General features: G+C 68.8%; 218 protein-coding genes, 3 tRNA genes and 1 pseudogene (2 of these 222 running past the window's edge). 84 read left to right on the top strand and 138 right to left on the bottom strand.

Annotated elements, in window-relative coordinates; genetic code table 11:
- A protein-coding gene (locus FGL91_RS09785) for a L,D-transpeptidase family protein (RefSeq protein ID WP_153243719.1) crosses the window boundary here: on the top strand, positions 1–985 show its 3' portion. Its footprint begins 512 nt before the window's first position; 985 of the gene's 1,497 nt are visible here — the last part of the coding sequence; the start codon falls outside the window, past its left edge; it ends in the stop codon at positions 983–985.
- Between the two features lie 200 nt (positions 986–1,185).
- Here FGL91_RS09785 and FGL91_RS09780 read toward each other — a convergent pair whose 3' ends face one another.
- Positions 1,186–3,405, bottom strand: a complete 2,220-nt coding sequence (locus FGL91_RS09780) for an NADP-dependent isocitrate dehydrogenase (RefSeq protein WP_153243718.1) — start codon at positions 3,403–3,405, stop codon at positions 1,186–1,188.
- Between the two features lie 176 nt (positions 3,406–3,581).
- On the opposite strand from FGL91_RS09780, the gene FGL91_RS09775 reads away from it, so the two are divergent.
- Positions 3,582–4,040: a GNAT family N-acetyltransferase gene (locus tag FGL91_RS09775; protein WP_153243717.1), complete on the top strand. Its 459-nt coding sequence runs from the start codon at positions 3,582–3,584 to the stop codon at positions 4,038–4,040.
- A gap of 102 nt (positions 4,041–4,142) precedes the next feature.
- Here FGL91_RS09775 and FGL91_RS09770 read toward each other — a convergent pair whose 3' ends face one another.
- The 8 genes from FGL91_RS09770 to FGL91_RS09735 form a co-directional block, all read right to left on the bottom strand.
- Positions 4,143–4,958 carry a hypothetical protein gene (locus tag FGL91_RS09770; protein ID WP_131492480.1) on the bottom strand — a complete coding sequence of 272 codons (816 nt, stop codon included), beginning with the start codon at positions 4,956–4,958 and terminating at the stop codon, positions 4,143–4,145.
- A gap of 121 nt (positions 4,959–5,079) precedes the next feature.
- Entirely contained in the window at positions 5,080–6,894 is a 1,815-nt protein-coding gene (locus FGL91_RS09765) for an ABC transporter ATP-binding protein (protein WP_047519850.1), read from the bottom strand.
- A complete protein-coding gene (locus tag FGL91_RS09760; RefSeq protein WP_153243716.1) occupies positions 6,891–8,822 on the bottom strand; it encodes an ABC transporter ATP-binding protein in 1,932 nt (643 codons plus the stop codon). The genes FGL91_RS09765 and FGL91_RS09760 overlap by 4 nt, the downstream gene beginning before the upstream one ends.
- Before the next feature lie 319 nt (positions 8,823–9,141).
- The gene (locus FGL91_RS09755) at positions 9,142–9,639 is read right to left on the bottom strand and encodes a methylated-DNA--[protein]-cysteine S-methyltransferase (protein ID WP_153243715.1); all 498 of its coding nucleotides are present in this window, start codon (positions 9,637–9,639) and stop codon (positions 9,142–9,144) included.
- The gene (locus FGL91_RS09750; protein WP_153243714.1) at positions 9,636–11,156 is read right to left on the bottom strand and encodes a DNA-3-methyladenine glycosylase 2 family protein; all 1,521 of its coding nucleotides are present in this window, start codon (positions 11,154–11,156) and stop codon (positions 9,636–9,638) included. The genes FGL91_RS09755 and FGL91_RS09750 overlap by 4 nt, the downstream gene beginning before the upstream one ends.
- A 179-nt stretch (positions 11,157–11,335) precedes the next feature.
- Complete coding sequence (locus FGL91_RS09745; RefSeq protein ID WP_227991441.1) at positions 11,336–12,790, bottom strand: aldehyde dehydrogenase family protein; 1,455 nt, start codon at positions 12,788–12,790, stop codon at positions 11,336–11,338.
- The gene (locus FGL91_RS09740) at positions 12,787–13,965 is read right to left on the bottom strand and encodes an acyl-CoA dehydrogenase family protein (protein ID WP_153243713.1); all 1,179 of its coding nucleotides are present in this window, start codon (positions 13,963–13,965) and stop codon (positions 12,787–12,789) included. The genes FGL91_RS09745 and FGL91_RS09740 overlap by 4 nt, the downstream gene beginning before the upstream one ends.
- Entirely contained in the window at positions 13,962–15,287 is a 1,326-nt protein-coding gene (locus FGL91_RS09735) for an aminotransferase class III-fold pyridoxal phosphate-dependent enzyme (RefSeq protein WP_153243712.1), read from the bottom strand. The genes FGL91_RS09740 and FGL91_RS09735 overlap by 4 nt, the downstream gene beginning before the upstream one ends.
- 89 nt (positions 15,288–15,376) lie before the next feature.
- On the opposite strand from FGL91_RS09735, the gene FGL91_RS09730 reads away from it, so the two are divergent.
- The gene (locus FGL91_RS09730) at positions 15,377–16,714 is read left to right on the top strand and encodes a PucR family transcriptional regulator (RefSeq protein WP_153243711.1); all 1,338 of its coding nucleotides are present in this window, start codon (positions 15,377–15,379) and stop codon (positions 16,712–16,714) included.
- Here the strand turns inward: FGL91_RS09730 and FGL91_RS09725 are convergent.
- Both FGL91_RS09725 and FGL91_RS09720 read right to left on the bottom strand, forming a co-directional pair.
- On the bottom strand, positions 16,711–17,862 hold the full coding sequence (locus FGL91_RS09725) for a CaiB/BaiF CoA transferase family protein (RefSeq protein ID WP_153243710.1): 1,152 nt from the start codon (positions 17,860–17,862) through the stop codon (positions 16,711–16,713). The genes FGL91_RS09730 and FGL91_RS09725 overlap by 4 nt on opposite strands.
- A complete protein-coding gene (locus FGL91_RS09720; protein WP_165875511.1) occupies positions 17,859–18,878 on the bottom strand; it encodes a LacI family DNA-binding transcriptional regulator in 1,020 nt (339 codons plus the stop codon). The genes FGL91_RS09725 and FGL91_RS09720 overlap by 4 nt, the downstream gene beginning before the upstream one ends.
- Before the next feature lie 141 nt (positions 18,879–19,019).
- Here FGL91_RS09720 and FGL91_RS09715 point away from each other — a divergent pair, with 141 nt between their 5' ends.
- Genes FGL91_RS09715 through FGL91_RS19070 form a run of 10 tightly spaced genes read left to right on the top strand, consistent with a single transcriptional unit; the run spans position 19,020 to position 29,759 of the window.
- Complete coding sequence (locus FGL91_RS09715; protein WP_131494451.1) at positions 19,020–21,047, top strand: primary-amine oxidase; 2,028 nt, start codon at positions 19,020–19,022, stop codon at positions 21,045–21,047.
- A 37-nt stretch (positions 21,048–21,084) separates the two neighbouring features.
- The gene (locus FGL91_RS09710; protein WP_131494452.1) at positions 21,085–22,695 is read left to right on the top strand and encodes an ABC transporter substrate-binding protein; all 1,611 of its coding nucleotides are present in this window, start codon (positions 21,085–21,087) and stop codon (positions 22,693–22,695) included.
- Between the two features lies 1 nt (position 22,696).
- The gene (locus FGL91_RS09705) at positions 22,697–23,662 is read left to right on the top strand and encodes an ABC transporter permease (RefSeq protein WP_131494453.1); all 966 of its coding nucleotides are present in this window, start codon (positions 22,697–22,699) and stop codon (positions 23,660–23,662) included.
- On the top strand, positions 23,659–24,543 hold the full coding sequence (locus FGL91_RS09700; protein WP_052193482.1) for an ABC transporter permease: 885 nt from the start codon (positions 23,659–23,661) through the stop codon (positions 24,541–24,543). Before FGL91_RS09705 ends, FGL91_RS09700 begins: the two co-directional genes overlap by 4 nt.
- Positions 24,540–25,532, top strand: coding sequence for an ABC transporter ATP-binding protein (locus FGL91_RS09695; protein ID WP_153243709.1), 993 nt, complete (start codon positions 24,540–24,542; stop codon positions 25,530–25,532). The genes FGL91_RS09700 and FGL91_RS09695 overlap by 4 nt, the downstream gene beginning before the upstream one ends.
- Complete coding sequence (locus FGL91_RS09690) at positions 25,529–26,299, top strand: ATP-binding cassette domain-containing protein (RefSeq protein ID WP_047522633.1); 771 nt, start codon at positions 25,529–25,531, stop codon at positions 26,297–26,299. The genes FGL91_RS09695 and FGL91_RS09690 overlap by 4 nt, the downstream gene beginning before the upstream one ends.
- Positions 26,296–27,315, top strand: a complete 1,020-nt coding sequence (locus tag FGL91_RS09685; protein WP_227991440.1) for a P1 family peptidase — start codon at positions 26,296–26,298, stop codon at positions 27,313–27,315. Before FGL91_RS09690 ends, FGL91_RS09685 begins: the two co-directional genes overlap by 4 nt.
- Positions 27,285–27,962 (top strand): FMN-binding negative transcriptional regulator, encoded by a 678-nt coding sequence (locus FGL91_RS09680; protein WP_153243707.1) that lies wholly within the window; start codon positions 27,285–27,287, stop codon positions 27,960–27,962. Before FGL91_RS09685 ends, FGL91_RS09680 begins: the two co-directional genes overlap by 31 nt.
- A complete protein-coding gene (locus tag FGL91_RS09675) occupies positions 27,959–29,050 on the top strand; it encodes a C45 family autoproteolytic acyltransferase/hydolase (RefSeq protein ID WP_153243706.1) in 1,092 nt (363 codons plus the stop codon). The genes FGL91_RS09680 and FGL91_RS09675 overlap by 4 nt, the downstream gene beginning before the upstream one ends.
- A gap of 1 nt (position 29,051) precedes the next feature.
- The gene (locus FGL91_RS19070; protein WP_227991437.1) at positions 29,052–29,759 is read left to right on the top strand and encodes a hypothetical protein; all 708 of its coding nucleotides are present in this window, start codon (positions 29,052–29,054) and stop codon (positions 29,757–29,759) included.
- On the opposite strand, the pseudogene purH reads toward FGL91_RS19070, so the two are convergent.
- The 3 genes and pseudogenes from purH to FGL91_RS09655 form a co-directional block, all read right to left on the bottom strand.
- A pseudogene (gene purH / locus FGL91_RS09665) lies at positions 29,731–31,339 on the bottom strand (bifunctional phosphoribosylaminoimidazolecarboxamide formyltransferase/IMP cyclohydrolase). The gene FGL91_RS19070 and the pseudogene purH sit on opposite strands and share 29 nt — an antisense overlap.
- A 35-nt stretch (positions 31,340–31,374) precedes the next feature.
- Positions 31,375–31,962 carry a phosphoribosylglycinamide formyltransferase gene (gene purN, locus FGL91_RS09660; protein WP_047523110.1) on the bottom strand — a complete coding sequence of 196 codons (588 nt, stop codon included), beginning with the start codon at positions 31,960–31,962 and terminating at the stop codon, positions 31,375–31,377.
- A gap of 63 nt (positions 31,963–32,025) precedes the next feature.
- Positions 32,026–33,426, bottom strand: a complete 1,401-nt coding sequence (locus FGL91_RS09655; protein WP_153243704.1) for a DUF6350 family protein — start codon at positions 33,424–33,426, stop codon at positions 32,026–32,028.
- 90 nt (positions 33,427–33,516) lie between these two features.
- Here FGL91_RS09655 and FGL91_RS09650 point away from each other — a divergent pair, with 90 nt between their 5' ends.
- Positions 33,517–34,992, top strand: a complete 1,476-nt coding sequence (locus FGL91_RS09650) for an NCS2 family permease (protein ID WP_153243703.1) — start codon at positions 33,517–33,519, stop codon at positions 34,990–34,992.
- A gap of 185 nt (positions 34,993–35,177) precedes the next feature.
- Here FGL91_RS09650 and FGL91_RS09645 read toward each other — a convergent pair whose 3' ends face one another.
- A complete protein-coding gene (locus FGL91_RS09645) occupies positions 35,178–35,579 on the bottom strand; it encodes a VOC family protein (RefSeq protein WP_134353177.1) in 402 nt (133 codons plus the stop codon).
- Positions 35,580–35,653: 74 nt separating this feature from the next.
- Between FGL91_RS09645 and FGL91_RS09640 the strand changes: the two genes are divergently transcribed.
- The gene (locus FGL91_RS09640; protein WP_153243702.1) at positions 35,654–36,229 is read left to right on the top strand and encodes a TetR/AcrR family transcriptional regulator; all 576 of its coding nucleotides are present in this window, start codon (positions 35,654–35,656) and stop codon (positions 36,227–36,229) included.
- Between the two features lie 94 nt (positions 36,230–36,323).
- Here FGL91_RS09640 and sucD read toward each other — a convergent pair whose 3' ends face one another.
- The 3 genes from sucD to FGL91_RS09625 all read right to left on the bottom strand — a co-directional run bounded on the left by sucD (position 36,324) and on the right by FGL91_RS09625 (position 38,880).
- The gene (gene sucD, locus FGL91_RS09635) at positions 36,324–37,226 is read right to left on the bottom strand and encodes a succinate--CoA ligase subunit alpha (RefSeq protein WP_047523105.1); all 903 of its coding nucleotides are present in this window, start codon (positions 37,224–37,226) and stop codon (positions 36,324–36,326) included.
- Positions 37,227–37,244: 18 nt separating this feature from the next.
- Positions 37,245–38,411, bottom strand: a complete 1,167-nt coding sequence (gene sucC, locus FGL91_RS09630) for an ADP-forming succinate--CoA ligase subunit beta (protein WP_153243701.1) — start codon at positions 38,409–38,411, stop codon at positions 37,245–37,247.
- Between the two features lie 115 nt (positions 38,412–38,526).
- Positions 38,527–38,880, bottom strand: coding sequence for a DUF2510 domain-containing protein (locus FGL91_RS09625; RefSeq protein ID WP_153243700.1), 354 nt, complete (start codon positions 38,878–38,880; stop codon positions 38,527–38,529).
- A 59-nt stretch (positions 38,881–38,939) separates the two neighbouring features.
- On the opposite strand from FGL91_RS09625, the gene FGL91_RS09620 reads away from it, so the two are divergent.
- On the top strand, positions 38,940–39,602 hold the full coding sequence (locus FGL91_RS09620) for a TetR/AcrR family transcriptional regulator (RefSeq protein WP_047523102.1): 663 nt from the start codon (positions 38,940–38,942) through the stop codon (positions 39,600–39,602).
- Positions 39,603–39,665: 63 nt separating this feature from the next.
- Complete coding sequence (locus tag FGL91_RS09615; RefSeq protein WP_153243699.1) at positions 39,666–40,901, top strand: acyl-CoA dehydrogenase family protein; 1,236 nt, start codon at positions 39,666–39,668, stop codon at positions 40,899–40,901.
- Positions 40,902–40,982: 81 nt separating this feature from the next.
- On the opposite strand, the gene FGL91_RS09610 is transcribed toward FGL91_RS09615, so the two are convergent.
- The gene (locus FGL91_RS09610) at positions 40,983–41,471 is read right to left on the bottom strand and encodes a hypothetical protein (protein ID WP_153243698.1); all 489 of its coding nucleotides are present in this window, start codon (positions 41,469–41,471) and stop codon (positions 40,983–40,985) included.
- Positions 41,472–41,543: 72 nt separating this feature from the next.
- Between FGL91_RS09610 and FGL91_RS09605 the strand changes: the two genes are divergently transcribed.
- The gene (locus FGL91_RS09605) at positions 41,544–42,995 is read left to right on the top strand and encodes a phytoene desaturase family protein (RefSeq protein ID WP_153243697.1); all 1,452 of its coding nucleotides are present in this window, start codon (positions 41,544–41,546) and stop codon (positions 42,993–42,995) included.
- 149 nt (positions 42,996–43,144) lie between these two features.
- Positions 43,145–44,188 carry an ATP-dependent DNA ligase gene (locus FGL91_RS09600; protein ID WP_153243696.1) on the top strand — a complete coding sequence of 348 codons (1,044 nt, stop codon included), beginning with the start codon at positions 43,145–43,147 and terminating at the stop codon, positions 44,186–44,188.
- Positions 44,189–44,194: 6 nt separating this feature from the next.
- Here the strand turns inward: FGL91_RS09600 and ligD are convergent, their stop codons facing one another.
- From ligD to FGL91_RS09570, 6 genes are all read right to left on the bottom strand, one after another.
- Positions 44,195–45,268: a non-homologous end-joining DNA ligase gene (gene ligD / locus FGL91_RS09595; protein WP_153243695.1), complete on the bottom strand. Its 1,074-nt coding sequence runs from the start codon at positions 45,266–45,268 to the stop codon at positions 44,195–44,197.
- 69 nt (positions 45,269–45,337) lie between these two features.
- Positions 45,338–46,480 (bottom strand): SseB family protein, encoded by a 1,143-nt coding sequence (locus FGL91_RS09590; protein ID WP_153243694.1) that lies wholly within the window; start codon positions 46,478–46,480, stop codon positions 45,338–45,340.
- 63 nt (positions 46,481–46,543) lie between these two features.
- Positions 46,544–49,021 carry an ATP-dependent helicase gene (locus FGL91_RS09585; RefSeq protein ID WP_153243693.1) on the bottom strand — a complete coding sequence of 826 codons (2,478 nt, stop codon included), beginning with the start codon at positions 49,019–49,021 and terminating at the stop codon, positions 46,544–46,546.
- 102 nt (positions 49,022–49,123) lie between these two features.
- A complete protein-coding gene (locus FGL91_RS09580) occupies positions 49,124–52,198 on the bottom strand; it encodes a lamin tail domain-containing protein (protein WP_153243692.1) in 3,075 nt (1,024 codons plus the stop codon).
- Positions 52,199–52,339: 141 nt separating this feature from the next.
- Positions 52,340–53,362 carry an ABC transporter permease gene (locus FGL91_RS09575; RefSeq protein WP_047523644.1) on the bottom strand — a complete coding sequence of 341 codons (1,023 nt, stop codon included), beginning with the start codon at positions 53,360–53,362 and terminating at the stop codon, positions 52,340–52,342.
- Positions 53,359–54,354 (bottom strand): ABC transporter ATP-binding protein, encoded by a 996-nt coding sequence (locus tag FGL91_RS09570; protein WP_227991432.1) that lies wholly within the window; start codon positions 54,352–54,354, stop codon positions 53,359–53,361. Before FGL91_RS09570 ends, FGL91_RS09575 begins: the two co-directional genes overlap by 4 nt.
- A gap of 89 nt (positions 54,355–54,443) precedes the next feature.
- Between FGL91_RS09570 and FGL91_RS09565 the strand changes: the two genes are divergently transcribed.
- Positions 54,444–54,842: a YccF domain-containing protein gene (locus FGL91_RS09565; protein WP_131492512.1), complete on the top strand. Its 399-nt coding sequence runs from the start codon at positions 54,444–54,446 to the stop codon at positions 54,840–54,842.
- A 26-nt stretch (positions 54,843–54,868) separates the two neighbouring features.
- On the opposite strand, the gene FGL91_RS09560 is transcribed toward FGL91_RS09565, so the two are convergent.
- Positions 54,869–55,855, bottom strand: a complete 987-nt coding sequence (locus tag FGL91_RS09560; RefSeq protein WP_153243691.1) for a glycerophosphodiester phosphodiesterase family protein — start codon at positions 55,853–55,855, stop codon at positions 54,869–54,871.
- Positions 55,856–55,945: 90 nt separating this feature from the next.
- Here FGL91_RS09560 and FGL91_RS09555 point away from each other — a divergent pair, with 90 nt between their 5' ends.
- Entirely contained in the window at positions 55,946–56,872 is a 927-nt protein-coding gene (locus FGL91_RS09555) for a Bax inhibitor-1/YccA family membrane protein (protein ID WP_131492515.1), read from the top strand.
- Between the two features lie 64 nt (positions 56,873–56,936).
- Here FGL91_RS09555 and FGL91_RS09550 read toward each other — a convergent pair whose 3' ends face one another.
- From FGL91_RS09550 to FGL91_RS09500, 11 genes are all read right to left on the bottom strand, one after another.
- Positions 56,937–58,232: an RNA polymerase sigma factor gene (locus tag FGL91_RS09550; protein ID WP_153243690.1), complete on the bottom strand. Its 1,296-nt coding sequence runs from the start codon at positions 58,230–58,232 to the stop codon at positions 56,937–56,939.
- A gap of 15 nt (positions 58,233–58,247) precedes the next feature.
- Positions 58,248–58,673, bottom strand: coding sequence for a YciI family protein (locus FGL91_RS09545; RefSeq protein WP_047523649.1), 426 nt, complete (start codon positions 58,671–58,673; stop codon positions 58,248–58,250).
- A 253-nt stretch (positions 58,674–58,926) separates the two neighbouring features.
- On the bottom strand, positions 58,927–60,315 hold the full coding sequence (locus FGL91_RS09540) for a glycosyltransferase (protein ID WP_227991428.1): 1,389 nt from the start codon (positions 60,313–60,315) through the stop codon (positions 58,927–58,929).
- A gap of 8 nt (positions 60,316–60,323) precedes the next feature.
- A complete protein-coding gene (gene guaA / locus FGL91_RS09535; RefSeq protein WP_153243688.1) occupies positions 60,324–61,910 on the bottom strand; it encodes a glutamine-hydrolyzing GMP synthase in 1,587 nt (528 codons plus the stop codon).
- A complete protein-coding gene (locus FGL91_RS09530) occupies positions 61,907–62,419 on the bottom strand; it encodes a DUF3817 domain-containing protein (protein ID WP_047524182.1) in 513 nt (170 codons plus the stop codon). Before FGL91_RS09530 ends, guaA begins: the two co-directional genes overlap by 4 nt.
- Before the next feature lie 53 nt (positions 62,420–62,472).
- Positions 62,473–63,450, bottom strand: a complete 978-nt coding sequence (locus tag FGL91_RS09525; protein ID WP_153243687.1) for a class I mannose-6-phosphate isomerase — start codon at positions 63,448–63,450, stop codon at positions 62,473–62,475.
- Positions 63,447–64,655: an ADP-dependent glucokinase/phosphofructokinase gene (locus FGL91_RS09520; RefSeq protein ID WP_153243686.1), complete on the bottom strand. Its 1,209-nt coding sequence runs from the start codon at positions 64,653–64,655 to the stop codon at positions 63,447–63,449. The genes FGL91_RS09525 and FGL91_RS09520 overlap by 4 nt, the downstream gene beginning before the upstream one ends.
- Before the next feature lie 37 nt (positions 64,656–64,692).
- Complete coding sequence (locus tag FGL91_RS09515; protein ID WP_153243685.1) at positions 64,693–65,556, bottom strand: ketose-bisphosphate aldolase; 864 nt, start codon at positions 65,554–65,556, stop codon at positions 64,693–64,695.
- A gap of 49 nt (positions 65,557–65,605) precedes the next feature.
- Positions 65,606–66,451, bottom strand: a complete 846-nt coding sequence (locus FGL91_RS09510; RefSeq protein WP_131492531.1) for a carbohydrate ABC transporter permease — start codon at positions 66,449–66,451, stop codon at positions 65,606–65,608.
- A 2-nt stretch (positions 66,452–66,453) separates the two neighbouring features.
- Positions 66,454–67,377, bottom strand: a complete 924-nt coding sequence (locus tag FGL91_RS09505) for a carbohydrate ABC transporter permease (RefSeq protein ID WP_131492533.1) — start codon at positions 67,375–67,377, stop codon at positions 66,454–66,456.
- An 80-nt stretch (positions 67,378–67,457) separates the two neighbouring features.
- Entirely contained in the window at positions 67,458–68,756 is a 1,299-nt protein-coding gene (locus FGL91_RS09500) for an ABC transporter substrate-binding protein (protein ID WP_131492534.1), read from the bottom strand.
- A gap of 230 nt (positions 68,757–68,986) precedes the next feature.
- On the opposite strand from FGL91_RS09500, the gene FGL91_RS09495 reads away from it, so the two are divergent.
- Both FGL91_RS09495 and FGL91_RS09490 read left to right on the top strand, forming a co-directional pair.
- Complete coding sequence (locus FGL91_RS09495) at positions 68,987–69,793, top strand: DeoR/GlpR family DNA-binding transcription regulator (RefSeq protein WP_131492536.1); 807 nt, start codon at positions 68,987–68,989, stop codon at positions 69,791–69,793.
- A gap of 68 nt (positions 69,794–69,861) precedes the next feature.
- Entirely contained in the window at positions 69,862–70,485 is a 624-nt protein-coding gene (locus FGL91_RS09490) for a glyoxalase (protein WP_153243684.1), read from the top strand.
- Positions 70,486–70,556: 71 nt separating this feature from the next.
- Here the strand turns inward: FGL91_RS09490 and FGL91_RS09485 are convergent, their stop codons facing one another.
- From FGL91_RS09485 to FGL91_RS09430, 12 genes are all read right to left on the bottom strand, one after another.
- Positions 70,557–75,146 carry an ExeM/NucH family extracellular endonuclease gene (locus tag FGL91_RS09485; RefSeq protein WP_227991420.1) on the bottom strand — a complete coding sequence of 1,530 codons (4,590 nt, stop codon included), beginning with the start codon at positions 75,144–75,146 and terminating at the stop codon, positions 70,557–70,559.
- Positions 75,147–75,413: 267 nt separating this feature from the next.
- Positions 75,414–76,172 carry an SURF1 family protein gene (locus FGL91_RS09480; RefSeq protein WP_153244714.1) on the bottom strand — a complete coding sequence of 253 codons (759 nt, stop codon included), beginning with the start codon at positions 76,170–76,172 and terminating at the stop codon, positions 75,414–75,416.
- Between the two features lie 58 nt (positions 76,173–76,230).
- Complete coding sequence (locus tag FGL91_RS09475; RefSeq protein ID WP_047524178.1) at positions 76,231–77,346, bottom strand: GuaB3 family IMP dehydrogenase-related protein; 1,116 nt, start codon at positions 77,344–77,346, stop codon at positions 76,231–76,233.
- 241 nt (positions 77,347–77,587) lie between these two features.
- Positions 77,588–79,276 carry an ABC-F family ATP-binding cassette domain-containing protein gene (locus tag FGL91_RS09465; RefSeq protein ID WP_153243682.1) on the bottom strand — a complete coding sequence of 563 codons (1,689 nt, stop codon included), beginning with the start codon at positions 79,274–79,276 and terminating at the stop codon, positions 77,588–77,590.
- An 87-nt stretch (positions 79,277–79,363) separates the two neighbouring features.
- Positions 79,364–81,169, bottom strand: a complete 1,806-nt coding sequence (locus tag FGL91_RS09460; protein ID WP_153243681.1) for an ATP-binding protein — start codon at positions 81,167–81,169, stop codon at positions 79,364–79,366.
- Complete coding sequence (locus FGL91_RS09455; RefSeq protein WP_153243680.1) at positions 81,166–81,513, bottom strand: response regulator; 348 nt, start codon at positions 81,511–81,513, stop codon at positions 81,166–81,168. The genes FGL91_RS09460 and FGL91_RS09455 overlap by 4 nt, the downstream gene beginning before the upstream one ends.
- On the bottom strand, positions 81,510–81,653 hold the full coding sequence (locus FGL91_RS18920) for a hypothetical protein (RefSeq protein WP_165875444.1): 144 nt from the start codon (positions 81,651–81,653) through the stop codon (positions 81,510–81,512). Before FGL91_RS18920 ends, FGL91_RS09455 begins: the two co-directional genes overlap by 4 nt.
- Positions 81,650–83,137 (bottom strand): glycosyltransferase family 2 protein, encoded by a 1,488-nt coding sequence (locus tag FGL91_RS09450; protein WP_153243679.1) that lies wholly within the window; start codon positions 83,135–83,137, stop codon positions 81,650–81,652. Before FGL91_RS09450 ends, FGL91_RS18920 begins: the two co-directional genes overlap by 4 nt.
- Positions 83,134–83,850, bottom strand: coding sequence for a PHP domain-containing protein (locus FGL91_RS09445; protein ID WP_153243678.1), 717 nt, complete (start codon positions 83,848–83,850; stop codon positions 83,134–83,136). The genes FGL91_RS09450 and FGL91_RS09445 overlap by 4 nt, the downstream gene beginning before the upstream one ends.
- Positions 83,847–84,836 carry an ATP-grasp domain-containing protein gene (locus tag FGL91_RS09440; RefSeq protein ID WP_153243677.1) on the bottom strand — a complete coding sequence of 330 codons (990 nt, stop codon included), beginning with the start codon at positions 84,834–84,836 and terminating at the stop codon, positions 83,847–83,849. Before FGL91_RS09440 ends, FGL91_RS09445 begins: the two co-directional genes overlap by 4 nt.
- On the bottom strand, positions 84,836–85,879 hold the full coding sequence (locus tag FGL91_RS09435; protein ID WP_131492552.1) for a response regulator: 1,044 nt from the start codon (positions 85,877–85,879) through the stop codon (positions 84,836–84,838). The genes FGL91_RS09440 and FGL91_RS09435 overlap by 1 nt, the downstream gene beginning before the upstream one ends.
- A gap of 143 nt (positions 85,880–86,022) precedes the next feature.
- Entirely contained in the window at positions 86,023–86,337 is a 315-nt protein-coding gene (locus tag FGL91_RS09430) for a DUF2277 domain-containing protein (protein ID WP_131492554.1), read from the bottom strand.
- 153 nt (positions 86,338–86,490) lie between these two features.
- Here FGL91_RS09430 and FGL91_RS09425 point away from each other — a divergent pair, with 153 nt between their 5' ends.
- Positions 86,491–86,886 (top strand): hypothetical protein, encoded by a 396-nt coding sequence (locus FGL91_RS09425; protein ID WP_153243676.1) that lies wholly within the window; start codon positions 86,491–86,493, stop codon positions 86,884–86,886.
- 67 nt (positions 86,887–86,953) lie between these two features.
- Here the strand turns inward: FGL91_RS09425 and guaB are convergent, their stop codons facing one another.
- Positions 86,954–88,456, bottom strand: coding sequence for an IMP dehydrogenase (guaB, locus tag FGL91_RS09420; protein ID WP_131492556.1), 1,503 nt, complete (start codon positions 88,454–88,456; stop codon positions 86,954–86,956).
- A gap of 319 nt (positions 88,457–88,775) precedes the next feature.
- On the opposite strand from guaB, the gene FGL91_RS09415 reads away from it, so the two are divergent.
- The 4 genes from FGL91_RS09415 to FGL91_RS09400 are packed head-to-tail and all read left to right on the top strand — an operon-like array spanning position 88,776 to position 92,792.
- On the top strand, positions 88,776–90,062 hold the full coding sequence (locus FGL91_RS09415; protein ID WP_081997086.1) for a branched-chain amino acid ABC transporter permease: 1,287 nt from the start codon (positions 88,776–88,778) through the stop codon (positions 90,060–90,062).
- Positions 90,063–90,065: 3 nt separating this feature from the next.
- Positions 90,066–91,043 carry a branched-chain amino acid ABC transporter permease gene (locus FGL91_RS09410; protein ID WP_047524168.1) on the top strand — a complete coding sequence of 326 codons (978 nt, stop codon included), beginning with the start codon at positions 90,066–90,068 and terminating at the stop codon, positions 91,041–91,043.
- Positions 91,033–92,028 carry an ABC transporter ATP-binding protein gene (locus tag FGL91_RS09405; RefSeq protein WP_153243675.1) on the top strand — a complete coding sequence of 332 codons (996 nt, stop codon included), beginning with the start codon at positions 91,033–91,035 and terminating at the stop codon, positions 92,026–92,028. Before FGL91_RS09410 ends, FGL91_RS09405 begins: the two co-directional genes overlap by 11 nt.
- Positions 92,025–92,792, top strand: a complete 768-nt coding sequence (locus tag FGL91_RS09400; protein ID WP_047524167.1) for an ABC transporter ATP-binding protein — start codon at positions 92,025–92,027, stop codon at positions 92,790–92,792. Before FGL91_RS09405 ends, FGL91_RS09400 begins: the two co-directional genes overlap by 4 nt.
- Positions 92,793–92,913: 121 nt before the next feature.
- Here FGL91_RS09400 and FGL91_RS09395 read toward each other — a convergent pair whose 3' ends face one another.
- The 3 genes from FGL91_RS09395 to groES all read right to left on the bottom strand — a co-directional run bounded on the left by FGL91_RS09395 (position 92,914) and on the right by groES (position 95,651).
- On the bottom strand, positions 92,914–94,167 hold the full coding sequence (locus FGL91_RS09395; protein ID WP_047524166.1) for an ABC transporter substrate-binding protein: 1,254 nt from the start codon (positions 94,165–94,167) through the stop codon (positions 92,914–92,916).
- Between the two features lie 144 nt (positions 94,168–94,311).
- The gene (gene rarD / locus FGL91_RS09390) at positions 94,312–95,244 is read right to left on the bottom strand and encodes an EamA family transporter RarD (protein WP_153243674.1); all 933 of its coding nucleotides are present in this window, start codon (positions 95,242–95,244) and stop codon (positions 94,312–94,314) included.
- 110 nt (positions 95,245–95,354) lie between these two features.
- On the bottom strand, positions 95,355–95,651 hold the full coding sequence (gene groES / locus FGL91_RS09385; protein WP_153243673.1) for a co-chaperone GroES: 297 nt from the start codon (positions 95,649–95,651) through the stop codon (positions 95,355–95,357).
- 169 nt (positions 95,652–95,820) lie between these two features.
- On the opposite strand from groES, the gene FGL91_RS09380 reads away from it, so the two are divergent.
- Positions 95,821–97,026 carry a THUMP-like domain-containing protein gene (locus FGL91_RS09380; protein WP_416202665.1) on the top strand — a complete coding sequence of 402 codons (1,206 nt, stop codon included), beginning with the start codon at positions 95,821–95,823 and terminating at the stop codon, positions 97,024–97,026.
- A 7-nt stretch (positions 97,027–97,033) separates the two neighbouring features.
- Here the strand turns inward: FGL91_RS09380 and FGL91_RS09375 are convergent, their stop codons facing one another.
- Genes FGL91_RS09375 through FGL91_RS09330 form a run of 10 tightly spaced genes read right to left on the bottom strand, consistent with a single transcriptional unit; the run spans position 97,034 to position 105,214 of the window.
- Positions 97,034–98,209, bottom strand: coding sequence for a hypothetical protein (locus tag FGL91_RS09375; RefSeq protein ID WP_153243671.1), 1,176 nt, complete (start codon positions 98,207–98,209; stop codon positions 97,034–97,036).
- Positions 98,193–99,329, bottom strand: a complete 1,137-nt coding sequence (locus FGL91_RS09370) for a hypothetical protein (protein WP_153243670.1) — start codon at positions 99,327–99,329, stop codon at positions 98,193–98,195. The genes FGL91_RS09375 and FGL91_RS09370 overlap by 17 nt, the downstream gene beginning before the upstream one ends.
- A 4-nt stretch (positions 99,330–99,333) precedes the next feature.
- On the bottom strand, positions 99,334–99,822 hold the full coding sequence (locus FGL91_RS09365; RefSeq protein ID WP_047524160.1) for a hypothetical protein: 489 nt from the start codon (positions 99,820–99,822) through the stop codon (positions 99,334–99,336).
- Positions 99,819–100,886, bottom strand: a complete 1,068-nt coding sequence (gene tsaD, locus FGL91_RS09360) for a tRNA (adenosine(37)-N6)-threonylcarbamoyltransferase complex transferase subunit TsaD (RefSeq protein WP_153243669.1) — start codon at positions 100,884–100,886, stop codon at positions 99,819–99,821. Before tsaD ends, FGL91_RS09365 begins: the two co-directional genes overlap by 4 nt.
- Positions 100,883–101,371, bottom strand: coding sequence for a ribosomal protein S18-alanine N-acetyltransferase (rimI, locus tag FGL91_RS09355; protein ID WP_153243668.1), 489 nt, complete (start codon positions 101,369–101,371; stop codon positions 100,883–100,885). Before rimI ends, tsaD begins: the two co-directional genes overlap by 4 nt.
- Positions 101,368–101,985, bottom strand: a complete 618-nt coding sequence (gene tsaB, locus FGL91_RS09350) for a tRNA (adenosine(37)-N6)-threonylcarbamoyltransferase complex dimerization subunit type 1 TsaB (protein ID WP_153243667.1) — start codon at positions 101,983–101,985, stop codon at positions 101,368–101,370. The genes rimI and tsaB overlap by 4 nt, the downstream gene beginning before the upstream one ends.
- 60 nt (positions 101,986–102,045) lie before the next feature.
- Entirely contained in the window at positions 102,046–102,417 is a 372-nt protein-coding gene (locus tag FGL91_RS09345; RefSeq protein ID WP_047524156.1) for a flagellar assembly protein FliW, read from the bottom strand.
- Positions 102,414–103,295 carry a flagellar hook-associated protein FlgL gene (flgL, locus tag FGL91_RS09340; RefSeq protein ID WP_047524155.1) on the bottom strand — a complete coding sequence of 294 codons (882 nt, stop codon included), beginning with the start codon at positions 103,293–103,295 and terminating at the stop codon, positions 102,414–102,416. The genes FGL91_RS09345 and flgL overlap by 4 nt, the downstream gene beginning before the upstream one ends.
- Before the next feature lie 13 nt (positions 103,296–103,308).
- Positions 103,309–104,718 (bottom strand): flagellar hook-associated protein FlgK, encoded by a 1,410-nt coding sequence (gene flgK / locus FGL91_RS09335; protein WP_153243666.1) that lies wholly within the window; start codon positions 104,716–104,718, stop codon positions 103,309–103,311.
- Positions 104,719–104,731: 13 nt separating this feature from the next.
- Positions 104,732–105,214, bottom strand: a complete 483-nt coding sequence (locus tag FGL91_RS09330; RefSeq protein ID WP_047524153.1) for a flagellar protein FlgN — start codon at positions 105,212–105,214, stop codon at positions 104,732–104,734.
- Between the two features lie 196 nt (positions 105,215–105,410).
- Between FGL91_RS09330 and FGL91_RS09325 the strand changes: the two genes are divergently transcribed.
- From FGL91_RS09325 to FGL91_RS09245, 17 genes are all read left to right on the top strand, one after another.
- Complete coding sequence (locus FGL91_RS09325) at positions 105,411–106,211, top strand: sigma-70 family RNA polymerase sigma factor (RefSeq protein WP_153243665.1); 801 nt, start codon at positions 105,411–105,413, stop codon at positions 106,209–106,211.
- 109 nt (positions 106,212–106,320) lie between these two features.
- The gene (locus FGL91_RS09320; protein WP_047524151.1) at positions 106,321–107,151 is read left to right on the top strand and encodes a flagellin; all 831 of its coding nucleotides are present in this window, start codon (positions 106,321–106,323) and stop codon (positions 107,149–107,151) included.
- A gap of 75 nt (positions 107,152–107,226) precedes the next feature.
- On the top strand, positions 107,227–108,615 hold the full coding sequence (gene fliD, locus FGL91_RS09315; RefSeq protein ID WP_047524150.1) for a flagellar filament capping protein FliD: 1,389 nt from the start codon (positions 107,227–107,229) through the stop codon (positions 108,613–108,615).
- 2 nt (positions 108,616–108,617) lie between these two features.
- On the top strand, positions 108,618–109,004 hold the full coding sequence (gene fliS, locus FGL91_RS09310) for a flagellar export chaperone FliS (protein WP_047524149.1): 387 nt from the start codon (positions 108,618–108,620) through the stop codon (positions 109,002–109,004).
- Positions 109,005–109,006: 2 nt separating this feature from the next.
- Positions 109,007–109,297 carry a hypothetical protein gene (locus FGL91_RS09305; protein WP_227992059.1) on the top strand — a complete coding sequence of 97 codons (291 nt, stop codon included), beginning with the start codon at positions 109,007–109,009 and terminating at the stop codon, positions 109,295–109,297.
- Positions 109,298–109,409: 112 nt separating this feature from the next.
- Positions 109,410–109,751 carry a flagellar basal body rod protein FlgB gene (flgB, locus tag FGL91_RS09300; protein WP_047524147.1) on the top strand — a complete coding sequence of 114 codons (342 nt, stop codon included), beginning with the start codon at positions 109,410–109,412 and terminating at the stop codon, positions 109,749–109,751.
- On the top strand, positions 109,748–110,140 hold the full coding sequence (locus FGL91_RS09295) for a flagellar basal body rod protein FlgC (protein ID WP_047524146.1): 393 nt from the start codon (positions 109,748–109,750) through the stop codon (positions 110,138–110,140). The genes flgB and FGL91_RS09295 overlap by 4 nt, the downstream gene beginning before the upstream one ends.
- Positions 110,140–110,442, top strand: a complete 303-nt coding sequence (gene fliE / locus FGL91_RS09290; protein WP_047524145.1) for a flagellar hook-basal body complex protein FliE — start codon at positions 110,140–110,142, stop codon at positions 110,440–110,442. Before FGL91_RS09295 ends, fliE begins: the two co-directional genes overlap by 1 nt.
- On the top strand, positions 110,442–112,067 hold the full coding sequence (gene fliF, locus FGL91_RS09285; protein ID WP_047524144.1) for a flagellar basal-body MS-ring/collar protein FliF: 1,626 nt from the start codon (positions 110,442–110,444) through the stop codon (positions 112,065–112,067). The genes fliE and fliF overlap by 1 nt, the downstream gene beginning before the upstream one ends.
- Positions 112,064–113,068 (top strand): flagellar motor switch protein FliG, encoded by a 1,005-nt coding sequence (gene fliG, locus FGL91_RS09280; protein WP_134353140.1) that lies wholly within the window; start codon positions 112,064–112,066, stop codon positions 113,066–113,068. Before fliF ends, fliG begins: the two co-directional genes overlap by 4 nt.
- Positions 113,058–113,663 carry a FliH/SctL family protein gene (locus FGL91_RS09275; RefSeq protein WP_153243663.1) on the top strand — a complete coding sequence of 202 codons (606 nt, stop codon included), beginning with the start codon at positions 113,058–113,060 and terminating at the stop codon, positions 113,661–113,663. The genes fliG and FGL91_RS09275 overlap by 11 nt, the downstream gene beginning before the upstream one ends.
- Positions 113,660–114,955, top strand: coding sequence for a FliI/YscN family ATPase (locus tag FGL91_RS09270; protein ID WP_153243662.1), 1,296 nt, complete (start codon positions 113,660–113,662; stop codon positions 114,953–114,955). Before FGL91_RS09275 ends, FGL91_RS09270 begins: the two co-directional genes overlap by 4 nt.
- The gene (locus FGL91_RS09265; protein ID WP_131492584.1) at positions 114,952–115,374 is read left to right on the top strand and encodes a hypothetical protein; all 423 of its coding nucleotides are present in this window, start codon (positions 114,952–114,954) and stop codon (positions 115,372–115,374) included. Before FGL91_RS09270 ends, FGL91_RS09265 begins: the two co-directional genes overlap by 4 nt.
- On the top strand, positions 115,371–116,789 hold the full coding sequence (locus tag FGL91_RS09260; RefSeq protein WP_153243661.1) for a flagellar hook-length control protein FliK: 1,419 nt from the start codon (positions 115,371–115,373) through the stop codon (positions 116,787–116,789). Before FGL91_RS09265 ends, FGL91_RS09260 begins: the two co-directional genes overlap by 4 nt.
- Positions 116,786–117,223: a flagellar hook assembly protein FlgD gene (locus tag FGL91_RS09255; protein ID WP_153243660.1), complete on the top strand. Its 438-nt coding sequence runs from the start codon at positions 116,786–116,788 to the stop codon at positions 117,221–117,223. The genes FGL91_RS09260 and FGL91_RS09255 overlap by 4 nt, the downstream gene beginning before the upstream one ends.
- A gap of 31 nt (positions 117,224–117,254) precedes the next feature.
- The gene (locus FGL91_RS09250; protein ID WP_153243659.1) at positions 117,255–118,415 is read left to right on the top strand and encodes a flagellar hook protein FlgE; all 1,161 of its coding nucleotides are present in this window, start codon (positions 117,255–117,257) and stop codon (positions 118,413–118,415) included.
- 60 nt (positions 118,416–118,475) lie between these two features.
- Entirely contained in the window at positions 118,476–119,942 is a 1,467-nt protein-coding gene (locus FGL91_RS09245; protein ID WP_153243658.1) for an alanine/glycine:cation symporter family protein, read from the top strand.
- Between the two features lie 32 nt (positions 119,943–119,974).
- Here the strand turns inward: FGL91_RS09245 and FGL91_RS09240 are convergent, their stop codons facing one another.
- The gene (locus FGL91_RS09240; protein WP_153243657.1) at positions 119,975–121,498 is read right to left on the bottom strand and encodes a SulP family inorganic anion transporter; all 1,524 of its coding nucleotides are present in this window, start codon (positions 121,496–121,498) and stop codon (positions 119,975–119,977) included.
- A gap of 164 nt (positions 121,499–121,662) precedes the next feature.
- Here FGL91_RS09240 and FGL91_RS09235 point away from each other — a divergent pair, with 164 nt between their 5' ends.
- Positions 121,663–122,067 (top strand): MerR family transcriptional regulator, encoded by a 405-nt coding sequence (locus FGL91_RS09235; RefSeq protein ID WP_416202660.1) that lies wholly within the window; start codon positions 121,663–121,665, stop codon positions 122,065–122,067.
- Here the strand turns inward: FGL91_RS09235 and FGL91_RS09230 are convergent.
- Positions 122,060–122,545: a hypothetical protein gene (locus tag FGL91_RS09230; RefSeq protein WP_153243656.1), complete on the bottom strand. Its 486-nt coding sequence runs from the start codon at positions 122,543–122,545 to the stop codon at positions 122,060–122,062. The genes FGL91_RS09235 and FGL91_RS09230 overlap by 8 nt on opposite strands.
- Positions 122,546–122,672: 127 nt before the next feature.
- Positions 122,673–124,058, bottom strand: coding sequence for a TrkH family potassium uptake protein (locus FGL91_RS09225; protein WP_227992026.1), 1,386 nt, complete (start codon positions 124,056–124,058; stop codon positions 122,673–122,675).
- A 218-nt stretch (positions 124,059–124,276) separates the two neighbouring features.
- On the opposite strand from FGL91_RS09225, the gene nhaA reads away from it, so the two are divergent.
- On the top strand, positions 124,277–125,575 hold the full coding sequence (gene nhaA, locus FGL91_RS09220) for a Na+/H+ antiporter NhaA (protein WP_131491846.1): 1,299 nt from the start codon (positions 124,277–124,279) through the stop codon (positions 125,573–125,575).
- A gap of 18 nt (positions 125,576–125,593) precedes the next feature.
- Here the strand turns inward: nhaA and FGL91_RS09215 are convergent, their stop codons facing one another.
- Genes FGL91_RS09215 through FGL91_RS09205 form a run of 3 tightly spaced genes read right to left on the bottom strand, consistent with a single transcriptional unit; the run spans position 125,594 to position 127,676 of the window.
- The gene (locus FGL91_RS09215; RefSeq protein ID WP_131491845.1) at positions 125,594–126,361 is read right to left on the bottom strand and encodes an ABC transporter permease; all 768 of its coding nucleotides are present in this window, start codon (positions 126,359–126,361) and stop codon (positions 125,594–125,596) included.
- Positions 126,358–127,122: an ABC transporter ATP-binding protein gene (locus FGL91_RS09210; RefSeq protein WP_227992023.1), complete on the bottom strand. Its 765-nt coding sequence runs from the start codon at positions 127,120–127,122 to the stop codon at positions 126,358–126,360. Before FGL91_RS09210 ends, FGL91_RS09215 begins: the two co-directional genes overlap by 4 nt.
- Positions 127,119–127,676 carry a TetR family transcriptional regulator gene (locus FGL91_RS09205; protein ID WP_165875414.1) on the bottom strand — a complete coding sequence of 186 codons (558 nt, stop codon included), beginning with the start codon at positions 127,674–127,676 and terminating at the stop codon, positions 127,119–127,121. The genes FGL91_RS09210 and FGL91_RS09205 overlap by 4 nt, the downstream gene beginning before the upstream one ends.
- 80 nt (positions 127,677–127,756) lie before the next feature.
- On the opposite strand from FGL91_RS09205, the gene FGL91_RS09200 reads away from it, so the two are divergent.
- From FGL91_RS09200 to FGL91_RS09190, 3 genes are read left to right on the top strand one after another with little or no spacing between them, the layout of a single operon-like run.
- On the top strand, positions 127,757–128,446 hold the full coding sequence (locus tag FGL91_RS09200) for a TetR family transcriptional regulator (RefSeq protein ID WP_134353126.1): 690 nt from the start codon (positions 127,757–127,759) through the stop codon (positions 128,444–128,446).
- 50 nt (positions 128,447–128,496) lie between these two features.
- The gene (locus tag FGL91_RS09195; RefSeq protein WP_047524801.1) at positions 128,497–129,435 is read left to right on the top strand and encodes an ABC transporter ATP-binding protein; all 939 of its coding nucleotides are present in this window, start codon (positions 128,497–128,499) and stop codon (positions 129,433–129,435) included.
- Entirely contained in the window at positions 129,428–130,228 is an 801-nt protein-coding gene (locus tag FGL91_RS09190; RefSeq protein WP_153243654.1) for an ABC transporter permease subunit, read from the top strand. The genes FGL91_RS09195 and FGL91_RS09190 overlap by 8 nt, the downstream gene beginning before the upstream one ends.
- Here the strand turns inward: FGL91_RS09190 and FGL91_RS09185 are convergent.
- A complete protein-coding gene (locus FGL91_RS09185; RefSeq protein WP_153243653.1) occupies positions 130,179–131,516 on the bottom strand; it encodes an FAD-dependent oxidoreductase in 1,338 nt (445 codons plus the stop codon). The genes FGL91_RS09190 and FGL91_RS09185 overlap by 50 nt on opposite strands.
- 84 nt (positions 131,517–131,600) lie before the next feature.
- Between FGL91_RS09185 and FGL91_RS09180 the strand changes: the two genes are divergently transcribed.
- The 13 genes from FGL91_RS09180 to csrA all read left to right on the top strand — a co-directional run bounded on the left by FGL91_RS09180 (position 131,601) and on the right by csrA (position 141,355).
- Positions 131,601–131,942, top strand: a complete 342-nt coding sequence (locus tag FGL91_RS09180) for an ArsR/SmtB family transcription factor (RefSeq protein ID WP_153243652.1) — start codon at positions 131,601–131,603, stop codon at positions 131,940–131,942.
- Between the two features lie 140 nt (positions 131,943–132,082).
- Positions 132,083–132,334: a flagellar FlbD family protein gene (locus FGL91_RS09175; RefSeq protein WP_131491839.1), complete on the top strand. Its 252-nt coding sequence runs from the start codon at positions 132,083–132,085 to the stop codon at positions 132,332–132,334.
- Positions 132,334–133,146: a motility protein A gene (locus FGL91_RS09170; protein WP_131491838.1), complete on the top strand. Its 813-nt coding sequence runs from the start codon at positions 132,334–132,336 to the stop codon at positions 133,144–133,146. Before FGL91_RS09175 ends, FGL91_RS09170 begins: the two co-directional genes overlap by 1 nt.
- Positions 133,143–133,952, top strand: coding sequence for an OmpA/MotB family protein (locus FGL91_RS09165; protein ID WP_047524795.1), 810 nt, complete (start codon positions 133,143–133,145; stop codon positions 133,950–133,952). Before FGL91_RS09170 ends, FGL91_RS09165 begins: the two co-directional genes overlap by 4 nt.
- A 48-nt stretch (positions 133,953–134,000) precedes the next feature.
- A complete protein-coding gene (locus tag FGL91_RS09160) occupies positions 134,001–134,933 on the top strand; it encodes a flagellar motor switch protein FliM (RefSeq protein ID WP_153243651.1) in 933 nt (310 codons plus the stop codon).
- A complete protein-coding gene (fliN, locus tag FGL91_RS09155) occupies positions 134,930–135,589 on the top strand; it encodes a flagellar motor switch protein FliN (RefSeq protein ID WP_047524792.1) in 660 nt (219 codons plus the stop codon). Before FGL91_RS09160 ends, fliN begins: the two co-directional genes overlap by 4 nt.
- On the top strand, positions 135,586–136,086 hold the full coding sequence (fliO, locus tag FGL91_RS09150) for a flagellar biosynthetic protein FliO (RefSeq protein ID WP_322619408.1): 501 nt from the start codon (positions 135,586–135,588) through the stop codon (positions 136,084–136,086). The genes fliN and fliO overlap by 4 nt, the downstream gene beginning before the upstream one ends.
- Entirely contained in the window at positions 136,083–136,913 is an 831-nt protein-coding gene (gene fliP / locus FGL91_RS09145; protein WP_153243649.1) for a flagellar type III secretion system pore protein FliP, read from the top strand. The genes fliO and fliP overlap by 4 nt, the downstream gene beginning before the upstream one ends.
- Entirely contained in the window at positions 136,910–137,182 is a 273-nt protein-coding gene (gene fliQ, locus FGL91_RS09140) for a flagellar biosynthesis protein FliQ (RefSeq protein WP_047524786.1), read from the top strand. The genes fliP and fliQ overlap by 4 nt, the downstream gene beginning before the upstream one ends.
- Positions 137,183–137,186: 4 nt before the next feature.
- Complete coding sequence (locus FGL91_RS09135) at positions 137,187–137,948, top strand: flagellar biosynthetic protein FliR (protein WP_047524783.1); 762 nt, start codon at positions 137,187–137,189, stop codon at positions 137,946–137,948.
- The gene (locus FGL91_RS09130) at positions 137,945–139,036 is read left to right on the top strand and encodes an EscU/YscU/HrcU family type III secretion system export apparatus switch protein (RefSeq protein ID WP_153243648.1); all 1,092 of its coding nucleotides are present in this window, start codon (positions 137,945–137,947) and stop codon (positions 139,034–139,036) included. The genes FGL91_RS09135 and FGL91_RS09130 overlap by 4 nt, the downstream gene beginning before the upstream one ends.
- Complete coding sequence (locus tag FGL91_RS09125) at positions 139,033–141,099, top strand: flagellar biosynthesis protein FlhA (protein ID WP_131491833.1); 2,067 nt, start codon at positions 139,033–139,035, stop codon at positions 141,097–141,099. The genes FGL91_RS09130 and FGL91_RS09125 overlap by 4 nt, the downstream gene beginning before the upstream one ends.
- A gap of 4 nt (positions 141,100–141,103) precedes the next feature.
- Positions 141,104–141,355, top strand: a complete 252-nt coding sequence (csrA, locus tag FGL91_RS09120; RefSeq protein WP_047524777.1) for a carbon storage regulator CsrA — start codon at positions 141,104–141,106, stop codon at positions 141,353–141,355.
- Here the strand turns inward: csrA and FGL91_RS09115 are convergent.
- From FGL91_RS09115 to coaA, 8 genes are all read right to left on the bottom strand, one after another.
- Positions 141,352–142,506: a hypothetical protein gene (locus tag FGL91_RS09115; protein ID WP_153243647.1), complete on the bottom strand. Its 1,155-nt coding sequence runs from the start codon at positions 142,504–142,506 to the stop codon at positions 141,352–141,354. The two genes, csrA and FGL91_RS09115, sit on opposite strands and share 4 nt — an antisense overlap.
- Positions 142,503–144,101, bottom strand: coding sequence for a sensor histidine kinase (locus tag FGL91_RS09110; RefSeq protein WP_153243646.1), 1,599 nt, complete (start codon positions 144,099–144,101; stop codon positions 142,503–142,505). The genes FGL91_RS09115 and FGL91_RS09110 overlap by 4 nt, the downstream gene beginning before the upstream one ends.
- Before the next feature lie 206 nt (positions 144,102–144,307).
- Positions 144,308–145,108 (bottom strand): response regulator transcription factor, encoded by an 801-nt coding sequence (locus FGL91_RS09105; protein ID WP_153243645.1) that lies wholly within the window; start codon positions 145,106–145,108, stop codon positions 144,308–144,310.
- On the bottom strand, positions 145,105–145,602 hold the full coding sequence (gene tsaE / locus FGL91_RS09100; protein WP_227992019.1) for a tRNA (adenosine(37)-N6)-threonylcarbamoyltransferase complex ATPase subunit type 1 TsaE: 498 nt from the start codon (positions 145,600–145,602) through the stop codon (positions 145,105–145,107). Before tsaE ends, FGL91_RS09105 begins: the two co-directional genes overlap by 4 nt.
- The gene (gene alr, locus FGL91_RS09095; protein WP_131491829.1) at positions 145,599–146,705 is read right to left on the bottom strand and encodes an alanine racemase; all 1,107 of its coding nucleotides are present in this window, start codon (positions 146,703–146,705) and stop codon (positions 145,599–145,601) included. Before alr ends, tsaE begins: the two co-directional genes overlap by 4 nt.
- Positions 146,702–147,061 carry a holo-ACP synthase gene (locus FGL91_RS09090; RefSeq protein ID WP_047524761.1) on the bottom strand — a complete coding sequence of 120 codons (360 nt, stop codon included), beginning with the start codon at positions 147,059–147,061 and terminating at the stop codon, positions 146,702–146,704. Before FGL91_RS09090 ends, alr begins: the two co-directional genes overlap by 4 nt.
- Positions 147,062–147,155: 94 nt before the next feature.
- Entirely contained in the window at positions 147,156–149,003 is a 1,848-nt protein-coding gene (glmS, locus tag FGL91_RS09085; protein ID WP_153243644.1) for a glutamine--fructose-6-phosphate transaminase (isomerizing), read from the bottom strand.
- Between the two features lie 63 nt (positions 149,004–149,066).
- The gene (gene coaA, locus FGL91_RS09080; protein ID WP_134353110.1) at positions 149,067–150,020 is read right to left on the bottom strand and encodes a type I pantothenate kinase; all 954 of its coding nucleotides are present in this window, start codon (positions 150,018–150,020) and stop codon (positions 149,067–149,069) included.
- A 28-nt stretch (positions 150,021–150,048) separates the two neighbouring features.
- Between coaA and FGL91_RS09075 the strand changes: the two genes are divergently transcribed.
- Positions 150,049–151,023 carry a Ppx/GppA phosphatase family protein gene (locus FGL91_RS09075; protein ID WP_131491827.1) on the top strand — a complete coding sequence of 325 codons (975 nt, stop codon included), beginning with the start codon at positions 150,049–150,051 and terminating at the stop codon, positions 151,021–151,023.
- Positions 151,024–151,027: 4 nt separating this feature from the next.
- A complete protein-coding gene (locus tag FGL91_RS09070) occupies positions 151,028–151,417 on the top strand; it encodes a VanZ family protein (protein ID WP_131491826.1) in 390 nt (129 codons plus the stop codon).
- Here FGL91_RS09070 and FGL91_RS09065 read toward each other — a convergent pair.
- Together FGL91_RS09065 and FGL91_RS09060 are read right to left on the bottom strand one after the other, a co-directional pair.
- A complete protein-coding gene (locus FGL91_RS09065; RefSeq protein ID WP_131491825.1) occupies positions 151,362–152,561 on the bottom strand; it encodes a polysaccharide biosynthesis protein in 1,200 nt (399 codons plus the stop codon). The two genes, FGL91_RS09070 and FGL91_RS09065, sit on opposite strands and share 56 nt — an antisense overlap.
- Positions 152,562–152,780: 219 nt before the next feature.
- Positions 152,781–153,224 carry a GtrA family protein gene (locus FGL91_RS09060; RefSeq protein WP_052193329.1) on the bottom strand — a complete coding sequence of 148 codons (444 nt, stop codon included), beginning with the start codon at positions 153,222–153,224 and terminating at the stop codon, positions 152,781–152,783.
- A gap of 54 nt (positions 153,225–153,278) precedes the next feature.
- On the opposite strand from FGL91_RS09060, the gene FGL91_RS09055 reads away from it, so the two are divergent.
- Both FGL91_RS09055 and FGL91_RS09050 read left to right on the top strand, forming a co-directional pair.
- Positions 153,279–154,064 (top strand): glycosyltransferase family 2 protein, encoded by a 786-nt coding sequence (locus tag FGL91_RS09055; RefSeq protein WP_153243643.1) that lies wholly within the window; start codon positions 153,279–153,281, stop codon positions 154,062–154,064.
- On the top strand, positions 154,061–155,512 hold the full coding sequence (locus FGL91_RS09050) for a hypothetical protein (RefSeq protein ID WP_153243642.1): 1,452 nt from the start codon (positions 154,061–154,063) through the stop codon (positions 155,510–155,512). The genes FGL91_RS09055 and FGL91_RS09050 overlap by 4 nt, the downstream gene beginning before the upstream one ends.
- Before the next feature lie 78 nt (positions 155,513–155,590).
- Here the strand turns inward: FGL91_RS09050 and glmM are convergent, their stop codons facing one another.
- The 4 genes from glmM to FGL91_RS09030 form a co-directional block, all read right to left on the bottom strand.
- On the bottom strand, positions 155,591–156,949 hold the full coding sequence (glmM, locus tag FGL91_RS09045; protein ID WP_047520846.1) for a phosphoglucosamine mutase: 1,359 nt from the start codon (positions 156,947–156,949) through the stop codon (positions 155,591–155,593).
- A gap of 14 nt (positions 156,950–156,963) precedes the next feature.
- The gene (gene rpsI / locus FGL91_RS09040; protein WP_017828210.1) at positions 156,964–157,449 is read right to left on the bottom strand and encodes a 30S ribosomal protein S9; all 486 of its coding nucleotides are present in this window, start codon (positions 157,447–157,449) and stop codon (positions 156,964–156,966) included.
- A gap of 27 nt (positions 157,450–157,476) precedes the next feature.
- Positions 157,477–157,923 carry a 50S ribosomal protein L13 gene (gene rplM / locus FGL91_RS09035; RefSeq protein ID WP_047520838.1) on the bottom strand — a complete coding sequence of 149 codons (447 nt, stop codon included), beginning with the start codon at positions 157,921–157,923 and terminating at the stop codon, positions 157,477–157,479.
- A gap of 204 nt (positions 157,924–158,127) precedes the next feature.
- Positions 158,128–158,796, bottom strand: coding sequence for an endonuclease/exonuclease/phosphatase family protein (locus FGL91_RS09030; RefSeq protein WP_153243641.1), 669 nt, complete (start codon positions 158,794–158,796; stop codon positions 158,128–158,130).
- A 337-nt stretch (positions 158,797–159,133) separates the two neighbouring features.
- Between FGL91_RS09030 and FGL91_RS09025 the strand changes: the two genes are divergently transcribed.
- From FGL91_RS09025 to FGL91_RS09005, 5 genes are read left to right on the top strand one after another with little or no spacing between them, the layout of a single operon-like run.
- Positions 159,134–159,439 (top strand): hypothetical protein, encoded by a 306-nt coding sequence (locus tag FGL91_RS09025; RefSeq protein WP_153243640.1) that lies wholly within the window; start codon positions 159,134–159,136, stop codon positions 159,437–159,439.
- Positions 159,436–160,626 (top strand): hypothetical protein, encoded by a 1,191-nt coding sequence (locus FGL91_RS09020; protein WP_131491821.1) that lies wholly within the window; start codon positions 159,436–159,438, stop codon positions 160,624–160,626. The genes FGL91_RS09025 and FGL91_RS09020 overlap by 4 nt, the downstream gene beginning before the upstream one ends.
- A gap of 9 nt (positions 160,627–160,635) precedes the next feature.
- A complete protein-coding gene (locus tag FGL91_RS09015) occupies positions 160,636–161,193 on the top strand; it encodes a hypothetical protein (protein WP_131491820.1) in 558 nt (185 codons plus the stop codon).
- On the top strand, positions 161,177–161,785 hold the full coding sequence (locus tag FGL91_RS09010) for a hypothetical protein (RefSeq protein ID WP_131491819.1): 609 nt from the start codon (positions 161,177–161,179) through the stop codon (positions 161,783–161,785). Before FGL91_RS09015 ends, FGL91_RS09010 begins: the two co-directional genes overlap by 17 nt.
- Positions 161,782–162,309, top strand: coding sequence for a hypothetical protein (locus FGL91_RS09005; RefSeq protein WP_131491818.1), 528 nt, complete (start codon positions 161,782–161,784; stop codon positions 162,307–162,309). The genes FGL91_RS09010 and FGL91_RS09005 overlap by 4 nt, the downstream gene beginning before the upstream one ends.
- A gap of 26 nt (positions 162,310–162,335) precedes the next feature.
- Here FGL91_RS09005 and truA read toward each other — a convergent pair whose 3' ends face one another.
- The 3 genes from truA to FGL91_RS08990 form a co-directional block, all read right to left on the bottom strand.
- A complete protein-coding gene (gene truA / locus FGL91_RS09000) occupies positions 162,336–163,178 on the bottom strand; it encodes a tRNA pseudouridine(38-40) synthase TruA (RefSeq protein ID WP_131491817.1) in 843 nt (280 codons plus the stop codon).
- 135 nt (positions 163,179–163,313) lie between these two features.
- Entirely contained in the window at positions 163,314–164,855 is a 1,542-nt protein-coding gene (locus FGL91_RS08995; RefSeq protein WP_153243639.1) for an APC family permease, read from the bottom strand.
- Positions 164,856–164,954: 99 nt separating this feature from the next.
- On the bottom strand, positions 164,955–165,320 hold the full coding sequence (locus tag FGL91_RS08990; protein WP_131491815.1) for a winged helix-turn-helix transcriptional regulator: 366 nt from the start codon (positions 165,318–165,320) through the stop codon (positions 164,955–164,957).
- Positions 165,321–165,413: 93 nt separating this feature from the next.
- Between FGL91_RS08990 and FGL91_RS08985 the strand changes: the two genes are divergently transcribed.
- A complete protein-coding gene (locus tag FGL91_RS08985) occupies positions 165,414–166,259 on the top strand; it encodes an SDR family oxidoreductase (protein WP_153243638.1) in 846 nt (281 codons plus the stop codon).
- Between the two features lie 61 nt (positions 166,260–166,320).
- Here the strand turns inward: FGL91_RS08985 and FGL91_RS08980 are convergent, their stop codons facing one another.
- The 9 genes from FGL91_RS08980 to FGL91_RS08940 all read right to left on the bottom strand — a co-directional run bounded on the left by FGL91_RS08980 (position 166,321) and on the right by FGL91_RS08940 (position 170,377).
- Positions 166,321–166,686 (bottom strand): hypothetical protein, encoded by a 366-nt coding sequence (locus FGL91_RS08980; protein WP_227992017.1) that lies wholly within the window; start codon positions 166,684–166,686, stop codon positions 166,321–166,323.
- Complete coding sequence (locus FGL91_RS08975; protein ID WP_153243637.1) at positions 166,668–167,288, bottom strand: Asp23/Gls24 family envelope stress response protein; 621 nt, start codon at positions 167,286–167,288, stop codon at positions 166,668–166,670. Before FGL91_RS08975 ends, FGL91_RS08980 begins: the two co-directional genes overlap by 19 nt.
- Positions 167,285–167,851 carry an RNA polymerase sigma factor gene (locus FGL91_RS08970; protein ID WP_153243636.1) on the bottom strand — a complete coding sequence of 189 codons (567 nt, stop codon included), beginning with the start codon at positions 167,849–167,851 and terminating at the stop codon, positions 167,285–167,287. Before FGL91_RS08970 ends, FGL91_RS08975 begins: the two co-directional genes overlap by 4 nt.
- Positions 167,852–167,974: 123 nt before the next feature.
- Positions 167,975–168,148 carry a CsbD family protein gene (locus FGL91_RS08965; RefSeq protein WP_047520821.1) on the bottom strand — a complete coding sequence of 58 codons (174 nt, stop codon included), beginning with the start codon at positions 168,146–168,148 and terminating at the stop codon, positions 167,975–167,977.
- 88 nt (positions 168,149–168,236) lie between these two features.
- Complete coding sequence (locus tag FGL91_RS08960; RefSeq protein WP_153243635.1) at positions 168,237–168,854, bottom strand: hypothetical protein; 618 nt, start codon at positions 168,852–168,854, stop codon at positions 168,237–168,239.
- Positions 168,851–169,417 carry a hypothetical protein gene (locus tag FGL91_RS08955; RefSeq protein WP_153243634.1) on the bottom strand — a complete coding sequence of 189 codons (567 nt, stop codon included), beginning with the start codon at positions 169,415–169,417 and terminating at the stop codon, positions 168,851–168,853. Before FGL91_RS08955 ends, FGL91_RS08960 begins: the two co-directional genes overlap by 4 nt.
- On the bottom strand, positions 169,414–169,749 hold the full coding sequence (locus tag FGL91_RS08950; RefSeq protein WP_153243633.1) for a hypothetical protein: 336 nt from the start codon (positions 169,747–169,749) through the stop codon (positions 169,414–169,416). The genes FGL91_RS08955 and FGL91_RS08950 overlap by 4 nt, the downstream gene beginning before the upstream one ends.
- Positions 169,746–169,937: a DUF2273 domain-containing protein gene (locus FGL91_RS08945; protein WP_047520813.1), complete on the bottom strand. Its 192-nt coding sequence runs from the start codon at positions 169,935–169,937 to the stop codon at positions 169,746–169,748. Before FGL91_RS08945 ends, FGL91_RS08950 begins: the two co-directional genes overlap by 4 nt.
- A complete protein-coding gene (locus FGL91_RS08940; protein ID WP_047520882.1) occupies positions 169,934–170,377 on the bottom strand; it encodes an Asp23/Gls24 family envelope stress response protein in 444 nt (147 codons plus the stop codon). Before FGL91_RS08940 ends, FGL91_RS08945 begins: the two co-directional genes overlap by 4 nt.
- A 186-nt stretch (positions 170,378–170,563) precedes the next feature.
- On the opposite strand from FGL91_RS08940, the gene FGL91_RS08935 reads away from it, so the two are divergent.
- Positions 170,564–170,875: a hypothetical protein gene (locus tag FGL91_RS08935; protein ID WP_227992007.1), complete on the top strand. Its 312-nt coding sequence runs from the start codon at positions 170,564–170,566 to the stop codon at positions 170,873–170,875.
- Positions 170,876–170,895: 20 nt separating this feature from the next.
- Here FGL91_RS08935 and FGL91_RS08930 read toward each other — a convergent pair whose 3' ends face one another.
- The 23 genes from FGL91_RS08930 to FGL91_RS08820 form a co-directional block, all read right to left on the bottom strand.
- A complete protein-coding gene (locus tag FGL91_RS08930) occupies positions 170,896–171,231 on the bottom strand; it encodes an L-rhamnose mutarotase (RefSeq protein WP_153243632.1) in 336 nt (111 codons plus the stop codon).
- 150 nt (positions 171,232–171,381) lie between these two features.
- Positions 171,382–171,455: transfer RNA gene (locus FGL91_RS08925), tRNA-Met, on the bottom strand.
- A 34-nt stretch (positions 171,456–171,489) separates the two neighbouring features.
- Positions 171,490–171,561 (bottom strand) — tRNA-Thr (locus FGL91_RS08920).
- Between the two features lie 68 nt (positions 171,562–171,629).
- Complete coding sequence (locus FGL91_RS08915) at positions 171,630–172,820, bottom strand: M23 family metallopeptidase (RefSeq protein ID WP_227992006.1); 1,191 nt, start codon at positions 172,818–172,820, stop codon at positions 171,630–171,632.
- A gap of 214 nt (positions 172,821–173,034) precedes the next feature.
- Positions 173,035–173,829 (bottom strand): inositol monophosphatase family protein, encoded by a 795-nt coding sequence (locus FGL91_RS08910; protein WP_153243630.1) that lies wholly within the window; start codon positions 173,827–173,829, stop codon positions 173,035–173,037.
- Positions 173,826–174,821 (bottom strand): hypothetical protein, encoded by a 996-nt coding sequence (locus FGL91_RS08905; RefSeq protein WP_153243629.1) that lies wholly within the window; start codon positions 174,819–174,821, stop codon positions 173,826–173,828. Before FGL91_RS08905 ends, FGL91_RS08910 begins: the two co-directional genes overlap by 4 nt.
- A 115-nt stretch (positions 174,822–174,936) precedes the next feature.
- Positions 174,937–175,737 (bottom strand): enoyl-CoA hydratase/isomerase family protein, encoded by an 801-nt coding sequence (locus FGL91_RS08900; protein WP_131491802.1) that lies wholly within the window; start codon positions 175,735–175,737, stop codon positions 174,937–174,939.
- Positions 175,738–175,783: 46 nt separating this feature from the next.
- On the bottom strand, positions 175,784–176,275 hold the full coding sequence (locus FGL91_RS08895) for an FBP domain-containing protein (protein WP_153243628.1): 492 nt from the start codon (positions 176,273–176,275) through the stop codon (positions 175,784–175,786).
- A gap of 9 nt (positions 176,276–176,284) precedes the next feature.
- Entirely contained in the window at positions 176,285–177,253 is a 969-nt protein-coding gene (locus FGL91_RS08890; protein ID WP_153244710.1) for a glycosyl hydrolase family 32, read from the bottom strand.
- A gap of 11 nt (positions 177,254–177,264) precedes the next feature.
- Positions 177,265–178,215, bottom strand: a complete 951-nt coding sequence (locus FGL91_RS08885; protein WP_134353075.1) for a carbohydrate ABC transporter permease — start codon at positions 178,213–178,215, stop codon at positions 177,265–177,267.
- Positions 178,215–179,156, bottom strand: coding sequence for a carbohydrate ABC transporter permease (locus FGL91_RS08880; RefSeq protein ID WP_153243627.1), 942 nt, complete (start codon positions 179,154–179,156; stop codon positions 178,215–178,217). Before FGL91_RS08880 ends, FGL91_RS08885 begins: the two co-directional genes overlap by 1 nt.
- Before the next feature lie 82 nt (positions 179,157–179,238).
- Positions 179,239–180,531, bottom strand: coding sequence for a sugar ABC transporter substrate-binding protein (locus tag FGL91_RS08875; protein WP_047520795.1), 1,293 nt, complete (start codon positions 180,529–180,531; stop codon positions 179,239–179,241).
- 9 nt (positions 180,532–180,540) lie between these two features.
- Positions 180,541–181,662 (bottom strand): LacI family DNA-binding transcriptional regulator, encoded by a 1,122-nt coding sequence (locus FGL91_RS08870; RefSeq protein ID WP_153243626.1) that lies wholly within the window; start codon positions 181,660–181,662, stop codon positions 180,541–180,543.
- A 103-nt stretch (positions 181,663–181,765) separates the two neighbouring features.
- Complete coding sequence (locus FGL91_RS08865) at positions 181,766–182,647, bottom strand: bile acid:sodium symporter family protein (RefSeq protein ID WP_131491797.1); 882 nt, start codon at positions 182,645–182,647, stop codon at positions 181,766–181,768.
- 73 nt (positions 182,648–182,720) lie between these two features.
- Positions 182,721–183,173, bottom strand: coding sequence for a hypothetical protein (locus FGL91_RS08860; protein WP_153243625.1), 453 nt, complete (start codon positions 183,171–183,173; stop codon positions 182,721–182,723).
- 229 nt (positions 183,174–183,402) lie between these two features.
- Positions 183,403–183,487: transfer RNA gene (locus FGL91_RS08855), tRNA-Tyr, on the bottom strand.
- An 86-nt stretch (positions 183,488–183,573) separates the two neighbouring features.
- Positions 183,574–184,503: a PfkB family carbohydrate kinase gene (locus FGL91_RS08850; protein WP_153243624.1), complete on the bottom strand. Its 930-nt coding sequence runs from the start codon at positions 184,501–184,503 to the stop codon at positions 183,574–183,576.
- 251 nt (positions 184,504–184,754) lie between these two features.
- Complete coding sequence (rpoC, locus tag FGL91_RS08845; protein ID WP_047520787.1) at positions 184,755–188,630, bottom strand: DNA-directed RNA polymerase subunit beta'; 3,876 nt, start codon at positions 188,628–188,630, stop codon at positions 184,755–184,757.
- Between the two features lie 81 nt (positions 188,631–188,711).
- Complete coding sequence (locus tag FGL91_RS08840; protein ID WP_047520785.1) at positions 188,712–192,215, bottom strand: DNA-directed RNA polymerase subunit beta; 3,504 nt, start codon at positions 192,213–192,215, stop codon at positions 188,712–188,714.
- A gap of 209 nt (positions 192,216–192,424) precedes the next feature.
- Positions 192,425–194,143: an ABC transporter ATP-binding protein gene (locus tag FGL91_RS08835; RefSeq protein ID WP_153243623.1), complete on the bottom strand. Its 1,719-nt coding sequence runs from the start codon at positions 194,141–194,143 to the stop codon at positions 192,425–192,427.
- On the bottom strand, positions 194,140–195,105 hold the full coding sequence (locus FGL91_RS08830) for an ABC transporter permease (RefSeq protein WP_047520784.1): 966 nt from the start codon (positions 195,103–195,105) through the stop codon (positions 194,140–194,142). Before FGL91_RS08830 ends, FGL91_RS08835 begins: the two co-directional genes overlap by 4 nt.
- A 34-nt stretch (positions 195,106–195,139) precedes the next feature.
- Complete coding sequence (locus tag FGL91_RS08825; protein ID WP_047520782.1) at positions 195,140–196,144, bottom strand: ABC transporter permease; 1,005 nt, start codon at positions 196,142–196,144, stop codon at positions 195,140–195,142.
- A gap of 86 nt (positions 196,145–196,230) precedes the next feature.
- Positions 196,231–197,904: an ABC transporter substrate-binding protein gene (locus tag FGL91_RS08820; RefSeq protein WP_153243622.1), complete on the bottom strand. Its 1,674-nt coding sequence runs from the start codon at positions 197,902–197,904 to the stop codon at positions 196,231–196,233.
- A 163-nt stretch (positions 197,905–198,067) separates the two neighbouring features.
- Between FGL91_RS08820 and FGL91_RS08815 the strand changes: the two genes are divergently transcribed.
- Positions 198,068–198,988 (top strand): sugar kinase, encoded by a 921-nt coding sequence (locus FGL91_RS08815; RefSeq protein WP_153243621.1) that lies wholly within the window; start codon positions 198,068–198,070, stop codon positions 198,986–198,988.
- A 27-nt stretch (positions 198,989–199,015) separates the two neighbouring features.
- On the opposite strand, the gene FGL91_RS08810 is transcribed toward FGL91_RS08815, so the two are convergent.
- From FGL91_RS08810 to FGL91_RS08790, 5 genes are read right to left on the bottom strand one after another with little or no spacing between them, the layout of a single operon-like run.
- Positions 199,016–199,882, bottom strand: a complete 867-nt coding sequence (locus FGL91_RS08810) for a MurR/RpiR family transcriptional regulator (protein WP_047520776.1) — start codon at positions 199,880–199,882, stop codon at positions 199,016–199,018.
- Positions 199,883–199,894: 12 nt separating this feature from the next.
- Positions 199,895–201,406 carry a glycoside hydrolase family 3 N-terminal domain-containing protein gene (locus tag FGL91_RS08805; protein WP_131491790.1) on the bottom strand — a complete coding sequence of 504 codons (1,512 nt, stop codon included), beginning with the start codon at positions 201,404–201,406 and terminating at the stop codon, positions 199,895–199,897.
- Complete coding sequence (locus FGL91_RS08800) at positions 201,403–202,236, bottom strand: carbohydrate ABC transporter permease (RefSeq protein ID WP_047520772.1); 834 nt, start codon at positions 202,234–202,236, stop codon at positions 201,403–201,405. Before FGL91_RS08800 ends, FGL91_RS08805 begins: the two co-directional genes overlap by 4 nt.
- Positions 202,233–203,207: a carbohydrate ABC transporter permease gene (locus FGL91_RS08795; protein WP_047520770.1), complete on the bottom strand. Its 975-nt coding sequence runs from the start codon at positions 203,205–203,207 to the stop codon at positions 202,233–202,235. Before FGL91_RS08795 ends, FGL91_RS08800 begins: the two co-directional genes overlap by 4 nt.
- A gap of 15 nt (positions 203,208–203,222) precedes the next feature.
- The gene (locus FGL91_RS08790; RefSeq protein WP_153243620.1) at positions 203,223–204,509 is read right to left on the bottom strand and encodes a sugar ABC transporter substrate-binding protein; all 1,287 of its coding nucleotides are present in this window, start codon (positions 204,507–204,509) and stop codon (positions 203,223–203,225) included.
- Positions 204,510–204,658: 149 nt separating this feature from the next.
- Between FGL91_RS08790 and FGL91_RS08785 the strand changes: the two genes are divergently transcribed.
- The 4 genes from FGL91_RS08785 to FGL91_RS08770 all read left to right on the top strand — a co-directional run bounded on the left by FGL91_RS08785 (position 204,659) and on the right by FGL91_RS08770 (position 207,979).
- A complete protein-coding gene (locus tag FGL91_RS08785) occupies positions 204,659–205,915 on the top strand; it encodes an LCP family protein (protein WP_153243619.1) in 1,257 nt (418 codons plus the stop codon).
- A gap of 29 nt (positions 205,916–205,944) precedes the next feature.
- Complete coding sequence (locus tag FGL91_RS08780) at positions 205,945–206,805, top strand: spermidine synthase (protein ID WP_131491787.1); 861 nt, start codon at positions 205,945–205,947, stop codon at positions 206,803–206,805.
- Positions 206,806–206,916: 111 nt separating this feature from the next.
- The gene (locus FGL91_RS08775; protein ID WP_047520763.1) at positions 206,917–207,444 is read left to right on the top strand and encodes a hypothetical protein; all 528 of its coding nucleotides are present in this window, start codon (positions 206,917–206,919) and stop codon (positions 207,442–207,444) included.
- A 46-nt stretch (positions 207,445–207,490) separates the two neighbouring features.
- Entirely contained in the window at positions 207,491–207,979 is a 489-nt protein-coding gene (locus FGL91_RS08770; protein ID WP_047520761.1) for a SprT-like domain-containing protein, read from the top strand.
- Positions 207,980–207,986: 7 nt separating this feature from the next.
- Here FGL91_RS08770 and FGL91_RS08765 read toward each other — a convergent pair whose 3' ends face one another.
- The 11 genes from FGL91_RS08765 to FGL91_RS08715 all read right to left on the bottom strand — a co-directional run bounded on the left by FGL91_RS08765 (position 207,987) and on the right by FGL91_RS08715 (position 217,632).
- Positions 207,987–208,409 (bottom strand): DUF3054 domain-containing protein, encoded by a 423-nt coding sequence (locus FGL91_RS08765; RefSeq protein WP_153243618.1) that lies wholly within the window; start codon positions 208,407–208,409, stop codon positions 207,987–207,989.
- Positions 208,410–208,475: 66 nt separating this feature from the next.
- Complete coding sequence (locus FGL91_RS08760) at positions 208,476–209,135, bottom strand: 2-phosphosulfolactate phosphatase (protein WP_131491786.1); 660 nt, start codon at positions 209,133–209,135, stop codon at positions 208,476–208,478.
- Between the two features lie 18 nt (positions 209,136–209,153).
- Positions 209,154–210,614 carry an ABC transporter permease gene (locus FGL91_RS08755; protein WP_153243617.1) on the bottom strand — a complete coding sequence of 487 codons (1,461 nt, stop codon included), beginning with the start codon at positions 210,612–210,614 and terminating at the stop codon, positions 209,154–209,156.
- On the bottom strand, positions 210,611–211,372 hold the full coding sequence (locus FGL91_RS08750) for an ABC transporter ATP-binding protein (RefSeq protein WP_047520748.1): 762 nt from the start codon (positions 211,370–211,372) through the stop codon (positions 210,611–210,613). Before FGL91_RS08750 ends, FGL91_RS08755 begins: the two co-directional genes overlap by 4 nt.
- 92 nt (positions 211,373–211,464) lie before the next feature.
- Positions 211,465–212,100, bottom strand: a complete 636-nt coding sequence (locus tag FGL91_RS08745) for a response regulator (protein WP_047520746.1) — start codon at positions 212,098–212,100, stop codon at positions 211,465–211,467.
- Entirely contained in the window at positions 212,097–213,275 is a 1,179-nt protein-coding gene (locus FGL91_RS08740; protein WP_047520744.1) for a sensor histidine kinase, read from the bottom strand. The genes FGL91_RS08745 and FGL91_RS08740 overlap by 4 nt, the downstream gene beginning before the upstream one ends.
- 61 nt (positions 213,276–213,336) lie before the next feature.
- On the bottom strand, positions 213,337–214,128 hold the full coding sequence (locus tag FGL91_RS08735) for a class I SAM-dependent methyltransferase (RefSeq protein ID WP_153243616.1): 792 nt from the start codon (positions 214,126–214,128) through the stop codon (positions 213,337–213,339).
- Positions 214,129–214,163: 35 nt separating this feature from the next.
- A complete protein-coding gene (locus tag FGL91_RS08730) occupies positions 214,164–215,318 on the bottom strand; it encodes an AMP-binding protein (RefSeq protein WP_194239350.1) in 1,155 nt (384 codons plus the stop codon).
- Between the two features lie 13 nt (positions 215,319–215,331).
- Positions 215,332–216,252 carry a 1,4-dihydroxy-2-naphthoyl-CoA synthase gene (locus FGL91_RS08725; RefSeq protein WP_153243615.1) on the bottom strand — a complete coding sequence of 307 codons (921 nt, stop codon included), beginning with the start codon at positions 216,250–216,252 and terminating at the stop codon, positions 215,332–215,334.
- Positions 216,253–216,299: 47 nt separating this feature from the next.
- The gene (locus FGL91_RS08720) at positions 216,300–217,298 is read right to left on the bottom strand and encodes a permease prefix domain 1-containing protein (protein WP_131491782.1); all 999 of its coding nucleotides are present in this window, start codon (positions 217,296–217,298) and stop codon (positions 216,300–216,302) included.
- 1 nt (position 217,299) lies between these two features.
- Positions 217,300–217,632, bottom strand: coding sequence for a PadR family transcriptional regulator (locus FGL91_RS08715; protein WP_047520874.1), 333 nt, complete (start codon positions 217,630–217,632; stop codon positions 217,300–217,302).
- 129 nt (positions 217,633–217,761) lie between these two features.
- Between FGL91_RS08715 and FGL91_RS08710 the strand changes: the two genes are divergently transcribed.
- Complete coding sequence (locus FGL91_RS08710) at positions 217,762–218,745, top strand: o-succinylbenzoate synthase (protein ID WP_153243614.1); 984 nt, start codon at positions 217,762–217,764, stop codon at positions 218,743–218,745.
- A gap of 97 nt (positions 218,746–218,842) precedes the next feature.
- On the opposite strand, the gene FGL91_RS08705 is transcribed toward FGL91_RS08710, so the two are convergent.
- A complete protein-coding gene (locus FGL91_RS08705; RefSeq protein ID WP_047520733.1) occupies positions 218,843–219,466 on the bottom strand; it encodes a TetR/AcrR family transcriptional regulator in 624 nt (207 codons plus the stop codon).
- 131 nt (positions 219,467–219,597) lie between these two features.
- Here FGL91_RS08705 and FGL91_RS08700 point away from each other — a divergent pair, with 131 nt between their 5' ends.
- The 3 genes from FGL91_RS08700 (at position 219,598) to FGL91_RS08690 (ending at position 225,134) form a co-directional block, all read left to right on the top strand.
- Entirely contained in the window at positions 219,598–222,453 is a 2,856-nt protein-coding gene (locus FGL91_RS08700; RefSeq protein ID WP_153243613.1) for an efflux RND transporter permease subunit, read from the top strand.
- Entirely contained in the window at positions 222,450–224,423 is a 1,974-nt protein-coding gene (locus FGL91_RS08695) for a YhgE/Pip domain-containing protein (protein WP_153243612.1), read from the top strand. The genes FGL91_RS08700 and FGL91_RS08695 overlap by 4 nt, the downstream gene beginning before the upstream one ends.
- Positions 224,424–224,543: 120 nt before the next feature.
- Positions 224,544–225,134 (top strand): 2'-5' RNA ligase family protein, encoded by a 591-nt coding sequence (locus FGL91_RS08690; RefSeq protein WP_227991998.1) that lies wholly within the window; start codon positions 224,544–224,546, stop codon positions 225,132–225,134.
- 3 nt (positions 225,135–225,137) lie between these two features.
- Here FGL91_RS08690 and FGL91_RS08685 read toward each other — a convergent pair whose 3' ends face one another.
- Both FGL91_RS08685 and FGL91_RS08680 read right to left on the bottom strand, forming a co-directional pair.
- Positions 225,138–226,643 carry a leucyl aminopeptidase family protein gene (locus tag FGL91_RS08685; protein ID WP_153243611.1) on the bottom strand — a complete coding sequence of 502 codons (1,506 nt, stop codon included), beginning with the start codon at positions 226,641–226,643 and terminating at the stop codon, positions 225,138–225,140.
- Between the two features lie 55 nt (positions 226,644–226,698).
- Positions 226,699–227,316, bottom strand: partial view of an AbgT family transporter gene (locus tag FGL91_RS08680; protein ID WP_227991994.1) — the 3' end only. 1,044 nt of this gene lie beyond the right edge of the window; the window shows 618 of its 1,662 coding nt (coding positions 1,045–1,662); its start codon lies off the right edge, out of view — the gene reads right to left on this strand; its stop codon occupies positions 226,699–226,701.

Raw genomic sequence — 227,316 nt, 5'->3', positions numbered from 1 at the left:
CGCGTCCGCGGCGCTGCGCAGCGCCGTCCCGACGAGCTTCGACGACCCGGTGGACGCCGGTGTCGTGTTCGACGCGGCCGCCGGCACCTACGTCATCACCCCGTCCGAGGCCGGCACCGGAATCGATGTCGACGATCTCAATGCCGCCTTCGCCGACGCGGTCGCCGGCGGGAGCACGACGTTCGACTACCCGGGTGGTCCTGCTGAAGCCCTGCCCGCCGTCTCCGACGACGACGCCACGGCCACGGCCGCCTCCCTCAACACCATGCTCTCGACCGTCGGCTTCTACGTGGGCGACGAACGCACCGTCCCCGTCGCGCCGGCGGTCGCCGCCAGCTGGCTCACCGTGATCGATGAAGACGGCCAGCTGCGCATCGAGGCCGAACCCGCGACCATCCAGGCGACCGTCGACACGCTTCCCGGACTCGTCGACCGCGCTCCGGTCAACGCCACGAACATCGTCGACTCCGGCGGCACCGTGCTCCGCGCCGAGCGGGAGGGCGTCGCAGGCCGCGCGCTCGGTGACACCTCAGACGTCGCGGCGGAGTTCGCTCAGCAGCTCGCCGCGGGCGACGGCGTCTACAAGCTCACGGTCACCGAGACCGCATTCGAGACGGTCAACCTCTTCCGTCGTATCGAGATCAACCTGAGCCAGCAGCGCACGTACCTCTTCGAGAACGACGAGGTCGTCAAGTCCTGGGCCGTCTCCACCGGTCTTCCGGGCACCCTGACCCCGGCGGGCAACTTCCGGGTGTTCGCGCACACGGCGATGCAGGACATGGGTTGCTTCGAGGGCGCGCCCTACTGCACGGAAGACGTGCCGTGGATCACCTGGTTCGCCCCGAACATCGGCTTCCACGGCACCTACTGGCACAACAACTTCGGTCAGCGGATGAGCCACGGCTGCGTCAACCTGCCGATCGATCTGGCCAAGTACGTCTACGACTGGTCCCCCGAGGGCCTCGAGATCTCCGTCTACTACTGATCCGCACGCACCCCTGATCCGCACGCACCGCTGATCCGCACACACCGCCTGCGCCGGCCGCGCAGATGCATGACCGAACCACACGTGCATGACCCCGCCCCCGGACCGGGTCATGCACGTGCTCGGGGATCATGCATCCGGAAGGGAGCTGGGACAGGAAAGGGGGCGGATGCCGACGCATCCGCCCCCTTTCCCGTGGATCAACGCAGGGCGTCGACGATGCCGTTCAGCGTCACGGACGGGCGCATGACAGCGGAGACGAGGGCGTCATCGGGACGGTAGTAGCCGCCGATCTCCACCCGCGCACCCTGCACCGCGTTGAGCTCGGAGACGATCTTCTCCTCGTTCTCGGTGAGCGTCGCGGCGATCGGGGCGAAGGCCGCAGCGAGTTCGGGGTCCTTCGTCTGCTTCGCGAGCTCCTGCGCCCAGTACAGGCCCAGGTAGAAGTGGCTCCCGCGATTGTCGATCGTTCCGAGCGCGCGTCCCGGCGAACGGTCCTCTTCGAGGAAGGTTCCGGTCGCGGCGTCGAGGGTCTCGGCCAGCACCCGCGCCTTCTCGTTGCCCGTACGGTCGGCGAAGTGCTCGAGCGAGGCGGCCAACGCGAAGAACTCGCCCAGCGAGTCCCAGCGCAGGTAGTTCTCCTCCACCAGCTGCTGCACGTGCTTGGGTGCGGAGCCTCCTGCCCCCGTCTCGAACAGTCCACCGCCGGCGAGGAGCGGCACGATCGAGAGCATCTTGGCGCTCGTGCCGACCTCGAGGATCGGGAACAGGTCGGTCAGGTAGTCGCGCAGCACGTTGCCCGTCACCGAGATGGTGTCCAGGCCGTGGCGCATGCGCGCGAGCGTGTAGCGCGTGGCTTCCTCGGGCGCGAGGATCGTGATCGTCAGCCCCTTGGTGTCGAGCGTCGCGAGCCCCTGGTGCACCTTGGCGATGATCTGCGCGTCGTGCGAGCGGTTGGCGTCGAGCCAGAACACCGCGGGGTCGCCGGTGGCACGGGCACGCGAGACCGCGAGTCGGACCCAGTCCATCACCGGGATGTGCTTGGTCTGCGTCGCGCGCCAGATGTCACCCTTGCCGACCGTGTGCTCGATGACGACGGTGCCCTCGCTGTCGAGCACCTGGACGATGCCGTCCGCCGCGATCTCGAAGGTCTTGTCGTGGCTGCCGTACTCCTCGGCCGCCTGCGCCATCAGCCCCACGTTGGGAACGGTGCCGATCGTGGCGGGGTCGAGCGGACCGTTGGCGATCACGTCGTCGATCACGGCCTGGTAGACGCTCGCGTAGGAGGAGTCGGGGATGACGGCGAGAGTGTCCGCCTCTTCCCCGTCCTTGCCCCAGAGCTTGCCGCCGTTGCGGACGAGCGCGGGCATCGACGCGTCGACGATCACATCGCTCGGCACGTGCAGGTTCGTGATGCCCTTGTCGGAGTTCACGTACGAGAGGCGGGGCCCCTCGGCGATGGCCTGGTCGAAGGCCGCGGCGATCTCTTCGCCCCCCGCGACGTTCGCGAGTCCGCTGAGGATCGATCCGAGGCCGTCGTTCGCGCTGAGCCCGGCAGCGGCGAGCTGATCGCCGTACTGCGCGAACACGTCGGCGAAGAAGGCCCGCACCACGTGACCGAAGATGATCGGGTCGCTGACCTTCATCATGGTGGCCTTGAGGTGCACCGAGTAGAGCACGTCGTCGGCCTTCGCGGCCGCCAGAGTGTCGGCGAGGAACGCGTCGAGCTCCGTGGCTGAGAGGAAAGTCGCGTCGATGATCTCGCGCGGCAGGACCTTGAGTCCTTCCTTGAGCACCGTGACCGTGCCGTCTTCCGCGGTGTGACGGAAGCTGAGCACGTCGTCGTGGGCCGCGACCCAGGAACGCTCGTTGTGCTTGAAGTCGTCGTGGCCGAGGGTCGCGACACGGGTCTTCGATCCCGCCGCGAACGGCTTGTTGCGGTGCGGGTGCTTCTTCGCGTAGTTCTTCACCGCGAGAGGAGCGCGGCGGTCACTGTTGCCCTCACGCAGCACCGGGTTCACGGCGGAGCCCTTGATGCGGTCGTAGCGGGCCCGGACGTCCTTCTCCTCGAGCGACGACGGCTCGTCGGGGAAGTCCGGGATGTCGTAGCCCTGCGCCTGCAGCTCGGCGATCGCGCCCTTGAGCTGCGGAATGGACGCCGAGATGTTCGGCAGCTTGATGATGTTCGCCTCGGGGAGCGTGGCGAGTCCGCCGAGCTCCGCAAGCGCATCGCCGACCTGCTGCTCCGGCGAGAGCCTCTGGGGGAAGGCAGCGAGGATGCGTCCTGCCAGCGAGATGTCGCGAGTCTCGACCTCGATGCCTGCCTGGCCGGTGTAGGCCTGGATGATCGGCAGGAACGAGGCGGTGGCGAGCGCCGGCGCTTCGTCCGTGTGCGTGTAGATGATGGCGTCGTCGGTCACCAGGTGGTTCTCCGCTCTGATAGTCAATTTGTCTCGACACCAAGATACCTGAGTGGCTCTGACCGCGTGGCCGGACCGGCGCCGCCGACGCCTCCCGGGCATGATGCGCGAGCACGCCGAAGTGAAATGTTCCGCGGGGACGTGTGCCTCCGCGCCGGAGGGGTTAGCCTGGGTGCATGTCCGAACTGCGCATGGTCGAACTCTCCGCTGCGACGATCGTCGCCGTGAACAACCTGTCGCTCAAGCCCGGACAGGAGCAGTTCCTCGCTCCCGTCTCGTACGGGATCGCGGCCACGGTCATCAATCCGAAGACGTCCTGGCAGCGGGTGATCCTCGACCGCAACGAGGTCGTCGGCTTCGTCAGCGCGAACTTCGATGACGAAGCGCCGGAGGAGCATTTCCGCTCCGTGCTGTGGCGCATCAACGTGGACGCCGATGATCAGGGACGCGGCGTCGGCCGGTATGCCGTCGAGTCCCTCATCGGCGAAGCCCGCGCACGTGGTGTCGACCACGTCAACGTGATCTACGAGGCCGGAGAGGGCGGTCCGGAGACGTTCTTCCACCGCGTCGGGTTCACGCCCGTCGGCGAGACCGCCTACGGCGAGGTCATCGCCGAGATCCGAGTCACACCCTAGACCGGCGGCGGGGTCTCGAATCCCCTCCCCCATCGAGACCTCGTCGCCCTCGGCTGCGGGACCGCTCCCACGCACCTTCGGGGCCGCGTGCGCCTCGCGTGGTCAGCGATCGCTGCGGGGCGGGTCTCCTCGGCGCCCTCGCGAGGCCCAGTTGGTCAGCGCCGAAGCCGCAGAGGCCGCCGCTCGTTCGATCGCCTCGGTCGAACGAGCGATGGCATCCTGAGCCGCGTCCTGCCACGCGGGCGCCGCCGGCACCTCTCCCGCCTTGACCCGGGCCGCGTGCTCGGCGACCTCGAAGGCACTCGCGAGCGCCGCCACCGCATCCCGGTACGCGGCGAACTCGGCGGGTGTCGGCCGATCCCCGAGCCCGCGTCGGAGCTCGCTCGCCCGCTCCGACGCACGCAGATACGCGACCGTCGCCGGCTGCTTGACGTCGGTCATCTCGGGATAGGCGATCTGGCGCGCGGGGTCGGTCTCATAGACCATCCACCGGGCGACCACCGCATCATGCGTGGAGCGCAACCGGTCGAGGGGACGGGGAGCGGAAGCCGCGGGAACAGCGGCTCTTGCGGCGTGGAGCCTCGCCTGCTTGGCCTTGACGTCGGCCGCACACGCTTTGGCGTCGCGCTCGACGTCACGCAGCATGCGTCGGGAACTCGCGACCTGATCGGGGGACGCCCGCCGCGCCGCGCGCTCCGCCACGACCCTGGCATGATCGGCGCGGGCGACCTTGAGCGCCGCGCGCCTCTCGACGAGTGCAGCCTGGGCCATCCGGAGGTCGTGCCGCGCCGCATCGACCTCGAGGCGCCGCCCGCTCATGGTGCTCCGCCTGCGCAGGCCGATCCAGCCGACCGTTCCTGCCGCGGCCGCGGTCGGCGCGAGCCACCACCACTCGGCGGCGAGCAGCAACGGGTCCATGATTCGATGCTACCGAGCCTGCGCGTCCGCCGAACCCCTTGCGCGGAGGCTCCGAGACGGACCTCCCCCGCTGCGGGCCCGGGGCGTGCCCGGGTCCGCAGCGGAGGAAGCGACGACATCATCAGACCAGTGTGCCCTGCCACGCTGCATGCAACTGGGCGAACTTGCCCGTGCCGCCGATCAGCGCCTCCGGACTGTCGTCCTCGATGATCTTCCCGTGCTCCATCACCAGCACGCGATCGGCGATCGCGACGGTCGAGAGGCGGTGCGCGATGATGATCGCCGTGCGGTCCTTGAGCAGCGTCTGCAGCGCGTCCTGGATGAGACGCTCCGACGGGATGTCCAGCGATGCCGTCGCCTCATCGAGGATCAGCACCGCCGGGTCGGCCAGGAACGCCCTCGCGAACGAGATGAGCTGACGCTGCCCCGCAGAGACCCGCCCACCGCGCTTGTTCACATCGGTGCCGTACCCGTCCGGGAGCGACGAGATGAACTCGTCCGCCCCGACGGCCTTCGCCGCCGCACGGATCTCCTCGAGCGAGGCATCCGGCTTCCCGAGGGCGATGTTGTCGGCGACCGTGCCGCTGAACAGGTAGGCCTCCTGCGTGACCATCACGATCGCGCGGCGGAGGTCCTTCGGGTGCAGCGAGCGCAGGTCCACTCCGTCGAGTGTGACGCGTCCTTCCGAGGGGTCGTAGAACCGCGAGATCAGTTTGGCCAGCGTGGACTTGCCCGCGCCCGTCGTGCCCACCAGAGCGATCGTCTCGCCGGCGGGGATGTCGAGCGAGAAGTTCGGGAGGATCGTCTTCTCGCCGTTGTAGCCGAAGGTCACCTCGTCGAACCGGATGTGGCCGCGGGACTCCCAGAGGTCGACCGGCTTCTCGGGGTCCGGCACCGTCGGCACCTCTTCGAGCACACCCGACACCTTCTCCAGCGCAGCCGTCGCCGACTGGTAGGAGTTCAGGAACATCGCGATCTCCTGCATCGGCGCGAAGAAGTTGCGCACGTAGAGCACCGCCGACAGCAGCACGCCCACCGTGAGTGCGCCTTCGGAGACACGGATCCCACCCCAGAGCACCACGATGCCGAGGACCAGCGCGGCGACGCCCATCAGCCCGGGCTCGAACGTCCCGAACAGCAGCATCGATCGACGGTTCACATCGCGGTAGTCGCCCGCGATCTCCTGGAACGCCTTATCGTTGCGCGGCTCCTTGCGGAAGGCCTTCACGGCGCGGATACCGGTCATGGTCTCGACGAACTGCACGATGACCTTCGCGCTGATCACGCGCGACTCGCGGTAGACGAGCTGCGAGCGCGAGTAGAACCAGCGCATCAGATAGAACAGCGGCACGCCACCGATCGCGAGGATCAATCCTGACTGCCAGTCCCAGATGCAGAGGGCGATGAAGGTGAACACACCGAACAGCACGCCGGAGACGAGCTCGTTCAGTCCGCCGTCGAGGAGTTCCTTGATCGAGTCCAGGTCACTGGTCTGGCGCGAGATGATGCGGCCGGACGTGTAGGACTCGTGGAACTCCAGGCTCAGGCGCTGAGTGTGCAGGAAGATGCGCTTGCGCAGATCGAGCAGCACCGCCTGGGTGAGCTTGGCGGCGATGATCACGTACCAGGCGATCAGCACCGCGGCCAGCGCTCCGGCGAGCAGGTAGATGCCGCCGATCATGAAGGTCGGCATCCAGTCGGCCTGCTTCACCGCGGCCGGCAGCGCACGGTCGAGCCCGATGCTGATCAGGATCGGTCCGGCGACCTGCAGCGCGGTCGAGACGATCAGCACCGCAGCGGCCAGCACAATCTGCAGCTTCAGCGGGCGGACCAGGGAACCGAGCAGTCGGAGGGACCGACGACGGATCTCCTTGCTCTCCTCGCGGGTGTACTCGGAACGGTCCTCGTTCTGGGTTCCGGTGATGGCGGAGCTCATCGCTGCACCTCCTTCTCGATGATCGGGTCTTCGTCCGCGGCCTGCTTCGCGAGTCCCTCACGGACCTCTTCGGCGACCGCGAGCTGCTCGTCACGGATGATCGGGATCGCTCCGGTCCGCGCCGCCTCCTCCGCTTCCAGGCTGGAGATGACATGCCGATAGTGCCGGCTCGTCTTCAGAAGCTCGGAGTGGGTGCCGACCGCGGTCACGCGCCCACCCTCGAGCAGGGCGACCCGGTCCGCGAGTGCCACCGTCGACGGGCGGTGCGCGACGATCAGGGCCGTGGTGTCGGCGAGGACGTGCCGGAGCGCCTCCTCCACGAGCGCCTCGGTGTCGACGTCGAGCGCCGACAGCGGGTCGTCCAGCACCAGCACCTTCGGCTTCGCCGCCACCGCGCGAGCGAGGGCCAGCCGCTGACGCTGACCACCGGAGAGGCTGAGCCCCTCCTCACCGATCACGGTCTCGACGCCCTCGGGGAGCGCATCGACGAACGACGCTTGAGCGACCTCGAGGGCTTCGCGGAGCACCCGCTCCCCCTCTTCGCTGTGCACGTCGAGTTCGGCGCGGCCGAGCAGCACGTTCTCGCGGACGGTCGCCGAGAACAGCGTCGCGTCCTCGAACGCCATGGCGATGTGCTGGCGGAGCTCGGCGAGCGGGAGGTCTCGCACATCGACGCCGTCGAGCGTGACCCTTCCCCCGGTCACGTCGTACAGACGCGTCGGGAGCGTGGTGAGCGTGGTCTTCCCGCTGCCGGTGAGCCCGACCAGCGCCATGGTCTCCCCGGGACGCAGGACCAGGTCGATACCGTCGAGCAGATCCCGCTCGTGCGAACCGGCGTCCTGGTAGCGGAAGTGCGCGTTCTCGAACGCGAGCTCTCCGCGCGGATGCGCGATGTGCACCGGGTTCTCCGGGTTGGTGATGGTGTTGGTCTCGGAGAAGATGTCGAACACGCGATCGGTGGCCGTGCGGGCGTCGAGCATGAACGAGAACAGGAAGCCGATCGACTCGATGGGCCAGCGCAGCACGACGGCCATCGCGAAGAAGGCGAACAGCTGAGCCTCATCGATCTGCCCCTGCGAGATCAGCCAGATCCCGGACATCAGGCTGAGACCGAACGCGATCTGCGGCATGAGGTCGAGCCAGAACCAGATCGACGCGATCGCGCCGGCCTTGCTCATCTCGGTCTCGCGGAGCGTCTCGGCCTGGCGGCTGAAACGGCTGAGCGCATGCTTTCCGCGCCCGAACGCCTTCAGCACACGGATGCCGTGCACGCTCTCCTCGACGCTGGTCGCGAGATCGCCGGCCTGATCCTGGCTGCGACGGGTCAGGGCGCCGTAGCGCTTCTCGAACAGGTAGCCGCGGATCCACAGCGGGATCGCGGTCACCAGGAAGATCGCACCGAGCAGCCAGTGCCACCGGAACAGCAGGATCGAACCGATGATGATCGTGAGCACGTTGACGACGAGCAGGACCAGCCCGAAGGCGAGCCAACGGCGGATGAGACCGATGTCCTGCATCATGCGGCTGAGCAGCTGGCCGGAGCCCCAGCGGTCGTGGAACGACACCGGAAGGGTCTGCAGGCGCGAGTAGAGCTCGGTGCGCATCTTGTACTCGACCTCGGTCGAGGGATTGAGCACGAACTGACGACGCAGCCAGACCATCAGCGCTTCGCCGAGGGCGAGCGCGAAGACGGCCGCGGCGCCCCAGACGATCGCGCTGATCTCTCCCGACCGGACCGGGCCGGAGATGATCTGTTCGAGGACGATCGGGATCATCAGGGCGATGAGCGCGGCGATGAGCGCACTGGCGGCACCGCCGGCGAGCCGCCAGATGACGGGCTTCACGAAGGGCTTCAGGCGCCACAGTGCAGCCGGGGTGGAAAGAGTGGAGGAAGGCGAGGAGTTCTGCGCGGAAGGCGAGGAGGACATGTCTCTCAGATGAGTTTCGTATGGAAAGCGAGTGCGAATGGGGTCGGATGCGAGAGCGGACTCCTGGAGTCCGGCATCCGGTGCGGAAGAAAGGGAGCGGGGCGGCGCTAGAGGAGCGGCCGTGCCGGGTTCGAGCCGAGAGCTGCGATCCGCGCGGTGGCGATCGATGTCATGGTGTCCTCCTCAGGGCTCGGCGGTGTCGTCCGGTCGGCGCGACAGCCCACCAGCCTATTGCTGTGAACCAGCTGAAAGCAAGAGTCATTCCCGATTCGTCGAGGGAGGTTCGACGAATCGGGACGATCCCGGGACCGAGGTCGACTCAAACGCCGATCGACTCCCGCGCCAGCAGGCTCTCCTTCACGCTCAGTCCCCAGGCGAATCCGCCGAGACTGCCGTCCGTCCGCAGCACCCGGTGGCACGGCACGAAGAGCGCCGGGGCGTTGCGTGCGCAGATCGACGCCGCCGCCCGGACGGCGTTCGGATTGCCGAGCCGCGCAGCGAAGCCGGTGTAGGTGAGCGGAGCGCCGGGTTCGATCGCACGCAGAGCCGACCATCCCGCGAGTTGGAGCGCGGTGCCGGTCTGCGCGACCGCGACCGTGTCGATCGCCGACAGATCGCCGCCGTAGTAGGCCCGCGCCGCGGCTGCCGCATCGGTCTCGCCCTCGCGCACGTGCAAGGGACGGTTCGCCGCCGAGAGCCGCCCGAGGATCGCCTCGACATCGGAGGTCCACCCGGAGGCGAGCACGCGCTGCCGGTCGTCGGTGAGGATCGTGAAGGCCCCGTCCGGGGTGTCGATGGTCTGGATGAGAGCGGTCATGAGGTCTCCTTCGAGGTCGTGTGATCGGTGCGAGCGGGACGCGTCGGGGGTGCCGCACGCCGAGTCCTCGCCGGGCGCACCGGCGCGGCGCGCCAGAGGTGTGCGCTGAGGTAGCTGCGCCAGGGAGCCGCGCGCTCCGCCCAGGCGGTGAGCGCCCGCGCCTCTCCGGGGATGCCGGAGGCCGCCGCGCCCGCCCGCAACGCGACATCGCCGGGAAGAAGGATGTCGGGGTCACCGAGAATCCGCATGCGCACGTAGTCGGCCGTCCAGGGTCCGATGCCGGGCAGCGCCAGGAGCCGCTCCCGCTGCATCGGACCGTCGTCACCGACCGTGAGGGTGAGCGAGTCGTCGGCGAGGGCGGCGGCGGCACCCGTGATCGCCCGGATGCGCGCGGCCGGGCCACGGAGCACCTCGGCGCCGTGCTCCGCGATGGCCGCCATGGTCGGGAACAGCAGCCCGTCGTCGGTCCGCTCCCCCAGGGCTTCGGTCAGCGCCGTCAGCGCTGTGCGGGCGGCGACCACGGTGATCTGCTGCCCGATCATGGCGCGGATGAGCATCTCATGGGGGTCGGCCGATCCAGGCACCCGGATGCCCGGTGTGCGGGCCACGAGCGGGGCGAGCTCGGGATGTGCGGACAGCGCCTGATCGATCGCCAGAGGATCGGCGTCGAGGTCGAAGAGGCGACGCACGGTCGAGACCAGCGGTGCCAGGTCCCCGAGCCGGGCCACCCGAGCACGCAGACGCAAGCCTGATCGCTGATCCTGCCGCACCTCGAACCAGGCCGCGCCTCCGGCCATGCGCAGGTGCCGGGAGAACGACGACTCGGAGACCGCTTCGACGCCGGGCACCGCGCGCGCCGCCATCCACGCGAAGATGCCGCTCGCGTCGAGCGGACCACGGTACGGCAGCACGAGGTCGATCGCCCCCGGGGTCGACGTGGCCGGCGTCCGGCGTCGTGCGCGGAGCTCGCCGGGGGTGAGGTCGAACACCTCACGGATCGTCTCGTTGCACTGCCGGATGCTGGCGAAGCCTGCCGAGAAGGCCACATCGGAGATCGGCATGTCGGTGCCGACCAGCAGCATCCGCGCCGTGTGCGCGCGATGCGCCCTCGCGAGGGCCAGAGGCCCGGCCCCCAGTTCGGCGCTGAGCAGACGGGTGAGGTGCCTGCTCGAGTATCCGAGACGCGCGGCCAAACCGGGGACGCCCTCCCGTTCCACGACACCGTCGGAGATCAGCCGCATCGCCCGTGCCGCGGTGTCGCCGCGCAGGTTCCAGTCCGGTGATCCGGGAGCAGCTTCGGGCAGGCACCTCTTGCACGCGCGATAGCCCGCTTCGTGTGCAGCTGCACTGGTCGGATAGAACGTCACGTTCTGCGGTCGGGGCGTGCGTGCGGGGCAGCTCGGACGACAGTAGATCCCGGTCGAGCGGACGGCCGTGACGAACTGCCCGTCGAAGCGGGTGTCTCGGGCGCTGATCGCACGATAGCGCTCGTCGAAGTCGGTCACGGGGAAGCTCATGCCTCCACCCTGTCACGACCCACCGACCTCGACTGGCGGAAATCGGACATGGCTGTGGAACGCTCTTGCGCCGAGACCCCCGCGCACCGCCGGGACCCCCGCCTGCACACGTCGACAGGCGGGGGTCTCGGCGGGCAGCGGGGGTCTCGGCGAAGGGGCGGGCGGGCGGGCGGGCGGGGTCAGCCGCGCAGATACACCGTCGCGGTCTCGGTGTAGAACTCCCGGGCCGCGCCGCCCTGCTCCTTCGGGCCGAGGGCACTGGCACCGCTCCCCCCGAACGGCACGTGCAGGTCGGCGCCGGCGGAGGCCGAGTTGACGTGCACCACCCCGACGCGAATGTCCTCGATCGCGCTGAGTGCTTCGGCCAGTCCGGTCGTGAACACGGCGGTCGAGAGTCCGTACTCGCTGTCGTTCACGAGCGCGATGCCTTCCGCGGTGGACGAGACGCGGCGGACCCCGATGACCGGGCCGAAGAGTTCCTCGGTCCACAGTTCGCCCGGATCCGCCTCGTTCAGCTCGAAGATCGACGGGGGGATGAAGTACCCCTCGGCGAGCTCACCGGAGGAGTACGGCCCGGCGTCGACGACCGCTCTCGCCGTGGTCCGGGCGCGCACCAGAGCGGCGGCCACGCGATCGCGCGCTCGGGCATCGACCACGGGGCCCACCTCGACACCCTCGTCCTGCGCGTCGCCCACGACCATCCGCTCGGTGCGGATCGCGAGTCGTCGCAGGAACTCGTCCGCCACAGCCTCGTGCACGATCACCCGGGAGGTCGCGGTGCACTTCTGTCCGGCCGCGCGGAAGGCTCCGACCGCCACCTGCTCCACCGCGACGTCGAGGTCGGCGTCGGCGAGGACGAGAGCCGCGTTCTTCCCGCCGAGCTCCCCCTGGAACGGAACACCGCGCGCGGCGAGCTGCGCGGCGATGATCCTGCCGACCTTCGTGGAACCGGTGAACGTGACGGCATCCACGTCGGGATGCGACACGATGGCCTCCCCCACGCCGGCGTCGCCGTTCACGAGGTTCAGGACGCCCTGCGGAAGCCCGGCCTGCTCGAGCGCCTGAGCGAACCGCATCGCGAGCAGGGGGACGAAGGTCGCCGGCTTCCAGACCACCGTGTTCCCCCAGACCAGGGCGGGGGCCAGCTTCCAGGCCGGGATCGAGATCGGGAAGTTGAACGGGGTGATGGCCCCGATCACCCCGACCGGGCGACGGATGACGAGGATGCGCTCTCCGGCACTCGGCGACTCGAACAGGCCGCCGCTCTGACGCTCGACCTCCTGCGCGTGGAAGCGGAGGATGTTCGCGGCATGCGCGGTCTCGCCGATCGCCTCGACGAGCGTCTTCCCTTCCTCCCGCGCGAGCTCGCGCCCCCACTCCTCGCGATTCGCGTGGATGATGTCGGCCGCTCGCAGCAGGATCGCGGCCCGCGCCCTGGCGGGAGTCCGGCGCCATCCGTCGAGTGCGGCTCGTGCACCGGCGAAGGCACGGTCGACGTCGGCCGCGGACGCGCCGGGGCCCGGCCCGACGATGTCGCCGGGTCGGCTCGGGTTGACATCGACCAGGAGCGGTCCCTCGCCGGTGACCCAGGTCCCGTCGATGAAGTGTCGGAGATCGTACGTGGTGGCCATCATGCTCCTTCGGAGTCGGTGCTGCGGAACGCGGAGAATCCGGTGATGTGCGCCCCGAGCACGAGCGTGTGCACCTCGTCGGTGCCCTCGTAGGTACGGACCGACTCGAGGTTCGCGGCGTGACGCAGTGGCGAGTGGTCGCCGGAGATGCCGTTGCCGCCGAGGAGCGTCCTCGCCTCACGCGCGATCGCGATGGCCGCTCGGGTGTTGCTGAGCTTCGCGACCGAGATCTGATGCGGCTCCAGTCGCCCGGCGTCCTTGAGCCGTCCGAGTCGCAGGGCGACCAACTGCGCCTTCTCGATCTCGACCGCCATGTCGACCAGCTTCTGCTGGGTGAGCTGGAACGCGGCGATGGGCTGGTTGAACTGGATGCGCGACCGGGCGTATGTCAGCGCCGCGTCGTAGCTGTCGCGTGCGGCACCGATCACCCCCCAGCCGATGCCGTACCGCGCCTCGTTCAGGCACGAGAACGGCGCACGCAGCCCCCGCGCCCCCGGCAACAAGGCATCGGCGGGCAGCCTCACATCCGTCATCGTGATGTCGCACTGGATCGAGGCCCTCATCGACAGCTTCGGGGCGATGGGCGTCGCCACGAAGCCCGCCGTGTCCGTCGGGACGAGGAAGCCGCGCACCCCCTCGTCCGTCTGCGCCCAGATGATCGCGACCTGGGCGATGGAGGCGAGCCCGATCCAGCGCTTCGCACCGTTGAGCACCCAGCCGTCTCCGTCGCGACGGGCGAAGGTGGTCATGCTGGAGGGGTCGGATCCGGAGTTGGGCTCGGTGAGGCCGAAGCAGCCGATGACCTCTCCCCGCGCCATCCGCGGGAGCCATTCCTGCTTCTGCTCCTCGCTGCCGTGCTTGTGGATCGCACTCATCGCGAGCGAGCCCTGCACGGAGACGAAGGTGCGCAGACCGGAGTCGCCCGCCTCGAGCTCCATCGCTGCGATCCCGTACTCGACGGCGCTGCGGCCGCCGCATCCGTATCCGTCGAGGTGCATGCCCAGCACGCCCAGCTCGGCGAGCTCCGGGACGAGCTCGGTCGGGAAGACGGCGCGGTCGTACCAGTCCGCGATGTGGGGGCGGATGCGCGTGTCGACGAAAGCGCGCACGCGGTCGCGCGTGGCCCGTTCGTCCTCGGTGAGGAGCTCGTCGAAGTCGAGCAGGTCGGGAACGGTCATGCGGCGGCCTCCTCGGCGACGACGGTGCGGATGGATGCAGTCAGGATGTCCAGGCCGGCCTCCAGGACGGCCTCTTCGATCACCAGGGGCGGGAGCAACCGGATGACGTTGCCGTGCGTGCCGCAGGTGAGGGCGATCACCCCCGCCGCATGGCATGCCGCAGCGACCCGCTGGGCGAGGTCGGGACGAGGGGCGAGCGTTCCCGGATCTGCGAACTCGACGGCCATCATCGCACCGCGCCCGCGGACCTCGGCGACCACGGCGAGCTCGTCGACCAGGGGCTCGAGATGCCGACGGATCGAGCGCTCGATGCCGGTCACCCCCGGCAGGAGCCCCGGATCGTCGAGCACCTCGAACACGGCGAGCGCAGCCGCGCACGCCAGCGGATTGCCCGCGTAGGTGCCGCCGAGCCCGCCGGGATGGGCGGCGTCCATGATGTCCGCACGCCCCGTCACGGCGCTCAACGGCAGGCCACCTCCGAGCGCCTTCGCAGTGAGGGTGATGTCACCGGCGACGCCCTCGTGCGCGCTCGCGAACAGCATCCCGGTGCGGCCGAGTCCGGACTGGATCTCGTCGACGACGAGGACTATCCCGTAGGCGTCGGTGATCCGGCGGAGGCCGGGGAGGAACCCGGGAGCCGGAACGACGAAGCCGCCCTCGCCCTGGATCGGTTCGACGACCAGGGCGGCGAAGTGCTCCGGGCCGTGCTCCGCGATGAGCCGCTCGATCTCGGCGAGGGCCGCATCCGCCCCCTGCCCGCGCAGCGGATTCGCGTTGGGGGCGCGGACCACGGCCTCGGGGAAGGGCCCGAAGCCCGTCTTGTACGGGTGTTCCTTCGCGGTCATCGCCATCGTCAGGAGCGATCGACCGTGGTACGCCTCGTCGATCACGAGCACGGCGGGACGACCGGTGTGGGCCCGTGCGATCTTGACGGCGTTCTCTACGGCTTCAGCACCGGTGCTGAACAGTGCGGTGCGCTTGTCGAAGTCGCCGGGTGTGTGCTCGTTCAGCCACTCCGCGACGCGGACGAAGCCCTCGTACTCGGTCACCATGAAGCACGTGTGCGTGAACCGGTCGAGTTGCGCGGCGACCTCGGCGCGCACGACGGGGTTCGCCGCCCCCACACTGGTCACCGCGATGCCGGATGCGAGGTCGATGAGGGTGTTCCCGTCGACGTCCTCGAGCGTCGAGGTGCCGGCTCGCTCGATGAAGACCGGGAGGGTGATGCCGAAGCCGGAGGCGACGGCGGCTTCGCGCTGGGCATGGAGCTCGCGTGACCGGGGTCCGGGGATCTCGGTGCGCAGGTGAGGAACAGTCGTCATGGGCTCGACGCTAGAAGCTCAGACGCCCGAGCGGACGAACACTTCGCCCAGCCTTGGCAGACTCACTGTGCATCCCGCACACTGGATGCATGGTCTCCCTCGGCGAGCTGGTCAGCACGGCGGGCACCGCGCTGCGCCCGCTCGCGCCGTTCGACGCCGCGCGGACGATCACGGGTGTGCACGTGTCGGAGCTCGACGATCCCGGCCGCTACCTGGACGGCGGAGAGCTGCTGCTCACCACGGGCATCCCGCTGCGCAGCCGACCGATGGACGCCTATGTGGATCGACTCGATGCGCAGGACGTCGGTGCGATCGGGATCGGCCTCGGCGAGGGCTGGGACGATCCTCCGGCCGCGCTCGTCGACCGATGTCGGACGCTCGGCATCCCGGTGTTCGCGGTCCCGGACGGAGCGCCCTTCCTCGATGTCTCGCGGGCGTTCTGGTCGATCACCGGACGGGGCGGACAGGATGAGGCGCTGCGCACCGCCCACACGCACACGCGGCTGGTCCAAGCCGCGGCCGGCCGCGATCCCGTCGCCTCGATCCTGCGCCAGATGTCGCAGGCGATCGGCGGATGGGTGGCCTGGCTCCCCTTCGGACCGGGGGCGTCGCTCGGAACACTGCATCCGCCCTCCCTCGAAGGCCTCCTGCCCGCGGTGCGGGTCGATGTGGAGCGATCGCTCCTCCGATCCGGAGTCGAGGCCGCCTCCTTCGTGTCCCAGGGGTCCGCGGTCGTGGCTCACGCGGTCACGGACGGCGAGCACACGCGCGGGGCCCTCGCCATCGGAGCCGGCCGCCCCCTCGCACGGGCGGACCGTCAGCTCGCCCTCACCGCGAGCGCGCTCCTGCGACTGGTCACCTCGCCGACGGCCGGCACCCGACGAGCCGAAGGGTGGTTCACCGCCCTGGCGCTGCGAGGAGACACAGCCGCGGCGCGCGCGCTGGCGGCCGTCGCCGACCTCGACCTGCCGTTGGAGTTCCGCGTCCTCGTGGGGGCCCCGGATCCGAGCATCTTCTCGGCCGAGTCGGACGGCGTGGTCGTCGCACTCCTCGACCCCGATGAGCACTCCTCCGCCGGGTCCGGAGTGCTCAGCGCTCCGGTCACCCTCGACGACGTCCCCGCCGCGACCGCTCGTGCGCTGGCCCTGCACCGTCGCGCACCGGACACCGCTCTCGTGATCGAACCGGAGTCGCGCGCCGCAGGGTGGGCGGACCTGCTCGCGGCGACGGACCCGATGCTGTTGCGCACCGTGACGTCGTATCTCCGGCATCGCCACCAAGCGGAGCGCACCGCCCGGGAGCTCGGGGTGCATCGCAACACCGTCCGCCCCCGCATCGCCGCCGCAGAGAGCCTGCTCGGCGTCACGCTGGACGATCCCGACGTCGCCGCCGAACTGTGGTTGGCGATCCGGGATCGATCCGTCTAGTCGCGGCCGTCGAGCCAGGCCCGCACGCGGGCGTCGTGTTCGCCCAGCCGGGGCGGAGGCGCCACCGACACGGGGATCTCCGGCTTCCAGGTGAGCGGTGACCGGATCTGGCGCGAACGCCGGCCGTCCTCCCCGATCAGCTCCCGGACCGGGTCGAGGCCCAGACGCGTGGCGAGTTCGACGCCCTCGCCCACGGAGTTCACGACCCCCGCGGCGACGCCGATCTCGTTCAGCCGCTCCGCCCAGGCCGCAGCCGTATCCGTGACCAGCGCGCCCTCCAGCTCCACGACGAGATCCTCCCGGTTCGCGACACGGTCCGGGTTGCGACGGAAGCGCTCGTCGTCGATGAGCTCCGGCCGACCGAGCGCGGTGACCATCTTCGCGAACTGGGCATCGTTGCCGCAGGCGACCGCGATCGGCGCATCGGCGCAACGCAGCGACTCGTAGGGGGCGATCGACGGATGTCGGTTTCCGAGCCGCCCCGGCTCCGCGCCCGCTCCGAGGTGCGCGGACATCTGGTTCACCAGGGCCGCCTGGAGACTCGAGAGCAGGTTCACCTCGATCCTCGATCCGTGCCCGGTCAGTTCGCGTCGACGCAGCGCGGCGAGGATGCCGATCACCGCGTCCTTGCCGGTGAGCACGTCGACGAGCGCGACCCCCGCCTTCATGGCCTCGCCGTCGGTCTCACCGGTGATGTGCATGAGACCGCCCACCGCCTGCGCGACGAAGTCGTAGCCGGGAAGCGATGCCCCTGCGCCGAGACCGAAGCCGCTGACCGACACCGAGATGAGACGCGGATGGGCCGCCGCGAGCTTCTCCTCATCGAATCCCAGTGCGGCGAACAGTCCCGGCCGGAAGTTCTCGATCACGATGTCGCTGCGGGCGATGAGTTCGAGCGCTCTGTCGCGATCTCCGGCGTCGGTGAGGTCGAGCGTGACCGACTCCTTGCCCCGGTTGGCGGACTCGAAGTACGTCGTCATGCCGGACTCCGCGTACGGCGGCCCCCATGCCCGGGTGTCGTCTCCCGTGCCCGGGCGCTCGACCTTGATCACGCGCGCCCCGAGGTCGGCCAACGTCATCGTCGCCAGGGGCCCGGCGAGCACACGGGAGAAGTCGGCGACCACGATGCCGTCGAGCGGTGCGGTCATGCGTGCACCCGCAGCGGGTGGGCGGTGGAGTCCCGCGCGACGACGGAGATCGGGAACTCGACGTCCGTACCCGGCGCGGCACGCCCCTCGATCAGGTCGATGAGGAGCTCGGCGCAGGCGACCCCGGAGTCTCGCGGCCGCAGATCGATCGACGTGATCGACGGGGTCAGGAAGGGCAGCGAGGGGTGGTCGACGCACGATACCACCGTGATGTCCTGACCGACCGTCCGCCCCTGTCGTCCGAGGACGGCGGCGACCTCGATCGCACTGGAGTCCGGACCGCAGATGATCACGTCCGTGTCCGGATGCGCCTGGAGGACCCGCTCCGTCGCCACCCTGACGTCGGGCCACGATGCTTCGAAGGAGACGGGGGCGATGACCGGATCGAATCCGCGTGTCGCACACCCCTTCCGATAGCCGGAGACCAGCTGGCGCGACCAGTCGGTGGCGTCGGGCGCGACCAGCAGCACGGGGTGCCGGGCGCCGGTGACATCGATCTCGTCGAGGAGCCGGAGCATGCCCGCCTCATGCGAGGACCACACGACACCCGCCGGCGCGCCGTCGACGTCGTCCGGAAGGTGCTCCTGGGTGACGACGGGGATCCCCGACGCCATCAGCGCCGGCAGCCCGGGGTCACCGGAGAGCGGGTCGCCGATGATGAGTCCGTCGGCACGGATCGGACGTGAGCGGCCCGACGAGACCGACGGGCTCACGATCGTCACGTCGATGTCGTGCGCGGCCGCGCTGGTGACGATACCGAACGTGAAAGCCATGTAGTACGCCGACCGCGACACGACCTCAGGAAGCACGATGCCGATCGTGCCGATGCTGCCGCCGCGCAGATGCCGGGCCGCGGTGTTCACCGAGTAGCCGAGCTCCGCCGCGGCGGCCAGGACGGCCTCCCTGGTGGGCTGCGAGACGCGCCCGACGCCGCTCAGCGCATCGGACGCCGTGGTCTTCCCGACCCCCGCGCGCCGTGCGACGTCGATCAATCTGACCCGTCGTGGCTCTTGCATGCGGCCGAGTCTAACCACACGGAGCACGTCGTAATCCACTCGAAACACATCAGGTCTTGCGCTGAAACACATTCATCGCATACTTTTGCCGGAACGTTCCGGCACGCAGACGTTCCCGAACTCACATCCGATGGAGACTCCATGAACTGCAGCTGTTCCCCGTCCGACCACGTCCAGCGTTCGCGCCCGCTCGGAGACGAATCCGGTGCGCCGTACGCGACGCTCTCCGCGGACGAGCTGCAGCGGGTCTCCGAGACGCTGCGTGCCCACGGCGCACTGGGGGAGGCGCAGCGGATCGCCTACGTCGGACTCGATGAGCCGGACCGCTCCGAGGTCGCCGCCGGGCGCCCCGTCCCCCGCCGCGCCCGTGTCCAGCTGCTCGAGACCGACACCGGACGCGCTCGTGCCCTCTCGGTCGACATCGGCACCGGCGAGATCGTCGCGGACGTCGACATCGACCCGGAGCAGGACGGCCAGGTCCCCCTGCTCCAGGAGGAGCACGCGATCATCCGCGAGTTGATCGGCGCCGACGAGCGCTGGGCCGAAGCACTCGCCGCCCGGGGCATCGACGACCCGAGCACGGTCGCTCTGGCCGGGCTGTCAGCCGGGCGCTTCCCGATCGAGGGCGAGAGCGGGCGCCGGCTCGCACGGGTGCTCGGACACCATCAGCCCACTCCGCAGACCATGCCCTGGGCGCATCCGATCGACGGACTGGTGGCATACGTCGACGTCGCCGCGCGCACCGTGGTCGATGTCATCGACGTGGGCGCGATGCCGATTCCGCAAGAGACCGCGGACTATCACGTGCCCGGCACCTTCGGCCCGGAGCGGACCACGCAGAAGCCCATCGTCATCACCCAGCCCGAAGGACCGAGCTTCGCCTTCGAGGGAGACGTGATCACCTGGGAGAAGTGGTCGTTGCGCATCGGCTACGACATGCGCGAAGGACTCATCCTGCACGGCATCGGATTCGAGGACGAGGGCCGGGTCCGCCCCATCGTGCACCGCGCCTCGATCGCCGAGATGCTGGTGCCCTACGGCGACCCGGGGCCCGTGCGCTTCTGGCAGAACTACTTCGACACCGGTGAGTATCTCCTCGGCAGACTCGCGAACTCGCTGGAACTCGGCTGCGACTGCGTCGGCGACATCACCTACCTCGACGTCCCGATCGCCGACGCCCGCGGCAACGTGAAGGTGCTCCCGAACGTGATCTGCGTCCACGAGGAGGACGCCGGGGTGCTGTGGAAGCACACCGAGCAGTTCACGGGATCGAGCGACGTCCGCCGCCAGCGCCGACTCGTGATCTCGTTCTTCGTCACGGTGGGCAACTACGACTACGGCTTCTACTGGTACTTCTACCTGGACGGCAAGATCGAGTTCGAGGCCAAGGCCACCGGACTCGTGTTCACCGCCGCCTATGACGAGCGCACCGGCCGCTTCGCGAGCGAGCTGGCCCCGGGGCTCGCGGCGCCGTACCACCAGCACCTGTTCTGCGCGCGGCTGGACATGGCGGTCGACGACGGGCCTGCCGTCATCGACGAAGTCGACGTGCGGTCGCTCCCGATCTCCGACGACAACCTGCACGGCAGCGCGATCGGCTTCACCCGGACCCGGCTTCACAGCGAGCTCGAGGGGCGGCGCCGGGCCGACGCGTCGGTCGACCGCACATGGCGGGTGAGCAGCGCGACGGCCACGAACCGGCTCGGTCGTCCCACCTCCTACGTCCTGACACCGGAGGGGAAGCCCGTCCTCCTCGCACGCCCCGAATCCGTGATCGCCTCGCGCGCCCGCTTCGCGACCGCCGATCTGTGGGTCACCGCGTACGACCCCGAGGAGCGCTATCCCGCCGGCGACGTCGTCAACCAGAGCGCACCGGAGCAGGGGCTGCCGGCCTTCGTCGCCGAGGACGCCTCGCTGGACGGCGCAGACCTGGTGCTGTGGCACACGTTCGGCCTCACGCACTTCCCGCGCACGGAGGACTGGCCCATCATGCCGGTCGACAGCTGCGGCTTCACGCTGAAACCCCACGACTTCTTCGACCGGAACCCGACCCTCGACGTTCCGGCCTCCCCCACCGCCTGCGCCTGCGCTCACGAGGACGCCGGCACAGCCCGAACCGAGCACCACCTGCATCACCTCTCTGTCCGCCCGTCGTCGTCCGACGCCTGACCGGCCGTCGCCCGACATCCCGAAGGGAAACACCGACATGCACAAAGCAGCTCGTGCGGGGGTGGCCGTCGCCACCGTCGCCCTCCTCGCCCTCACCGGGTGCGCCGCCGGCGCCTCACCCGAAACCGAACCCACTCAGGACGAAGCCGCACCCGGCTTCCTCGCCGTCGCCGATGAGGCGTTCGACGGGGGCGGCGACCTCGTCGTCCAGGTCGACTACGACACCGCGGAGGCGAGCGGCCTCGACCCGCAGGGGGCCGCCACCGCCCGCTCCTGGATGCTCGAAGGGCTCTCCTACGAGACGCTCACGACGATCGATGAGAACCTCGACGTGGCGCCGAAGCTCGCCACATCCTGGGAGACTCCGAGCGACACCGAGTACGTCTTCACCCTCGCCGATGACGCCGTGTTCTCGAACGGACGCCCGATGACCGCCGCCGATGTCGTCGGCAGCCTCCAGCGGCTGATCGACATCCCCACCACCTGGACCGGACAGCTCGGCCCGGTCGCCTCGATCGAGGAGACCGGAGACCTCGAGGTCACGGTCACGCTGTCCAGCCCCTATGCGCCCTTCCTCGCGGCTCTCGCGAACACCCCCGCCGCGATCCTGCCGATGGCGGAGATCGAGTCCGGCGAGGTCGACATCACCACGGAGATGCTCGGCACGGGCCCGCTCGTCGCGACCGCTCACCGTCAGGACGAGGAGTGGACGTTCGAGCCGAACGTCCACCACCCGGATGCCGATGCCCTCGGCTTCTCCACCCTCACGGTCGACATCGTCGGCGACGAGGCGACGCGGGCAGCGGCGCTGCGCGACGGATCCGCCGACTTCGCGGTGCTGAACTCGATCGACTCCGCGGAACTCCTCGCCAACGCGGCGGACGTGACCGTGGTGGGACAGCGGAACACCGACTTCCACTACCTGATGATCAACTCCCTCACCGGCGACGAGGCGCTGCAGGATGAGGACGTGCGCTTCGCGATCAACTCCGCCATCGACCGTGACGCGATCAACGAGCTCGCGTTCGGGGGGTCGACCGCCTCCACCGGCATCACCCCCGCCGTCCTGCCCGATGCCTGCCGCGCGGAGGATCTGCCTTCCGCGGCCCGGGACGTCGCCGCGGCCAAGTCCGTGATCGACGAGGTCGGCGGACTCGAGCTCGACCTCTTCGTCTACACCGACGAGCCGGTGCTCGCACAGATCGCTCAGGTGATGCAGCAGAATCTGGCGGAGATCGGCGTCAAGGTCGAGATCCAGCAGGTCGACTTCGCCACGTACTCCGCCAAGGTCTACGGCAGCCCCGCGGACTTCGACCTCGCGCTGAGCTGGTTCGCCGGGTACGCCGATCCCGCCATGGTCACGACGTGGTGGAACCCCGAGGTCGCCGGATTCTCCGCGGTCTTCATGAAGGGGAGCGACGAGCTCGACGCCCTCATCGAGGACGGGTACACCACCGCGCCGGGTGAGGAGCGGGCCGCGGTCTTCCAGGACCTCTGCACACTCGCCGACGAGCAGAGCGAGATGGTGCCCCTGGTGCTGCGCCCCTCCACCATCGGCTGGAACACGGCGTCGTTGTCCCCGACGCTCAGCAGCGACGAGGGCTACGGCAACTTCCTGCGCTACCTCACCGAGTTCCGCGCCAACTGACATGGCCGTCGCTCTGTGGTCGCTCCGGCGCATCGGCGCCGCGCTGCTGACGCTGCTCGTCGTCTCGGTGCTGATCTTCGCCTCCGTGCGCCTCATGCCCGGCGACTACATCGACCTCGTCCTGGGTCCGCTCGCCACCGAGGCGCAGCGGGCCCAGGCGGTGGCCGCATCCGGGCTCGACGATCCGGTCGTCGCCCAGTACTTCCACTGGCTCTTCGGCGTCTTCACCGGCGACCTGGGGTATTCCTTCGTGTCCAACGTCTCGGTGTCGGAGGAGTTCGGTGCGAGACTCCCGGTCACGGCGACGATCGCGTTGCTGACGATCATCGTGACCCTCCTGGTCGGCATCCCGCTCGGGTTCATCGCCGCGCTCCGCTCGGAGGGTTCGGCCGGCGCGGCGGGTCGTATCGTCAGCGCGCTCGGCATCAGCATCCCCGAGTTCCTCCTCGCGGGACTCGTGGTCTTCGCCGTGTCGACCCTGGGTCTCGGGGTGTCGCTCGGACGCTTCGCCCCCTTCGCCGTCGATCCGGCACGCTTCTTCGGATCGCTGGTGCTCCCGGTCACGGTTCTGTCCGTCGGCTGCGTGGCCGTGGTCGCCCGGAACACGAGGGATGCCGTCATGAACGTCCTCGTCGAGCCGCACGTGCAGGCAGCCGTCGCACGCGGGGAGACACCCGGATTCATCGTGCGGCACCACGTGCTGCGCAACGCGGCGGCTCCCATCCTCACGATCGTGGGGGCACTGGTCGCCGTCCTGCTCGGAGGCACGGTGATCGTCGAGTTCGTCTTCGACATCCCCGGCATGGGCTCGTATCTGCAGACTGCCCTCGGTCGACGCGACTACGCGATCGTGCAGAGCGCCGTGCTCCTCGCCGCGGTCGTCTTCATCGCCGCGAGCCTCATCGTCGACTTGATCGCCAACGCGCTGGATCCGCGCCTGCGCCTGACCGGAGGGAGCCGCCGATGACCATCGCACCCACAGCCGCCCATCGCATCCGCGCGGCCGGACAGTCATCCCGAGGCGCGTGGCGACGCAGCGATGCCGTCCTGCGCACGGCCGTGATCGTGCTGGGGGTGATCGTCGTCGCCACCGTGATCGCGGTTCTCTCCGGCCTGACCGGTTCCACCGATGCGACGGTCGCCGGGCGCCTCGAGGGCCCCTCCGCGATCGCTCCGCTCGGCACCGACAACCTTGGCCGCTCGCTGTTGCCTCGGCTCTTCCAGGGAACCGCGACGACACTCGTGGTCTCCCTCATCGCGGTCCTCTGCTCCGCGGTGGTGAGCACGATCCTCGGAATGCTCGCAGGATATTACGGAGGCGCCGTCAACGAAGCGGTCATGCGCGTCGCGGACGTCCTGTACGCCTTCCCCGCGCTCGTGCTCGCGATCCTCGTGTCCGCGCTCATCGGCCCCGGTCGGCCCGCCGCGATCATCAGCATCGTCGTGATCACGATCCCTCTCATGACCCGCGTCGTCCGCATCGCGACGAGAGGAGTCGCCGACCGCGACTTCATCGTGTCGGCGCGCATCAGCGGCGTGAGGACCCCCGTGATCTTCGCCCGGCGGCTGCTGCCGAACATCGCGGGCACCATCGCCGTGCAGGCGAGCTATGCCCTGTCCGTCGCGATCCTCGTCGAGGGCGGGCTGAGTTTCCTCGGCTTCGGCGTGCAGGTACCGGAGGCTTCTCTCGGACTGCTCATCCAGCAGGGGATGCTCTACATGACACAGGCGCCGCAACTCCTCATCATCCCCGGCATCGTGCTGGTGATCTCGATCCTGTGCATCAACATCATCGGCGACGGACTCCGGGACCGATTCGAACCGCGAGAGACGAGGTCCCTCCGATGACCGCCGTACGCATCAGCGACCTGGCCCTGGACTTCACCGGGACCACCACCGTCCGCGCGCTGGACGGCGTCGACCTCGACGTCGCCGCCGGGAGTTCGATGGCGATCGTCGGCGAGTCCGGGTCGGGCAAGTCCACCCTCGCCGCCGTGATCGGACGGCTCCAGCCGAAGTCCGCACAGATCGTGCGCGGAGAGCTCGAGGTCGACGGCATCGACGTGCGGAGCCTCGACCACGATGCGCTGCGCGCCTACCGCCGCGACACGCTCGCCTACATCGCCCAGGATCCGATCGGGTCCCTCGACCCGACGATGCGGATCGGTGCGCAGCTGAGGCTCGTGCTGCGGGCCATCGGCGACGACGACGGCCTGCCCCGGCAGCTCGCGCTGCTGGAGTCGATGAGGATCAGCGACCCCGCGCGGGTGGTGAGACTGTTCCCGCACCAGATCTCCGGTGGCATGGCGCAGCGCGTGGCGATCGCGATGGCGATGTGTCGCCGGCCGAAACTGCTCATCGCCGACGAGCCGACCGCGGCGCTCGACAGCCAGGTCCGCGAAGAGGTCATCCGGCTGCTGTTCACCCAGGCACGGGAGCAGAAGACGACGATCCTCTGGCTCAGCCACGATCTGCCCGCCGTCGCGCGCTGGTGCGACGAGGTGGCCGTGATGTACGCCGGACGCGTCGTGGAGCGCGGTCCCGCCGCCGTGCTCGGGCGTCCCGTCCACCCCTACGCCCGCGCTCTCGCCGCCACCGATCCCTCCCGGGCACGACGCGGCGAGCGCCTGTCCAGCATCCCGGGCTCCCCGCCGGTCCTGCATGGCGAGGCCGAGGGATGTGCCTTCGCCGCGCGCTGCGCTCACCGGATCGACGCGTGCGAGGTGGTCCGCCCCGATCCCGTGCCCCCACGGCACAGCCTGTGCATCCGCGCCGCCGAACTCGGTGAAGCGGACCGCCGAGCCGGCCTGGTGCCGGACGAAGGGGTGATCGTATGAGCGACGCGAGCGCACCCGCGATCGAACTCGACGACGTCAGCCTCGCCTTCTCCTCCGGTATCGGTGCGAGTCGGCGCACGGTCACGGCGATGGCGCACGTGTCGTTCTCAGTCGCCCCCGGAGAGACACTCGGCCTCGTCGGCGAATCCGGTTCGGGCAAGACGACGACGGGCTCGGTGGTCCTGGGCCTGCAGCGCCCCGACACCGGCACCGTGCGGTTCCAAGGCGCGCCGCTCGCCCGCAGTCTGCGCTCCCGCGCCGGTCGCATGCAAGCGGTCCTCCAGCACCCTCGCTGGGCGCTCGATCCACGTTCCACCGTCCTGTCCTCGGTCCTTGAACCGCTCCTCGTGCACGAGCGGCGCACCCCCGCGGTCGAGCACCGTGCCATCGCGATGCTCGAACAGGTCGGGCTCCCCGCCTCCTTCGCCGCCCGCCGACCGCATCAGCTCTCCGGTGGTCAGCTGCAGCGTGTGAGCGTGGCCCGTGCCCTCGTCACCCGTCCGGCGTTCATCGTCTTCGACGAAGCGGTCAGCGCGCTCGACGTCTCCGTGCAGGCGCAGATCCTGAACCTCATCCAGGATCTGCAGGCCGAGCACGGCTTCGCCGCCCTGTTCATCTCTCACGACCTCGCCGCCGTCCGCTACATCTCCCACCACGTGGCGGTGATGCGCGCCGGCGAGATCGTCGAGCACGCGCCGACCGACGTGTTCTACGACCTGCCCAGCCATCCCTATTCGCGTCAACTTTTCCAGGAGCTCTCATCGTGACCGACACCCACCGCCTCGCCCCCGTCCTTTCCGCCGGGCCGCGCCTCTCCAACGACGATTTCGCCCTCTCCCCCGTCCACGGCACCGACCGCGGTCTGGTCGAGTACGACTTCCCCGGGGTCCTCCTCGGGACCGCCGAGTACGCGGAGGGACCGACCGGCGCGACGGTCGTCTCGATCCCGGCGGGCGCTCGCACCTTCACCGACCGACGCGGAGGCGCCGTCGGTGCGAGCGGTCTCTACGGCTACAACCATGCGATCTGCCTCGCCGGCGGGTCCGTGTACGGGCTCTCCGCCGTCGCGGGAGTCTCCGAGGAGCTGTTCGCGCGTGTGGACCACCGGTCCGGCTTCGACCAGCTCCAGCTGGTGTCGGGGGCGATCATCTACGACTACTCGGTCCGCGACAACTCGGTGTTCCCCGACGCCGCGCTCGGCAAGGCCGCGCTGCGGGCCGCGCGTGAAGGCGTCGTGGAGGTCGGACGCGTCGGTGGCGGGGCGTCGGCGTCGTCCGGCAAGGTCGACCCCGCGCGTGTCGAGTTCACCGGACAGGGCGTCGCCTTCCGCCAGGTCGGCGATGTGAAGGTCCTCGTCGTGACGGTGCTCAACCCCTACGGTGTGATCCTCGACCGGGAGGGGCGCATCATCCGCGGCAACTACGACGACGCGACCGGAGAACGTCGCCACCCCGCACGCGACTACGAAGAGGCCATCGGCGAATCACGGCTTCTGGATTCCATGGCCGGCAACACCACGATCACGGCCGTGGTCACCAACGTGCAGCTGTCCGACGTCGAGCTGAAGCAGTTCGGACTCCAGGTGCACAGCTCGATGCACCGCGGCATCCAGCCGTTCCACACCCCGCTCGACGGCGACACGCTGTTCGCCCTCACCACCGACGAGGTCGCGCTGCCCGACGACCCCGGGTCCTCCCGCGGGCGGCTCTCGCTGAACTCGACCGCGGTCGCGACCCTCGCCGGCGAGACCGCGTGGGACGCGATCCTCTGCGCGGCGGGCTGACCGTGTACGAGTTCGAGAAGTACCTCGCCCCGTCGCAGCACGAGGTGAACGAGCTCGTCCGGCGACATCCGTTCGCGCTCATCGTGTCCAACGGCGGCGGCGAGTCCGGTGCTCCGACCGTCACCCACACGCCGGTCATCATCGAGCGCCTGGCCGATGACGGAGGCTTCGTCGGAGGCGAGCTCCTCGGACACGTCGCCCGCAAGAACCCGCAGTGGCAGCACATCTCCGATGGCGACGCCGTGCTCCTGGTGTTCTCCGGCCCGCACGACTACGTCTCGCCCACGACGTACGCGGATGACCCGAACGTCCCGACCTGGGACTATGCGGCGGTGCACCTGACGGCACGGGTGACCGTGCTGGAGGACTCCGCAGACGGCATGCACGTCGTCACGCGGACCGTCGAGGAGCTGGAAGGTCTGGAGCCCACGCGCTGGGACATGACGAGCTCGCTCCCCACGTTCCAGCGCATCATCGGCGGCATCGTCTCGTTCCGCTTCGAGATCATCGAGCAGCGCGCGGTGTTCAAGGTCAGCCAGGACAAGCCGCTCGAGGTCAGACGACGTGTGGCCGCCGCCTCACGCGCCCGAGGCTGCCCCTACGGAGACGTCGCCGAACTCGTCGAGCGCATCGGAGGAGAAGCATGATCATCCACGAGTGGACATCCGAAACCGCCGACCAGCGCGAAGAGGGCCACCGCTTCGGCCAGCACTGGGCACCGCAGCTGCGCGCGGCGCGCGACTCGTACCTCCGGCTGTTCCAGCAGTCCGGGGTCTCCGCGGAGCAGGCCAGGAGCATCGCCGACGAGTGCCGGGGCATGGTCGAGTCCTTCGCGCCCGAGGTCGCGGACGAGTTCCGTGGTGTCGCGGAAGGCAGTGGGCTGGCGCTCACCGACGTGCATCTGCTCACCGCCCGCACCGAGATCCTCGCCCGGATGACCCCGTCGATGGAATGCTCCACGATCGTCTACGTGCCCGACGACGCGAATCCTCCACGCACACTGCAGACGTGGGACTGGCATGAGACGCTCTCGAACGAGACGGTCGTCCGGCGGCTGCGCGCGGCATCCGGAGCCCGCGTCGTGACGTTCTCCGAGTTCGGACAGCCGGCCAAGATCGGTGTCAACGACCGCGGCCTCGGGGTGCACTTCAACATCCTCCACCATCGCAGCGACGGGTCGCAGGCGGGTGTGCCGGTGCACGTGCTGGCACGGATGATGCTCGACGGGGCGCACGACGTGGCCGGCGCGGTCGCGATCGCCGAGTCCGTGCCCCTCGCCGCGTCCAGCGTCCTGACGGTGGTGTCGTTCGATGGCGTGACCCCCGAGGCCGCCGCCGTCGAGGTCTCACCCGCGGGAGTCGCCGTGCTCCCCGCCCCGCGCGGAAAGGCCCTGGCACACACGAACCACTTCCTCGACGAGACGCTCGCCGCGGGCGAGTACTCCCCCTACGAGACGACGAGCGTGCCCCGGTACCGCTGTCTGACCGACGCGGCCGACCTCGCCCGCATCGTCGACGACCGTGAGCGGGCGGTCGCCTTCGGGGCGATCCCGGACGCCCCGATCTCGGTCCGCGCACGGCCGGAGGAGCCGGAGCACCTGCGCTGGGAGACGAAGCTCACCGTGGCGCTCGATGTCGCGCACGGAGCGATCACATTCGCCGCAGCACCGCCGTCCGAGGTCGCCACGGCCCCGTGGCGGCGCGTCGGTGTGCTCGACGAGCGCGTGCCCGGCTGACGTGCACGCGGTCCTCCATGTCGTCGCACTCCTCCCCGCCGCGGTCGGGGTGGGCGCGCTCGTCGGGATGCGGCGGGATGCGGGACGCCCGGAGATCCTCGTCGCCGCCCTGATGCTCGCCGGCATGGCCGATGTGATGACCGTGTTGCTGCTCCCGCCGGTGCTGTGGTTCGCGGTGCTCGTCATCGTCGGGATCGTGCTCGCCGCCGTGCGCCGGGCGGCGCCGGTCCCTACTGCCCGTCCGGAGGCGATGGTGTCGACGCATCTGGCTCTCGGCGTCATCACGACCGCGGTGCTCGTCCTCCTGATGCCCGGGATCCCGTCGCCCGCGGCGTCTCCGATCATCACGTCGCACGTGCACGGAGCCGTCGACACGATGCCCCCTGCTGGTGAGTGCCGGGCTGGCGCTGGGGACGGTGATCCTCGCGGTGGTCGCGCTGCGGACCGAGCGCGCCTGGCCGCATCGGCTCCACCACGCGACCATGGCGGTGTCGACCGTCGCGATGTGCGCGATCGTCGCGACCTGACCCTCCCCCGTCCCCCGTCCCCCGTCCCCCGTCCCCCGTCCCCGTCTCTCCAGTGCTGCCGAGACCCCCGCGCAACGCCGAGACCCCCCGCCTGCACACGTCGGCAGGCGGGGGTCTCGGCAAGGAACGGGGGTCTCGGCGGGAGACAGTCGCTCAGTGGAAGAAGTGACGCTCCCCCGTGAAGAACATCGTGACGCCGGCCTTGCGCGCGGCATCCACGACCTCCTCGTCGCGCACCGATCCGCCCGGCTGCACGATGGCCGTGACACCGGCATCGATCAGCACCTGAGCGCCATCCGCGAACGGGAAGAACGCGTCGGAGGAGGCGACAGAGCCGGCCGCCCGATCCCCCCGCACGCTCGACCGCGAGGCGGCACGAGTCGACACGGTTGACCTGGCCCATGCCGACACCGACCGTGGCGTTGTCCTTCGCGAGCACGATCGCGTTCGACTTCACCGCGCGGCAGGCCTTCCACGCGAAGATCAGGTTCTCCATCTCCGCCTCGCTCGGGCGCTCACCCGACACGAGCTCCCAGTTCTTCGCGACCGAGCCGATGTCGTCCGGGAAGCGGTCGGCATCCTGGAGGAGGAGTCCGCCCGAGACCAGACGCACGTCCATCCGCTCCTGCCGCCAGTCCTGCGGAAGCTGCAGCAGGCGCAGGTTCTTCTTCGCCTTGAAGACCTCGAGCGCGGCCGGCTCGAACGCCGGTGCGACGATGACCTCGGTGAAGATGTCCTTGAGGTTCTCGGCCATCTTGAGGGTCACGGTGCCGTTCGCGGCGATCACCCCGCCGTACGCCGAGACCGGGTCGCACTCGTGGGCCCGCAGGTGGGCGCTGGCGATCGGGTCGAGGGCGTTGGGAGCGGTGGTCGCGATGCCGCAGGGGTTGGCGTGCTTGATGATCGCGACGGCGGGCTTGATCATGTCGTAGGCGGCGCGCAGTGCGGCGTCCGCGTCGACGTAGTTGTTGTAGGACATCTCCTTGCCCTGCAACTGTGTGGCCTGCGCGATGCCGTGGCCACCGGCGCGGGTGTAGATCGCGCCGCGCTGATGGGAGTTCTCGCCGTAGCGGAGGGTCGCGAGGCGCTCGGCCTGGATGGTGAGGTGCGCGGGGAGGTCGCCCGGCTCGGTGAGCGTCCCCTCGGCGAACCACTGGGCGACGGCCGTGTCGTACGCCGCGGTGTGAGCGAACGCGCGGGCGGCGAGCTCCCGGCGCTGACCCACGGACGTACCGCCAGCCTCGATCGCGGAGATGATGGCGGGATAGGACTGCGGCGAGACGACGATCGCGACGTTGGCGTGGTTCTTCGCCGCGGCGCGCACCATGGCGGGTCCACCGATGTCGATCTGCTCGACGACGTCATCGCCGATCGCGCCCGAGGCCACGGTCTCGACGAACGGATACAGGTTCACCACGACGAGCTCGAACGGCGCGATGTCGAGCTCCTCGAGCTGACGCTCGTGCTCCTCGAGACGGAGGTCCGCGAGCAGGCCGCCATGGACCTTCGGGTGCAGCGTCTTCACGCGGCCGTCGAGCATCTCGGCGACGCCGGTGACGGCGGCCACGTCGGTGACGGTGAAACCCGCGTCACGGATCGTCGCGGCGGTCGATCCGGTCGACACGATCTCGATCCCCGCTCCGGCGAGCGCCTCGGCGAGGACGAGCAGGTCGGTCTTGTCGCTCACCGAGACGAGCGCGCGCCGGATCGGCACGGTGTCGCGGTCGCGGTAGAGCGTGGGGTCGTGGCGGGGGCCGGCCATGATGGGCTCCTTCGTGCGGGGGCGTCGGGTGGAGGTCAGGAAGAAGGCGTCAGGGCGAGATCACCGGTGGCGATCCCGCGGACGACGTCGATGAGCAGTCGACGTTCGACGGGTTTGATGCGCTCGTGCAGGCTGTGCTCGGTGTCGTCGGCGAGAACCGGCACGCGCTCCTGGGCCAGGATCGGCCCCGTGTCGACCCCGTCGTCGACGACGATCACACTGGCGCCGGTCTCGGAGACCCCTGCGGCGAGCGCGTCCCGCACACCGTGTGCACCGGGGAACTCCGGCAGGTACGCGGGGTGGGTGTTAATGAGGCGCGGCGAGTACCGGGCGACGAGCGTCGGCGGCAGGAGGCGCATGAGTCCGCTGAGCACGATGAGGTCCGGCTTCCAGACGTCCAGCTGCCGGGCGAGTTCCTCACCCCAGGCCTCACGACTCTCGTGCTCGTGCCAGGGCACCGTGAAGCTGGGGATGCCGAACTCCTCGGCGTGGGCCAGCCCGTCTGCTTCGCGGTCGGCACCCACGACGATGATCCTGGCGGGAAAATCGGGATGACGAGCGGCCTCGAGGAGGGCGCGAAGGTTCGAGCCGGTGCCCGAGATGAGAACGGCGACCGTGAGCACGCGCCCAGTCTACCGGGGTGCGCGACCGGCTCTCTTCCGGCCTCCCCGGCCACGCGAAAGCGGTCAGTCGCGCGAATCGGCCGGTTCGTCCTTCGGCCGTTCGAACCGTCGGAGATCGTCGAGCGGTGCCGTGTCGTCGGGCTCGGATGCGTCGACCGACATTCCGGCCACGGGGACTCCTGCCTCCGCACCGGCGGGCGCGTACCCCGGATCGTACGCCGTCATCTCGGCGATCCACCGGTCGGTCCGCTCTTCCGCGAGCTCATCGCGGTGCCGCGGCGAGAGCAGCAGGATCGCGGCGCCGACGAGGACCTCCGCGCCGAGGGCGAGGACGAACGGGACCACGGCCGGTCCGACCACCGCCATCCGGCCCGGACCCATCGACCCGTTCGCCAGGGCAGCGGCGAGCCCGGCGATCCCCGCGGTGACACCGGCGATGCCGAGTGCGATCACCGCACGCTGCGGCATCCGCAGCGGAGTGCCCTCCCACACGAGGCGAGAGCGCACCGCCCATCCGGCGAAGGCTCCGGCGGCGGCGGGGAGGAGCACGACGATCAGCATCCAGATCGAACTGTTCTCGGGCAGCAGACCGAACACCGGGATGCCGGGCACCACACCGAGCTGGGTGCCGGCGGGCGACACGGCCGTCCCGAACCCGACCGCGAAGCCGGGACCGGCGAGCCAGGACGCCGCCCACACGATCAGGGTCGGCAGGTAGGCGAGTTGGGCGAGCGTCAGCACGGTCGCCCCGAGCGCGTCGACGCGGGCCGCCTGGAACAGGGCCACCACCTCGCCCCCGCGGAACAGGGTCGTGACGGCGAGAGCCAACGCGGAGGCGCCGACCACGGCGACGAGCGCGAAGGCCGCGCCGCGCACGATCGCGACCGGGACCGGCGCCCAGTCCTCGCGGGCGTCGATCAGATCGTGCAGACGGTCGAGCATGCCGCCGTCCCCGTCCTCCCACGCGATGCGCACGGCTCCGCAGAGCGCGCCGACGAGGTAGACCGCGGTGGGAAGGATGATGGCGAGGGGCAACGAGGTCGCGGCGGCTTCCAAGCGGGTCGTCAGTGCGACGCCGGCCGAGATGACGGCGAACACCACGGTGCCGGTCAGGGGCCCCAGCAGCCATGCGCCCGCCTTCGCCGCCCTGTCTCCCGAACGCGCCGCGAAGAGCAGCGTGAAGAACAGGAACGCCAGCGGAGTGATCGACACCGCGAAGCTCGCGGCCTCCGCGGGGATGGCGAGAGCCACCAGGAGCGCATCCGGGATCGTGACCTCGAGCGGCACCCCGTGGCCGAACTGCCAGAGCGTTCCGGTGAGCGGCCAGAGCGCACCCCAGTCCGCGGTGACACCGAAGGCGAGCGTCCACAGCAGCGTCAACGGCGCGAGCAGCACGACGAGACCGACCGCCGCGGCGATGGCGGCATCGAAGGCGGCGAGGAGCGCGACGAGGAGGCGTTGCATAGCGATTCGAGACTACGACGAGTTCCCGACGAAGCCCCTGGGGCGCGCGTGAGGTCGGCGACACGATAGCGTTTCTCCGGAGGTTTCCCGATGACAACTGCCCCGCCCGCCCCGGCATCCACCGAGCCCAAGAACGCCGTGGACCGCTACTTCGAGATCAGCAAGCGCGGATCCACGATCGGCACCGAGATCCGAGGGGGCTTGGTGACCTTCGTCACGATGGCCTACATCGTGATCCTGAACCCGATCATCCTGTCCGGCAAGCCGGATGTCGCCGGCGACATGCTCGAGTTCAACGCCGTGGGGGCAGCGACCGCGCTGACCGCCGGGGTGATGACGATCCTGTTCGGGCTGGTCACACGACTGCCGTTCGGCTTCGCCGCAGGACTGGGCATCAACGCTTTCGTGGCGTTCTCGGTCGTGGGTCAGGTGACCTGGCCGGAAGCCATGGCGCTCGTGATGATCAACGGTGTCGTGATCGTGCTGCTGGCCGCGACCGGTCTGCGCAAGGCGATCTTCGACGCCGTGCCCTTCCAGCTGAAGATCGCGATCACCGTCGGCATCGGCCTGTTCATCGCGTTCATCGGCTTCGTGAACTCCGGTTTCGTGACGGCCACCGGTGCGTCATCGCCGCCGGTCGGACTCGGCGTCAACGGCTCGGTCGCGACCGTGCCGAGCCTGCTCTTCGTGATCACGCTCCTGCTCACCGGCATCCTCGTCGCCCTCAAGATCAAGGGCGGTATGCTGATCGGCCTCATCGGCGGCACCGTGCTGGCCGTGATCGTCGAGGCGATCTGGCACATCGGACCGCGCGGTTTCGACGATGAGGGCAACGTGGTCAACCCGGGCGGCTGGGGCCTCACCGTGCCCGCGCTCGACGGTTCGCCGATCGGTGTCCCCGACCTGAGCCTGATCGGTGCGGTGGACTTCAGCTTCGACCTCAGCAAGGTGAGCCTCGTGGCGATCGTGATGATCGTCTTCACACTGCTCTTCACGAACTTCTTCGACGCGATGGGCACCATGACGGGCCTCGCGAAGGAGGCGAACCTCGCCGACGACAACGGTGACTTCCCGCGCATCAAGTCGGCGCTGGTGGTCGAGGGCGTCGGCGCGATCGCAGGTGGCGCGACCTCCTCGTCGTCGAGCACGGTCTTCATCGAGTCGGGTGCCGGCATCGGCGAAGGTGCACGCACGGGCCTCGCGAACGTCGTCACCGGCTTCGTGTTCCTGGTCGCGATGTTCCTCACCCCGTTGACGTCGATCGTCCCGACCGAGATCGCCGCAGCAGCGCTGATCATCGTCGGTGCCATGATGATGGCGCAGATCCGGTACATCGACTTCTCCGACTTCCGCGTGCTGCTGCCGGTGTTCCTCACCGTGTCCGTCATGCCGCTGACCTACTCGATCGCCAACGGCATCGGTGCGGGTTTCGTGAGCTGGGTGCTCATCCACGCGTTCTCCGGCAAGGCCAAGACGATCAGCCCGCTGCTGTGGGTCGTCGGAGCGGGCTTCCTGATCTTCTTCGCCCGCGGTCCGATCGAGGCCCTCTTCGGCGTCGGGATCTGACGACAGGGCAGAGATCACAAGAGGGGCGGATGCTGCGGCATCCGCCCCTCTCGCGTCTCCCCCTTCCCCGCCTCTCCGCCCCCTCCTGCTTTCCGCGCACTCTCAGGGCGACACGCCAGACGTCGGACGGCGTGAGGGAAACGGTCCGACATCTGGCGTGTCGGCGGACGAATCGCGGAAGGACGTCAGGCGTAGGCCGCCGCGAACTCCGGCGCGGGCTCGATCGGCTCGATCACGTCGATCAGCACGCCGCCGGGCGCCTCGACGATGAAGTGCCGCTGCCCGAAGTCCTCGTCCCGCAGCGTCAGGCGCTCGGGAAGCCTCCGCTCCCCCACCAGCCGCGCGTGCTCGGCGGTCGCATCCGGCACCTCCACGTTGAGCAGGAGTCCCCGCACGGGCTCTCGGAACCCTTCCGGAATGGTCTCGTGCGCGCGGTCGAGGATCGCGAGCTCGCCGCCGTCGAAGCGCAGACTGACGTACCAGTCGGCCTCGAACGTCACCTCGAAGCCGAGCTCTTCTCGATAGAACCGTGCGGCGGCGGAGACGTCGTCCACCATCAGCACCGGGTAGAAACTCGTGATGTCCATCCTGACCTCTTTTACATGCAGTGTGTTTGTATCGGTGGGGCTAGAATACATACACACCGCACGTAAAGGAACCCATGCCCCGAGCATCCGCAGCCGACGCCGCCGAGACCGCACGGCGGATCCTCGATGTCGCCACCGCACATTTCGCCGAGCACGGCTATGCGGCCGTGTCGGTCGACGAACTCGCCCGGGCCGCGAGCGTGACCCGTGGCGCCGTCTACCACCACTACACCTCGAAGCCGCTGCTGTTCGCCGCCGTCGCCTCCGCGCAGCAGCAGATCGTCGCCGACGCGATCGTCGAAGCCACGGCGGGCAGCGCGCCCGACGCCGCTCTCCGCGACGGCAGCCACGCCTTCCTCGACGCCATCACCCGGGGCGCCGCCTCGCGCGTCCTGCTCATCGACGGCCCCGCGGTGCTCGGGTGGGAGCAGTGGCGCCGACTCGATGCCGAGGGCCCCGAGCAGGAGCTGCGTGCCGGACTGCGCGAGGCCGGTGTCTCTCCGGCCCTCCTGGACCCGCTTGCGGCGGTGCTCTCCGGAGCGATGAACGAGCTCGCCCTCTGGCTGGCCGCCCATCCCGACGCCGCCGCGCGCCCTCAGGCCCACCGCGCGCTCGACACCCTGCTGGACTCCGTCGCTCCCCAGACCTGACCGGCGGCGGTCCGTGGCGGCGGACTTCTGGTCCCGGGCACGAAAGAAGGCCCCGGAGTGGAGTCCGGGGCCTTCAGCTCAAGCGTAGCTCAGATCAGAGCGACTCGATGATCGCGCGCATCAGGTCAGCGGTCTCGGACGGCGTCTTGCCGACCTTGACACCGGCGGCCTCGAGGGCCTCCTTCTTCGCCTGCGCGGTACCGGCCGAGCCGGAGACGATCGCACCGGCGTGACCCATGGTCTTGCCCTCGGGAGCCGTGAAGCCCGCCACGTAGCCGACGACCGGCTTCGTGACGTTCGCCTTGATGAAGTCGGCCGCGCGCTCCTCGGCGTCGCCACCGATCTCACCGATCATGACGATGGCCTTGGTCTCGGGGTCGGCCTCGAACGCGGCGAGCGCGTCGATGTGCGTGGTGCCGATGACCGGGTCGCCGCCGATGCCGATGGCGGTCGAGAAGCCCAGGTCGCGCAGCTCGAACATCATCTGGTAGGTCAGGGTGCCCGACTTCGACACGAGGCCGATCGGTCCCTTGCCCGTGATGTTCGCCGGCGTGATGCCCACGAGCGCCTCGCCCGGGGTGATGATGCCGGGGCAGTTCGGCCCGATGATGCGGGTCTTGTTGCCCTTGCTCTGCGCGTATGCCCAGGCCTCGGCGGAGTCGCCGACGGGGACGCCCTCGGTGATGACCACGAGCAGCGGGATCTCGGCGTCGATGGCCTCGATCATCGCGTCCTTCGTGAAGGCGCCGGGGACGAAGGCGATCGACACGTCGGCGCCGGTCTCCTTCATGGCCTCGGCGACCGAGGCGAAGACGGGGAGCTCGACGGCGTTGCCGTCCTTGTCGGTGTGCGAGACCGTGGTGCCGGCCTTGCGGGCGTTGACGCCACCGACGACCTGGGTGCCGGCCTTGAGCATCAGCGCGGTGTGCTTGGTGCCCTCACCGCCGGTGATGCCCTGGACGATGACCTTGGAGTCCTTGTTGAGGTAGATCGACATTCTTCTCGTCCTTCAGTCTCAGGCGTTGGCGAGCTCGGCGGCCTTGTCGGCGCCCTCGTCCATGGTGGCGGCCAGGGTCACAAGCGGGTGCGCGTAGTCGGCGAGGATCGCACGACCCTCGTCGACGCGGTTGCCGTCCAGGCGCACGACGAGCGGCTTGGAGGCCGTGGCGCCCAGTGTCTCGAGCGCGCCCTTGATGCCGTTGGCGACGGCGTCGCAGGCCGTGATGCCGCCGAAGACGTTGACGAACACGCTCTTGACCTGCGGGTCGCCGAGGATGACGTCGAGGCCGGCAGCCATGACCTCAGCCGATGCGCCGCCGCCGATGTCGAGGAAGTTGGCCGGCTTGACGCCGTTGTGGTTCTCCCCGGCGTAGGCGACCACGTCGAGGGTCGACATGACGAGTCCGGCGCCGTTTCCGATGATGCCGACCTCTCCGTCGAGCTTCACGTAGTTGAGGCCCGACTGCTTGGCCTTGGCCTCGAGCGGGTCAGCGGCGTCCTTGTCCTCGAGCGCCTCGTGCTCGGGGTGACGGATCTCGGAGGCGTTGTCGTCGAGCGTGACCTTGCCGTCGAGCGCGATGATGTCGCCCTCTTCGGTGCGGACCAGCGGGTTGACCTCGACCAGGGTCGCGTCCTCACCCTTGTACACGTCGTAGAGCTTCACGAACACGTCGGAGACCTTCTCGATCAGGTCTTCCGGGAAGTTCGCGGCGCGGGCGATCTCCACGGCCTTCGTCTTGTCGATGCCCGTGAGCGGGTTGACCTCGACGCGTGCGAGCGCCTCGGGACGCTCGACGGCGAGCTCTTCGATCTCCATGCCGCCCTCGACCGAGCAGAGGCTCAGGTACGAGCGGTTGGCACGATCGAGCAGCACGGAGAAGTAGTACTCCTCGGCGATGCGCGCACCCTGCGCGACCATGACGCGCTTGACGACGTGGCCCTTGATGTCGAGGCCGAGAATGGCCTTCGCTGCCTCGTACGCCTCGTCGGGCGTCTTGGCGACCTTGACGCCGCCCGCCTTGCCACGGCCGCCGGTCTTCACCTGGGCCTTGACGACGACGACGCCACCGATCTTCTCGGCCGCCGCCCTCACCTCTTCCGGGGTGTCCGCGACGATGCCGGCGAGGACCGGCACTCCGTACTTCTCGAAAACGTCTCGTGCCTGGTACTCGTACAGATCCACTGTGGTTCCTTCACTGGGCTGCTGTCTGGTAATTCTCTCGATGTCGAGACATCGACCAGTCCCCCAGCCTACTACCTCGACCTGGGCGCGCCCGCGGCCCCGGACTCTCGGTCGATCATCGGAGCGTCGGCACGCCCGGACGCCGCGCCGGCAGCGCGACCAGGCGGAGCTGCCGCGAGATCATGAGCGGAACGAGCAGCAGCGCGGTGCCGGTGGCGACGATCATCGGCCGCACCACGACCACCGGGAGCGCGCTCCACAGCGCGATGAGGATCGACCCGACGAGGAGGGTCCCGAGCACGAACTCGGTCAGGATCAGCTGTCGGCGCACAGCCCTGCGGTCCTCCGCCAGGGTCGTCTCCCTCCCCCGCACCGAGAGGTGCTCGGTCCAGCGCGTGCCGTCCCACCAGCGACGGGTGCCGCGCCGCCGCGTCTCGAACCATCCGGCCGCTCTCCCGCGTTCGCTCACGCCCTCATTATGACGCCCGGCCACCGACACCGATGGCCGCCGAGGTCTAGGCTTTCGCCATGCACGAATCCGCAGAACTGCGCACGGGCGTCGTCGCCGCGGCGCTCGAACTCTTCAGCGCCCAGGGGTTCGATCAGACGTCGGTGGAACAGATCGCCAAGGCCGCGGGTGTCTCGAGATCGACGTTCTTCCGCCAGTTCGGCGGCAAGGAGGACGTCGTCTTCGCGGATCACGAGGTGCTGCTCGAACAGCTCAGGGAGTTCCTCGACGAAGGGCACGACGACCCCTGGGCTGCGGTGTGCGCGGCCTCCGAATCGGTCTTCGTGCATTTCGCGCACGACCCGGAGCTCGCACGCCGCCGCTACCAGATCGTGCGCCAGGTGCCGGTGCTGCGTGAGCGCGAGATCATCACGGTCTTCCGATACGAGCGGCTGTTCGACGAGTACCTGCGCGGAGCCCTCCCCGGCGTCGACCCGCTCGACGCCGTCGGCTTCGCCGCCCTCGTGACGGCCGTCCACAATCACGTGCTGCGGCAGTTGCTCCGCGGCCGCAAGAAGGTGCCGCTCGCGACGCTGCAGACGGCGCTGGCCGACGCCCGCCGCCGCTACGGCGTCGCGGGAGACGCGGCCCCCGATGCGCCGGACGACATGGTCGTCGCGGTGTTCCCGCGGTCCATGCCGATCGCCGAGGTGACCCGCAGACTGCAGTCGGAGCTCGACTGATCGCTCGAGGGTCGTGAAACCGAGTATCGAGGAGTACGATACTTGGTGCCACGAAGGAGCATCATGAGCACTGCAGCCTCCCCCTTCCCCGGCGAGCGCGTCTCGTCGTACGACGTCACCGGGCGCCGGGACAGCGACTACTACGCCGTCTTCGCCGACATCCCCGCCGCCGACCGCGCGGCCTGGGATCGGGCGAAGTCCTACACCGACGAGGTCGCGCCGCAGATGGCGGACGCCTGGGACCGCGCGGAGTACCCGCTCGACGCCGCCCGTCGGATGGGCGAGATGGACCTCGTGGTCGACGGCATCCAGCATCCCGCCCTCACGCACCTGTCGCCGCTGGCCGCGGGCCTGGTGAACATGGAGATCTCGCGCGGTGACGGGTCGCTGGGCACCATCCTCGCGGTGCAGGGCGGCCTCGCGCTGCGCACCCTCGCCCTGTTCGGCTCCCCCGCCCAGCAGGACCGATGGCTCACGGCACTCGCCGACGGCTCGGTTCTCGGCTCGTTCGCGCTGACCGAACCCGACCACGGCTCCGACTCGGTCTCGCTCGAGACGGTGGCCCGCCGCGACGGGGACGCCTGGGTCATCCGAGGCACGAAGAAGTGGATCGGCAACGGCGCATCCGGCGGGATCACCTTCGTGTGGGCGCGCGTCGACGACGCGGACACGGCCGCGCACGGCGCTGTGCGCTGTTTCCTCGTCGAGCAGGACACGCCCGGATACACCGGCAGTGTGATTCGGGGCAAGGCCTCACTGCGCGCGATCCATCAGGCGCACATCGTCCTCGACGACGTGCGGGTGCCGCTGGACGCCGTCCTGCCCGGCACCATGAGCTTCAAGGACGCCTCGACCGTGCTGTACGCGACCCGCTCGGGCGTCGCGTGGTCGGCGCTCGGACACGCGACGGCCTGCTACGAGGCAGCACTGGCCTACGCGATGCAGCGGGTGCAGTTCGGAAAGCCGCTCGCGAAGTTCCAGATGGTCCAGGAGCGCCTCACCCACATGCTCGAAGACCTCACGGCCATGCAGCTGTACTGCCGACGGATGGCCGACCTCGAGACCTCAGGCGAACTGCGCCCGACCCAGGCCTCGCTCGCGAAGTTCCACAACACGCGTGCCGCACGCCGCATCGCCGCGACCGCCCGCGACCTGCTCGGCGGCAACGGCATCCTGCTCGAGAACGGCGTCATGCAACACATGGCCGACATCGAGGCCATCCACACCTACGAGGGCACCGAGAGCGTGCAGGCCCTGCTGCTCGGCCGCGACATCACCGGGATGAGCGCGTTCGCCTGAGGCGCCGGCTTTCGACTCGCGCAAATTGCGCGTTCGACGCCGATTCCTCAGCCTTTTGCGCGATTCGAAAGCGGCGTCACGTCAGCCGCAGCCGCAGCCGCCGGACGGGGTCTTCACCATGAAGCACTCGTCGCACACGCCGTAGTCGCGTTCCTCGACGGGCTTCGGTGCCTTCTCGGCGCGGGGCGCGGCGACGCGTGGAGTCGTCGTGCGCTTGGCGGCGCGGGTCGGTGCGAGCGGGATGAACTCGCTCGGGTGGCTCACGTAGAAGTACGGTGCGCGCCCCTCGCTCGGCTGCAGGCGCAGGGGTGCTGCGCCCACCACGATCCGCTCGTCTTCGGTGAAGCCGTTCGTGTAGGTGCGCCCGATGTGCAGGGACGCGCCCTCGCCTCGACGGATCGCCTCGATGTAGCGCCCACGGTCGATGAACGAGCTGATTCCGATCGCCTCGACGATGGCCGTGATGAACGGATGGTTCGACGGATCGATCCGGTGCGCGCGCAGCGCCTCGGCGAGGGAGCGGTATGGACGGGAGGTGCCTGCGGGGGTCGGCCCCTGAACTTCTTTCATCCTTTCCAGGATCGCACGCCCGGAGGGCCCCTCTCGACCGTTTCGCCGGTGGCGGCATGCCAGACTGACGGAATGGCGCGGGCGACGATCATCGGTTCCGGCCCCAACGGGCTCGCCGCCGGGGTGACGCTCGCGCGCGCCGGCTATGCCGTGCGGGTGCTCGAGGCGGCCGACACGGTCGGTGGCGGTCTCCGCACGGCCGAGTCGACGCTTCCGGGTTTCCGGCACGACGTCTGCTCCACCGTGCATCCGACCGCCCTGGCCTCACCCTTCTTCCATGCTTTCGGCCTCGAACGGAGGCTGGACTGGATCCGCCCCGAAGCCTCCTACGCACACCCGCTCGATGGCGGAAGGGCCGCCATCGCCTGGCGCGACCTCGACCGCACGGCGACCGCGCTCGGGGCAGACGGTGACGCCTGGCGCACCCGCATCCGGCCGTTGACCGCGCACATCGACGGTGTGGTGGACTTCACGGGCAATCAACTGCTCCGAGTCCCCCGGGATCCGTTGACCGCCCTGCGCTATGCGATCAGGATGCTGGAGCAGGGCACTCCTCTGGCCGCCTCGGCTTTCCGCACCGAGGAGGCGGCCGCGCTCCTGGCGGGAGCCGTCGCTCACGGCAACGCGCCTCTCCCCTCCCTCGCGGGGGCCGCTGCGGGCCTGTTGCTGGCCGCCCTGGGACACGCCGGAGGCTGGCCGTATCCACGCGGCGGTGCGCAAGGGATCGCCGATGCCCTGGTCGCCGACATCACGGCGCACGGTGGGTCCGTCGAGACCGGCGTGCGGGTCACCGACCTCGAGACGCTGGACTGGGGCGACCCGCGCCGCGGAGACCTGCTGATCCTGAACACGTCTCCCCGGCTCGCCCTCACGCACCGCGACGTCCCGCCCCGCTACGCCCGGGCCATCGGCGCCTACCGCTACGGGCCCGGTGCGGCGAAGGTCGACTTCGCCCTCGACGGCCCCGTCCCCTGGACGCACCCCGAGGTCGGGCAGGCGGCGACCGTGCACCTCGGCGGGACCAGAGCCGAGGTGTGGGCCAGCGAGAACGCCGTCGCCGCCGGACGAATGAGCGAGCGCCCCTACGTCCTCACCGTGCAACCGTCCGTGCTCGACGACTCCCGTGCTCCCGCGGGCAAGGCCGTGTTCTGGGCGTACATCCACGTGCCGCCGGGCTCCGACCTCGACCCCACGGAGCTCATCACCGCGCAGGTCGAAAGGTTCGCCCCGGGGTTCCGCGACCTCATCCTCGCCCACCACGCGGTGCCGGCATCGTCGCGCGAGGCGATCAATCCCGCGGAGATCGGCGGCGACATCTCCGGCGGGGTGTTCGACATGCGTCAGGCCCTCCGCCGACCGATCCTCTCGCCGACGCCGTGGCGCACGCCGATGCCGGGCGTCTACCTGGCTTCCGCCTCGACCCCTCCCGGCCCCTCCGTCAACGGCATGGCGGGGTGGCATGCCGCCCGCACGGCACTGCAGGACGCCGGTTCGCCCGCGACGCTGTCCGACCTGTTCGACTGAGCGCGCTCACTACTCCTCAAGGACGGGACGCGCTGCCCCCGTAGCCCTGCGAATCACGGGAGGACCGCCGCACCCGCCGCCCGTTTCTGCGGAGTTGTGAACACCGGCCCGCTCTTCCGCCCCACACGGCCGAGGACCAGGATGGGAGCATGCGCTACGAGATCCCCGCGCCGATGCTCGCCAAAGCCGTCCCCGCGGTTCCTCCTGCAGAGAAGGTTCCCGGCGGGCTCCTGTACGAGCCGAAGTGGGACGGCTTCCGCGGACTGATCGCTTGGGACGGGGAGACCGTCGAGATCGGCTCCCGCGGAGCGAAACCTCTCACGCGCTACTTCCCGGAGCTGGTCGAGGCGATTCCCGAGCTGCTCCCCGGTCCGTGCCTGCTCGACGGCGAGATCGTCGTCGCCACCGGCCCGCAGGGGTCCCAGCGCCTGGACTGGGAGGCACTGAGTCAGCGCATCCACCCCGCCGCTTCCCGCGTCGCCACGCTCGCCGCCTCGACCCCGGCGATGTTCATCGCCTTCGATCTGCTCGCCGTCGGCGACGACGACCTCCTCGCCGCGCCGTTCGAGTCCCGGCGAACGCGCCTGGAGGCACTCCTAGCTTCCGTGGAGCATCCGCTGCACATCACCCGGACGACGAGGGATCACGACGCGGCCGTCCGTTGGCTCGCCGAGTTCGAGGGCGCCGGGCTCGACGGCGTGATCGCCAAGCCGCTCACTCAGCCCTACGCGCCGGGCAAGCGCACGCTGTTCAAGATCAAGCACGCGCGCACGGCCGATGTGGTCGCACTCGGCTACCGGGTCCACAAGTCGGGTTCGGGCGTGGGCTCGCTGCTGGTGGGACTGTACGGAGCCGACGGCGTGCTCCGCCAGGTCGGCGGCGTCGCGGCGTGGAGCGATGTCCGTCGGCAAGAGCTCGTCGAGGAACTCGCCCCCTGGGTGGAGAGGGACGACTCCGGGGAAGCGGTGACCGCGGCAGGCGAGCGTTCGCGATTCAGCGGCGGCAAGGACGTCTCGTTCGTCCGGCTGCGCCCGGAGCGGGTGCTCGAGGTGCGCTACGACCAGCTCGAGGGCGCTCGGTTCCGCCATACCGTGCAGTTCGAGCGCTGGCGACCGGACCGCGACGCCCGCTCGTGCACGTACGAACAGCTCGACAGCGTCGCCGGCTACGACCTCGCCGACGTCCTCCGCTGAAGGCGGTCAGTCCTTCTCGACGGGAGTGCCGTCGTCGTCCCAGTTGGCCGCGACCTTCTTGCTGGGCTGCACGCGGGGCGGCTCGCCTGGCATCTTCGGGAACTCCGGAGGAAACGGCAGCTCCCCCAGCCCGTTCTCCTTGTCGCGCTCCCACCAGGCCAGCAGGGTGTCGATCCGGCCCGGGGCCTCCTGCATGGTCGCCCACGGGTCGCCGATCTCATCCAGGCGCTTCGGGATCGTGCGCACGGTGAAAGTCCGCGGATCCAGCCCGTCGAGCTCGTCCCAGGCCACCGGTGTCGACACCGTCGCTCCCGGCAGCGCGCGAGGACTGTAGGCACCGGCCATCGTGCGGTCTCGGTTCGCCTGGTTGAAGTCGACGAAGATCCGCTCCCCGCGCTCCTCCTTCCACCAGTTCGTCGTGACCTGATCCGGCATCCGACGCTCCAGCTCCCGCCCCGCTGCGATGACGGCATGGCGCACATCGAGGAACTCGTGGGTCGGCTCGATCGGCGCGAACACATGCAGCCCGCGGTTGCCGCTGGTCTTGGCGAACGCCTCCAGGCCCGCCTCACGCAACACCTCGCGCAGCGTGTGCGCGGCCGTCACCGCATCCGCGAAATCCGTCCCCGGCTGCGGGTCCAGATCGATGCGCAGTTCGACCGGGTCGTCGGCGTCGGTCGCGAGCGATGCCCAGGGGTGGAACACGATCGTGTTCATCTGCACCGCCCAGACGATCGCGCTCGAGCGGTTCAGCACGATCTGCGGATGCCGGCGTCCGCTGTTGTACGTCACCGTCACCGCATCGACGAAGTCGGGGGTGCCCTTGGGCGGGTTCTTCGAGAAGAACCCTTCCGCCTTCGGCCCGCCCGAGGGGCCGATGCCGTCGCGGAAGCGCTCCAGCGAGACCGGCCGATTGCCGTTCGCCGCGAGGAAGGGCACCGAGACGCGCTGCACGTACTCCGCGAGCTCGGCCTTCGTGATGCCGAGGTCCGGCCACACGACCCTGTTGGGGCTGGAGAGCGCGACCTCACGCTCTCCGTCCGAGTCGACCACGGTCAGGGTCACACGTTCTGAGGCCATGCTCCGACCCTAGAGCGATGCTCGGACGGACGGAACCCCGCGCCCGCCGGCAGGAGCGACGGAGCCCGGTCAGTCGCCGAGATCGACCGCGAGCACCAGGACCGGCGTGAGGGCGTCCCGCTCGACGATGATCGACGGGCCGGCGGGATCGACGATCACTCCGCCCATCTCGGAGTGGCTCGTGAGGACCTTGGCGAGCTGCATCGGCTCGAACGGGAGCGGACGATCACCCCGGCCGAGCGCGATGACCTCGAGCGGGTGCGAGAAGAGCTGCAGAAACCGTCGCCCGTCGGGGGTCTGGGCCTCGGCGATGCCGACCTGACCGCTGCCGGAGCCGTCGTTGACCGCCACCCACATGCGCGTGGTCGCCAGGGCCTCTCCGACCTTGACAGCCGAATCCTGCGCACGGGGAGCGGCCAGGATCGACTTCACGGTCATGTCGACGTCGGCCTGGTCGAGCGTCTTCTGCAACAGCTCGGTCGGGAAGACCACGCGGTGGGGTGCAGACGCGTTGTCGACGATGAGCCCCGCGAAGTCTCCTGCCACGACCTGCTGCAGCACCGACGTCACGGGCTGCGCGACGGCGGAGGTGGCCGCGGGATCCGGCTCGAGCTGCACGGAATCGCGCACGGCGGCCGCCGAGCTGAAAGCGAGCATGAACTGGCGGTCGTCGTTGTCGCGGACGACCGCGACGGAGAGCGGCTTGCCCTCGCTGATCTGCGCGCGGGCGTCTCCGTTGACGCGGATGTAGAGGTGCCCTTGAAGCGCCTGACGCATCACGCCCAGCAGCTGGTCGTTGGTCGCCCCCGCTTCGATCTCGGTGAGCGCCTCACGGAGCAGGACGTTGTCCTTCATCCCGGCGACGGTCTCGGTCTGCTCCGGCGGCAGCGGCGAGGCGAGCGGCAGACGCCGCTGCGGGGGCTCTTCCTCCTGCGCCGTCGGTGCCTGTGGGGCGCGAGGGGCGGCAGGGGCCGCCGCCGCGGGCGCCGTCTCAGCGCTGGGCAGCTCCACCTCCGGGCCGGCCTCGGCGCCGACGCCTCGGAAGGCCTGCACGGAGATGCCGATCGAGGGAGCGTCGACACTGCCGGCGTCCGAGGCGTCGTCGGCGGCGACGGTGTCGGATCCGGGTGCCCCCGCGTCCGTCTCTACGACGTCGGTGGTGGGGGCGACGGCATCGTCACCGGACTTCTTGCGGCGGGAGAAGAGGGCCATATGAGCCAGCCTAACCGCCAATCCGGACCGTGATCCGCCGAAGCCTGAACACCCGCGGTGACGTCAGATCTTCTCGATCGGCGCGACCTTGATGAGGAGCTTCTTCTGCCCTGCCGAGTCGAAGCGCACGTGGGCGATGCGTTTGGCTCCCTCGCCGGTCACCGCATCGACCCGCCCTTCGCCGAAGTCGACGTGACGGATGCGGTCGCCTGCGGCGAGCTCGAGATCGCCGTTGTCGCGCATCTTGGCCGTGACGCGGTTGGGGAACTTGTCCATCGCCGTCGACAGGGGCTTGAGGGAATCGCGCCCGGGAAGCGCCTTGACCGCGAAGCGATCGCCCGATCCGGAGCTCGAGCCGCCGAAACCGCCCTGGCGTCGCGCATTGAGGGCCCGGGACTGCATCCCGCCGCGCGAGTTCACGTCACCCGGCGACTGACGCCAGTCGATGAGTCCCGACGGGATCTCTTGCAGGAAACGGCTGGGCATCGCCACGGTCACTTCGCCGAACTGGGCTCTGGTCATCGCGAGGGACAGGTGCAGCCGCTTGCGCGCCCGCGTGATGCCGACGTAGAAGAGCCGGCGCTCCTCCTGCGGCCCTCCAGGCTCTCCGGCCGAGATCCGGTGCGGGATCAGGTCTTCTTCAACGCCCGTGACGAACACGGCGTCGTACTCGAGTCCCTTCGCCGTGTGCATCGTCATGAGTGAGACTGAGCCGGACTCGTCGTCGAGGTCGTCGGCGTCCGAGACCAGGGCGACTTCGGTCAAGAAGTCGACGATCGTGCCTTCGGGGTTGTTGCGCGCGAAGTCGCGGGCCACGGCCACGAACTCGTCGAGGTTCTCGACGCGCGCCTCGTCCTGCGGATCACGACTCGCACGCAGGGCGTCGAGGTAGCCGCTCTTGCCGAGCAGCAGACTGAGCCCGTCGGCCACCGCCGTGGAGGGCGGAAGCTCGCCGCTGGCCGGGATCAGGATCGCGGTGGCTTCGGTCAGCACGGCGTCGAGCTGACCGATCGCCGCCTGGATCTTCGGGCCGACGCCGAGCTGGGCCGGCATCGACAGCGCGTCACGGAAGCTGATGCCGTGTTCCTCGGCGAAACGCGCGATGGCCGTCTCCGTCACGTCGCCGATGCCACGGCGTGGCTTGTTCAGGATGCGGCGCACCGACATCTCGTCGGCCGGATTCGCCACCGCGACGAGATAGGCGAGCGCATCCTTGATCTCGGCGCGGTCGTAGAACTTCGTGCCGCCCATGATCTTGTAGGGCACCGCCGAGCGGATGAAGATCTCCTCCAGCGCACGGGACTGCGAGTTGGTGCGATAGAACACCGCCATCTCGGAGTACGGCATGCCGGCACGGTGCAGTGCCTCGACCTCGTCGGCGACGAACTGGGCCTCGTCGTGCTGCGAGTAGCCGGTGAAGCCGATGATCGGGTCGCCGTCGCCCTTGTCACTCCACAGCTTCTTGTCTTTGCGGTCGAAGTTGTTGCCGATCACGGCGTTCGCGGCGGAGAGGATGTTCTGCGTCGAACGGTAGTTCTGTTCGAGCAGCACCACGCGGGCGCCGGGGAAGTCACGTTCGAACTCGCTGATGTTGCGGATGTCGGCGCCGCGGAAGGCGTAGATCGACTGGTCGGAGTCGCCGACCACCGTGAGCGAGGCACCGGGCTCGCCGGCATCGGCAGCGGGGGCGGGATCGGGCTCGAAGATCATCATGCCGTTCGAGGCATACGGGTCGGGAGCTGCTCCGGCGCCCGACACGGGTCGCGTCAGTTCATGGATCAGCGCGTACTGCGCGTGGTTGGTGTCCTGATACTCGTCGACCAGGATGTGCCGGAAGCGACGACGGTAGGTGTCGGCGACCTGCGGGAAAGCGCGGAACAGGTACACCGTCTGACCGATGAGGTCGTCGAAATCGAACGCGTTGGCCTTCTGCAGCTGACGCTGGTAGTCGGCGAACACCTCGACGAACACGCGCTCGGCGGGATCGCTCATGTTGGCCTGACGCGCGTAGGACTCGGCGTCGGAGAGCTCGTTCTTGAGCTTCGAGATGCGCGACTGCACCGAGGCCGGGGTCAGTCCGTACGCATCCGCCTCGTGCTCCTTGACCAGCCGCTTGAGCAGAGCGCGCGAGTCGCCGGAGTCGTAGATCGTGAAGGACTTCGTGTACCCGAACTGCTGAGCCTCGCGGCGGAGGATGCGGACGCAGGCCGAGTGGAACGTCGAGATCCACATGCCCCGGGCGGCGTCCCCGATCAGTCCTTCGACGCGCTCGCGCATCTCGCCGGCGGCTTTGTTGGTGAAGGTGATCGCGAGGATCTGACTCGGCCAGGCCTCGCGTGAGCGCAGCAGCGAGGCGATGCGTCGCGTGAGCACGCTGGTCTTGCCCGACCCCGCGCCCGCGACGATGAGCAGAGCGGGGCCGCGATAGGTGACGGCCTCGAGCTGTTGCGGGTTCAGTCCGGCGAGGAGTTCGTCCTGTCCCTCCGCCCCGGAGGTGCGGGGGCCGGCGGATCCGGGGACGATGAGAGGAGCTTCGGTCATGGCCCTATGAGTCTAGGCGTCGGCACAGACACCGCGGCACGGGATGCGGGGGCATCGGCGGCGACGCAGGGGTGCACGGTCGACCTGTGCACCCCTGCGCGCTCAGGCGTCGCGCCTGCGACGGCGGACTGCTGCCGCGCCGGCGGTGAGGAGCAGCAGCGCCAGCGCGACGGCGGCGACCGGGAGCTCGGAGCCGGTCGTCGCCAGCGCACCCGCACCCGTCTCAGATCCCGATCCTGCCGCTCCCGCGATACGGAGGTCCGCCCAGCCGAGGAGCCCGCCGCTCGCATCGAACACGGCGATCCGGTGGGCGCCGAGAGGCGCATCGGCCGGTATGGTCGCCGTGATGGTCCCCGCGGTCGTGAGCGTCCCCGACGCGATCCGCATCGGCTCGGAGTACATCCACACCGACACGTCCGTGCCTGCGCCTGCGGAACCGACCGTGATCGTGACCTCCTGCCCCCGGGCCGCGACCGACGGGTTCACCGTCAGCCCGTTGCGGTTGTCGTCCACGAGCCCTGTGCCGGGGAGGGGCGGGGTCTCGCCGCCGGGAGTACCGCCGCCTGTTCCCGGCAGCGTCCCGGTGCGCAGCGACTCGGAGGCGAAGCCGTCGGCGAACCACCACACCGGGCGCTGCCCGTCGACCGACAGCGAGGCCGGCGCGGTCGCGAAACCCTCGTTGTTGATGTCGGGCAGGCCGGCGGCACGGGCGTAGTGCGCGATGTCGGGCTGTGCGGTGCCGTTCAGCGTGATCTCCGCCGAGCGCCCCTGGCAGCCGTCGTCGCACACCGCCCACAGGGTGTCGCGCACGGTGTCGTAGTCGAGCGCCATCACTCCGGGGAGGCCGGGAGCGATCTCCGACACCAGCGTCGCCGCCCCGTCGGATCCGAGCGCGAACGCGTAGACGTGGCCGTTGTCCTCGACCGCGACGAAGAACAGCCCGTCGCCGTGACCTGCATGATCCTTCGGGTCATACACCGCGCCCGACGTGTCGTCGAAGAGCTTCCCGGCGAGCGCGGCATCGGGCACCCACTGCACGGCCTCGATGCCGAGGTTCGCCCCCACGGCAGGGAGCAGGGCGGTCAGATCCCACTCCTGCTGAGCGATGAGGTCACCGCTCGACGCCTCGGGATCGACCTTGAGGACCACGTTCTGGTTGACGCCCTTGGCGCTGTTGTCCCGCTCGGAGGCCACGTACACGAAGCCGTCTCCGTCGACCGTGATGCCCTCGGTGTCGGGGCCCGCAGCCCCCGGATCGGCGGCGTCCTTCTGGAAGCGCACGCGCTTGCCTGCATCCCAGCCCTCGGCCTTCTCGACCGAGCCGTCGGCGCGCGCGTCGAGCTTCCAGATGCGACCCTCGCCGTTGTCGACCGCCCACAGGAACGCGCCCTCGGCGGTCTCCTGCACGTCGAGTCCGGAACTGTCCTCGAGGAACGTCGGGATGCTGTCGACCACGCGCACCTCGGCGGAACCGGGCCACGGTGACACGGCGACCTCGCCGGCGCACACGTTCGCGGCGCCCTTGGTGGACTCCGCGGTCACGGCGAACGCGCCGCTCGCGTCGGGGCAACGGCCCCAGGTGGTGGCGGCGTGGCCGGACCCCCAGGTGGTCTCGTCGATGAGCAGGTCGCCGTCGAACACGCGCACCGCGTCGCCGGAACCGAGACCGAACCCGAGCTGTGCCCGCTCGATCACGAGGTACTCCCCCGCACCGAGGCGGGTTCCGGCTGGGATCGCGTACACATGGGTGTCGTCGTCGTCCTTCACCACGACGCCCGACACATCGAGCTCGGTGCTCGTCGGGTTCACGAGCTCCACCCAATCGTCCCGCGAGCCGCCGTCGGATTCCACCTCGTTGATACGCACCGGGTTGCCGCAGGCGTTGCGGAGACCCTTGGTCGAGACCGCGATGTCGACGAAGTCGCCGGTACCGTCGGCACAGCGCGCGAGGACGCCGGCGGCATGCGCGGTGTAGACGTGCTCGTCGACCGTGTTGCCGTTCGCATCACGGATGGTCACGGTGTCGCCGTTGCCGAGTCCGAACACGAAGTTCGCCGGCTGGTCGAAGACGAAGTAGCCCCCGGGCGGCAGCATCGTACCGGCGGGGAGCGGTGTGGTGTCGTCCGCGTGACCGGTCGGATCGTTGTCCATGACGGTCCAGCCCGAGAGGTCCACCGCAGTCGTGCCCGTGTTCACGACCTCGACCCAGTCGGTGCTGTCACCGTTCGACTCGATCTCGTTGATCACGACGTCGGGCAGGACGCACGAGTTCGCGGCACCGGGGGTCGGATGCGCGAGCACGAAGGAACCGACGCCGTCGGGGCAGCGTGCCAGGGTGGCCGCAGCGAAGTCGCCATCGATCGCCGCGTGCCCCTGCCACGGGAGCGTGTCGTCGATCATCGCCCCCGAGGCGTCGTAGAGACGGATACGGTCGGCGCTGCCGATACCGATCGGCTCGCGGAATGCGGCCTCGACGCCTCCGGAGAGTCCGATCGTCCCCTCTTCGACGACGAGGAAATGCCCCGCCGCGATCTGCGTGCCCGGCGGGAACTGCCAGCGGTGATCGTCGGAGTTGTCGCGGATCTCGTAGCCCGAGATGTCGAGCGCCTCGGTGCCGGGGTTGTGGAACTCCACCCAGTCGGCGGGTTGCGAGTCGACCTCGTTGATGAGGATGGAGCCCGCGACGGGAGCGACGGCGCAATCGTTGGGAGCGCCGGGAGTCACCGTCGTCGCCGGTGCCCATGCCCCCGTGCCGTCAGGACAGCGCGCCCACACCGACAGCGGCGCGGTGTTCTCATACGCGTACGCGTCGACCTCGGTGCTGCTCGGGTCGAAGAGCACGACCTCGTCCCCCTTGCCGAGCCCGAAGTCGAAGTCGACATCCTTCTCCAGCACCAGGAACTCGCCCGGTGCGAGCGAGGTGCCTTCCGGCGCAGCTCCGAAGCTGTCGCGCTTCTCATCCGCGATGGTCCACCCCGCGAGGTCGACCGTCTCGGTTCCGGCGTTGTAGATCTCGACCTGGTCGGCAAGGCCGGTCGCGGCGTCGTCATAGACGATCTCGTTCAGGACGAGACTCGGAGCGGTCGAACCGATCGCGGCGATGGGGGTGGCGAGCAGGGCGGCGGCGCTCAAGGCGCACACCGTCGTGACCGCCGCTGCGCGGTGCAGGCGGGGCATGGAAACTCCTGGGGTCTCAGTCGGGTACCCGACCAGACCACCGATACCGCGTGGCCGCGGAGAATCCCCCGGGTGCACGGGAGGTGAACGGGGGATGGCGATCTGCCGCGACCGCCACCCCCGCGTCACCCGGTGCCGGTGTCAGGCGATGCGAGTGCCCGGCGGGAGGCGCCGGGCAGGCGTCCGCGTGCGCGCCCAGGCCCCGGCGAACAGCGACCCCGCGATCACGACCTGCACACCGAGGCCCACGAACCAGCTGGGCACCGACGATTCGATCACCTCCTGCGGCGTGGGATAGCCGCTGCCGTCCCGGTCGCAGTCGTCCCAGCGCTGCTCGAGCGGCGACTGCTGCGCCCCGCGCACGCCCGTCTTGATCTGGCCGAACAGGTCGACCGGGTAGCCGTCGGGCGTGAACTCGGTCGGCGTCGCATCCGCGAGCACCACGAAGGGATTGGCCGCGAGCGCCCACCACACCAGGTCGAACCGGGGCACCTCGTACATCGTGCTGACCTGCCACTCATCGCAGTCGACGTTGCCGTTCGCGTCGTACGGTCGCGAGTAGCTGGTCCCCTCGCTGCGTACCGCCATCCCGCCCAGCCCGAACGCGATGAGCGTGCCGAACACGAACGCGGCGACCACGAGGTACGTGGCTGCAACCGAGAACAGCGGGCGCGCGATGAGTCCGCTCAATCCGACGCCGATCGCGGCGACCACGATGATCTCCGCCGCGAGCACGAGCAGCGAGACGAGCAGCACGAGGGGGTTCGCTCCCCCGCCGAGCAGAGACAGGGCGAGGAAGGGAACGGCGACGAGGAGGAACGCCCCGCCGGTCGCGACAGCGGCGAGGAGCTTGCCGAGCATGATGTCGCCGGTCGAAGCCGCGGTCACCTGGATCGCGCCGAGGGTGGCGGCATCGCGGTCGCCGTTGATCGCGTTGCCGCTGAGCGTCGGCGACACCAGCACCACGAGCAGAAGGACGATGTTGACGACGATCGAATAGACGCCGGCCCCGATGAAGTCGCCCCAGGAGTACACGGCGAATGCGAGCCCGGTGACTCCGAGCAGGATGAGCGCGAACACGCCCAGCAGGACGTACCACCCGACACTCCGCAGGCGCTGGGTCAGTTCGAGTCGGGCGATGATCCCGATGTTGGCGAGGCTCATGCTCCCGCCTCCGTTCCGGTCGGCGCCGGGGGCGCAGGGGGTGCAGGGGGCCGAGGTGCGGCTTGTGGCGTCGGCGCCTGCGGCAGGTTCAGGAACGTGTGCTCCAGGTCGCTCTGCGCAGGAGCGAACTCCGAGACCGGAAGGCCCGCGTCGACGAGGCGGCGCAGCGACTGGGCCGCTGCGTCCTCCCCCGCGAACCCGACCAGCACCGCGCCGCGGTCGTTGGCGAGCGACTCCGGAGCGAGCCCGAGGTTCGAGGCCACCTGCCAGGTGTCGGCGTTCATCCGCTCGGGCGTCGCGCCGGCGAGACGGACCCGCCACGGTCGCACCGTGCTCTGGGCGGGAGCCGCATCCACCACGGAGCCGGCGACGAGGAACACCGCATCGTCGACGACCTCCTCCAGCTCCGAGAGGATGTGGCTCGAGATCAGCACGGTGCGCCCCTCCGCAGCGAAACGACGCAGCAGACCGCGCAGCTGCACGCGCGCTTCCGGGTCGAGGCCCGACGCCGGCTCGTCGAGGAGCAGCACCTGCGGGTCATGCACGAGAGCGCGCGCGAGACCCAGCTTCTGCTTCTGCCCGCGCGAGAGCACCTTGGCGGGCGAGTCCGCGAGCGGCGCGAGCCCGACGAGCGTGAGCAGTTGCTCGGCACGGCCCTGAGCGTCCGCCTTCTCGATGCCGTAGAGACGAGCGGTGGTGACGAGGGTTTCGCGGGCGGTGAGCGACGGCCAGGCTCCCAGTGCATCGGGCATCCAGCCGAGCATGCGTCGCGCAGCGAGAGGATCGACCGCGGGATCGACGCCCCCGATGCTGATCGTCCCGGTGTCGGGGGCGAGGAGCGAGGCGAGCATCAGCAGCAGCGTCGTCTTCCCCGCCCCGTTCGGCCCCACGAGTCCGGTCACTCTGCCGGGGTCCGCGCGGAGCGAGGCCGCTCGCACCGCCTGCACCGTCCCGAACGCTCTGCTGACGTCTTGCACCACGATTCCGGTCATGCGGTCAGTCTGGCATCCGGAACACGGGGCCCTCGGGACCTCGGGGCGGATGCTCAGACATCGCGTCGCGCGGGTGACACAATCAGCTCATGCGCACGATCCTCAACATCATCTGGGTCATCCTGGCCGGCTGGGCACTGTTCCTCGGGTACGTCCTGGCCGGCATCCTGCTGTGCATCCCGATCATCACGATCCCGTGGGCGATCGCCTCGTTCCGCATCGCCGCCTACGCGATCTGGCCGTTCGGACGCGAGGTCGTGAGCAAGCCGACCGCGGGGGTCGGGTCGTTCCTCGGCAACGTCCTCTGGGTCATCCTGGCCGGCTGGTGGCTCGCCATCGGCCACATCGTCTCCGGCATCCTGCTGTGCGTCACGATCATCGGCATCCCGATGGGCATCGCGGACTTCAAGATGGTCCCGATCTCGCTCATGCCGCTCGGCAAGGAGATCGTCTCCACGCGTCGCGGCTCCTTCGATCGCACGCTCTGAGCCGTCGACCGGCGATCGGCGCCGGCTCAGCCGCGGAAGAAGGCGACGCCGAGGTCGGGGTGGTCGACGAACACCCCATCGATGCCCTGCTGCGCGAGGACACCCCACTCCGACTCGTAGTCGCCGTACGCGCCCCGGCCGCCCGCACCGCGGAACTCGGCGGCCAGGAAGGCGTTCTCGGGACGGCAGGTCCACGTGTACACGAGAAGGCCGCGTGCATGGGCGTCCGCGACGATGGTGTTCCCGTGATCGAGGAGCATCTTCTTGTTCACGCTGATGCCGTCGACGAGGCCGACGAGGCCATCGAGCCCGCGAGGGGTGACGGTCGCCTTGTAGGTCATCGCCTGCGCGCCCTCGACTGCCTTGCGGTCGTACGGCCGGCCCGTCGCCTCGATCAGGTAGATGGAGGTCGCGGCGATGCCCCGCTCGCGAAGCTCCCCGAGCACCGTCGACTCGAAGGACTCGATCACGAGAGGCAGCTCGCCGTCGGCCCATCCCGCCGCACGCAGCTCCTGCTCGATGAGGGGCGCGAGCGCGAGGCCGATGCTCGCGAAGTAGGTGGCGTGCTTGACCTCGAGCACGACGCCGATCTCGCGGCCGTGCTCGGCAGAGCCTTCCCGCACGAGGTCGAGCACGTCGCGGAGACGGAGGATGGACTGGGTGCCGTCGAAGCTCGCGCTCGATGCCCGCACCTCGGGCAGCCGCTCACGTCCGCGCAGCGTCGACAGCTCGGCCCAGGTGAAGTCCTCGGTGAACCACCCGGTCAGTGCCTGCCCGTCGACGCGCTTGGTCGTCTTGCGGTCGGCGAACTCCGGACGCGCGCTGACGTCGGTCGTCCCGGAGATCTCGTTCTCGTGTCGCACGACCAGCACGCCGTCCTTCGTGGCGACGACATCGGGTTCGACGGCATCCACCCCCATCGCGAGCGCGAGTTCGTAGGAGGAGCGGCTGTGCTCCGGACGGTAGCCGGGCGCACCGCGATGCCCGATGACGAGGGGCGATTTCCTGGGCACGCTCTCAGCGTAGAACACCCCAGGAGGGGTACCTCCCGAGTATCGTAGAGGCAAGAGACCTACTACCCCCCTTTGGAGTGAGGCCCACCAATGAGCAACTTCGCTTTCAACAACCCTGCTTTCCAGCAGCAGGACCCGCGCAACGTCGCGACCTACCCGGGCGGACCTCAGGCTGCTCAGGGCGCGCAGAGCGCCTCGCTCCAGCACGGGGCGATGGACGCGGCGGCCAACGCACAGCTCGAGGGCATGTACGCCGCCCCGCCGGCCGGTGCCATCGAGACCGATCGCATGTCGGTCGAGGACACGGTCTGGAAGACGGCCGGCCTGTTCGGCATCCTGCTCGTCACCGCGGCCATCGGCTGGGTCATGACGCTCGGCGGTGTCGACGTTCCCGCGTTCAGCCGCGAGAGCACCTTCCAGCCGAACATGCTGCCGTGGATCGTCGGTGCGCTCGGCGGCTTCGTGCTCGCCATGGTCATCACCTTCACCTCGCGCAAGAAGGTGCGCCCCGCACTGATCTTCGCGTACGCGGCGTTCGAGGGCCTCTTCATCGGTGGCATCTCGGCGTTCTTCGAGGTCATCTACCCCGGCATCGTCTTCCAGGCGACGCTCGCGACCGTCTCGGTCGTCGGCGTGACCCTGGCTCTCTTCGCGAGCGGCAAGATCCGCGCGTCGAAGAAGGCGACCAAGATCTTCATGATCGCCATGATCGGCTACCTGGTCTTCTCGCTGCTGAACGTCGTCCTGATGTGGACCGGCGTGCTGCCGCAGGACCAGGCGTTCGGCATGCTGAGCGCCAGCATCATGGGCATCCCGCTCGGCCTCATCATCGGTGTCCTCGTCGTGATCATGGCGGCGTACTCGCTCGTGCTCGACTTCGACCAGATCCAGCAGGGCGTCCGCAACGGCGCACCGCGCAAGTACGGCTGGCTCGGAGCCTTCGGCATCATGGTCACCGTGGTCTGGCTCTACGTCGAGATCCTGCGCATCATCGCGATCGTCCGCGGCAACAACTGACCGCCGTTCATCGAAGTGGCCCGTCTCCCCAGGGAGGCGGGCCACTTCGCGTTTCGGCGGGACTCTAGCTCGCGGCTCCGCTCGCCTTCCGCTCCAGCAGTGACCTCTCACGATCATTGCCGGCGAGGCCCGCGGCCACTGCGAAATCGCTCCGCGCTTCGTCCTCGCGTCCGAGCCGTCGCAGCAGCTCCCCCCGGGTGGCGGGAAGGAGGTGATAGCCGCGCAGCAGTCCCGATGCCGAGAGCTGATCGATGATCCGCAATGCGGACGCCGGGCCCGTGGCCATCGCGACCGCCGCCGCGCGGTTGAGCTCGACGACCGGAGATGGGGCGATCCGACCGAGTGCCTCGTAGAGCAGCACGATCCTGTCCCAGTCCGTGTCATCGACGCTCGAAGCCACCGCATGGCACTCCGCGATCGCCGCCTGGAGGCAGTACGCGCCGCGTCCGCGCCCGAGGCCATCAGCCGTCGCGAGCGAGGCACGACCGCGGCTGATGCGTCCGCGATCCCACCGGCCCCGGTCCTGGTCAGCCAACAGCACCGGATCGCCGTTCCGGTCCACACGCGCTCCGAACCGGGCGGCGGTGAGCTCCATCAGTGCGAGCAGACCGTGCACCTCGGGCTCACGCGGCATCAGTGCCGCGAGCACCCTGCTCAGCCGGATCGCCTCATCGCTCAGTTCCGGTCGCATCCAGTCCGGACCACTGCTCGCGGCGTGCGCCTCGTTGAAGATCAGATACAGCACACCGAGGACTGCCCCGATCCGCTCCGCCCGCTCTTCGCGCGGCGGGATCTCGAAGGGAGCGTTGGCGGCGCTCAGCGTCTTCTTCGCCCGCACGATGCGCTGCTGCACGGTCGCCGTCGGCACGAGGAAGGCCCGCGCGATCTCCTCGCTCGACAGGCCACCCACGACCCGCAGTGTGAGGGCGACCTGCGCCTCCTTCGAGAGAACGGGGTGACACGCGATGAAGATCAGCCGCAGGACATCGTCGTCGAGGGCGTCCGGGTCCCACAGCAGCTCCGGCGCGGCGGCCTGCTCCTGCTCCAGGTCGTGGGCGAGCGCCGCGACCCTGGCATCCAGACGCTCCGCGCGGCGCCACCCGTCGATGGCCTTGCGCTTCGCGACCGCCGTGAGCCATGCCCCGGGGTTGCGGGGAACCCCCTCCTCCGGCCACTGTCTCAGCGCGTCGACCAATGCCTCCTGGGCGAGGTCCTCCGCCAGGCTGAAGTCGCCGACCCTCCGGGTGAGGGTACCGACGATGCGCGCGGACTCGATGCGCCAGACAGCGGCGACGGCGCGTTCCGCCGACCCGTCTTCGGGGGCGGAACGCGTCGTCTCACCGTGTTCGGATGCGTCCATCACCGTGTGTCGTCGTCACTGCTGCGCGCGTTGCGCCTGCTCTTCGCGCCAGCCGGCTTCCTTCGCGATCCACTCATTGTCGGCCGGGAAGTCCTCGACGCCCGTGACCCGACGCACCTCGAGGAACGAACCCGCGCCCAGGGGTGCACGGCTCGCCCATTCGGCGGCTTCTTCGCGGGACGACACCTCGATGATCCAGAAGCCGTTGAAGAGCTCCTTCGTCTCGCCGTAGGGGCCGTCGGTGATCAGAGGCTTCTCTGCGCTGAAGTCGACCACGAAGCCCTCGGCAGCGTCGGTCAAGCCCTCCCCCGCGACGAGCACACCGGCCTTCATCATCGACTCGTTGTACTTGCCCATGGCCTCGATGACCTGCTCGAACGGCATCTCCTTGTACGCCTCGACGGCGTCGTCGTTCGCACGCATGATGAGCATGAACTTCATGATGTTCTCCTTGTTCGCAGGGCCGTCTCTCGACCCTCTCACCTCTGGCGTCGAACGAGAATGCCTCAGATCGACATCCGCCGCCACTTTTTTCTGCTCCGGTCGCACGCTCCCGTGCTCCCGTCGCGATATGACACCCGAATGAGCCGTTTTGGTTGTCATATCGCGACGGGAGACGGGTGTGCGGGTCGGGCTCAGGCGCGACGCGGAGGGTCAGGCGCGACGGGGCGGGCTCAGGCGCGACGCGGCGGGGTCAGGCGCGACGGGGCGGAGCGGCGACTGCGGCGGCGATCGCGGCGGTGAGGGCCTCGAGCGAGGATTCGGGACTCCAGGCCGCGGCGACCGACGGCGCCTCCGCGCTCAACGCCGCGAGACGCTCGGGGTCGGTCAGGAGCGTGCGGATCGCTCGGCCGAGCGCATCGATGTCGCCGCTCGGCACCAGCATCCCGCCACCGCGCTGCAGCACATCACGGATGCCGTAGCGCACGTCGTACGAGATGACGGGAGTCGCGTGCAGCAGCGCCTCGACCACGCCGAGCGGCTGGCCTTCGAAAGCCGTGGACGTGACCAGGACGGACGCGCGGTCGAGCACCGTCCCCGGGGCGTCCGAGTACCCGGCGAGCACGATGCGATCCCCCGCGCCGAGCTCATCGATCAGCGCCTGCAGACGCTCCTGCTCCGGCCCGCCGCCCCAGATCTCCATCCGCGCACCCGGCACATCGGCAGCGAGGAAGGCGCGGATCGCGTGGTCGACGCGCTTTCCGGGAGCGAGGCGCCCGAGCACGACGACGAGCCCGTCCTCCCGCAGATCCGGGCGCGGAGCGACGGGGGCGATCGGATTTGGAACGACGGCGTGGAAAGCCGTGTCCCCGAACCGCGCGACCACGTCGTCGCGCTGGGTCGCGGTCGGCCAGATCACGGCATCGAACCGGTCGGCGAGCCGGAACCAGCGCGTCCAGAGAGTGTTCATGGTCGAGTCCGGGGTGTACGGCGCTTCGACGTGCATGGTGTGGATCGTGTGCACGATGCGCACCCGCGGGTCGGACCAGTCCGCGATGAGCTCACCGAGCTGGCGAGACTCGCAGATCACGACGATGGGGCGATCACCGAAGGCAGCGGTGACGCGGTCGAGCCAGGCCCGGTACAGACCGCGGAACCCGTGCAGAGCTCCGACAGCCTCACCGTCGGCGTCGAACACCAGCACCGGCTCGTCGGTCAGGTGCCAGTCCGGGTTGCCGGGAATCACCGGGAGCGCCACGAAAGGACGGTCTTCGGTGTCCCGGAGGACCCGGTACTCGACTCCGGGGTCAGCGGCCACCGCGGAGTCGGCGGCCACCCTCAGCCATTCCGCCGCGCCGCCGCGGGGCTCCACCGCCTCGTCGAACAGATTTCGCAGGCGCGACGAGTCCCCGAGCGCCCCGTGCTCGACGAACGTGCGCCGATGCGCGGCGTGGTCCGCAGCGGTCCCGGGGTCGAACGTGAGGAGCTGTGGTCCCGCCCCGTCGGCGACTCCCGCCCCGGCGAGCTGCCGGGCGCGCGCGAGCGTGGCGATCGTGTACCCGCCGTCGAGTCCCGGGATCAACCGGCTCGACAGCACCAGGTACTCGGCGTCGGGCAGAGCCGCCGCCGCATCGGGGAGCACCGAGCCCCCTACTCCCACTCGATCGTCCCCGGCGGCTTCGACGTGACGTCGAGCACGACGCGGTTGACGTCACGGACGCCGTTCGTGATGCGGTTCGAGATCTTCGACAGCACGTCGTAGGGCAGGCGCGTCCAGTCGGCGGTCATGGCGTCTTCGCTCGACACCGGACGCAGCACGATCGGGTGGCCATAGGTGCGACCGTCGCCCTGCACACCCACCGAGCGCACGTCGGCGAGAAGCACGACCGGGCACTGCCAGATCTCCTGGTCGAGGCCGGCCTTCGTCAGCTCTTCGCGGGCGATGGCGTCGGCCTCACGCAGAATCTCGAGACGGTCAGCGGTGACCTCACCGATGATCCGGATACCGAGACCGGGCCCCGGAAACGGCTGACGCCCCACGATGGCCTCGGGAATGCCGAGTTCGCGGCCGATCGCCCGGACCTCGTCCTTGAACAGCGCGCGCAACGGCTCGATCAGTTCGAAGTCGAGGTCGTCGGGGAGGCCGCCCACGTTGTGGTGCGACTTGATGTTCGCGGTCCCCGCTCCGCCGCCGGACTCGACGACGTCGGGGTAGAGAGTGCCCTGCACGAGGAACTTCACCGGAGCGCCGCCCGATGCCTTGGCCTCGGCGACGAGGTCGAGCTGCACCTTCTCGAACGCGCGGATGAACTCGCGTCCGATGATCTTGCGCTTCTCCTCGGGGTCGGTCACACCCTTCAGGTGGCCGAGGAACGTGTCGGCCGCGTCGACCGTGATCAGCCGCACACCCGTCGATTCGACGTAGTCCTTCTCGACCTGTTCGCGCTCGCCCTTGCGGAGGAGGCCGTGGTCGACGAAGACCGCGGTCAGCTGGTCGCCGATCGCCTTGTGCACGAGGGCGGTGGAGACCGCGGAGTCGACGCCACCGGAGAGCGCGGAGATCACGCGGGCATCGCCGACCTGCTCACGGATGCGCTCGATCTGCTCGGCGATCACATTGCCGCTGTTCCAGTCGGAGGCCAGACCCGCCCCCTTGTGGAGGAAGTTCTCGAGCACGCGCTGGCCGTGGTCGGAGTGCTTGACCTCGGGGTGCCACTGCACGCCGTAGAAGCCGCGCTCCTCGTGTGCGAACGCGGCGACCTTGGTGGCCTCGGTCGTGGCGAGCACGTCGAAGCCCTCGGGGGCCTTGGCGACCTGGTCGCCGTGACTCATCCAGACGTTCTGCTCCGCGGGCTGGCCGCCCAGCAGGGTTCCACCGTCGCCGGTGATGACGGCATCGGTGGCGCCGTACTCGCGCAGGCCGGTGTGGGCGACCTCGCCGCCCAGGGTCTGGGCCATGTACTGGAAGCCGTAGCAGATGCCGAGAGTCGGGACACCGAGCTCGAAGACCGCGGGGTCGAGGCGCGGCGCCCCCTCCTCGTACACGGACGAGGGTCCGCCGGAGAGGATGATCGCGACCGGGTTCTTGGCGGCGATCTCGGCAGCCGTGGCGGTGTGCGGCACGATCTCGCTGTAGACGCCCGCCTCACGGACGCGGCGGGCGATCAGCTGCGCGTACTGCGCGCCGAAGTCGACGACGAGCGCAGGACGCTGCTGGGTCTCGGACTGTTCGGTCAACGGACACCTTCCGGGGCGGGGGCGGAGGCCTCGGCGGCCTCTCGGGTGGCGAGATAGGTCTTGACCTCACGGGCGACGACCGCCTCCATGAAGAACGACAGCAGCGGCACGACACCGCCGAGCGCGAGCATGATGAAGCGCGGGAAGCGCCAGCGCATCAGGCTCCACATGCGGAAGCACGCGAACAGGTAGACGACGTAGAACCAGCCGTGCGCCACGAGGATGAACAGGGACAGGTTGAACCCGTCACCCAACGAGGTCATCTCGCAGGAGTTGGTCATCGGGGCGAAGAGCGACCACCACTGGCAGTCGGGCCCGGCGAGCACGCCGGCGAACCAGAGCGGTCCTCCGGAGCCGCCCAGGAAGAGCTCGAGGTGGATCGGCGTGTACTTCAGCACCATCTCGGTCAGCAGCAGGAGCAGCATGACTCCGGTGATGATCGACGCGATCTGGTAGAACTTCAGGGCACCGCGGATCGCCGGAAAGCTGGCGACTTTCGGTTCGGGCATGCGTCCAGTCTAGTCGGCGTCAATGGGGGCCTGAGCCGTCGCCGGATCACCCTTCACGCCGCGGGCGGGCGCGCGATCAGGAGCTCTCCGGCACCGCTCACCTCGAGTCGTCCGGCTGCCGCGGGGACCAGGACCGTCGCTCCTGCCGACAGCGGCAGTCCCGCGAGGTCGACGGCGCCGTCGATGACGACCACGATCGAGAAACCGGGGTCGAGCACCGCGGCTCCGCGCACCGGCAGCCGTTCGAGGCGGAAGTACTCGTCGGCGGCACGGGGGAACACGAAGCCGGACGGCGACGCCGGGTGCACGAGCGCCTCGATCTCGGCAGTGCTCCTCGCTTTCGTCGTCACCGCGCTCAGGGCGAGGTCGAACCCCAGCCCGAGGTGGCCTTCGACAGCACCGTCGATCGCGAAACCCTCCCATTCGAGGAGGATCGACAGGTCCTCGGGTTGCTGGAGTTCGAGCAGGAGCACTCCGGCCCCGATCGCGTGGAGCTCGCCCGGCGGCACCCACACCACATCACCGGGCGCGACCTCGACCTCGTGCAGCAGACCGAGGAGGGCGACCACATCCTGCCGGGCGACGAGTTCACCGAGCGCCTCCGTCGATGCATCCTCGCGCAGTCCGATGTGCACGGTGCCGCCCTCGAGGATGTACCAGGCCTCCGCCTTGCCGTGCGGGCGACCGAGGTGCGAAGCGGCGAACCCATCATGCGGGTGCGCGTGCACGGGCAGCCGTTGCCCGGCGTCGAGCAGCTTGACGAGCAGACGCGCGTCATCCCCCCAGCGCTCGACATGGGATCGTCCGAGCCAGGACACGGGGTCATCCGCGATCGCCTCGCGCAGGAGACGCCCGTCCGGGAGGGTCGTCAGTCCGAGGGTGCTCTCCCCCCGAATCGTCGTGGTCGATCCGATCCAGTCCTCGGGTTCCCGCGGCGCGGTCCCCGGCTCGCCGCGGAAGGCGGCGATGCGTGCGCCCCCGCGGTAGAAGCGTTCCGCGGGGCGGTTCGATGCGAGTCGGATCGGTTTCACGGGTGCTCTTCCTGCGGGTCGTGGACGGCGAGGAATCCCCCGACGAAGGTGTCGCCGAGTCCGATCGTGGTCGGGTTCGGGATGTCGAGTGCGAAGGCCGCAACACCCACGGCATCGCGCACCGCTGCCTCCACCGTGCGGACGAGGTCGGCGCCGGCACCGTGTCGAGGCATTCCGTCGGTCTCGGCGACCTGCACCGCGGTGAAGCCGTCGCCGAGCCGGAATCGCGTCGCGGCCACGCGTACGGCACTCTCCAGCGCCGCACGGTGCCGGGCTGCCTCAGCACCGACCGCGAGTGCCCAGTACCGCGTGTGCACCACCAGGGCGGGCGCAGGGATGAGCGCGCGGATCTCCTCCAGCGCCAGGATCACGTCGTCCGGATCGAGCAGATCCACGCGGCGCCGCAGATACTCCTGCAGTTCATCCTCATTCAGGCTGTACACGTCGATGCGCGACAGCAACCGCTCGCGCACGGTCTCGGCGAACGCCCGTGTGTAGAAGCCGGCATCCTCGTAGAACACCAGGGCGTCGGAGGGGAGGCTGCGCATCGCCTGCTGCAGGGTGTCGAGCCGGTGCCGGAGCAGGTCCTCGTCCTGCATCGTGTTGAAGCCGGAGATGAGGAACGCCGACGCCGACGCCAGCTCGTCGCCCAGTTCCGCCGCCAGACGCATGTCCCGGTTCGGAGGATCATTGGCGAAGATCAACCGGTTGGCGCTCGGGGCCACGATGTCGCCGTCCGGAAGACGGATACGGGCACCCGCGGGATACTGCACGATCAGGTGCGGATCGAGCGTGTCCCGCGTGGCGGAGCACACGAAGGACACCCCCGGTGGCAGCAGGCGCCGCACGGTGTCGTCGATGCTGACGAGGTGCTGCAGGCTGGGGATGCCCAAACCGTCGAGGACGAGACCGGCCCGCACTCCGGTGCCCCCGAGGGTCACCTCGTGGGGGAAGTGCGCGGCGAAGGCCTCGACGACCGCGGACGACGCCACGAAACGCTCCGCTCCCGCCCCGGTCCCCACGAAGGCGAGTACCGCGATCAGCAGCGACCGTTCATCGACGATGGAGGTCGTCTCGGTCAGTTCCGCGCGCCGCACCCCGTGCTCGGCGACGAGCCGGTCGACCACGGCCGCATCCCACCGCAGCTCGTAGTCGACCGTGCCGCCGAGCCCCAGGACGAGCTGCCGCCTTCTCGCATCGATCATCCGTCGATCGCCCGCCCCTTCGAGGTCCGTCGTCCGGTCAGTACAGGTCGGCCTTGCCGTCCGCCCCGAACAGCTCGATCTTCTCAGCCGCCGTGGCCTTGAGCGCGGCGATCGGCTCCGGCTGGATCGCGTTGGGCTCGCGCAGACGCTCGTCGGTGCCGAGGATCTCGCGCATGCGGTTGTGGTACGAGACCTTGATGTCGCTGGAGATGTTGATCTTGTTGATGCCCAGCTCGACCGCGCGACGCAGCTCGGCGTCGGGGTTGGCCGAGCCGCCGTGCAGCACCAGCGGGATCCCGACCGCGGCCTTGATCTCCTGCAGGAGGTCGTGACGGAGCTCGGGGTTCTTCTCCGCCGGGTACAGACCGTGCGAGGTGCCGATCGCGATGGCGAGGCTGTCGACGCCGGTCTCCTCGACGAAGCGCACGGCATCGGCGGGGTTGGTGTAGATGATCTCGGCAGCGCCGGACTCGCCGTAGCTGTCGTTCGCGCCGATCGTGCCCAGTTCGCCCTCGACCTGGATGCCGACGGCGTGTGCGGCTTCGATGACCTTGCGGGTCAGGGCGACGTTCTCCTCGAAGGGCAGCAGCGACGCGTCGATCATGACCGAGGTGAAGCCGGCCTTGATGGCGGTGATCATCTGCTCGTAGCTGCCTCCGTGGTCCCAGTGGATCGCGACCGGCACGCTCGATCGATGCGCGCGGGAGTGCATCGCGGCGATCAGGTCGGTCGTGATGTGCGCGACCTCGTCGGGGTGGATGGCGATGATGACCGGAGCGGCCTTCTCCTCGCTGATGTCCATGACGCCGTTGAACATCGCCCAGTCGCTGATGTTGAACGCGGGGATGGCGAAGTTGTTCGCGTTCGCGACATCGAGGATGGATTTGCCGGTGTAGAGCACGTGATTCTCCTGTTTTCGTGGTGGTCGGAGCCCCGGGACGGGACGAGTGTCAGCTCTTCACGGAACCGGCCGTGAGGCCGCTGATGAAGTACCGCTGGAAGAAGAGGAAGAGGATGAGCACGGGGATCGAGCCGAGCACGCTCATGGCCATGATCTGGTTCCACTCGTAGGAGTGCTGTCCCATGAGGAGCTGGATGCCGATGGGCACCGTGCGCATGTCGATGGTGCGCGTGAGCGTCAGCGCGAACAGGTACTCGTTCCAGGCGATCATGAACGTGTAGATGCCGACGGAGACGATTCCTGGAACCGAGATCGGCACGAGGATGCGCCAGAGTGCCGTCATGGATCCGGCACCGTCCACGCGCACGGCCTCGTCGAGCTCCTTCGGCAGCGTGTTGAAGTAGCCCGTCATCATGATGATCGCGTAGGGCAGCGTGAAGACCATGTAGGTGAGGATCAGACCGGCGTAGGAGTTGTAGAGACCCAGCGCGACCATGAGCCCGAAGTACGGGATCAGCAGGGTGATGGGCGGCACGGCCTGCACGCTCACGATCACCACGTTCAGGATGCGCTTGCCCCGGAACTCGAAGCGGCTGAACGCGTAGGCGGCCTGGATCGCGACGATCAGCGTGAGGATGGTGACCGAGCCCGCGACGATGTAGCTGTTCAGGAAGAACCGCATCGTCTCGGGGTTCGTGAAGATCGCGATGTAGGCGTCGAAGGAGAACGTGTCGGTGACCAGACGCGGCGGCAACTCGAAGATCTGCGTGTTCGACTTGAACGAGCTGGACAGCATCCACAGCACCGGCCCTGCGGCGAAGACCGCACCGATGAGGAGGCCGATCATGAGGCCGGTCTTGCCGACCCGACGCTGGGTGCGCGCGGTGAGAGCCATGGTCAGTCCCTCGCTTTCTGGTGACGGACGTAGAACACGGCGAGCACCATCGACATGAGCAGGACCAGCACGGCCGAGGTCGACGCGAGCGAGAAGTCGTATTTGGCGAAGGCCAGCTTGTAGGTGAAGGTGCTGAGCACCTCGGTGACGTCGATCGGGCCACCGCCCGTGGTCATCCAGATGAGGGCGAACTGCTGCGAGGTCCAGATCAGGTCGAGCAGCACCAGACTGACGATGATGGGCCGCAGCTGCGGGATCGTGACGTTCCAGAAGCGCTGCACCGCGCTCGCGCCGTCGACGCGTGCCGCTTCGTGCAGATCGGCGGGAACCCCCTGCAGCCCGGCCAGGAGACTGACCATGAAGAACGGGTAGCCGGCCCAGATGTTGATGAAGATGATCGTGCCCAGCGCGAGCTGCGGCGAGGCCAGCCACTCGATGTCGGTGTTGAGCAGGAAGTTGACCACGCCGTTGGGGGCGAGGAGCATGCGCCAGAGGACGGCGATGACGGCGACGGTGAACAGCCACGGGAGAACGTACAGAGCCCGGAAGAGCGACCGCGAGACCCTCCCGAGCAGCGGACTGTTGAGCATCATCGCGAAGGCGAGCCCGAGTACGAGATGGGCGGCGACGCTCGTGACCGTGAAGAGGATGGTGTTGCCCGTCGCCTTCCAGAAGCGCGGGTCGGAGAGGATCTCGACGTAGTTCGCGACGCCGACGAACTCGGGCGACTTGTTCAGGATCACGTTGTCCTGGAACGAGTAGCCGATCACCATCACGATCGGCACGATCATCAGCACGAACAGCAGGATGACCGTCGGCGAGAGGAAGGCGTAGGACTCTGTGGTCTTGCGCAGTTGCCGTCGCCGCCGCGAGAGGGCGACTCCGGTGACGATCACCTCGGTGTCGTCGGACGTTCTCAGACTCATGGAAACGCGAGCTCCTTGGTTGGTCGGGTGCCGCATCGCGACCGCGATGCGGCACCCCGTTCAGGCGGGGAGGCGGGTGCTCAGAACTCCGCTTCCCAGGAGGCCTGCGCCTTCTTGAGCGCGTCGGGGATCGACTGCTGCCCGTCGAGCGCCGCCTGGAGCTGCTCGCCGAACTGGCGCATCAGGTCCTCCGCGACCGGGAGTCCCGTGAACTCGTTCGCCGGGTATCCCGCCTGGTAGATGTCGAACGCCGTCTTGAAGAGCTCATCGTCGTTGACGAAGTCCGGGACCGAGGTCGAGTTCCCGGGGAAGGCCTTGGCCATCGTGGAGAGCTCGGAGTTGGTCTGCTCGCTCATCAGGAACGACACCAGCTTGAAGGCCGCTTCCTTGTGCTCGGAGTTCTCGGCCACGCCGATGCCCCACGAAGCGTAGGGAATGCCGCGTTCGCCGTCATAGCCGTCCTCGGCCGGAATCGCCGAGATCGAGAACTTCAGGTCGGGGTTCGTCTCACGGATCAGGTTGATGTGCGCGAGCGAGTCGATCATCATGCCCGCACGACCGTTGGTGAACTCCTCCACCTTGTCCTGCTCCTTCATCGTGAAGGAACCCGAGGCGATGACACCGTCGTCCCACAGCCCGCCGATGTACTCGACGGCGGAGGTGACGTCGTCATTCGTGAGGTCGGGCTGCCCGTCCTTCAGCATCGAACCGCCCGAGGCCCACACCCACGACATGACGTCGTTCTGCACGCCGTTCGGCGATTCCAGCGATAGCGGCAGCACCCAGCCGGACACGTCGCCGCCGAGCGCAGCGACCTTCGACGCCGCGTCCGCGAACTCGCTGCGCGTGGACGGTGGAGCCGTCACACCCGCCTGAGCGAGCAGATCGTCGTTCGTGAACATCGGGTAGACGAAGTTCACGACCGGGATCATGTAGGTGCTGCCGTCGACCTGGATCTGGCTCGCCAGTTCGCTGTCGTCGTAGTCGTACTCGTCCATGAGTGCGCTCAGGTCGGCGATGACGCCCTGGGAGGCGAAGTCGTTCACCCACGCACCGTCGAGGCCGACGACGTCGGGCATCGTGCCCGAGGCCGCGCCGGCGAAGAGCTGTTCCTTGGTCGATGCATACGGACCGCTGACCAGCTCGACAGTGATACCGGGGTTCTCCTCTTCGAACTGGTCGATGAGTGCCCGGAACTCGCCGTCGGGCAGCTCCGGCTCCCACCACTGCGCGAATTCGATCGTGACGTCTCCGCCCTCGCCACCGCTGTCGCCGTCCGTGCCGGGCGCGCAACCCGCCAGGGCCAGAAGGGCAACCGCCGCAGTTCCGGCGCCGACGATCTTTCGGGTTCGTCGCTGCCCGCGTCCCACTGTGCTCATCGCTTCTCCTCGTTGAGATCGTGCCGCATCACGCGCTTCAATGCTTGTTCATGCGGTTTTGAGCCATGTTATGCCGTGATCTGCCGAAACGTCAAGCGTCAGATTTCCCGCGATCACGACGAATATCGCGCGAATCGTTGAGTCGATGCCGATATCTCGCAGGAAGTCGATGTGCAGTTTTGTGCATGAGTCTGCCGCGTTCTTCGGGTTCCTGTGCTAAATATGTCTGCATGGACGCATCAGCAACCGGACAGCGACGCCGACTGCCCGCCGGACGGAAGGCGGATCTCGCGACGTACGTCGAGCAGACCGGCCAGGTGACGGTGAGCGATCTGGCCGAGCACTTCGCGGTCTCGATCGACACGATCCGCCGTGACCTCGATCAACTGGATCGTGAAGGCGTACTGATCCGCACCCACGGCGGGGCGGTCAGCGCAGCGAACGGGCAGCTCAAGGATCGGGCCCTGGATGTGCGACTGCGCATGCAGACCGAGGAGAAGGAGCGCATCGCCCGGGTCGCCGCGGGCCTCGTCGAGGACGGCTCTGTCGTGATGCTGAATGCGGGCACCACGACGCTCGCCGTGGCACGAGCCCTGCGCAACCACCACGACCTGACGATCGCGACGAACAATCTGCGCATCCCCGGCGAGCTCTCCCCCTCGGCGTTCCGCGATCTCTACGTCTTCGGCGGAGCTGTGCGCTCGATCACCCAGGCCACGACCGGACCGGTGACCTTCACGATGACACCGGGCGGTCCCGAGGTCGACATCCGCTGCGATCTCGCTCTCATCGCGGTCGGTGCCGTCGACGAGGCGGGGTACTCGACCTCGAACCTCGGGGATGCCGCGATGATGTCGGAGATGATCCAGCGTGCCGAGCGCACCGCGATCCTCGCGGACTCCACCAAGCTCGGACGCCGGTTCTTCGCCCAGATCGCCCTGCTCGAGCGCGCGGACTACCTGATCACGGACGCTCCCCCGCCCCCGCGCATCGCCACTGCGCTCGCGCAGGCGGACGTGCAGGTCCTGACCCCCTGACATCGGCCTCCGCACATCGATCAGGAATCGAGAAGCGGCCCCCGCGGAGCCTCCGTAGCGTCTCCTGCATGAACACCACGATCGATTCCCTCACCCTCGACGTCCCGGACGTGGACGCCGCCCGCTCGTTCTACACGCAGGCCTTCGACCTCGGTGACCGCCTGCGCCTCCGCACCGCGGATGCCGAGACCTCCGGCTTCCGCGGGTACACGCTGTCACTCGTCGTCTCGCAGCCGGCGAACGTCCACGCCCTCGTGGACGCGGCCGTCACCGCCGGCGCCCGCGTGATCAGCCCCGTCTCGAAGTCCCTCTGGGGTGTCGGAGGCACGATCCAGGCACCGGACGGCGCGATCTGGAAGGTCGCGACATCGGCGAAGAAGGACACTGCGCCCCCGAGCCGCACGATCGACGAGATGATCCTCCTGCTCGGCGCGAAGGATGTGGTCGCGTCGAAGAACTTCTATACGGATCGCGGCGTCGCGGTCGCGAAGAGCTTCGGCCGCAGCTACGTGCAGTTCGACACGGGCGCGAGCCCGATCGGCCTCGGCCTGTACCGGTATGCCTCGCTCGCCAAGGATGCGGGTGTTCCGGCGGCCGGGTCGGGCTCGCATCGGCTCACGGTCCACGGCGCGCTCGGCACGGCCGTCGACCCCGACGGGTTTGTGTGGGCTCCGGTCACGGTGACCGCCTGAGCACCGACGAACCGACGAAGGCCGCCGGGAGCACTCCCGACGGCCTTCGTGCGTGTCATCCGACTACCGGATCAGAACCACCTGGTGAGGAGTTCCCAGAGCCAGTCGAGGATCGCACCGATGATGCCGCCGGCGCGGTTGACCTTGACCGTGGCGGTCGCCTCGTCGCCGTCGGCCTGAGCCGCCGCGACGGTGTACTTGCCCGAGGGAGCGCTCTTCGGCACCGTCACCTGCGTGCTGAAGGTGCCGTCCGCGGACACCTGGACCGTGCCGACCTCGACCGGCTTGCCCTTCTTCGGGCGCAGCTCGATCGTCACCGTCTCACCGGGCTCGTACCCCTGGCCGGTGACCTTGAGGCTCTTGCCCGCCGACACCGTGGACGAGCCCAGGGCGATCGTGCCCGCGAACTCCTCCTCGCCGGCGATCGTGAACGGCACCTGCGCGGTGGTCCCCGTCCCGGCGACCGCGACGGTCAGGACCTGTTCGCCGAAGACACCCGACGGAACCGTGAAGGTCAGAGCGGCACGACCGCCCTCATCCGTGGTGTCGACGATCGTCGGATCCACCGCACCCGTCGCCAGGACGGTGTCTCCCAGCGAGAGCGACACCTCTCCTGGAGCCGGCTCACCCGCGCTGAACGCCAGCGACGAGAGCGACACCGTGACCTGGTCACCGGCGCTGTACCCGTCGGCGTCCGCCGGGCTGACCGACACACCGACCGCGCGCTGGGCGTAATCGGGGCTGGCGGTCTTGTTCGCGTCGAACCAGTCGACCATCGACTGCAGGTCGATCTTGCCGGTGTCGCGCTTGCCCGTGCCCTCCTTGAAGGTGGAGAAATTGTCTCCTCCCGCAGCGAGGAACGAGTTGGCCGCGACCGTGTAGTCCGCCGCAGGATCCACCGGCGTGCCGTCGAGCGTCATCGAGGTGATCCGCGAACCCTGTGCCGCTGCGGGGTCGTACGTGTAGACCAGCCCCTTCGAGACCCCGAGCTTCAGGAACGGACGTGCCGAACCCGCCGGCTGCCACTGCTCCTCGAGCACGCTCTTCAGCTGCGCACCCGTGAGCGTGAGCGTCACGAGCGTGTTGGCGAACGGCTGGACCGTCGCCGCTTCTCGGTAGGTGACGTTGCCGTCGGGATCGGATGCTCCGGAGGACGCGTACGTGAGGTTCGCGCGGATGCCGCCCGGGTTCATGAGAGCCAGGTCGGCGCCGGTGGACGACTGCTGCACGTCGGCGACGAAGTTGCCGATGGTGGACTCTCCACCGCGGTTCTCCGAGCCGTTGGTCTGACGCGCACGGTTGAAGTCCGCCGTGATGTCGCCGACCTTGATCGCTCCCAGGACATCGGCCTCGGCCTTCGCCTTGTCGACGATCGTCTGCACCTCCGGCACTGCCGGATAGAGCGGCTTGCCGGCCTCAGTCAGGGGCTTGATCTCGTTGGTGATCGAGATCAGGTCCTTCGTGGTGGCGTCGACCTGGATGTTCATCAGGCCCAGGTTCTCGCCGTACTGCCCCGCGGAGACGACCGGACGGCCGTCGATCACGTGGTTGTAGGCGAGGTGGGTGTGGGCCGACACGATGGCGTCGACGTCTTCATCGACCCCGTACACGATCTCGCCGAGCGGCGAATCCGGGGTGATGCTCGACAGCTCGACGCTGGAAGCGCCCTCATGCACGAGCAGGATGATGACATCCGCCTCACCGTTGGACTCGTCGCCGTCGCGCAGGTCGTCGGCCACCGCGTTCACGGAATCGGCGATGCTCCGGACTTCGAGGTCCGCGATGCCCTCCGGCGAGACGAGCGAGTCGAGGTCCTCGGTGACGGCGCCGATGAAGCCGACCTTCACACCGTCGAGCTCCTTGACCCAGGCGGGGGCGAGCGCCGGCTCACCGGTCTCGGTGACGAACACGTTCGAGGCGATGTACTCCCAGTCCGCGCGGTCCTGCACCCGATCGCGCAGGTCCTCCCAGCCCTGGTCGAACTCGTGGTTACCCGCTGCGCTGACGTCGAGACCGGCCGCGTTGAGGGCGTCGATCGTCGGGTTGTCGTCGTTGATGAATGAGGTGAACGTCGAGGCGCCGATCAGGTCGCCGGCACCGGCGAAGATCGTGTTCGGGTTCGCCTCACGGAACTGCTTCACAGCCCCTGCCAGCACCGCGGCTCCCGCGGCGGCGCCGTCGGCTTCGATCCTTCCGTGGAAGTCGTTGACCGTGACGACGTCGATGCTCACCGGCGGGATCTCCGCGGAGACGCCGACGATGATGGGGTCGTGGTCGCTGGAGCGGTACGGGGTGCCCTCCTCGGTGGCGCCGAACGCGTAGCCGCGGTCGCTCCACTCCGGAGAGTTGATGCCCCAGACTCCGGCGCCCGTGATCGACGAGGCCAGCGACGGCGACGCGATCACGTGGTCGAGGGAACCGAGCTCACCGTCGAACGTGTACGTGTACTGCCCCGATGCCGTGTCGGCGACCAGGTCGCTCCACCCCTTCGAGGTGAACACGTCGATCGGGTCCTCCTCGCTGTAGGCGTTGAAATCGCCGATCAGCAGCATGTCGCCGCTGCCCGTCGTCTCCTCCAGGTCTTCCGTGAAGGCGAGGATCGCGTTCGCCTGCGCGACGCGGTCGGCGTTGAAGAAGCCCTGCCCGTCGGCCGGCTCGGCGCCCGCGCCCTGGGGCGGCGACTTCGACTTCAGGTGGTTGGCCACGACCGTGACCACACGGCCGTCGATGTCGAACGCCTGGGCGATGGGCTCGCGGGCGTTGCCCCACACGCTCTCATCCGTGACGGTGGCACTGTCGCCCACCGTCGTGACGGCATCCTTCTTGTAGATGATGGCGTTCGTGATGTAGTCGGTGGTGGCCGCGTCGTTCAGCGCGTCGGGCGTGGGCACGTAGTCCCATACCTCGGCGCCCGCGTCGTCGTTGAGGCCGGCGACCAGATCCTTGAGCGCCGAGTCGATCGGCTTGCCCAGCTTCACGGAGTTCTCGATCTCCATGAGGGAGACGATCTCGGCGTCCAGGCCGTTGATCGCCGCGACGATCTTCGACTTCTGGATCGCGAACTGCGCGGCGTTCGCCGCACCCCGGGCGTTCGAGTTCTCGCTCTTCAGCGTCGTGAAGTAGTTGTAGACGTTGAACGAGGCCACCTGGACGTCACCGCCGACCTCCGGAGCCGACGCGGTCCGCGGGTTCGTCGCCTCGAATCCGACCTTGAGGTCGGCCGACGAGGAATCGTCGATCGGCACGACCGGCTGCAGACGCCAGTCGTCGAACCCCCACTGCAGCACGTAGCCGTTGTCGCTGAAGTCCACGACGTCGCCGTTGCGGACGACGGTGTCCTTCGTGAAGTACGGCTGCTCGCCGGGGTGGCCGCTGTTCGTGACCTGGATCGACCAGCCGTCATCCAGGAGGATGCGGTTAGCGCGGTTGGCCGCGGCGATCGCGGTGGCCTCGTCGCCGGGGCGCGTGGTCTCCGTGCTCTTCACCGCGAGGTCTTCACCGGCGTTCAGCCAGAGCGTTCCGTAGTTGTACAGCTGGTGGCTGGAGGCCAGGCGGTAGCTTCCCTCCGGTGCCACGTACATGTTCTCGTACTGCTCCCGATCGGCACCGCGCACCGAGTCCGGCAGCGGTGTGACGGCGGGGACGCCGACTCCCGCGGTCAGCACCGCGACGTCACCGGCCGCGGCCGGGGTGATCTGGGTCTGCCCGAAGTACTCGCTCACCGCACCGGTCACCGAGACGAGGTCGCCGATCTCGAGTGTCGGGGACAGCGCGTTCAGGAAGACGAACACCCCGTCCGAGGCGCCCGGCGTGGCATCCGTCGCTCCGCCGGAGCCCTGGGTCTGGATGACGATGCCCTTGTAGCCGCCCGTGCGGTAGTCCGCCGTGACGACGCCCTCGACCTCGACCGTCTGGCCGTTCAGCGGGGAGACATCGGTCGTGCCCTGGACCTCGGCGATCGTCGCCGCGATCGGATCCTCACCCGGGTCTGTTCCGGGGTCGGTGCCGCCGGAGCCCTGCGGGGTGATCGTCGCAGAGAGTGTGAAGTCCGCGCTGTTGTCGTCGGTGTCGACAGCGCCCGTGCGGTTCAACGACTTGACGTCGGTGTTCCCCGACGGCGCCGTGGCCGCCTTCGTCTCGAAGGTGTTCGACGAGCCGTAGCCGAGCAGGTCGACCACACCGTCCACACCCACCGTCGAACCCGGCGTGAGAGTGACGGCGGCGGTGCCCTCGACGAGGGCGAGTGTGCCGTTGGTGCCGCTCGGAGTGAGGGTGGTGACGGCATCGGGCGTGGGGAGCTCGGCACCGTTCGCGCCGTTGCTGTTGCCCTGCACCAGGTAGTAGCCGCCGGCGGGGATCTCCCCGGTGAGCGCGGCCACACCGTTGAAGGCGCCTGTGCCGCTGGCGGACCGGTACTGCAGCGACATGCCATCGAGGGTGATCGCGGCGGACGTCGGGTTGTAGAGCTCGACGAACTTGTTCTTGAAGGCCGCCCCCGCGCTGCCGCCGGAGAGATACGCCTCGTTGATCACCACCCCCGTGCCCGTGGTGTCGGCTGCGGCGGGAACGGCGGCCAGCGAGCCGAAGCTCAGCGCGGCGACGCAGGTCACGGCGAGAGCGCCGATGCGCCCCCGACTTCTACGGTGCGAGACCGGAACCATGCGGTTCCTCTCGTCTGGGGCGGACATCATCGGTGCTGTCTCCTCGGTCGGGTTCGACACTTCTCAGGACTGTCACGGCACACAGGGGAAACTCCCAGCGCGCTCACATGGTGCGAGCATACGGAGCGGTCAGGACATCCTCAACGGAGTTTCCCGATTCGTCACCGAGCGCTCACCGGATGGCCCGAGGGACCCCTGACGAAGGTCGCTATCGCCGCACGGGAGCACACAATTGCGCACCGTCGAGCGCGCGGATGCGCGCGATGATCAGGTGGTTTCCCGACCGAGCGCGTCTTCGAACTCCTCGACCTCACGCTCCCAGGCATCCTTCGCCAGGCGATACCAGAGGTAGAAGGCGAAGCCCGCGAAGATGGCCCACTCGACCGCGTAGAAGACGTTCAGCCAGTTGACCGGCGACATCTCCTCGGGTGCGGGCGACGAGATGTCGACCAGCCCCGCGGACGCCGTGGTCGAGGCGAGGTAGGGACGGTACACGTGAAGCTGCTCGATGTCGTGCCATCGGCTGAGCAGGGCGGCGGGCGACATCCGGTCCAACTGCTCGGGAGCGGAGTGCGGGGGGACACGGGGTCCTTCGTCCGAGATCAACCGACCGGTCACCTCGACCTCTGACCCGTCCGCGTCGGCTTCGAGCTCTCGCACGGCCGCATCCGCGGTCTCCCGATCGGGGGTCCACCCGATCGCGACGGCGATCGACGTGCGCTCTGCGACCCGCAGCTGTCCGGTCACCCAGTACCCCGGGACATCGTCGTTGAAACGGCTCGACACGACGATGAAGTCCTCGGGGATCCAGCGCCCCGAGGTCTCGACGCGCTGGCCCACGAGCGGCTCGGGGAGGTATTCACCCGGCTCGACGACATCGGTGAGCTGCTGCACCTGCTCGGTCTGGCCGGCGGGAGGCGGATCGGTGTCGATCGCGCGTTCCAACTGCCACTGGCCGAGCCAGGCGAACACCCCGGCGACGAGGAGGCACAGCAGCAGCACCCCGATCCAGCGCCCCCGGAGCATGACCTCGCGGAGGGTCGGGGGGAACAGAGCAGGAGTCGTCACGGTCGAGCGCTGTGCCTCAGGCCTCGTACGGCGCGAGCACGACCTCGACCCGCTGGAACTCCTTGAGGTCGGAGTATCCGGTGGTCGCCATCGACTTGCGCAGCGCGCCGATGAGGTTCGCGGTGCCGTCGGCGACCGGGGCCGGGCCGTAGAGGATCTCCTCGAGCGTGCCGATTCCCCCGACCTCGACACGACGGCCTCGCGGCAGCTTCGAGTGGTGGGCTTCGGGACCCCAGTGGAAGCCGCGGCCGGGCGCATCGGTGGCCCGAGCGAGCGCGACACCGAGCATGACGGCGTCCGCCCCCATGGCGAGCGCCTTGACGATGTCGCCGGAGGTGCCGACGCCCCCATCGGCGATCACGTGGACGTAGCGGCCCCCGGACTCGTCGAGGTAGTCGCGGCGAGCCGCGGCGACATCGGAGACCGCGGTCGCCATCGGCGCGTGGATGCCGAGAGTGGCACGCGTCGTGGATGCCGCCCCGCCGCCGAAACCGACGAGCACACCTGCTGCGCCCGTGCGCATGAGGTGGAGGGCCGCGGTGTAGGTCGCCGCGCCACCGACGATGACGGGGACGTCGAGGTCGTAGATGAACTTCTTGAGGTTGAGGGGCTCCGCGACGCTCGAGACGTGCTCGGCAGACACGGTGGTGCCGCGGATCACGAACAGGTCGACGCCCGCTGCGGCGACCGTGTCGTAGTACTCCTGGGTGCGCTGCGGCGTCAGCGAACCGGCGACCGTGACGCCGGACTCGCGGATCTCGGCGAGTCGGCGGGTGATGAGCTCGGGCTTGATCGGCTCCGAGTACAGCTGCTGCATCCGGACGGTGGCCTCGCCCTCGTCGAGTCCGGCGATCTCCGCCAGCAGCGGCTCCGGGTCTTCATAACGCGTCCACAGACCCTCGAGGTCGAGGACGCCGAGCCCGCCGAGCTGTCCGAGCATGATCGCCGTCTGCGGGCTCACGACCGAGTCCATCGGCGCTCCCAGCACCGGGATGTCGAAGCCGAAGGCGTCGATCGTCCATGCGGTCGACACGTCCTCCGGGTTGCGCGTGCGCCGCGATGGCACCACCGCGATGTCGTCGAACGTGTACGCGCGACGTGCGCGCTTTCCTCGGCCGAGCTCGATCTCCATGGTCACCCGTCCAGCCTACCCGGGAGCGGGGGTCGGCTCGGGCGGACGCACGCGGCCCGGCTCCTGATGGTCGACCACGACCGAGACGACAGGGTCGGCACGATCTCGTCGACGTACTGGCAGCCACGCAACTGGATGTAGCGCTCGACCACCGTCTGCGTCGGCGCGTTCCTCTCCGGACGACCCAAGGTCGGATCCATCTGGAAGCCGACGATGAGGAAGTCGCACTGCCTCCGTATCGTCAGCGGGCGCGGGCCACGCGGCGCTCATCCCAGACCGGTTCGTCGGACTCGTACACGTCCCCGCCCGAGCCGAACACCAGGAACCGGTCGAACGATCGGGCGAACCATCGATCGTGTGTCACGGCCAGCACCGTGCCCTCGAATCGCGCGAGTGCCTGTTCCAGTGCCTCGGCCGATTCCAGGTCGAGGTTGTCGGTCGGCTCGTCCAGGAGCAGCAGCGTCGCCCCGGAGAGCTCGAGCAACAAGACTTGGAAACGTGCCTGCTGTCCACCGGACAGCGAGTCGAAAGTCTGCAGGGCCTGACGCACGAGCCCATAACGGTCGAGCGCCGAGCTCGCGGCATCGCGTGGCATCCCGGTGCGACGATCGTCACCCCGGTGCAGGATGTCGAGGAGCGTGCGTCCGACGAACTCCGGATGCGCGTGCGTCTGCGCGAACAGACCGGGCACGACCCGCGCTCCGAGCGTCGCTGCGCCGGTATGCTCGACCACGCTCAGCTGCTCCCCCGACGAGGTGACGTGACCGAGCGTGGTGTCGGGGTCGCTGCCACCACGCGCGAGCAAGCGCAGGAAGTGGGACTTGCCCGACCCGTTCGAGCCGAGCACGGCGACGCGATCGCCGTACCAGATCTCCGTGTCGAACGGCCGCATCAGCCCGGTCAGCTCCAGGCGCTGCACCACCACGGCGCGCTTGCCCGTGCGCGCTCCCCGCAGGCGCATGTCGAAATCCTGCGCGGGCGGGCGCTCCTCGGGCGGACCCGCCTCTTCGAACTTCCGCAACCGCGTCTGCGCCGCCTGGTACCGAGACGCGAAGCCGTCGTTCGCCGACGCCTTCACCTTGAGGTTCGCGACGAGGGTGCGCAGCTTCTCGTGCTGCTCATCCCAGCGACGACGCAGTTCGTCGAGCCGCTCCATCCGGTCCGCCCGCGCCTGCGGATAGGTACCGAATCCACCGCCGTGGACCCAGGCCGTGGCACCCGCGCCACCGGGCTCGAGCGTGATCAGCCGATCGATCGCGCGCGCCAGGAGTTCCCGGTCGTGCGACACGAGCAGCACGGTCTTCGGCGTCGCCCGCAGCTGCTCCTCGAGCCAGCGCTTCGTCGGGACGTCGAGGTAGTTGTCCGGCTCATCGAGCAGCAGCACCTCGTCGGGTCCGCGCAGCAGCGCTTCGAGTGCGAGCCGCTTCTGCTCGCCCCCGGACAGCGTCGTGAGCTCGCGGAACCGCGCCCGCTCGAACGGCACCCCGAGCGCCGCGACCGTGCACTGATCCCAGACGGTCTCGTGCTCGTATCCACCGGCATCGGCGTATTCGGCGATCGCCGACGCATACGCCATCTGAGTGTCGTGCTCGTCGCGCTCGATCAGCGCGTTCTCCGCAGCTTCGAGCGTCTCGGCCGCGGTACGGATGCGCGCGGGCGCGACGCGCACGAGGAGTTGGTGGACCGTCTCCCCGGCCTCGCCGTGACCGACGAACTGGTCCATGACGCCCAGGCCGCCCTCGATCGTCACGACCCCGTCATCGGCGGACTGATCGCCGCGGATGATGCGCAGCAACGTCGTCTTGCCCGCGCCGTTGGGGCCGATGAGCGCGCTCGTCGACCCGGAACCGACACGGAACGTCACCTCGTCGAGAAGCGGTCTGCCGTCGGGGAGCGTCAGTGAGACGCTGGAGACATCGATGTAGCCCACGGTGCGTGGCCGTCCTTCCGCCCCGCATGTGCCGAGCCGACCAGGCTATCAGCGCGAGCGGCCGGGCACGAACCGCGGCCGGCCGCGTCAGTCGACGTGACCCAGGCCCGTGAGCGCTTCGGTGCGAGGGGCGACGGGGAGGACGAACCGGAACTCGGTGCCGACGCCCTCCTGACTCGTGACGTCCATGGTGCCGCCGTGCGCCAGGACGATCGCTCGCGTGATCGTGAGTCCGAGCCCCACCCCCGGTACGGCGTTGCGTGTCGCGGTCGACGCGCGGAAGAAGCGCGTGAACAGCATCCCCTGCTCGTTCTCGGGGATCCCCACCCCGGTGTCCCTGACCGAGAGCTCCACTCCCCCGTCCACCAGGCGCACCCGCGCCGTGACCCGACCACCGCTCGGCGTGAACTTGATGGCGTTGGAGAGGAGGTTGTCGAGCGCCTGGCCGATCCTTCCGGAGTCGACCACGAGGCGGACCGGGTCAGGGCCGACCTCGGCGTCGATCTCGATACCCTCTCGTTGCGCGTGCGGGCCCGCCGACACCACCGCCGAACGGACGAGCTCGGCGACATCGGCCTCCTCGCGATCGAGCGGGAACCGCCCGGATTCCACCTGTGCGGTGAAGAGGAGGTCGCCGACGAGGTTGAGCAGGCGCTGCGCATTGCGCTCGATGATGGACACGAACTCCTGCTGGTCGCCGGTGAGCGGCTGACCGGGATCGTTCTGGAGCAGATCGAGGAATCCGATGATCGCGCTGAGCGGGGTGCGCAGCTCGTGCGAGATCATCCCGACGAACTCGTCTTTCATCCGGGCGACCTCGACCGCCCTGGTCTCGTCGGTGAGCACGAACAGGTAGCCCTGCTGCGCACCGGCGCCGTCCTTGTGGGGGCTCACGGTCACGCGGGCGGGAACGGTCGTGCCGCCCGCGGTCGTCACCTCGATGTCGCCGTCGACCGTGAGTCCTGCATCGGCCTGCGCGAACAGGGCCTGGATCCCCGGCGAGAGCTCGTCTTCGTCCGAGCGACGGTCGTCGGATGGCTGCAGGCGGTCGGCATGCTCCGCCGCCAGCATCGACAAAACAGCGGTGGAGAAGAAGCGGTCGACGCGCACATCTTTCAGCGCCTCACCGGCCGAGAGCCCCAGCAGGCGCTCGGCCCCGGGGTTCCAAGCCGTCACGACACCGTCGCGCGTCGTCGCGATCACGGCCTGGGCGGTGATCGACGACCACAGGCTCTCGAACGAATCCAGGAGCTCGCGGTACTGGCGCTCCTTGTCGCGCAGCTGCACGATCATCGCGACGTTCTCCGACAGCGCCTTGGTGCGCTCGGCCACCAGCTCCTCGGCCTGCTGGACACGGAGGCGCTGCTGTCGGGCGAGCTGGTTGATGACCGCGGCCACCGCGGCGAACACCAGGGGAGCCACCACGCCGCGGAGCCACTCGGTCGAGGTGTGGGGCGGATCGGTGAGATACGGCATGAGCAGCGCGACAGACGTCAGGCCCGCGACCACGAAGACCCAGCGGATGCCGGGTGCCGCCGCCAGCCACACCACGGGGAGGAGAACGAGAGCGGAGAAGAGGGAGCCGGGGCCACCGGTACCGGTGCGGAAGAGGCCGAGGCCGATGATGTCGACGATCGGGATGAGCAGGACCGCCCATCCGTCGTGGATCCGCCGCGCGGTGAGCACCGCGGCGAGGACGGTGGCCCCGAGGACCAGAGCGATGCCACCGATCGCCGACGCGGCGTGGGTGACCGGCAGGTCCGGCACCCACCAGGTGAGCAGCCCCGCGAGGACGGCCGCGATGACCGTCGGCGCCTGTTTGAGCAGCGGGCTCGGGTCGTCGAAGATCCGATACCACCGGTTCTCGGCCCGGTCGAGCGGCGTGGCCCTCATCGCTCCACCCGCTCCACGATGGCGTGCAGGTCGGCCCCGGTGATGGGCTTCGGCAGAGCCGCATCCGCCGGCGGGTAGTCGGCCGCGTCGAGCACCGAGCTGATCACGAGGAAGCAGCGAGGGAACCGGTCCTGTACCAGACGCGCGCATTCCTGCCCCGAGATCCCGGGCAGGAGCAGGTCGAGCACCGCCAGGACCGGATCGATCTCTTCGAATGCGGCGATCGCCGACTCGGCGTCGCGGGCGATGAACACGTCGAAGCCCTCGCGATCGAGATAGCGGCGCAGCAGCGCCGCCTGATCGGGGGCGTCTTCCACGACCAGGGCCAACGGCCTCCCGGTCATCGAAGGAACAGCTCTCGCACGATGACGACGGCGACGACGACGACGAGAGCGATGATCGCCTGCGGGATCAGTCGCCGCTCGCGGCGCGCATCCTCGGCGATCTCCTCCGCTTCGGTGTCGTGTGACGGTGCTGCGGTCATGAGTCCACACGTCCGATCTTCTCGGTCTTGATCCAGGAGGCGTCGGCGCGACGCCATTCTTTGATGTACGAATCCACCGTGATGGCGCAGAGCAGGGACCCGTAGCCGCAGATGTACAGGAGCAGGCCGGCGAAGAAGCGGCCGGCAGGGAGCGGTTCCACCGCGCGAGCGAGCCAGATCCCCAGCATCGAGATCGGACCCCACAGATAGAAGATCACCGCCCAGGTGAACAACGTCTGCTCGGTGGCGCGCTGGCCGAGCGCCTGCAGAAGCGCCTGGAACAGCCACGGGAAGAGGGCGATGGCCATGAGGAGGAGCGCCCCGAGCCCGGGGAACATGATCGCCTCACGCCAGGAATGCCTCCCCGTTCGCGGGTCGAGTTGCACGGAGAAGAGTATCGAGAAGAGATAGATGCAGGCCGCCGAGATCCACATGAAGCGGAACACGAACTCGGCGATGTCGCTGTGCAGGACCAGCAGCGCGAGCATTCCCGCCGCGGCGAGGAGCATGAACGCCGGCAGCAGCAGGATCGTGAACCAGGCCAGACCGAATGAGAAGCTCCCCAGGCGATGGGTGGGGCTCGGACGGAACCACAGCTTCCGGTAGATCGATGTCAGCTGCACGTTGCCCCGCGCCCAGCGCAGGCGCTGCTTCCACAGGCTGTCGATCGTCCGCGGCTCTTCGGCCAGCACGACGGCGTGCGGCTCGAAGACCATGCGCCGCCCCTTGAGCTGACCTTCGAACGTGGTCATGGTGTCTTCTGCGAGGGTCCCCGTCGGGATGCGTCCGCCGATCGCCTCGAGGTTCGCGCGGGAATGCAGCTGCGCCCCGCCGGCCAGGCACGCGATCGCGCCGCCGACGTTCTGCACCCGGCGCGCGGAGAGCTGCCCGATCACGTACTCGATCGCGATGAAGCGCGTGAGGTAGTTGCGGTCGCGACTGCCCTCGGCGATGTATGCGGTCGCGGCACCGACGTCGTCGTCGGCGAGATGCCGGCTGAGCTTGCGGAGGGAGTCGCGTGCGAAGATGACGTCCGCATCCATGATGAGCACGGCTTCGGTCCACTCGTCCGCGAGCGCGACCTCGAGTCCGTGGTTGAGCGTGTGGGCCTTGCCTTCGCCGCCCTTCTCGCGCCGCAGGTGCACGACGCGTCCAGGATGTGATGCCGCCTTCGCGGCGACGATGGTGGGCGTGTCGTCCGTGGACGCATCGTCGACGACGAAGATCCTCAGTCGCTCGCCGGGGTACTCCAGCTGGAGCAGCCGTTCGATGGCGGGGCCGATGACGAGCCCCTCGTTCCATGCCGGGATGATGACCGCGACGTTCGGGTGATACGGGGCCGCTTTGCCGTAGTGGTTGCGGAACGCGTGCAGTGGCAGCACGAGGAACTGCAATCCCGTGTTGACGACGGGCAGCGTGCCGACCAGCACACAGAGCAGGAGGACGACGACGAGCACCGTCTGGAGCCAGGTCAGATCCGTCATGAGGAGGCCTCGATCGCGTCGAGCAGTGGGATCACACGGGAGTATCGGCCGACATCCGCCGCTTCATGACTGTCCGTGGAGGCGACGAGCTCTCCACCCGCCCGTCGCAGGGCCGACAGCGCTTCAGGCCCGGGGCACGCCCATTTCTCGTTGACCTCCACCCGTGTCCCGGTCTCGACGGCGGCGCGTGCCCAGGCCTGCGTCCGCTCCGCCCCGAGATCCTGCTCGGACAGCCCGATCTTGGGCAGAAGGGAGAAGCAGTGCGCGAGCTGGTTCCCCGGGTACCGGCGCATCGCGGCGATCAGGGCGTTCACGAGCTGGTCGAGCACATCGTCCACCGCCCACCCTGCGGCGATCCGCTCGCGCACGACGGACGGGCCGAGCGGACCGTCGACACCGGGGTACTGATGGTCGGCGATCAGGATCCGGTCGATGCCGTCCGGCAGAGCCGGGATGTCGAGGGATCCGGAGCTGTCGAGGATCTTCGCTTCCACACCGGTGAGCACCACGAGCCCGTCCGGCACCCGGAGAGCGCGCACGGCGGAGAGGTACTCGGGCACCCAGGTGGTGCTCTCACGCACATGGTCGACCAACCGCACCGTGCTCAGACCCGCCGCCGCCGCGGCCTCGACGTTCTCGGAGAGCGTCGAGACGGCGTCGTCGGAGAACGTCGAATGGACGTGGTGATCGCCGCGAAGCAGGGGGTGGCTCACAGCTCCTCCTGGTGCCCCGCGTGGTCGGAGACCAGCACGTCCTCGACCTCGACGATCACGTCTTCCAGGAAGCGCACCGAAGCGACCTCACGGAACGGGATGTTCACCGGCAGCTCACGCCCCAGGAACAGATCCGCGACGAGCGACGGGATGTCGACCCCGGCCGCGATCGTGAGCGGCAGCGCCCCCGGGAAGCGCGGGTTGACCTCGAGCAGCACGGCACGACCGGTGCGGTCACGACGCAGCTGCACGTTCGCGACGCCCACGAGTCCGATGGCCCGCGCGATCGACGCGGCGGTCTCCTCGAGCTCGGGGTCACGCACGGTGCGTCCGGCGATCGCGACCCCCGAGTCGACCCTGGCACGGGTGCGCGGCACGGCGGCGACCACAGCACCCGCAGCATCGGCGATGACGTCGACCGAGTACTCCTCCCCTGGAAGGAAGTCCTGCACGATCAGGCCTTCGTCCGTGGGCAGCGCCTCGAGAGCGGCACGATCCGGCACGAGTCGGACGCCACGGCTTCCCGCACCCTGGCGAGGCTTGGCGAAGACCGGGAACTCCCAGTCGACGGCCTCCGCCTCGGGGCCGGCGAGGACTGTGCGGGGCGTGCGACCGGTCGGGGCGCATCGCTCGGCGAGGGCGAGCTTGTCGAGCGCGGTGTTCAACGTGTCCGCCGAGGGGGCGGCCAGGACCGCGGGGGCCAGCTCGTCCCGTCGTCCGGCGAGGGCGATGAGCTCGACATCCACCGTGGAGATCACGAGGTCGAGGGCGTCGGCTTCGACCATCCGCGCGATGGCCGGCACGAAGTCCACGTCCCGCCCCGGTGGCACCAGACGACGCTGCGCCGGGGGCACCAGATAGATGCCGCTCGCCCATCCGTCCATGTCGGCGGCGAACACGGTCAGATCGGCTCGGCGGAGGAGGGAGCGGATCACGGCCACACCTGCCGGACCTCCCGCGCCGGTCACCAGTACGCGCGTCGTCATCAGCTCTCCCGTCGGCTGAGTTCGTGGGCACCGATGAACTCCGCCGTCTCACGCACGACCTCGAGGGGTTCGACGGCTGTCCCACCCCCGAACCGCGACCAGTATCGTGCGGTCGCCGTGACGAACTCGGGTGCGAGGTACTCCCGGCTCGCGGTCTGCGAGTGGAAGCTCTCCAGGAGCCGGAGCTTCTCGTCCAGGTACTGGTCGATCCGCACGAACCGCGTGGGGCGGAAGTCGATCGTCGACGAGGGGCTCTGGTAGCAGGCGACCGTGCCGACGCGCCGGGTGGCCACGATCGTGGCCTCACTCACGGCCCGGTGATCCTGGTGTCTGTCGTGACCCGAATGCGTGTAGACGATGGTGGGGCGGATCTCCTGCACCACCTCTTCGATGAGGCGCACGGTCGATCCGCCGCCGGGGATCTCGGTGTCGACGAGGTCCTTGAGGAAGAGCCGGGCGCCGAGCAACTCGGCCGCGGCCAGCGACTCGTCCTGTCGGCTGTCGGCGTCACCGCCTCTGGCACCGCGGGAGAGGGTGAGGATCGTGATCTCGTCGCCCGCCCTGGCGTGGGCCGCGAGAAGTCCGCCGACGCCGATCTCCACGTCATCGGGGTGCGCGCCGATCGCGAGCACCCGTTCCGGTTGGCGGGCCCCCTCCCGGCGCCGACGCCCCTCCTCGATCAGCCGGGTGACGGACTCGACGAGTTTGGCGTTGTCGAGCGGTTTCGTGAGGAACTCGTCCGCCTGCGCACGCAGCGCGGAGACCGCGTACTCGACGGAGACGTGGGCCGTCATCACCAGCACGGGCACGGTCGGAACCGTTCGACGCAGCTCGGCCAGCAACTCCAGGCCGCTCAGCCCCGGCATCTCGATGTCGGTCACGACGACGTCGGGGCGCTGAGCGCCGACACGCTCGACGGCGACCTGACCGTCTTCCGCGACATCGACGATGCAGCCCGCCCGCCGCTCGAGCACGGTCTTGACGAGCAGGGCGACGTCCGGATCGTCATCGACGACGAGAACGCGAGGAGAATCCTCAGGCATGGATACAGCTCTCCTTGGGGAGGTTCCCTGACCGATGGGGATCGGCCTGCGATCTCGGTGCCTTCATCACCGGAACCGCCGGGAAAGTCGAGCGGGGTATGTCGATTCTGGCATACACCACCGCCTTCCCTGCGGCTTCGTTCTCACGAGGCCGCACGTGCCGCGCGCTTCTCCTGCTGATACACCCGGATCGCCTCGTAGCGCTCTGCGGACCGAGCCCGACGCTTGGCCGCCTCCTCGTCGCGGTTCTTCGGGGGCGCCGTCGTGACGAGCTCATCCAGGAGCACCCGGGTCGCCTGTGCGATCTCGGCGACAGCGTGATCGAACACGGCTCGATTGGCACGGGACGGTGCCGTCGTCCCGGCGATCTTGCGCACGAACTGCAGGGCTGCGTCGTGGCACTCGTCGTCGGTCGCGGCAGGCTCGAGGTTGTTGAGCGGGACGATGTTTCGGCACATACCCGCACGCTACGCCTGGGGCCGCGTCGGCGGAAGAGTCCGTGCGACCGTGCCGCGTCCGGAGGGGATGGTGCGGGCGTCGACGCTTCGCTACGCTCGGGGCGTCCGGAGCCGCCGGGCACAATCCTCGTACCCCCAGAGACAGGACAGCACATGACGAATCCCCCGCCATACCCTGAGCAGCCGACCCCCGGCTCCGGCGCCCCGGCCGCCCCGGGAGGCGGCTACCCGGCTGCTCCCGCTCCTGCCTACTCGCAGCCCACGCCGACTCCGCCGGGCCGGGTGCTGTCGATCGTCGGACTGGTTCTCGCATTCCTCATGGCGCCCGTCGGCCTGATCATCAGCATCGTGGCCGCGGTGAAGCTCGGCAAGGCCGGTCAGCCCAAGGGGCTCGCCATCGCGGGCATCATCGTCGGCGCGATCATCACGATCCTGGAGATCGTCGCGATCATCCTCGTCGTCACCGTCTTCGCCGGACTCATCGGCATGTGCGCCGACCTCGGACCCGGCGTGTGGGAGGTCGGCGGCGTGACCTACACCTGCGGCTGACCGCGGGTACACCACGACGAGGAGGGACCGGATACCGCGGTATCCGGTCCCTCCTCGTCGGCAGGGGTTACTTCTTGTAGTTCGGTGCTTCGACCACGATCTGCACGTCGTGCGGGTGCGACTCCTTGAGCCCCGCCGAGGTGATGCGGACGAACTTGCCCCGCGTCTTGAGCTCTTCGATGGTGCGAGCGCCGACGTAGAACATCGACTGCCGGAGGCCTCCGACCAGCTGATAGGCCACGGCGGCGAGCGGCCCGCGATACGGGACCTGCCCTTCGATGCCCTCCGGGATCAGCTTGTCGTCGCTCGGGACATCGGCCTGGAAGTAGCGGTCCTTGGAGTACGAGGTCTGCTTGCCGCGCGTCTGCATCGCACCCAGCGACCCCATGCCGCGATACTGCTTGAACTGCTTGCCCGATTGGAAGACGATCTCGCCGGGCGACTCGTCGGTGCCGGCCAGGAGCGAACCGAGCATCACCGCATCGGCGCCGGCGACGAGGGCCTTCGCGATGTCGCCCGAGTACTGCAGACCACCATCGGCGATCACCGGGACACCGGCGGGACGAGCGGCGAGCGACGCCTCGTAGACGGCCGTGACCTGGGGCACGCCCACGCCCGCGACGACGCGCGTGGTGCAGATGGATCCGGGTCCGACGCCGACCTTCACCGCGTCGACGCCGGCGTCGACCAGAGCCTGCGCGCCTTCCCGGGTCGCCACGTTCCCCCCGATGACGTCGATGTGCTCGAACGATGTGTCGGCCTTCAGACGGCGGACGAGGTCGATCACGCCCTGGGACTGTCCGTTGGCGGTATCGACGACCAGCACGTCGACCCCCGCGTCACGCAGCGCCTCCGCGCGCTCCCACGCGTCTCCGAAGAAGCCGATGGCCGCACCGACGCGGAGTCGCCCCTGGTCGTCCTTGGTCGCGAGCGGGTACTTCTCGCTCTTGTCGAAGTCCTTGATGGTGATCAGCCCTGCGAGCTTGCCGTCGCCGTCGATCAGCGGCAGCTTCTCGACACGGTGCTTGGCGAACAGGGCGATGACCTCGCCGGCGGCGACGCCGACCGGAGCGGTCACGAGGTTCTCCCGCGTCATGACGTCTTTGACGAAGGTGCTCTGACGCTCGAAGCCGGAGACGAAGCGCATGTCGCGGTTGGTGATGATGCCGACGAGCTTGCCCTCGTCGTCGACGACGGGGAGACCCGAGATGCGGTACTTCGCGCACAGGTTGTCGACCTCTTCGACCGTGGCGTCCTGCGTGGTCGTGATGGGGTCGGTGATCATGCCCGACTCGCTGCGCTTGACGCGGTCGACATGCGCGGCCTGATCCGCGATGGAGAGGTTGCGGTGGAGGATGCCGATGCCGCCCTCACGCGCCATCGCGATCGCCATGCGCGACTCCGTCACGGTGTCCATCGCGCTCGACAGCAGCGGGGTGGCGACCGAGATGCGCCGCGTGATCCTCGACGAGGTGTCCGCCTCGCTGGGGATCACGTCGGTGTGCCCGGGCAGGAGCAGCACGTCATCGTACGTCAGTCCGACGAAGCCGAAGGGATCGTGCTGTTCCATGGAGTCTCCTTCTGCGCGTGTCGCGCATGTCCGAGTGCGAGGGGGTGGTCGACGTCGGCCGTTCGCGGGGCAGCGGCCCGTATGAAGATTCTAAGCGAGACACGCCCGAGAACATTCCCAGATCCCCGTCGTTACCGGACCGTTGGCCCTGACGGTAGGTGATTCGCCGATCGCGCATTACGCTCAAGTGCGTCGTCCATCCCCGCGGTCGAACCCGACACCGCGGAGACACAGCACTCAAAGTGGAGGTTGCGTGGGACCCACAACAATCGCCGTGCATCGAAAGCGCCCCTGGCTGGTCGCCTTCCTCGGTATCCTCATGGCGCTCAGCGCCGTCTTGCTCCTGCCCCCTTCATCGGCCTCGGCCGAGACGACGGACGACGGACAGGAGATCACCGACTTCTACTTCGCCGGCGTCGTCACCAACGCGGACGAGCCCGTCGAAGGCGTCGTCATGTCCATCGAGGGCAACGGCTTCGAGGCCGAGACCGAGACCGACGCCGAGGGCAAGTGGCGCCTGTACGTGCCCGAGAAGGAGACGTACACCCTCACGGTCGACGAATCCACGCTTCCGGACGGAGTGATCGTCGACGCGACCCAGCTCCCCGAAGGCATCCAACCGGTGTCGGGGACGACGGCCTCGTTCGAGCTCGAATTCGGCCTCACCGGGACCAAGATCGTCAACTTCTTCCTCGGTGCCGGCGAACGGGTGACGGTCTCCTTCCTCGATCAGCTCCTCTCGCGCATGGTGGGCGGGCTGAACTTCGGTCTCCTGCTCGGCCTCGCCTCCATGGGCGCCGCGCTGATCTACGGGACCACCCGCCTGTCGAACTTCGCCCACGGTGAGATGGTCACGTGGGGCGCGGTGGTCATGCTGCTCTTCACCACGTTCTGGAACCTTCCGCCCTGGCTCGGCATCCTCGCCGCGGTCGTGGGCGGTGCGGCACTCGGCTGGGCACTGGATGCGGGGATCTGGAAGCCTCTGCGCCGCCGCGGCCTGGGTGTCGTCCAACTGATGATCGTGAGCATCGGCCTCTCCCTCGCCCTGCGCTACGGCATGCAGTACATGATCGGCGGGAGCACCTACCAGCTGCCAGGCGCGAGTCCCGAGCCGATCAAGCTCGGGCCCATCTCGCTCTCCTACATCGACATGATCGCGATGGCGACGAGCATCATCGTGATCCTCGGCGTGGCCTTCTTCCTCACCAGGACCCGCACCGGAAAGGCGACCCGAGCGATCTCGGACAACCCGCAGCTGGCCGCCGCATCGGGCATCGACGTCGACAAGGTGATCCGCACGGTGTGGATCCTGGCCGGCACGCTCGCGGCGATCTCCGGCATCCTGTGGGCGTACTTCCGCCCCGGGGTCAAGTGGGACATGGGTATGCAGATGCTGCTGCTGATGTTCTGTGCGATCACGCTCGGCGGTCTCGGCTCCGCGATCGGCGCCCTGATCGGCTCGATCATCGTCGGCCTCGCAGTCGAGGTGTCGACCTTGTTCGGCGTACCGACAGACCTCAAGTACGCGACAGCACTGGTCGCACTGATCGTGATCCTGCTGGTGCGTCCGCAGGGCATCCTCGGGCGCAAAGAAAGGTTGGGCTGACGCATGGACTTCGGCAGTATTTTCGGCAACACCGCCTCCTATCTCTTCAGCCCGACGACGATCGCCTACGCGCTCGCGGCAACGGGCCTCGCCGTGCACTTCGGATACACCGGACTGCTCAACTTCGGCATGGCGGCCTTCATGGCCATCGGCGCCTACGGCTATGCGATCTCGATCCTGACGTTCGGCTTCCCCTGGTGGGCGGCGCTTCTGGTCGGCCTGCTCGGCGGGGCGGTGTTCGCTCTCGTGCTCGGTATCCCCACCCTCCGTCTGCGCGCCGACTATCTGGCCATCGCGACCATCGCGACCGCCGAGGTGGTGCGCCTGTTGTTCGTGACCGAGCTGTTCAAGGACTGGACCAACTCGGCGGGCGGACTCTCGGGCTATCACCAGAGCTTCCGCGATGCGAACCCGTTCCCTCCCGGCACCTACGGCTTCGGACCGTGGACCTACAACGCGACGGACCTCTGGGTCCGAGTCGTCGGTGTGATCAGCCTCGCAGTGGCGGTGCTCGTGGTGTGGGCTCTCATGCGCAGCCCGTGGGGTCGTGTGCTCAAGGGCATCCGCGAGGATGAGGACGCGGTGCGCTCGCTCGGCAAGAACGTCTTCGCCTACAAGATGCAGGCCCTCGTGGTCGGTGGTGTGATCGGCGCCCTCGGAGGCGTCGTGTTCATCCTGCCGTCCGCGGTGATCCCCGGCAGCTACTCCACGTCGCTGACGTTCTTCCTGTGGACGATCCTCCTCCTCGGAGGTGCGGCGACCGTGCTCGGACCCACACTCGGCGCCGTGCTGTTCTGGGTGGTGTTCGCCTTCCTCGGCGCGCTCCTCCCCGCGATGGCGAACGCCGGCTACCTCCCGATGTCCAGCGCGCAAGCCGACGTCGTGCGGTACATCGTGATCGGTGTCGTGCTGATGCTGATCGTCATTTTCCGCCCCCAGGGCATCCTCGGAAACAAGAGGGAGATGACCTTTGTCAAGTAACGACGACGCGGCGGTCACGCCCGCGAAGACCACATCCCGCGCCAAGACCGGCGGTCTCGCCGCCGGTCCCGCAGCCCCCGGGGTCAAGAAGGTCGACCCGATCCTCATCGCCGATGCCGTGGAGCGCCGCTTCGGCGGCCTCACCGCGGTCGACGTCGATCACCTGGAGATCCCTCGCGGGGCGATCACCGCTCTGATCGGTCCGAACGGTGCCGGGAAGACGACCCTGTTCAACCTGCTGTGCGGCTTCGACAAACCGAACGCCGGCACCTGGTCGTTCGACGGCAAGAACCTCTCGGGCATCCCCTCCTTCAAGGTGGCGAGGATGGGACAGGTGCGCACGTTCCAGCTGACCAAGTCGCTGTCGCTGCTCACCGTGCTCGAGAACATGAAACTCGGCGCGAAGGACCAGCGCGGCGAAGGGTTCTGGGCGGGCTTGTTCCCCTTCCTCTGGCGCACGCAGGACCAGGAGATCGAGGCGCGCGCGCACGAGCTCCTCACCCGCTTCAAGCTCGACGCCAAGGAGCAGGACTTCGCGGCATCGCTCTCGGGCGGTCAGCGCAAGCTCCTCGAGATGGCCCGCGCCCTCATGAGCGATCCGACCCTGGTCATGCTCGATGAGCCGATGGCCGGCGTCAATCCCGCCCTCACACAGTCCTTGCTCGAGCACATCCTCGACCTCAAGGAGCAGGGGATGACCGTGCTGTTCGTCGAGCACGACATGCACATGGTCCGGCACATCGCCGACTGGGTGGTCGTGATGGCCGAGGGGCGGGTCGTGGCCGAGGGGCCGCCCGACCAGGTCATGGAGGACCCCGCCGTCGTGGACGCCTACCTCGGGGCGCACCAGGATCTCGATCTCGGTGCCGTCACCGGTCGCCTCCCCGTGATCTCGGAGGAGGACGCGATCCGCATCCGGGAGAAGATCGAGACCGAGGTCGAGGCCGAAGAAGAGGCCGAGGACATCGAGGAGAAGAAGTCATGACCGACGCCCCCGTCGAACGCAACGAGATCAAGAACGACGACGTCATCGTCGAGCTGACCGATGTGCACGCCGGCTACCTGCCGGGAGTGAACATCCTCAACGGAGCCAACCTCGTGGCCCACAAGGGCGAGTTGATCGGCATCATCGGACCGAACGGCGCCGGCAAGTCGACCCTGCTCAAGGCGATCTTCGGCATGGTCGAGATCCGCTCGGGCGACGTCACGGTGAAGGGCGAGAGCATCGTGGGCCTCAAGGCCGACAAGCTCGTCCGCCGCGGTGTGGCCTTCGTGCCGCAGACGAACAACGTGTTCCCCTCGCTCACGATCCAGGAGAACCTGGAGATGGGGCTCTACCAGAATCCGAAGATCTTCGCCGAGCGCCTCGAGTTCGTGAGCAGCATCTTCGCCGAGCTCGGCAAGCGCCTCAAGCAGCGCGCCGGATCGCTCTCGGGCGGTGAGCGGCAGATGGTCGCGATGTCCCGAGCGCTCATGATGGACCCCTCCGTGCTGCTGCTCGACGAGCCGTCGGCCGGCCTCTCCCCCGTGCGGCAGGACGATGCCTTCATCCGGGTCTCCGACATCAACAAGGCCGGCGTGACGACGATCATGGTGGAGCAGAACGCCCGGCGCTGCCTGCAGATCTGCGACCGCGGTTACGTGCTCGATCAGGGCAAGGATGCCTACGAGGGTTCCGGTCGCGAGCTGTTGAACGATCCGAAGGTCATCGGCCTCTACCTGGGGACGCTCGGGACCGACGCCGCCTGACGTTCCGGTCGCGAAAAGGCTCGGTATCCGCGTGGATACCGAGCCTTTTTGCGACCGGAGCAGGGTGACCACGCAGAAGAAGGCCCCGGATGGTGTGCATCCGGGGCCTTCCTGTGCGCGATTACTTGATGCGCGAGGTGACGTTGTCGGCGTCGAACTCGTAGACGCCGATCGCGGCGCCCTTCGGGTCGTTGTTCTCGTCGAACGTGATCTCGCCCGAGAGGCCGTCGTAGTCCGCCGTGCCGCCGCCGTTGATGATGTCGGCGCACTCCGCGAACGTGGAGCACTTCTCGCCATCGCCGTCGCCACCGGAGACGGTGCGCATCTGCTCCGCCATGTCCGCACCCTCGACCGAGCCGGCGGCCAGAGCCGACAGCGCCATCAGGACCACGGCGTCGTACGCCTCGGCGGAGTACGTCACTGCGTCGATCGGGTCGTTGCCGTCAGCCGTCCAGACCTCGTTCAGCTGGTCGAGGAAGTCCTGCGGCAGCTCGGCGCCGGCGCGGGTGCCCTTCGAGCCCTCGAGGCTGACGGGGATGTCGGTGCCCCAGTCCTTGAGGTTGCCGTCGACGAGGTACAGCGACCCGGTGTCGACCCCGGCGTTGCCGAGGAGCGGCGCGATAGTCGCGAACTGGTCGTACGACACGACGGCCACGGCGTCGGGGTTCGCGGCAGCGATCTCCGAGACCTGCGCGTTGAACTGGCCGTCGCCCTGGTTGTAGGACGCATCCGCGACGACCTCGCCGCCGGTGCTCTCGAACGTCGCCTTGATGGCTTCGAAGAGACCGGTGCCGTACGGGTCGTTCTGGTAGATGATGCCGAGCGTCTTGTGACCGTCCTCGGCGATCTCGTTGCCGAGGACCTCGCCCTGGAGGTTGTCGCTCGGCGCCGTGCGGAAGTACAGCGGGTTGATGCCCGTGAAGTCCGGGGACGTGTTCGACGGCGAGACGGTGAGGATGCCCGCACCGGCGTTGCCGTCGAGGATGAGCTTGGTGACGCTCGACGATGCGGCACCGACCATGGCCGTGATGCCGGCGTTCTGCAGGTTGGTGATCGAGGTCTCATACGCCTTGTTGTCGAGGTCGCCCTCGTCGGCGGTGGTGAGGTCGATGGTCACGCCGGCGTCGGCCTCGTTGATCTGGTTGACGGCCAGCTGGACACCGGCCTCCATCGGAGCGCCGAGGAACGCGAGCGAACCGGTCGCGGGCAGGAGCGAGCCGAGCTTGAGCGTCAGATCGACGGCCGGCTTCTCACCACCCTCGCTCGGCTCGGCGTTCGGCGTGCTGCTGCAGCCGGCGACGACGATGGCGGATGCGCTGATCAAAGCGATCCCGGCGAAGACCTTCGCGGTGCGCGAGCCCTTCAGTGCGTTCATGATGCTCCCTTGCGTAACTGAACGTGGATTGTGACCACAGGCGGGTGCTCTAACACTAGGCCGTGATACCCGCGTGCAGGGATCGCAAGTATCTCGGTGCGTTAACGATCCGAGACCGGGTTCGGGCGGAGAAGAGACCCGGGTTCAGACGAGTTCGGTCGCAGCGATCCGACGGCCGCGGCGCCCGGCGAGCAGCAGATCGACGAGGAACACGGCGATGGCGATCCAGACGAGGATGAATCCCGCCCAGCGCTCCGGCGGCATCGGCTCCTTCAGGACGACGGCGCCGATGAGGAACTGCATCACCGGGGTGATGAACTGGATCATGCCGATCACCGTGAGGTTGATCCGCCGGGTTCCCGCGGCGAACAACAGCAGCGGTACCGCCGTCGCGACTCCCGCGAACGCCAGCAGCAGAGCGTGCACCCCTCCGTTCGCGCCCATCGTGATGCCCGCCGGCGTCATCGACACCACGATCAGCTGCGCGACGGCGATCGGGATCAGCCAGAACGACTCGAGGGTGAGCCCGCTGACGGCATCGACCGCCGGACCGATCTTCTTCTTGATGAGTCCGTAGATACCGAAGGATGCGGTCAGCGAGAGCGCGATCCACGGGAAGGCACGGTAGGCCACGATGATCACGACGACGGCGATCGCGGCGATGGCGATCGCCGCCCACTGCAGCCGACGGATGCGTTCCTTCAAGACGAAGACCCCGAGCAGCACCGTGGTGATCGGATTGATGAAGTAGCCCAGGCTCGTCTCGATCACGTTGTCGCTGAGGGTTCCGATGAGGAACACCTGCCAGTTGACGTAGATCAGGAGCCCGGCGAGCGCCGTCCAGCCGAGCAGCCGGGGCTGCCGGAGGATCGCTCGGAACGCTGCCCACCCGCGGGTGACGGTGAGCAGCAGGAGGCAGAACACGAACGACAGCAGCACCCGCCAGGCGACGACCTCCCACGGCCCGGTCGGTGCGAGCAGGAGGAAGTAGAGCGGAAGCACGCCCCAGAGCAGGTAGGCGGCTCCGGCGTACGCGACCCCCGCGGTCCGGGTGGCGCGGGTCGTCTCAGGGGTCACCGCACAACACTAGCGCCGGGAATGCAGAAGGGGCCCGGATGCCGATGCATCCGGGCCCCTTCGAGCACCTCGACCCTGCCCCGCGGAGGGGCCGGATCAGGTTCCGCAGATCAGCGGACGACGACCGCCAGGACGTCGCGAGCGGACAGGACGAGGAACTCGTCTGCGCCGAACTTCACCTCGGTGCCGCCGTACTTGCTGTAGAGCACGCGGTCGCCGACGGCGACGTCGATCGGAACACGCTTGCCGTTGTCATCGATACGGCCGGGGCCGACCGCCACGACCTCGCCCTCCTGGGGCTTCTCCTTGGCGGTGTCGGGGATGACCAGGCCACTCGCGGTGGTCTGCTCGGCCTCGACCTGCTTGATGACGATCCGGTCCTCGAGCGGCTTGATGGAAACCGACACGGTCTACCTCTTCTTTCTTGACGCTGACACGAAAGACTTGTTCGCACTCTCAACCCGAGAGTGCTAATGCCAGTGTAGGCGGTGTGCTGGCACTCACGCAATGCGAGTGCCAGCACACCCGCTCGAGACGGCTCCGCGCGTGGCGGGGAATTAGGCTGAGGGCGTGGAGATGTCCGAGCTGCGCGCCCTGCTGACCCCCGCCGGTCTCGAACTCCTCGACGCTGTCGGGACGGTCGGATCGAGTTCCGACGTCGCTCGCGCGGTCTCGAGGCTGCGCGCCGCCGGCCACTCCCCCGACCTGGTCTCCGCGGTCGTCGGACAGGCTCACCTGCGATCCAAGGCTGCCGCCAAGTTCGGACCGTTCGCCGGACGCATGCTGTTCACCCGGGCGGGCCTGGAGCAGGCCACCAGGCTCGGAGTCGCCGCTCGCCACGCGCAGCGGATCCGCAGCGCGGGATTCACGGCTGTCGCCGACCTCGGCTGCGGGATCGGCGGCGACGCGCTGGCTTTCACCGGCGCCGGGCTCGACGTGCTGGCGGTCGACGCCGATGAGGTCACCGCCGCGATCGCCGCCTACAACCTCGCGCCGTTCGGTGACGGCGCAGTGGTGCGCCATGACACCGCCGAAGACGCCTTCGAGACGATGCCCGCCGCCGACGACCGGGCGATCTGGATGGATCCCGCCCGACGCACCTCCGGTCACGGGGAGACGCGGCGCGTGTCGGCCGACGACTACTCCCCCTCCCTCGACTGGGCGTTCGACGTCGCACGCCGCGTGTCCACGGGCATCAAGCTCGGCCCCGCGCACGACCGAGATGCGCTGCCCGCCGACGCGGAGTCGCAGTGGGTGAGTGCCGACGGCAGTGTCGTCGAGCTCGTGGTGTGGAGCGGCGCCCTCGCCCGTAAGGGGGTTCGCCGCGCGGCCCTGGTGATCCGCGACGACCGGTCTCACGAGCTCACCGCACCCGCAGATGCCGTCGATGAGCCGGTGCGTGAGCTCGGCGCTTTCCTGCACGAACCCGACGGTGCCGTCATCCGTGCGCGTCTGATCGGCGATGTGGCCAGGAGCCTCGACGCCGGGATGCTCGACGAGCACATCGCCTACCTGACCTCCGATTCGGCGCTGACGAGCCCCTTCGTGCAGTCCTTCCGCGTGCGCGAGACGATGCCGGCGAACCCCAAGGCGATCAGCACAGCGCTGAAGGCGCACGGCATCGGCCGACTCGAGATCAAGAAGCGTGGGGTCGACGTCGACCCGGCGGCCTTCCGCAAGAAGCTCACGCTGCGGGGAGACCAGGAGGCGACGCTGATCCTCGCCCGCATCGGCGATCGACGCGTGGCGATCCTCGCCGACCGGGTCTCCGCCGCGAGCTGATCCGTTTTCAGCCGCCGGTTCCCGCCCCCGGCGGTGCGATCTCGATCGGGTCTCCGGGTGGCGCCTCGACGAAGAACGACTCGCCCGGCGGGACGATGGCGACGGGCACGCCCTCGGCGACCACCAGATACGCGTTCTGCTGCCCCGTGAACCTCAGCTCGAGCGCCGTGATCGTCGCCCTGCCGTCGCGCGTGTCGTCGTCGACGACCTGCGTGGCGAGCCCTCCTTCCACCGCCGTCTCGAACGGTACGCACGCCATGGGTCCGCCCGCGTCGACGATCAGGCACCTGTCCGTCGTGCCCTGCGCCGAGAGGCGGTCGGCGAGCCAGACCGGCTCCCCCCGGAACATGGTGATCAATGAGAGCCCGAAGCCGAAGCCGTCCGCTGCCAGCTCCTCGGCGCGATCGCGCACCGCTTCCGGGAACTCCGCCGCCAGCGAGGACGGTCCGCCCCAGCGCTGGATCCCCACCATCGGCTCACCGTCGACCGACAGGCGCAACGTGGCGATGACCGTCTCCACGCCGAAGGCCCCGTCGCCGGAAGACTCCTCGCCGATCGTCCCGTCCGCTTCCACGGGGAGAACCGCGGTCAACCCGTTGTCGACCTCGTCGACCGGGAGACAGTCCGTCTGCTCCCGACCGCTCACATCGAGGACCATGCAGCTCAGGGCGCCGTCCTCCCTGGTCGCGTACCAGACCAGGGCGTCGTCCGACGCGGCGACCGCACGGACGGAGCCGGGATCGAACGTCGAGGCCGAGAGTTCGGCACGTCGCTGCTGCTGCTCTCCGGTCAGGGGAATACTCGCGACCCGCGGCGAGAACAGTGCCCAGCCGGCTCCGATGCCGACCGCGAGCACGACGGCGACCCCCGCGATCGCAGCCACGACGTGCTGCCGCAGCGCGCCCCGGCGAGGCACGGGTTCGTCGCTGACGGCAGGCGCGACCGGCACGGAAGGTTCGACCGACGCGTCCGCAGGCGCTTCTTCCGCAGCGGGATCCTCGTCGTCCGCCGAGGGATCTGCACCGGCTTCGTCGACTGCCGACGGCGGGGACTCGATCGGAGAGCGGCGTTGCTCCTCCAGCTCGCGCAGGCGCTCGGCCTCCCCCTCCGTCAGCCGTGTCCCGCGGCCGTAGGCCCGCTGCTGCAGCGCCCGAAGCTCCTCGGCGTCAGTCCTCGGCTGCACCGGCGGCGTCCGCTTCGTGGGTGATGACGAGGTAGCCGGCGCCCGTGCTCGAGGCCAGTTCGAAGTGCGTGACGGCACCGGAATCGGCGTCGACGACGTTGAGGACCAGACTCGCCCCCTGCTCCTGCATCGTCTCGGGATCGAGGCACGTCTGCGGGGAATCGTCGGTGGATCCGTCGTAGATCAGACAGGAGTTCTGCGAGTCACGCTCCACGGCGGTCCAGAGCGGGACGTCGCCGTCGTAGCCGACCACCCAGAGGGAACCGGCGTCGAAGCCCTCGCGCGTCAGTCGCGCCGCGGTCTGCGACTCCTCCTCGTTCGCATACGTGAGCCCCGTCTGCGTCGGATCGTAGTCGTACGAGTTCACCGCGACGGCAGGCTCACCCGACGCGGTGAAGAGCATCTGCGCGCTGATCTGCCGCTGCAGGTCTTCTTCGGAGCGCACCGTGATCGAACCGTAGATGCCCTGCGCGGACACGGACTCCGTCTCGTCGCAGTTGGGCAGGGTCACATCGCCCGTGCTCAGGATCAGACACGTGCGCTCGCGACCGTCCTTCGTCGCGGTCCAGATGACCGCTCCCTCCTCCACTCCGAGCGCACGGACCGAGCCGGGATCGTAGTCCCCACCCGCGACGAGGTCGTCCTCCCACTGCTGCTGCTCAGGGGACAGCGCGACGGGTGCGTCGTGGGACCGACCGAAGGCGAGCCACCCCACACCCAACCCGACCAGGAGTACGGCCACGGTGGCGAAGGCGACCGGTCGCCAGTGCGATCGCGTCACGACGAGCAACGACCGTAGGGACGATCCCGGTGAGGCGTGTGCCTCCGCGATCGGCTCGGACATCTCGCCTCCCGACCGATCCGCCGGCGAAGGCTCATCGCGGCGCTCACCCGGCGACGGCCCGACGGAGTCCGTCCCATCGACGTGCGCCGCGTGTGGGAGCTGCGTCGGCTCCTCGACCTGCGTCGGCTCCTCGCTCTTCGGCGCAGCGGCCGTGGTCCGCCGGCGGTCCTCGAGTTCGCGGAGCCGCACCGCCTCAGCGGCCGTCAGTGCGGAGTCGCGGCCATAGGCCCGTGCGTGCAGGGAGCGCAGCTCCTCCGATTCCTCGGCGTCGAGCATCCGGTCACCCGAGCTTCTCGAACTGCATGCCCGCCCAGACCAGCCACCCCAGACTGTAGACGGTCGCGCAGAGACCCAGCACGAGCGCCCACCGCGCGATCGCCCGACTCTCGACCGGGCGACGCAACGACATGGCCGCGGCGATGACCGCGACGATCGCGACGGGGATCCCCCAGCCGACGAAGAACGAGGCTCCGAGCGCGACGATCGCCGCCAGCAGCGCCCACGGCGCGAGTCGAGTGTCGTCGATGGGCGAGGCATCGGTCGACGGCTCCCACTCCACGTCGTCTCGCGCGTCGATGTCGGGACCGCTCGCGACCACGGGTTCGATGCCGACAGGGCCGGTGGGGAACTTGGCATACCCCTCCCGGCGGGCTCCGGGAAGCCGCGCGGCCGCAGCCGGATGCTGCTCGACCTGCTCGCTCGGGCTCTCGATGCGCGTCGGCGGGGTGGGTGAGGCCTTCGCCTCGGCCGCACCCGAGGTGTCGCTCATACGGGCGCCCCCTCCGCGATCTGGATCTCGGTCACCGGAAGGGTCGAGTCCGCGCCGAACGTCAAGCGCGACGGCGGACGCCCCGAGGAGATCAGCTCCGACGCCAGGGCCGCGATCATGGCGCCGTTGTCGGTGCACAGCGAGAGAGGGGGAATGCGGACGGTGACGCCGGCCTCGGCGGCACGTCGGAGGGCGACCTCGCGCAGGCGCCGGTTCGCGATCACCCCGCCGCCGAGGAGCAGTCTCGGCACGCCGAGATCCGCGCAGGCGGCGAGCGCCTTGGTCACGAGCACATCGACGACGGCCTCACGGAAGCTCGCGGCGACGTCTGCCACCGGCACCTCGACCCCCTCCGCTTCGCACCGCTCGACCCAGCGGGCCACGGCCGTCTTCAGTCCGGAGAACGAGAAGTCATAGCGATGCTTCGCCAGATCGGAGGCCCGGGAGAGACCACGGGGGAAGCGGATAGCCTCCGGATCGCCATCGGCCGCCGCGCGGTCGATCTCGGGACCACCCGGGTAGGGCAGCGAGAGGAGCCGGGCGACCTTGTCGAAGGCTTCGCCTGCGGCGTCGTCCATGGTCTCGCCGAGCAGTTCGACGTCGGTCGTGAGATCGCGGACGTGCAGCAGCGAGGTGTGCCCACCGGATACCAGCAGGGCGATCGTCGGATACTCGAGCGGTGCGGAGCCGCCGGTCAGGATGTCGGCGGCGATGTGGCCGACGAGGTGATTGACGGCATACAGCGGTTTGTCGATCGAGACAGCGAGGCCCTTCGCCGCGCCCACGCCCACCATCAGCGCGCCCGCGAGACCAGGACCGCTCGTGACGGCCACCGCGTCGATCTCGTCGAGGCCCACACCCGCTTCGGCGAGCGCCGCATCGATGGCGGGTTGGAGCGCCTCGAGATGTGCCCTGGCCGCGACCTCGGGCACGACGCCGCCGTAGCGGGCGTGCTCGTCCATGCTCGACGCGATCGTGTTCGACAGCAGGGTGCGCCCGCGGACGATTCCGATGCCGGTCTCGTCGCAGCTCGTCTCGATGCCGAGGACCAGAGGCTCGTTCATGCCGTCGCCTCCTCGGACTCGTCCCGCGCGACCGGGTGGCGGCGCAGGTCCAGGCGCATCACGATCGCGTCCACATCATCCGGCTGATAGTAGCGGGGACGACGGCCGATCTCGGTGAAGCCTTCGGCGAGGTAGAGGCCCTCGGCCGCGGGGTTGTCGGCCCTGACCTCGAGGAACACCTCGCCGGCACCGCGCTCCGCGGCGGCGGCGAGCAGCGCGCGCAGGAGCGCCCGGCCACGGCCCTGGCCGCGGTACTCGCTGAGGAGCGCGATGGTCTGGATATCGGCGTCGAGGCTCCCACGCAGGGCCCGTACCCCGCCGTAGCCGATCACACTCCCCTCGTGCTCATCGACCAGGTACCGGCCGTGCAGGCTGGCGAGCTCGGACGCCATGGTCTCCCGGCTCCAGGCATCGGTCGGGAAGGAGCGGTTCTCAATCATCATGATCGCGTCGAGGTCGTCGGGCACGGCGTCGCGGAGGGTCACGTCCCCACCTTCTTCGGGGCACCGGGCAGCGTCACATCCGGGTTCCGCAGATAGAGGGGCTCATCGTCCGTCAACACACGACCGGCGGCGAGGGCGCGCGCGCCGATCCGGGCGAGGTCCCGCGCGGAGAGCGTCGCGACGTCGATGCGTCGGATGCCGTCGAGGTGTGCGTCGGCGTTCGCCGCGCGCACCAGGACCGTCTCGGCGACGACGTGCGGAATCCCGTCGGCGTCGATCCCGTCGAAGACCGTGATCGCGACCTCGCGTCGGCGCGCGTCGGTGACGACGGCGAACGGCCCCGGCTCGGTCTCGGTCGCGGCGAGCGCGGCCGCGAAATGGCTGGGCACCGCGATCACGGGGATGTCGCGTCCGAGCGCGAAGGCTCGTGCTGCGGCGATGCCGATCCGCAGTCCGGTGAACGGTCCGGGTCCCATGCCGGCGACGACGTGGGTCACCGCTCCAGCTCCGGCCTGTGCGAGCACCTCGACCAGCAGGTCGCCGATGATCTCGGCATGGCCGAGCGGGTCGGCTGCACTCGCCTCGGCGCGGAGGTCCCCGTCGGCATCGATGAGGGCCACAGCGGTACCCAGGGAGGTGTCGACGGCGAGGATCACCCTTCCAGATTAGCCGTGGTTCCGCTGGGAGAACGGCCTGGACCGGCCGAGAACGACGGCTCAGCCCAAGGGTGCGCGCAACGGGTAGTCCTGGTCCTCGAGGATCACCTGCGACGCGGCCCCCGTCGTGCGGTTCACGATCACCGGCGCGAGCAGGTTCACGCTCACGCCCTCCGCCGACGGGTGGGCGACCACGAGGATCAGTGCGTCTTCGGCGTCGCGGAGAGCGAGTGCGTCGGCCTGCTCGTCGGTGAGGATCGGCGCGTACTCGCTCAGCACCGTCCGCGGATCGACGAGGTAGAGCCGCAGCTCCGCGTCCTGCACGGCCCGCATCGCGAACAGTCCGTCGGCGCCGTCGACCGGGGCCAGGGCGAAGTCGACATGCGGCGCGAGTCCGGGAGGCGGGGCGAGGAAAGTCAGCGCCGCGGTCATCGGAGGAAGTCCATCAGCGACGGCTGGAGCACCCGCGCGTTCACCGCGAGCGCGGAGCGATACACGAGTTCCTGCGCCTGGAGGCGCACGAGCACTTCGATCGAATCGACGTCCTCGACCGCCGTGCGGCGAGACTCGAGGGACACGGAATTCTGCACTGCCGCCTCCTTGGCGCGTTCGATCTGAGATTGACGGGTGCCCACCGACCCCTGGACCCCGAGCATGGCCGTGCGACGCGCATCGATCTCCGCGAGTCGCGGTCCGACGTTGGTACCGGAACGGAGATCGGCGACGATCCGGTCCACCAACGCGAACACCGAGTCGTCCCCGGTTCCGAAGACGGCGGCGCCATCGGTGTCGACGCGCACGGAGGCACCGTCGGAGACCCGTCGGGTCACCTCCGCGCCCGGTACGCCACTGTGGCTGTAGTCGGCGGCGAAGGCTGCCGTGTCCGACGTTCCGGCGAACACGGAGCGTCCGAGCAGCCGGGTGTTCGCCTGGGCGAAGAGCTCCTCGCGGAGGCCTTCGAGTTCCACGGCCAGTGCTTCCTTGGCCACGGCGTCGAGCGCGCCGTCGTTCGCGCCCTGTGCGGTGAGGTCGCGGACCCGCCCGAGCAGTGAGGTGCTCGCGGTGATCGCCCCGTCGGCCGCCGTGACCCAGGCGAGTCCGTCGTCGATGTTGCGCGCGTACTGGTCGTTGCGTCGCTGCTCCGCGTGAAGCGCGAGCGCGGCTGCCGCGGCGGCCGGATCGTCGGACGGCGCGGCGAAGGCACGCTGCGAGGTGGCCTGCTCCTGCAGACGCGCGAGCTCGGAGAGGTTGGACTGCAGCTGCCGCATGGCCGTCTGCGTCATGGCCGAGGAGGTGACTCGAGAGATCATGATGCTCCTTCGATCAGCGTCCGACGAGACCCGTGCGGTTGATGAGCACGTCGAGCGCTTCGTCCACCGCGGTCATCACCCGGGCCGCGGCCTGATAGGCGGTCTGGTAGGTGAGCAGGCTGATGGTCTCCTCGTCGCCATCGACGGCGGCGACGGACTGCTGCGCGCCGACCGCCGCGACCGCGGCCGCGTCGGACACCTTCGCACGCTGCACATCGGCCGCCGTCGCCACACCGAACCGGGTGACATGGTCGGACCAGAGCGCGTCGGGCGAGGTCGCGCTCCGCCCAATCTGGGAGATCAGGTCGGCGTTGCTCGCGTCCCAGGCACCGGCACCCGGCGCGGCGAGCGCCAGATCCGACGGTGCTGTGATGGCGACGCTCAGCCCGAGTGCGGCGGAACCGGTCGGGGGGATCGTGAAGAAGTCGCCGCCGGGCTGTCCCGACGATGTGACCCCCGCGCGGTGCTGGGTGTTCAGCGCTTCTGCCAGCCGCGTCGCCACCGCGTCGTAGGTGGAAGCGAGCTGCGCGAGCATCCCTCCATCCGCGGCCGGGGCGAGGACGGCGAGCGAACCGCCGAGCTCACCGCCGTCGATCGATGCCGGCAGACCGGGAGCGGACGCCCAGGAGACCGTGAAGCGCTGGCCAGCGTCGATGGTGGCCGGTCCGTCCAGGACGAGATGGCGCGCGTCGGAGCCTGCGACGAGGGCGTTGCCGCCGATGCGCACGGTCATCGTGCCGTCGGTCTCGAGAGTGGCGGCGGCACCCGACATGCGGGCGACGTTCTGCGCGAGCACACTGCGCTGGTCCATGAGCTCGTTCGCCGAGCGCCCCGAGGCCAGCGCGTCACGGATCTCGCCGTTGAGCACGGCGATCTGGTCCGCCGCCGCGTTCACCTGGGTGATCGTCCGGTCGGCCGCGGCGCGGGCATCGTTCCACTGTCCGGCCACCGTCCGGTACCCACCCGCGATCTGCGAGGCGAGTTCCTTCGCGGATTCCAGGATGCTGGACGCCGCGGCCCCCGAGTCGGGGGTGTTCGCGAGGTCCTGCCATCCCGACCAGAACTTCGACAGTCGGGCCGCGAGCCCGTTCTCGGTCGGTTCGGCGAGGGAGGCCTCGATCGTGGTGGCGGCGACGGCACGGGTGGACCAGAAGCCGGACGCGGCGAGGGAATCGCGGACGCGGGCATCGAGCAGGGCATCGCCGAGACGGGCCACGCCGTCGATCGACACACCGTGCCCCGGCTGTGCGCCGACGCTGAAGCGGCCGGTCTGAGCGATGGCGGCGATGGCCGAGGTCTGGACACGCTGACGCGTGTACCCCTCGGTCTTCTGGTTCGCGATGTTCTGTCCCACCACGTCCATGCCCCGTCGGGCCGCCGCGAGGCCGCTGGCCGCGGTGTTCAATCCACTGAAGGTCGACATGATCCCCTTCCGGTCACATCTCGGTGTCGATGATGCGCGCAGCGTCGTCGCGAGCGCGATCACCCGTCGTCGTGTACTCCCCGGTGTCGTGCCCCAATGCGGCGATCGTCTCCTGGGTCGCGCGGAGCACTCCGCTGAGCTGTTCCGCGTTGGCGTCGCGCATCTGCTCCACCTCGGCGGCGAGCTTGGTCAGCGCCCGCATGTGGTCCGCGAAGACCTCCTGCCACGCACCTTCCGGCGCGTGTGCGATCAGTTCGCGAATCGTCGCGCCCTCGGGAGCCCCCCACTCCTCGGCGACGGTCGCGACCTCGACGGCGCGTGCGAGTCCCGCGCCACGAAGCCTGTCGAGTACCTGATCGATCTCACGCGCGGCAAACTGTATCCATTGGGATCGCCCGGCGGCGAGCAGCAACTGCTGCTCGTCGAGCTTGAAGAGCAGCATCTCGAGCAGTTCACGCTCTCGCCACAGCTGTATCGATAGTTCGTTGGCTCCCATGATCCCCTTTTCCCCAGTGATCGCCACGCCTCATAACGCGGCCAAAGGTCACTATCGGCTGCCGCGCCCCTAAGGTTACTATGTGGAACGGCGATGGGCAGTTCTCCCCATGTACATATCTCGCTCCTTGTGATATATACATCTGCTCATCTCCTCGGATCTTCCGGAGTGCATCCAGAGAGGTGGATCATCCCCCATGCCTTCGCGCGCTGAGCGCAATCTCCTCATCGAGAGCAACCTCCCCCTGGTCGGATACCTCGCCGCCGAAACCCATTCCCGCGCCACCCACATCCCCCGTGACGAGCTGGCGGCCGTCGGCGCGCTCGCGCTCGTGACCGCGGCCGACGCGTTCGATCCGGACCTGGGCGTCCCCTTCGGCGCCTACGCGCGCCGTCGCATCCTCGGCGCCTTCGCCGACGAGATGCGCTCCATGGACTGGGCGTCGCGCGGCATCCGCAAGCGCATCAAAGAGACGGTCGCCGTCCGCGAGACGCTCACCGCCGGTCTCGGCCGGACCGCGACCCCGACCGAGGTCGCCACAGCCATGGGCGTCACGAAGGACGTCGTCGTCGAAGCACTCGGCGATGCCGCGCGGACCGTGACCACCCTGGACGATCCCGCGGCCCGTGACGTCGCCACCGAGATCCCCCTGCCCGAAGAATCCGCCCTCGTCGGCGAACGCCGCGACATTCTCGAGCAGGCCGTCGCCGCGCTCCCCGAACGTATGCGCCGGATCGTGCAGGCCGTGTACTTCGACGAGCGGCCCGTGAAGGAGATCGCCGAGGAACTGGGGGTGACCCACTCGGCGGTGTCGCAGCAGCGCTCGGAAGCCATCCGGCTCCTCCGCGACGCTCTGGATCGGTACTTCGCCGAGGGCTCGGCGCCGACGACGACCACGCGCGTGTCCGCCGGCGCCCGCGACGCCTACTTCTCGCGGATCGCCGATGCGAGCAGCCCGCGGATCGCGGACATCTTCCGCGAAGCCGCCCCCGCCTGACCCGCGCTTCTCATCGCCCGGCTAACGGGCACGCCACCTCCGCCGATAGGTGTGGGCGGGAGACCACGGATGGTCACCCGTACAACACCATTCACGGAGGAGAACCCTTATGGGTATGCAGATCAACACCAACGTGTCGGCGCTCAACGCCTACCGCAACCTGTCCAACACGCAGAACGACCTGTCGAAGTCGCTCGAGAAGCTGTCGAGCGGCCTGCGGATCAACCGCGCGGCGGACGACGCCGCGGGTCTGGCGATCTCCGAGGGTCTGCGTTCGCAGGTCAACGGCCTGAACGTCGCGGCACGCAACGCCCAGGACGGCATCTCGGTCATCCAGACCGCAGAAGGCGCCCTGACCGAAGTCCACTCGATCCTTCAGCGCGTTCGCGACCTGACCGCTCAGGGTGCGAACGACTCGAACAACGCGAAGTCGCGCGAAGCGATCCAGACCGAGATCGGCGCCCTGGGCGACGAGCTCACCCGGATCGCCGAGAGCACCAACTTCAACGGCATCAAGCTGCTCTCGGGCGGCACGACGCTGACGTTCCAGGTCGGTGCGGGCGCGGTCGCCGCCGAGGACCAGATCTCGGTCGCACTGACCGACTTCGCCAGCCTCGGCGCCGACATCAAGGGATACGCGGCCACGATGACGGACGCTGCCACCTACGGTGCCGCGCTGGCCGACATCGACACCGAGATCCAGGCGGTCTCGACCGCACGTGCCGGTTACGGTGCGCTGCAGAACCGCTTCGAGTCGACCATCAACAGCCTCAACGTGTCGGCGGAGAACCTCGCCGCCGCCGAGAGCCGGATCCGCGACACCGACATGGCGTCCGAGATGGTCAAGTTCACGTCGGCGAACATCCTGTCGCAGGCGGGCACGGCCATGCTGGCCCAGGCGAACCAGTCCAACCAGGGCGTTCTCCAGCTCCTGCGCTGACCCACGCCGTAGTGTCCGGGCGGCGGTTCCGCCCGTCGCCCGGACACCGTCCGCTCCCGATCCGCAAAGGCGATCATGTCCCTCTCGCTCGACGGTCTCGTCTCCGGCCTGAAGACCACGGAGGTCATCAAGGCGCTGATGGACGTGCACGCCATCCCGCGCTCGCTGCTCAAGGCGAAGATGGACGACAAGAACGGCATCGTCTCCCAGCTGCAGACCCTGAACACCGCGATCCAGAACCTCGCGACCGCAGCGGAGAAAGCCGCGGTCCCCGATGGACTCGCCCGCTTCACCACCACCTCCTCGTCGCCCTCGGTCACCGTCGCCACGCGCGCCGGCGCTGCTCCGCTCTCCGCCGACATCGTCGTCGACCAGGTCGCCACGAACCACACGATCGTCTCCGCCGCCACACAGGGCTGGCCGGTCGATCCCCCCGTGATCACGCTCGAGAACGCCACGGGCGAGCGCGTCCAGGTCACGGCCGACTCCGCGTCGATGCAGGACGTCGCCCAGGCGATCAACGAAGCGGGCGCGGGCATCGTCGCCGCCGCCGTTCCCGCCGGGCGTGACGCCGACGGGAACGTGATGCACCGCCTGCAGCTGCGCGCCGCGGACTCGGGAGAGGCCGGACAGTTCCGCGCCTATCGCGGTGACATCGCCGCCGTCGAGAGCGGCACGGCATCCGACCTCTCGACCGAAGCGGGAGCCGCCGTCATCGCCACCGGCGCCGACGCCCGTCTGCGGCTCTGGGCGGGAACGAGCGCAGAGCAGGTGCTGACCTCGTCAAGCAACACGTTCACCGATCTGTTCGACGGTGTGGACGTGACGGTCACCGCACGTTCCGCCGATCCCGTCACGATCGGCGTCGCCGTCGACACCGAAGCACGGACGAAGGCGTCGGCGGACTTCATCGCCGCCGTCAAGGACATCCTGACCCGCATCGACAACGGCTCGAAGACGACCGTCGCCGCGAAGCCGGGAGACAAGACCACCCTCGGCGTCTTCACGGGCGACAGCACCGTGCGCGGGTTGCGCAATGCGCTCGCCGACGCCGTGCAGCACCCCGTCGACGGGGTCTCTCCCTCATCCATCGGCATCTCGACCGACATGTACGGCGTCCTGAGCTTCGACGAGGAGAAGTTCGCCGAGGCACTCGCGAAGGATCCGGATGCCGTGGCCGGCCTCTTCTCCGATGTCGCCGCGCGCGTGCAGGACACCGCGAAGATCTACTCGGACAAGTACGACGGGCTCCTCACCTCCCGCATCACGGGTCAGGAGAGCGAGGTCAAGGGCCTCGGCGAGCAGATGGAACGCTGGGACGTGCGGCTCGCGCAACGCAAGGCCTCCCTGGAGCGCACGTACGCGCGACTCGAAGTCATGCTGTCGCAGCTCCAGTCGCAGTCGACGTACCTCTCGTCGCAGATCGCCGCCCTCCCGGGCTCGAGTTCGAACGGGGGGAAGTGAGCATGAACGCCGCCCTGCGCGCACAACAGCGCTACCGCGAGGATGCCGTGCTGTCGGCACCCCCGGAGCGCCTGGTGACCATGCTCTACGACCGGCTGCTGCTGGACATCGAGCGTGGCGAGACCGCTCAGCGTGCCGAGGACTGGGCCGAGGCGAACGCGCAACTGCAGCACGCGCAGGCGATCGTCTCGGAGCTGTCCTCCTCGCTGACCGACGACTGGAACGGCAGTGCCGGACTGCGTTCGGTCTACGTCTTCCTCTCGCAGACACTCATCGGGGCCAACATCGGCCGCGATCCCGAGCGCACCCGCGCCTGCCACGGCATCGTCGCCCCACTGCGCGATGCCTGGCACGAGGCCGCCCGCACCGTGGCAGAGAGCCGGGCGTGAGCATGGACGAGTGGACCGCGCTGCTCGATCGGCTCGAGCACGACGCCGAACGGATCCTCGCCGCTGCCCCCGGCACCGCGGATGCGGCGGACCTCGCCCCCTGGACACCGCCCGCCGCTCCGCTTCCCCCCGCGCTCGCGGATCGCGCCAGACAGGTCGTCGAGCTGCAGCGCACGGCGATGGAACGAACCCGCACCGACCTCGACGGCCTCCGGCAGCACCTCGGCGCCGTGAGCCGCATCCCGGGCGCCCGGCGCCCCGAGGAGCCCGCCTACCTCGATGTGGACGGCTGAAACCGCTCCCTAACGCCGCGCACGAACCTGCCGATAGAGCAGGGAGAGCACGGATGGCTCGCATGACTCGGCCAGGGATCGGCCACACCAGCCACACACGGGGAGCCGGTTCGTGTTCGATTCTGTGACCATCACCGCACTGACGAGTGCGCTCGACGGCCTCGCGCTGCGTCAGCGGGCCATCGCGGACAACATCGCCAACATCAACACCCCGAACTATCACGCCAAGCGCGTGCAGTTCGAAGAGGCCCTCGCCCGCTCGGTCGATGCCGGCGACGGTCGGGTCGGCGCGACGGTCGGCACCTCGCTCGAACCGACCCGGCTGAACGGCAACAACGTCAACCTCGACACCGAGACCCTCTCCAGCGTCGACACGATGCTGCGCTACCAGTTCGCGACGCAGGCCGTGAACGGCTCGTTCTCTTCGATGCGCACGGCGATGAGGACCTCATGACCTTCGATGCGATCGGGATCGCGAGCACCGGACTGACCGTGCACCGCAAGTGGCTCGACGCCATCAGCGACAACATCGCGAACATCAACACGGCCACCTCGACCGACGGTGCGGCCTTCCGGGCGCGGTACATCCTCGCCCAGCCGAGCGATCAGTCGCCCGGTGTGTACGTTGCGGGCACCGTGCAGGGCAGCGCCGTGGGACGGGTCGTCCATCAGCCCGACCACCCGCTCGCCGACGCGGACGGCTACGTCCGCTACCCGGACATCGACCTGGGTGATCAGATGAGCCAGCTCATCCTCGCTCAGCGCGGCTACCAGGCCAGCGCCGGCATCGTCGATCGTGCGCGCAACGCCTACGAAGCAGCTCTCCAGATCGGACGCAACTGATGGACCCGCTCGCCGGCATCGAGGGCATCTCCTCGGGTTTCACGCTCACGCCACCCGTCGCCCCCACGAAGGGCACCGACGACACCGCCTTCGCGAACAGCGTCACCGGGGCGATCGACGAGCTGCGTTCACTGCAGTCGGAGTCCGATGCCCTCAAGGTCGCCGCGGTCACCGGTGACCTCGACGACATCCACGCCGCGATGATCGCCTCCTCCCGCGCCTCGGTGACGCTCGAGCTGGTCGCCGCCGTGCGCAACAAGGGCGTCGACGCGTTCAACGAGATCATGCGGATGCAAGCCTGATGCCCCAGGCCGTCACCACCGTGTTCCAGCGGATCGGACGCGTGATCGCGGGCTTCTCGCTCGCGCAGCGCACGATCGCGATCATCGGCGTCGCCGTGCTCGCCCTCGGTATCGTCGCGCTCTCCAGCTGGCTCACCCGCCCCACGTACACCCCGCTCTTCTCCGGCATGAGCGCCTCCGATGCGAACGCCGTGGTCGAGCAGCTGCGGTCGTCGTCGGTGCCCTACGAGCTGGCGGACGGCGGCGCGACCGTGCTCGTCCCCGAGAAGGACGTCTACGACCAGCGGCTCGCCGCGGCGTCCGCCGGCCTTCCCGGCGCGAGCTCGGGCGGCTACTCGCTGCTCGACGACATGGGGGTGACGACCTCCGAGTTCCAGCAGTCCGTGACCTACAAGCGTGCGATCGAGGGCGAACTCGCGGCCACGATCTCGTCGATCGAGGGAGTCACGGCGGCCTCGGTGCAGCTGGCCATCCCGGAGGAGAGCGTCTTCGTCTCGGAGACCGTCGACGCCACGGCCTCGGTGTTCGTGGAGACATCCGGCAACGCGACGCTGACCCCGAAGCAGGTCGAAGCCATCGTGCATCTCACCTCCGCGGCCGTCAGCGGGATGAAGCCCGAGAACGTCGCCGTGGTGGACCAGAGCGGACAGACGCTCTCGGCCGCGGGAGTCGGGACCACCGGCGGCGTGGACCAGCAGGCCAGCGACTACGAGGCTCGGGTCACGGCGAACGTCCAGCAGATGCTCGACACCGTGGTCGGGCCCGGCAACGCCAAAGTCACCGTGGTCGCCGAGATCGATCACTCCGTCAACGAGCGCGTCGAAGAGACCTACACCCCGGCCGAGGGCGCTCCGCCGCTCACCGAGCAGACCAGGACCGACAGGCAGGACGGATCGAGCTCGAACGCGGGAGTGCTCGGCCCCGACAACATCGCCGTGCCGTCCACGGACGGCGACGGCACCTCCGAGTCCACGGAGACCTCGAAGACCAACGCGGTCAACAAGAGCACGCAGAGCACCTCCACGCCCGCCGGCTCGCTGCTTCGCCAGTCGGTCTCCGTCGCGGTCGATGCGGGAGCAGGCGGTGACCTGAGCACCGCACAGCTGAGCGACCTCGTCGAGACCGCCGCCGGGATCGACACCGAGCGCGGCGACTCGATCGCGGTCGAACTCGTCTCGTTCAACCAGACCAGTTCCGAAGCAGCGCAGGCCGCGCTGCAGGCCGCCAAGGAGACGGAGGCCGCCGAGCGCCAGGCGGTCCTGCTGAACACGCTGATCATCGCCGCCGCGATCGCCCTGCCGCTACTGCTCGCCGTCATCGCCGCTCTGGTGCGCATGCGCCGCCGCGCGAACTCGGCGACCGAATTCGACCAGCTCTTCGGCGACCGCCCGGCGCCGCTCTCGGCCATCGGCGCCGGCGCCACGACGGCTGCGATCGACCAGGCGGCCACGACCCCGCTCGCCTTCCTCGAGACGACCCCCGACCCCGAGCCCGAGCCTGATCCGGAACCCGCGCAGGTCAGCCTCGAGCGTCGTCGCGCCGAGATCGACTCCCTCACCCGGCAGGACCCGAAGCGCACGGCCGAGCTGCTGCGCACCCTCATCGACGACAGGCAGCACGTATGAGCGGGCTGACCGATCGGCAGACCGCGGCCGTCGTCCTGATGAACCTCGATCGTGCACAGGCGATCGAGGTCATGAAGCACCTCTCGGAGTCGGAGGCGGAGGCCGTCGCCGCCGAGATCATCGGCCTCCAGGACCTGGATGCCGCCACCACCGCGCAGGCGCTGGGCCAGTTCCACCGCATCGCGAGCGGGCACCTCCCTCCCGCGCGCGGAGGTCGGGACATCGCCGCCGGGCTTCTCGAGGCCTCGTTCGGCGCAGAACGCGCGGCAGCCGTCCTCGGCAGGGTCGGTTCGACGGCGATGAACTCGTCGTTCGACTTCCTGGGCTCCGCCGACCCCGCCCAGCTGGCGACGCTGCTCGACGGCGAGCTCCCGCAGACCGTGGCCCTCGTGCTCGCGCACCTGCCCACCGAACGCGCCGCCGCCGTACTGGCTGCTCTCCCCGACCCGACCCGCACCGACGTCGCACACGCCATCGCCACCATGGGGACCGCGTCCCAGGAGGCGATCGCGATCGTGGCCGATGCGCTGAAGACCCGCACCGGGACCTTCGCGAGCCGCGATGCGCCCGAGACCCTCGGCGGCGTCGAGCCGTTGGTCGAGATCATCGCCCGCTCCGGAGCGACCGTCGAGAAGGCTCTGCTGGCGAGCATCGAAGATCGGGACAGCGCGCTCGCGGAGGACATCCGTTCACGCATGTTCACCTTCGCCGACATCGTCAAGCTCGACGATCGAGATACGCAACGCGTGCTGCGCGGCATGGACATCCGCTCCCTCGCGCTCGCTCTGAAGGGTGCCAATCAAGGGATCGCGGACCTCATCCGTCGCAACGTCTCCGAGCGCAACCGCGAGAACCTCGACGAGGAGGCACGGACACTCGGCCCCGTGCGGATGTCGCAGGTCGAGGAGGCCCGCGCCGAGATCGTACGCACCATCCGCGCGCTCGAAGCCGCCGGCGACATCACGGTGCAGCGCACGGACGAGGACGAATATGTCTACTGACGCCTTCTCTCCCGTGCTGTTCCCGCGTCTCGACCGACGCGAGGACGGCTCGGAGCATGCCCGGGCGCGGCTGCGCGGCTACGCCGACGGTCACGCGGAGGGATATCGCTCCGGGCTCGCGGAGGCCGCATCCGCCCAGCGCGTCGCAGATGCGGAACGCGCCGCCCGCGAGCAGGAATCCGCCCGCCGCGTCGAGGACGCCGTCTCCGCACTCCACGCAGCGGCGCGCTCCTTCGGCGAGCGGGAGCGGGAGCTGACCTCCGCCGCACAGGACCACGTGCTGCGCTGCGCGATCGAGCTCGCGGAGCTCATCCTGCTCGGCGAACTCTCGGATGCCGGTGCCTCCGCCGCCGCTGCGGCACGTCGTGCCCTCGAGGTCGGCGAGCCCGACGAGATCCGCGAAGTGCGCCTGCACCCCGACGACCTCCGCACGCTGGAAGGCACGGAAGGCACGATCGCCGGTCTCCTGCTGATCGCCGATGACACCCTCGACCGCGGAGACGCCGTCGCGATCCTGGACCACGGCCGCATCGATGCCCGGGTCGGGAGCGCGCTCGAGCGTGCTCGTCGCGCACTCGCCGAGGCCGGATCATGACGGCCTGGGAGGCGGTGCGCGAGGCCGTGCGGCCCGAACGCATCGGGGTCGTCTCGCAGGTGCGCGGACTGAGCGTGCAGGTGCGCGGCCTCGACGGCGCGGTCGGCGACGTGGTGACCCTCGACGGGGTGGACGCCGAGGTGGTCGCGGTCGGCGAGGGCGGGCTGCGGTGCATGCCGTTGGGCGCTGTCAGCGGGCTCACGGTGGGGGCACCGGTGCGCGGTCGCGGCGGACCCCTGCGCGTGCCGACCGGAACGCCCCTGCTCGGGCGTGTCCTGGACGGGCTCGGCCGTCCCATCGACGGGAAGGGGCCGCTGCAGGGCGTCACCGAGGTGAGCCTGGATCATGCTCCGCCGTCGATCATGGGCCGCGATCGGATCGACTCCCCGCTCCCGCTCGGGGTACGGGCGCTCGACACCCTCGTCAGCGTCGGCCGAGGGCAGCGCGTCGGGCTCTTCGCGGGCTCCGGCGTGGGCAAGTCCTCGCTGCTGTCGATGATCGCGCGCGGCACCGACGCCGAGGTGACGGTGATCGCCCTGGTCGGTGAGCGCGGTCGCGAGGTGCGCGAGTTCATCGAGGACGATCTGGGTCCCGAAGGCCTCGCCCGCTCGGTGGTCGTCGTCTCCACCTCCGACCAACCGGCCATGGCGCGCATCCGTGCCGCCTACACGGCGACGAGGATCGCCGAAGCCTTTCGCGACGACGGCGCGCACGCGATCCTCATGATGGACTCCCTCACCCGCGTCGCGATGGCGCAACGCGAGATCGGTCTCTCCGCGGGCGAGCCCCCCGCCACCCGCGGGTATCCACCGTCGACCTTCTCGCTCCTCGCGGGCCTCCTCGAACGCGCGGGCACCGATCGCGGTGGTTCGATCACCGGCATCTACACGGTGCTCGTGGACGGCGACGACCACAACGAACCGATCGCGGACACCGTGCGATCGATCCTCGACGGTCACGTCGTGCTGGATCGGGCGCTCGCGTTGTCCGGACACCATCCGGCGATCGACGTGCTCGGCTCGGTCTCCCGCGTAGCGGGCAAGATCACCGCCGCCGGACAACGGTCGGACGCGGCGACCCTGCGTGCCGTGCTCGCCGCGCGTCGACGGGCGAACGACCTGATCGACATCGGTGCCTACCAGGCGGGAGCGGACGCGCGCATCGACGCCGCGATCGCCCATGAGCGGGCGATCTCCGCCTTCCTCACCCAGTCCCTCGATGAGACGAGCGGGATCGACGAGTCCTGGCGTCGACTCGAGGAGCTCGTCTCGACGTTCGGAGCTGTCGCATGAGCCGGTCCTTCTCCTTGGCGGGTCTGCTGCGCGTGCGCGAGATCCAGGAGAGAGCGGCTGCGCAGCGGCTCTCCCGGGCGGTGATCGACGCACAGCACACCGAAGCCCGCGACCGGTCGCTGCGTGCGCACCTGGCGGGCAGCGGGAACGAGGCCGTCGACGTCCGCTCCCTCGCGGCCCTCGCTGCGGCGCGTGTGGCGGGCCGGACGCTGCTCGCCGATCTGACGACGCTCTCGGAGCTGCAGGAGCAGACGGTGTCACAGGCCCGCGCGGAGCATGCCGAGGCACGGAGAGCGATGCGCGGACTCGATCGCCTCGCCGAAGCGCATGCCGAGAAGACGCGGACCGCCGAGCTGCACGCCGAGCAGGCCGAGCTGGACGAGATCGGCGTACGGACCACGACGGAGGGGCAGTCATGACAGCTCTCGGCATCATCGACGTCCTCGACCCGCGTGCCGCGCGGCCCAGCGGCGGCACGGCGCCCGCCCGCACCGCGACGGCAGGCGCCGCCGCGTTCGCCGATGTGATCCACGATGCCTCACGCGCAGAGCGCGCGCAGGATCTGCCGGTGGACGCCGCAGCGGAGGGCGCCCCGGAGCACGAAGCCTCTCCGGAGAACACGCTCTCCGATCCTCCACCGGCCGCACCGCTCCACGGCGCTCTCATCGTTCCCGAGACGGTCGGGCTGGTCCCGTCCGCTCCGCCCGCCCCCGCCGACGGACCGGAGGCGGCATCGGCCGTGGCCGACAGCACCCTGGCGGCGGCCACCGAGACTTCTACGATTGCGAGCACGTCCGTTCCGCTCGGTCAGAGCAGCCAGGACCCCGCCGCCGCGGGGACGCTCGTCGCGACGCAGGTCGTCGAGGCCGTGCGCGAATCGACCGCCCCGGCCGTCGCATCGTCGTCGCGGGTCTCGGCGGCGGCCGTCCCCCTCGGCGCACCGGCTCCAGCCGCCGTCGATTCCTCGGGAGACGCAGACACCACCGCGGGCGTCTCGGCTGTCGCTTCCCCACGGACGGGGGTCGAGGGAGGCGCGTCTGCGTCCGTGGCGATGCCCCCGGTGCCGGCTTCCCCGCCCGCTACGGAGCTCGTGTCGGGCGCAGACGCGAAGGCGGCTTCCTCTCTCTCTGCTGCGGAGGAGCCGATGCCGGATGCCCCGCGCGTGTCACCCTCACCCGCACCTCCGGTATCGACCACCCCAGCGCCCGCCTCCACGCCCTCGGCCGGTGAAGCGGTCGTGCCGGCACTCACGGGGTCCCCGTCGATCCCGCCCCCGCTCGCCCCCACGACCCCGTCCGCGGCTGCAGCGATCGCTCGACCCGTCCTGCTCCCCCAGCTCGCCGCACCGGTGGTCTCGCTCACGCAAGCCGCGGACGGCGATCACAGCCTCACCCTCACGGTGTCCCCGGAGAACCTCGGTCCCGTGACCGTGCGGGCGCACATCTCCGGCGGCGCCATCCACATCGAGCTGCATGCGCCGAACGATCTCGGGCGCGAGGCTCTGCGCGTGATTCTCGCCGACCTCCGCCGGGACCTGGCCGCTGCCGCCCCGCACGCGACACTCATGCTCTCGACCGCGGACGACGGACCCGGCCCCCTGCACCCGCAGAGCGCGCCGAACGGAGGCGCTCTGAACGGGGGCACCTCGAACGGCAACGCGGCGAGCGCGGGCGGCGGTCACTCCCGTGGCGATGCCTCCGACGACCGGGAAGCCGCCGAGGCTCGCGCGACCCCGGAGCCGCCCACCGCCTTGGCCGACCGACCCGGCCCCTCCCCTTCCGCTCGCCGCACGGCGGCGTCGACGTCTTCGCCTGATCCGAGAGGAATCCCATGACCGACCCGATTTCCGGCACCCTCCCCGCGTCCGGGGTGCACACCGGGAGCACCACACCCCCGGCGGAGCGCAAGAAGACGCTCGACTCCGAGGTCTTCCTGAAGCTGCTGGTGACGCAGCTGACCAACCAGGACCCGAGTTCCCCCATGAACACCAACGAGATGATCTCGCAGACCACCCAGCTGGCCTCGATGGAGCAGCTCACCGCACTCTCCGCGACGTCGACCGAGAACTTCGCGCTCAGCATGCGCCAGACGGCCGCCGCGCTGATCGGCCACGAGGCGCAGTACGTCGACGAGGAGGGTGTCACGCAGAAGGGCATCGTCACGTCGGTGTCGTACGCCGGCCCGGTCCCGCTCGTGACCATCGGCGAAGCGTCCATCCCGCTCGATGCCGTCTCCGGCGTCTCCCTCGTCCCCCGCCCCCAGTCCTGACCAGCCCCGCACATCCCAGAAAGGCATCATCATGCTCCGCTCCCTCTTCGCCGGAATCTCGGGTCTGCGCTCGCACCAGACCATGCTCGACGTCACGGGCAACAACATCGCCAACGTCAACACGACCGGGTTCAAGGCTTCGGCCGTGCAGTTCCAGGATTCGCTCTCGCAGCTCGTCCGCAACTCGATGATGCCGCAGCAGGCCTCCGGCGGTCAGAACCCCGCGCAGGTCGGCCTCGGCGTGCAGGTCGCGGGAATCAGCACGAACTTCGCCTCCGGCGCCCCACAGCCCACCGGAGTGCCGACCAACCTCATGATCGCGGGCGATGGTTTCTTCGTCGTGCGTTCCGGGGGCGAGACGCTGTACACCCGCAACGGCGGGTTCTCGTTCGACGCGAGCGGCAAGCTGGTCTCTGCCGACGGCGCGCTCGTGCAGGGATGGACGGCTCAGAACGGCGCGATCGTCCCCGGCCAGGGCATCGGCGACATCCGGCTCCCCGTCGGAGCCCTGAGCCCCGCCACCGCCACCACCACCGCCCGCGTCACCGGCAACCTGCCCTCCGGTGCCGCCGTCGGCGAGCAGTTGGTGCGCGACATCAAGACCTATGACGCCGAGGGTACGGCCACGTCGCTGCGTCTCACCTTCACCCGCACCGCCACGGGCTGGGACGTCACCGAGCCCGGCGGTGCGACCACCGCCCTCGCATTCACCGACGGCGCGCAGACGGCCGCGTCCTCCATCGTCTCCGGGGGCGTCACGGTCGACCTCTCGGCGGTCACCGGCTTCGCGGACGTCAGCGATGTCGCGATCAAGGAGCAGAACGGCAAGCCGGCCGGCACGCTGAGCTCGTACGCGCTCCTGAACGACGGCAGCCTCGTCGGTACCTTCAGCAACGGAGACACCGAGGTGCTCGCTCGTGTCGCGCTGGCCGGCTTCGTCAACCCGGGCGGACTCGAGAAGGCCGGATCCTCGCAGTTCCGCCCCAGTGGCAACTCCGGGGAGCCGACGCTGGGAGAGGCCGGAACCGAGGGCCTGGGCGGCATCATCAGCGGTGCACTCGAGATGTCGAACGTCGACCTGTCGCAGGAATTCACCAACCTGATCGTCGCTCAGCGCGGATTCCAGGCGAACGCCCGCATCATCACCACCAGCGATGAGGTGCTGCAGGAGCTCACCAACCTCAAGCGCTGAGCGGCGGGCAACCGCGGCGGCCCGTGACATCGCGGGTCGCCGCCCTGCCATACTGTGCGGATGGATGCTGTGAATGAGTGGCTGCTGACCTGGGGCGACAACCTGTGGACGTGGCTCGTCCTGCCGATCGTGGTCCTCCTCGGCCTGTACTTCACGGTGCGCTCCGGCGTCGTGCAGTTCCGGTTGATCCCGGAGATGTTCCGCACCCTGAGGGATCGGACGCCACGCACCGACACCGGTGAGCCGCAATCGGTCTCCGCGTTCCAGGCCTTCACCATCTCCGCGGCTTCCCGAGTGGGAGTCGGCAACATCGCCGGAGTGGGAACCGCAATCGCGATCGGTGGTCCCGGGGCGATCTTCTGGATGTGGCTGATGGCCTTCATCGGTGGTGCATCCGCATTCATCGAGTCGTCCCTGGCACAGCTGTACAAGACGCGTGACAAGGACGGATTCCTGGGCGGACCCGCGTACTACATGCAGCGCGGACTCGGTGCCCGATGGATGGGCGTGCTGTTCGCCGTCATCCTCATCATCTGCTTCCCCATCGCCTTCAGCTCCTTGCAGGCGAACACCATCAAGGCGACCATCTCGGGGAGCTTCGGCGACGAATCCGCCGCCTGGCTGCCCGTCGTCATCGGCGCGGCACTCGCGCTGCTGATGGGTCTGGTCATCTTCGGTGGCGTGCGCCGGATCGCGTCGGTCACCCAGACGCTCGTGCCGGTCATGGCGCTGCTGTACCTGCTGCTCGGACTGGTGATCGTGGCGATGCACATCGAGCGGCTCCCCGAGGTCTTCTCCCTGATCTTCACCCAGGCCTTCGGGCCGAACGAGATCGTCGGAGCAGCCCTCGGCTACATCATCCTCACCGGCGTCAAGCGCGGGATGTTCTCCAACGAGGCCGGCCTCGGCTCCGCGCCGAACGCCGGCGCGAGCGCCGCCGTGACGCACCCCGTCAAGCAGGGCCTCGTGCAGACGCTCGGCGTCTACTTCGACACGTTCCTCGTGTGCTCGATCACCGCGTTCATCATCCTCGTCTCGGTCCCCGACCTCGCGAACGCGGAGCGCGGCATCGACTTGACGCAGGGGGCGATCGTCGGCGCCCTCGGGAGCTGGTCGAACATCCTGCTGATCGTGATCATCTTTCTGCTCGCGTTCAGTTCGATCCTCGGCAACTACTACTACGGACAGACCAACATCGAGTTCATCACCTCGAACCGCGGTGTGCTGCTCGGCTACCGTCTCTTCGCGATCGCCGCGGTGTTCGCCGGTGCGCTCGTCTCGGCCGACGTCGTCTGGAACTTCGCCGACGGCGCGATGGGCTTCATGGCGATCGTGAACCTCATCGCGATCGCTCTGCTCTCCGGCGTCGCCTTCAAGCTCCTGAAGGACTACACGCAGCAACGACGAGAGGGACTGGATCCCGTCTTCACCCAGGCGCGACTGCCCGGGGTGCGCGGGATCGAGGTCTGGGAGAACGAGCTGTCGGTGACGGGTCCGATCGACCTGCCCCGGGCTCGTCGGCGCTGAGGGGCGGAAGGCCGGATAGGGGACGCCCCTGCTCAGTGCCCGGCGCCGAGGTTCCCGCTCAGACGGCGACGGAACGCTGCTGCGGTGTCGTTGAGCCCCTGGATGGTGGCCGTCTTCCCGAGACGCTCGTACTTCGTGGCCACCGCGTCGAGCGCAGCCACCGTCGAGGCGTCCCAGATGTGTGAGCGCGTCATGTCGATGACCACGTGCTCGGGGTCGTCCGCGTACTCGAACTGGGTCGTGAGGTCGTTGCTCGAGGCGAAGAACAGCTCCCCGACGACCTCGTAGTGCGCGATGTCCCCCGACTCCGACGGGGCGACGGTGCGGGTCACCGTGACGAAGTGCGCAACCCGCCGGGCGAACATGATCATCGCCGTGAGCACTCCGAGGACGACACCGATCGCGAGGTTGTGGGTCCAGACGGTCGCGGCGACGGTGATCACCATGACCGCGGTCTCGCTCTTCGGCATGCGGCGCAGCGTCGACGGGCGGATGCTGTGCCAGTCGAAGGTCGAGATCGAGACGAGGATCATCACGGCGACGAGGGCCGCCATCGGGATCACCGCCACCACGTCGCCGAGTGCGAGCACGAGGATGAGCAGGAAGACACCGGCGAGGAACGTCGAGATGCGCGTGCGCGCACCGGACGCCTTCACGTTGATCATGGTCTGGCCGATCATGGCGCATCCGCCCATCCCGCCGAAGGCTCCGGAGAGCACGTTCGCGACGCCCAGCCCCCAGGCTTCACGGGTCTTGCGCGAGTGGGTGTCCGTGATGTCGTCGACCAGCTTGGCGGTCATGAGCGTCTCGAGCAGGCCGACGGCCGCCATCGCGAGAGCGAACGGGCCGATGATCCCGAGCGTTTCGAGGGTGAAGGGGACGTTCGGGATGAACAGCTCGGGCAGGCTCTGGGGAAGCTCGCCCTGATCCCCCACGTTCGGCACGGTCCACCCGAACACGACGACGGCGCCCGTGAGCAGCACGATCGTGACCAGCGGGGCCGGCACGACCTTGGTGATGCGCGGCATGAGGAACAGGATGGCGAGGCCCACGGCGACGAGGGGATACACCAGCCACGGCACGTCCCAGAGCTGGGGCAGCTGCGCGGTGAAGATCAGGATCGCCAGCGCGTTCACGAAGCCCACCATCACGGAGCGGGGGATGAATCGCATGAGCTTGGCGACGCCGAGCAGGGCGAGGCCGATCTGGATGACTCCGCCGAGGAGCACGGTGGCGATGAAGTAGTCCATCCCGTACTCCCGCGCGACCGGCGCGATCACCAGGGCGACGGCCCCCGTGGCCGCCGTGATCATCGCGGGGCGTCCGCCGAGGAACGAGATCGCGACGGCCATCACGAACGAGGAGAAGAGGCCGACCCGGGGGTCGACCCCGGCGATGATCGAGAAGGCGATCGCCTCGGGGATCAGCGCGAGGGCCACGACGAGCCCGGCGAGGACCTCACGGGTGAGCAGACGCGGGTTCCGCAGCGCCTGCATGACGGTGGGTTCGATGCGGTAGCGAGACGGGCGTTCCGGGGCGGGGACGACAGCAGTCATGTGCTCTCCTGGAGGGGCTTGCGAAGGAGCGGACGGCGCGCACGGACCGTGCGCATGCGCCACGGAGCTCGGCACGGAAGAATGGGGGATGCGCAGAAATGCGCGCACGCAGACTCTAACGTAACGTGAGGTTTGCTGTCGAGTCAGGGAAAGGACGCCGATCTGTGGAGCACGAAGAGACGATGCGCATCGGCGAGGTCGCCGACCAGACGTCGTTGTCCTTCCGCACCCTCCGTCACTACGAGGATGTCGGGCTGGTGACCCCGACCGGCCGCACGGACGGCGGCTTCCGGCTCTACACCCCGAAAGACGTCGGCCGCCTCATGATCGTCCGACGGATGAAGCCGCTCGGCTACACGCTGGATGAGATGCGGGCGGTCCTGGACGTGGTCGACGCCCTCGCCGACGAGCCGGACAGCGAAGATCTCCAGGAACGGCTCAGCGCGCTTCGCCAGGAAGCGACAGCCCGGCGCGAACGCCTCGCGAACCAGGTGGGGATGGCGGACGAATTCCTCGCCCAGCTCGCGCAGTTCTCGGCGGCCGAGAGCCTGCCGCGCTCCGCTAGATGACGTCGCGCGTGCAGGTGTCGCGGATGCTCTCGCCGCGCAGGTCCTCCAAGGGGATGGCGGCGTACCCGACGATGCCTCGGCCGGTGCTCGCGAGCTCGTCGACGCGCTGCGCGAGCAGCCCGCGACGATCGACCCCTGACAGGTCGATGACGACGACGTCGACGTAGCGCCCCCGCGTTCGTTCGAGCTCGCTGTGCAGCCGCCGCGCGATACCCCGAGCGGTGAAGCGCAGTGATCGGCGCCTCGCGTCGGGACCGTGATAGGTGAGGACGAGGTGCCTCAGGTCTCCGTACGCGCCGCTGGCCGCGAGCGCCTCGGCCGCCCCCGCACGCAGCAGGCGTCCCGCCTCGCGACGGCGTTCGACGCCGGTCAGGTCGATCGACCACACGAGACAGCGCGCATCGGTCACCTCGGGCGCGGCGGACGGCGAGGGATGGGCGTCTGCGATGTCGCCCCTGTACGCGATCGTGGTGTGCATCAGGTCTTCCGGTCGTCGAAGAGTGGTGCCGACCAGGCTTCCCGGCTCTCCGGCCCGATCTGCGGGCTTGCACGGAAGTCTAGGCCGGATGCATCGGACGCCTCATCGCGCTCAGGCGTGTCGGCGACTACCCGAGGATCGGACGGTCGGTGGGATAGGTGAAGTGCTCGGTGCGCTGTCGCACGGCGAGGGCGGCGGCGAGACCGATGGGGCCCACTCGTCCCGCGAGCATGAGTGCGGACAGGACGAACTTGCCGAAGGGGTCGAGGTCGGCGGACAGTCCGACCGAGAGCCCGCAGGTCGCGAACGCGGAGATGACCTCGAACAGGATGTGGTCGAGCGGCGCCTTGTTCGTGAGGGTGAGGAGCACCGTCCCCGCGAGGACGAGGGACGCCCCGAGGAAGGTGACGGAGATCGCGACACGGAGAACGCTCTCGGGGAGTCGTCTTTCGAAGATCGCGATGTCCCTGGTGCCTCGGGCCTCGGCGACGATGGCGAGGAACAGCACGGCGAGCGTGGTGACCTTGATACCCCCGGCGGTCGAGATCGAACCGCCGCCGACGAACATGAGCGCGTCCGTGAGAAGGAGGGTCGTCGAGGTGGACTGCTCCGTATCCACGATCGCGAAGCCCCCGGAGCGCATCATCGTCGACGCGAACAGCGCATGGAGGATCCGATCGAGCGGATTCAGGGTGCCGATGGTCGCGGCGTTGTTCCACTCGCTCGCCCCCCAGCTGACCGCGCCGACCAGGAACAGCACGAGGGTTGTCGTGACGGTCAGCTTGGTGTGCAGCGACCACCGTCCGCGCCCCCAGAGATGAGCGATGACGGCGAGGTACACCGGGAATCCCAGGCTGCCCGCGATCACGCCGACCATGAGCACCCCCATGATCCAGACGTTGTGGCTGTAGACCGCGAGACCGCCGGGATCGAGGACGAACCCGGCGTTGTTGAAGGCCGAGATGCTGTAGAACAGGGCGTGCCACGGGCCTCGCACCCAGCCGTCCTCGACGATGAACGCCGGCAGCAACAGCGCGCAGAGCGCACCCTCGATGATGAACGTGGTCAGCACGACGATCTTGAGGAGCCGCTTGACGTCGCCCAGGGGCGTCGCCCCCATCACCTGCTGGGCGAAGACGCGTCCGCCGAGCCCCAGCCTGCGCGTGACGGCCTGGGTGAGCAGCAGCGCGACGGTCACGATGCCGAGCCCGCCGGTCTGGATGGCGAGCAGGATCACGATGTGCCCGAACAGCGACCAGGACGTCCCGGTGTCGACGGAGGTCAGCCCCGTCACGGTCACGGCGGACGACGCGGTGAACGTCGCATCCTCCCACGGCGCGGCGACACCGTCCGCCGCGGCGAACGGCAGGCGCAACAGCGCGGTGAAGAGCACCGCCGCGAGCACGAACACCGCGATCGACGCACGGGCCGGCGAACGACGGGGGAAGTCGGCGATCCAGCGGATCGGCGCCCACAATCGCGCGGTCCGGACGTTCGGCTGACTGGTGGTCACCACGGGCTCCTTGTCGGGTCGCCGAGCCGACTCCCGGCGCACCGACCATTCACAGTACAGCAGCGGTCGGACGCGGAAACGGGTGGCGACACGGGGCTGCGCGCCCCGGGAAGGCTCCTGGGTGCGCACGCCGGCGTCCGCCGTTCGGGTAAGCTGGGAGGCGGAGTGTCGGGAAGCCTGGTCGACGAACACACGCTCATCGACCCGAAAGCTCCCGCATGGTCAAGCCCTCCCCGCGACTCGCCAAAGTCCGCGCCGTCTTCCCCTCCTCCTCCCGCGACGAGTCCCGCCGCATCGGCGAGATCCTGCGCAAGGAGACCGTCGGCGGCATCCTCCTCGTGTCGCTCGCCGCGATCGCGCTGCTCTGGGCGAACTCGCCCTGGGCGGAGTCGTACTTCGCGCTGCGCGACTTCGAGATCGGATACGAGCCCTGGCATCTGCGTCTGAGTCTCGGCGCCTGGGCTGCGGACGGCCTGCTCGCGATCTTCTTCTTCCTCGTCGGTCTCGAGCTCAAGCGGGAGTTCGTGGCGGGCGATCTGCGCAGGTTCAGCACCGCTGTGGTTCCGATCGTCGCTGCAGTGGGCGGCGTGATCGTGCCCGCGGTGATCTACCTCGCCGTGGTGGCAGGCTCGCCGGAAGCCGCACACGGGTGGGCGATCCCGACGGCGACAGACATCGCGTTCGCCGTCGCCGTGCTCGCCATCATCGGATCCCACCTGCCGAGCGCGCTGCGGATCTTCCTGCTCACCCTCGCGGTGGTCGACGACCTGATCGCGATCGGCATCATCGCGCTGTTCTACACCGAGACGATCGAGGTCCTCCCCCTCGTGCTCGCCCTCGTCGTGATCGCGGTCTACGGCGTGATCGCCCAGCGGTATCGCGACTTCTTCCACCTGCGCCCCACTGCGGCCTGGCTCATCCTCCTGCCGATCGGCCTGGTCGCCTGGGCACTGGTCCACGCGTCCGGCGTCCACGCGACGATCGCGGGCGTGCTGCTCGGCTTCACCATCCCGGTACTCCACAAGAAGGCCGACCGAGGACCCGACTCGGGTCCTGGTCTCGCCGAGGTGTTCGAGCACCGCTTCCGTCCGTTGTCCGCAGGGTTCGCGGTACCGGTGTTCGCGTTCTTCTCCGCCGGCGTCGCGATCGGTGGAGGCGAGGGCTTCGTCTCGGCCTTCACGGACCCCGTCGTCGTCGGGATCGTCGTGGCCCTCGTGGTCGGAAAGCCCCTCGGCATCACGGCGGCCACCTGGATCATCACCAGGATCCGGCGCATCAACCTCGACCCGTCCTTGAGGTGGATGGACATCGTCGGTGTCGGCCTTCTCGCCGGGATCGGGTTCACGGTCTCCCTCCTGGTCGCGGAGCTGAGCTTCGCCGCCGGCAGCGAGCACCACGACCACGCCAAGGTCGCCATCCTCACGGCATCCGTGGTCGCGGCCCTCGCCGCCTCGGTGCTCCTCGGCATCCGCAACCGCCGGTACCGCCGACTCGACGCTGCGGACGCTGAGTCCTGAGCCTCGGACGCCGCGGCGTCACCGCGCCTCGGCCGTCTGCCACCACCACCAGGTCGCGGCGGCCGAGGCTGCTCCGATCGGCAGCGCGAGGAGCAATTGGAGCGGTGTGACCGCTTCGGCGAGACTCGCCCCGCCCAACCCGGACCACATGCCGGGAGCGGCATACGGGAACCACGCCCCGGCGCCCAGGGCAACAACGACCTGAGTGATCACGACCACGGCGAGCAGCGCGGAGATCGCGGGGAGATAGCCCCGGGCAGCGCTGGCGACCAGTGCCAGCGGCAGCGTGAGCACGACGGTGAGCGCTCCGACGACGGCGATCCGCCCCGCCGCGGCCGCGGCATCCGCGTCGGGGATACCGAGTCCGATCAGCGCGCCGGCCGCGAGGGTGAGTGTCGCGGCGACACCCGATACGAGGACGCCCCACACCATCGTGATGAGCATCTTGGCGGCGGCGAGGGCGCCGAGAGATGTCGGGGCGGCGAAGAACGCCCCGAACGTGCGGTCGGTGAACTCCCGTCCGAACACCCAGGCGACGACGACGCCGACCGCGAGCAGGGCGCCCACCGACATGATCTGCGCCGAGAAACCGGTGATGCCCGTCCACCCCACATCGGTGAGGAGTGCCGCAGCCTTGATCGCGAGCGCGCCGTCCGAGTCGGAACGCACCACGACGAGGAAACCCGCACTCATCGCGGGAACGAGGAGCGTGATGAGGACGGTCGCGACCCGCACCGTCGTCGCCCTGCGGAACTTGATCCATTCCACGGCGAGCGCAGCCCTCATCCTGCTCCTCCCCCGTCGACGCCGTCCTGGACGGAGACCATGTCGAAGAACTGCCGTTCGATGTCTATTCCCTGTGACGGGAGGGTTCCGATGAGCGACCCGCGGTGCATCACGCTGATGGTGTCGGCGATGCGGGCCATCTCGTCGAGGTGATGGCTCGAGATCAGGATCGCGGCACCGCTCGCCGCGGCCTGCTGCAGCATCCTGCGAACGACGTGCACCCCTGCGGGGTCGAGACCGTTGGCCGGCTCATCGAGGATCAGCAGCCGGGGTCGATGTGCCAGCGCCCCGGCCAGCCCCAGGCGCTGCCTGTTCCCGAGCGACAGGGAGTGCGTTCTCCGATGCGCCCACTGACCGAGTTCGAGCTGATCGATCATGGCCTGCGCGGCCGTCGGAGCATCCGCACGCGACACCCCGTGCAGTCGGGCCGCAGCGACGATCGTCTCCGTGACCGTGAGTTCGGCGTAGGTGAAGGGCGTCTCGATCATGTGGCCGACATGACGCCATTCCGGTCGCGGCAGCCTCTCCACCGGGACCAGGTCGCCCTCGCACCGGATACTCACCCGTCCGGCATCGAGGCGGATCATGTCCAGCATCGAGCGCATGAGCGTGGTCTTTCCCGCCCCGTTCAAGCCGACGAGCGCGTGGATGCTGCCGCCGTGCACGTCGAGGCTCACCCCGCGCAGCGCGACCTCGTCTCCGTACCGCTTGTGCACCTGCCGGGCGGCGATCATCACCGGCAGCGCTCTCGTCGCGGTCACGGCTTCGCCCCGGTGGCGAGCAGGCCGAGCGCATCGACGATCGTCGGGCCGAGGGGTGCATCGGACGCTTCCGACCCCCACTCCAGAAGCGCCGCCATCACCGCCCCCAGACAGGCGCCCGCGGCGACGACCGCCTCGCGCCTCGGCGTCCCCTGAGCGGTCAGGGCCTCGACGATGAGGGATTCCGTCTGCTGCGTGTTCTGCCAGGCCCTGGCACGTAGCCGCGGGTGACCCGCGATGATCGTCACTCGGGTGCGCGTCTCCTCCGGGGTTGCCGCCGGCACGGAATCCCACGCGCGCAGCAGGCCCCTTCGCACCCGCTCCACGGAGGGCAGGTCGGCGGGTTGTGCCGCCACCGCCTCCGCGATGAACGGATCATAGGGATCGTCGAGGATCGCGTCCTCCTTCGTCGGGAAGTGCCGGAAGAAGGTCATGTGTGACACCCCGACGTCGCGAGCGATCTGCTCGACCGTGACGTCGTCGAAGCCGTGCTCGGAGAACAATCGCAGGGCGGACGCCCGCAGGCGTTCGGCGCTGGCGGAGGTGCGGGCCATGCCAGTCATGTTAGTCACTAACATCACTGGCATGCAATCACCTCTTGCGCGTGACTGAACAACCGTTTAGCATCCTGACTATGCGTTCAGCATCCGAGGACCTCACGACACGGGCGCGCATTCGCGACGCCGCGATATCGCGGTTCGGTCAGCAGGGTTTCGCGAGCACGAGCGTGCGACAGATCGCACAGGATGCCGGCGTGAGCCCGGCGCTCATCCTCCACCACTTCGGCAGCAAAGAGGGGCTGAGGGAAGTGTGCGACGCCCACGTCGTGAACGAGTTCGTCGCCGAGCGCGACGGCATGACCGGCGCTGACGCCTCCCGGCTGATGCGCCAGGCCCTGGACTCGCTGGAGGAGCGCAACGCCGGTCTGGACTACCTCGCTCGGATGCTCGTCGACGACTCCGGCGCGTCCGACCGGCTCTTCGACACGTTCCTCTCCAGCACCAGGGAGATGCTGCGCGAGCAGATCGCCGAGGGGACGATGCGCCCACAATCCGACCTCGAAGCGACCGCCGTGTACATGACCCTCTACGGCCTCGGCCCCGTCATCCTGCGACGCCAACTCGCCCGCGCCTTCGGCGAGACCACGCTGACGACCTCCCTGCTGGAACGCTCGACCATCCCCGTCCTGGAGCTGTACACGCACGGCCTCTACGCCGACGATCGGCTGCTCGTCGCCGCCAAGGAAGCGCTGTCCAGACGCAGCGGCCCTCGGTCCGACAAAGGAGAGAACGACCCGAATCAGGATCCGGATCCGCCGCGCTGACGCGCAGACCGAACCCGATTCCTCTCCACCCATCCGAAAGGAGCAGGGAAATGACCCCTGCCATCGAACTGACCCGCCTCCGCAAGCGATACGGCCGGCACACGGCCGTCGACTCCCTGGATCTGAGCATCGAGCCCGGCACCGTGTTCGGCCTGATCGGCCCCAACGGCGCAGGCAAGACCACGACGCTGCGCATGATCCTCGACATCATCCGCCCCACCGAGGGGACCATCCGGGTCCTGGGAGAAGACCCGCGCCGGGGAGGCCCTGCCCTTCGACGGCGCATCGGGTTCATCCCGGGTGAACTCCGACTCGACGGCCGAGCGACCGGACGACGCATGCTGGACTTCTACGCCGAGGTGTCCGGACCCGTGAGGCCCGGCATGATCGGCGAGCTCGCGGACCGACTCGACCTCGATCTGAGCCGCCCGGTGCACGCACTCTCGAAGGGGAACAAGCAGAAGCTCGGTGTCGTCCAGGCCTTCATGCATGAGCCGCCGCTGCTGGTGCTGGACGAGCCGACCAGCGGACTCGATCCCCTCGTGCAGCGCGAGTTCCTCCACCTCATCACCGACGCGAGGGATCGGGGCCAGACCGTGCTGCTGAGCTCACACGTCCTCAGCGAGATCCAACAGACGGCCGACGTCGTCGCCGTCCTCAGTCAGGGGAAGGTCGTCGCGGAAGGCGACGTGGCGTCGTTGCGACTGGGGGCCGTCCGTCGAGTGCGGGCCGGCCTCCTCGCGACGGACGAGTCGACGATCCGCGAGCAGCTCGGCGCGCTGCCGCAGGTCACGGATCTCGAGGTGCGCGGCGCGGCCGAGACCGTGCGGGTGAGCGCCACCGTCGAAGGCGACATCGATCCGCTGGTGAAGGTGCTCGCCCATCACCGCGTCATCGACCTGGCGATCGAGGAACCAGACCTGGAGGAGTCCGTGCTGAGGCTCTACGGCGAACCCTCGCAGTCGGAGGAAGGTGGTCGCGATGCGTGATGCACTCCCCGTCTTCCGGCGCTCCCTCCGCGAGGACTGGCGCGGGACCCTGGGCTGGACCATCGGCGTCGCCGCCGTGCTGTTCATGTACCTGCCGCTCTTCCCCAGCATCGGCGGCAACGGCCAGATGCAGCAGATCATCGACAGCCTCCCGCCCGAGCTGGTCGGAGCACTCGGCTACGACCAGATCGGTACCGGTGCGGGATACGCGCAGGGCACGTTCTACGGGCTCATCGGCTTCCTGCTGTTGACCATCGCCGCCACATCCTGGGGCGCAGGCGCCATCGCCGGTGCGGAGGAGTCCGGCCGACTCGAGCTCGATCTCGCCCACGGGGTCGGGCGTGTGAGGTATGCACTGGAGTCCGCCGCCGCGATCCTGGTCAGGCTCGCCTGGTTGGGCGTCTTCGCCGGGGCGGTCGTCGCGCTGCTCAACGACTCCGCCGCACTCGACATCACGCCGATCCACATCGTCGATGCCACGGTCGTCTTCGTCGGGCTCACCGCGCTGGCGGGGAGCACCGCGCTGTTCGTCGGCGCACTGGTCGGTCGCCGCTCCTGGGCGGTGGCAGCGGGTGCGGGCATCGCGCTCGCCGGCTACGCCTTCAACGCCATCGCCAACCAGGTCGAGGCGGTCGAATGGCTGCGCACGATCTCGCCCTACTCCTGGGCCTTCCACCAGCCTCCGCTCGCCGGGGGGCTCAGCCCGAGCGGGGCAGTCGCCCTGTGGGCGCTGAGCCTCGCGTTCATCGCGGGGAGCGCCTGGGCGCTGCAGCGACGTGACGTGATCGGCTGAGTGGTGACGCGCCGATCTGCAGCACGGAGGGAGCGGCACAGCACCCACCCGCAGCAGCATCGAAATCACCGGATCCCCCGCACACTCCGGTGGCCGGGAGGACCAGTTCGTTGCGAGCCGCCGCCTCCTGATCGCCCGCGAGATGGGCGACGACGCTGCGCACCTGCTCGTATCCGGTCATCGCGAGGAAGGTCGGCGCCCGGCCGTAGGACTTCGCCCCGACGATGAAGAGCCCGGGTTCCGGGTGCGTGAGCTCTCTCGCGCCGGTCGCCCCCACGGACCCGCAGGAGTGGATGTTCGGGTCGATCTCGGATGCGATGCCGGCGACGGCCTCGAGCGCCGGATCGAGATCGACCCGCACTTCTCGGAGGATCTCCGTATCGGGCCGGAACCCGGTGAGCGCGAACACGCGTCCGACCCCGGTGATCTCACGCCCGTCCTCAGCGAGGATCGTCAGACCGGACCCATCCTGGCGGAACTCGGCGACACGGAATCCGGTGACGAGATCCACGGCTCCGTCATCGATCACCGTGCGCGCACGAGAGCCCAGCACGGCCCGCTCCGGCAGATCGTCTCCGGCGCCCCCTCCGAAGATGTTCGCGGTGCTCCCCCGGCGCAGCGCCCACGTCACCCGCGTGCCCGGGTTCCGTCGCGCCATCTCACTCAACCGGAGGACGGTGTGCGTGGCGGAGTGCCCTGATCCCACCACGACCACATGCGCGCCTGCGAGCTCCGAGACATCCGCCGGGATGCGATACGAGATCAGTCGGCTCGACGCGGACTCCCCGATCGCGGGGAAGCCGTCGGCGCCTGCCGGATTGGGAAGCGCCCAGGTGCCGCTCGCGTCGATGACGGCACGAGCGAGAAGGCGGGATTCCCGGCCGTCGGCGTCGACGGTGTGCACCACGAACGGCTGACTCCGCCGCCCTCCGTCCACGACCTTGTCGCGGCCCTGCCGAGCGACTCCGGTGACGGTCGTCTCGGAGCGGATCCGTTCATCGAGGACCTCTGCGAGAGGCGCGAGGTAGGCGCTGACCCACTCCGCGCCGGTGGGATACCCCGCGACGGGCGCGGTCCACCCGGTCGACTCGAGCAGTCGACGGGCGGCGGCATCCGTGAGCTCCGGCCACGCCGAGAACAGGCGGACGTGTCCCCATTCGGAGACGGCGGCGGCAGGACCGCGCCCGCGCTCGACCACGATCACGTCCTGCTCGCGTTCGACGAGATGCGCCGCGGCGGCGAGCCCCTGCGGGCCCGCTCCGATGACGACGACGGGAAGCTCGGACATCACACTCTCCTCAGATCGAAAATCTTCAATACGACGACGATCGCGCATCTATCGATGATTGTCAATACGTGACACAATGGACTCGTGACCCTGCCGACGACGATCGAAGCATCCCAGTGCTGCGTCCCCCCGCTCACCCCTTCGGTGAGCGTCGAGGACGCGGAGCGCATCGCGCGGGTCTTCAAGGCACTGGGCGATCCCACGCGGGTCCGACTACTGTCCCTCATCGCCGCCGGACCCGACGGCGAAGCCTGCATCTGCGACCTCACCGAACCCGTGGGCCTCTCCCAGGGAACGGTCTCCCATCACATGAAACTCCTGACGGAGGCCGGCCTCGTCACTCGTGAACAGCGGGGGAAGTGGGCGTACTTCGCGCTCGATGCGAACGTGATGGCGGCCGCGGCCGACGCCCTTCGCGCCGTCTGAGCACGCACACCGGCAGACGTCACGGGTCCTCCCGGCTAACGACCGGCGCCCTCCGTCCGACAGTCACCCCCGACAGCCCAGGACGGGCCGTCGGGTCCGTGTTCCCCGGAACGCGGACGGATCTTTCCAGGATGGAGCCCATGATCGTCCTCACGCGCCTGAACCGTTCGCGGTTCGCGGTGAATCCCGACCTGATCGAACGTGTCCAGGCCACGCCGGACACGACGCTCATCATGGTCGACGGCGCGACCTTCGTCGTCACCGAGACGATGGACGACGTGATCGCTCAGATCACCCGGTTCCGCGCTGGAGTGCTCGCGACCGCGGCGACCCTGATCGCCGCGGACGAGAAGAATCCCGCGATCGCCGCCGACGCCGAGGCGGACCTCTGATGGATCCGTCCCTCATCCTCGGCCTGGTCCTCGCCTTCGGCGCACTGGTCGCCATGATCAACATCGAAGGCGCGACCGTCGGCTCCCTGCTGCTGCCGGCCCCGATGGTGCTGGTGTTCGGCGCGACCATCGCGGTCGGCCTCGCGAGCGGCACCCTGCGCGACGCCTTGCACGCACTCAAGTCCCTCCCCCGGGCGTTCCGCGGGGAACGCCGCACCGCCGCGAGCACGATCGACACGGTCGTCGGATACGCCGAGAAGGCGCGCGCGGAAGGTCTGCTCGCCCTCGAGCAGGGTCTGGACGAGGAGAAGGACCCGTTCCTCCGCCAGGCGCTGCAGAGCATCGCCGATGGCACGGATGCCGAAGACCTGCGAACCCTGCTGGAAGACGAACTCACCTCGACCGCCGCCCGCAACCGCACCGCCTCGCGCTTCTACATGACCCTCGGCGGCTTCGCGCCGACCGTCGGCATCATCGGCACCGTCGTCTCGCTGACCCACGTGCTCGAGAAGCTCGACAAGCCGGACACGCTCGGCCCGATGATCGCCGCCGCGTTCGTCGCGACGCTGTGGGGGCTGCTGTCCGCGAACTTCATCTGGCTCCCCATCGGCGGACGGCTCCAGCGCCTCGGCGAACTCGAGCTGGAACGCATGACCGTGCTCATGGAGGGGATGCTCGCGATCCAGGCCGGCGCCCCGCCGCAGTTCGTCGGAGAACGCCTGCGTGCACTCGTCGCCGAACGCCCCTCGGCGCGATCCGCCCGGTCGCGCACCCGCACTCGCGCCGCGGAGGAGACGGAGCCCGCCCCATGAGCGTGCGCGCCCGCCGTCGGGTGCCGCAGGAGGAGCACAGCGGACCGGACGAGCGCTGGATGGCCTCGTACCTCGACATGGTCACCGTGCTCATGTGCATGTTCATCGTGCTGTTCGCGATGTCGACCGTCGACCAGGAGAAGTTCGAGGCCCTCAGCGCTTCCCTCGCGACCGGCTTCGGTCAGGAGCCGTCGGACGACGTGGATGCGGTCACGGGTGTCGTGGTCCCTCCGGAACTGGTCGACGAAGACGGCGACGACTTCGCCGATGTCGACCTGGCCGCCGCACAGACCGAATTCAGCGAACTCTCCGCTCTCCGGGAGAAGCTGCGGCGGGTGCTCGCGGACAACGGTCTCGAGGCCGACGTCACCTTCACGATCGACGAGCGCGGGCTCACGATCGGTCTCGTCAGTGCGGAAACCTTCTTCACCACGAACAGCACCGCACTCAGCCCCACCGCCGTGCTGGTCCTCGACGCGCTCGGCTCGGTGCTGGTCACCGCACCGAACGAGATCTCCGTCGAGGGTCATGCCGACGTGCGCGGTTCCGTCGCTCCCTACCCCACCAACTGGGAACTGTCGGCCGGACGATCCACCCAGGTGCTGCGGCACCTGGTCGAGTCGTCGGGGCTGCCGCCGAGCCACCTGAAGTCGGTCGGGTTCGGTGATACGCGGCCGATCGCCGCCGGCAACAGCAGCGAGGCTCTGGCCCAGAACCGACGGGTCGACATCGTCGTCCTGTCCGATGCGAACGAGGAGGTGCGTGCCCTCCTTCCCGAAGCGCAGGCGGCGCAGCCGTCCTCCTGACCCCCTCCTCTCCTAACGCACGCAGGTCGCCGCCCGATAGTCGGGTTCGTGGTGATCCAGGACAGCGTGCGCTCCGAAGCGCGCGCAGCGACGGCGACGAAGACCGCCGAAGTCGAGGTGTACGACTTCGGCCGTTCGGCGACCCTTTCGCGCGAGCACACCCGCACCCTGGAACTGGCCTTCGAGACGTTCTCCCGACAGTGGTCGACCCAGCTCTCGGCGAAGATCCACGTCCGCGCCACCATCGCCGTCGAGCATGTCGGCATGCTGACGTACGGCGAGTACGCGCAGTCGCTCCCGACCACGACCACCATGATCGTGTGCGCGCTGCCCGATTCGGACGAACGCCTCATCGTGCAGCTGCCGACCTCCGCCGCCACGACCTGGATCGTGCAGATGGTCGGCGGCCGCTCGTCCAGCGCCTCGGAAGACCGCACCTTCACCCCGATCGAGCAGGCGCTGATCCGCTCCCTGATCGTCGATGCCCTCGATCACCTCACCGGTGCCCTGGACGGGTTGCTGCCCGCCGGGATCACGGTGAGCGGCATCCAGTACAGCTCCCAGTTCGCGCAGGTCGCGGCCTCGGGGGAACCGGTGATCGTCGCGCGGTTCTCGATGCGATTGGCCGGTCGGGCCGTCCCGGCGAGCGTCATGCTGCCCGCCTCGGTCCTCGCCGGATTCACGGTGCGCACCTCGGACGCGGATCGCTCGGCTGCGCCGGACCTGGTCCGCCGTCAGGTCGAGGTCTCCCCCGTCGAGGTGGCGCTCCGGCTCGCCCCGCGTGCCGTGCTTCCCCGCGAGGTGCTCGATCTCGCCGTCGGAGACATCGTCTCCTTCCCGCACTCCGCCGATCGACCGATGATCCTCGCGGTGGGCGATCAGAGCGTCGCCACCGCGGCCGTGGGCAGCGCCGGGGCGCGTCTGGCCTGCGTCGTCGCCACCACCATCCCCGATCCCGCCATCGCCGAGGAGCCCGCGTGACCAGCACCACCACCTATGAGTCCGCCGTCGCCGCCGCTTTCGCGGCGAAGCTGCCGACCGCCGCGGCGACCTCCGCGCGTGCCTCCCAGGTGTCGGGAGACACCGGCGACGCCGTGATCGTCCCGTTCGTGGGCGAGGCCAGCGCGCAGCTGGCGGTGCAGGTGTTCGACCCCGATGCCCTGGTCGACGGCCTCGGCGGTGCGCCTCTGAGCGATCGGCTGCGCGATGCCCTCGAAGCCGCAGCGAGCGCGCTGGGGGCCGGCGCCCTCGGTGACGCCACGATCGGCGACGCCTCCGCGCTGTTCGCCGACCCCGCCGCACAGCTCTTCGACCTGCAGGACGACACCGACCGGACGATCGGGCGCCTCGCTGTGATCGTCACGCGCGCGCCGGCCGGCACCGCGAGCTCTTCCCGCCGGTTGCACCGCATCGCCGGCGTCGAGATGGAGCTGACGGTCGAGATCGGCCGCACCAGGATGGCCGTGCGCGACGTGCTCGGCCTCGAGCCGGGACGCATCGTCGAACTCGACCGCTCCGCCGGTGCACCCGCCGACGTCAAGCTCAACGGCCGGGTCATCGCGCACGGTGAGGTCGTCGTCGTCGACCAGGACTATGCGGTGCGGATCACCCGCATCCTCGAGAACGTCGAGGCCTGACCCTGGACGACCTCCTGCTCGCGCTGCGGGTCGCGCTCTCCCTCGCAGCGGTGCTCGGGCTGCTCTGGTTCCTGCAGCGCCGGGTCTCGCGCACCGCCGCGCGGCGACGCGACGGTGAGGTCATCACGGTGCTGGGCCGCCAGGGAGTGGGCCCGAAGGCGCAGATCGTCGTGGTCCAGACCGAAGACGCCCGCTACGTGCTGGGCGTCACGGAACACGGCGTCAACGTGGTGGACCGTCTGCCCGTCAAGCCCGCGGCCCTGCCCGACGATCCCGCGACACCGGTGTGGTCGGCCGCGACGTCCGAAGCGGCCTCCGACGCGGCCGAGTTCGACCGCATCCTCGCCGCGACCGCGCGCACCGAGGACACGACCTCCGCCGTCGCGGCGCAGGTGCCGCAGCGACGCGTGCGCCACCGGAACGATCCGCTGCGCGGTTCCATCCTCTCCCCCGAAACCTGGCGGCAGACCGCCGAGGCCATCCGGCGCACGCGATGAGCATGCCCGGTGGGGCCGCCGACGGCCGCGCGCTGCGACGGGTCGCGCTGCGACGGGTCGCACTGCTCCTCGCCGTCGCCTTCGCTCTGGTGCTCGTGCTGACGCTGGCCACCGGCAGCCCGGCACACGCAGCCGTGACCCCCGACGATCCCGGCGACGGCGTCACGATCGACATCAACGGTGTCGACGGCTCCCCCTCGGGCTCGATCCTGACGCTGCTCGGCATCACCCTGCTCTCGGTGGCGCCCGCGCTGCTGTTGATGATGTCGTCATTCACGAAGATCTTCGTCGTGCTCGCGATGACACGCAACGCCCTGTCCCTGCCCACGATCCCGCCGAACCAGGTGCTGGCAGGACTGTCGCTGTTCCTGTCACTGTTCATCATGTGGCCGGTGCTGACCGAGATCAACACCGTCGCGGTGCAGCCGTACATCGACGGCACGTACACGTTCGCCCAGGCCATCGACGTCGGCCAACTGCCGCTGCAGGAGTGGATGCTGCGGTTCACGCGCGAGGAGGACCTCGCGCTCATGACGCGGATGGCGGGTCAGCCCAACCCGGAGGATCCGACGAGCGTGCCGATGTACACGCTCATCCCGGCGTTCATGATCTCCGAACTGCGCGCCGCGTTCATCATCGGCTTCGTCATCTTCGTGCCGTTCCTGGTGATCGACCTCGTGGTCGCCGCGGCTCTCATGTCGATGGGCATGATGATGCTGCCGCCCGTCATGATCTCGCTGCCGTTCAAGATCCTGCTGTTCATCCTGGTCGACGGATGGGGGCTCATCATCCGTGCCCTCCTGGAGAGCTATGGAGGTGTCGGATGAGCCCCGAAGCCGTGATCGACATCGGTACCCAGGGGCTGATCATCGCCGCGAAGCTCGCCGCTCCGGTCCTGGTCACCGCCCTCGTGGTGGGTTTCGCGATCTCGCTGCTGCAGTCCATCACCCAGGTGCAGGAGGTGACGCTGTCGTTCGTGCCGAAGATCGTGGCGGTCGGGATCGCCCTGTTGATCGCCGGGAACTGGATGATCGCGGAGATGATCGCGTTCACCACCGAGATGTTCGCCCGTATCCCCTCGCTCCTGAGCGGATGACGCGGTGTTCATCCCCATCGACTTCGCGTGGCTGGAGGCGACGATGCTCGCCGCAGTCCGCATCACCGCGTTCATCATGATCGCCCCGCCCTTCTCGTATGGGGCGATCCCGGTGCGGGTGAAGGCGATGCTCGCGATCGGTCTCTCGCTCGCCGTCGGCACGGCCGTCTCCCCCGGATACGAGAACCTCGACACCGGACCCTTCCTGGGCGCCCTGGTGCTGCAGCTGGTCACCGGTGCGCTCCTGGGCTTCCTGGTGCTGCTGTGCTTCTCGGCACTCCAGGCCGCCGGCAGCCTGATCGACGTGTTCGGCGGGTTCCAGCTCGCTCAGGCGTTCGACCCGCACTCGCTCGTGAACGGCGCGCAGTTCACGCGCCTCTTCCACCTGACCGCGCTCACGCTGCTGTTCGCATCGGGGGGCTATCAGCTGATCCTCGCGGGACTCGCGCGCAGTTTCGACGCCGTTCCACTCGACGGCGTGTTCGAGGTGTCCGGTCCCGCGGAGCTGCTGGTCGACGGCGTCTCGCAGATGGTGCTGGCCGCCGTGCAGATCGCCGGGCCGCTCGTCCTCGTGCTCTTCTTGGCCGACGTCGGGCTCGGCCTCATCACGCGTGTGGCCCCGGCCCTCAACGCCTTCGCGATGGGCTTCCCGGTGAAGATCCTGCTGACCCTCCTGCTGGCCGGAGCGGTCTATGCGGTCCTGCCCGGCATCGTGGACGCCCTCGCCGTGCAGGCCCTCAAGATGATGCAGGGGGTGCAGGAATGAGCGGCACGGACAGCGGCGAGCGCAGTGAGAAGGCGACCGACAAGCACCTGCGCGAAGCCCGCAAGAAGGGGCGGCTGTCGCGCAGCCAGGATCTCACCGCGTGGCTGGGCATCGGCGCCGCGGCCGTCACCATGCCCGCTGCCATCGCCCTCGGGACATCGGCCGGCACCGAGCAGCTGCTCACGCTGACCTCGCTGGTCGATGCTCCGACGCCGGAAGCGGCACTCACCGCCCTCGGTCGCGGCCTCGCCTCCGTGCTGCCCACGCTCGCCGTGATGCTGGCCGCGGTCGCGATCGTCACGCTGATCGGTGCGGTGATCCAGGGCGGGGTGCACCTGAAGCCGCTGACCGGACGCTTCGAGCAGTTCAACGTCGTCACCGGGATCCGCCGCGTCTTCGGCATGCAGGCCCTCTGGGAGGGCGCCAAGGCGCTTCTGAAGACCGCGGCCATCGGCATCGCGCTGTGGTTCGTGATCGCGAGCCTGATGCCCGTGCTGACCGCCAGCGGCGCACACTCGATCTCGCGGCTGCTCGGCACCGCGAGCGAGGGGACGGCCGCCCTCCTGCAGACCGCCATCGCCGTCGGACTGGTACTGGCCGCGATCGACATGTTCGTCGTGATGCGACGCAACCGCAAGCACACCCGCATGACCAAGCGCGAGGTGCGCGACGAGAACAAGAACTCCGAGGGCGACCCCCTGATCCGTCAGCAGCGGCGTTCCCGACAGCTGGCCATCAGCCGCAACCGCATGATCTCCGCGGTCGCGGGATCCGACGTGGTCCTCGTCAATCCCACGCACATCGCCGTCGCGCTCCGATACGAGGTCGGACGCGCCGCACCCAAGGTCGTCGCGAAGGGCAGCGGCCTCGTCGCGGAGCGCATTCGCGAGGAAGCGACACGGACCGGTGTCCCGATGGTACGTGAGGTCTCGCTCGCTCGTGCCCTGCACGCCGCATGCGAACTGGGCCAGGAGATCCCCGAGGACCTGTACAACGCCGTCGCCCGCGTACTCGTGTTCGTCGACGCCCTGCGGCGGCGCGGGGCCGCGCGCGGCATCCATTCCCTTCCCTATCGGAGGACCGTATGAGACAGCTCTTCCTCAAGCTCATGGTGCCCGTCGGCGTCGTCGGCATCATCATGCTGCTCGTCGTCCCGGTGCCACCGTTCCTGCTCGACATCCTGATCATCCTGAACATCATGTTCGCGCTCGTGATCCTGCTCACGTCGATGTTCGTGAAGAAGCCCCTCGACTTCTCGGTGTTCCCCTCGCTGCTGCTCGTGGCGACGCTGTTCCGGCTGGGTCTCAACGTCGCCTCCACGCGTCTGGTGCTCGGGGAGGCCTACGCCGGACAGGTCATCGAGGCGTTCGGTGCGATCGCCGTCGGCGGCTCGCTCATCATCGGAGCCGTCGTCTTCCTGATCCTCGTCGTCATCCAGTTCGTGGTGGTGACGAAGGGCGCGGAGCGCGTCGCGGAGGTCGGGGCGAGGTTCACCCTCGACGCCATGCCCGGCAAGCAGATGGCGATCGACGCCGACCTCAACGCGGGACTCATCACCGACGCGGAAGCCCGGGAGCGTCGCGCCGAGGTCGCCGCCGAGGCCGACTTCTACGGCGCCATGGACGGTGCCTCCAAGTTCGTCAAGGGCGACGCGATCGCCGGACTCGTCATCATCATCATCAACGTGGTCGGCGGCATCGCGATCGGGATCGTCCAGCACGGCATGACGATCGACGGGGCCGTGAGCACGTACAGCCTCCTCACCATCGGCGACGGACTCGTCACGCAGATCCCGGCGCTGCTGATGGCGGTGTCCACCGGCATGATCGTGACCCGTTCGACGGCGGAAGCCGAGATGGGCAGCGCCGCGTCCGCACAGCTCGGTCAGTCCCGCAATGCGCTCATCATCGCCGGTTGCGCCGCGATCATCATGTCGCTCATCCCGCACATGCCGATGCTGCCGTTCGTGGCGATCGGCGCTCTTCTGCTGCTGATCGCGCAGCGCATCAAGGCGACGCAGAAGCGTGACGAAGCCATCGCCGCGCAGACGACGACGCCGGCCCCCGCGGATCAGCCGGAGGAGCTGATCGAGAAGATGCGCGTGCACCCGCTCGAGATCCTGCTCTCCCCCGACATCGTCGATCTGGTCACCGGAGGACCCGATGACCTCCTCGCGCGCGTGAAGGCACTGCGACGGCGGATCGCCCTCGATCTGGGACTCATCGCGCCGCCGGTGCGCACCCGGGACAGCATCGAGCTGCCCCAGTCCACCTATGTCATCCGCATCGCCGGGGTCGAGACCGGGAGGGGCACCGCTCCGGCCGGCTCCGTCCTCGCGCTCGGGCAGGGCCTGGAGTCCCTCCCCGGCGCCGCGACGCTCGACCCGGTGTTCGGGCTCGAGGGCAAGTGGATCCCCCTCGAGATGCGCCACAGCGCCGAGTTCTCCGGAGCGACCGTGGTCGACAGGGCGAGCGTGATCATCACGCACCTCTCCAGCGTGATCCACGCCCACGCCGCGCGGCTGCTCAGCCGGGAAGACGTGCGCCAGCTCACGGACGCGCTCAAACAGGCCTCCCCCGCCGCGGTCGAGGAGCTCACCCCGGCATTGCTGTCGCTCGCCGAGGTGCAGCGCGTGCTCCAGGGACTCCTCGCCGAGCGGGTCCCGATCAACGACCTCAGCCGCATCTACGAAGCACTCGCGCTGCGGGCGCGGGTCTCCACCGATCCGGAGGGCCTGATCGAAGCCGCACGGGCTGCTCTCGGCCCGGCGATCGCGGCGCGGTTCGCGGATGGCGGCGTCCTACGGGTGGTGATGATCAATCCGCTTCTCGAGCAGGCGATGCTCGAGAGCCTGCGTACGAGCGACGAGGGCACTCAGATCGTGTTCGACCCGCAGCGGATGGAGGCCGTCGTGGAGTCGGTGAAGCAGGCGGTCACCTCGGTGCGCGAGGGGGGCGAACCGGTCCTGGTGTGTGCCCCGTCGCTGCGTCCGGCGGTACGTCGGCTCGTGTCCGCACAGACCGACGGGCTGCCGGTGCTCTCGTACACCGAGGCGACCTCCGCCGCGCTCACGATCGAGACCGTCGGCGTCGTCCGAGATGCCCCCGCGCCCTCGCCCGCGGTCGGAGCCGTCTCGGCGGCAGTAGGCTGAACGAATGCTGGTTTTGACGAGGCGGATCGGTGAGAGCGTGCGCATCGACGGCGACATCGAGATCACGCTGCTCGAGATCAAGGGCGACAGCGTGCGCATCGGTGTGAAGGCCCCGCGCGAGACCCGCATCCAGCGCACCGAGATCATCGAGGCGGTCGTCGCCGAGAACGTGTCGGCCGCGGCCGAGACCGGCGCCGATGCGGAGGGCGCGATCGCCGCTGCCCTCGCCCGGGGCCGGGAGTCCCGAGACTCCTAGTCGACGGGGGTCACGACCCGCGCCAGATCCGCGGCGTCCGCCCGCTTCCACTGGTCGCCTCCCGCGGCCCGCGCTCGGCTGGCCGCCTGCTCCGCCGTGGCGACGAGCAGGTCGAAGTCGAATCCGACGACCGAAGCCGTCGCCCAGCCGATGCTCGCCGAAGACCGGATCCCGGTCATCGTCGTCTCCCTGTCGATCACCGAGATCCGGGTCAGGATCTCCCGCAGATGGTGGCGGACCGACTCGTCACCCCCGCGGATCACGACGATCGCCCGACCGTCCTCCACCCGGTCGGCGTCGGCCGATGCGGGCAGGGCCTCCTGGATGTCCTGGTGGAACCGATCGACGATGGCCGCGAACGCCGAACCCGTCGATGCCTCTCGGAGATCGGCGGGGTCGTCGAGTCGGATGTCGAGCACCGACCACGGGAGGTCGTTCTGCGCTTCGGCCTTGCGGAGCCGACGACGCGCACGCTCCACGAAATCCCCGACATCGCTCTTCTTCGACTCCACCCGCACCATCAGGACGAGGGTGAACGCGGCGCAGGTGCTCACCACCACGGTTCCGACGGCGTTCATGCCGCGCAGCGCGCTCAGTTGCGCTCCGACCGCCGCCCCGCCCGACAGCAGTGCGGACACGGTGCTCACGACCGCGACCACGACCAGTCCACAGGAGGCGAGCACCAGCGGGAGCACGATGTCCCTCGCGGCCGGGCGATCACGGAGCAACTCGTAGGCCACGAGCCCGCCGAAGACGGCGCTGCCCAGGAAGACGAGGTGGAACGACGGCAGATACCACGGGTTGTCCGCCGTCGTCACCAGCAGCGTCGGCGCGATGACGAGGAAGGCAATCACCGGCCACCAGCGGGCGCGGCGGCCGAAGTGCATCCGCAGACCGATCCACACCAACGGCTCGAAGCACAGCAGCAGGGCCGAGGCGGCGGCGAGCAGAGCCCTGGTCTCGGTCGTCTGCTGCCCCGCGAGCCAGAGGTAGGCGCCGAGCATCCCCAGGCCGAAGGCCGCCCCCCACGTGACGGTCGCCCTGCTCGGGCGCGCGAGGGTGCCCAGACCGATCACCAGCGCGGTGAGCACCGTGACGACCGCGACCATGCTGGTCGTGATGTCGAGGTTGACGGGAACGAGCGGGGTCATACCTGAGCCTCCATCACTCGACGCTGCGGGAAGCGCAGAGTCACGCGGGTGCCGACACCGACCTCACTGGCGATGTCGATACTGCCTTCATGCGCGGCGACGATCTCCCGCACGATGCCCATCCCGAGGCCGGTGCCGCCGATGCCGGCGCGCACGGCGCTGTCGGTGCGGAAGTAGGGCTCGAACACGCGAGCGACGTCGTCTGCCGCCATGCCGAATCCGTCGTCGGCGATCGTGACCACCGCCTGGTCGCCCGCCACCGTGTCGAGGTCGATACCGATGTGTCCGCCCGCGGGGGTGTACTTCGCGGCGTTGCTGAGCAGGTTGTCGACGACCTGCCGCAGCCGGAAGGCGTCGCCCGAGATGACCAGGCTCTCGGCGCCTTCGACCCGCAGCGTCTGCCTGTTGCTCGAGATGACGGGAGCGTACGATGCCGCCGCCGATTCGACGACCTCACGCAGATCCACGGATTCGAAAGGATCCTGGGCGGTGTGACTCGTCTGCCGGAGGATGCTCGTGACCAGGTCGTGCATGCGCTCACCCGCGTTCGCGATGATCTCGAGCTGTGCAGGCACCCGCCCCGGCAGGTCTTCGCGCTCACGGAGCAGGTCCACGTGGCCGACGATCGCGGTGAGGGGGTTGCGCAACTCGTGCGAGATCATGGCGTTGAAGGCCCGGCGTTCCTCGTCGACCTCGAGCCGCGCGGTCACGTCGTCGATCACGACCAGCGTGATCGCCTCGCCCTCGCCGGCGCTGGCCATCGGCTGCGTGCTCACCTCGAGGGCCCGCCATTGTCCCGCGCCATCGAACAGCCATACGCGCTCGGCATCGAGTTTCTCTCCGCCGGCGGCGCGGGCGAGGCAGGTGCGGGAGGGGGGCAGCGCGACGCCCCGTCGGGTGTCGTACTCGACGGCGGCCGTGGAGAGCTCCGCGCCGAAGCGGTCGCGGCCGTAGAGCGCACGGTACGCGTCGTTCATCTGCAGGATGCGCCCTCCCGCCGTGACGACGACGAGGGCGACGCTCAGAGCGTCGACGATCTGGATCACCCGCCGCTGATTCGCCTCCGCTCGCACCGCGGCACGATTGACCTGCTCGGAACGACGTTGCAGAAGCCGCCGCGCCGCCCGAGAGCGCTGCGCACCGATCCGCACCGTCACGCCGAGGAACCCCAGGGTGATGACGAGCGTGAGGAGTCGCAGCAGGATGTCCGCCGGCGAGCCGCTCTGCTCGGCGAAGAGCACGAGGGTGGCGCTGATGAAGACGATGCCGCCGAACACCCACGGCAGGGTGAAGTACGTGGCCAGCCAGACGATGGGGAAGACCCACAGGAACCCCAGGCGGAGGCCCGGCGCATTGGTGGTGAAGCCGATCGCGAGCGCATCCAGGAGTGGCACGACGGCGGCGGCGGAGCGCGGCAGACGGTGCCACGGCACGGCCAGCGTGAGCACGCTGGTGACGAGGACGAGCACGGCCCCCGCGACGACCAAGGTGTTGGCGAAAGTCTCTGGTTTGAAGGCCGTGACCATCACGACGATCGCGACCACACTGCCGGTGAAGACCAGTTGCCAGCGCCAGATCGACACGGTGCGGATCATCGACGCTCGCCTTTCCGCTCGAAGCTCAGGTTTCCCGCAAGATTACTCAAAGATCCGTCGAGCCCGCTCTTCAGGCGGCCGTGCACCCCTAGCATTCTGAGTGGGGCCGATACTGCGACTGGGGAACAACGCAGACGCCGGGGCCACGCGAGTGGGGATTCGCAGGCGCCGGGGCCGCGGCTGGGGAGCCGCGGCCCCGCCCCGGTTCAGCCTCCCGTGTCATCAGCGGAAGTCAAGCGGTAACCGACTCCGCGCACGGTCTCGATGTAGCGCGGGTTCGCCGAGCTGTCACCCAGCTTCCGCCGCAGATTCGCGATGTGGGTCTCGATCGCCCGCTTGTCGGGTTCGCTCACGTAATCGTTCGACCCCGGTGGCGCTCCCCGCAGTCCGCGCGCGAGCTCCGCTTTGCTGGACACCCGGATGTTCGCCTCGAGGATCGCCGCGAGCAGGTCGAACTCCGTGGGGGTGAGATCTATGCGCTTCTGGCCGACGAGCACCAGCCGTGTGTCCAGATCGAGGCTGAGGTCGCGATGCACCCGGCCCCGCCACGTCAGCACCGTCGCACCGTCGGTGGACGGCTCGTTTGCAGTCGCTGGGCGTGACTCGGTGGTCGGCGGCGGGGCCGCGGGGTGCGGGCGCCTCAGCAGGGCCTGGATGCGCGCACGCAGCTCACGGGGCCGGAACGGCTTCACGAGGTACTCGTCCGCTCCGGAGGTCAGACCGAGGACCACATCGGACTCGTCCGACAGGGCCGAGAGCATGATGATGAAGGTGTCGCTGACCTGCCGGATCCGTCGCGCGACCTCGAAGCCGTCGATCCCCGGCAGGTTGATGTCGAGGGTGGTGATCACCGGGCGATGCTGCTCGACGGCCGCGATCCCGTCCGGGCCGGAACCTGCGAGGAAGGTCTCGAAGCCGGCGGCCAGGAACACCTCGTCCAGGAGCGAGCGGACGCCCGGGTCGTCATCGATGATCACGGCGACGAGGGGGGACGTCGCCGCACTCATGGGGTCTCCTCGCGCACGATGGTCACGATCCGTGGGGCATCCGCATCGAGATCCGAGGGGTCGAGTTCCCCGGAGTCGAGTTCGGAGACGCCGACCGGTCGCTCGAGCTCGATGTCCCACCACGCGTCCGCGAGATCCTCGGCCATCCCCCTCCCCCACTCGATCACCACCACCGAGCGCTCGAGGTCGAGGTCGAGGTCCTCGAGTTCCGCCGCCGATCCGAGTCGGTACGCGTCGACGTGCACGAGCGGCGCACGCCCGACCAGCGAGGGGTGGGTGCGGGCGATCACGAAGGTCGGACTCTGCACGGGTCCGCGCACACCGAGCCCTTCGGCGAGACCACGGGTGAACGTCGTCTTCCCGGCGCCCAGCGGTCCGGTGAGGATGAGCAGGTCGCCCGCCTCCAGCTGCTCACCGATCCGGAAGCCGAGCTGCTCCATCTCCTCGGACGTCGCGATCTCCCGTCTGCCGAGGAAAGCGGGGTCCACGCTCACGACGTCCTCCGCGGCACCCGGGGACCGATGCGCGTGACGATCTCGTAGTTGATGGTTCCGGCGGCCGCGGCCCAGTCCGCCGCCGAGGGCACGCCGAGGGTGGGATCGCCGAACAGGACCACCTCGTCCCCGACCGAGACCGGCGTGTCACCGACGTCGACGACGAACTGATCCATCGCGATCCTCCCGACGTTCACGAACCGCCGTCCGCCGATCGAGACGGGGAGCCTGCCCGAGGCGTTCCGGGGCACGCCGTCGGCGTATCCGAGGGGCACCAGCACCAGCGTCGTGTCGCGATCCGTGCGGTGGGCGTAGCCGTAGGAGACACCCGTGCCCGCGGGCACCCGGCGGACCGCGGCGATCGCTCCGCGCAGAGTCATCGCCGGACGCAGACCGAGCTCGGCGGAGCTGCGGTCGTCGAACGGCGAGAGGCCGAAGAGCCCGATGCCGATGCGCACGGCATCGAGCCGCATCTCGGGCAGGTCGATCGCTGCGGCGGTGGCGGCGATGTGCCGGATCTCGGGGCGGATACCGAAAGAGGCGGCCGCGGCGACACCTTCCTCGAACTTCGCCAGCGCAGCCCGGTCGTCCTCCGCGGAGGTGTTGGAGAGGTGGCTGAAGAGGCCGACGATACGCAGTCGTCCGATCCGCTCCAGACGCGCGGCCTCGGCCAGCACCCGCCCCCAGTCGGCCGGAGCGATGCCGTTGCGCGACAGCCCCGTCTCGAACTTGAGGTGCACCCCGACCGGACGGTCGACGGCGGCAGCGGCAGCGGCGGCCTCGAGCTGATCGAAGGAGGAGACACCGATCTCCACGTCTTGGGCCGCGGCGTGCTCGAACCGCTCGCCCGGCGCGTGCAGCCAGGCCATGATCGGCGCGTGCACGCCCTGCCTGCGCAGTTCGAGGGCCTCGGGGATCTCGGCGACGCCGAGGCGTGTCGCTCCGGCGGAGAGCGCGGCGACAGCGGTCGCGGCAGCACCGTGTCCGTAGGCGCCGGCCTTGACGACCGCGATCACCTCGACGCCGGTGAGGCGGCGGAAGTGCCGCACATTGTCGGCGACGGCATCGAGGTCGATGGTCGCCTCACGGAACGGGACGGTCACAGCGGCGCTCCTTCTGCGACGACGAACGCGGCAGCGAGGCCCGCGTCGTGGGTGAGAGTCAGATGCAGGGTGCGGATGCCGCGCTCCTCGACGACCGCGGCCGTCGAGCCGGAGAGGACGAAGTGCGGACGACCCGACGCCTCCGAGGCGATCTCGATCTCGGTCCAGTGCACCCCATCCGAGCCGCCGAGTGCTTTGATCAGCGCCTCTTTGGCCGCATACCTCGCCGCGAGGGAAGGAAGACGCAGCGGGCGCTCCGACGGGGCGAAGAGCCGCTCCAGGAGGCGGGGGGTCCGGGTCATCGTGCGCTCGAACCGCGGGATGTCCACGAGGTCGATGCCGGTGCCGATGATCATCCGTTCAGCCTATCGAGCATGCATCCGGTTGATGTCGCGCGAATGGCTCCGTTTCCGGTGGAAACGGAGCCATTCGCGTGATTCGAAGACGGTCTTACTCGACGGTGACGGACTTCGCGAGGTTTCGGGGCTGGTCCACGTCCAGGCCCTTCGCGGTCGCGAGCGCCATCGCGAAGATCTGCAGCGGCACGACCGAGAGCAGCGGCTCGAACATCGCTCCGGCGAGCGGGATGTGGATGACCTCGTCGGCGAACGGCAGCACGGCCGCATCGCCCTCTTCGGCCACCACGATCACCCGGGCACCGCGAGCACGGATCTCCTGGATGTTCGAGACGACCTTCGAGTGCACGAGCGCGGAGTGACGCGGGGACGGCACCAGCACGAACACGGGCTGCCCCGGCTCGATCAGAGCGATCGGACCGTGCTTGAGCTCGCCCGCGGCGAAGCCCTCCGCGTGGATGTAGGAGATCTCCTTGAGCTTGAGCGCACCTTCGAGGGCGATCGGGAAGCCGACGTGGCGACCGAGGAACAGCACCGAGCGGGTGTCGGCCATCCATCCGGCGAGCTGGGTGACGTGCTCCTGCTCGCTCTCGAGGACCTCGGCGATCTTCGCGGGCAGCTCGGTGAGTTCCGCGACGTCGGTCGAGGCGTCGGCCACGGTGCCGCGCACGCGCCCCATGTGCAGGCCGAGCAGCAGCAGGGCGGTGATCTGCGCCGAGAACGCCTTGGTCGAGGCGACCGCGACCTCGGGGCCGGCGTGGGTGTAGACGACGGCGTCCGACTCGCGCGGGATGGTCGCACCCTGGGTGTTGCAGATCGAGAGCGTGCGGGCGCCTCGCTCCCGGGCGTACTTCACGGCCATCAGGGTGTCCATGGTCTCGCCCGACTGACTGATCGACACGACGAGGGTGTCGGCGCCGATCACCGGATCGCGGTAGCGGAACTCGTGCGCGAGCTCGACGTCGACCGCGACGCGCGCCCACTGCTCGATCGCATACTTGCCGACGAGGGCCGCATACGAAGCCGTGCCGCACGCGGTGATGATGACGCGGTTGATCCCGGTGAAGAGGTCGTCGAGGCCGTCGAGCTCGGGGATGACGACCTGGCCGTCCTGGATGCGGCCGCGGATCGTGTTCGCCACGGCCTCGGGCTGCTCGGAGACCTCCTTGGCCATGAAGCTCGACCATCCGCCCTTCTCGGCGGCGGCGGCGTCCCACGAGACGTCGAAGGGCTCGGGCTCGACCGGGGTGCCGGCGAAGTCGATGACGCTGATGGAGTCGGGGGTGATCGAGACGATCTGGTCCTGGCCGATCGCCAAGGCCTTGCGCGTGTGCTCGATGAAGGCGGCCACGTCGGAGCCGAGGAAGTTCTCGCCCTCGCCGAGACCGATCACGAGCGGCGAGTTGCGGCGGGCGCCGACCACGAGGCCCGGGTGGTCCTGGTGCATCGCGAGAAGCGTGAACGCCCCCTCGAGGCGGTTCACGACGTTGCGGAAGGCGAGCTGCAGGTCTCCGCCGTTGCCGGCGTACTCACGCCCGAGCAGGGCGGCTGCGACCTCGGTGTCGGTCTCGCTGCGGAACACCACACCGTCGGCGATCAGCTCTTCACGCAGGGCCGAGAAGTTCTCGATGATGCCGTTGTGGATGACGGCGAGCCTGTCGTCGTCCGCCAGGTGCGGGTGGGCGTTGACGTCGGTCGGTCCGCCGTGCGTCGCCCAGCGCGTGTGACCGATACCGGTCGACCCGTCGGGGAGCGGCGCGTCGGCAAGCGAGTCGCGCAGCTTCGCGAGCTTGCCCGCCTTCTTCCGCATGCCGAGGGATCCGTCACCGTCGATCACGGCGACGCCCGCGGAGTCATAGCCGCGGTACTCGAGGCGGGCGAGGCCGGCAAGAAGGATGTCCTGGCTGGGGCGCGGGCCCACGTATCCGACGATTCCACACATGCGAACAAGAGTAAGCCGGGATTTTTGCGAGTCGTCCGAACAATATTTCGGTCGGCGTGCTCCTCAGAGCTTGCGCAGCAGCACGCTCTCGACGTCATGGTCGGCGCCCTTGCGCAGCACGAGTCGCGCCCGGTGTCGCGTGGGCATCACGTTCTCGACGAGGTTGGGCATGTTGATCTCGTTCCAATACCCGAGGGCGGTCGTGATCGCCTCCTCATCGGTGAGATGGGCGAACACGTTGAAATAGGACGAGGGGTTGCTGAACGCCGCCTGCCGCAGAGCGAGGAAGCGATCGACGTACCACTTCTCGATGTGCGAGGTCTCGGCATCGACGAAGATCGAGAAATCGAACAAATCGCTCACTGCGACGTCGTTCGGGGCGGGCGGCGGCTGCAGCACGTTCAGCCCCTCGACGATCACGACGTCGGGGCGACGCACCACGACGTTCGCGTCGGGGACGATGTCGTAGCGCATGTGGGAGTAGAAGGGCGCGCGCACTTCGGTGGCCCCGCTCTTCACCTCGGTCAGGAACTCGATCAGCGCACGCCGGTCGTACGACTCCGGGAAGCCCTTGCGGTCCATGATGCCGCGGCGTTCGAGCTCGGCGTTCGGATAGAGGAAGCCATCGGTGGTGACCAGCTCCACTCGCGGGGTGCCGGGCCAGCGGCTCATCAGCTCGCGCAGCAGACGGGCGATCGTCGACTTGCCGACCGCGACCGAGCCCGCGACGCCGACGACGAACGGCGTCGTCGTGTCGTCCTCCTGCAGGAACGACGAGGTGGCGGCGCCCAGACGCTTCGTCGCCGTCGCGTACAGGCTGAGCAGACGACTCAGCGGCAGGTACACCTCGCGCACCTCGGTGAGGGACAGACGATCCCCGATACCGCGGAGTTCGACGACCTCGGTCTCGGTGAGCGGCTGATCGAGCCCGGCGGCGAGACGCGCCCACTCCGCGCGTCCGATCTCCCGATAGGGCGACAGCGGCAGCGTGGGGTCGACGGTGGTCACGCAGTACATCGTATCCGGGCGCGAGTAGTCTCTTTCCGTGCGCCTGGGAGTCCTCGACATCGGATCAAACACCGTTCACATGCTGGCGGCCGACGTCCGCCCCGGTGGACGTCCGCTCGCGACGACGAGCGACAGGACGGTGCTGCGCCTCATGCGCTACCTCACACCCGACGGCGCGATCTCGGAGGAGGGCGTGCAGGCGCTCGAGACCGCGGTCACTCAGGCCCGCCGCGTCGCCGAGGCCGAGCGCGTCGACGCCCTCCTGGCCACCGCGACCAGCGCGGTGCGTGACGCCCGCAACGGCGCGGCGGTCATCGCCCGCATCGAGGCCGCTCTGGGGCAACCCCTGCAGGTGCTCGACGGCGAGACCGAGGCGGAGCTGACCTTCCTCGCCGTGCGGCGCTGGTTCGGCTGGTCGGCCGGACAGCTGCTGCTGCTCGACATCGGCGGGGGCTCTCTGGAGATCGCGGCCGGAGCGGAGGAGATGCCCGACGCCGCCGCGTCCGTGCCCCTCGGAGCCGGGCGCATGACGGTGCAGTACCTCCCGAACGACCCGCCCGGCGAGGCGGACGTCGAGAGACTGCGCGCGCACGCGGAGGCGACCATCGCGACCGTCCTGCCCCGATTCGTCGCCCTCCCCCGTCCCGATCACGTGGTGGGTTCCTCGAAGGCGATCCGCTCGCTCGCCCGCCTGGTCGGCTATCCGGCGCCGGGATGGTCGGGGAGCGAACGCATGCTGCTGCCGCGGGCGTCGCTCGGCTCGTGGATCCCCCGGCTCGCGCGCCTTCCCGCGTCGGCCAGACAGGAACTGCCGGGGATCACCCCCGACCGGACCTTCCAGATCGTGGCCGCGGCCGTGTCGCTGCACGTGGCGATGACCGCGCTCGAACTGGAGGAGCTCGAAGTGTCGCCGTGGGCGCTGCGCGAGGGAGTGCTGCTCCGCTACATCGAGCATCTGAACGGGACCCCGATCGAGACTGAGAGCATCGAGGAGCCGCCGCGGCTACCATGACGGCATGCCTTCCCCCCGCCTCGCCCCCGTCCCCGGCGGAGTGCTGATCGCACGGGTGGCGCTCGTCGGCTACCTCCTCTTCGTGGGGTTCACCGTCTGGCTGCCGGCGACGGTCTCCGAGAAGGTCACCGGTCTGGTCGGCATCATGGCCCGGTGGGTCGCCGACGCGGGCATCGCCCCGTACCGCCCGAGTGCCGTGGTGCTGGAGGTGCTCGCGAACGTCTCGCTGTTCGTGCCCGTGGGTCTGCTGCTCGCCTTCGCACTGCCGCGTCTGCGACTCTGGCAGATCGTCGTCATCGGCGCACTGATGAGTGCGGTGATCGAGTCGGTGCAGGGCTTCATGCCCTCCCGAGCACGCTGGTCGGGTTCGCTGCCTTGTCGGTCGAGATGTTGATGAAGGTGCTCACTCCCGCCTCGCGTGCGGCGTCGAGCACGTTGAGCGTGCCGATGACGTTGGTCTTCCAGGCTTCGTCCGGATACTGCTCGAGCATGGGCAGATGCTTGAGCGCGGCGGCGTGGAAGATCACCTCGGGCTGGCGGTCGCGGAAGATCTCGAAGAGGGCAGCGCTGTCGCGGATGTCGGCGAGCACCACATCTCTGGTGTCGAGCAGGCCGTGGCCCGCCGTTCCGAGCTGCGCCATCTGCAGGCCGGTCTCGTCGCGGTCGAGCATCATCAGCTCGCTCGGCCCGTACTTGACGAGTTGGCGGCACAGCTCCGAGCCGATCGATCCGCCGGCGCCGGTGGCCAGCACACGGCGCCCTGTGATGTACCCGGCGATCAACTCGACATTCGTGTCGACGGGATGGCGCCCGATCAGGTCCTCGATGCTGATGTCGCGCACGTCCCCGGGCGATTCCTCGCCGCTCACCATGCTACTCAGGGTCGGGATGACGACGACTCTGAGGCCCGCCGCCTCCGCATCGTCCGTCAGTCGACGCAGCAGCGCCGCATCCGCGCGTCCGATCGCGATGACGAGGACCTTCGCTCCCGTGCGCGCCGCGATCTCCGCGATCTGATCGGTGCGGCCGAGCACCGGGACGCCCCGTAGCCGGAGGTGCCGTTTGCCCGGATCGTCGTGGAGGATCCCGACCGGCCGGATGGGCGAGGACGGGTCGGTGGTGACGTTGTGCAGCAGCGTGTCGGCGACGTGGCCGGCACCGATGACGACCGCAGGATCCGCGGCGTCGTCCGGCTTGCGCGACCGTTCGATGAACAGGCGGGCCGCGTAACGGACGCCGAACATCAGCAGGAGCACGAAGGGGAAGGCGAGCAGGACGGTCCCCCGGGGGACACCGATGAAGGGCCCCAGGATGATGACCGCCACCGCGAGCACCAGCGCCAGCGCGCTCACCGCAGCCGCGAGATTGCGCACCTCCTCGAACGACCCGTAGGTGAAGCGCCCGAGGTAGAAACGCAGGGAGAACCCGATGCCCACCTGGATCGCCGCCGCCGTCAAGGCAAGCACGACCGTGGATGCCCATCCCGCCAGCGTCGGCTCGAACTCGAATCGCAGCACGACGGCGGCGAGGATGCCCACGATCCAGGCTCCTGCGTCGACCGTCGCGGCCAGTGCACGTCGGCGCCGTGGCGCGAGTGCGATCGTCTTCTCCGAAATCCCCCTGTGTCAGCCCTCCCTGAAATAGGTCTCTCGGACGTCGGCCTCCCCGCCTCCGCCCGAGTGATCGTCCTCCTCCTGGCATATCGACGACGTCATCGCCGTCGCGCGCGCGCCGGCGCCGCGGTCACGGAGTGATCGTCACGGCTTCGGGGACGCCCGGAAGACGATGCCGTGATAAAGCACGAAGCGCAGCAGAACCACGATCACGATGCTCGTCAGGTTCACGAGGTTGACCGCGACAGCGCCCGGCTCTCGTCCGAGAATCGCCTCCACGCCTTCGACTCCCACCCAGACGAGAACAGCGCCCAGGGCGGTGCAGACGGCGTTCGTGGCGAGGAACAACACGACCTCCGCGGTCCTCCCCCGCCGATCACGGTGCCGGAAGGTCCACTCCCGGTTGCCGATGTAGGCGTTGACGAGCGCGACCAGTGAAGCCACGATCTTCGCGGCGACGACATCCCAGCCCCACACGAACACCAGGAGGTTGAAGACCCCCACCTCGATGAGAGTGCTCAGCGCGCCCACGACCAGGAACCGGCTGCCGACGCCGGCGAGCCGACGCAGTCGGGTGGGAAGATCCATAGCTCAACTAGGCTACTTCCTGATCCCCGCGCACCTCGCCACCCCAAGGACCCCGTGACCCTCCGCCACCTCGCCGTCGTCATGCCCGCCTACAACGAGGCCGAAGGCATCCGCGACTTCATCGACGAGATCCGCGACTCCTTGTCTCCGGTGGTCGACCGCGTGACGTTCCATATCGCGGACGACCGCTCGACCGATGGGACCGCCACCGTGTTCGACGACGTCGAGGACGTCGCGGTCGAGGTGCAGCCGCTCAACCGCGGGCACGGTCCGACCGCACTCGCGGCCTATCGCGCCGGGCTTGCAGTGGAGCCCGATGTGCTCGTGCACGTGGACGGCGACGGGCAGTTCCACGGCCGCGATTTCCCCCGGCTGCTCGCCGCGCTCGACGCCGAGAGCGCCGATGTCGTCCACGGCGTCCGCGACGGACGCACGGACCCCTGGTACCGCAAGGTGCTCACGGGAGCCGTCGGTCTTGTGATCGCGCTGGCCGCCGGGCGCCGGATCCCGGATGTGAACACCCCGCTGCGGGCGTACCGCACGCCAGCCCTGCGGGCCCTGGTCGAGGCCACCCCACCGGATGCATCGGTGCCGCACGTGCACTTCTCTCTGGCCGAGGCCCGCGCGGGGTTCACGGTGCGCTACCTTCGAGTCGACAGCGTCCCCCGCCGCGGCGCTTCCGCCACCGGCACGATGTGGGGACGCGGGAGCACCGTCGCTCTCCCCCCGAAGCGCCTGCGCCTTTTCGTCCGCACCGCCCTCGTCGAAGCGTGGGAACTCTCCCTGCGGCCGTCCGCTCCGCTGCGCAACATCCATCGACCGGAGACCGTCGCGCGATGACCCGCGCACGCACGATCGTGTTCTGGGTGGCCGCGGCCGCCTTGCTGATCGGGCACGTCATCGTCGCCTGGCACAGTCTCGTGGTGTGGCCGTTCTGGGAGGATGAGGCCTTCAACCTCACCGTCCCCCGCAATCTGCTCGACGGGCTCGGATACTCCAGCGACGGCGCGCTCTCCGGCTCGACCATGACTCCGTTCGACCCGCGCATCTCCACGGGACCGGTCGTGCTCCTCCCGGTCGCTGCACTCCTCGCGACCGGTATCGATCCGGTGCTGGCCTCCCGGCTCGTCCCGCTGGGCTTCTGGATCGTGCTGCTCCTGGGTCTCGCGGTGCTCGGACGACGCATCGGCGGTCGCTGGGCTGCGCTGCTCGCCGTGGCCGTGCCCCTCGCCTTCACCGCCGACGCCGGAATCTCCCCGATCCAGGGGCCGGCCGACCTCCTCGGCGAGATCCCCGCGGCGGCCCTGATCGTCTGGGCGCTCCTCGTGCTCCCCCGCCGGGCGTGGCTGGCCGGTCTCTTCATCGGGCTGGCGATCCAGACGAAGCTCATCGCGATCCTCGTCCTCCCGGCCTTCGCCGTGGCCCTGTGGGTGCTCTCGGACGGCGCAGGGTGGGCACGGGTTCGCGAGACGCTGCGGCGATCGTGGCTGCCGCTGCTGCTGGTCGCCGTACCGACACTGCTCGTCGAACTGGCGGCCCTGGTCTCGCTCGGCTTCTCGGGCTACGTGAAGCACCTGCGCGACCTCGCCTACTTCATCCGGAGCGGCGGCCAGGACGACGCGGCGACCACGGTGCTGCAGAAGCTCGACACCCTCGCCGGCTCCTGGTCCCTGCCTCCGGCACTCGCCGTGCTCGGCGCCCTCCTGGCCGTCGCCCTCGCCGTGGTCGGCATCGTCCGGCGGTGGCGCACCGCGACGGAGACCGAGCGCGTCGTGATCGCGTACGCCCTCACGGCGCTCGTCGGCGCACTCGCCTTCATCGGCTGGTGGGCGACGGCCTCGCGGCTGCCGCTGTGGGTGCGGCACCCCGCCCCCGCCGTCTATGCGTTCTTCCCGGTCATCGCCGCCGTCGCCGTCTGGTCTGTCGCGCGACTTCCCCGACGCGGCGTCCTGCGCATCTTCGGTGTCGTCGCCGCGTCGCTCCTGGCCGCCGTCGTCGCCGGGGGCGCTGCCGTGCACGTCGCGTCGTCGTTCGAGCCTCGGGCGCTCACCCTCGAGCGTCAGCGAGCCGCCGTCGTGCCGCTGACCGCCTGGGTCACCGAAAACGGCGTGGAGTGGCTCGCCGCGGATCCGTGGGGCGCGGCCGTCCCGCCCATCGTGCTCACCGGCGCGCATGTCGGCCTCTTCGATGCGCCAGCGATGGCGGGCGTTCCCCGGCTCACAGGTCTCGCGTGCACGACCGAGACGCTCGTCGACAGCGATCTCTACCGGATCTGCGCGGCCCCCTAGAGAAGGGGTCCTCGCGGTGAACGAAGAACCGGCCGGACGCTGTATCAGCGACCGACCGGTTCCGAAGGACTACGGGCCTCAGAGCGCGAGACGCTCCTGGACGACCTCCGCCAGGCGTCCTGCGTAGGCGTGCACCGACTCGGCGTCGGCCGCCTCCACCATGACGCGGACGAGCGGCTCGGTGCCGGACTTGCGCAGCAGCACGCGGCCGGTGTCTCCCAGCTCGGTCTCGATGTCGCGCACGGCCTGCTGCACGACCTCGTCTTCGGAGACGCGGTCCTTGTCGACGTCGCGCACGTTGATGAGCACCTGCGGGTAGACGGTCATCACCGAGGCGAGCTCGGCGATCGTCTTCTTCTGCCGCGCCATCTCCGCGACGAGGTGAAGACCCGTGAGGATGCCGTCCCCCGTGGTCGCATACTCGCTCATGATGACATGACCCGACTGCTCGCCACCGAGGGCGTACCCGCCCTCGTTCATGTCCTCGAGCACATACCGGTCGCCGACAGCGGTCTGCCGGATCGTGATCCCGTGCTCGCGCATCGCGACGTGGAGTCCGAGGTTGCTCATCACGGTCGCGACGAGGGTGTCGTCGGTGAGGTGGCCGCGCTCCTTCATCGACACCGCGAGGATCGCCATGATCTGGTCTCCGTCGATGACCTTGCCCTCGGCGTCGACGGCCAGGCATCGGTCGGCGTCGCCGTCGTGGGCGATGCCGATGTCGGCTCCCAGACGCACGACGGCCTCGGCGAGGTTGTCGAGGTGGGTCGAACCGACCCCGTCGTTGATGTTCCAGCCGTCAGGGTCCGCTCCGATGACGGTGACTTCGGCACCCGCATCGCGGAACGTCTCCGGCGACACACCGGAGGCCGCGCCGTGGGCGCAGTCGAGCACGACGTGGATGCCGTTCAGACGGTTCGGCAGTGAGCCGAGAAGGTGCACGACGTAGCGGTCCTCAGCGTCGGAGAACCGGTCGATCCGACCGACACCGGCGCCGGTGGGACGCAGCATCTCCCCGTGCATGGCCTCTTCGATGCGCTGCTCGACCACGTCGGGGAGCTTGCGTCCGCCTCTGGCGAAGATCTTGATGCCGTTGTCGGGGGCCGCGTTGTGCGACGCCGAGATCATGACGCCGAAGTCGGCATCGCGGTCGGCCACCAGGAACGCGAGCGCCGGCGTGGGGATGACCCCTGCTTCGAGCACATCGACGCCCGAGGAGGCGAGACCTGCGGAGACGGCCGCGGTCAGAAAGTGTCCGGAGACCCGGGGGTCCCGGGCGACAACTGCGGTGAGTCGCTTGCCCTCGGCCTTGCGGGCCTCCGCAGTACGGCCCTGGCCCAGGACGACAGCAGTCGCCTGGGCCAGGGTGAGCGCCAGGTCGGCGGTGAGGATGCCATTGGCGAGTCCTCGCACGCCGTCCGTGCCAAAGATCGGCATCGGAGCAGTGGACCTTAACGCTTCGAGTACTGAGGCGCCTTGCGGGCCTTCTTGAGTCCAGCCTTCTTGCGCTCCTTGACGCGAGCGTCGCGGGAGAGGAAGCCGGCCTTCTTCAGGGTCGGACGGTTGTTCTCCTCGTCGATGCCGTTCAGCGAACGGGCGATGCCGAGGCGGAGCGCGCCGGCCTGACCCGAGGGGCCACCACCGGAGATACGAGCGATGACGTCGTATGCACCGGCGAGGTTCAGCACCGTGAACGGGTCGTTGATCAGCTGCTGGTGCAGCTTGTTCGGGAAGTAGTCCTCGATCGTGCGGCCGTTGACCGTGATCGTGCCCGAGCCGGGGACGATGCGCACGCGGGCGATGGCCTGCTTACGACGGCCGACAGCGGCACCGGGGACGCTGAGGACGGGGCGGGGAGCCGCCTCGACCACGTCGGTCTCCGGAGTCGACGTCGAGAAGTTCTGGGGGGTTTCGGTGGTGTCCTGGATGTCAGCCACGAGTATGTCCTTAAGTCTTTACGGCGCTTACTGGGCGACCTGGTCGAGGGTGTACGGCGTCGGCTGCTGCGCGGCGTGCGGGTGCTCTGCACCGACGTACACCTTGAGCTTGGACAGCTGCTGGCGGCCGATGCTGTTCTTCGGGAGCATGCCACGGATGGCCTTCTCCACGGCACGGACCGGGTTCTTCTCGAGGAGCTCGGCGTAGGTGACCGACTTCAGACCACCCGGGTAGCCGGAGTGACGGTAAGCCAGCTTCTTCTGGAGCTTCTGACCGGTGAGCGCGACCTTCTCCGCGTTCACGATGATGACGAAGTCACCCGAGTCGATGTGGTTGGCGAAGGTCGGCTTGTGCTTGCCACGGAGGAGGGTGGCGGCGTGCGAGGCGAGGCGGCCGAGAACGACGTCGGTGGCGTCGATGACGACCCAATCGCGCTGGACTTCGCCAGCCTTGGGAGTGTAAGTGCGCGTCACGATAGTGCTGCTTTCTTGTGTCGAACGGAGAAGTTCGTGAATCCCACTCCGGGGTGGTTCGTCCTCTCCGGCTCATCGAGCGGGGAGAGAGGGGAACACGCCAGTGGAGGGCTCACGTTCGGACGATGCCCTCTCCCGCACGCGGGTAAAGGCACCAAAGGGAAATCATACGCCACGTGGTGCGGTATGCCCAAACCGCACTGCTCAGTCGGGCTTGACCGTCACGAGGATCGGACGGTGGTCGCTCGCGCCCTGGGGCAGGGTCGTGATGCGTTCGATCTCGAACCCGGCCGACGTCGCGAAGTCGTAGTGCCCGCGGAACACCCGATAGCGCGTGTAGGTGTGGTCGTCACTCAGCGACAGGGCATAGCCGTGGTTGCGGACGGCCTGTCCGAGGTTCTCCTTGAAGATCGGGTAGTTGTAGTCCCCGACCATCAGCTGGGGCAGCCCTTCACCGAGCGCTGCGAGCTCGGTGAGCGCGGAGCGGATCTGGTGACGACGCAACGAGTTCAACGCGGTCAGCGGTGCCGCGTGGAACGAGGCCACGATGAAGTCCCGGCCGTCGTCGATATCGCGCAGTCGCGCACCGAGCACGCGTTCGTGGGCGGGCTTGGCAATCCGGTCATGCAGCGACTTCTTCAGCCCGAGCGTGCGGATGGACTGCAGGTGGTACGAACTCGACCGATAGAACAGGGCGAGGCCGAGGCGGTTGCCCTGTGTGGCGTCGGCGAGTTCGAGATCGCCGATCCGCGCAGGAAGCTCGGGGACATCGCACTCCTGGAGGCAGAGGATGTCGGGGTCGTGCTCGCGGACCAGCGCCGCGAGTTCGCCCGCGGCCCGATGCTTCTGGAGGTTGTACGAGATGACCTTCATGACCGTCCCACGCTACTCGCCCCTGCTGTGCCCCGGCTCCGGATCGGCGCCTTCGCGAGTCACCGCGGACGACCGCTCGGAGTAGAATATTACCTTATACAGGGTTACCGAATATGATCGACGGGTCTGAAGACCGCGGTCGACGGTATCAACGACATGTCGGAGTCGCTGCTGGGCATGATGCGTGCGATCCAGGATCTGGATCAGCAGCTCGCGGGCAGCTGACGCACGGCGGCGCCTCGAGCGGGCGGGTCGGTGACATCCACCGCCCCTCCCGCTCTGCTCTGCCCGCGCTCAGACCAATCATTCTGACCCTCACAGCGGAAGGACTCTGACCGTGGACGTACTGCTCGACCGTGAACGCCTCCGCGAAGCTCGCGACACGCTGAAGACCGCGAAGGCCGACTTCGAGGACGCCGGCTCGATCAACGACACCCTCGAGAGCGCCATCGGCACCCCGCAGGGCAAGTCGAAGCTGCGTGACCGTGTCGGCTGGTTCGAGTCCAACTGGTCGGGCAACCGGGATGACCTCACGGAGTCGGTGGAGAACGTCTACAAGCGGCTCGACGGGATCATCGAGGGCTGGGACGAGTGGGAGGCTCAGGCCTCCGCCGAGCTCGACAGCAAGGAGGGCTGCTCATGAACAGTTCACCGTTCACCGGCCACGAACTGCGTCAGTTCGAAGGCGTCCCCGAGACGATCGCGGCGACGGCGACGCAGTACACGGACCTCGGCGCCGCGATGAAACGCACCGCCGACACCCTGCGCGACATCGCCGCTTCGCAGATCAGCCAGGGCACCGAGAAGCTCAAGGAAGATGCCGAGAGCATCGAGTCCGACCTCCGCCAGGCGGGCATCCGCTATGAAGGAACCGGAGCGGCTCTGGCCCCCTACGCGACGGCGCTGGAGACGGCGCGCGCCTGGTACACGAACAACCACCAGGAGCTGGAGTCCGCCGAGACCGCTTATCACTCCGCGGTGAGCGACCAGCAGGATGCGCTCTGGATACCGGCAGCCGACGCAGATCAGCAGTCAGAGGATCTCATGGACGCCGCGAACGCCGTGACCGCGGCTTCCGAGGCGAGAGAAGATCTGTGGCGGGCCTTCGACAGCACGTTCTCCGCGTGGGAGGCGGCCTTCGACACGGCAGCCGACGGCGTCGCTGACGCCATCGATGCCGCCGACAACGACGACGGGTTCTGGGGAACGATCGCCAGTGCTCTGGTGTACATCGGATACGCCATCATCGCGATCGCGGTCGTCGCGCTGTTCGTCGTCTCCAGCCCGTGGTCGACGATTCTCCTCGCCGCGACCTTGGCACTCTCGGCGATCCATCTGGCCGGCACGATCTACATGTACGCCAACGGCAAGGCATCGCAGTCGGATGTGCTGTGGAGCACGTTCGGCCTGGTCACCGCCGGTGTGGGTGGACTCGCCTCGCGCTCCATCCGCCTGGCGACGGCGGCGAACGGTGGAGAGGCGCTCGTGACCGCATCGCAGACGGCGTCGAAGTTCCCCTCGTTCGCGAGCGGAGTGCGCACGGCCTCGATGCCTCAGCTCAGCGGATTCACGAACCCCTTCTCGACTCTGGCGCGCGGCTCCGAGTGGGCGGCGCTGAACAAGTGGGGCACCGCCCTCGCCGACTGGGCGGCGAAGTCCGGACCGCGCAGCGCGACCATCGCGGATGCCTGGGCGGATGCCGTCCTGAGCACGGTTCCGAAGATCGGTGGAGCGGGCGTGACCTCGGTCGGCAGCTGGGTCGCGGGAGTCGCCGGAGGATTCTACAGCAGCCCGATCAACCCGTTCTACTACTCATTCGGCCGCCCGTAGGCTGACACCGTGCCTTTCTCGACACAGCCCATCTTCGGACTCAATCGCGGCTGGCTGCCCCTGCGGCTCGGCGTCCTACGCTTGATTGCCATCCTCGCCACGATTGCGACACTGGCGCAGTGGATCGTTCCCGCCGGCGCTCGCCTCATCCTCAACTGTGGCCGGGTCTACTACTCCAACGAGTGCTTGAGCTTCGGAGATTCATTGCTGCCGTGGCCGGTGCTGAGCGTGCCCGCCTGGCTCACGATCGCGGCCGGCCTGATCGCCATCGGCTGCGCTTCCGCCTACCTGCTGCTCGGCGGGCTCGAGATCGCCGATGACATCGCCTACATGACCTTCGTGCCGCTTCTGGCGGGCTATGTCACGATCTTCATCGCCGCGTTCGAGAAGGACCCGACGGGGGTGATCTGGACCCCGGGCACTGATGGCTACCCGATCGGCTGGCATTGGATCGTCGCCCCGTTCACTCTTGTGCTCATCGCCTCGGGGATCATCGCTGCGGTGCGCATGAAGCGTCTACGTGCGGAGCGTCGGAGACAGAGGGCGCTGCGTGTCACTGAAGGATGAGATCCTCGGCCGAGTCGAGCCGACCCCGCAGGGCTACACGCTGCTCGTGCCCCCGGACTGGGGGCGGTTCGTCGCCGATGATGCGGGTCGTGACGAGCTCGTCGGCCTCCTGCGTGCGCGCTTCCTCGAGGTGCACCGCCCCGAGTTGTTCGGTCAGGCGCGCGCGGCCGTGCACCAGCAGTGGGCACAGCTACGCGAACGCGGAGCGATCGAAATCTACATGCCCGTCATCCCTCCCGTCGAGGGCGGAACGCCGATGAGCATCGTGACGGTGCCCTGGATCGCACAGGGCACCTTCGAAGAGGACGTGCACCGCCGCGCGGGCGGCGCCACGGTCGAGACCTTGGATGCCGACGACGGGACATCGGTCTACCGCTGGGAGACCGAGCGGGAAGGACGTGGATCGACCGAAGGAGTGTTCGCGCGGGAGATCTGCTACGTCCGCTCCTTCCCCGGAGCGGCCCCGCAGCGAGGCATCCTCGTCATGGCGTCGATCGTGCGCCCCGGGGTCGCCGAAGCCGGCCCCGCTCTCGACGGTTTCACCGCACTCGCGGATGCGGTCGCGTCGACTCTCGTCTGGAGATTCGAGTGACCGATGCCCTTCCTTTCGGCTGGCTGCCGACGCCATTCGGTGTCGAGGAGGCCGAGGCCGCAGAACTCGCCATGGAGCTGACGCGCATCGCGGCCGATTCCCTCCCGGGCTTCATCGGTGGTGACCAGGCGCGCCGGGCGATGGCCGCCACCATCGGCCGCCCGCCGATCACGGCGAACACGGTCGGCCGGGTGTGGCATGTGCTCGGCGCGGGGGCCACCGGCGCGATCGTCGATCTCAGCGTGGTGGAGGGCACGGAATCCGTTGTCGACTCCCCCTTCGCGTTCACGGTCTCCCAGCGGACCGTTCCCTTCTCCGGAGGTCGGGCCGTGCTCTCCTTCGTCGCGCCGCGGGAACACGTGCCCGTCTCCATGATGCTGCGCGCGCAGCGCCGCGTCGGTCAACGCACGCTGGTCGCCGACGTGATCGACGCGGCCCCGGTGCTCGGATTCATCCTCGATGACGTGATCTCGCTCGTCGGCGGCACACCTCCCGCAGACGTTCATCCCGCCGTCCCGAGCTGAGGCCCGCTCCGGAGACGAGGCGACCGCTACCCGCGGTCGCGGCGAGCGCGCGTCTGCTCGGCCCGCGTCGCCAACAGGTCATCGGCGGGGTAGCCGACCTCGGTGAGGATCAGGCCGCGCGCGGCCAGCACCTTGAACTCACTGGTCCGGGTGAGCGCATCGCGCAGCACGACGAGATCATCGACGCCGAGCCGCCCCTCCCCCACGGCGGCACAGGCCCCCACGAGAGCGCGCACCATGCTGTGGCAGAACGCATCGGCCTTGACCTCGGCGACGAGCACACCGTCGGCGTCGCGGGCCCAGCGGTAGTCGAGCAGCGTGCGGATGGTCGTCGCCTCCTCGCGAGGCTTGCAGTACGCCGCGAAGTCGTGCAGGCCGATGAGGGTGCGCGCTGCAGCGTCCATGGCCTGTTCGTCGAGCCGACCGCGGACGGTCGTCGTGTCGTGCCTGCGCAGCGGATCGAACCCGGTCCGGGCATCGGCGAGACGGTAGCGGTACCGGCGCCAGACCGCCGAGAAGCGCGCGTCGAAACCTTCCGGGGCGATCGAGGTGCGGGTGACCGTCACATCCGAGTACGCACCGAGCACGCCCCGCATGCGACCGGCGATGGTCTCGGCGGGCTCCAGCGGCGCACGGCCCTGTCGCGACTCGATGCGCGACCACTGCTTCTCGTCGAGGTCGACATGGGCCACCTGACCGCTCGCGTGCACGCCGGCGTCGGTGCGTCCGGCGACGACGAACTGCACGTCGGAGCCGACGATCCGGGCCAGGGCGGCTTCCAGAGTCCCCTGCACGGTGCGGAGCGTCGGCTGCTTCGCCCACCCGCGGAAGTGGGTGCCGTCGTAGGCGATGTCGAGCCGGATGCGCACGCAGCAAGCCTAGGACAAGCGCCCCGGAGCCGATGGGTGCCGCTCAGCGTTCGACCAGGATCCCGTCTTCGTCGCTGTACAGATACGATCCTTCTTCGAGTTCGTCGTAGAGGTCGGCGGTGGCGACCGTCATCCTCAGATGCCGCCGTCGATGGATCGGATCGTCACCGCGGGCTCATCGGGCACCATCACCTGGGTGTCGCGGTTCAGGCTCTCACCGCGGAAGAAGCGCTTGGACCGGGGGAACAGGTACCAGACGAACATCAGCACCAGGCCGAAGGCGAGGGAGCCGACGCCGATCACGAAGGTGCCGCCGATGCCGAACAGCACGGTGTAGCCGTAGTCCACGTCCCACATGTCGATCGCGGACTGCACGAACGCCCAGGTCAGCATGAGCCCGCCGAGCAGGGGGAACAGCCCCTTGAAGAAGAACTCACGCGCCGAGGCGGTCAGGTCCTTGCGGAAGTACCAGACGCTCGCGAAACCGGTGATGGCGTAGTAGAAGGCGATCGCGAGACCGAGCGACAGGATCGAGTCCTGCAGGATGTTGTCGCTGATCAACGTCATGCCGATGTAGTACACGGAGGCGACCACGCCCATGACGATCGTCGAGAACGACGGCGTCTTGTAGGTCGGGTGCACCTCTTTGAATTTGGCGGGAAGCGCGCGGTAGACCCCCATCGCGAGCGTGCCACGGGCGGTCGGCAAGATGGTGGTCTGCGTCGACGAGATCGCCGAGATGATCACCGACACGACGAGGACCCAACCGAACGGTCCGAGGAGGCCGTCCTTGATCGCGAGGAAGAAGTCGTCGGCGTTCGCCTCGTTGCCGAGTCCCGTGCCGTCCTCCCCCAGGCCGGCGTACATCATCGCCGCGATCGCGACCGCGACATACGTGAAGAGGAGGATGACGGTGGTGAGCAGTGCGGCGCGACCGGGAATGCGCTTCGGGTCCTTCGTCTCCTCGTTCAGCGCGAGGCAGGTGTCCCAGCCCCAGTAGATGAAGAGCGCGAGGAGGATCGCCTCCGTGAAGCCAGACCAGTCGGTGAAGGCGAACGGGTTCAGCCACTCCCAGTCGAACGGGGTCGGGTTCGGGGCCGTCCCGGCGAAGAACTGCCACAGCGCCGTGACGACGAAGATGGCCAGCGCCAGGTACTGGATGCCGAGCAGGATGTTCTGGATGCGCTCGCCGATCTCGACACCGCGCCAGCTCACCCACGTCATGGCGGCGATGAAAGCGACGGCGACGACGACGACGCGCCAGTCGTTGTTCTCCAGGTCCTGTCCGATCAGCGACCAGAAGTAGACCGAGGCGATCTGGGCCAGGTTCGCGAGCACGACCATGCCGGCGACCGCGACGCCCCAGCCGCCCATCCAGCCGACCCACGGCCCGAAGGCCTTGGTTCCCCAGGTGAAGGTGGTGCCGCAGTCGGGAACGGCGTTGTTGAGCTCACGGTAGGCAAAAGCGATCAGGAGCATCGGGACGAACGCGATGATGAAGGCGATCGGAGCCTGAGCCCCCACCGCGAGCACGACGAATCCGAGCGTCGCGACGAGCGAGTAGACGGGGGCGGTGGAGGCGAGACCGATGACGGTGGATCCCCACAATCCCAGTGTTCCCGCAGCGAGACCCTTGCCATCGGGTCGTTCCAGGTGAATCGGCGTCGTTGCTGCCATGTCAGAACAGTAAGGCCACCGCGGTTATCGCGTCAACGGGTTTCTGAAACCGTCAGAATTCGAAGCAAGCGACCGCCTCCCACGACGGAATCCGCAAGTTCAGTCCCGTCCGAGCATGCCGTCGGCGTGGTCGGCGACCCACTCCATCAGCGGGAGCATCCGCTCCATCAGGTCGCGACCGAGCGGTGTCAGGCTGTATTCGACGTGGGGCGGCACGGTCGGCAGCGACTCCCGGTGCACGAGTCCGTCATCGGCGAGGGTGCGCAGCGTCGAGGCGAGCATCTTCTCGCTGATGCCGTCGACCTCACGACGCAGCGCACCCCAGCGGTGTGTGCCATCGGACAGGCACGACAGGACCAGGACGCCCCACTTGCTCATGATGTGATCGAGGACGACACGTGTGCCGCAGTTCTGATCGAAGGCGAAGGGTGTCGATTCCTTGATCTGCGCGAAACTTACCGTCATGTGGGTACCTTACTTCAAAGTGGGTACCCGCAGATTGGAATGCCGAATCACCACCCCGGGGTTGTCGAGTGTGTCACCTACGAAAGGATCCCCATGACCATCCTCGTCACCGGCGCGACCGGCAACCTCGGCCGCCTCATCATCGACAGCCTCCTCGAGCGCGGCGCGGACCCGCAGTCGATCGTCGCGGGTGCGCGCGACACGACGAAGGTCGCCGATCCACGCGTGCGCAGTGTTCACCTCGACTACACCGACGCCGCCTCCGTGGCCGCAGCCGTCGACGGCGTCGACACGGTCATCCTGGTCTCCGGATCCGAGGTCGGCCAGCGCGTTCCCCAGCATCGGACGGTCATCGACGCGGCGAAGGCCGCCGGTGTCACCAAGTTCGTCTACACCAGCGCTCCGAAGGCGACCTCGAGCGACCTCGTCCTGGCACCGGAGCATAAGGCGACGGAAGAGCTCATCGCCGCCGCGGGACTGCCCGCGGTCATCCTCCGCAACAACTGGTACACCGAGAACTACGCCGCCGACCTCGCACGTGCTGCCGAGACCGGGGTGCTCACCGCAGGCACCGGAGACGGACGAGTCGCGTCGGCCAGCCGCAGGGACTTCGCGGAGGCCGCCGCCGTCGTCGCACTCGAAGACGGTCACATCGGAGAGGTCTACGAGCTGGGCGGCGACGTCGCGTGGACGTACTCCGATCTCGCTGCGGCCTTCTCCGAGGTCACCGGGCGCCCGGTGACCTTCGTCCCGGTCTCCTCGGATGAACAGGTCGCGGCACTCCGCGACGCCGGGCTCGACGAAGGCACGGCCGGCTTCGTCGCCGCGCTCGACGCCGGGATCAAGGGTGGCGCGCTCGCCGACACCGACGGCACGCTCGCCCGCCTGATCGGCCGTCCGACCACCCCGCTCGTCGAGGGCCTGCGCGCGGTCGCCTGAGCCGCACCGCAACCGAGTGCCGCTCCCCGCCGGGAGCGGCACTCGGTTGCCTCATCCGCGGCTACGTCGTCGCGCGGGACTGGACGTGCACCACGGTGAGTGTGATGCTGTCGTGTCCCACACCGCGCGTAGCGAGGAGCGCGGCGACGGCGGCATGGACGGCGCGCAGGGTCTCGCCCGAAGGGGCGTCCTCATCCACACCGATCGACGCCTCGACGGCGACGCCGTCGCCGGCCGGGGCCACCGCCACGATCGGTTCGTCGTCCTTGCGCACGCCCAGGGCCGCGGCCCCCACGCGCAACAGGTTGGAGACCAGGGACCCTGACCGATAGACGTTCCGGACACCCGGTGTCGTCCGTATCGTCTCCTCGATCGACGCGGCCAGCTCTGCGCAGGCTTCGGGCGTCATCATCGCTCGTCGGTCCATGACGACACCTCCCGGATGTCTCGGATCGCGATGTCGATCGCGACGATGTTGAGCTCGGTGTGTGCGCGGAGGCTGCGGTCGACCTCGTTCCTCAGCCGCTCGGCGACCACCGGTATCGACTGCCCGTGCATCGCGCTCGCATCGATCTCGACACGGATCGGGGCGTTCGCGGTCGTGACGTCGCCGTCGAGTCGGCACCGTCCGACCAGCAGTCCGGGCACCACCTTCTCCGCGGCGCGGATGAGGCCACGCACGGCACCCTCGGTGATCCCGAGGTCCACGTCCGGGTCGATGGATGCGAAGGGAATGCGACGGCCGGCACGGGCGTCGATCGCGATGCCGCTGAGGATGCGGTCCACCCAGCTCTCGTCGACCTCCGGCTCAGCTGCGGTCTCCGCCGCGATCAGTTCAGCGCCGAGTCCGTGCAGGCGCTCCAGCGCGTCGAGCGCCAGCTGACAGCCGGGCGACTCGTCGATCGAACGATCGGCGGGCTGCCTTCCTGCCTCCAGGTAGTCGGTGAGCTCGTCGAGTGTGTGCCCGTCGAGATCGGTCGGCGCCAGGCTGAGCCGGCGGGCCTTCGGCGTCTCTTTGTCGTCGGTCATCGCCACTCCTCCATCCGTACGATCATGAATCTGCGGGCTCGAGCGAGCAGCCCCCTTGACGTCGAGACCGGAATTCCGAGCTCTTCGGAGATCTCCTCGTACGAGTAGCCGCCGATCTCGCGCAGGATCCAGCACTCCCGCTGCGCGTCGGGCAGTTCTCGAAGAGCTGCCCCGAGCACCGCGACCCCCGCTCGCACCTCGACCACTGCGGACGGTGACGCGTGCAGCGGTGCCGGCCTGTCGATCGAATCGATGTCGACGGCGGGCCGGGTCGCGCGAATGCGGTCGACCGCTTTCCTGCTCACGATCCTCATCAGCCAGCTCTTCACCTTGGCCGGATCGTCGAGCTCGCCGAATCGCTGCCAGGCGGTCACGAACGTCTCCTGCACGATGTCGTCCACATCGGCTGAGGCGTTCAGCATCCGCTGCGTGTATGCGCGCATCATCGGCGAGTACCGACGCACGAGGACCGCGAACGCCTCGACGTCCCCATCCATCGCACGACCGGCGACGATGGCGTCGTCCGCGTGCTCGAGCGCCCTGCGAAAGCGTTCGTCTTCCATCCACCCAACCCCTCGATCCGCCCCTCTAGGCAATTCGGAACGGACGCCCGATCAGATCGGATCATTTCCCGCCTATCCGCGCGAGATCGGGGAGAGGCTCGCACGAGCCTCTCCCCGTACCCGTCACTTCTTGAACGCGTCCTTGACGTCCTCTGCCGCGTCACGGACACCGCCCTTGGCCTGCTCGGCCTTCCCTTCGGCGACGAGCTTGTCGTCGTCGATCACCTTGCCGACGGTCTCCTTCGCCTTTCCGGCGATCTTCTCCGCAGCGGCCTTGATCTTGTCTTCTGCGCCCATGGCGTCTCCTTTCCTCAGCGACCCCGGGTTCGAGGTCGGATACTCACGCGGGGTCTCCGCGTGTTGGTCTCTTGCGGCGGTCACACGCCTACTGCACCCTCGTGGGCGACCGGAACGCATCGCGCCACCGGCGATCCGACAGATGCACCAGGATCGGGATGCGGGCGCCCAGGAGGTGGTCCCACTCTCGAACGGCCTTCTCCGTCGCGGCGACGATCGCACCGAGGGGAGCGCCGGGTCGCACGGTGATCGCCAAGGCGACGGCATGCTTCCTTCCGACGCGGTATGCAGCCGCGCGGGCGGAGAGCACGTCGGGTCGGCGGATCAGCGGGTCCGTCAGCACTTCCTCGGCCACGTTCCGATCGACCGTCGTCCGTCCGCCTGCGCCATCGACCTCGAGCACGGCCTTCGCCCTGCCGCGTCTCCGCGTGGCGAGGAAAGCGATGAGGGCGATGACGAGGAGCACGGCCGCTGCCGCTATGAGCATCACGACAGTGGATACCGGACCGACGCCCGGGATCTGCCACGTCCACGTCGCAGCGGTCTCCACCGCGGCCGACACCACAGATGTCGCGCGCCGAAGCCACGGGGGCGCGTCCCCGCCGGCGAGCACCCCCGCAGCGAGGGCGAGACCGCCCGCCGCCAGCAGGATCGCGCCGGTGACGAAGAGAAGCAGTCGATTCACCAGGCGGTTCGTGGCGTTCATGCGATCACTCCCTGCGCATCCACGCTGACGCGAGCAGCCGCGACGAATCCGATCCCCGAGAGCACGTCCTTCACAGCCGTCTCGGCTCCGAACCGATCGACGGGGACGCCACTGGTGGGGGTGATTCTGACTGCGACGTCACGCCTGCCGACGGTCACGGCCACGCGTCCACGATCGACGCCCACGCGTCGGGACACGGCCTCGGCGACCGAGTCAGCGATCACCCCGTCGTCCACGAGCAGAGCGGTGCGCTCGGTCGTTCGCGCACGACGGTGGCGACGTCCCGGCAGGACCGCGAGCGCGAGGAGCACGAGAGCGAGAAGCACGACGAGTACGCCCACCCCGAAGGGCACAGCCTGTGCCGTTGCTCCTGCGGCGAGCGCATCGAACTCTCGAGCGACCCTGTCACGGAAGCCCGCGTCGACGACCCACCACACTCCTCCCGCGAGAAGAGCGAGGCCCGACACGACGCCGATCGATGCGACCACCGCAGCCGGGATGGTGCGGGGCGCGTGCGTCTCCCGACGGAGCACGCGCCGGTATATCGCCTGTTCGTTCGTCATCTCACCCTCTTCTCCGTGCTGCGGCGGACGCCCGAGTATCGGATGTCCACGGTGCTGACCTCACGACCGGCCAGCGTCTGCATCTTCTCGATCAGGTCCCGCCGAAGCTCTTCGCCGCTGTCGACCAGGTTCAGTCCGTGCTCCGGGGCCACCGGGACGGTGACCGAGATCCGCACGGCACCTCGCCGGTCGGACAGCTGCGCCCCGACGTCACGGGTCGACACCCGAGCGACGTCGTGCACGATGCCGACGGCGAGTCGTTGCAGCGCACGGGCCGTGATGGTCGTCGTCCCCACGACGACGTCCTCCGGAGCCGCCTCCTCGTCGGTCATGACGAGGAGCGCCGGCCCCGGAAGACCTCGGCGAGCGCGCGAACGTCGAGCCGGCCGTCGATGATGCGGCCGGCGACCGCTCCGAGCAGCATCGCCAACGCCACGAGCAGGAACGCCCAGAACCCCAGGGCCACCCAGGTGAGCGCCAGCACTGCGGCGGCCGCCGCGCCGATCACCGATGCATTCACTGGACTCGCGCCTCCTGCGTGCCCTCGTCCTCGTCATCGGAGGGGATGTGCACGTCGTTCACGGTCACGTTGACCTCGGCGACCTCCATGCCGACCAGCTCCACCATCGCGCGGTGGATGGCCGCGCGAACCTCGTCCGCGACCTTCTGGAGCGAGACCGGGTACTCCGCGACGATCGTCACGTCGACCGCGACCTGCGTCTCGCCGACCTCGACGCTGATCCCCTGAGAGAGATCGGTCGTGTTGAGGGCGTCACGGATCGCACCGACCATTCGGGCGGCTCCCCCGCCGAGTGCATACACGCCCGCCACTTCGCGTGCGGCGATGCCGGCGATCTTCGCCACCACCGCGTCCTCGATCGTCGTCTTGCCCGCAGCAGTCCCCGACTGCGGTGCGACGACCTGAGCCTTGGGCTGGGCGCCACCAGTCACGTTCGCCATCTTGAGCTCCTTCATCCATGTCTCCGCCTCCGTTGAGGAGTGCGGGCCGCAGGTCAGCGACACCCCTAAGACGGATGCCGACCGAGAAACGTCACAAAATGATCCGAAGAAGTCTCGGGCATCTGTCAAGGGGCTCCCCCTCCGGGCGCTGATCGCGCATGCTTCACCGTGGGGACAGCTAGGAGAATGATGGAGCACGATCCGGACCGAAGGTTCAGTCTGGTGCAGGTCACGGCGACCGACTGGGCGATCCACGATCTGCACTACCCGACGGACGACCACCGCCGCGTCGTCTGCACGATCTTCGAAGATGCCCCGACCGAGGTCGAGGTCCTGTGGCGGCGCGACCTCCCGCTCGCGTTGCGCTACTCGTCCGCGGAAGAGGTCCTGCATGCGGTGCGACGGTTCCAGGACGCCTCACGTGCGACGCGTCCGATCCAGATCCCGCATCACCCGCCGCCACGGCGATCGGATCCCGGTCGGAACCCCTTCCGCTGACACGCGACCGCCCGGTGTGCTCAGCTGCCGGTGGCGCGCTGCGCCGCGAGTGCCCAGACCTGTTCGATGGGCGTGAACCCCTCTTCACCGTCCGGACCGTGGAACCCCTCGACGAAGCGCCCGATGTCGGCCTGCCAGGAATCGTTCGCCGGGGAGGCCTCGACGATGCGCATCGTCGCCTCGAAGTCGTCGCACTCGACGACGTGGAAGAGGTTGCGCCCCGAGCGCCAGATGGTCCAGTCGTGGATGCCAGCGACGTCGAACAGGTCGCGCAGAGAATCCGGGATCCGGGCGTGATGGGACCGATAGTCCTCGATCGCCCCCTCGGCGATCACTGAATGCAGGGCGATGCGCATGCTTCTCCTCGTGACGACGTCCACAGGACATGATGTCCGCGCGCCGAGACCCTGTCAAGGGAAAGGTCGGATGTCTGTGGTTCTCGTCGGCCCGGACTGCTCGGCGGCCGGATACGACAAAACCCCCGGAAATCCGGGGGTTTGAATCTGTAGCAGGAGCGGGGCTTGAACCCGCGACCTCACGATTATGAGTCGTGCGCTCTCACCAACTGAGCTACCCTGCCGCACGGCATCCATCCGTGTGAGAAGAATGCTGCGAGCCCCGAGTCAGGATTGAACTGACGACCCCTTCCTTACCATGGAAGTGCTCTGCCACTGAGCTATCGGGGCGTGCTGCCCTCGCGGGGCAACCGTACGAGAATACCATCACTGTGGCGTCCCCATGAAATCGAGGCGGGTCAATACGAGGTTCGACCAGCGTTCGCCTTGAGCCACGGCATCGGATCGATGGTCGATCCGTTGACGATGAGTTCGAAGTGCAGATGGGCGCCGTAGGAGCGGCCGGTGTTGCCGGTCTTGCCGACGATGTCGCCGACCTTCACGGTGTCGCCCGCCTTGACCTGCAGAGACCCGTACTGCATGTGCGAATAGTGGCTCGTGATGACCTGGCCGTCGATGACATGGTCGATGTAGACCGTGACACCGTAGGCGGCACCCTGCTCGGTCGCGATGCGGACGGTGCCGTCGGCGATCGCCTGGATGGGCGCTCCGTCGCCGGGGACGAAGTCGATCCCCTCGTGCAGACGCCCGCTGCGCATGCCGTATCCGTAGCTCATGCCGACCCCGACGAGGAACGGCCACTGGATGGCGGCGTCGGGGTCGTTCGTGAAGACCTCACCCGAGTAGTTGATGCCCTGCTCGGCGGCGACCTCGACCAGCGAAACCGTGCTGAAGTCATCCGAACGAGCGAGAGATTCGTTCTCGACTGCGCCCGGTGCGACGAACGCCTGGATCTCTGCGGCGGCAGAATCCTTCGCGTCGGAACCTGCGGACGAGACCAACGAGGTCGCTGCCATCGCGGTGCGGCCCTGCACCGCCGCCACAGCCTCCGCGGGAAGCGTCATGGACACGGCGAGGAGTCCGGCGAGACTCATCACACCGACGGTCGCCCCCACGGTCACAAGCTTGCGGATGCTGCGTGGACGGCGCGGCGCGACGTGCGCGGACTCGGAGGACTCGCTCGCCTCCGCGGGCGCGGACGCAGGCGTGTGCGTGGCCGATGTCCGGACGGACGCCGGAGCAACAGGAACCGAGCCCGTGCGGAAGGCGCGGGATGCGCGCTCGAACTCGTCGACATCATCTTCGGGCGCGGCCGCCGCGACGGGTTCCGCCGGTGACGGCGACTCGAAGGACGGCGCGACCGTGTCAGGGTCTGCGGCATCGACGGAGTCGGCGGCGGTGTCGACGACGACCGGTGATGCCGGGACGTCGGCGATGATCGGCGCGGGAGTCGTGGCGATGAACGGCTCGGCCGGAACCTCGGCGGCGTCCGCGCCGGCTGCCTGGCGCTGGCGAGCAGCGCGACGAGAGAGAGGAGCGACGGCGGCGAGGGCGACGGCAGTGGAGTCAGCCGTGGAGAGGGGTCCCATCGTTCCCGCCGCAGAGGCCTCGGAGGCCGCGATGCGGAGTCGGCTGGACCGGCGCGTGGGCGCAGAGGCAGCCTCGGGATTCTCGAAGGGCAAAGCGTTTCTCTCGGGTCGTGCGTCAGCTCGGGGGCGCAAACTCAAACTCTCACCTTCGGGCGGTGAGAGTAACGATCGGGTAAAACACTACCCTGGCCACCCTGGGAAAGCCATGGATCATTCACTTTTCCGTTCCCAGGATCGCGAGCAGTCGGTCGTGCACGGCGCGTCCTGCCGCGACGAGCATGGGCCGCGGGGAATCGACGTCGGTGCGTGACACGACTCCACCGGCCTCCGACACCAGGAGCCCACCGGCGGCATGGTCCCACGGACGCAATCCGCGTTCGAAGTAGCCGTCGAGGCGACCCCCAGCGACATACGCGAGGTCGAGAGCGGCCGCTCCCATCCGACGGACATCACGCGCCATCGGCATCACCCGCGCCACCGTGGCGAGGTCGCCTTCATGGGTCGCAGGGTCGTAGCCGAAGCCGGTACCGAGGAGCGCTCCGGCGGGCGTCTCCGCCGTGACCGAGAGCCGGGCGCCGTCTGACCACGCACCGTGACCGAGGGCTGCGGTGAACATCTCACCGAGCGCGGGCGCGTTGACCGCGGCGGCGAGAGCTTCCCAGGATTCGGGGTCGGGCTCGCCTCGGACGGCGGCGATGCTGACGTTGTAGGCCGGGATGCCGTAGGCATAATTGACGGTGCCGTCGATCGGGTCGACGACCCAGGTGATCCCGCTCGTTCCGACCTCGGCCCCGGACTCCTCACCGAGAAAACCGTCCTCCGCGCGGGCAGCGCGCAGACGATCGCGGATGAGCGCCTCGACCTCGCGGTCCGCTTCCGTGACGATGTCGGCGAGCGTCGATTTGGTCGCCGCCAGACGCACACCCTCTTGTCGGCGTCTGAGCGCGAGGTCTCCCGCTTCGCGCGCGATCTCCGTCGCGAGTTCGCCGAGCTCTCCGGCGAGGGTCACGGTGCGGGCTGCTGCGGCGCGGGCGGTTGCGGCGCGGGCGGAGGAGGCGGGAACGCAGAGGGCTCTTGCCTCGGCGCCGGGGGCTGCTCCACGGCACCAGGCGTCGGCGGCATCGTGTGCACACCGGGGGCCTGCGGCGGCGCGGGTTGTGCGTACGCCTGCTCCACCGGCTGCGGCACGACGGGGAAGCTCGCGGCCGGGGCCGCCGGGAGCGACTGCTGTGCCGTGACCGTCGGGTACCCGGTGTAGTACGCCGTCCAATCGGGCGACGAGTCGGGAAGCACCGGCAGCGGGGTGATGCCGTCGGCATAGGTCGGCCAGGACGGCGCGGATCCGACGCCCGGCGTGGCCGGTGTCTTCTTGGGCGCGAAGAGCGCGTTCAGGAGCGGGATGAGCGTGGTGCCGACGGCGACGAGGATCGTGAGGGCGACGACGATCCGCCAGTACAGGGCGCCGTACTCGAACGTGTTCGGGAAGGCGAGGAAGAACACGAGCATGCCGACGAGGCCACCGAGGAACGTGATCGTGACGATGTAGATGACTCGTGTGAACGTGGTGACGTAGCGCTGGGCAGCCGGTGTGAACAGTCGCACGTGGACGAGCGCGAGCTGCAGGATGCCGATGACCAGCAGCAGTTGGAAGAAGCGCTCGGCGCCGAAGTACGTGCCGTCTTCGGGGAGCCAGATCTTGACGGCGCCGACGAGGAGCGCGACGATCCAGCTCACCATGCTGGCCAGCTGCAGCCAGTCGGGACGGTTCGGGGCGAGCCCCGCCTCGGCGATCGCGATCCCCGCGAAGGCCGCCAGGAGGAGGATCGTGAGGAAGGCTCGGCCGATCAGTCCGTCCTGGTCCCCGATGAGGACCCAGACGACGCAGACGAGTGCAGCGGCGATCAGAGCGCCGATGGCGATCCAGAGAGAGCCTCGGATCAGCAGCGACATGTTCTTCTTCTCACCCTGCGGCTGCGCTGTGGTGATGTCCGGCTGGGACATGGCGATCCTCTCGTCGAGCGGCGATGCCTTCATCCTGCCACGCCCACCGCCGGATACCGCGGCCACCGCACGGGTTGGGGAAAGTCACCGTCCGCACGGGGCGGAGCAGAAGAAGTCAGCCGGCTCTCTTGGCGGCCGAGGCGGCGAATGCAGCCACCCGCGCCTGCGCGTCCGGGGTCTCCAGCGCTGCGCCGATCGAGCGGGCCTCCTCGCTCAACTGCTCGGCGAAGGAGCGCTCGGGCTGGGAACGGACCAATCGCTTCGCCTGTCCGTACGCGTCGGCGGCCCCCGCCAGCCAGAAACGGGCGATCTCCTCGCCACGCGCCCGCACCAGGGCGGCCTCGGCCACGGAATCCTCCCCCTCGACGACCTCGGCCACGAGTCCCCAGTCGAGCGCCTCCGAGGCCGGCAGCAGACGATCCTGCAGCACCAACTGCAGTGCGCGCCTCTGGCCGACGGCGCGCGCGAGCTGGGCCGACACCGAGAGGTCGGGCGTCAGGCCGATGTTCGCGTACAGGCTCCCGAGCTTCGACCGCGAGCCGACGACCGCATAGTCGCTCGAGAGCAGGATGCCGAGACCCCCGCCCGCCGTCGTGCCGTGCGCGGCGGCGACCACGGGAACCGTCGATTCCGTCAGGGAACGGATACCGGTGTTGATGACCTCGGCGAGCGCGGTGATCTCTGCGCCGGAAGCTCCCATCGTCGTGGCCATGTCGATCACATCGCCCCCCGCGCAGAAGGCGGGGCCGGACGCATCGATCAGGATCGCCTTCACATCGGCGCGCGATGTCGCCTCGGCGGTCGCGTCCTTCCACGCATGTGCGAGGTCGGCGTTGAACGCGTTGAGGCGGGCGGGGCGGTTCAGCGTGAGCCGGGCCATCCCCTCTTCGACGGCGAACAGGATGGCATCACTCATGGCGTCTCCTTCGAGCACAGGACGTGTGGGTCCAGCGTAGCCGCGATCAGTTGCGCTCCCAGACCTGCGAGACGAAGCGCTCCATCCGGCGGTGTGTCCCGTCCAGGCGCAGGTCGGCCTGCCCCGGCGCCCTGACCTCGTTCGGTGCCAACGGGTGCGCGAGACGTACGTTCTCGTGGCAGGAGAGGTCGGCGCACATGTAGGCGCCGACCGAATCGCCGCGCCGCCCGGCCTGACCCGAGCGGCGTGCGGAGAACAGGGAGATCTGGTTGCCGGGCTGCATCGTGTGGCAGATGTCGCACATCCCCGATCGTCCGCGCCCGGGCTCGGTGGCCCGGAGCACGATCCCGACGACCGTCTCCTCCAGCGGGATCAAGACGTAGCCGCGGCGGCTCGCATTCGGATCCGACCAGGCGAAGAAGTCGAGGTAGTCCCAATCGACGAGCAGGAAGTCGTGCGGCATCTCCATGATCCGCAACTCCTCCGCGTCCGCGTTGACGAACGATGCCCGGACGTCGGCTTCGGTGAGCGGTCGCATCGCTCCAGTCTACGAACGCCTGCCAGCCAGGGCTTCACGCACAGCAAGACGCCCCTCGACCCATTCGACCGGCATCGGGTCGGTGATCCCCCCGACGAAGTGCCCGTCGTCGCCACGGTTGCGGAAGGCGAACAGCAACCATCGCCCATCGTCGCGGCGGCGCAGGAGCCTGCCCACGTAGAGGTCGTCACCGGTCAAGGGTTCGGCGCGAGAGATGTCGAAGGGTCCGAGCACACTGTCTGCGGTCACCGCCCATGTGCCTCCCGCAGCCGGCCGCCGCGACGGCATCGAGTGCTCCGCCAGGCAGGAGAACAGGAGAACGGGGCGACCGTCGACGACCTCGACCTGAACGACCTCCAACTGGCCGAACCCGTCGTCGGAGGGCACGCTCAACGGCTCACGCAACTCCCACTCGCGAAGATCGGCCGACCACGCGTGGCCGATCACTCCCCTGCCCTCGACGGGTCCATGAGGTGCACGCGCCGTGACGTACATGTGCCACCCGTCGCCCTCGGGGTCGGGGAAGACCCACGGGTCGCGGAAGGCCTCGTCGTGCCACGCGCCACTGTCGACCGTCTCGTACCAGGGGGCCTGCGCGTTCAGCACCGGATGCGGTGCCTTGTGCCACTCGACGAGGTCTGACGAGGTGGCGTACCCGATCGACTGGATGTTCTTGCCCCCGTCGCTCAGGCTCGCGCCCGTGTAGAAGAGGAACCACGTCCCGTCCGGGTGCCGCACCGTCGAACCCGTCCAGGTGGCGAGGTCGTCGAACGCAGGAGCGTCACCGCGCACGAGCGCATCCGGTCCCCGTGTCCACTCGACGAGGTCGAGCGAGGTCGCGTGACCGATCGAGGCGCGGTAGTGGCGCCGTTCCGGGTCGTGCAGCGCGCGCGAGGCGTAGAGGAAGAAGAGGTGGTACTGCTCGCCGTCGTCGGCGAACCAGAAGTCCCATACCCACGAGTCGGGAAGATCGAACACGGTGTTTCCTTTCATCCCTTCACTCCGCTCGCGGCGATCGAGCTGACGAAGGCGCGCTGGAAGATCAGGAAGACGATGAGCACGGGGATCGTGATCATCGACGTGTACGCCATGACCTCACCCCAGGCGGTGTTGAGTTGGAAGAAGTACTGCATGCCGACCATGACGGGCCGGAGGTTCTCTCGCTGCACGACCATGAGCGGCCACAGGTACTGGTTCCATGCAGGCAGGAAGGTCAGGATCGCGACCGTCGCGAATGCCGGGCCCGACAGCGGCACGATGATGCGGCGGTAGATCCTGAACCAGCTCGCCCCGTCGATCCGCGCAGCCTCGTCGAGCGACTTCGGGATCGTGGAGAAGTACTGCGTGAACAGGAAGATGGAGAACGCATTCGCGATGAACGGCACGATCTGCACCTCGTAGGTGTTCAACCAGCCGAAGTCGTACTTGAGCACGCCGCCTTCGAAGACGAGTGTGGGCAGTTGGGCGACCCAGTAGACCATCGGCACCGCGATGGTCTCGAACGGCACGATGAGGGTCGCGATGATGACGGCGAGCACGACGAGCCGGCCGCGCCACGCGAGCCGCGAAAGGGCGAAACCGGCCATCGAGTTCACGATGAGCCCGAGCCCGACGGTCAGCACCGTCACGAGCACCGAGTTGAACATGAACTGCGCGACCGGCACCCGGTCGAAGACCCCGAAGTAGTTGTCGAGGCTGATGTCGCCGACGGGGAGGAAGGCGAGCGGAGAGTCGAGGTCCTGCAGGATCTGCGCGTCGGGCTTGAGGCTCGACACGAACATGAACACGAGCGGGAACAGGAAGATCACGGCGAGCACCGACATGGCGATATAGGTCGCCGCCGTGCCCCATCGGCGGCCCGCAGCAGCCGTGCGCGGGGCGCGAGCGGAGCGCGACGCCGGCCGCCCCGTCTCGGTGTGGTTGTCGACGGTGGCGGTCATCAGTCCTTCTCCCGGGTGATGCGACGCTGGATGAGCGCGATGATGAGCACGGCCACGAAGAAGATGAGCGAGATCGCGGCCGCGTAGCCGATCTCCTGCTGACCGAAGCCCTTGCGCACCGCGTGGTAGACGACCGTCGAGGTGGCGCCCTGCGGACCGCCCTGGGTCATGACGTCGATCTGGACGAACAACCCGAGGGCGGCGATCGTGATGGTGACGAGCACGAACACCATCGTCGGGCGCAGCCCCGGCCACGTGACGTTGGTGAACTGGCGCCACGGGCTGGCGCCATCCATGCGCGCCGCCTCGTAGAGCTCTTCGGGGATCGTCTGCAGCCCCGACAGCCAGATGATCATGTGGAACCCGACGGCCTGCCAGATCGACATGACGATGATCGCGCCGAGCGCCGTCGAGGGGTCGTTGAGCCAATCGTTCCCGCTCCACAACCCGAACGTCACGGCGTCGATCATCGAGTTGATGAGCCCGTCATCCTGATAGAGGAACTTCCACAGGATCGAGACGACGACGATCGAGGTCACGACGGGAATGAAGAACACGACGCGGAAGAACGTCGTGCCGCGGAGCTTTCGATTCACGAGCACCGCGAGCGCGAGGCCGAGGCCGGCCTGCACCGGCACGACGATGAGCGCGAATATCGCCGTGTTGCCGATCGACTGCACGAAGAGCGGGTCAGCGGTGAAGGCGCGAATGAAGTTGTCGACCCCGACGAAGCGAGGTGGGTTCGGCGAGATGAGCCTCGCATTCGTGAAGGAGAGAGTGAACGCGAGGACCACCGGGACGATGAGGAACAGTGTGAGCAGGAGGGCGGCCGGTGCGACCATGCCCAGCCCTGCCCACGTCTCGCGTCCACGGCTGGAGCGGAAGGAGCGGAAGGAGCGCCGAGGAGTCTCGGCTCCCGCCGTGGGAGGTGTGACGGTCATCGATGCGTCTTTCAGGAGCGGGTGGAGCAGCGCGGCGGGGTGGGCACGCGGTCGCCCGCGCCCCCACCTCCGCCGTCACCGTCTACTGGAATCCGTACCCGTCGTTGGACGCGATGTTGGCATCGATGTCCGCGACGGCCTGGTCGAGGGTCGCCGTGACGTCGGCGCCGCTCATGATGTTCTTCGCCGCCGTCTCGAACGTGGTCGAGATCACGGCGTAGGCGGGAGTCTCCGGCCGCAGCACGGCGTACTTCTGCGACAGCTCCACGAACGGGCGCAGCACACCGTCATCGCCGAAGTACTCCGACGCCTGCGCAGCGGCTTCCGTCGCCGGGATGACGATCTGGTTGTCGGCGAACTCGGTGATGTACTCGTCGTTGAAGCTGAACTCGAGGTACTGCCGGGCGCCATCGGCGTCGTTGCAGCCCGAAGAGATCGCCCACTGCCACGACCCGCCACCGATCTTCGGGCCGTTGCCGAAGTCGGGCGGCGGCAGGATCAGGAGATCATCGCCGATCGCTTCGACGGATGCCAGCGCGTTCCACACGCCGGTGTAGCTGAGCGCCACCTCATCGTCGACGAACTCCTGGTTGCCGATCGTGCCCGCGTTGCTCGCGTAGCCCTCGGCGAAGAGGTTCTGGAACCAGGTGCCCCACTCCACGGCGGCGTCGCCGTTCAGCGCGCCGTCCGCGGTGAGCATCGTGTCGCGGTCGATCAGATCGCCGCCGAAGCTCTGCAGCAGCGGGGAGTATGCGTACGGCCACCACTCGCCGGTGTCTTCCGCACCGATGTCGATGGGGGTGTCGTAGCCGGCGTCCTGCAGCGTCGACAGCGCGGCATCGAACTCGGAGGCCGTCCACGGCTGGTCCGTCGAGGGGATGCGGATGCCGTTGGCATCGAGCACCGACTTGCGCGCGAAGATCGACAGCGCCGCATCCCAGTAGCCGGCCGAGTAGATCTCACCGTCCCACACACCCACCGCCGTCGGGAGGAGCTTGTCGGTGATCTCGGTCGAGATCTCCAACGGTTGGAGGTACTCCGCCCACGCCCAGTTGGGCATGATCGGCCCATCGAGGTCAAGCAGGCAGGGAAGGTCTCCCGAAGCCGCCGCAGCGACGATCGCGTCGTTGTAGGCACCTTGCGGGAAGGACTCGTGCACGACTTCGTACTCGTCCTGTGAGGCGTTGAAATCGGTGATGATCTTCTCGTAGACGGCGAGCTCCGCGGCGTTCCCCGCCGAGTGCGTCCACATCGTGAGCTGCGTTCGACCGTCTTCTCCGGTCGTGTTGCCTTGACCTGCTTGTCCACATCCTGTGAGGGCGAGGGCTGTCACCAACCCGGCCGCCACGAAGATCGGCGACGTTCTGCGCGTCATTGTGGTTTCCTATTCTTGGTGCCTGACGCCCACGTCGGGCACCTGATCGGGAGCCGCCGAGCGCGGCCCTTCGGTTGTGTGTGAAGCCCGTCGTCGGTTCTGTTTGGCGACATGCGCCGGCGGCGGGCCCACGGAATCCCGTCGGATGACGGGACAGTCCATTCGGTGCGAGGCGTCCTCATCCCCCTCCGCGCGGACGCCGAGCGCGACCTCCATCGCCCAGCGACCCATCTCGTAGTGGGGCAAAGCGATGGTGGTGAGAGGTGGATCCATTTCTGCGGCGACCAACTGCTGATCGTCGTAGCCGACGACCGAGAGGTCGCGCGGGATTTCGAGGCCGCGATGGTGTGCCGCGGCGTAGACGCCGATCGCCATCCGGTCGTTGAAGCAGAAGATGCCGGTCGGACGCTGGTCCTCGGGCAGATCGAGCAACCGCTCGGTTGCCGCACGCCCGCCCTGCGCAGACGTCTCCCCCGTCACATGGAGCGCGGGATCTACCTCGATGCCCGCCTCGGCCAGCGCTTCGAGGTAGCCCTCGTGACGCAGTCGCGAGGCGATGGGCTCGGGGTCGTCGGTGTCGAGGTACGCGATGCGGCGGTGTCCGGCGGCGAGCAACTCTCGCACCGCGGCCGCACCGCCCACGCGGTCATCGGGCACGACGCTGCGGAAGCCGCCACCCTCGGGGTAGCAGTCGAGCAGCACCGAGCCTCGAGGGAGCCCGGCGGGAACATCGACCGCGCGGTGCCACATGCAGGCGTAGATCATGCCGTCGACCTGCTGTGCCGCCAGGGCGCGGAGGGCATCCGCTTCGATGTCTGCGTCGCCGCCGGTGTCGATGAAGAGCAGGAGGTGATCGTGCTCGCGCGCGGCGTCCTGTGCGCCGGCAAGCATGCGGCCTGCGAACGGGGTCGTCGCGATCTGGTCGGACAGGAGTCCCACGATGCGGGTGCGTTGCGTGCGGAGCCCTCGGGCAACGGCACTGGGGGCGTAGCCGACGGCCTCTGCAGCCGCACGGACACGGACGCGGGTCTGCTCGGAGATGCGCGACTCGGCATCGTTCAGCACGAGCGACACGGTCGTGACCGACACGCCGGCTGCAGCGGCGACATCAGAGATCCGCGCTCTGCCCATCGCGTTCACCTCACTCCGTCGTGTGGCGACCAGATCACCTCGGGCCGCTGTTAAATCGATTTATCAGATGCTAAACCAGGCGTGCGTTCGAGGTCAAGCCCTCTCAGGGCGAGGGAGCCACCGGGGCAGGGACCGCGTGACGGTCTCGGATCAGGAACCCGAAGCCGAACGCGATGAAGAACATCAGCACTCCGTACACCGCGGCGGGGAGGCTCAGCTCCACCGATCCGAGCACCGACTGAGCGATCACGATCGCCAGCGTGGCGTTGTGGATGCCGATCTCGAACGACGTCGCGATCGCCTGGCGCTTCCCGACGCGGAGCATCCGCGGGACGAAGAAGCCGACCGTGAGGCTGATCAGGCAGAACAGCACGGTGATCAGGGCGAGCTGGGTGAAGTTCGAGACGAGGAGGGTCCAGTTCGATGCCACGGCGCCCGCGATCACGACGACCAGGATCACGACGGAGGCGATGCGCACCGGCTTGTCCATGCCGGCGGCGAACTTCGGCCAGAAGCGTCGCACGATCATGCCGAGAGCAACGGGAAGCAGCACGATCGCGAACACCTCCAGTGCCTTCGACCACTGCAGCCCCAGTCGGTCGTCGAACGGCTGGAAGTACGCGATCGCGAAGTTCGTGATGATCGGGAGGGTGATCACGGCGATCACGGAGTTCACGGCGGTCAGCGAGATGTTCAGGGCGATGTCACCGCGGAACAGATGACTGTAGAGGTTCGCCGTGGTCCCGCCCGGCGACGCCGCCAGCATCATCATGCCGACAGCGAGGATCGGTGGCAGCTGGAACGCGAGGACGAGGCCGAAGCAGATGGCCGGCAGCAGCACCAGCTGACACAGCAGGGCGATGATCACCGCCTTCGGCTGCTTCAGCACCCGCGCGAAGTCGGCGAGGGTGAGGCTGAGCCCGAGCCCCAGCATGATGATGCCGAGGGCGACGGGCAGTCCGATGGTGGTCAACGCTGATCCCATGGAACTCAGTGTGGCCGAGAAGGGGCTCCGGTGTCACGCGTATCCGTGAGGATCCCCTTCTCGGCCCGGACGGTCAGGAGCAGACCGTGGAGAGCTCGGTGATGCTGTCGGTGAGCGCCTGCACGTGCTCGCTCATCTTCGAGACGTCCACGTTCGCCGGGTCGGAGCTCGCCTGGTCGAGGAAGTCGACGTACCCCTTCAGGGCGGCTGCGGAATCCTCGGCGGAGGGCTTGACCTCGTCGTTCGACACCTGCTTCGCCGCGTCGTCGACCTTGCCCTGAGCCTCCTTGAAGGCGGCCAGTGCAGCGTTCGGGTCCGACGTGTCGACCGACGAAAGCGACTGCAGGTCCGAAAGGCTCGTGACCATGATGTCGCAGGCCTCTTCCTTGGTCTGCGTGGCGGCCGGCTTGTCCGCCGACTCCGGCTTCTCGTCACTGCCCGAGTCGGAGGCGCCGGCGGCACAGCCGGTGAACAGGAGCGCGAGCAGCGCGATGGAAGCGGCGGTGACGGAGCGAGATGCGTTCATTGTGTATGTATCCTCTGGGCTGTGTACCGGGACCCCGGCTTGTCTCAAGCACACCACGTTACTGGTGCCGCGCCGAGGCACCCGGCATTGGCGGCAGTGTCTGTTCTCGAGGAGTTCAGTGGCGCTTCACCCCTCGACCGAGAGAGGGGCTCCGCGGGCGTGAAATGCGAAATGCCTCCGGGTCCGGAGGCATTTCTGTTCGCGATCGATCGCGCGGAGGTGGTGGTAGTGGTGGCGAGTGAGGGATTCGAACCCCCGAATGCAGAGCAGTCTGATTTACAGTCAGATCCCTTTGGCCGCTTGGGTAACTCGCCAGAGCGCACCCGTCCGACTTGAACAGCCAACCGGGGGCACGAGAGACAAGCATACCCGCCCGAGGCGGGTGCAAGAAATCGAACGGTCAGCTGCCGTTCACACCGCGTCCGGCATCTGCGAGCGACTCGGGCGTCCGCAGCAGACCGCCCTCGGCTCGACAGGTTGCGGCAGCGACATCCATGGCTCGCCGCAGCAACGAACCCCACTCCCCCACGTCTGACGGAGACGCCGCGACCAGGCCTTCCGACACCGCCGCGAGAGTCGCGTCTCCCGCACCGACGGTGTCGATCACGGCACCGGGAAGCTGCGCGATCGGCGCGGAGATGATGCCGGCATCCGCATCGATCGTCGCACCGTCGGCACCCGCGGTCGCAAGGACGGCCGCAGCGCCGAGCCCCCGCAAACGCGCGCGCAACGCGTCGAGGTCACCGTCGTAGAGGATCGCCGCGTCATCTGCTCCGACCTTGACGATGGCCGCCGAAGCCGCGAGGCGTTCGAACCCGCGGACGAACTCCTCCCGGTCGCTGAGCATGCCCGTTCGCGGGTTCGGATCGACCGCCACGCGTGCGTCACCCAGGGCGTCGACGAGGGCATCGACCTCGGTCGGCACGTCGAAAGGGAAACAGCTGATCGCGACGAGACCGGCGTCGGCAATCGCCTGACATGCCTCGTCGGAGTAGCGGACACTGCGCTTCTGCGCGGCCGCATTGAAGACGTACTGCGGCTCGCCGTTCGCCGCCCGCTGCACGATCGCCCGGGACGAGCCGAGCGGAGCCTCACTCGCGATCAGACGCACCCCGTGGTCGGACAAGTACTCACGGATGTGCCCACCGGCCTCGTCGTCGCCCACCATCGCGATCAGCGTCGTCGGCACGCCGAGACGTCGGAGACCGACAGCGACATTGAGTGCCGCACCGCCGACGAGCTCTCGTACCCCGGCGTCGTCCCGGATCTCGTCGATCAAAGCGTCGCCGATCACGACCACGGAAACGGCAGAAGTAGTGTCGTTGCTCACCCGCCGACACTATCGCGCCGCGGGTCGCACGGGGAACGCCGTCAACTCTGAAGGAGTTCTCTCGAAAAGAAGGAGCCTTTCGGGGATGCTCTCCTTCAGAACGCGAGAACTCCTTCAGCCCGTGCGCACTTCAGCACGTGCGAACTCCTACAGACGTGCGCGCTTCAGCACGCGTGACGCGGCCCCCGCCCACCCCGGACACGAAGAAGGCCCCAGGCGAATCGCCTGGGGCCTTCTCACTCAGCACTCACTCAGTTGTAGGTACCGGGCGTGATGTCGTCCGTCGAGAACGCGTCGAAGTCGACGTAGCCGAAGTCGCCGTCAGCGTACGCACCGTCGGATGCGAAGATCCGGTTCGGGTAGCGCTCGCTCTTGGCTTCCTCGGTGGCCTCGACCGTGACGTCGCGGTACTTCGAGAGACCGGTGCCGGCAGGGATGAGCTTTCCGATGATGACGTTCTCCTTGAGACCGACCAGCGGGTCACGCTTGCCCTGCATCGCAGCCTCGGTGAGCACGCGGGTCGTCTCCTGGAAGGAGGCGGCCGACAGCCACGACTCGGTCGCGAGCGACGCCTTCGTGATACCCATCAGCTCCGGACGGCCGGACGCGGGGCGCTTGCCCTCGGACACAGCCTCGCGGTTGATCGACTGGTAGCGCTTGAGGTCGACCATCTCACCCGGGAGCAGGGTCGTGTCGGCGTGATCGACGACGGTGACCTTGCGGAGCATCTGACGGACGATGACCTCGATGTGCTTGTCGTGGATCGGCACACCCTGCGAGCGGTACACGCCCTGGACGCCGCCGACGAGGTAACGCTGCACCTCGCGAGCACCCATGACGCGCATGATCTCCTTGGGGTCGAGCGTGCCGACCTGCAGGGGCTGACCGACGGTGACATGCTGGCCGTCCTCGACGAGAAGCGTCGCACGCTTCAGCACCGGGTAGACCACGGGCTCGTCGCCGCTGTCGGGCGTGAGGATGACCTTCTTGCCCTTGTCGGTCTCGTCGATCGTGATGCGGCCATCAGCCTCGGCGATCGGGGACGCACCCTTGGGGGTACGCGCCTCGAAGAGCTCCTGCACACGGGGAAGACCCTGCGTGATGTCGTCCGCCGAGGCCGAACCACCCGTGTGGAAGGTACGCATCGTCAGCTGGGTACCGGGCTCACCGATCGACTGGGCCGCGATGATGCCGACGGCCTCGCCGATGTCGACGGTCTTGCCGGTCGCGAGCGAACGGCCGTAGCACTGCGCGCAGACACCGACGGCGGAGTCGCAGGTCAGGACCGAGCGCACCTTGATGCTCTCGACACCGAGACCGACGAGCTTGTCGATCAGCACGTCACCCACGTCGTCACCGGCAGCGGCGAGCACCTCGCCCGACGCGCTCACGACATCGGAGGCCAGCGTACGAGCGAACACCGAGTTCTCGACGTTCGCGTCGCGCACGAGCTCACCCTGCGAGTTCGGAGCGGCGATCGGGAGCTCGAGGCCCTTCGACGTGCCACAGTCCTCTTCGCGGATGATGACGTCCTGCGAGACGTCCACCAGACGACGGGTCAGGTAACCCGAGTCGGCGGTACGCAGAGCGGTGTCGGCCAGACCCTTACGGGTACCGTGCGTCGCGATGAAGTACTCCGCCACCGACAGACCCTCGCGGTACGAGGAGATGATCGGACGCGGGATGATCTCACCCTTGGGGTTGTTCACCAGACCACGCATACCGGCGATGTTCCGGATCTGCAGCCAGTTACCACGAGCACCCGAGGACACCATGCGGTTGATGGTGTTGTCCTCCGGGAAGTTCGCCCGCATCGCGGCCTGGACCTCGTCGGTTGCCTCGGTCCAGATCTTGATGAGCTCCTGGCGACGCTCGGAGTCGGTCGTCAGACCCTTCTCGTACTGCGACTGAACCTTCGCGGCCTGCTTCTCGTAGCCGGCGACGATCTCGCCCTTGTTCGGCGGCGTGAGGATGTCGCTCAGGGCGACGGTCACACCGGAACGCGTGGCCCAGTAGAAACCGGCGTCCTTGATGCGGTCCAGCGACGCGGCCGTCTCGACCTTCGGGTACTCCTCGGCCAGCTTGTTGACGATCTGCGACAGCTTGTTCTTGTCGGCCTGCTCGCGAACGAACGGGTAGCCCTTGGGAAGCGTGTCGTTGAAGATCGCCTGACCCAGCGAAGCGTCGACGAGACCGTGACGCTCGTAGCCCTCGGGAGCTTCGCCCTCGAGGAAGGTCAGACCGGGGATGCGGATGCGGATCTTCGCCTGCAGGTCGAGGGTGCCCTCGTCCTTGGCCAGGATCGCCTCGCCCACCGAACCGAACGCACGACCCTCACCGACCGCACCCTCCCTGACCGTGGTCAGGTGGTGCAGACCGATGATCATGTCCTGCGAAGGCAGGGTGACCGGACGACCGTCGGACGGCTTCAGGATGTTGTTCGACGCGAGCATCAGCACGCGGGCCTCGGCCTGAGCCTCGACCGACAGGGGCAGGTGCACAGCCATCTGGTCACCGTCGAAGTCGGCGTTGAACGCCGCGCAGACGAGCGGGTGCAGCTGGATGGCCTTACCCTCGACGAGCTGCGGCTCGAACGCCTGGATACCCAGGCGGTGCAGGGTGGGTGCACGGTTGAGCAGCACCGGACGCTCGCGGATGATCTCTTCGAGCACGTCCCAGACCTCGGGACGGGTGCGCTCGACGGCGCGCTTGGCAGCCTTGATGTTCTGCGAGTGACCGAGATCGATCAGGCGCTTGATGACGAACGGCTTGAAGAGCTCCAGCGCCATCTGCTTGGGCAGACCGCACTGGTGCAGCTTCAGCTGCGGGCCGACGATGATGACCGAACGGCCGGAGTAGTCGACACGCTTTCCGAGCAGGTTCTGACGGAAACGACCCTGCTTACCCTTCAGCATGTCGCTGAGGGACTTCAGGGCACGGTTACCCGTACCGGTGACGGGACGACCGCGGCGACCGTTGTCGAACAGGGCGTCGACGGCCTCCTGCAGCATGCGCTTCTCGTTGTTGACGATGATCTCGGGGGCACCGAGGTCGATCAGACGACGAAGACGGTTGTTGCGGTTGATCACACGACGGTAGAGGTCGTTCAGGTCGGAAGTCGCGAAGCGGCCACCGTCGAGCTGGACCATCGGGCGCAGCTCCGGCGGGATCACCGGGACGACGTCGAGGACCATCGCGGCCGGGCTCATGCCGGTCTCGAGGAACGAGCTGACGACCTTGAGGCGCTTGATCGCACGGATCTTGCGCTGGCCCTTGCCCTCGGAGATCTGCAGACGCAGGTTCTCCGCCTCGGCGACGAGGTCGAACGCCGCGAGGCGACGCTGGATCGACTCGGCGCCCATGTAGGCCTCGAAGTACTGGCCGAAGCGGTCCTGCAGCTCGTGGAAGACGTCGTCCTCCGGGCGCAGGGCACCGACCTCGAGGGTGCGGAAGTCCTCCCACACGCGCTCCAGCTTCAGGATCGCGTCGTCTGCACCCTTGCGGATGAGCGACATCTCCTTCTCAGCGGCGTCCTTGACCTTCTTCTTGGCGTCGGCCTTGGCACCCTCTGCCTCGAGAGCGGCGAGCTCCTCCTCCAGCTTGGCCAGGCGCTCCGCGATCTTGGCGTCGCGACGGTCGCCGAGCGTCTTCAGCTCGAGGCGGATGTTGTTCTCCTGCGTGCCCAGGTCGCGGTGACGAGCTTCCTCGTCGACCGAGATGACCATGTAGGCGGCGAAGTAGATGACCTTCTCGAGGTCCTTCGGCGCCATGTCGAGCAGGTACCCGAGGCGCGAGGGCACGCCCTTGAAGTACCAGATGTGGGTGACCGGAGCAGCGAGCTCGATGTGACCCATGCGCTCACGACGAACGGAGCTCTTGGTGACCTCCACGCCGCAGCGCTCGCAGACGATGCCCTTGAAGCGGACGCGCTTGTACTTGCCGCAGGCGCACTCCCAGTCGCGGGACGGGCCGAAGATCTGCTCTCCGAAGAGACCATCCTTCTCCGGCTTCAGAGTGCGATAGTTGATGGTTTCGGGCTTCTTGACCTCACCGTAGGACCACGCGCGGATGTTCTCTGCGGTGGCCAGGCCGATGCGAAGCTCGTCGAAAGTTGTGGACTCGAGCACTAGTTCTCCTGTGTCGGAAATTCTGTTTGAGAAGTCTGCTTCGGTGTGCCCGGGAGTTGGACCCCCGGGCACACCCGCGGATTAGATCTCGTCGATCGAGGCGGCCTCGAAGCGGCTGGAGATGTTGATACCGAGCTCTTCCGCGGCGCGGAACGCCTCATCGTCGGTGTCGCGGAGGTTCACCAGTGTGCCGTCGGCCGAGAGGACCTCGACGTTCAGGCAGAGCGACTGCATCTCCTTCATGAGCACCTTGAAGGACTCGGGGATGCCGGGCTCCTGGATGTTCTCGCCCTTGACGATCGCCTCGTACACCTTGACGCGGCCGAGGATGTCGTCGGACTTGATCGTGAGGAGCTCCTGGAGCGCGTATGCGGCGCCGTAGGCCTCGAGGGCCCACACCTCCATCTCACCGAAGCGCTGTCCACCGAACTGCGCCTTACCACCGAGCGGCTGCTGGGTGATCATCGAGTACGGACCCGTGGAACGTGCGTGGATCTTGTCGTCGACCAGGTGGTGCAGCTTCAGGATGTACATGTAGCCCACGGAGATCGGGGCCGGGAACGGCTCGCCGGAGCGGCCGTCGAACATCTGGGCCTTTCCGCTCGAGTCGATCAGGCGCACACCGTCGCGGGTCGGGGTCGTGGCGTCGAGGAGACCAGCGATCTCCTCCTCGCTCGCACCGTCGAACACCGGGGTGGCGACCTTCGTACCGGGAGCAGCCTCGAAGGCCTCCTCCGGCAGACGGACGGCCCACTCCGGGGTGCCCTCGACCTTCCAGCCCTGCTTCGCGATCCACCCGAGGTGGGTCTCGAGCACCTGGCCGAAGTTCATTCGACCCGGGATGCCGAGCGGGTTCAGGACGATGTCGACCGGGGTGCCGTCCGCCATGAACGGCATGTCCTCGATCGGGAGGATCTTCGCGATGACACCCTTGTTGCCGTGACGGCCGGCGAGCTTGTCACCCTCGGTGATCTTGCGCTTCTGGGCGATGTAGACCACGACGCGGCGGTTGACACCGGAGCCGAGCTCGTCGTCGCCGTCCTCGGCGTTGAACTCCTTGACCGCGATGATGGTTCCCTGCTCGCCGTGAGGCACCTTCAGGGACGTGTCGCGGACCTCGCGGCTCTTCTCGTTGAAGATCGCGCGCAGCAGACGCTCCTCGGCCGACAGCTCGGTCTCACCCTTCGGCGTGACCTTGCCGACGAGGATGTCGCCGGGGCGGACCTCGGCGCCGATGCGGATGATGCCGCGCTCGTCGAGGTCTTTCAGCAGCTCCGGGCTGACGTTGGGGAGGTCACGGGTGATCTCCTCCTTGCCGAGCTTGGTGTCGCGCGCGTCGACCTCGTACTCCTCGATGTGGATCGAGGAGAGGGTGTCGTCCTTCACCAGGTCCTGGCTCAGGATGATCGCGTCCTCGAAGTTGTAGCCCTCCCACGTCATGAACGCGACGAGGAGGTTCTTCCCGAGGGCCAGCTCGCCGTTCTCGGTGGCGGGGCCATCGGCGATGACCTCTCCGACCTCGACGCGCTCACCGGCGTTGACGACGACCTTCTGGTTGTACGACGTGCCCTGGTTCGAGCGGTCGAACTTGCGGAGGTGGTACTCCTGCGTCCCGCCCTCATCGAGCATGACGACGACGCGGTCTGCGGAGACCTCGGAGACGACACCGGCCTTCTCGGCGGTGAGGACGTCACCGGCGTCGATGGCCGTGTAGCCCTCCATACCGGTTCCGACGAGCGGCGAGTCGCTGCGCAGCAGCGGGACGGCCTGACGCTGCATGTTGGCACCCATGAGGGCGCGCTGTGCGTCGTCGTGCTCGAGGAACGGCACGAGCGAGGTCGCGACCGACACCATCTGGCGCGGGGAGACGTCGATGTAGCCGATGTCTTCCGGCAGGAACATGTCGACCTCGCCGCTGCCGCCCTTGGGGCGGGCCAGGACGTGGCTCTCGATGAAGCGACCCTTGGCATCGAGCGGGGCGTTCGCCTGCGCGATGTTGAAGTCGACCTCTTCGGAAGCCGTGAGGTAGTCGATCTGCTCGGTCACGACGCCGTCGACGACCTTGCGGTACGGGGTCTCGATGAAACCGAACGAGTTGATGCGCGCGAAGGTCGCGAGCGCACCGATCAGACCGATGTTCGGGCCTTCCGGAGTCTCGATCGGGCACATGCGGCCGTAGTGCGAGGGGTGGACGTCACGGACCTCGACGCCGGCGCGGTCACGGGAGAGACCACCGGGTCCGAGCGCGGAGAGACGACGCTTGTTCGTCAGACCTGCGAGCGGGTTGTTCTGGTCCATGAACTGCGACAGCTGCGATGTTCCGAAGAACTCCTTGATCGCGGCGACGACGGGCCGCACGTTGATCAGGGTCTGCGGCGTGATCGCCTCGATGTCCTGCGTGGTCATGCGCTCGCGGACGACGCGCTCCATGCGGGAGAGACCGGTGCGGACCTGGTTCTGGATGAGCTCGCCGACCGCGCGGATGCGACGGTTGCCGAAGTTGTCGATGTCGTCGGTCGCGAGACGGATCTCGGCCTTCTTGCCACCGCGGATGCCCGTGAAGGTCTCCTCGGTGCCTGCGTGCAGGCGGACGAGGTACTTGATCGTGGCCACGATGTCCTCGACGGTGAGCACCGAGGAGGTCAGCGGCTGGTCCAGGCCCAGCTTGTGGTTGATCTTGTAACGACCGACCTTGGCCAGGTCGTAGCGCTTCGGGTTGAAGTAGAAGTTGTCCAGGAGGGCGCGGGCGGCCTCGGCGGCGACCTGCTCGCCCGGACGGAGCTTGCGGTAGATGTCGCGGAGCGCATCTTCCTTCGTGACGATCGTGTCCTTCGCGAGCGTCTCCTCGATCGAGGTGTAGCCGGCGAACTCGGCGAGGATCTCCTCGCTGGTCATGCCCAGCGCCTTGAGGAAGACGGTGACCGACTGCTTGCGCTTGCGGTCGACGCGCACGCCGACCTGGTCGCGCTTGTCGATCTCGAACTCGAGCCATGCACCACGGCTCGGGATGACGCGCGCCGACACGATGTCCTTGTCGGACGTCTTGTCGGGGGTCTTGTCGAAGTAGACACCCGGGGAGCGGACCAGCTGCGAGACGACGACGCGCTCGGAGCCGTTGATGATGAACGTGCCCTTGTCGGTCTGCAGCGGGAAGTCGCCCATGAAGACCGTCTGGGTCTTGATCTCACCCGTGAGGTGGTTCATGAACTCGGCCTCGACGTACAGCGGAGCGGCGTAGGTCTTGCCACGCTCCTTGCACTCCTCGATCGAGTACTTCTCCGGCTCGAGGTAGGGGTTCGTGAACGACAGCTGCATCGTCTCGCCGAGGTCCTCGATCGGAGAGATCTCCTCGAAGATCTCGCCCAGACCGCTGTTCTCGTTGACGTCCGTGCGCCCCTGCTTCTTGGCCTCGGCCACGCGCGCCTTCCAGGCGTCGTTGCCGACCAGCCAACCGAAGGATTCGGTCTGCAGAGCGAGAAGGTCAGGGACCGTCAGCGTGTCGGAGATCTTGGCGAACGAAAGACGGGAAGCTCCGCGTCCGTTCTTGGTGGTGGTGGATGTGGATGCGTTGCGAGCAGCAGCCAAGGGAATAACCTCCGTGAGCCCCGCAGGGCTTCTCGATTCCTTTGTCGTCAGGTGGAGTGTGCGCTCGAGAACTCAACGAAATGCCGACCACCATATGAGGGCAGGGAGGAGCGAGCGCAACTACCAACTATACGCACGATTGTGCGACATGGCAAGCGCAGTCCTTGACCAATGTGGGAAGCTGCGGTATGAGCCCTGGCCCGGTGCTCTCAGGACGCGATGTTCAGCTCGTTGCCGGGGATCGAGGCCAGCAGTCGCCGCGTGTACGGGTCCCGCGGGTTGGTGAAGATCTCCTCCGACGTCGCCGCCTCGACGAGCCTGCCGTCCTTCATGACGCAGACGTAGTCGCTGATCAGTCGCACCACGGCGAGGTCGTGGGAGATGAACAGATAGCTCAGTCCGTACTCCCGCTGCAGGTCGCCGAGCAGCGTGAGGATCTGGTCCTGCACCAGCACGTCGAGCGCCGAGACCGGCTCGTCGCAGACGATCACGTCGGGAGAGAGCGCGAGGGCCCGCGCGATCGCGACGCGCTGCCGCTGACCTCCGGACAGCTCGGACGGGTAGCGACGCAGCATCGACTGCGGCAGCGCCACGTCGTCCAGCAGCTGCCGTACGCGCTTGCGTCGATCGGCTCCGCTGCCCCTCTTGTAGAACTCCAGAGGTTCGGCGATCAGACGCTCGATCGTGAACATCGGGTTCAGGCTCGAGTACGGATCCTGGAAGATGGGCTGCACCTGCTGGCGGAACTCGCGCGTCTCGGCCCGCGAGAGCGCCGAGATGTCCTTGCCCTCGTAGCGGATCAGTCCGCTCGTGGGCTCGATCACCTTCAGCAGCATCCGCGCGGTCGTGGTCTTCCCCGAGCCGGACTCCCCCACGATCGCGACCGTCTCCCCGCGCGGGATGACCAGCGACACGTCGTCGACGGCCACGAAGTCCTCGCCACGCCCGCGCACCGGGTACACCTTGGTGAGGTTCTCGATCTCGACGATGTTGTCGGCGGGGACGGTCCCGGCGGCATCCGTCTCTGCGGCATCCGTCTCTGCGGTGCGCTCCTGCACCCGGAAGGCCTCCGGCCGCAGTCGGGCGGCGGCGACCGAGGGAGCGGCCTTCACCAGAGACTGCGTGTACGGATGCTGCGGATCCTCCAGGATCTGCCGCGCGGCCCCTTGCTCGACGACCTTGCCGCGGTGCATCACGATCACGCGCTCCGCGCGCTCAGCGGCGAGCCCGAGGTCGTGGGTGATGAGCAGCACGGCCGTTCCCAGCTCGCGGGTCATCTGGCCGATCTGATCGAGGATGGTCTGCTGCACGGTCACATCCAGGGCGCTGGTCGGCTCGTCGGCGATCAGCAGTCGCGGCTTGCACGCCAGACCGATCGCGATGAGCGCGCGCTGGCGCATGCCGCCGGAGAACTCGTGCGGGTACTGCTTCGCACGCCGCTCCGGGTCGGGAAGGCCCGCGGCCGTGAGTGCCTCCACCACCTTGGCCTGCACATCCTGCCGGGTCGCGAGACCGTGGGCGAGCAGCGTTTCGGCGACCTGCGTGCCGATCTTGGCCACCGGGTTCAGGTTCGACATCGGATCCTGTGGGACGAGACCGATGTCCCGGCCGCGGATCGTGCGCAGCTCGTTCTCCGAGGCGTGGGTGATGTCCTTCCCGTCGAGCCGGATGCTCCCGGAGGCCACTTTCCCGCCCCCCGCGAGCAGTCCGATGATCGCCATCGCGGTGGTCGACTTGCCCGAACCGGACTCGCCGACGATCGCGACGGTCTCGCCCGGACGGATCTCGAGGTCCACACCTTCGACGGCGTGCACGACCCCGTCCATGGTGGCGAAGTCCACGGCGAGTCCTTGGACCGACAGCAACGGCTCGGTCGACATCTGATTCTCCTTCACGGCGCGCGTCGCGCCTTCGTCGCGCGCGTTCATCGCGCCCTCGTCCGCGGGTCCATCGCCTCGCGCAACGCCTCGCCGAGGAGGGTGAAGCCGAGCGCGGTGACGGCGATGCAGATGCCGGGGAGGAACGCGAGCCACGGGGCGATCGCGAGTTCGGACTGTGCGTAGGTGAGCATGCGCCCCCACTCGGCCGTCGCGGGGCCGCCGCCGCCGAGACCGAGGAACGACAGCGCCGCCGCATCGATCACGGCGGTCGCGAGCGTCAGCGTCCCCTGCACGATCACGGGGCCGATGGCGTTGGGGAGCACGTGCGACATGGTGATCTTGCCGCGGCCGAGGCCGAGCGTCTGCGCCGACAGGACGTAGTCACTCGAACGCTGCTGCAGCATCGACGCACGGAGCAGCCGCGCGAAGATCGGCACCTGGGACGCACCGATGGCGATCATCACGGCGAACGGGGTCTGCCCGAGGATCGCGGCGATCGACACCGCGAGCAGCAGGTTCGGCACCGAGAGGATGATGTCGACCACGCGCATGATCACGGTGTCGACCCAGCCGCCGAACGTCCCGGCGATGAGGCCGAGGATCATGCCGCCGACGAGGCCCATCGCGGTGGAGATGACACCGATCAGGAGTGATGCCTGCGCGCCCCAGATCAGCTTCGACAGCACGTCCCCACCGAAGCGGTCGAGGCCGAGCGGGAACTCCGGCAGCTCCCCCGGACCGGGGATGTGGGTCGGCGTGATGTACTTCGCCCCGGGAAGCGCCGTCTCCGGGTACGGAGCCAGCCAGGGGGCGAGTGCGGCGACGAGCAGGAACAGCAGCACGATGACGGCGCCGATCCAGGCCGTGGGATTGCGACGGAGGCGGCGGAACACGTCCTGCCAGAATCCGCCGGAGCTCTTCTTCAGGTCGGCCTGCGCGATCGCGACGGTGTCGATGCCGCCGCCGCTCTCTGCCGATGGCCCCTGGGCGGGCGGAAGAGGGATGCTCATGCGACCGCCTCCTTTCGGACGATGGAGAGGGACATCACTGCACCCTCACTCTCGGGTCGATGAAGCTGTAGGAGACATCGACCGCCAGGTTGATCAGCGCGTACGCGATCGCGATGAAGATGATGAAACCCTGAAGGACCGGGAAGTCCCTGGTGAAGATCGCCCTCGCCAGGAACGAGCCGATGCCGGGGAAGGCGAACACCGTTTCGGTGAGCACCGCCCCGGAGATCAGGAGTCCGGTCTGCAGGCCGATCGTGGTGATCACCGGGAGCATGGCGTTGCGCAGGATGAAGCGGTTGCGCAGCGTCGGAGAACCGACGCCCTTCGCCCGGCCGGTGCGCACGTAGTCCGCGTTCTGGACTTCCAGCACACTCGCCCTGGTGATGCGCACGATGATCGCGAGCGGGATCGTCCCGAGCGCGAGGGCCGGCAGGATCAGATGCAGGATCGCGTCCCATGCGGCGTCGAATTCACCGGTGATGATGCCGTCCCACACATAGAACCCCGTGGGATGCGTGGCGTCTATTCGAGGATCCTGTCGTCCGTCAGACGGCAGCCAGCCCAGCTGCACGGCGAACACGTACTTCAGGATGAACGCCAGGAAGAACACCGGGATCGTGATGCCGACGAGGCTCAGCACGACCGATGCGTGGTCGGTGAACTTGCCGTGACGGCGGGCCGCCCAGTAGCCCAGCGGGATACCGATGCCGACCGCGAAGATGAGCGCCATGACGCTCAGCTCCAGCGTCGCGGGGAACCGGCGGAGGAACTCCTCCGTCACCGGCCGGTTCGTCTGGATGGACGTTCCGAAGTCGCCCTGCAGGAGTCGGCCGATCCAGGTGAAGTACTGCTGGATGATCGGCTCGTCGAAGCCGTACAGCTCGTTGACCCTGGCGATGGCCTCGGGGGTGGCCTTCTCACCGAGGAGGGCGACCGCGGGGCCGCCGGGAAGGGCCCTGACCCAGGCGAACAGCAGGATGCTGAGCCCGAACAGGGTGGGGATGAGGAACAGCAGTCGCCTGCCGATGGTGCGCAGCACGAAGATCTCCGTCGATCGGAAGGTACGCCGCTCCCCGGTCCCGCGGAGTGCGCGGGACCGGGGCTCGACGTATCACACGGTCAGGCCTACTTGGTGAGGACGATGTCGGTGAAGACCTCGTCGTTCACGGGGCTGGCCGGGTAGCTCTCCACGCGCGGGTCGAACGCCAGGGTCGGCGCCGGGTGTGCGAGCGGGACACCGGGGATGAACGTGGCGACCATCTCGTTGATCTCCTCGTACAGCGCGGTCTGCTCCTCGAGGTTGGAGACGCCGCGCGCCTCGGTCAGCTTCTGGAACAGCTCCGGGTTGTCGAAGCCCCACTCGGAGCTCTTCTGTCCGAAGAAGACGCCGACGAAGTTGTCGGTGTCGTTGTAGTCACCGGTCCAGCCCAGCAGGTGGATGCCGTGGTCGGCCGTGCCGGTGGTGCGGTCGAGGTACTCGACCCACTCCTCCGAGACCGGGGTGGTCTCCACGCCGACTTCGGAGAGCTGCGACGACAGGACCGTGTAGATCTGCTCGGGGTCCGGCATATAGGGACGAGAGACGTTGACCGGGTAGTTGAACGTCAGCTTCAGCGGGTTCACCTCGTCGTAGCCCGCCTCGGCCAGCAACGACTTGGCCTTCTCGGGGTCGTAGTCGAAGGTCGTCACGTCCGGGTTGTAGCCGTTGACGACCTCGGGGACGAACTCGATCGCCTTCTGCGTGCCCTCGGGGAGCACCTGGCTGATCAGGGCGTCCTTGTCGACGGCGTACGACAGCGCCTCACGGACCTTCGGGTCCTGGAGCTCCGGGACGGCCTGGTTGAACGCGAGGTACAGGATCGTGAACGGCGGGCGCGAGACCATCGTGAACCCGTCGTCGGCGAGGGCCTTGGTGTCGGCGGGGCCGACGAGGTCGTAGCCGTCGATCGAGCCGGACTCGAGTGCCTGGCGGCGGGCGGTCGGGTCATCGATCGTGCGGAAGATGATCTCGTCGATCTGACCGGCATCGCCCCAGTAGTCGTCGTAGGCCGTGAGCGTGACCTGCTCGCCCGGTGCCCACTCCTCGAACTGGTACGGCCCGGTACCCACCGGGTGTCCCATCGCGTACTCGGACAGCTGCGGTGCCTCGGCAGAACCGCTGACGTCGTCGGCGCCGAACTCCTGCATGGCCGACGGGCTCTGCATGGCGAACGAGGGCAGCGAGAGGGAAGCGACGAAGCCGGCGAACGGCTTGTTCAGGTCGACCGTGACCGAGTAGTCGCCGTCCGGGGTGCACGACTTGTAGACGGCATCCGCCGCGTTGGAGGCGTACCCCTTGAAGAGCTTGTTGTAGTAGTAGCCGAAGGCCTCAGAGGCGGCCAGACCGGTCCAGTTGAACCAGCGGTCGAAGTTGGCGCACACGGCCTCGGCGTTGAACGGCGTCCCGTCCTGGAAGGTCACGTTCTCCTTGAGCGTGAACGTGTGCGACATGCCGTCCTCGGACGACTCCCACTTCTCGGCGAGGAGCGGCGCGGGGTCGGCGGTGCCGGGCTCGGTGCCGACGAGACCCTCGAAGATCTGACGCGAGACGCGGAAGCTCTCGCCGTCCTGCGCGAACGCGGGGTCGAGGCTCGCCGGGTCGGAGGACGCCGCGAAGACGAACGTCCCGTCCACGTCGCCGGAGCCCTCGGCGCCGTCATCCCCTCGTTCGCTCGCGACGCACCCGGCGAGGGCGAGAGCGGCGATCGTGGCTCCGGCTGCGGCGATGAGACCTCGCCGACGCTTGACTGATTGGTGCATTGTGTGACCTTCCCTGTCGGGCGCTTCTTTGCGCGTCCCGAAGCCTCTTCGCCTCGGGGACGGTGATGACTAGACGGTACCCAGCGGATCCTCAGATACCAAACGCATCCAGGTTGCAATCCGGTATCGGCGCGACCGGCGTCGATCCGGTAGTGTCCAGATCGTGCCCGACTCCCCCACGCTCGCCGTCTGCTTCGGAGAAGGTATGGTCGCCCTGGTCGCGGCCGCCGCGGGACCGCTCGAGGACTGCCGGACCTTCCACCGCTCCCTCGCGGGAGCCGAGTGGAACACCGCGATCGCCCTGGCGTCCGCCGGTATCCGCACCGCCGTCGTCTCGCGCGTCGGCGATGACGGGTTCGGTCGCTTCCTCAGGGCGGAGCTGCGCGCCCACGACGTCGACGATTCCGCGGTGCAGGTCGACGCCGACGCGCCGACCGGACTCTATGTGAAGGAGCTCGCCCCGCGAGCGGATGGCGCGGTCGACGGCACGATGCACTACTACCGGTCGGGTTCCGCGGCCTCGGCGATGTCCCCGCAGACGTTGGCCGAGCCGAGGACCTCCGCACTCCTCGCCGAGGCGGCGCTCGTGCACACCTCCGGAATCACCCCGGCCCTGTCCGCATCGGCACTCGCGGCGCAGGAATCGCTGTTCGCAGACCGGCGTCCCGACAGTCTGCTCAGCTTCGACCTGAACTGGCGGCCCGCGCTGTGGCGTGGCCGCGTGGCGGAGGGGAAGTCGGTCGTGTCGGACTTCGTCCGCCGGGCCGACATCGTGTTCTGCACCCGTCCCGACGCCGAGGCGGTGTTCGAGACCAGTGACCCGCAGGAGCTCCGTGTGCTCTTCCCCGAGCCCCGGTACCTGCTGGTCACCGACTCCGGCGGCGCCGTCGCCTACGACGGCATCGAACGTGCCGAGAGTGAAGCGCTCGACGCCCCCGTCGTCGAGACGATCGGTGCTGGGGATGCCTTCGCCGCCGGATTCCTGGCCGGCGTCCTCACCGGACTCTCACTCACGGGAAGCCTCGCCCGCGGACACCGCATCGCGACGCGCGCGCTCGTCAGCACCCGCGACCACGTCGACTGACACGCCCTCGGTCCAGGAAGAGTGACCTCAGGGCCTCCGTCGCGACGGAACCGCGTCGTGCGTGCGCTGCAACGACACGGCCACCGGTTCACCGCTGTGCTGCACGACGCGGACGAAGAGCACGTCGACCAGGGCGAGCTGGGCGATGCGGCTCGACATCGCGGCCATCCGGAACGGCGACTCCCGCGCGTGCGTGAGCAGCACGACATCCGCCGCGAGCGCCACCGGTGAATCGGCCACGCTGGTCACCGCGACCGCCAGGGCTCCGGCATCGCGCGCGACGTCGAGAGCACGGATCGTCTCGGCGGTCTCGCCGCCGTGCGAGAACGCGATCGCCACATCACCGGTGGTGCGCAGGGCGGCGGCGGTCACCGCGAGATGCGGATCCGAGGAGTGCGAGACCGAGCATCCGATGCGGGACAGCTTCAGCAGCAGGTCCTGCGCCGTCAGGGACGACGCCGCCTGCCCGAAGAGGTCGATGTGCCGTGCACCGACCACCGCGCGGGCGACCCGGTCGAGGGCATCGGCATCGAGGGCGAGCGCGGTCTGCTCGATTGCGTCGATCTCCTGCGCGGCGAGCTTGGCCGCGATGGCCGTCGGCCCGTCCTCCCGGTCGATCGCCGTGGTGTCCAGGCCGAAGCGCGCCTGCTGCGCCTGCGCGAGCGTGATGGCACGCGCGACCGCGACCCGGAGTTCCCGATACCCGGAGTAACCCAGGGACTGGGCATAGCGGGCGACCGTCGACAGGGACGTGTGGCAGAGCTGGGCGAGATCGTTGATCGCGAGGTCCACGACGAGCGTGGGGTCTCCGAGGATCGTCTCGGCAACCCGTGCCTCTGCGGCACTCACCTTCGGAAGGGAGCGTCGCACCCGAGCGAGAACGTCATCGTCCATGGGGGTCCTGTCTCAGCCGGCGCTGTTCATCCTCTGCGTCACGGCGAAGCGCCCCAGGAGTGCTTCCCTCGCCATCTGCGCACCGAGCCTACTGGCAGCGGCGACCTCGATGGTGGGCAGCGGAAGGGGACTCCGCGTCGGAAGACCGACGTTGACGACGACCGCTCCGGGATCACGGACAGCCGTCCGCTCGACGAGAGAGCGCTGCGCGGCATCCGTGTCCGGCCTGTCGATCAGCAGCACCGTCGTACCGGGCGCCGCCGTGACCTCGTCGAGCACACGGTCCTGCTCCGGCAGGTCGGTGGACGCGACGTCCAGGCGCACACAGAGTCCGTCTGCGGCGAGGGCATTCGCCACGTACGATCCCGCACTGTCGACGGCGAGGGTCGACCGGCGGCGCGCGTCGATGACCGCGAGGGCCGTGGCTGCCTCGGGGGCATCGCCGGAGACCGTCACCGTCCGACGCACGATCTCCGCGGCGTCGTAGTCGTCCGGGTCGTCGTGCCCGAGCTCTGCGGCGGCGCGCAGCTTGGTGGCGAGTGCGGCGACGCGAGCGGCCGCCTCCTCCACGCGCGCACGGGAGAGCGAGCCGTCGCGCAACGCGGCGACGATCCCGTCCCTGGCGGCGTGGAAGTCCCGTTCGTCCTGGTCCACAAGCGCGGCGTCACCCGGGTTGGTCGGGTTGCCGATGCAGAGGAGGTCGGCCCCGGCAGCGAGGGCGAGCGCCGCTCCCCCGCCGAGTCCGACCGTCTCGCGGATGGCGGCCATGTCCAGCGCATCCGTGATGATGACGCCGTCATAGCCCCAGTCGCGCAGCTTTCCGAGCACGCGGGGGTTGAGCGTCGCGGGCTGCTCGCCCCACGCCGGGACCACGATGTGGGCGGTCATCACGGCATCGACGCCGGCATCGACCGCCGCGCGGAACGGCTCCAGGTGCACCCGTTCGAACTCCTCGACGTCGAGAGTGATCTCGGGAAGGGAGTGGTGCGAGTCGAGGTGGGTGTCGCCGTGGCCGGGGAAGTGCTTCACGCACGCGGCGACCGCGGAGTCCTGGATGCCGTCGATCGTCGCGACCACGTGACGGGAGACGAGCGCCTCGTCGTCACCGAAGGCCCGCACGCCGATCACCGGGTTGCGAGGGTCGGTGTTGACGTCGGCGACTGGACCGAGCACGACGTTCGCGCCGACCGCACGCACCCGCCGGGCGAGTTCCGCGCCGGTCCGCTCCGAGGCGACCAGGTCGTCGAGGAGCCCGAGCTGAGCGGCTCCGGGCACGGTGGAGCCGGTGGCGGATTCGAGGCGCGTGACGCTGCCGCCCTCTTCGTCGATGCCGATCAGGGCGTTCGGGTTCGCGTCGAGGATCTCGGCGCTCAAGGCCGGGAGTCCTTCGCCGACGTTCTGGCCGAAGTACACCACGCCGGCCAGGCCGTCACGCAGTTCCTGGCGCAACCACTCGGGTGCTTCGGTGCCGAAGAATCCCGGCCACAGCACACCGTTCGCGAGGCGCTCGAGCTCGTCGGTCATCCCTTCACCGCTCCTGCGACCATGCCCGAGGCGAGCTTGCGCTGCACGAGGACGAAGAAGATCATGACCGGGACCGTGATGATGGTCGAGGCCGCCATGATGCTGCCCCAGTCGTTGGAGTAGAGGCCGAAGAACGACTTCAGACCGATCGAGACCGTGTACTGGTCGGTCTGCGCGCCGAGGATCGTCATCGCGAAGATGAACTCGTTCCACGCGGTGATGAAGCTGAAGATGCTCGTCGCGACCAGACCGGGCATGACCAGGGGCAGCAGCACCGAACGGAACATCCGCCACCAGCTCGCGCCGTCGATGTACGCGGCCTCTTCGAGCTCGACGGGGACGGCGGCCACGAAGCCGCGCAGCATCCAGATGCCGAACGCGAGGGACAGCGCGACATACACGACCATGAGTCCGAGGATGCTGTTGAGCAGACCGAGGCTCTTGACCTGGAGGAAGAGCGGGATGACGAGCGCCTCGAGCGGCACCATCTGCACGATGAGGATCATCATCAGGATCATGGTGCGGAACTTGAACTTGAACCGCGCGACCGCGACCGCGGCGAGCAGACACACGAGCGCACTGACGAGCACGGTGACGAGCGCGACGATCGCCGAGTTGCGGAGGTAGGTGCCGAAGCCGCCCTCGGTCAAGACGAAGGCGAAGTTGTCCCACGTGAATTCCTGGGGGACCAACGACTGCCCACCGCTGGAGGCCTTGGCGTCGAAGGCGCTGGAGACCATCCAATAGACGGGGAACAGGGTGAAGATCAGGACCGCGGCGACCGCGATGCCGGTGCCGATGCGGGAGCGGAGCCTCGGACGCGGGTTCACAGCTCGTCCTCCTTCATGAGGGAGCGGATGTAGACGATCGTGATGCCGATGAGCACGAGGGTGAGCAGCACGGCGAGAGCGGCACCGAATCCGTAGCGGTTCTGTCCGAAGGACTCGACGTAGGACCAGACACCGAGGTTCAGCACCTGACGGTTGCCACCCCCGCCGCCGGGCATCAGGTACACCTGTGCGAAGACCTTGAAGTCCCAGATGGTCGAGAGGATGATCACGACCGAGAACACGGGCCTGAGCGTCGGGAAGATGATCTTCCAGAAGCGGCGCCAGGCGCCCGCACCGTCGAGCGCTGCGGCTTCGAGCATCTCCTTCGAGACGCCGAGGAGGCCGGCCAGCACGGTGATCGCCACGAACGGGAAGCCGTGGTGGACCACGTTGAGGAGCACGATGGCGTAGAACGACCACTGGTTCGTGAACCAGTTGACCGGATCGCTCATGAGCCCCAGGTCCATGAGGACCTGGTTGAAGATGCCGCGGTCGGCATCGAAGATGAAGGTCCAGACGTACGTGCCGGTCACGGCGGGCATCGCCCACGCGACCATGATGCAGCTGGAGACGATGACCCGCCAGGTCGTGCCGAGGCGCGCGAGGAGCAGGGCCACGAGCGTGCCGACGGCCACGGTGACGAACACCGCGACGGCGGCGAACCCGACCGTGTTGGGCAGCACCACCGTCCAGAGAGTCGGGTTGGTGAGCGCCTCGACGTAGTTGTCGAAGCCGATCCAGTTGTTCTCCCCGGTGTTGATCTCACGCAGGCCGTAGTCCTGCAGCGAGTAGATGAACACCTGGACGAGCGGCCAGAGCATGAGCACCGCGAGGATGGCCAGCCCGGGCGCGAGAAGGAGCCAGGGGCGGGCCGCGACGATCGAGAGACCGCGTCGCTTCCGGCCGCCGGCCACGGAGGCGGAGGTGGACTCCGCCTTCGTGGCCGGCAGTGGCGCTTGCACCATCGACATGGAAGGGATGCTTCCTTACTGGTTGAGCAGTTCGGTCATCTCGGCGGCGGCGTCCTTCGTCGCGGTGGCGACGTCCTTCTGCCCGCTGAGGATGGCCTGGATCATGGAGTTGGTCGTCTTCTTCGCCTGCACGGCGCCGAAGTTCGGGGTGACCGGCACGGATGCGCCGCCGTCGACCATCTGCTCGGCGAACGGTGCGACGAGCGGGTCGGTCGAGGCGAGGGCCTCCTCCATCGCGGACTGCACGCCCGGGAAGTAGCCGGTCTCGTTCGACCACTGCTCGGCGAACTCACCGGTGGTGACGAGCTTCACGAACTCCCACGCCAGGTCGGCGTTCTTCGTCGTGTTGAAGATCGAGAGGTGCGATCCGCCCAGCACGGACGGGGCGATGCCGCCGTCTTCGCCGGGGATGACCGCGGCGCCGATCTTGCCTTCGAGCTCGGGGTTCGCCTCGATGAGCGAGTTCGGCGTCCAGGAGCCGGAGAGCATCATGGCGACGTTGCCCTGGGTGAACGCGTCGCGGAGGTCGGTCTCCTTCCAGGTGGTGGCACCTGCGGAGGAGAAGCCGTGCTCGGTCGCCAGGCCCGTGTAGAACTCGATGCCCGCCTGCGACTCGGGGCTGTCGAGCTCGCTCGTCCAGGTGTCGCCGTCCTTCGTGGCGATCTCGCCGCCGGCACCCCAGACCCAGGGGTAGACCTGGAACTCGGCGTCACCCGGAACCGGGAACGGCAGCATGTCGGGCTTGGCCGCCTTGATCGCGTCACCCGCGGCGACGATGTCGTCCCACGTCTTCGGAGCGTCGAGACCGAGTTCCTCGAACACGTCGGCGCGGTAGACGAGCGAGCGGACGCCGGCGTACCAGGGCATGCCGTAGAGCTCACCGTCGTAGGTGCCGGCGACCTCGAGGCCCTCGACCAGGTCGCCGCGCAGGTCCTTCTCACCGTCGACGTACTCGTCGATCGGGAGGAGTGCTCCGGCGTCGGCGAACTCGGCGGTCCAGGTGGTGCCGGTCTCGGCGATGTCGGGGGTCGTGCCACCGGCGATGGAGGTCACGAAGCGATCGTGAGCGTCGGCCCACTGGATCTCCTCGATCTTGACCGTCGCACCGGTCTCCTTCTCGAAGGCTGCCGAGACGTCGTCGTAGAAGGCGGTCGCGTCGGGGTTGGTGCCCTTCATGATCCAGACGGTGAGCTCCTTGCCCTCACCGTCGGCCGAACCGGTGTCGCTGCCGCCGGCGCAGCCGGCGAGGGCGAGCGTGGCCACGGCGCCGAGCGCCACGGCCGAGAGAATGCGCTTGTGCATTGCGGGGATCTCCTCTTTGAAAGTCCTGGAAAGCATCGGGTACTCACCGGGGGTTAGGAAAAAGTATCCACGACTAACTAATTCCCTGCAAGTTGCTCCCACAATCGTCATATGGCCGTAACATCAGCTTCCCCCGGTAGGCTCCCCGGATGGTTCGCCGCACTCCCGACAAGGACCGTTCGACGGTCGCCCGCCACGCGACGCTCCCCTCTCCCGGGCCCGCCAGAGGTTTCCTGAAGATCGCCGGGATCACGCTGGGCGTCGTGCTCGTCTCCGCGATCGCCGTCGCCGCTTTCGTCGTGACCGACTACTTCAACCGATTCAACGACGGTGCCGTCACGCTGGAGGGTGCGCCGGAGGTCGAGCCGCCCTCGATCAGTGCCTACCCCGGCGAGTTCAGCATGCTCATCATCGGGACCGACGAGTGCGGTGCGGTGTCGACGGGCCTGCTGGGTGAGCGCTGCTCCGAGGCTGACGGCGGGATCCTCAACGACGTGAACCTGCTCGTGCACGTGTCGGCGGAACCCCGCAAGGTCACGGCGATCTCGCTCCCTCGTGATCTGATGCTCGAGACGCCGGAGTGCACCCTGCCCGACGGATCCGTCGCCTCGGCCACGAGCAAGACGCAGATCAACTCGATCTTCCAGCGAGCAGGACTGTCCTGCGTGGCGAAGACGGTGACCGAGCTCACGGGCATGGAGATCCCCTTCGCCGCGAAGATCGACTTCGACGGCGTGATGGAGGTGACCGATGCGATCGGCGGCGTCGAGGTGTGCATCGGCGGCGACGGCATCCGAGACAGCCACACCGCTCTCGACTGGGCGCCGGGCCCCCGCACCGTCTCCGGCTACGAAGCCCTCCAGTTCATCCGCACGCGGCACGGCGTCGGCGACGAGAGCGACATGGCGAGGGTGTCGAACCAGCAGCAGTACATGTCGCGCCTGGTGAAGAAGATCATGAGCGACGAGGTCCTCACCGACCCCGGCAAGGTGCTCGGACTCGCCAACACCGTCGTCGACAACATCGACCCGAGCGACCAGCTGGCCAACCCGGTGCGTCTGGCCCAGCTCGCCCTCTCCATCAAGGACGTGCCGTTCTCCGAGTTCGTCTTCGTGCAGTACCCCGTGTTCGAGGACCCGGACGATTCCGACCGCGTCATCCCCAACCGCGAGGCTGCCGCGACGATCTGGGATGCGCTGAAGGCCGGCCAGTCGGTGCAGCTGACGGGCAAGGCCAGCAACAACGGCGGCGTCGAGCTCGTCGACCCCGCGCCGGGAACCGATCCGGAGGCACCGGCGACCGAGGTGCCTCCCACCGGGACACCCTCGCCGCGTGCCACGCTCGACCCGGCCATCTCCGGCCAGACGGTCGAGCAGGAGACGTGCGCCAACGGCAAGCTGCGCTGAGCCCCTCCCCGGAGCGTAGGCTCGTGCCCATGGGCCGGACGAGATCGCGCGACACCGAGCACCCGCAGGCCCGACTCGATCATGGCGGCATCGCCGGTGTCATGCCGTCGGAGTTCACCACGGGCTTCGAGCTGATCGTCGACGGCACCCCGCAGTCGCACGTCGACCTCGACGACCCGACGCACCTGCACTTCGAGTACATCGTGCGCATGGGGGCGGTGATCGACCAGCTCGCCGCAGGCCCGCTGACCGCCGTGCACCTCGGCGCCGGCGCGATGACGATCCCCCGCTACATCGAAGCGACGCGCCCCGGCTCCCGCCAGCAGGTCATCGAGCTGGAGGCTCCGCTGGCACAGCTGGTCAGGGAGCACCTCCCGCTGCCGAAGGGCGCCTCCATCCGGATCAGGATCGGCGACGCGCGGGCGGGCGTCACGAAGCTCCCGAACGCACTGCGGACGAACTGCGACCTCGTCGTCTCCGACGTCTACTCGGGAGCACAGACGCCCGCACACCTCACCAGCGTCGAGTTCTACCGCGAGCTCGCGGAGCTGCTGGCTCCCGGCGGCGTGCTCCTCGTCAACGTCGCCGACGGTCCCGGCCTCGCCTTCGCCCGGCGCCAGACGGCGACGATCGCGGAGGTCCTCCCGGAGGTCGCCGTGCTCGCCGACACCCAGGTGCTCAAGGGCAGACGATTCGGGAACCTCGTGATCGCGGCGTCCGCCGCTCCCCTGCCGACGGAATGGCTGCCGCGGATTCTCGCCGCCGGCCCCCACCCCGCGAAGATCGCCCAAGGCGCCGAGGTCGAGACGTTTACCCAGGGCGCCCGCATCGTCACGGATGCGGATGCCGTCGCCTCACCGCGTCCCGACGCCTCGCTGTTCCTGCGCTGAGCCGGCCTATCCGGCACAGCGACGACGCCGGATGCGGCGACCAGGGCGCGCCGCCGGGACGACCCCGCGACCGGAAGGCAGACTGGACGGGGACGCTGCGGAAGGAGAGCAATGAGTTTCATCCGGGGATACGACCAGGAGACCCTCCGCGAGGTGGTCGATCTCGACGAGTGCGCGACCCGTCTCGCGGAGATCGAGGGGCAGCGGAGCCTGCCCGCACTGCTGGAGCGGGTCTGGCTGTTGAAAGTGCTCGACCGCCTGGATGAGGCGCTCGCGCTGGCCGACGAGACCGTCCGCCAGGCGCGCATGGCCGGCACCCGCAAGGACGTGCTCCGCGCTCGCGTGCTGCACGCGACGATCCTGCAGTATCGGGGAGCGCACGCTGCTGCCGAACAGGAGCTGGCGACCTGCGCGACCGAGGCCGAGGGACAACGGTGGCTGTCGATCGCGGCCTTCGCGTATCAGCACCACGGCAAGAACGCCTACGACGCCGGGGACTTCGAGACCGCCCGGGAGAGCTTCAAGCAGTCGCTGTTCCTGCGTCGTGAGTCCGGTGCACAGGACAGCGAACTGGAGACCGCGCTGCTCGCGATCGAAGCGGCCGAGCGGCATCGTCCCTCACAGCTCATCGCGGGCTGAGACGTCCCGCGACCGCGATGTCGGTCGCATGGCTTACCCTGATCGCATGGCGGAACTCGACCGTGTGCGCGTTTGGGGCGAAGCACTGATCACGCTGCATCTCGATGACAGCTGGTCCTTCGGCTTCGACAATGCCAAGCGCCGTGCCGGGCAGTGCGACTACACGAAACAGCGCATCACGGTCTCGCGCTATCTGGCCGCGCGGTTCGATGACGACGAGATCCACCAGGTGCTGCTGCACGAGGTCGCGCACGCCCTCGCCGGCCACGCGGCGGCCCACGGACCGGCGTGGAAGCGCGTCGCCCGCGACCTCGGATACGTCGGCGGCACGACGCACCACGGAGAGACCGCCGTCGAGCTCGCCCCCTGGGTGGGAAGCTGCCCCGCGGGTCACGTGACGTACCGCCACCGCCGACCGACCCGCCCCACTTCCTGCGCGCGTTGTTCGCGCACCTACGACGCCCGACACCTGTTCGCCTGGACGCGGCGCGAGATCTCGTCCGACGTGCGTCTCGCCGCGCAGATGCCGCGCTGACCGCGACTCAGGTGACCGGGTCGCCTGGGTCACCCTGCTCGGTCGAGTCCGCGAGGTCGTGGTGAGGGGCGGCGCCACGTCGGCGGCGAAGCAACGCCGCAATCCCGCGCCAGCCGACGAGGAACGCGCCGAGGACCAGCGTCGCGACGATGATGAACGGCACCTCGGCGGTGTCACCGCTGAGCACGCGGATGAGCATTCCGCCTGCGACCGTCACGATCCACACGACCACGCCCCACAGGACGGACCACGGGCGGCGCGGCCTGCCCGGGAGCAGAGCGGCGAGGAGATGCCCGAGGAGCACCGCGATCAGGAAGGGCCAGGCGGTGAGCAGGAACCCGGCGGGGTTCTCGTCGTGCGAAGCCCGGCCGATCGCCGCGAAGACCAGCACGAGCAGGATGTCGACGATGACGGCGGGGAGGTACCTCATGCCACGACCCTACGTGCCCTGAGCCGAACCGGAGCCTCCCTCGCCGCACGAGTCCGTGCCGGGAGATCAGGCGAACGGGACGAACGCCCCCGCCCGCAGCACCGGGACGACGTCGACCGCGTCGAGCACGGCAGCGTCCGTCGTCGACGTCGGCACCAGACCGGCTGCCTCGATGCGGGTGGTCGCCTCGACACCCCCGGCGAGCTCGCGCCCTGACCCGCTCGCGCCGATCATGTGCCGCAGGGCACCTCGCAGGGCACGGAACCCCTCGGCGGCGACCGCCGCATCCGGGGCCGTGTGATCGATGCCGCGATCCGAGAGGGCCAGGACGATCGCCCCCGCGCCGAGCTGGTCCTCGACCGCGAACCGCAGCGTTCCCTCCGCGTCGGCCTCCCCCGCGGCGATGATCGCGACCGAGGTACGCGCCTGCCGGCGCTCCTGGAGTGTCTGCACCGCGCGTGCCACGGCAGAGGCGTTGCGGACACCGCCGATCAGCACGGTCGCATCCGGTGCTGCCGCCGCGGCCACGGCCGCGCCGTTCCGCGACCAGCCCTCCGCCTCCGCCAGCCCGACCTCCGTGCCGGACACCACCGCATCGATGACCGTGGAGGAGAACCGCAGCACGTCCACAACCACCACGATGTCGGTGGGGGCGAGGCGGGCGAGGCCCGCGGTTCCCCACTCGAGACGGACCTGATACGTGGACTGATCGAACGGCGACGGCATCCGACCAGCCTAGAGGCGTCAGTCCGCCGCGAGCGCCTCCACCGGAGCCACCCGCGTCGCCAGGCGGGTGGGCGTCGCCGCGGCCACGAGGGTGAGCACGGCCGTGGAGGCGACGATGATCGCCACCGGGATCCACGGGATCTGCGGTGCCACGAGGCCGGCGGGGACGAAATCGGGCAGGGTCGGGACGGATCCCAGGAGCGACTGCGCGGCGATCCAGCCGTACACGATGCCCAGCACGAGTCCGGTCAGCGTCGCCGCGACGGTGATGTGCGTCGCCTCCAAGAGGACCATCCGCCGCACCTGCCGGTTGGACAGACCGATCGAGCGCAGCAGACCGAGTTCGCGACGGCGCTGCACGACACCGATCGTGAGCAGATTTACGAGTCCGACCGCGGCGATCACGGCGGAGACGGCCACGAGCACCATCATGATCGCGGCGAAGGCGTCCATCGGGGCGAAGAACTCGTCGGGGACCTCTCCCGTGACCTGGCTCATCATCAGACGCTTCGCGGACTCGAGCGCGACAGCGAACATCGTCACCAGGGTCACCCCCATCACCACGCCGATCGCCATCCGCGACGAGCGCTCCGGATACCGCAGTGCGTTCTCGGCGGCGAGTCGCGCGGTGGCGCTCGACCCGAACATCCGCCCCACCAACCGCAGCACGGGCGGCATGAACAGCACGGAGCCGAGGGCCAGGCCGGTGAACGAGAGCACCCCGCCGAAGAAGGCGACCACGACGCCGAGGGGCGTCATGAGGCCGACCACCACCCCACCGGCCAGCAGTGCCGCACCGGTGAGGAGCAGGATCCAGGCGCCGATGTGTCGTCCCTGCGTGCCCGAGACCTCTTCGTGCGTGCGCTCCACGGCGCCGCCGAGGGCCTGCAGCGGGGTCACCGAGAGGACGCGTCGCGAGCCGGCCCAGGCTGCGGCCCAGGTGGTGAGCGCCACACCGACCGCCGGAAGCGCCACGAACGGCTGCGCGAGGGAGAAGGAGGTCGGGACGTTGTCGAGGAACTGGGCGCCGACCTGGACCCCGATCGCCGCCAGCACGAGTCCGGCGAGAAGGCCGAGTCCCGCACCGATCAGCCCGACCACGAGGCCCTGCGTGCCCACCTCGGCCCGCTGCGAGCGCGCCGTCGCTCCGATCAGACGGAGGAGAGCGATCTGCCGGGTGCGCCCGGCGATGATCGTCGAGAAGGTGTTCGCCGTGACGATCGCCGCGACATACATCGCGACCACCGTCAGCAGCACCGACAGGAGCGCGACGACGAACGCGAGCGTCCCGCTGTCGCCGATGAACGGATCGGCCTGCAAGACCGCGCCGATGTAGGCGGTGATCTCCACGAGGAGCACCCCGAACGCGGCCGACAGTGTGGCCACCAGGATGCTGGCCCCCATACCGCGATCACGCAGCCAGCCCAGACGCGGTCCGGTCGCCCGACTCTCGGGGACGACCGACGCGACGGCGGTCACGCGGCCACCTCCGCGGCGAGCATGTACGCGGAGATCTCCTCCGCGGTCTGCCGAGGGTGGTCCGCGACGATGCGGCCGTCTCCGAGGTACAGCACGCGGTCGGCGTGACTCGCGGCGATCGCGTCATGCGTGACCATCGCGATGGACTGCCCGTGCTCCCGGCTCGCCGTGGCGAGCAGACGCAACACCTCTCGGCCTGTCTTCGAGTCGAGGTTCCCGGTGGGCTCATCCGCGAACACGAGGTCGGGCGCGGTGGCGAGAGCGCGGGCGATCGCGACCCGCTGCTGCTGCCCGCCCGACAGCTGATGGGGCCGGTGGTTCAGGCGTGAGCCGAGGCCGAGGGTCTCGATGAGACCGTCGATCCTGGCGCGTTCGATCGCACTCGGACGCCGGCCGTCGAGCTCGAACGGCAGCATGATGTTGGCACGTGCGTCGAGCGTGGGGACGAGGTTGAACGCCTGGAAGATGAAGCCCACGCGACGGCGGCGCAGGATGGTGAGGTCGATGTCACCGAGCCCGGTGATCTCGGTGTCGCCGATCCACGCACGGCCCTCCGTGGGGCTGTCGAGCCCCGCCATGATGTGCATAAGGGTGGACTTCCCCGAGCCGGAGGGCCCCATGATCGCGGTGAACTGTCCGCGGCGGATGCCCACGCTGACATCGTCGAGCGCACGGACGGTGCCCTCGCCCGAGCCGTAGGTCTTCTTCAGGTGCTGGACGCGGGCGGCGAGCCCCATGTCGGTGGTCGTGATCTCCATGCCTCCGACGCTATTTCGGTCGCTGCCTGCGGGTCATCGCCCGGGCGGATCATCCGCGTACATCGCAAGGATGATCCGTGCTCGACCGACGGTCAGGCGAGGCCGTGCTCGAACGCGAAGACCACGAGCTGCACCCGGTCGCGCAGCACGAGCTTGGTGAGGATGCGGCTGATGTGCGTCTTCACCGTCGCCTCACTGAGGTACTCCCGGCCGGCGATCTCGGCGTTCGACAAGCCGCGTGCCGCGAGCGCGAAGATCTCCTTCTCGCGGTCGGTGAGCGTGTCGTACTGCGGAGGCACCGGGCGCGGCGCTTCCGCGAAGTGCGCGAACAGGTCGCGCGTCGCCGCGGCCGCGATCACGCTCGATCCGGAGTGCACCGTGCGGATCGCGGCGAGCAGGAACTCAGGATCGGCGTCCTTGAGCAGGAAGCCGCTCGCACCCTGCCGGATCGCCCGGGCGGCGGCCTCGTCGAGGTCGAACGTGGTGAGCATGACGACGCGCGGAGGCTCCGGACGGGCGAGGATCTCGGCCGTCGCGGTGAGCCCGTCCATGACCGGCATCCGGATGTCCATCAGCACCACGTCCGGCCGCGTCGCCCGCACGACCTCGAGAGCCTCCCGCCCGTCGCCCGCTTCGCCGACCACTTCGAGATCGGGCTGCGAAGCCACGAGCATGCGGATACCGGCACGGAACAGCGCCTGGTCGTCGACGAGCACGACTCTGATCATTCGGCGGCTCCGATCGGAAGCGTGGCATGGACGACGAACTGCGCCCCTCGACGCTCGGCTTGCAGACTACCGCCGACGAGCTGCGCCCGCTCCCGCATCCCGATCACGCCGTGGCCCCCGACACCGACGGCAGCGTCGCGCGACACTGTGTTGCGCACGTCGACGTCGACGCGGTCCGCGAGCCACGCGAGGTGGACGTCGACCGCGCCGTCGCCGTGCCGGATCGCGTTCGTGAGCGCCTCCTGCAGGATGCGGTACACCGCGAGCTGGATGGCCCCGGGCGGCTCCCCCGGGGGCATGGGGTCGACCGTGACCCGCGGCTCGATCCCCGCTTGCCGGACCTGCGCGAACAGGGCTTCGAGGTCGGCGAGGGTCGGTTGCGGACCGTCGCCCTGCCGGTGTCGGAGCTGCGTGAGCAGCATCCGCACATCGCTCAAGGCTCCGCGCGCGGTCTGCGCGATCGTGCCGAGTGCCTCGGTCGCCATCTCGGGTTTCGCCGCTGCCGCATACCGTGCACCGTCCGCCTGCGCGATGACGACGGCCAGGGAGTGGGCGACGATGTCGTGCATGTCCCGCGCGATGCGCACCCGCTCCTGCTCCTCGATGGCGAGTGACTCGGCCTGCAGCTGCGCCGCACGGGTGCGCCGCGCACGCAGCACGACCCGCCACAGCAACCCGCACACCCAGGCGAATCCGAGGGCCATGACCGAGATCACCAGCAGGAGGGTGCCCGTCGTCACCTTCTCCCAGCCGCTGCTCGTGCCGAAGGCGACACCGTTGACGACCACCATGTACAGCGCGGCGATGAGGCCGCCCAGGAGCGCGGACCCGAACCCCCACCAGAGCACACGCCGAGTACCCCAGGCCGCCGTGGCGTAGAGCACGAGCAGGATCGCGATGTCGATCGGCACCGGCCCGAATCCGGCCAGCATCTGGAGGATCGCGCCCGCCCACGCGGCGGCGAGGGCGAGCCCGGGCGCGAGTCGCCCGATCGCGACACCGCCGAACATCAGGACGGCGGCGAAGACCACGGCCACGACCGCCGCGCCCCCGAGCGCGCTGTTCCCGGTGCCCGGACCGTAGAACACGATCGACATCGGGACGAAGACGAGGAAGAGCAGCGCCGCCCCGACGATGTCGAGGATCAGCGCCGTGCGGGACAGGGGGCGGATCACTCCCCCACGCTACGCGAGGGTCTGGGCGCGGGCATCCGTCGCAGGATGTATCCCCGGCTCGTCAGACGTGGGCGATGATCTCTCCGTGCGGCACGAGGTACCAGCCGTCGCCGTCATCGGCCCAGCGCTTCCAGGCGTCGCTGATCTCCTGCAGCTCGGCCCGCGTCGCCAGCTCGCTGTCGACGAGTTGCCGTGCGAGCGCCGACTCGAGGATGCGGTCGGCCCACATCCCGCCCCACCAGGCACGCTCGGGAGGAGAGGCGTAGCACCAGGTGGACGCCGTCGCCGTGACCTCTTCGAAGCCCGCGGCGCGCGCCCAGGCCAACAGTCGTCTTCCGGCATCGGGCTCCCCGCCGTTCGCCCGCGCGGCTGCCTGGTACAGCGTCAGCCAGCGGTCGAGTTCGGGCAGGATCGGGAACCAGATGAAGCCCGCGTAGTCCGCATCGCGAGCGGCGACGATGCCACCCGGAGCGGTCACTCGGCGCATCTCCCGCAGTGCCTGCACCGGGTCGCCGACATGCTGCAGCACCTGGTGCGCGTGCACGACGTCGAAGGAGGCATCGGGGAAGCTCAGGGCATGCACGTCTTCGATCGAGAAGGCGAGGTTCGTCAGGCCACGCTCGCCGGCGAGGTCGCGCGACAGGGACAGCGCGTTCTCGTCGATCTCGGTCGCGGTGACGTGAGCGACGATCCCGGCGAAGTCGGCGGTGATGGTGCCCGGCCCCGCCCCGACGTCGAGAAGCCGCGTCGCCGCGGTGAGGTGCGGACGAAGGTAGGCCGCGGAGTTCGCGATGTCGCGCGTGTTGTGCGAGCGGAGGACGGATTCGTGGTGTCCATGCGTGTACGAGGCCATGCGGTTCAGTCTGGCAGAGCGCAGGGCAGCGACACTCAGTGCAACTCGACGACGGCGCGCCGGATCGCCTCGCGGTCGGGCTTCCCGGACGGGAGGACGTCGATCTCGTCCACGAGGATCAGGCGGGCCGGACGTGCGTGCCTGCCGAGCTCGTCTTCGACGGCGTCGCGCGCGTGGGCGAGCTGCTCGGACTCGCTGCGCCGCAGGACCTCGCCGCGGACTGCGACGATCACCGAGGCCTCCCCCCAGCGCTCGTCTTCCACGCCGACCACCACGGCCTCGTGAAGTCCCGCGATCCGACGGACGATGCGCTCCACCCGATCGAGCGAGATGTTGATCCCGCCCGAGACGATCACATTGTCCGCTCTGCCGTGCACGCGCACGATCCCGTCCTCCACCAGGCCCAGGTCGCCGGTGCGGTACCAGCGGATCCCGTGCTCGTCGTGGACGAACGTCCGGGCTGTCAGCGACCCGTCGCCGAGGTACCCTTCGGCGAGCATGGGACCCGCGAGACGCAGCTCGCCGTCGACCACGCGCACGCCCACGGTGTCGAGCGGCACACCGTCGTATACGCACCCGCCGCTGGTCTCCGTCGAGCCGTAGGTGCGCACCAGACGCACTCCGAGGTCGGCTGCCCGCTCGCGGAGGGGCTCCGGGAGCGCCTGCCCACCGACGAGGATCGCTCGATACGCCGTGAGCGCGGCGCGGACCGCCGTGTCCTCCGCCGCATCGAGCAGCGTCGCTACCTGGGCCGGGACCAGCGAGGTGTAGAGGTCGGGGATGCCCGACGGCGACGAAGGGCGCATCATCTCGAAGGTCGCCTGAGCGAAGGACTCCGGCGAGAAGCGGCCCTCGATCCGCGTCGGCTGGGTGCGGGCGAGGATCGAGCGCACGAGCACCTGCAGCCCCGCGACATAGCCGGCGGGGAGGGCGAGCAGCCAACGTCCGCTGCCGATCCGCGCCGCGGTGGCCTCGGCGCTCGCCCGCAACGCCTCACCGCTGAGCGCGACTCGCTTCGGGATCCCGCTCGACCCGGACGTCGCGATGACGGCCGCGATTCCGTCGGCCACCCCCTCGGGCGCTCCGGCGACCATCCCGAGTCCCAGGGCGGGGCCGCCGTCGAACGCGCGCTCCAAGGCATCCCGCAGCTGTGCCGGGTCTTCGGCATCCGTCGGGATCAGTGCGACCATGCTGCTCTCCGGCTCAGTAGTGCCAGGGGAAGGAAGACCAGTCGGGACCGCGCTTCTCGAGGAACGAGTCGCGGCCCTCGACGGCTTCATCGGTGCCATAGGCCAGCCGGGTCGCCTCCCCGGCGAACACCTGCTGTCCGACCAGACCGTCGTCGACGGCATTGAAGGCGAACTTCAGCATGCGGATCGCCGTGGGCGATTTCGTGAGCACGGTGCGGGCCATCTTCAGCGCTTCGCGTTCGAGTTCGGCGTGCGGGACCACACGGTTCACGGCGCCCATCTCGTACGCGCGCTGCGCGGAGTACTCCTCGGCGAGGAAGAACACCTCACGCGCGAACTTCTGACCGGTCTGGCGGGCCATGTACGCAGACCCGTAGCCGGCGTCGAAGCTGCCGACATCGGCGTCCGTCTGCTTGAAGCGGGCCTCCTCCGCGGATGCGATCGTGAGGTCGCAGACCACGTGCAGCGAGTGCCCGCCTCCTGCTGCCCACCCGGGGACGACGGCGATGACGACCTTGGGCATGAAGCGGATGAGGCGCTGCACCTCGAGGATGTGCAGACGACCGACCGCGGCACGGCTCGCACCGTCGACGATCGCCGTCTCGGCGTCCGAGTACTTGTAGCCGTCACGACCGCGGATGCGCTGGTCGCCACCGGAGCAGAACGCCCAGCCGCCGTCTTTCGGGCTCGGGCCGTTTCCGGTGAGCAGCACCGCGCCGATGCGGGCATCCTGCCGGGCGATGTCGAGGGCACGGTAGAGCTCGTCGACGGTGTGCGGGCGGAACGCGTTGCGCACCTCCGGACGGTTGAAGGCGATGCGTGCGACTCCGCCGTCGTGCGAGACGTGCGCAGTGATGTCGGTGTAGCTCTCGGCCCCGGGCGCGAGCACCCATTCGGCCGGGTCGAAGAGGTCGGAGACGAATGAACTGGTCACGACATCCAGCCTATTCCTCGGCCCGCTCGGCACGGGATTCCGTGATGTCAGGCGCGGCGTGCGCGAACCGTCTTGATCCAGCCGTCGACGATGTCCCAGCCGACACCGATCGCGAAGCCGAACCCCAACAGCACGGCGAGGATGCGGAAGACGCCACCCTCGTCGGCGGATGCCGCCTGCCCCGCGGCGAAACCCTCGCCGCCCGCAGCTGCGATCCGCGCAAGGAAGTCCGGATTCACGAGCTGGTTCGTGAGCAGGAGGGCGACGACCCAGAGAAGGAACATCAGCGCGAGGATCGTGTTCACCACAGCCAGGCCGATCGTCCACCGTCTCGTGCGGAACAGCACGACGGCGAACACCGCCTCCGCGGCGATCAGGAGAAACAGGACGCTGATCCCCCAGGGCCACAACTGTGGATCGACGATCGGCACGACGGTGCCGTCCACGATGACGAAGCCTCGGAAACGGTCCCAGAGGAGCGCGCCGACGGAGATCCCGAGGAAGACGAGCGATGCGATCAGATCGTTCCGCCCCGCCACACCGTTCTCGCTCGGCTCCGGGAGCTGGTCGAGGTCCCACTTCTCGATCGCCGTGGCGCTGTCGGTGCGATCGAGGATGACGAACACCAAAGTGGTCCAGAAGCAGATGTGGAGGATCGCGCCCCCGGCGGCGAGGATCGATGAGGAGATGATCTCGCCGACCGGAGCACCCGCGATGGTCTGCCCGAGGGCGACCGCTCCGAAGACGCAGACCGGAACGATGATCAGCAGCAGCTTGAGCAGCCGCCACCAGGTCAGGTAGAACCGCGGACCGATGAGGTACAGCGGGCGATCCGCATAGCCGGCGGCGAGGACGCCGGGGTCGCCGAGCTCGGTGAGCACCGCGCGCTCGGCATCCTCCGGTGCGTCGCCCTGGTCCACCCGCGCCTCGATCGCATCGGCGATGGAGGCCTCGAGCTCTGCACGGACGTCGTCCTGGGCGTCGGGACGGAGACTGCGGATCGTGGCACTGATGTACCGCTCCGTGAGCGTGGTCGTCGTGGTCATGTCAGTTCTCCTCTGTGGTGAGAGAGGTGATCGCGGTCGTGAGTGACCGCCATTCGTCGGTGAGTGTGTCGGCCAGCCGGATGCCTGCTTCGGAGGTGCGGTAGAACTTGCGCGGCCTGGCTTCCTCGGTGTTCCACTCGCTCGTGAGGTACTCCTGCTTCTCCAGACGGCGAAGCAGCGGATACAGCGTGTTGGCGTCCGTCGCGAAGCCGCGGCGCTCGAGTTGCTCGAGAAGCGAGTAGCCGTACCCCGGCGCACGCAGCAGCTGCAGGCAGGCGAGCACCACCGTGCCGCGCCTCAGTTCCTGCAGGTGCGTATCGAGCGTCTCGTTCATGTCGAACACATTACTGTGTGACGCACACTATTGGCAATGGCACATCGACAATCGAAGCGCGATGCCGACCTGACGACTCACCCGGACGACGAACACCGGCCCGCATGCTCCACGGAGCAGAATGGGCACATGATCCCGCCGCTCGCAGACCTGCTCGACTCGGCCAGGGTCGTCGCCCTCCCCCTGCACAGTCGCTTCCGCGGCGTCGATGTGCGAGAAGCGCTCCTCTTCGAAGGACCGGAAGGCTGGGCGGAGTTCTCACCGTTCGTCGAGTACGACGACGTCGAGGCCTCGACCTGGCTCGCCGCGGCGATCGACTTCGCCTGGCGCCCCCAGCCTGAACCGCTCCGTGATCGGATCGGCGTGAACGCGACCATCCCGGCAATCGAGGCCGGCCGCGTGACTGAGCTGCTGTCGCGGTTCACGGGGTGCCGCACGGCCAAGGTCAAGGTCGCCGAGCCGGGGCAGACCCTCGCCGACGACGTGGCACGCGTCCGGGCGGTGCGCGAGGCGATGGGGCCCGAGGGACGCATCCGGGTCGACGCGAACGGCGCCTGGAACGTCGACGAGGCCGAGCACGCGGTGCATGCCCTCGGTGAACACGACCTGGAATACGTCGAGCAGCCCTGCGCGACGGTTCCGGAGCTCACGGAACTCCGCACGCGCGTGAAGTACATGGGCATCCCGGTGGCAGCAGATGAGAGCGTGCGGAAGTCCTCCGATCCACTCGCCGTCGCCCGCGCCGGTGCCGCCGACCTCCTCGTGATCAAGGCCCAGCCACTGGGCGGCATCACGCACGCCCTGCAGATCGTCACGACTGCTGGGCTCCCGGTCGTGGTCTCGAGCGCGCTGGACACCGCGATCGGCCTGTCCCAGGGAGCCGCGCTCGCCGCCGCCCTTCCGACGCTGGACTACGACTGCGGGCTCGGCACGGCGTCGCTGTTCCTCGACGACGTGGCCGACCTGCGTCCGGTCGATGGCTCGATCCCGGTCGGACGCGTGACCCCGGACGCCGAAGCACTCAGCCGCCTCGCCGCCTCGGACGAACGACGCGAATGGTGGCTCGCCCGCCTCGCCCGCTGCCACTACGAGCTGTCCGCCGCCGCGCACTGACCCGGGGCACCGCCGACACGCCAGATCTCGGGCGCTTCCGCGGGTACGGTCCGGCATCTGGCGTGTCGGCCGAGGATTGAACGAGCGGCCGGGACCGCTACAACTCGATGAACAGCTGCACGAGCCGTCCGAGCTGCTCGCTGCCCGAATGCCGCAGCTGCGCGTCGTCGAGCCCTGCCATCGCACCGCGCACGGTCATGCCCTCCCAGAGGATCATGAGCATCCGCGCCGCCGTCTCCGCAGGCAGACGCAACTGCAACGGCCCCGCCGACACGATGTCCTCGATGATCTGCGCGATGCTCCCGACCATCTCGCTCTCCTGAACGAGATAGGCCGCGCCGAACTCCGGGTCACGCAGTGCACGGATACGGATCTCGCTCATCAGCATCACGCCGAGGCGGTCATCGCCTCCGAGCTCCATGATCTGCTGGACGAGCTCGATGGGGTCGCAGCCCTCGGCGAGCGCGCCGTCCGCGGTCAGCTGCTCGACGCGCGCACGCACCGCGCTCACACGCACCTCGGAGACGCTGGCCGCCAGCATCAGGAAGAGCTCGTCCTTGGATTCGAAGTTCGAGTAGAACGCGCCGCGAGTGAACCCTGCACGCTCGCAGACCGCCTCGACGGAGGCACCGTCGAGTCCGACTTCGGCGAAGACCTGCGCCGCCGCCTCCAGCAGACGGGCGCGCGTGTTCTCGCGACTACGGGTTGCGGGTGTCGACATCGAAACCTCCTGACCCATCACTCTCGCACGATTCACACCCCGCACACAGACTCACCCGTGCGGGTCACCTTACGATACATCTATGTATCGGATACACCTGTGTATCCACCCCGCACCCTTCGGAGGAACGCGTGTCCACACTCCTGTCCTCACTCGGACGTTGGTCGTTCCGTCACCCGTGGCGAGTCCTCGTGTCCTGGCTCCTCGCGCTCGGCATCGCCGGTGCCGGTGCCCTCGTGCTCGGCGCAGGTACGGACAACACCTTCTCCATCCCCGGAACCGAGTCCCAGGCAGGTCTGGAGCAGCTCTCCCGGTCCTTCCCCCAGGTGAGCGGCACGAACGCGCAGTTCATCGTGGTGGCCGCCGACGGCGATCAGGTCACGGATGACGACTACCGCGACCACATCGAAGAGGCCGTCGACGAACTCGCGGACCTCGACGGTGTCCTCGCGGCCACCTCGCCGTACGACGAGATGGTCAGCGGGATGATCAACGACGACGACACCGCGGCGATCGTCCGTGTGCAGTTCGACGGTGAGTCCACGGATGTCTCGGACGACACGAAAGAGGCACTGCGCACCGTCGTGGGCGACCTGGACTCCGAGCTCCCGGACGGCGCACAGACCTCCCTCGGCGGCGACCTCTTCGCGATCTCGATCCCGGGCGTCACGCTCACCGAGGCGGTCGGTCTGCTCATCGCGCTGCTGGTCCTGATCGTCACCTTCCGCTCATTCGTCGTCGCCGGTCTTCCCCTCCTCACGGCGATCCTCGGCGTCGGCATCTCGATGGCAGGCATCTTCACGGCGACGGCCTTCGCCACGGTCTCCTCCACCACGCCGCTGCTGGCGCTCATGCTCGGGCTCGCGGTCGGCATCGACTACGCACTGTTCATCATGGCGCGGCATCAGGATCAGGTGCGCGAGGGCGTCGATCCGGAGGAGTCCGCGTCGCGCGCCGTCGGGACGGCTGGCTCCGCCGTGGTGTTCGCGGGCGTCACCGTGCTCATCGCCCTGATCGGACTCGGCTTCGCCGGCATCCCGTTCCTGACGACCATGGGCATCGCCGCCTCGGTCGCCGTGGCCGTCGCGGTCGCGATCGCGGTCACCCTCACCCCCGCGCTCCTCGGATTCATGAAGGGCAGAGTGGCCGGTCGGCCGAAGCGCGCACCGAAGCCCAAGAAGACGGACGCGAGCGACGACCCCGACAGCGCGCCCGCGGCTCCCGCCCGCGCCAAGGGCAGTGCCCGCTGGGTGAACGGTGTCACCAAGCGCCCCCTCCTCGTCTCCCTCGCCGTGGTGATCGGCCTCGGCATCGTGGCCATCCCCGCCCTCAGCCTGAACCTCGCCCTCCCGAACGCCGGGGTGCTGCCGAAAGACTCGGAAGCGCGTCAGAACTACGACCTCGTCGCTGAGGAATTCGGACCCGGGTTCAACGGCCCGCTGATCCTCACGGGCACGATCGTCACGTCCACCGATCCGCTCACCTTGATGGAAGACCTCGGGGATGCCGTCGCGAAGGTGCCCGGCGTCAAGGAAGTCGCCCTCGCGACACCGAACGAGACCGCTGACACCGGCATCGTCCAGATCATCCCGGAGACGGCCCCGGACGACCCGGCGACCGCCGACCTCGTCCGCGAACTGCGCAGCCATCACGACGAGTGGTTCGACGAGTTCGGCATCGACCTCAAGGTCACCGGCTTCACCGCCGTCGGCATCGACATCTCCGATCAGCTCGGCAATGCCCTGTTGCCGTTCGGCATCTTCGTGATCGGCCTCTCCCTCATCCTGCTGACCATCGTGTTCCGCTCGCTGTGGGTGCCGATCACCGCGGCCGCCGGATACCTGCTCTCGATCGTGGCGGCGTTCGGCGTCGTCGGGGCCGTGTTCGAATGGGGCTGGTTCGCCGACCTCCTGCACGTCGCCCGGGTCGGGCCCATCATCAGCTTCATGCCGATCATCCTGATGGGCGTGCTGTTCGGACTCGCGATGGACTACCAGGTCTTCCTCGTCTCGCGCATGCGGGAGGACTTCGTGCACGACCCGGACTCCAAGAGCCCCGACCGGGCGACGCGGCGCGCTGCCGCATTGCGCACCGTTCGCAGCGGGTTCACCGGGTCGGCGAAGGTGGTCACGGCGGCCGGCCTCATCATGTTCGCCGTCTTCGTGGCGTTCGTCCCCGAGGGCGACTCGTCGCTCAAACCCATCGCCCTGGGCCTCGCGGCCGGGATCGCGATCGATGCCTTCCTGGTGCGCATGACCTTGATCCCCGCGCTGATGGCCATCCTCGGCGAGCGCGCCTGGGAGCTCCCGGCCTGGCTGGAGAAGGTCCTCCCCCGCGTCGACGTCGAGGGCGAGGCGGTGGAACGCGAGCGGCACCTCGCTGCCTGGCCGGGAGACGGTTCGATCGTCGCCGCCGACGACCTCGTGCTGACGGATGCCGGGATCGACGGGCTGCACCTCCGGGTCCGGCCGGGCGGAGCGCTGCTGCTGACCGGGAGTTCCGGTGCCGCGTTGCGTGCGCTGGCTCTGACGATCGCCGGACGGGTGACGCCTGACGCGGGACGCCTCCGGGTGGCGGGGCATCTGCTGCCAGGACGCGCGGCCTGGGTGCGCGCACACGTCGGCGCCTTGATCGCGACGGACGCCGGGGTCCCGGCATCCGAGCTCTCCGAGGCGCTGCGCGATCGACCCGCGGTGGTCGTGATCGACGGCGTCGAGAGGCTCCCCCTCGCCGCGCGCGATCAGATCGCCGCCCGACTCCGGGATGCGGATGCTGCGACCGCCGTGATCCTCACGACCACCGCACCCGAGGTCGCGCGCGACCTCCTCGCCGCCGCAGGTCGTCCCACCCCCGAGCTTCTCTCCGTCGACACCCCCGCCGAGCGTCGACACCCCCTCAAGTCACCGCATCCAGACGGGGGTGCCGACGAAGAACGGGGGCCTCGGCCTGAAGACGACACGACGAAAGCCACCGAGGTGACCGCATGACCCTCCCCATCGAGCGCGCCCGCTCCCGCAAACCCATCACGTGGCTCACGATTCTCGGAGTGCTGCTCCTGCCTGCCGCGGTCGGCGGCATCCTGGTCGCGGCCCTGCAGAACCCGACCGAGCGTCTGGACTCGATGACCGCGGCGATCGTCAACCTCGACGATCCGGTGACCATCGACGGGCAGGTGACCCCGCTCGGACGCCAGCTCGCCTCGGGCCTGGTCGAAGGATCGGACGACCTGGACTCGAACCTCACCTGGGTCATCTCCAACCAGGACGACGCCACCGACGGACTCGCCGACGGCACCTACCAGGCCGTCATCACGATCCCGGAGGAGTTCTCCGCAGCCGCCACCTCCGCGGGCACCGCGATCTCGGACGGCGGCGGGAAGGCCGAGCAGGCCACGATCACCGTGACCACACCCGACGACGGCCTCGTCGCCGATGACCTCATCACGGGCCAGATCGCCGACGTCGCCGCCTCGACCATGGGCACCATGCTCTCCGAGGCCACGACCGAGAACATCCTGGTCGGCTTCACAACGATCGGCGACCAGATCGGCGAGGCGGCGGATGGTGCGTTGAAGCTCGCGAACGGAGCGCGGGATGCCGCGACCGGAGCCGCCGCGATCCCCGACGGCGCCACCCAACTCGCTTCCGGTGCGGGAGAACTGAGCACCGGCGCATCGTCACTCGCCACGGGACTCGACACGATCGCGGGCAAGACGCGGGATGCCGCCGCGGGTGCTGCGCAGATCGGGTCAGGGCTGACAGCTGGGGCATCTCAGCTCCAGTCCGGAGCCGAGGACTCGAAGCAACTGGTCGGCGCGATTCAGAGCGCGTCCTCGTCGGCGCAAGCGGCCGCGAGCGGCTCGGCCGACCTCGCTCAGAAGCTCGGGGCCGCAGCAACCGCGGCCTGCACGCCCCCGGTCTCGGACCCGGCGGAATGCCAGCAGCTCTCCGACCTGGCCGCGGAGGCAGGAACCGTGGCGACGGACGCCGGCACGGCCTCCGGCATCCTGAACAGCAAGAAGGTCGCCGCCGGAGTCGCCGCGCTTCCGGGGACGTTCTCGACCCTCGCCGGGCAGATGTCCCAAGCCGGCGCCGGTGTCACGCAGCTGTCGTCCGGGCTCACCCAGCTCGCGGATCAGGGCATCAGCGCGTCCGCCACGGGCGCGCGGGGCATCGCATCCGGAGCCACCCAGCTGTCGACCGGCGCCACCGCCCTCGCCGACGGTGCCACCGAGCTCTCGACCGGGCTCGACACCCTGGCCACCGGTACGGGTGACCTCGCGGGCGGGCTGCGCACGGCCTCCGACTCGCTCCCCTCCTTCAGCGACAGCGAGTCGAAGTCCCTCGCCTCGGTGATCGCCGATCCGGTGTCGTCGAACTCGTCGATGGACACGATCTTCGGCCCGACCGCGATCCCGCTGCTCGCCGCGGTCGTGCTGTGGTTCGGCGGACTCGCGACCTTCCTCGTCCTGCGCGCCCACACCGCCCGCACCCTCACCTCACGACGCTCGTCTGCCACGCTCACGTTGCGCGCCTTCGCACCCGCTGCTCTGATCGGGGCAGGGCAGGGCCTACTGGTGTCGTTGATCGTGCAGATCGTCGCGAGCTACGACACCCCCGCCTGGTGGGCCTTCGCCGGCACAGCCGTGCTCGCCGGCGTGGTGTTCGCCGCTGTGAACCAGGCACTCGTCGCACTGTTCGGCGGTGTGGGGCGCTGGATCTCGGCGCTCGTCGGTGTGCTCGCGGTCGCCACGGGTCTGATCTCCACCGTGCCCGATTGGCTGGCCGGACTCGGCGCGGTCCTGCCCACCGCTCCGGCCTTCGCAGGACTGATCGCCGGGAGTGGATCTGCGGTCGCAGCCCTGGTGGTGTGGGGCGTGCTGTCGCTCGTGGCCACGACCCTCGCCGTCGCCCTCCGACGGACCACTTCGGCGCGGGCGGTCATCGCCACGGCCTGAGCACCCTGCGAAAACGGAGACCATCCGCTCCCGGTCCGGCGCGTCGATTCATGACTCGCCGGGCCGGAGTGTTTCGGTCTCCGTTTTCGCATCCCCCTCGACGAGACCTAGGCTCTCCGCATGCGCCGACCGTTCATGAGCACCCCCGACCAACTGGAGAGCCTGAACGGTCAGCAGTACCTCGTGCTCCGGCCGACCGCGGACGTCGCAGCGACCTACCGGGAGATCCAGAGCACCGCGCTCGCGCATCTGGGCATGCCGCTACGACACCCGCACACGGAGCACGTCACCCTCCGAGGCTTCTTCGAACCGGAACGGCGAGAGGAGCTCGGCGAGCTGGTGCGCGCGTGGGCCGCGCAGCAGTCGCCCTTCGAGATCATCGGCGAAGCCGTCGACGAGTTCCCCACGCCCTGGCAGATCCTGGTCGTCCGTCTCGCACGCACGACGTCACTCGTCTCCGCGTACTCGTCGCTGACCGATGCGCTGGATCGCACGGATCTTCGTCGCATCGGAGAGCTGCCCCTCGAGGAGTGGACGTTCCATCTGTCCGTGCTCTACGGCAAGACGCTCGACGCCGCCACGTGGGACCGCGTCGTCCAAGAGGAGGCCCGCTCCCTCACTCCACAGCCTGCCGAAGTCGTGCGCGAAGCCGAACTGGTCTGGTACCAGGACGGCGCCGAGCACGCCGAGGTGATCCCCCTCGGCGGCTGAGGCTCACGAGGTCGGCGTGAAGCTCCGGGCCGCCTCCAACAACAGTCGCGCACCGAAGCCGGTGGCACCCGCGGTGCGCCAGGAGTCGTCCTTCTCGGTCTGCATCGTCCCGGCGATGTCGATGTGCGCCCACGGCGTCTCGCCCACGAAGTGCTGCAGGAACAGCGCCGCCGTCGTGGCTCCGGCGAAGGGGCCACCGAGGTTCGCGATGTCGGCGATGTCCGAGTCGAGCTGCTTGCGATACTTCTGCTCGAGCGGCAGCTGCCACACGGGCTCGTCGGCGAGCGCCGCGGCCTCACGCACCCGGTCGACCACCGTCTGGTCGTTGCCGAAGACCGGCGCGGTCGCGGAGCCGAGAGAGACCAATGCGGCACCGGTGAGTGTGGCGATGTCGACGATCGCGTCCACCCCGTCCTCGGTCGCGAGCACGAGGGCATCGCTCATCACGAGACGCCCTTCGGCATCGGTGTTCTTCACCTCGATCGTGGTGCCGCCGCGCGCCGTGAGCACGTCACCAAGTTTGTACGCGGTACCGGACGGCATGTTGTCGGTGCACATCAGCCAGCCCGAGACCTTGGTCGAGACTCCGGCGTCGCGCAGCCCGACGAAGGCACCGAGCACGGCCGCAGCACCGCCCATGTCCATCTTCATGAGCAGATGCATCGGGTCGCTGGGCTTGAGGCTGATGCCACCCGAGTCGTACATGATGCCCTTGCCCACCAGGCCGAGGTGGCCGGAGCCGCCACCTTCGGGCGTGTAGACGAGCTTGATCATGCGCGGCTCCTCCACGGATCCCTGATTGACGCCGAGCAGACCCCCGCAGCCGAGATCGATGAGCGCCTGCTTGTCGAACAGCTCGACCTCGAATCCGAAACGCGCTCCGAGTTCCACCGCGATCTCGCCCATGTTCACCGCCGTCAGGTGACCGGGCGGGGTGTTCGCCAGATCACGGGCCACGACACCAGCGCGGGCAGCCGTGCGTGCGACCTCGAGTGGCCCGCCGTCCGCGCCCGGCACATCCACGGTGAAGGCGGCGAGCGGGACGTGCTTCGACGACGCGTTCAGCACCGTGTACCGGTAGCGCGCGAGGAGTGCCCCTTCGGCGAGCGCTCGCACAGCCTCGCCTGCCTCCACCCCCGCGAGGTCGCCGATCCGCAGCCCCAGGGTCGCCCGACGGGGGACGGCGCGAGCGAGTGCAGCCGCTGCATCGCGAAGGCCACGCGGCCCGACATCCGCCCGATCGCCCAGACCGACGGCGACGAGATCCGGCTGACCCGCGCGCGGCAGCACCAGAGAGGTCCCCGGCTCGGCAGTGAACCCCGCATCCTCCAGGCCGGCGCGGTCGAACCCGAGCTCACCCGGAACGTCCCCGTCGGTGTACACCCCGACTCCGATCGCCTCGACGTCGGAGGCGATCTCACCGACCCGGAGATCCACGGTGTCCACGGCATCCAGCCCGGGCGTGGTCTTCAGATCGGCAGGGATCAGCTTGTTGGGTCTGCGGTCCATGAGGTCTGCTCCTTCTGTGCGGTTGTTCGGATACGTCGTCCGCCGGCGATGTCGGTCAGCCGGCGATGTCGACCGGTGAGCCCGGGCCCCAGGGGATGCCGAGGAGGAACCAGACCACGTACAGCGCCGTCCAGGAGAGCAGCATCCACACCGCATACGGGATCATCAGGGCGATGATCGTGCCGATACCCGCCTCCTTCTTGTAACGCTGCGCCACGGTGACCATGAACGGCAGGTAGACCATCAGCGGCGTGAGCACGTTCACGGGCGAGTCCCCCACCCGGTAGGCGGCGAGGAGCGTCTGCGGTGCCACGTCGAGCGACGCGAAGATCGGGATGAACACCGGCGCGAAGATCACCCACTTGGGCACGAGCCCCGGGAGGATGAAGTCCAGGATCACGATCACGACGATGAACGCGAGCAGCAGGACGATGGCGGGGACACTCGCCTGCTCCAGCAGCTCGGCGGCCGAGACCGCGGCGACGGTCGGGAGATTGGTCCAGTTGAACAGCGCGATGAACTGGGCGATCATCAGGAACATCACCAGCAGACCGCCCAGACTCGCGAACGTCTTGGCGATCGCACGGACGGTGGCCGTTCCGCCTCGCAGCGTCCTCGCCCCCGCGCCGTAGGCGACGCCGCACACCAGGAAGGCGAGGGAGATGAGGAACAC

Source organism: Microbacterium sp. CBA3102 (genome assembly GCF_007954505.1).
In the GTDB taxonomy this organism is placed as follows: domain Bacteria; phylum Actinomycetota; class Actinomycetes; order Actinomycetales; family Microbacteriaceae; genus Microbacterium; species Microbacterium aurugineum.
The sequence above is the reverse complement of the archived record's forward strand: the minus strand, read 5'-3'. Positions and strand labels throughout refer to the sequence as shown.

What these genes read in the sequence shown, in the direction of transcription:
- FGL91_RS09775 (WP_153243717.1), top strand. Translation starts at nt 3,582, where the DNA reads ATGTCCGAACTGCGCATGGTCGAACTCTCCGCTGCGACGATCGTCGCC.
- FGL91_RS09770 (WP_131492480.1), bottom strand. Translation starts at nt 4,958, where the DNA reads ATGGACCCGTTGCTGCTCGCCGCCGAGTGGTGGTGGCTCGCGCCGACC.
- FGL91_RS09765 (WP_047519850.1), bottom strand. Translation starts at nt 6,894, where the DNA reads ATGAGCTCCGCCATCACCGGAACCCAGAACGAGGACCGTTCCGAGTAC.
- FGL91_RS09760 (WP_153243716.1), bottom strand. Translation starts at nt 8,822, where the DNA reads ATGTCCTCCTCGCCTTCCGCGCAGAACTCCTCGCCTTCCTCCACTCTT.
- FGL91_RS09755 (WP_153243715.1), bottom strand. Translation starts at nt 9,639, where the DNA reads ATGACCGCTCTCATCCAGACCATCGACACCCCGGACGGGGCCTTCACG.
- FGL91_RS09750 (WP_153243714.1), bottom strand. Translation starts at nt 11,156, where the DNA reads ATGAGCTTCCCCGTGACCGACTTCGACGAGCGCTATCGTGCGATCAGC.
- FGL91_RS09745 (WP_227991441.1), bottom strand. Translation starts at nt 12,790, where the DNA reads ATGATGGCCACCACGTACGATCTCCGACACTTCATCGACGGGACCTGG.
- FGL91_RS09740 (WP_153243713.1), bottom strand. Translation starts at nt 13,965, where the DNA reads ATGACCGTTCCCGACCTGCTCGACTTCGACGAGCTCCTCACCGAGGAC.
- FGL91_RS09735 (WP_153243712.1), bottom strand. Translation starts at nt 15,287, where the DNA reads ATGACGACTGTTCCTCACCTGCGCACCGAGATCCCCGGACCCCGGTCA.
- FGL91_RS09730 (WP_153243711.1), top strand. Translation starts at nt 15,377, where the DNA reads ATGGTCTCCCTCGGCGAGCTGGTCAGCACGGCGGGCACCGCGCTGCGC.
- FGL91_RS09725 (WP_153243710.1), bottom strand. Translation starts at nt 17,862, where the DNA reads ATGACCGCACCGCTCGACGGCATCGTGGTCGCCGACTTCTCCCGTGTG.
- FGL91_RS09720 (WP_165875511.1), bottom strand. Translation starts at nt 18,878, where the DNA reads ATGCAAGAGCCACGACGGGTCAGATTGATCGACGTCGCACGGCGCGCG.
- FGL91_RS09715 (WP_131494451.1), top strand. Translation starts at nt 19,020, where the DNA reads ATGAACTGCAGCTGTTCCCCGTCCGACCACGTCCAGCGTTCGCGCCCG.
- FGL91_RS09710 (WP_131494452.1), top strand. Translation starts at nt 21,085, where the DNA reads ATGCACAAAGCAGCTCGTGCGGGGGTGGCCGTCGCCACCGTCGCCCTC.
- FGL91_RS09705 (WP_131494453.1), top strand. Translation starts at nt 22,697, where the DNA reads ATGGCCGTCGCTCTGTGGTCGCTCCGGCGCATCGGCGCCGCGCTGCTG.
- FGL91_RS09700 (WP_052193482.1), top strand. Translation starts at nt 23,659, where the DNA reads ATGACCATCGCACCCACAGCCGCCCATCGCATCCGCGCGGCCGGACAG.
- FGL91_RS09695 (WP_153243709.1), top strand. Translation starts at nt 24,540, where the DNA reads ATGACCGCCGTACGCATCAGCGACCTGGCCCTGGACTTCACCGGGACC.
- FGL91_RS09690 (WP_047522633.1), top strand. Translation starts at nt 25,529, where the DNA reads ATGAGCGACGCGAGCGCACCCGCGATCGAACTCGACGACGTCAGCCTC.
- FGL91_RS09675 (WP_153243706.1), top strand. Translation starts at nt 27,959, where the DNA reads ATGATCATCCACGAGTGGACATCCGAAACCGCCGACCAGCGCGAAGAG.
- FGL91_RS09655 (WP_153243704.1), bottom strand. Translation starts at nt 33,426, where the DNA reads ATGCAACGCCTCCTCGTCGCGCTCCTCGCCGCCTTCGATGCCGCCATC.
- FGL91_RS09650 (WP_153243703.1), top strand. Translation starts at nt 33,517, where the DNA reads ATGACAACTGCCCCGCCCGCCCCGGCATCCACCGAGCCCAAGAACGCC.
- FGL91_RS09645 (WP_134353177.1), bottom strand. Translation starts at nt 35,579, where the DNA reads ATGGACATCACGAGTTTCTACCCGGTGCTGATGGTGGACGACGTCTCC.
- FGL91_RS09640 (WP_153243702.1), top strand. Translation starts at nt 35,654, where the DNA reads ATGCCCCGAGCATCCGCAGCCGACGCCGCCGAGACCGCACGGCGGATC.
- sucD (WP_047523105.1), bottom strand. Translation starts at nt 37,226, where the DNA reads ATGTCGATCTACCTCAACAAGGACTCCAAGGTCATCGTCCAGGGCATC.
- FGL91_RS09620 (WP_047523102.1), top strand. Translation starts at nt 38,940, where the DNA reads ATGCACGAATCCGCAGAACTGCGCACGGGCGTCGTCGCCGCGGCGCTC.
- FGL91_RS09615 (WP_153243699.1), top strand. Translation starts at nt 39,666, where the DNA reads ATGAGCACTGCAGCCTCCCCCTTCCCCGGCGAGCGCGTCTCGTCGTAC.
- FGL91_RS09610 (WP_153243698.1), bottom strand. Translation starts at nt 41,471, where the DNA reads ATGAAAGAAGTTCAGGGGCCGACCCCCGCAGGCACCTCCCGTCCATAC.
- FGL91_RS09605 (WP_153243697.1), top strand. Translation starts at nt 41,544, where the DNA reads ATGGCGCGGGCGACGATCATCGGTTCCGGCCCCAACGGGCTCGCCGCC.
- FGL91_RS09600 (WP_153243696.1), top strand. Translation starts at nt 43,145, where the DNA reads ATGCGCTACGAGATCCCCGCGCCGATGCTCGCCAAAGCCGTCCCCGCG.
- ligD (WP_153243695.1), bottom strand. Translation starts at nt 45,268, where the DNA reads ATGGCCTCAGAACGTGTGACCCTGACCGTGGTCGACTCGGACGGAGAG.
- FGL91_RS09590 (WP_153243694.1), bottom strand. Translation starts at nt 46,480, where the DNA reads ATGGCCCTCTTCTCCCGCCGCAAGAAGTCCGGTGACGATGCCGTCGCC.
- FGL91_RS09585 (WP_153243693.1), bottom strand. Translation starts at nt 49,021, where the DNA reads ATGACCGAAGCTCCTCTCATCGTCCCCGGATCCGCCGGCCCCCGCACC.
- FGL91_RS09580 (WP_153243692.1), bottom strand. Translation starts at nt 52,198, where the DNA reads ATGCCCCGCCTGCACCGCGCAGCGGCGGTCACGACGGTGTGCGCCTTG.
- FGL91_RS09575 (WP_047523644.1), bottom strand. Translation starts at nt 53,362, where the DNA reads ATGAGCCTCGCCAACATCGGGATCATCGCCCGACTCGAACTGACCCAG.
- FGL91_RS09570 (WP_227991432.1), bottom strand. Translation starts at nt 54,354, where the DNA reads ATGACCGGAATCGTGGTGCAAGACGTCAGCAGAGCGTTCGGGACGGTG.
- FGL91_RS09565 (WP_131492512.1), top strand. Translation starts at nt 54,444, where the DNA reads ATGCGCACGATCCTCAACATCATCTGGGTCATCCTGGCCGGCTGGGCA.
- FGL91_RS09555 (WP_131492515.1), top strand. Translation starts at nt 55,946, where the DNA reads ATGAGCAACTTCGCTTTCAACAACCCTGCTTTCCAGCAGCAGGACCCG.
- FGL91_RS09550 (WP_153243690.1), bottom strand. Translation starts at nt 58,232, where the DNA reads ATGGACGCATCCGAACACGGTGAGACGACGCGTTCCGCCCCCGAAGAC.
- FGL91_RS09545 (WP_047523649.1), bottom strand. Translation starts at nt 58,673, where the DNA reads ATGAAGTTCATGCTCATCATGCGTGCGAACGACGACGCCGTCGAGGCG.
- FGL91_RS09530 (WP_047524182.1), bottom strand. Translation starts at nt 62,419, where the DNA reads ATGCCCGAACCGAAAGTCGCCAGCTTTCCGGCGATCCGCGGTGCCCTG.
- FGL91_RS09520 (WP_153243686.1), bottom strand. Translation starts at nt 64,655, where the DNA reads ATGATCGATGCGAGAAGGCGGCAGCTCGTCCTGGGGCTCGGCGGCACG.
- FGL91_RS09510 (WP_131492531.1), bottom strand. Translation starts at nt 66,451, where the DNA reads ATGGCTCTCACCGCGCGCACCCAGCGTCGGGTCGGCAAGACCGGCCTC.
- FGL91_RS09505 (WP_131492533.1), bottom strand. Translation starts at nt 67,377, where the DNA reads ATGAGTCTGAGAACGTCCGACGACACCGAGGTGATCGTCACCGGAGTC.
- FGL91_RS09500 (WP_131492534.1), bottom strand. Translation starts at nt 68,756, where the DNA reads ATGAGCACAGTGGGACGCGGGCAGCGACGAACCCGAAAGATCGTCGGC.
- FGL91_RS09495 (WP_131492536.1), top strand. Translation starts at nt 68,987, where the DNA reads ATGGACGCATCAGCAACCGGACAGCGACGCCGACTGCCCGCCGGACGG.
- FGL91_RS09490 (WP_153243684.1), top strand. Translation starts at nt 69,862, where the DNA reads ATGAACACCACGATCGATTCCCTCACCCTCGACGTCCCGGACGTGGAC.
- FGL91_RS09485 (WP_227991420.1), bottom strand. Translation starts at nt 75,146, where the DNA reads ATGGTTCCGGTCTCGCACCGTAGAAGTCGGGGGCGCATCGGCGCTCTC.
- FGL91_RS09480 (WP_153244714.1), bottom strand. Translation starts at nt 76,172, where the DNA reads ATGCTCCGGGGGCGCTGGATCGGGGTGCTGCTGCTGTGCCTCCTCGTC.
- FGL91_RS09475 (WP_047524178.1), bottom strand. Translation starts at nt 77,346, where the DNA reads ATGGAGATCGAGCTCGGCCGAGGAAAGCGCGCACGTCGCGCGTACACG.
- FGL91_RS09460 (WP_153243681.1), bottom strand. Translation starts at nt 81,169, where the DNA reads ATGAGGGCCACGCCGCTCGACCGGGCCGAGAACCGGTGGTATCGGATC.
- FGL91_RS09455 (WP_153243680.1), bottom strand. Translation starts at nt 81,513, where the DNA reads ATGACCGGGAGGCCGTTGGCCCTGGTCGTGGAAGACGCCCCCGATCAG.
- FGL91_RS18920 (WP_165875444.1), bottom strand. Translation starts at nt 81,653, where the DNA reads ATGACCGCAGCACCGTCACACGACACCGAAGCGGAGGAGATCGCCGAG.
- FGL91_RS09450 (WP_153243679.1), bottom strand. Translation starts at nt 83,137, where the DNA reads ATGACGGATCTGACCTGGCTCCAGACGGTGCTCGTCGTCGTCCTCCTG.
- FGL91_RS09440 (WP_153243677.1), bottom strand. Translation starts at nt 84,836, where the DNA reads ATGACGACGCGCGTACTGGTGACCGGCGCGGGAGGTCCGGCAGGTGTG.
- FGL91_RS09435 (WP_131492552.1), bottom strand. Translation starts at nt 85,879, where the DNA reads ATGCCTGAGGATTCTCCTCGCGTTCTCGTCGTCGATGACGATCCGGAC.
- FGL91_RS09430 (WP_131492554.1), bottom strand. Translation starts at nt 86,337, where the DNA reads ATGTGCCGAAACATCGTCCCGCTCAACAACCTCGAGCCTGCCGCGACC.
- FGL91_RS09425 (WP_153243676.1), top strand. Translation starts at nt 86,491, where the DNA reads ATGACGAATCCCCCGCCATACCCTGAGCAGCCGACCCCCGGCTCCGGC.
- guaB (WP_131492556.1), bottom strand. Translation starts at nt 88,456, where the DNA reads ATGGAACAGCACGATCCCTTCGGCTTCGTCGGACTGACGTACGATGAC.
- FGL91_RS09415 (WP_081997086.1), top strand. Translation starts at nt 88,776, where the DNA reads ATGGCGCTCAGCGCCGTCTTGCTCCTGCCCCCTTCATCGGCCTCGGCC.
- FGL91_RS09410 (WP_047524168.1), top strand. Translation starts at nt 90,066, where the DNA reads ATGGACTTCGGCAGTATTTTCGGCAACACCGCCTCCTATCTCTTCAGC.
- FGL91_RS09400 (WP_047524167.1), top strand. Translation starts at nt 92,025, where the DNA reads ATGACCGACGCCCCCGTCGAACGCAACGAGATCAAGAACGACGACGTC.
- FGL91_RS09395 (WP_047524166.1), bottom strand. Translation starts at nt 94,167, where the DNA reads ATGAACGCACTGAAGGGCTCGCGCACCGCGAAGGTCTTCGCCGGGATC.
- FGL91_RS09380 (WP_416202665.1), top strand. Translation starts at nt 95,821, where the DNA reads ATGTCCGAGCTGCGCGCCCTGCTGACCCCCGCCGGTCTCGAACTCCTC.
- FGL91_RS09370 (WP_153243670.1), bottom strand. Translation starts at nt 99,329, where the DNA reads ATGCTCGACGCCGAGGAATCGGAGGAGCTGCGCTCCCTGCACGCACGG.
- FGL91_RS09365 (WP_047524160.1), bottom strand. Translation starts at nt 99,822, where the DNA reads ATGAGCGACACCTCGGGTGCGGCCGAGGCGAAGGCCTCACCCACCCCG.
- tsaD (WP_153243669.1), bottom strand. Translation starts at nt 100,886, where the DNA reads ATGAACGAGCCTCTGGTCCTCGGCATCGAGACGAGCTGCGACGAGACC.
- FGL91_RS09345 (WP_047524156.1), bottom strand. Translation starts at nt 102,417, where the DNA reads ATGACCGCGGCGCTGACTTTCCTCGCCCCGCCTCCCGGACTCGCGCCG.
- flgL (WP_047524155.1), bottom strand. Translation starts at nt 103,295, where the DNA reads ATGATCTCTCGAGTCACCTCCTCGGCCATGACGCAGACGGCCATGCGG.
- flgK (WP_153243666.1), bottom strand. Translation starts at nt 104,718, where the DNA reads ATGTCGACCTTCAGTGGATTGAACACCGCGGCCAGCGGCCTCGCGGCG.
- FGL91_RS09330 (WP_047524153.1), bottom strand. Translation starts at nt 105,214, where the DNA reads ATGGGAGCCAACGAACTATCGATACAGCTGTGGCGAGAGCGTGAACTG.
- FGL91_RS09325 (WP_153243665.1), top strand. Translation starts at nt 105,411, where the DNA reads ATGCCTTCGCGCGCTGAGCGCAATCTCCTCATCGAGAGCAACCTCCCC.
- FGL91_RS09320 (WP_047524151.1), top strand. Translation starts at nt 106,321, where the DNA reads ATGGGTATGCAGATCAACACCAACGTGTCGGCGCTCAACGCCTACCGC.
- fliD (WP_047524150.1), top strand. Translation starts at nt 107,227, where the DNA reads ATGTCCCTCTCGCTCGACGGTCTCGTCTCCGGCCTGAAGACCACGGAG.
- fliS (WP_047524149.1), top strand. Translation starts at nt 108,618, where the DNA reads ATGAACGCCGCCCTGCGCGCACAACAGCGCTACCGCGAGGATGCCGTG.
- FGL91_RS09305 (WP_227992059.1), top strand. Translation starts at nt 109,007, where the DNA reads ATGGACGAGTGGACCGCGCTGCTCGATCGGCTCGAGCACGACGCCGAA.
- FGL91_RS09295 (WP_047524146.1), top strand. Translation starts at nt 109,748, where the DNA reads ATGACCTTCGATGCGATCGGGATCGCGAGCACCGGACTGACCGTGCAC.
- fliE (WP_047524145.1), top strand. Translation starts at nt 110,140, where the DNA reads ATGGACCCGCTCGCCGGCATCGAGGGCATCTCCTCGGGTTTCACGCTC.
- fliF (WP_047524144.1), top strand. Translation starts at nt 110,442, where the DNA reads ATGCCCCAGGCCGTCACCACCGTGTTCCAGCGGATCGGACGCGTGATC.
- fliG (WP_134353140.1), top strand. Translation starts at nt 112,064, where the DNA reads ATGAGCGGGCTGACCGATCGGCAGACCGCGGCCGTCGTCCTGATGAAC.
- FGL91_RS09275 (WP_153243663.1), top strand. Translation starts at nt 113,058, where the DNA reads ATGTCTACTGACGCCTTCTCTCCCGTGCTGTTCCCGCGTCTCGACCGA.
- FGL91_RS09270 (WP_153243662.1), top strand. Translation starts at nt 113,660, where the DNA reads ATGACGGCCTGGGAGGCGGTGCGCGAGGCCGTGCGGCCCGAACGCATC.
- FGL91_RS09265 (WP_131492584.1), top strand. Translation starts at nt 114,952, where the DNA reads ATGAGCCGGTCCTTCTCCTTGGCGGGTCTGCTGCGCGTGCGCGAGATC.
- FGL91_RS09260 (WP_153243661.1), top strand. Translation starts at nt 115,371, where the DNA reads ATGACAGCTCTCGGCATCATCGACGTCCTCGACCCGCGTGCCGCGCGG.
- FGL91_RS09255 (WP_153243660.1), top strand. Translation starts at nt 116,786, where the DNA reads ATGACCGACCCGATTTCCGGCACCCTCCCCGCGTCCGGGGTGCACACC.
- FGL91_RS09250 (WP_153243659.1), top strand. Translation starts at nt 117,255, where the DNA reads ATGCTCCGCTCCCTCTTCGCCGGAATCTCGGGTCTGCGCTCGCACCAG.
- FGL91_RS09245 (WP_153243658.1), top strand. Translation starts at nt 118,476, where the DNA reads ATGGATGCTGTGAATGAGTGGCTGCTGACCTGGGGCGACAACCTGTGG.
- FGL91_RS09240 (WP_153243657.1), bottom strand. Translation starts at nt 121,498, where the DNA reads ATGACTGCTGTCGTCCCCGCCCCGGAACGCCCGTCTCGCTACCGCATC.
- FGL91_RS09230 (WP_153243656.1), bottom strand. Translation starts at nt 122,545, where the DNA reads ATGCACACCACGATCGCGTACAGGGGCGACATCGCAGACGCCCATCCC.
- nhaA (WP_131491846.1), top strand. Translation starts at nt 124,277, where the DNA reads ATGGTCAAGCCCTCCCCGCGACTCGCCAAAGTCCGCGCCGTCTTCCCC.
- FGL91_RS09215 (WP_131491845.1), bottom strand. Translation starts at nt 126,361, where the DNA reads ATGAGGGCTGCGCTCGCCGTGGAATGGATCAAGTTCCGCAGGGCGACG.
- FGL91_RS09205 (WP_165875414.1), bottom strand. Translation starts at nt 127,676, where the DNA reads ATGGCCCGCACCTCCGCCAGCGCCGAACGCCTGCGGGCGTCCGCCCTG.
- FGL91_RS09200 (WP_134353126.1), top strand. Translation starts at nt 127,757, where the DNA reads ATGCGTTCAGCATCCGAGGACCTCACGACACGGGCGCGCATTCGCGAC.
- FGL91_RS09195 (WP_047524801.1), top strand. Translation starts at nt 128,497, where the DNA reads ATGACCCCTGCCATCGAACTGACCCGCCTCCGCAAGCGATACGGCCGG.
- FGL91_RS09190 (WP_153243654.1), top strand. Translation starts at nt 129,428, where the DNA reads ATGCGTGATGCACTCCCCGTCTTCCGGCGCTCCCTCCGCGAGGACTGG.
- FGL91_RS09185 (WP_153243653.1), bottom strand. Translation starts at nt 131,516, where the DNA reads ATGTCCGAGCTTCCCGTCGTCGTCATCGGAGCGGGCCCGCAGGGGCTC.
- FGL91_RS09175 (WP_131491839.1), top strand. Translation starts at nt 132,083, where the DNA reads ATGATCGTCCTCACGCGCCTGAACCGTTCGCGGTTCGCGGTGAATCCC.
- FGL91_RS09170 (WP_131491838.1), top strand. Translation starts at nt 132,334, where the DNA reads ATGGATCCGTCCCTCATCCTCGGCCTGGTCCTCGCCTTCGGCGCACTG.
- FGL91_RS09165 (WP_047524795.1), top strand. Translation starts at nt 133,143, where the DNA reads ATGAGCGTGCGCGCCCGCCGTCGGGTGCCGCAGGAGGAGCACAGCGGA.
- fliP (WP_153243649.1), top strand. Translation starts at nt 136,083, where the DNA reads ATGAGCATGCCCGGTGGGGCCGCCGACGGCCGCGCGCTGCGACGGGTC.
- fliQ (WP_047524786.1), top strand. Translation starts at nt 136,910, where the DNA reads ATGAGCCCCGAAGCCGTGATCGACATCGGTACCCAGGGGCTGATCATC.
- FGL91_RS09130 (WP_153243648.1), top strand. Translation starts at nt 137,945, where the DNA reads ATGAGCGGCACGGACAGCGGCGAGCGCAGTGAGAAGGCGACCGACAAG.
- FGL91_RS09125 (WP_131491833.1), top strand. Translation starts at nt 139,033, where the DNA reads ATGAGACAGCTCTTCCTCAAGCTCATGGTGCCCGTCGGCGTCGTCGGC.
- csrA (WP_047524777.1), top strand. Translation starts at nt 141,104, where the DNA reads ATGCTGGTTTTGACGAGGCGGATCGGTGAGAGCGTGCGCATCGACGGC.
- FGL91_RS09115 (WP_153243647.1), bottom strand. Translation starts at nt 142,506, where the DNA reads ATGACCCCGCTCGTTCCCGTCAACCTCGACATCACGACCAGCATGGTC.
- FGL91_RS09110 (WP_153243646.1), bottom strand. Translation starts at nt 144,101, where the DNA reads ATGATCCGCACCGTGTCGATCTGGCGCTGGCAACTGGTCTTCACCGGC.
- FGL91_RS09105 (WP_153243645.1), bottom strand. Translation starts at nt 145,108, where the DNA reads ATGAGTGCGGCGACGTCCCCCCTCGTCGCCGTGATCATCGATGACGAC.
- FGL91_RS09090 (WP_047524761.1), bottom strand. Translation starts at nt 147,061, where the DNA reads ATGATCATCGGCACCGGCATCGACCTCGTGGACATCCCGCGGTTCGAG.
- glmS (WP_153243644.1), bottom strand. Translation starts at nt 149,003, where the DNA reads ATGTGTGGAATCGTCGGATACGTGGGCCCGCGCCCCAGCCAGGACATC.
- coaA (WP_134353110.1), bottom strand. Translation starts at nt 150,020, where the DNA reads ATGTACTGCGTGACCACCGTCGACCCCACGCTGCCGCTGTCGCCCTAT.
- FGL91_RS09070 (WP_131491826.1), top strand. Translation starts at nt 151,028, where the DNA reads ATGCCTTCCCCCCGCCTCGCCCCCGTCCCCGGCGGAGTGCTGATCGCA.
- FGL91_RS09060 (WP_052193329.1), bottom strand. Translation starts at nt 153,224, where the DNA reads ATGGATCTTCCCACCCGACTGCGTCGGCTCGCCGGCGTCGGCAGCCGG.
- FGL91_RS09050 (WP_153243642.1), top strand. Translation starts at nt 154,061, where the DNA reads ATGACCCGCGCACGCACGATCGTGTTCTGGGTGGCCGCGGCCGCCTTG.
- glmM (WP_047520846.1), bottom strand. Translation starts at nt 156,949, where the DNA reads ATGCCGATCTTTGGCACGGACGGCGTGCGAGGACTCGCCAATGGCATC.
- FGL91_RS09030 (WP_153243641.1), bottom strand. Translation starts at nt 158,796, where the DNA reads ATGAAGGTCATCTCGTACAACCTCCAGAAGCATCGGGCCGCGGGCGAA.
- FGL91_RS09020 (WP_131491821.1), top strand. Translation starts at nt 159,436, where the DNA reads ATGAACAGTTCACCGTTCACCGGCCACGAACTGCGTCAGTTCGAAGGC.
- FGL91_RS08995 (WP_153243639.1), bottom strand. Translation starts at nt 164,855, where the DNA reads ATGGCAGCAACGACGCCGATTCACCTGGAACGACCCGATGGCAAGGGT.
- FGL91_RS08990 (WP_131491815.1), bottom strand. Translation starts at nt 165,320, where the DNA reads ATGACGGTAAGTTTCGCGCAGATCAAGGAATCGACACCCTTCGCCTTC.
- FGL91_RS08985 (WP_153243638.1), top strand. Translation starts at nt 165,414, where the DNA reads ATGACCATCCTCGTCACCGGCGCGACCGGCAACCTCGGCCGCCTCATC.
- FGL91_RS08980 (WP_227992017.1), bottom strand. Translation starts at nt 166,686, where the DNA reads ATGGACCGACGAGCGATGATGACGCCCGAAGCCTGCGCAGAGCTGGCC.
- FGL91_RS08975 (WP_153243637.1), bottom strand. Translation starts at nt 167,288, where the DNA reads ATGACCGACGACAAAGAGACGCCGAAGGCCCGCCGGCTCAGCCTGGCG.
- FGL91_RS08970 (WP_153243636.1), bottom strand. Translation starts at nt 167,851, where the DNA reads ATGGAAGACGAACGCTTTCGCAGGGCGCTCGAGCACGCGGACGACGCC.
- FGL91_RS08965 (WP_047520821.1), bottom strand. Translation starts at nt 168,148, where the DNA reads ATGGGCGCAGAAGACAAGATCAAGGCCGCTGCGGAGAAGATCGCCGGA.
- FGL91_RS08960 (WP_153243635.1), bottom strand. Translation starts at nt 168,854, where the DNA reads ATGAACGCCACGAACCGCCTGGTGAATCGACTGCTTCTCTTCGTCACC.
- FGL91_RS08955 (WP_153243634.1), bottom strand. Translation starts at nt 169,417, where the DNA reads ATGACGAACGAACAGGCGATATACCGGCGCGTGCTCCGTCGGGAGACG.
- FGL91_RS08950 (WP_153243633.1), bottom strand. Translation starts at nt 169,749, where the DNA reads ATGACCGACGAGGAGGCGGCTCCGGAGGACGTCGTCGTGGGGACGACG.
- FGL91_RS08940 (WP_047520882.1), bottom strand. Translation starts at nt 170,377, where the DNA reads ATGGCGAACGTGACTGGTGGCGCCCAGCCCAAGGCTCAGGTCGTCGCA.
- FGL91_RS08935 (WP_227992007.1), top strand. Translation starts at nt 170,564, where the DNA reads ATGATGGAGCACGATCCGGACCGAAGGTTCAGTCTGGTGCAGGTCACG.
- FGL91_RS08930 (WP_153243632.1), bottom strand. Translation starts at nt 171,231, where the DNA reads ATGCGCATCGCCCTGCATTCAGTGATCGCCGAGGGGGCGATCGAGGAC.
- FGL91_RS08915 (WP_227992006.1), bottom strand. Translation starts at nt 172,820, where the DNA reads ATGGGACCCCTCTCCACGGCTGACTCCACTGCCGTCGCCCTCGCCGCC.
- FGL91_RS08905 (WP_153243629.1), bottom strand. Translation starts at nt 174,821, where the DNA reads ATGTCCCAGCCGGACATCACCACAGCGCAGCCGCAGGGTGAGAAGAAG.
- FGL91_RS08900 (WP_131491802.1), bottom strand. Translation starts at nt 175,737, where the DNA reads ATGAGTGATGCCATCCTGTTCGCCGTCGAAGAGGGGATGGCCCGGCTC.
- FGL91_RS08895 (WP_153243628.1), bottom strand. Translation starts at nt 176,275, where the DNA reads ATGCGACCGCTCACCGAAGCCGACGTCCGGGCATCGTTCGTCAACGCG.
- FGL91_RS08885 (WP_134353075.1), bottom strand. Translation starts at nt 178,215, where the DNA reads ATGACCGCCACCGTCGACAACCACACCGAGACGGGGCGGCCGGCGTCG.
- FGL91_RS08880 (WP_153243627.1), bottom strand. Translation starts at nt 179,156, where the DNA reads ATGACCGTCACACCTCCCACGGCGGGAGCCGAGACTCCTCGGCGCTCC.
- FGL91_RS08875 (WP_047520795.1), bottom strand. Translation starts at nt 180,531, where the DNA reads ATGACGCGCAGAACGTCGCCGATCTTCGTGGCGGCCGGGTTGGTGACA.
- FGL91_RS08870 (WP_153243626.1), bottom strand. Translation starts at nt 181,662, where the DNA reads ATGGGCAGAGCGCGGATCTCTGATGTCGCCGCTGCAGCCGGCGTGTCG.
- FGL91_RS08865 (WP_131491797.1), bottom strand. Translation starts at nt 182,647, where the DNA reads ATGGGATCAGCGTTGACCACCATCGGACTGCCCGTCGCCCTCGGCATC.
- FGL91_RS08860 (WP_153243625.1), bottom strand. Translation starts at nt 183,173, where the DNA reads ATGAACGCATCTCGCTCCGTCACCGCCGCTTCCATCGCGCTGCTCGCG.
- FGL91_RS08835 (WP_153243623.1), bottom strand. Translation starts at nt 194,143, where the DNA reads ATGAACGCGCGCGACGAAGGCGCGACGCGCGCCGTGAAGGAGAATCAG.
- FGL91_RS08830 (WP_047520784.1), bottom strand. Translation starts at nt 195,105, where the DNA reads ATGAGCATCCCTCTTCCGCCCGCCCAGGGGCCATCGGCAGAGAGCGGC.
- FGL91_RS08820 (WP_153243622.1), bottom strand. Translation starts at nt 197,904, where the DNA reads ATGCACCAATCAGTCAAGCGTCGGCGAGGTCTCATCGCCGCAGCCGGA.
- FGL91_RS08810 (WP_047520776.1), bottom strand. Translation starts at nt 199,882, where the DNA reads ATGGACGATGACGTTCTCGCTCGGGTGCGACGCTCCCTTCCGAAGGTG.
- FGL91_RS08805 (WP_131491790.1), bottom strand. Translation starts at nt 201,406, where the DNA reads ATGACCGACGAGCTCGAGCGCCTCGCGAACGGTGTGCTGTGGCCGGGA.
- FGL91_RS08795 (WP_047520770.1), bottom strand. Translation starts at nt 203,207, where the DNA reads ATGTCGATGGTGCAAGCGCCACTGCCGGCCACGAAGGCGGAGTCCACC.
- FGL91_RS08790 (WP_153243620.1), bottom strand. Translation starts at nt 204,509, where the DNA reads ATGCACAAGCGCATTCTCTCGGCCGTGGCGCTCGGCGCCGTGGCCACG.
- FGL91_RS08785 (WP_153243619.1), top strand. Translation starts at nt 204,659, where the DNA reads ATGGTTCGCCGCACTCCCGACAAGGACCGTTCGACGGTCGCCCGCCAC.
- FGL91_RS08780 (WP_131491787.1), top strand. Translation starts at nt 205,945, where the DNA reads ATGGGCCGGACGAGATCGCGCGACACCGAGCACCCGCAGGCCCGACTC.
- FGL91_RS08775 (WP_047520763.1), top strand. Translation starts at nt 206,917, where the DNA reads ATGAGTTTCATCCGGGGATACGACCAGGAGACCCTCCGCGAGGTGGTC.
- FGL91_RS08770 (WP_047520761.1), top strand. Translation starts at nt 207,491, where the DNA reads ATGGCGGAACTCGACCGTGTGCGCGTTTGGGGCGAAGCACTGATCACG.
- FGL91_RS08765 (WP_153243618.1), bottom strand. Translation starts at nt 208,409, where the DNA reads ATGAGGTACCTCCCCGCCGTCATCGTCGACATCCTGCTCGTGCTGGTC.
- FGL91_RS08760 (WP_131491786.1), bottom strand. Translation starts at nt 209,135, where the DNA reads ATGCCGTCGCCGTTCGATCAGTCCACGTATCAGGTCCGTCTCGAGTGG.
- FGL91_RS08750 (WP_047520748.1), bottom strand. Translation starts at nt 211,372, where the DNA reads ATGGAGATCACGACCACCGACATGGGGCTCGCCGCCCGCGTCCAGCAC.
- FGL91_RS08745 (WP_047520746.1), bottom strand. Translation starts at nt 212,100, where the DNA reads ATGATCAGAGTCGTGCTCGTCGACGACCAGGCGCTGTTCCGTGCCGGT.
- FGL91_RS08735 (WP_153243616.1), bottom strand. Translation starts at nt 214,128, where the DNA reads ATGGCCTCGTACACGCATGGACACCACGAATCCGTCCTCCGCTCGCAC.
- FGL91_RS08730 (WP_194239350.1), bottom strand. Translation starts at nt 215,318, where the DNA reads ATGGTCGCACTGATCCCGACGGATGCCGAAGACCCGGCACAGCTGCGG.
- FGL91_RS08720 (WP_131491782.1), bottom strand. Translation starts at nt 217,298, where the DNA reads ATGACCACGACGACCACGCTCACGGAGCGGTACATCAGTGCCACGATC.
- FGL91_RS08715 (WP_047520874.1), bottom strand. Translation starts at nt 217,632, where the DNA reads ATGAACGAGACGCTCGATACGCACCTGCAGGAACTGAGGCGCGGCACG.
- FGL91_RS08710 (WP_153243614.1), top strand. Translation starts at nt 217,762, where the DNA reads ATGATCCCGCCGCTCGCAGACCTGCTCGACTCGGCCAGGGTCGTCGCC.
- FGL91_RS08705 (WP_047520733.1), bottom strand. Translation starts at nt 219,466, where the DNA reads ATGTCGACACCCGCAACCCGTAGTCGCGAGAACACGCGCGCCCGTCTG.
- FGL91_RS08695 (WP_153243612.1), top strand. Translation starts at nt 222,450, where the DNA reads ATGACCCTCCCCATCGAGCGCGCCCGCTCCCGCAAACCCATCACGTGG.
- FGL91_RS08690 (WP_227991998.1), top strand. Translation starts at nt 224,544, where the DNA reads ATGCGCCGACCGTTCATGAGCACCCCCGACCAACTGGAGAGCCTGAAC.
- FGL91_RS08685 (WP_153243611.1), bottom strand. Translation starts at nt 226,643, where the DNA reads ATGGACCGCAGACCCAACAAGCTGATCCCTGCCGATCTGAAGACCACG.